This is a genomic window from Shewanella putrefaciens (assembly GCF_016406305.1).
GTDB lineage: Bacteria > Pseudomonadota > Gammaproteobacteria > Enterobacterales > Shewanellaceae > Shewanella > Shewanella putrefaciens_C.
Genome location: NZ_CP066369.1, coordinates 1605928 through 1836613, shown reverse-complemented (window position 1 = coordinate 1836613; position 230686 = coordinate 1605928). Strand labels below are relative to the sequence as shown.

The 230686-nt window shown below is 46.3% G+C and carries 199 protein-coding genes, 13 tRNA genes and 1 other RNA gene (1 of these 213 cut by a window edge); 89 read left to right on the top strand and 124 right to left on the bottom strand.

Translation table 11 applies throughout. The features are described 5' to 3' along the window. A protein-coding gene (gene bioB, locus JFT56_RS07915; RefSeq protein WP_198783104.1) for a biotin synthase BioB crosses the window boundary here: on the bottom strand, window positions 1-671 show its 5' portion. Its footprint begins 382 nt before the window's first position; only the first 671 of its 1053 coding nucleotides appear in the window; its start codon is at window positions 669-671; the stop codon falls past the left edge of the window. A 122-nt stretch (window positions 672-793) separates the two neighbouring features. Between bioB and bioA the strand changes: the two genes are divergently transcribed. After that, on the top strand, window positions 794-2131 hold the full coding sequence (gene bioA / locus JFT56_RS07910; RefSeq protein WP_198783526.1) for an adenosylmethionine--8-amino-7-oxononanoate transaminase: 1338 nt from the start codon (window positions 794-796) through the stop codon (window positions 2129-2131). 68 nt (window positions 2132-2199) lie between these two features. Here bioA and JFT56_RS07905 read toward each other — a convergent pair whose 3' ends face one another. Then, window positions 2200-5640: a NahK/ErcS family hybrid sensor histidine kinase/response regulator gene (locus tag JFT56_RS07905; RefSeq protein WP_198783103.1), complete on the bottom strand. Its 3441-nt coding sequence runs from the start codon at window positions 5638-5640 to the stop codon at window positions 2200-2202. A gap of 174 nt (window positions 5641-5814) precedes the next feature. Here JFT56_RS07905 and acs point away from each other — a divergent pair, with 174 nt between their 5' ends. The 3 genes from acs (at window position 5815) to JFT56_RS07890 (ending at window position 10093) form a co-directional block, all read left to right on the top strand. Beyond that, window positions 5815-7767, top strand: coding sequence for an acetate--CoA ligase (gene acs / locus JFT56_RS07900; RefSeq protein WP_198783102.1), 1953 nt, complete (start codon window positions 5815-5817; stop codon window positions 7765-7767). A gap of 250 nt (window positions 7768-8017) precedes the next feature. Further along, window positions 8018-9772 carry a DEAD/DEAH box helicase gene (locus tag JFT56_RS07895; protein ID WP_198783101.1) on the top strand — a complete coding sequence of 585 codons (1755 nt, stop codon included), beginning with the start codon at window positions 8018-8020 and terminating at the stop codon, window positions 9770-9772. A gap of 60 nt (window positions 9773-9832) precedes the next feature. Then, window positions 9833-10093, top strand: coding sequence for a GrxA family glutaredoxin (locus JFT56_RS07890; RefSeq protein ID WP_014610774.1), 261 nt, complete (start codon window positions 9833-9835; stop codon window positions 10091-10093). 192 nt (window positions 10094-10285) lie between these two features. On the opposite strand, the gene JFT56_RS07885 is transcribed toward JFT56_RS07890, so the two are convergent. The 18 genes from JFT56_RS07885 to motY all read right to left on the bottom strand — a co-directional run bounded on the left by JFT56_RS07885 (window position 10286) and on the right by motY (window position 20709). After that, window positions 10286-10361, bottom strand: a tRNA-Lys gene (locus tag JFT56_RS07885). Window positions 10362-10418: 57 nt separating this feature from the next. Then, window positions 10419-10494: transfer RNA gene (locus JFT56_RS07880), tRNA-Lys, on the bottom strand. A gap of 58 nt (window positions 10495-10552) precedes the next feature. After that, a tRNA-Lys gene (locus JFT56_RS07875) sits at window positions 10553-10628 on the bottom strand. 57 nt (window positions 10629-10685) lie between these two features. Then, window positions 10686-10761, bottom strand: a tRNA-Lys gene (locus JFT56_RS07870). A gap of 37 nt (window positions 10762-10798) precedes the next feature. Continuing rightward, window positions 10799-10874, bottom strand: a tRNA-Lys gene (locus JFT56_RS07865). 37 nt (window positions 10875-10911) lie between these two features. Further along, window positions 10912-11002: transfer RNA gene (locus JFT56_RS07860), tRNA-Lys, on the bottom strand. A 37-nt stretch (window positions 11003-11039) separates the two neighbouring features. Beyond that, a tRNA-Lys gene (locus tag JFT56_RS07855) sits at window positions 11040-11130 on the bottom strand. Window positions 11131-11190: 60 nt separating this feature from the next. After that, window positions 11191-11266, bottom strand: a tRNA-Lys gene (locus JFT56_RS07850). Between the two features lie 54 nt (window positions 11267-11320). Next, window positions 11321-11396: transfer RNA gene (locus JFT56_RS07845), tRNA-Lys, on the bottom strand. A gap of 142 nt (window positions 11397-11538) precedes the next feature. Then, complete coding sequence (ybgF, locus tag JFT56_RS07840; RefSeq protein WP_198783100.1) at window positions 11539-12288, bottom strand: tol-pal system protein YbgF; 750 nt, start codon at window positions 12286-12288, stop codon at window positions 11539-11541. Between the two features lie 24 nt (window positions 12289-12312). Then, window positions 12313-12846: a peptidoglycan-associated lipoprotein Pal gene (pal, locus tag JFT56_RS07835; RefSeq protein WP_198783099.1), complete on the bottom strand. Its 534-nt coding sequence runs from the start codon at window positions 12844-12846 to the stop codon at window positions 12313-12315. Between the two features lie 46 nt (window positions 12847-12892). Continuing rightward, entirely contained in the window at window positions 12893-14221 is a 1329-nt protein-coding gene (gene tolB, locus JFT56_RS07830) for a Tol-Pal system beta propeller repeat protein TolB (protein ID WP_198783098.1), read from the bottom strand. 9 nt (window positions 14222-14230) lie between these two features. Further along, window positions 14231-15214 (bottom strand): cell envelope integrity protein TolA, encoded by a 984-nt coding sequence (gene tolA / locus JFT56_RS07825; protein ID WP_198783097.1) that lies wholly within the window; start codon window positions 15212-15214, stop codon window positions 14231-14233. Then, window positions 15215-15649, bottom strand: a complete 435-nt coding sequence (tolR, locus tag JFT56_RS07820) for a protein TolR (RefSeq protein ID WP_198783096.1) — start codon at window positions 15647-15649, stop codon at window positions 15215-15217. Next, window positions 15649-16335, bottom strand: coding sequence for a protein TolQ (gene tolQ, locus JFT56_RS07815; RefSeq protein ID WP_028760350.1), 687 nt, complete (start codon window positions 16333-16335; stop codon window positions 15649-15651). The genes tolR and tolQ overlap by 1 nt, the downstream gene beginning before the upstream one ends. Beyond that, window positions 16325-16726, bottom strand: a complete 402-nt coding sequence (ybgC, locus tag JFT56_RS07810; RefSeq protein ID WP_198783095.1) for a tol-pal system-associated acyl-CoA thioesterase — start codon at window positions 16724-16726, stop codon at window positions 16325-16327. The genes tolQ and ybgC overlap by 11 nt, the downstream gene beginning before the upstream one ends. A gap of 170 nt (window positions 16727-16896) precedes the next feature. Next, window positions 16897-19077, bottom strand: coding sequence for a prolyl oligopeptidase family serine peptidase (locus JFT56_RS07805; RefSeq protein ID WP_198783094.1), 2181 nt, complete (start codon window positions 19075-19077; stop codon window positions 16897-16899). 762 nt (window positions 19078-19839) lie between these two features. Then, on the bottom strand, window positions 19840-20709 hold the full coding sequence (motY, locus tag JFT56_RS07800; RefSeq protein WP_198783093.1) for a flagellar protein MotY: 870 nt from the start codon (window positions 20707-20709) through the stop codon (window positions 19840-19842). Between the two features lie 142 nt (window positions 20710-20851). Here motY and rnt point away from each other — a divergent pair, with 142 nt between their 5' ends. Further along, window positions 20852-21526: a ribonuclease T gene (gene rnt, locus JFT56_RS07795; protein WP_198783092.1), complete on the top strand. Its 675-nt coding sequence runs from the start codon at window positions 20852-20854 to the stop codon at window positions 21524-21526. Window positions 21527-21781: 255 nt separating this feature from the next. On the opposite strand, the gene JFT56_RS07790 is transcribed toward rnt, so the two are convergent. Beyond that, window positions 21782-21872, bottom strand: a tRNA-Ser gene (locus JFT56_RS07790). A 176-nt stretch (window positions 21873-22048) separates the two neighbouring features. Continuing rightward, a complete protein-coding gene (locus tag JFT56_RS07785) occupies window positions 22049-22654 on the bottom strand; it encodes a peroxiredoxin C (RefSeq protein WP_198783091.1) in 606 nt (201 codons plus the stop codon). A gap of 386 nt (window positions 22655-23040) precedes the next feature. Between JFT56_RS07785 and JFT56_RS07780 the strand changes: the two genes are divergently transcribed. Continuing rightward, complete coding sequence (locus JFT56_RS07780) at window positions 23041-24360, top strand: Na+/H+ antiporter family protein (RefSeq protein WP_198783090.1); 1320 nt, start codon at window positions 23041-23043, stop codon at window positions 24358-24360. A gap of 172 nt (window positions 24361-24532) precedes the next feature. Here the strand turns inward: JFT56_RS07780 and JFT56_RS07775 are convergent, their stop codons facing one another. Both JFT56_RS07775 and upp read right to left on the bottom strand, forming a co-directional pair. Then, window positions 24533-25504 carry a hypothetical protein gene (locus tag JFT56_RS07775; RefSeq protein WP_198783089.1) on the bottom strand — a complete coding sequence of 324 codons (972 nt, stop codon included), beginning with the start codon at window positions 25502-25504 and terminating at the stop codon, window positions 24533-24535. Between the two features lie 241 nt (window positions 25505-25745). After that, entirely contained in the window at window positions 25746-26372 is a 627-nt protein-coding gene (gene upp, locus JFT56_RS07770) for a uracil phosphoribosyltransferase (RefSeq protein ID WP_198783088.1), read from the bottom strand. Window positions 26373-26698: 326 nt separating this feature from the next. Here upp and purM point away from each other — a divergent pair, with 326 nt between their 5' ends. The 6 genes from purM to asnB all read left to right on the top strand — a co-directional run bounded on the left by purM (window position 26699) and on the right by asnB (window position 34667). After that, complete coding sequence (gene purM / locus JFT56_RS07765) at window positions 26699-27736, top strand: phosphoribosylformylglycinamidine cyclo-ligase (protein WP_198783087.1); 1038 nt, start codon at window positions 26699-26701, stop codon at window positions 27734-27736. Next, window positions 27736-28380, top strand: a complete 645-nt coding sequence (gene purN / locus JFT56_RS07760; RefSeq protein WP_198783086.1) for a phosphoribosylglycinamide formyltransferase — start codon at window positions 27736-27738, stop codon at window positions 28378-28380. The genes purM and purN overlap by 1 nt, the downstream gene beginning before the upstream one ends. A gap of 157 nt (window positions 28381-28537) precedes the next feature. After that, the gene (locus JFT56_RS07755) at window positions 28538-29284 is read left to right on the top strand and encodes an HAD-IIA family hydrolase (protein ID WP_198783085.1); all 747 of its coding nucleotides are present in this window, start codon (window positions 28538-28540) and stop codon (window positions 29282-29284) included. Between the two features lie 316 nt (window positions 29285-29600). After that, window positions 29601-30419, top strand: a complete 819-nt coding sequence (locus JFT56_RS07750; protein WP_025008262.1) for a TIR domain-containing protein — start codon at window positions 29601-29603, stop codon at window positions 30417-30419. A gap of 327 nt (window positions 30420-30746) precedes the next feature. Continuing rightward, window positions 30747-32423 (top strand): M28 family metallopeptidase, encoded by a 1677-nt coding sequence (locus JFT56_RS07745; RefSeq protein ID WP_198783084.1) that lies wholly within the window; start codon window positions 30747-30749, stop codon window positions 32421-32423. Between the two features lie 579 nt (window positions 32424-33002). Then, complete coding sequence (gene asnB / locus JFT56_RS07740; RefSeq protein WP_198783083.1) at window positions 33003-34667, top strand: asparagine synthase B; 1665 nt, start codon at window positions 33003-33005, stop codon at window positions 34665-34667. A 184-nt stretch (window positions 34668-34851) separates the two neighbouring features. Here asnB and JFT56_RS07735 read toward each other — a convergent pair whose 3' ends face one another. The 3 genes from JFT56_RS07735 to JFT56_RS07725 all read right to left on the bottom strand — a co-directional run bounded on the left by JFT56_RS07735 (window position 34852) and on the right by JFT56_RS07725 (window position 40505). Continuing rightward, a complete protein-coding gene (locus JFT56_RS07735; RefSeq protein WP_198783082.1) occupies window positions 34852-35964 on the bottom strand; it encodes a patatin-like phospholipase family protein in 1113 nt (370 codons plus the stop codon). A 242-nt stretch (window positions 35965-36206) separates the two neighbouring features. Beyond that, entirely contained in the window at window positions 36207-38420 is a 2214-nt protein-coding gene (locus JFT56_RS07730) for a TonB-dependent siderophore receptor (RefSeq protein ID WP_198783081.1), read from the bottom strand. 294 nt (window positions 38421-38714) lie between these two features. After that, window positions 38715-40505 (bottom strand): acyl-CoA dehydrogenase C-terminal domain-containing protein, encoded by a 1791-nt coding sequence (locus tag JFT56_RS07725; protein WP_198783080.1) that lies wholly within the window; start codon window positions 40503-40505, stop codon window positions 38715-38717. A 246-nt stretch (window positions 40506-40751) separates the two neighbouring features. On the opposite strand from JFT56_RS07725, the gene JFT56_RS07720 reads away from it, so the two are divergent. Beyond that, complete coding sequence (locus JFT56_RS07720; RefSeq protein WP_198783079.1) at window positions 40752-41600, top strand: D-hexose-6-phosphate mutarotase; 849 nt, start codon at window positions 40752-40754, stop codon at window positions 41598-41600. 104 nt (window positions 41601-41704) lie between these two features. On the opposite strand, the gene JFT56_RS07715 is transcribed toward JFT56_RS07720, so the two are convergent. From JFT56_RS07715 to yceD, 10 genes are all read right to left on the bottom strand, one after another. Continuing rightward, window positions 41705-42580 (bottom strand): NAD(P)-dependent oxidoreductase, encoded by an 876-nt coding sequence (locus tag JFT56_RS07715; protein WP_198783078.1) that lies wholly within the window; start codon window positions 42578-42580, stop codon window positions 41705-41707. Between the two features lie 167 nt (window positions 42581-42747). After that, window positions 42748-43227 (bottom strand): acyl-CoA thioesterase, encoded by a 480-nt coding sequence (locus JFT56_RS07710; RefSeq protein WP_198783077.1) that lies wholly within the window; start codon window positions 43225-43227, stop codon window positions 42748-42750. A gap of 94 nt (window positions 43228-43321) precedes the next feature. Next, complete coding sequence (fabF, locus tag JFT56_RS07705) at window positions 43322-44560, bottom strand: beta-ketoacyl-ACP synthase II (RefSeq protein WP_198783076.1); 1239 nt, start codon at window positions 44558-44560, stop codon at window positions 43322-43324. Window positions 44561-44768: 208 nt separating this feature from the next. After that, complete coding sequence (gene acpP / locus JFT56_RS07700; protein ID WP_006081231.1) at window positions 44769-45002, bottom strand: acyl carrier protein; 234 nt, start codon at window positions 45000-45002, stop codon at window positions 44769-44771. Window positions 45003-45165: 163 nt separating this feature from the next. Beyond that, window positions 45166-45912, bottom strand: coding sequence for a 3-oxoacyl-ACP reductase FabG (gene fabG / locus JFT56_RS07695; protein WP_233095579.1), 747 nt, complete (start codon window positions 45910-45912; stop codon window positions 45166-45168). Window positions 45913-45921: 9 nt separating this feature from the next. Next, on the bottom strand, window positions 45922-46848 hold the full coding sequence (gene fabD / locus JFT56_RS07690) for an ACP S-malonyltransferase (protein ID WP_198783075.1): 927 nt from the start codon (window positions 46846-46848) through the stop codon (window positions 45922-45924). Window positions 46849-46937: 89 nt separating this feature from the next. Further along, window positions 46938-47897 (bottom strand): beta-ketoacyl-ACP synthase III, encoded by a 960-nt coding sequence (locus JFT56_RS07685; protein ID WP_198783074.1) that lies wholly within the window; start codon window positions 47895-47897, stop codon window positions 46938-46940. Window positions 47898-47906: 9 nt separating this feature from the next. Beyond that, window positions 47907-48935 (bottom strand): phosphate acyltransferase PlsX, encoded by a 1029-nt coding sequence (gene plsX, locus JFT56_RS07680; RefSeq protein WP_198783073.1) that lies wholly within the window; start codon window positions 48933-48935, stop codon window positions 47907-47909. A gap of 15 nt (window positions 48936-48950) precedes the next feature. Then, window positions 48951-49121 carry a 50S ribosomal protein L32 gene (rpmF, locus tag JFT56_RS07675; RefSeq protein WP_006081226.1) on the bottom strand — a complete coding sequence of 57 codons (171 nt, stop codon included), beginning with the start codon at window positions 49119-49121 and terminating at the stop codon, window positions 48951-48953. A gap of 17 nt (window positions 49122-49138) precedes the next feature. Further along, complete coding sequence (gene yceD, locus JFT56_RS07670) at window positions 49139-49663, bottom strand: 23S rRNA accumulation protein YceD (RefSeq protein WP_198783072.1); 525 nt, start codon at window positions 49661-49663, stop codon at window positions 49139-49141. A gap of 265 nt (window positions 49664-49928) precedes the next feature. Between yceD and JFT56_RS07665 the strand changes: the two genes are divergently transcribed. Next, window positions 49929-50513, top strand: a complete 585-nt coding sequence (locus JFT56_RS07665) for a Maf family protein (RefSeq protein WP_198783071.1) — start codon at window positions 49929-49931, stop codon at window positions 50511-50513. Between the two features lie 41 nt (window positions 50514-50554). Here JFT56_RS07665 and JFT56_RS07660 read toward each other — a convergent pair whose 3' ends face one another. Continuing rightward, entirely contained in the window at window positions 50555-51292 is a 738-nt protein-coding gene (locus JFT56_RS07660) for an HAD-IA family hydrolase (RefSeq protein ID WP_198783070.1), read from the bottom strand. Between the two features lie 44 nt (window positions 51293-51336). Continuing rightward, window positions 51337-52299, bottom strand: a complete 963-nt coding sequence (rluC, locus tag JFT56_RS07655) for a 23S rRNA pseudouridine(955/2504/2580) synthase RluC (protein WP_198783069.1) — start codon at window positions 52297-52299, stop codon at window positions 51337-51339. Window positions 52300-52895: 596 nt separating this feature from the next. Here rluC and rne point away from each other — a divergent pair. Together rne and JFT56_RS07645 are read left to right on the top strand one after the other, a co-directional pair. After that, a complete protein-coding gene (gene rne, locus JFT56_RS07650; RefSeq protein ID WP_198783068.1) occupies window positions 52896-56180 on the top strand; it encodes a ribonuclease E in 3285 nt (1094 codons plus the stop codon). Window positions 56181-56377: 197 nt separating this feature from the next. Further along, on the top strand, window positions 56378-57937 hold the full coding sequence (locus JFT56_RS07645) for a SulP family inorganic anion transporter (RefSeq protein WP_198783067.1): 1560 nt from the start codon (window positions 56378-56380) through the stop codon (window positions 57935-57937). Window positions 57938-58380: 443 nt separating this feature from the next. Here JFT56_RS07645 and JFT56_RS07640 read toward each other — a convergent pair whose 3' ends face one another. The 3 genes from JFT56_RS07640 to JFT56_RS07630 all read right to left on the bottom strand — a co-directional run bounded on the left by JFT56_RS07640 (window position 58381) and on the right by JFT56_RS07630 (window position 60576). Further along, window positions 58381-58590: a cold-shock protein gene (locus JFT56_RS07640; protein ID WP_011789734.1), complete on the bottom strand. Its 210-nt coding sequence runs from the start codon at window positions 58588-58590 to the stop codon at window positions 58381-58383. A 306-nt stretch (window positions 58591-58896) separates the two neighbouring features. After that, window positions 58897-59712, bottom strand: coding sequence for a 23S rRNA (guanine(745)-N(1))-methyltransferase (gene rlmA, locus JFT56_RS07635; RefSeq protein ID WP_198783066.1), 816 nt, complete (start codon window positions 59710-59712; stop codon window positions 58897-58899). Between the two features lie 57 nt (window positions 59713-59769). Further along, complete coding sequence (locus JFT56_RS07630; protein ID WP_198783065.1) at window positions 59770-60576, bottom strand: hypothetical protein; 807 nt, start codon at window positions 60574-60576, stop codon at window positions 59770-59772. A 176-nt stretch (window positions 60577-60752) separates the two neighbouring features. Between JFT56_RS07630 and sbcB the strand changes: the two genes are divergently transcribed. Then, entirely contained in the window at window positions 60753-62165 is a 1413-nt protein-coding gene (gene sbcB, locus JFT56_RS07625; protein ID WP_198783064.1) for an exodeoxyribonuclease I, read from the top strand. Between the two features lie 203 nt (window positions 62166-62368). Next, entirely contained in the window at window positions 62369-63259 is an 891-nt protein-coding gene (cdd, locus tag JFT56_RS07620; RefSeq protein WP_198783063.1) for a cytidine deaminase, read from the top strand. Between the two features lie 45 nt (window positions 63260-63304). Here cdd and JFT56_RS07615 read toward each other — a convergent pair whose 3' ends face one another. The 3 genes from JFT56_RS07615 to JFT56_RS07605 form a co-directional block, all read right to left on the bottom strand. Further along, window positions 63305-63517 carry a DUF1289 domain-containing protein gene (locus tag JFT56_RS07615; RefSeq protein WP_198783062.1) on the bottom strand — a complete coding sequence of 71 codons (213 nt, stop codon included), beginning with the start codon at window positions 63515-63517 and terminating at the stop codon, window positions 63305-63307. Continuing rightward, window positions 63492-63842 carry a VOC family protein gene (locus tag JFT56_RS07610; RefSeq protein WP_198783061.1) on the bottom strand — a complete coding sequence of 117 codons (351 nt, stop codon included), beginning with the start codon at window positions 63840-63842 and terminating at the stop codon, window positions 63492-63494. Before JFT56_RS07610 ends, JFT56_RS07615 begins: the two co-directional genes overlap by 26 nt. A gap of 80 nt (window positions 63843-63922) precedes the next feature. Beyond that, entirely contained in the window at window positions 63923-64627 is a 705-nt protein-coding gene (locus tag JFT56_RS07605; protein ID WP_198783060.1) for a DUF445 domain-containing protein, read from the bottom strand. A 476-nt stretch (window positions 64628-65103) separates the two neighbouring features. Between JFT56_RS07605 and JFT56_RS07600 the strand changes: the two genes are divergently transcribed. From JFT56_RS07600 to JFT56_RS07590, 3 genes are all read left to right on the top strand, one after another. Next, complete coding sequence (locus JFT56_RS07600; protein ID WP_198783059.1) at window positions 65104-65484, top strand: VOC family protein; 381 nt, start codon at window positions 65104-65106, stop codon at window positions 65482-65484. Window positions 65485-65756: 272 nt separating this feature from the next. Beyond that, window positions 65757-69002, top strand: a complete 3246-nt coding sequence (locus JFT56_RS07595) for a DUF748 domain-containing protein (protein ID WP_198783058.1) — start codon at window positions 65757-65759, stop codon at window positions 69000-69002. A 276-nt stretch (window positions 69003-69278) separates the two neighbouring features. After that, window positions 69279-69635 (top strand): glutaredoxin family protein, encoded by a 357-nt coding sequence (locus JFT56_RS07590; protein WP_198783057.1) that lies wholly within the window; start codon window positions 69279-69281, stop codon window positions 69633-69635. A gap of 54 nt (window positions 69636-69689) precedes the next feature. Here JFT56_RS07590 and JFT56_RS07585 read toward each other — a convergent pair whose 3' ends face one another. Continuing rightward, on the bottom strand, window positions 69690-70379 hold the full coding sequence (locus tag JFT56_RS07585) for an energy-coupling factor ABC transporter permease (RefSeq protein WP_198783056.1): 690 nt from the start codon (window positions 70377-70379) through the stop codon (window positions 69690-69692). A gap of 150 nt (window positions 70380-70529) precedes the next feature. Between JFT56_RS07585 and JFT56_RS07580 the strand changes: the two genes are divergently transcribed. After that, window positions 70530-70994: a hypothetical protein gene (locus JFT56_RS07580; RefSeq protein WP_198783055.1), complete on the top strand. Its 465-nt coding sequence runs from the start codon at window positions 70530-70532 to the stop codon at window positions 70992-70994. 68 nt (window positions 70995-71062) lie between these two features. On the opposite strand, the gene JFT56_RS07575 is transcribed toward JFT56_RS07580, so the two are convergent. The 4 genes from JFT56_RS07575 to JFT56_RS07560 are packed head-to-tail and all read right to left on the bottom strand — an operon-like array spanning window position 71063 to window position 76408. After that, window positions 71063-71242, bottom strand: coding sequence for a Trm112 family protein (locus JFT56_RS07575; protein ID WP_007647343.1), 180 nt, complete (start codon window positions 71240-71242; stop codon window positions 71063-71065). After that, window positions 71229-72242 carry a tetraacyldisaccharide 4'-kinase gene (gene lpxK, locus JFT56_RS07570; RefSeq protein ID WP_198783054.1) on the bottom strand — a complete coding sequence of 338 codons (1014 nt, stop codon included), beginning with the start codon at window positions 72240-72242 and terminating at the stop codon, window positions 71229-71231. The genes JFT56_RS07575 and lpxK overlap by 14 nt, the downstream gene beginning before the upstream one ends. Beyond that, window positions 72243-74051 carry a lipid A export permease/ATP-binding protein MsbA gene (gene msbA, locus JFT56_RS07565; protein WP_198783053.1) on the bottom strand — a complete coding sequence of 603 codons (1809 nt, stop codon included), beginning with the start codon at window positions 74049-74051 and terminating at the stop codon, window positions 72243-72245. 32 nt (window positions 74052-74083) lie between these two features. After that, window positions 74084-76408 (bottom strand): DNA internalization-related competence protein ComEC/Rec2, encoded by a 2325-nt coding sequence (locus JFT56_RS07560; RefSeq protein WP_198783052.1) that lies wholly within the window; start codon window positions 76406-76408, stop codon window positions 74084-74086. A 32-nt stretch (window positions 76409-76440) separates the two neighbouring features. Between JFT56_RS07560 and JFT56_RS07555 the strand changes: the two genes are divergently transcribed. The 6 genes from JFT56_RS07555 to JFT56_RS07530 all read left to right on the top strand — a co-directional run bounded on the left by JFT56_RS07555 (window position 76441) and on the right by JFT56_RS07530 (window position 80402). After that, a complete protein-coding gene (locus tag JFT56_RS07555; protein WP_198783051.1) occupies window positions 76441-76950 on the top strand; it encodes a DUF2062 domain-containing protein in 510 nt (169 codons plus the stop codon). Window positions 76951-77164: 214 nt separating this feature from the next. Next, window positions 77165-78337: an NnrS family protein gene (locus JFT56_RS07550; RefSeq protein WP_198783050.1), complete on the top strand. Its 1173-nt coding sequence runs from the start codon at window positions 77165-77167 to the stop codon at window positions 78335-78337. 124 nt (window positions 78338-78461) lie between these two features. Then, on the top strand, window positions 78462-78866 hold the full coding sequence (locus JFT56_RS07545; protein ID WP_198783049.1) for a phosphate-starvation-inducible protein PsiE: 405 nt from the start codon (window positions 78462-78464) through the stop codon (window positions 78864-78866). 159 nt (window positions 78867-79025) lie between these two features. Continuing rightward, window positions 79026-79328 (top strand): PilZ domain-containing protein, encoded by a 303-nt coding sequence (locus JFT56_RS07540; RefSeq protein WP_198783524.1) that lies wholly within the window; start codon window positions 79026-79028, stop codon window positions 79326-79328. Window positions 79329-79405: 77 nt separating this feature from the next. Next, window positions 79406-80074 (top strand): AAA family ATPase, encoded by a 669-nt coding sequence (locus JFT56_RS07535; RefSeq protein WP_198783048.1) that lies wholly within the window; start codon window positions 79406-79408, stop codon window positions 80072-80074. Then, window positions 80061-80402 (top strand): replication protein RepA, encoded by a 342-nt coding sequence (locus tag JFT56_RS07530; protein ID WP_198783047.1) that lies wholly within the window; start codon window positions 80061-80063, stop codon window positions 80400-80402. The genes JFT56_RS07535 and JFT56_RS07530 overlap by 14 nt, the downstream gene beginning before the upstream one ends. 39 nt (window positions 80403-80441) lie before the next feature. Here the strand turns inward: JFT56_RS07530 and JFT56_RS07525 are convergent, their stop codons facing one another. Next, window positions 80442-80684 (bottom strand): YecH family metal-binding protein, encoded by a 243-nt coding sequence (locus tag JFT56_RS07525; RefSeq protein ID WP_198783046.1) that lies wholly within the window; start codon window positions 80682-80684, stop codon window positions 80442-80444. 127 nt (window positions 80685-80811) lie between these two features. Between JFT56_RS07525 and JFT56_RS07520 the strand changes: the two genes are divergently transcribed. The 5 genes from JFT56_RS07520 to JFT56_RS07500 all read left to right on the top strand — a co-directional run bounded on the left by JFT56_RS07520 (window position 80812) and on the right by JFT56_RS07500 (window position 86025). Further along, window positions 80812-82494, top strand: coding sequence for a sensor histidine kinase (locus tag JFT56_RS07520; protein WP_198783045.1), 1683 nt, complete (start codon window positions 80812-80814; stop codon window positions 82492-82494). Continuing rightward, window positions 82491-83201: a two-component system response regulator BtsR gene (gene btsR / locus JFT56_RS07515; protein WP_198783044.1), complete on the top strand. Its 711-nt coding sequence runs from the start codon at window positions 82491-82493 to the stop codon at window positions 83199-83201. The genes JFT56_RS07520 and btsR overlap by 4 nt, the downstream gene beginning before the upstream one ends. 190 nt (window positions 83202-83391) lie before the next feature. Beyond that, window positions 83392-84840 (top strand): carbon starvation protein A, encoded by a 1449-nt coding sequence (locus tag JFT56_RS07510; protein WP_198783043.1) that lies wholly within the window; start codon window positions 83392-83394, stop codon window positions 84838-84840. 132 nt (window positions 84841-84972) lie between these two features. After that, complete coding sequence (locus JFT56_RS07505; protein ID WP_198783042.1) at window positions 84973-85395, top strand: VF530 family DNA-binding protein; 423 nt, start codon at window positions 84973-84975, stop codon at window positions 85393-85395. A 177-nt stretch (window positions 85396-85572) separates the two neighbouring features. Continuing rightward, complete coding sequence (locus JFT56_RS07500) at window positions 85573-86025, top strand: FlxA-like family protein (protein ID WP_198783041.1); 453 nt, start codon at window positions 85573-85575, stop codon at window positions 86023-86025. Between the two features lie 156 nt (window positions 86026-86181). On the opposite strand, the gene JFT56_RS07495 is transcribed toward JFT56_RS07500, so the two are convergent. The 7 genes from JFT56_RS07495 to rssA all read right to left on the bottom strand — a co-directional run bounded on the left by JFT56_RS07495 (window position 86182) and on the right by rssA (window position 93198). Then, a complete protein-coding gene (locus JFT56_RS07495; RefSeq protein WP_233095578.1) occupies window positions 86182-87108 on the bottom strand; it encodes a hypothetical protein in 927 nt (308 codons plus the stop codon). A gap of 45 nt (window positions 87109-87153) precedes the next feature. Beyond that, window positions 87154-87780: a GTP cyclohydrolase II gene (gene ribA, locus JFT56_RS07490; protein ID WP_198783040.1), complete on the bottom strand. Its 627-nt coding sequence runs from the start codon at window positions 87778-87780 to the stop codon at window positions 87154-87156. Window positions 87781-88070: 290 nt separating this feature from the next. Continuing rightward, a complete protein-coding gene (locus tag JFT56_RS07485) occupies window positions 88071-88427 on the bottom strand; it encodes a YibL family ribosome-associated protein (RefSeq protein ID WP_198783039.1) in 357 nt (118 codons plus the stop codon). Window positions 88428-88541: 114 nt separating this feature from the next. After that, entirely contained in the window at window positions 88542-89003 is a 462-nt protein-coding gene (gene nrdG / locus JFT56_RS07480) for an anaerobic ribonucleoside-triphosphate reductase-activating protein (RefSeq protein ID WP_198783038.1), read from the bottom strand. A 113-nt stretch (window positions 89004-89116) separates the two neighbouring features. Beyond that, window positions 89117-91234: an anaerobic ribonucleoside-triphosphate reductase gene (gene nrdD, locus JFT56_RS07475; protein WP_198783037.1), complete on the bottom strand. Its 2118-nt coding sequence runs from the start codon at window positions 91232-91234 to the stop codon at window positions 89117-89119. A gap of 215 nt (window positions 91235-91449) precedes the next feature. Next, on the bottom strand, window positions 91450-92139 hold the full coding sequence (locus JFT56_RS07470) for a hypothetical protein (protein ID WP_198783036.1): 690 nt from the start codon (window positions 92137-92139) through the stop codon (window positions 91450-91452). 114 nt (window positions 92140-92253) lie between these two features. Further along, window positions 92254-93198 (bottom strand): patatin-like phospholipase RssA, encoded by a 945-nt coding sequence (gene rssA / locus JFT56_RS07465; RefSeq protein WP_198783035.1) that lies wholly within the window; start codon window positions 93196-93198, stop codon window positions 92254-92256. A 248-nt stretch (window positions 93199-93446) separates the two neighbouring features. Here rssA and JFT56_RS07460 point away from each other — a divergent pair, with 248 nt between their 5' ends. From JFT56_RS07460 to JFT56_RS07445, 4 genes are all read left to right on the top strand, one after another. Further along, window positions 93447-94796: a DEAD/DEAH box helicase gene (locus JFT56_RS07460; protein WP_198783034.1), complete on the top strand. Its 1350-nt coding sequence runs from the start codon at window positions 93447-93449 to the stop codon at window positions 94794-94796. Between the two features lie 139 nt (window positions 94797-94935). Beyond that, a complete protein-coding gene (locus JFT56_RS07455; protein ID WP_198783033.1) occupies window positions 94936-95373 on the top strand; it encodes a DUF3010 family protein in 438 nt (145 codons plus the stop codon). 43 nt (window positions 95374-95416) lie between these two features. After that, the gene (locus JFT56_RS07450) at window positions 95417-95926 is read left to right on the top strand and encodes a M48 family metallopeptidase (protein WP_198783032.1); all 510 of its coding nucleotides are present in this window, start codon (window positions 95417-95419) and stop codon (window positions 95924-95926) included. 102 nt (window positions 95927-96028) lie between these two features. Continuing rightward, window positions 96029-96499, top strand: coding sequence for a hypothetical protein (locus JFT56_RS07445; protein ID WP_198783031.1), 471 nt, complete (start codon window positions 96029-96031; stop codon window positions 96497-96499). 137 nt (window positions 96500-96636) lie between these two features. On the opposite strand, the gene JFT56_RS07440 is transcribed toward JFT56_RS07445, so the two are convergent. The 4 genes from JFT56_RS07440 to JFT56_RS07425 form a co-directional block, all read right to left on the bottom strand. Then, window positions 96637-97932: a peptidoglycan DD-metalloendopeptidase family protein gene (locus tag JFT56_RS07440; protein ID WP_198783522.1), complete on the bottom strand. Its 1296-nt coding sequence runs from the start codon at window positions 97930-97932 to the stop codon at window positions 96637-96639. A gap of 265 nt (window positions 97933-98197) precedes the next feature. Continuing rightward, entirely contained in the window at window positions 98198-101254 is a 3057-nt protein-coding gene (locus tag JFT56_RS07435; RefSeq protein WP_198783030.1) for an AAA family ATPase, read from the bottom strand. Next, window positions 101251-102396 (bottom strand): exonuclease SbcCD subunit D, encoded by a 1146-nt coding sequence (locus JFT56_RS07430; RefSeq protein WP_198783029.1) that lies wholly within the window; start codon window positions 102394-102396, stop codon window positions 101251-101253. Before JFT56_RS07430 ends, JFT56_RS07435 begins: the two co-directional genes overlap by 4 nt. Window positions 102397-102660: 264 nt before the next feature. After that, complete coding sequence (locus JFT56_RS07425) at window positions 102661-103434, bottom strand: TSUP family transporter (protein ID WP_198783028.1); 774 nt, start codon at window positions 103432-103434, stop codon at window positions 102661-102663. A gap of 152 nt (window positions 103435-103586) precedes the next feature. On the opposite strand from JFT56_RS07425, the gene JFT56_RS07420 reads away from it, so the two are divergent. Continuing rightward, complete coding sequence (locus JFT56_RS07420; RefSeq protein WP_198783027.1) at window positions 103587-104474, top strand: LysR substrate-binding domain-containing protein; 888 nt, start codon at window positions 103587-103589, stop codon at window positions 104472-104474. A 169-nt stretch (window positions 104475-104643) separates the two neighbouring features. Here the strand turns inward: JFT56_RS07420 and JFT56_RS07415 are convergent, their stop codons facing one another. The 5 genes from JFT56_RS07415 to JFT56_RS07395 form a co-directional block, all read right to left on the bottom strand. After that, window positions 104644-105033, bottom strand: a complete 390-nt coding sequence (locus JFT56_RS07415; RefSeq protein WP_198783026.1) for a ribonuclease E inhibitor RraB — start codon at window positions 105031-105033, stop codon at window positions 104644-104646. Window positions 105034-105054: 21 nt separating this feature from the next. Then, a complete protein-coding gene (locus JFT56_RS07410; RefSeq protein ID WP_198783025.1) occupies window positions 105055-105285 on the bottom strand; it encodes an RNA-binding S4 domain-containing protein in 231 nt (76 codons plus the stop codon). A gap of 69 nt (window positions 105286-105354) precedes the next feature. Continuing rightward, complete coding sequence (locus tag JFT56_RS07405; RefSeq protein WP_198783024.1) at window positions 105355-105891, bottom strand: GNAT family N-acetyltransferase; 537 nt, start codon at window positions 105889-105891, stop codon at window positions 105355-105357. Window positions 105892-105962: 71 nt separating this feature from the next. Further along, a complete protein-coding gene (locus tag JFT56_RS07400; protein ID WP_198783023.1) occupies window positions 105963-106241 on the bottom strand; it encodes a peptidylprolyl isomerase in 279 nt (92 codons plus the stop codon). A gap of 174 nt (window positions 106242-106415) precedes the next feature. Beyond that, window positions 106416-108245: a DUF885 domain-containing protein gene (locus JFT56_RS07395; protein WP_198783022.1), complete on the bottom strand. Its 1830-nt coding sequence runs from the start codon at window positions 108243-108245 to the stop codon at window positions 106416-106418. 80 nt (window positions 108246-108325) lie between these two features. Here JFT56_RS07395 and JFT56_RS07390 point away from each other — a divergent pair, with 80 nt between their 5' ends. Next, window positions 108326-108835 (top strand): diguanylate cyclase domain-containing protein, encoded by a 510-nt coding sequence (locus JFT56_RS07390; RefSeq protein ID WP_198783021.1) that lies wholly within the window; start codon window positions 108326-108328, stop codon window positions 108833-108835. A gap of 50 nt (window positions 108836-108885) precedes the next feature. Here the strand turns inward: JFT56_RS07390 and JFT56_RS07385 are convergent, their stop codons facing one another. The 8 genes from JFT56_RS07385 to JFT56_RS07350 all read right to left on the bottom strand — a co-directional run bounded on the left by JFT56_RS07385 (window position 108886) and on the right by JFT56_RS07350 (window position 118028). After that, on the bottom strand, window positions 108886-110130 hold the full coding sequence (locus tag JFT56_RS07385) for a tetratricopeptide repeat protein (protein ID WP_198783521.1): 1245 nt from the start codon (window positions 110128-110130) through the stop codon (window positions 108886-108888). Window positions 110131-110132: 2 nt separating this feature from the next. After that, a complete protein-coding gene (locus JFT56_RS07380) occupies window positions 110133-110753 on the bottom strand; it encodes an energy transducer TonB (protein WP_198783020.1) in 621 nt (206 codons plus the stop codon). Window position 110754: 1 nt separating this feature from the next. Further along, window positions 110755-111159 (bottom strand): ExbD/TolR family protein, encoded by a 405-nt coding sequence (locus tag JFT56_RS07375; protein ID WP_011623215.1) that lies wholly within the window; start codon window positions 111157-111159, stop codon window positions 110755-110757. Window positions 111160-111172: 13 nt separating this feature from the next. Beyond that, the gene (locus JFT56_RS07370; RefSeq protein ID WP_198783019.1) at window positions 111173-111700 is read right to left on the bottom strand and encodes a MotA/TolQ/ExbB proton channel family protein; all 528 of its coding nucleotides are present in this window, start codon (window positions 111698-111700) and stop codon (window positions 111173-111175) included. Continuing rightward, window positions 111700-113055: a MotA/TolQ/ExbB proton channel family protein gene (locus tag JFT56_RS07365; RefSeq protein WP_198783018.1), complete on the bottom strand. Its 1356-nt coding sequence runs from the start codon at window positions 113053-113055 to the stop codon at window positions 111700-111702. The genes JFT56_RS07370 and JFT56_RS07365 overlap by 1 nt, the downstream gene beginning before the upstream one ends. Beyond that, window positions 113055-113837 carry a DUF3450 domain-containing protein gene (locus tag JFT56_RS07360; protein ID WP_198783017.1) on the bottom strand — a complete coding sequence of 261 codons (783 nt, stop codon included), beginning with the start codon at window positions 113835-113837 and terminating at the stop codon, window positions 113055-113057. The genes JFT56_RS07365 and JFT56_RS07360 overlap by 1 nt, the downstream gene beginning before the upstream one ends. A gap of 621 nt (window positions 113838-114458) precedes the next feature. Further along, entirely contained in the window at window positions 114459-115415 is a 957-nt protein-coding gene (locus JFT56_RS07355) for a class I SAM-dependent methyltransferase (protein ID WP_198783016.1), read from the bottom strand. Window positions 115416-115619: 204 nt separating this feature from the next. Beyond that, window positions 115620-118028, bottom strand: a complete 2409-nt coding sequence (locus tag JFT56_RS07350; protein ID WP_233095577.1) for a TonB-dependent receptor domain-containing protein — start codon at window positions 118026-118028, stop codon at window positions 115620-115622. Between JFT56_RS07350 and JFT56_RS19900 the strand changes: the two genes are divergently transcribed. Next, a complete protein-coding gene (locus tag JFT56_RS19900) occupies window positions 118027-118437 on the top strand; it encodes a hypothetical protein (RefSeq protein ID WP_233095576.1) in 411 nt (136 codons plus the stop codon). The two genes, JFT56_RS07350 and JFT56_RS19900, sit on opposite strands and share 2 nt — an antisense overlap. Window positions 118438-118782: 345 nt before the next feature. Here JFT56_RS19900 and JFT56_RS07345 read toward each other — a convergent pair whose 3' ends face one another. After that, window positions 118783-119991, bottom strand: coding sequence for a porin (locus tag JFT56_RS07345; RefSeq protein WP_198783014.1), 1209 nt, complete (start codon window positions 119989-119991; stop codon window positions 118783-118785). A gap of 222 nt (window positions 119992-120213) precedes the next feature. Continuing rightward, window positions 120214-122637: a DNA polymerase II gene (locus JFT56_RS07340; protein ID WP_198783013.1), complete on the bottom strand. Its 2424-nt coding sequence runs from the start codon at window positions 122635-122637 to the stop codon at window positions 120214-120216. 104 nt (window positions 122638-122741) lie between these two features. On the opposite strand from JFT56_RS07340, the gene dinG reads away from it, so the two are divergent. The 6 genes from dinG to JFT56_RS07310 are packed head-to-tail and all read left to right on the top strand — an operon-like array spanning window position 122742 to window position 128214. Then, window positions 122742-124814: an ATP-dependent DNA helicase DinG gene (gene dinG / locus JFT56_RS07335; protein WP_198783012.1), complete on the top strand. Its 2073-nt coding sequence runs from the start codon at window positions 122742-122744 to the stop codon at window positions 124812-124814. 9 nt (window positions 124815-124823) lie between these two features. After that, window positions 124824-125597 carry a sulfite exporter TauE/SafE family protein gene (locus tag JFT56_RS07330; protein ID WP_198783011.1) on the top strand — a complete coding sequence of 258 codons (774 nt, stop codon included), beginning with the start codon at window positions 124824-124826 and terminating at the stop codon, window positions 125595-125597. Continuing rightward, a complete protein-coding gene (locus JFT56_RS07325; RefSeq protein WP_198783010.1) occupies window positions 125594-126256 on the top strand; it encodes a primosomal replication protein in 663 nt (220 codons plus the stop codon). Before JFT56_RS07330 ends, JFT56_RS07325 begins: the two co-directional genes overlap by 4 nt. A 9-nt stretch (window positions 126257-126265) precedes the next feature. Then, on the top strand, window positions 126266-126958 hold the full coding sequence (locus JFT56_RS07320) for a DUF2057 domain-containing protein (RefSeq protein ID WP_198783009.1): 693 nt from the start codon (window positions 126266-126268) through the stop codon (window positions 126956-126958). 29 nt (window positions 126959-126987) lie between these two features. Further along, window positions 126988-127896 carry a histone deacetylase gene (locus tag JFT56_RS07315; protein WP_198783008.1) on the top strand — a complete coding sequence of 303 codons (909 nt, stop codon included), beginning with the start codon at window positions 126988-126990 and terminating at the stop codon, window positions 127894-127896. 33 nt (window positions 127897-127929) lie between these two features. Next, complete coding sequence (locus JFT56_RS07310) at window positions 127930-128214, top strand: late competence development ComFB family protein (protein ID WP_007647196.1); 285 nt, start codon at window positions 127930-127932, stop codon at window positions 128212-128214. Between the two features lie 98 nt (window positions 128215-128312). Here JFT56_RS07310 and ffs read toward each other — a convergent pair. The 8 genes from ffs to pspA form a co-directional block, all read right to left on the bottom strand. Then, window positions 128313-128410: signal recognition particle sRNA small type (gene ffs / locus JFT56_RS07305), an RNA gene on the bottom strand. A gap of 262 nt (window positions 128411-128672) precedes the next feature. Beyond that, entirely contained in the window at window positions 128673-129038 is a 366-nt protein-coding gene (locus JFT56_RS07300; RefSeq protein ID WP_198783007.1) for a ComEA family DNA-binding protein, read from the bottom strand. Between the two features lie 231 nt (window positions 129039-129269). Continuing rightward, on the bottom strand, window positions 129270-130463 hold the full coding sequence (gene megL, locus JFT56_RS07295; RefSeq protein WP_198783006.1) for a methionine gamma-lyase: 1194 nt from the start codon (window positions 130461-130463) through the stop codon (window positions 129270-129272). 317 nt (window positions 130464-130780) lie between these two features. Continuing rightward, window positions 130781-132013 carry a YcjF family protein gene (locus JFT56_RS07290; RefSeq protein ID WP_198783005.1) on the bottom strand — a complete coding sequence of 411 codons (1233 nt, stop codon included), beginning with the start codon at window positions 132011-132013 and terminating at the stop codon, window positions 130781-130783. Further along, complete coding sequence (locus JFT56_RS07285) at window positions 132010-133470, bottom strand: YcjX family protein (RefSeq protein WP_198783004.1); 1461 nt, start codon at window positions 133468-133470, stop codon at window positions 132010-132012. The genes JFT56_RS07290 and JFT56_RS07285 overlap by 4 nt, the downstream gene beginning before the upstream one ends. 113 nt (window positions 133471-133583) lie before the next feature. Continuing rightward, window positions 133584-133970 carry an envelope stress response membrane protein PspC gene (gene pspC / locus JFT56_RS07280; RefSeq protein WP_198783003.1) on the bottom strand — a complete coding sequence of 129 codons (387 nt, stop codon included), beginning with the start codon at window positions 133968-133970 and terminating at the stop codon, window positions 133584-133586. Continuing rightward, entirely contained in the window at window positions 133957-134196 is a 240-nt protein-coding gene (gene pspB / locus JFT56_RS07275; RefSeq protein WP_007647182.1) for an envelope stress response membrane protein PspB, read from the bottom strand. The genes pspC and pspB overlap by 14 nt, the downstream gene beginning before the upstream one ends. Window positions 134197-134213: 17 nt before the next feature. Next, window positions 134214-134897 carry a phage shock protein PspA gene (gene pspA, locus JFT56_RS07270; RefSeq protein WP_198783002.1) on the bottom strand — a complete coding sequence of 228 codons (684 nt, stop codon included), beginning with the start codon at window positions 134895-134897 and terminating at the stop codon, window positions 134214-134216. Window positions 134898-135074: 177 nt separating this feature from the next. Between pspA and pspF the strand changes: the two genes are divergently transcribed. The 8 genes from pspF to JFT56_RS07230 all read left to right on the top strand — a co-directional run bounded on the left by pspF (window position 135075) and on the right by JFT56_RS07230 (window position 143188). Further along, a complete protein-coding gene (gene pspF, locus JFT56_RS07265) occupies window positions 135075-136166 on the top strand; it encodes a phage shock protein operon transcriptional activator (RefSeq protein WP_198783001.1) in 1092 nt (363 codons plus the stop codon). A gap of 69 nt (window positions 136167-136235) precedes the next feature. Further along, the gene (locus JFT56_RS07260) at window positions 136236-137861 is read left to right on the top strand and encodes an ABC transporter substrate-binding protein (RefSeq protein ID WP_198783000.1); all 1626 of its coding nucleotides are present in this window, start codon (window positions 136236-136238) and stop codon (window positions 137859-137861) included. Next, window positions 137861-138892, top strand: coding sequence for an ABC transporter permease subunit (locus tag JFT56_RS07255; protein ID WP_198782999.1), 1032 nt, complete (start codon window positions 137861-137863; stop codon window positions 138890-138892). Before JFT56_RS07260 ends, JFT56_RS07255 begins: the two co-directional genes overlap by 1 nt. Then, window positions 138879-139769: an ABC transporter permease subunit gene (locus tag JFT56_RS07250; protein WP_198782998.1), complete on the top strand. Its 891-nt coding sequence runs from the start codon at window positions 138879-138881 to the stop codon at window positions 139767-139769. Before JFT56_RS07255 ends, JFT56_RS07250 begins: the two co-directional genes overlap by 14 nt. A 3-nt stretch (window positions 139770-139772) precedes the next feature. Then, the gene (locus JFT56_RS07245; protein ID WP_198782997.1) at window positions 139773-140780 is read left to right on the top strand and encodes an oligopeptide/dipeptide ABC transporter ATP-binding protein; all 1008 of its coding nucleotides are present in this window, start codon (window positions 139773-139775) and stop codon (window positions 140778-140780) included. Continuing rightward, window positions 140761-141546 carry an ATP-binding cassette domain-containing protein gene (locus JFT56_RS07240; protein ID WP_198782996.1) on the top strand — a complete coding sequence of 262 codons (786 nt, stop codon included), beginning with the start codon at window positions 140761-140763 and terminating at the stop codon, window positions 141544-141546. The genes JFT56_RS07245 and JFT56_RS07240 overlap by 20 nt, the downstream gene beginning before the upstream one ends. 105 nt (window positions 141547-141651) lie before the next feature. After that, on the top strand, window positions 141652-142854 hold the full coding sequence (fabV, locus tag JFT56_RS07235; protein ID WP_198782995.1) for an enoyl-ACP reductase FabV: 1203 nt from the start codon (window positions 141652-141654) through the stop codon (window positions 142852-142854). 121 nt (window positions 142855-142975) lie between these two features. Beyond that, on the top strand, window positions 142976-143188 hold the full coding sequence (locus JFT56_RS07230) for a TOBE domain-containing protein (protein ID WP_198782994.1): 213 nt from the start codon (window positions 142976-142978) through the stop codon (window positions 143186-143188). A 115-nt stretch (window positions 143189-143303) separates the two neighbouring features. On the opposite strand, the gene JFT56_RS07225 is transcribed toward JFT56_RS07230, so the two are convergent. The 9 genes from JFT56_RS07225 to JFT56_RS07185 all read right to left on the bottom strand — a co-directional run bounded on the left by JFT56_RS07225 (window position 143304) and on the right by JFT56_RS07185 (window position 152390). Next, complete coding sequence (locus tag JFT56_RS07225) at window positions 143304-145169, bottom strand: SurA N-terminal domain-containing protein (RefSeq protein ID WP_198782993.1); 1866 nt, start codon at window positions 145167-145169, stop codon at window positions 143304-143306. Between the two features lie 226 nt (window positions 145170-145395). After that, window positions 145396-145668 (bottom strand): nucleoid-associated protein HU-beta, encoded by a 273-nt coding sequence (hupB, locus tag JFT56_RS07220; RefSeq protein WP_006081127.1) that lies wholly within the window; start codon window positions 145666-145668, stop codon window positions 145396-145398. Between the two features lie 260 nt (window positions 145669-145928). Next, window positions 145929-148286 carry an endopeptidase La gene (gene lon / locus JFT56_RS07215; protein WP_198782992.1) on the bottom strand — a complete coding sequence of 786 codons (2358 nt, stop codon included), beginning with the start codon at window positions 148284-148286 and terminating at the stop codon, window positions 145929-145931. 132 nt (window positions 148287-148418) lie between these two features. Further along, window positions 148419-149699, bottom strand: a complete 1281-nt coding sequence (gene clpX, locus JFT56_RS07210; RefSeq protein WP_198782991.1) for an ATP-dependent protease ATP-binding subunit ClpX — start codon at window positions 149697-149699, stop codon at window positions 148419-148421. 85 nt (window positions 149700-149784) lie between these two features. Then, window positions 149785-150393, bottom strand: a complete 609-nt coding sequence (clpP, locus tag JFT56_RS07205) for an ATP-dependent Clp endopeptidase proteolytic subunit ClpP (RefSeq protein WP_007647146.1) — start codon at window positions 150391-150393, stop codon at window positions 149785-149787. 89 nt (window positions 150394-150482) lie between these two features. Further along, window positions 150483-151787, bottom strand: coding sequence for a trigger factor (gene tig, locus JFT56_RS07200; RefSeq protein WP_198782990.1), 1305 nt, complete (start codon window positions 151785-151787; stop codon window positions 150483-150485). 261 nt (window positions 151788-152048) lie between these two features. Next, window positions 152049-152124, bottom strand: a tRNA-His gene (locus JFT56_RS07195). 9 nt (window positions 152125-152133) lie between these two features. Continuing rightward, window positions 152134-152210: transfer RNA gene (locus JFT56_RS07190), tRNA-Arg, on the bottom strand. 103 nt (window positions 152211-152313) lie between these two features. Then, window positions 152314-152390, bottom strand: a tRNA-Pro gene (locus JFT56_RS07185). A 453-nt stretch (window positions 152391-152843) separates the two neighbouring features. Here JFT56_RS07185 and folD point away from each other — a divergent pair. Beyond that, window positions 152844-153698, top strand: a complete 855-nt coding sequence (gene folD, locus JFT56_RS07180) for a bifunctional methylenetetrahydrofolate dehydrogenase/methenyltetrahydrofolate cyclohydrolase FolD (protein ID WP_198782989.1) — start codon at window positions 152844-152846, stop codon at window positions 153696-153698. A gap of 127 nt (window positions 153699-153825) precedes the next feature. Here folD and cysS read toward each other — a convergent pair whose 3' ends face one another. Further along, window positions 153826-155205: a cysteine--tRNA ligase gene (gene cysS, locus JFT56_RS07175; protein ID WP_198782988.1), complete on the bottom strand. Its 1380-nt coding sequence runs from the start codon at window positions 155203-155205 to the stop codon at window positions 153826-153828. Between the two features lie 140 nt (window positions 155206-155345). Here cysS and JFT56_RS07170 point away from each other — a divergent pair, with 140 nt between their 5' ends. After that, the gene (locus JFT56_RS07170) at window positions 155346-155840 is read left to right on the top strand and encodes a peptidylprolyl isomerase (protein WP_198782987.1); all 495 of its coding nucleotides are present in this window, start codon (window positions 155346-155348) and stop codon (window positions 155838-155840) included. Window positions 155841-155849: 9 nt separating this feature from the next. Further along, complete coding sequence (locus tag JFT56_RS07165; RefSeq protein WP_198782986.1) at window positions 155850-156593, top strand: UDP-2,3-diacylglucosamine diphosphatase; 744 nt, start codon at window positions 155850-155852, stop codon at window positions 156591-156593. Window positions 156594-156679: 86 nt separating this feature from the next. Here JFT56_RS07165 and miaE read toward each other — a convergent pair whose 3' ends face one another. Further along, window positions 156680-157444 carry a tRNA isopentenyl-2-thiomethyl-A-37 hydroxylase MiaE gene (gene miaE, locus JFT56_RS07160; protein WP_198782985.1) on the bottom strand — a complete coding sequence of 255 codons (765 nt, stop codon included), beginning with the start codon at window positions 157442-157444 and terminating at the stop codon, window positions 156680-156682. A 278-nt stretch (window positions 157445-157722) separates the two neighbouring features. Here miaE and JFT56_RS07155 point away from each other — a divergent pair, with 278 nt between their 5' ends. After that, on the top strand, window positions 157723-158319 hold the full coding sequence (locus JFT56_RS07155; RefSeq protein WP_198782984.1) for a Yip1 family protein: 597 nt from the start codon (window positions 157723-157725) through the stop codon (window positions 158317-158319). A gap of 181 nt (window positions 158320-158500) precedes the next feature. On the opposite strand, the gene glnS is transcribed toward JFT56_RS07155, so the two are convergent. From glnS to JFT56_RS07140, 3 genes are all read right to left on the bottom strand, one after another. Further along, window positions 158501-160171, bottom strand: coding sequence for a glutamine--tRNA ligase (gene glnS / locus JFT56_RS07150; protein ID WP_198782983.1), 1671 nt, complete (start codon window positions 160169-160171; stop codon window positions 158501-158503). 189 nt (window positions 160172-160360) lie between these two features. Further along, complete coding sequence (feoB, locus tag JFT56_RS07145) at window positions 160361-162655, bottom strand: Fe(2+) transporter permease subunit FeoB (RefSeq protein ID WP_198782982.1); 2295 nt, start codon at window positions 162653-162655, stop codon at window positions 160361-160363. Further along, on the bottom strand, window positions 162648-162887 hold the full coding sequence (locus JFT56_RS07140) for a FeoA family protein (protein WP_007647118.1): 240 nt from the start codon (window positions 162885-162887) through the stop codon (window positions 162648-162650). The genes feoB and JFT56_RS07140 overlap by 8 nt, the downstream gene beginning before the upstream one ends. 425 nt (window positions 162888-163312) lie before the next feature. Here JFT56_RS07140 and JFT56_RS07135 point away from each other — a divergent pair, with 425 nt between their 5' ends. From JFT56_RS07135 to JFT56_RS07095, 9 genes are all read left to right on the top strand, one after another. Further along, window positions 163313-164278, top strand: a complete 966-nt coding sequence (locus JFT56_RS07135) for a DmsE family decaheme c-type cytochrome (RefSeq protein ID WP_198782981.1) — start codon at window positions 163313-163315, stop codon at window positions 164276-164278. A 13-nt stretch (window positions 164279-164291) separates the two neighbouring features. Next, window positions 164292-166430: an MtrB/PioB family decaheme-associated outer membrane protein gene (locus tag JFT56_RS07130; RefSeq protein WP_198782980.1), complete on the top strand. Its 2139-nt coding sequence runs from the start codon at window positions 164292-164294 to the stop codon at window positions 166428-166430. 35 nt (window positions 166431-166465) lie between these two features. Continuing rightward, on the top strand, window positions 166466-168385 hold the full coding sequence (locus tag JFT56_RS07125) for an OmcA/MtrC family decaheme c-type cytochrome (RefSeq protein WP_198782979.1): 1920 nt from the start codon (window positions 166466-166468) through the stop codon (window positions 168383-168385). A gap of 248 nt (window positions 168386-168633) precedes the next feature. Beyond that, complete coding sequence (locus tag JFT56_RS07120; protein ID WP_198782978.1) at window positions 168634-170808, top strand: OmcA/MtrC family decaheme c-type cytochrome; 2175 nt, start codon at window positions 168634-168636, stop codon at window positions 170806-170808. Between the two features lie 332 nt (window positions 170809-171140). Then, window positions 171141-173093 (top strand): OmcA/MtrC family decaheme c-type cytochrome, encoded by a 1953-nt coding sequence (locus JFT56_RS07115; RefSeq protein ID WP_198782977.1) that lies wholly within the window; start codon window positions 171141-171143, stop codon window positions 173091-173093. A 68-nt stretch (window positions 173094-173161) separates the two neighbouring features. Then, window positions 173162-174163 carry a decaheme c-type cytochrome MtrA gene (gene mtrA, locus JFT56_RS07110; RefSeq protein WP_198782976.1) on the top strand — a complete coding sequence of 334 codons (1002 nt, stop codon included), beginning with the start codon at window positions 173162-173164 and terminating at the stop codon, window positions 174161-174163. A gap of 12 nt (window positions 174164-174175) precedes the next feature. Continuing rightward, window positions 174176-176263, top strand: a complete 2088-nt coding sequence (locus JFT56_RS07105) for an MtrB/PioB family decaheme-associated outer membrane protein (RefSeq protein ID WP_198782975.1) — start codon at window positions 174176-174178, stop codon at window positions 176261-176263. 213 nt (window positions 176264-176476) lie between these two features. Continuing rightward, the gene (locus tag JFT56_RS07100; RefSeq protein WP_198782974.1) at window positions 176477-177091 is read left to right on the top strand and encodes a hypothetical protein; all 615 of its coding nucleotides are present in this window, start codon (window positions 176477-176479) and stop codon (window positions 177089-177091) included. Between the two features lie 87 nt (window positions 177092-177178). Continuing rightward, entirely contained in the window at window positions 177179-177868 is a 690-nt protein-coding gene (locus JFT56_RS07095) for a uracil-DNA glycosylase family protein (protein WP_198783520.1), read from the top strand. Between the two features lie 56 nt (window positions 177869-177924). Here the strand turns inward: JFT56_RS07095 and JFT56_RS07090 are convergent, their stop codons facing one another. Then, entirely contained in the window at window positions 177925-179412 is a 1488-nt protein-coding gene (locus JFT56_RS07090; RefSeq protein ID WP_198782973.1) for a M4 family metallopeptidase, read from the bottom strand. 245 nt (window positions 179413-179657) lie between these two features. Here JFT56_RS07090 and JFT56_RS07085 point away from each other — a divergent pair, with 245 nt between their 5' ends. From JFT56_RS07085 to panP, 5 genes are all read left to right on the top strand, one after another. Next, on the top strand, window positions 179658-180887 hold the full coding sequence (locus JFT56_RS07085) for a sugar diacid recognition domain-containing protein (protein ID WP_198782972.1): 1230 nt from the start codon (window positions 179658-179660) through the stop codon (window positions 180885-180887). 208 nt (window positions 180888-181095) lie between these two features. Next, window positions 181096-182103, top strand: coding sequence for a catalase family peroxidase (locus tag JFT56_RS07080; protein WP_198782971.1), 1008 nt, complete (start codon window positions 181096-181098; stop codon window positions 182101-182103). Window positions 182104-182440: 337 nt separating this feature from the next. Next, on the top strand, window positions 182441-183799 hold the full coding sequence (locus JFT56_RS07075) for a GntP family permease (protein WP_198782970.1): 1359 nt from the start codon (window positions 182441-182443) through the stop codon (window positions 183797-183799). A gap of 82 nt (window positions 183800-183881) precedes the next feature. Continuing rightward, entirely contained in the window at window positions 183882-185066 is a 1185-nt protein-coding gene (locus JFT56_RS07070) for a glycerate kinase (protein ID WP_198782969.1), read from the top strand. A gap of 243 nt (window positions 185067-185309) precedes the next feature. After that, window positions 185310-186959 carry a pyridoxal-dependent aspartate 1-decarboxylase PanP gene (gene panP, locus JFT56_RS07065; RefSeq protein ID WP_198782968.1) on the top strand — a complete coding sequence of 550 codons (1650 nt, stop codon included), beginning with the start codon at window positions 185310-185312 and terminating at the stop codon, window positions 186957-186959. A gap of 555 nt (window positions 186960-187514) precedes the next feature. Here panP and JFT56_RS07060 read toward each other — a convergent pair. Next, window positions 187515-191093: an SIR2 family protein gene (locus JFT56_RS07060; RefSeq protein WP_198782967.1), complete on the bottom strand. Its 3579-nt coding sequence runs from the start codon at window positions 191091-191093 to the stop codon at window positions 187515-187517. A gap of 551 nt (window positions 191094-191644) precedes the next feature. Between JFT56_RS07060 and JFT56_RS07055 the strand changes: the two genes are divergently transcribed. After that, window positions 191645-192019: a hypothetical protein gene (locus JFT56_RS07055; protein WP_198782966.1), complete on the top strand. Its 375-nt coding sequence runs from the start codon at window positions 191645-191647 to the stop codon at window positions 192017-192019. 6 nt (window positions 192020-192025) lie between these two features. Here the strand turns inward: JFT56_RS07055 and JFT56_RS07050 are convergent, their stop codons facing one another. Continuing rightward, window positions 192026-192973 carry a LysR family transcriptional regulator gene (locus tag JFT56_RS07050; protein WP_233095575.1) on the bottom strand — a complete coding sequence of 316 codons (948 nt, stop codon included), beginning with the start codon at window positions 192971-192973 and terminating at the stop codon, window positions 192026-192028. A 198-nt stretch (window positions 192974-193171) separates the two neighbouring features. Here JFT56_RS07050 and JFT56_RS07045 point away from each other — a divergent pair, with 198 nt between their 5' ends. The 7 genes from JFT56_RS07045 (at window position 193172) to JFT56_RS07015 (ending at window position 198623) form a co-directional block, all read left to right on the top strand. Next, a complete protein-coding gene (locus tag JFT56_RS07045) occupies window positions 193172-193675 on the top strand; it encodes a lactoylglutathione lyase family protein (RefSeq protein WP_198782965.1) in 504 nt (167 codons plus the stop codon). Window positions 193676-194734: 1059 nt separating this feature from the next. After that, window positions 194735-195109: a hypothetical protein gene (locus tag JFT56_RS07040; protein ID WP_198782964.1), complete on the top strand. Its 375-nt coding sequence runs from the start codon at window positions 194735-194737 to the stop codon at window positions 195107-195109. 97 nt (window positions 195110-195206) lie between these two features. After that, window positions 195207-195524 carry a hypothetical protein gene (locus tag JFT56_RS07035; RefSeq protein ID WP_198782963.1) on the top strand — a complete coding sequence of 106 codons (318 nt, stop codon included), beginning with the start codon at window positions 195207-195209 and terminating at the stop codon, window positions 195522-195524. Window positions 195525-195678: 154 nt separating this feature from the next. Further along, window positions 195679-196335: a Vat family streptogramin A O-acetyltransferase gene (locus JFT56_RS07030; protein ID WP_198782962.1), complete on the top strand. Its 657-nt coding sequence runs from the start codon at window positions 195679-195681 to the stop codon at window positions 196333-196335. A gap of 201 nt (window positions 196336-196536) precedes the next feature. Then, window positions 196537-197373, top strand: coding sequence for an AraC family transcriptional regulator (locus tag JFT56_RS07025; protein WP_198782961.1), 837 nt, complete (start codon window positions 196537-196539; stop codon window positions 197371-197373). Window positions 197374-197502: 129 nt separating this feature from the next. Beyond that, window positions 197503-198324, top strand: a complete 822-nt coding sequence (locus JFT56_RS07020; RefSeq protein WP_198782960.1) for an AzlC family ABC transporter permease — start codon at window positions 197503-197505, stop codon at window positions 198322-198324. Next, entirely contained in the window at window positions 198321-198623 is a 303-nt protein-coding gene (locus JFT56_RS07015; protein ID WP_198782959.1) for an AzlD domain-containing protein, read from the top strand. The genes JFT56_RS07020 and JFT56_RS07015 overlap by 4 nt, the downstream gene beginning before the upstream one ends. Here the strand turns inward: JFT56_RS07015 and JFT56_RS07010 are convergent. From JFT56_RS07010 to JFT56_RS06955, 12 genes are all read right to left on the bottom strand, one after another. Beyond that, a complete protein-coding gene (locus JFT56_RS07010) occupies window positions 198603-199280 on the bottom strand; it encodes a helix-turn-helix transcriptional regulator (RefSeq protein ID WP_198782958.1) in 678 nt (225 codons plus the stop codon). The two genes, JFT56_RS07015 and JFT56_RS07010, sit on opposite strands and share 21 nt — an antisense overlap. Before the next feature lie 101 nt (window positions 199281-199381). After that, the gene (locus JFT56_RS07005; RefSeq protein ID WP_198783518.1) at window positions 199382-199831 is read right to left on the bottom strand and encodes a GyrI-like domain-containing protein; all 450 of its coding nucleotides are present in this window, start codon (window positions 199829-199831) and stop codon (window positions 199382-199384) included. Between the two features lie 84 nt (window positions 199832-199915). Next, window positions 199916-200299, bottom strand: coding sequence for a VOC family protein (locus JFT56_RS07000; protein WP_198782957.1), 384 nt, complete (start codon window positions 200297-200299; stop codon window positions 199916-199918). 166 nt (window positions 200300-200465) lie between these two features. Then, on the bottom strand, window positions 200466-202187 hold the full coding sequence (locus JFT56_RS06995; RefSeq protein ID WP_198782956.1) for a phospho-sugar mutase: 1722 nt from the start codon (window positions 202185-202187) through the stop codon (window positions 200466-200468). A 293-nt stretch (window positions 202188-202480) separates the two neighbouring features. Then, window positions 202481-202786 (bottom strand): hypothetical protein, encoded by a 306-nt coding sequence (locus tag JFT56_RS06990; RefSeq protein WP_198782955.1) that lies wholly within the window; start codon window positions 202784-202786, stop codon window positions 202481-202483. Window positions 202787-203234: 448 nt separating this feature from the next. Continuing rightward, entirely contained in the window at window positions 203235-204209 is a 975-nt protein-coding gene (locus JFT56_RS06985) for a TerC family protein (RefSeq protein ID WP_198782954.1), read from the bottom strand. Between the two features lie 216 nt (window positions 204210-204425). Continuing rightward, window positions 204426-204665 (bottom strand): DUF3624 domain-containing protein, encoded by a 240-nt coding sequence (locus tag JFT56_RS06980; RefSeq protein ID WP_198783517.1) that lies wholly within the window; start codon window positions 204663-204665, stop codon window positions 204426-204428. Between the two features lie 28 nt (window positions 204666-204693). Further along, on the bottom strand, window positions 204694-205839 hold the full coding sequence (gene oleD, locus JFT56_RS06975) for a 2-alkyl-3-oxoalkanoate reductase (protein WP_198782953.1): 1146 nt from the start codon (window positions 205837-205839) through the stop codon (window positions 204694-204696). Window positions 205840-205846: 7 nt separating this feature from the next. Then, window positions 205847-207715, bottom strand: coding sequence for an olefin beta-lactone synthetase (gene oleC, locus JFT56_RS06970; protein WP_233095574.1), 1869 nt, complete (start codon window positions 207713-207715; stop codon window positions 205847-205849). Then, complete coding sequence (locus tag JFT56_RS06965) at window positions 207715-208626, bottom strand: alpha/beta fold hydrolase (RefSeq protein WP_198782952.1); 912 nt, start codon at window positions 208624-208626, stop codon at window positions 207715-207717. Before JFT56_RS06965 ends, oleC begins: the two co-directional genes overlap by 1 nt. 149 nt (window positions 208627-208775) lie before the next feature. Beyond that, window positions 208776-209825, bottom strand: coding sequence for a 3-oxoacyl-ACP synthase III (locus tag JFT56_RS06960; protein ID WP_198782951.1), 1050 nt, complete (start codon window positions 209823-209825; stop codon window positions 208776-208778). 253 nt (window positions 209826-210078) lie between these two features. Beyond that, window positions 210079-211434, bottom strand: coding sequence for a methyltransferase (locus JFT56_RS06955; protein WP_198782950.1), 1356 nt, complete (start codon window positions 211432-211434; stop codon window positions 210079-210081). Between the two features lie 164 nt (window positions 211435-211598). Between JFT56_RS06955 and JFT56_RS06950 the strand changes: the two genes are divergently transcribed. Next, a complete protein-coding gene (locus JFT56_RS06950) occupies window positions 211599-211832 on the top strand; it encodes a DUF1289 domain-containing protein (protein WP_198782949.1) in 234 nt (77 codons plus the stop codon). 78 nt (window positions 211833-211910) lie between these two features. Here the strand turns inward: JFT56_RS06950 and JFT56_RS06945 are convergent, their stop codons facing one another. From JFT56_RS06945 to JFT56_RS06935, 3 genes are all read right to left on the bottom strand, one after another. Beyond that, window positions 211911-212273: a YajD family HNH nuclease gene (locus JFT56_RS06945; protein WP_198782948.1), complete on the bottom strand. Its 363-nt coding sequence runs from the start codon at window positions 212271-212273 to the stop codon at window positions 211911-211913. Window positions 212274-212375: 102 nt separating this feature from the next. Then, a complete protein-coding gene (locus JFT56_RS06940; protein ID WP_198782947.1) occupies window positions 212376-214352 on the bottom strand; it encodes a BCCT family transporter in 1977 nt (658 codons plus the stop codon). Between the two features lie 388 nt (window positions 214353-214740). Next, window positions 214741-215346 carry a DUF502 domain-containing protein gene (locus JFT56_RS06935; protein WP_198782946.1) on the bottom strand — a complete coding sequence of 202 codons (606 nt, stop codon included), beginning with the start codon at window positions 215344-215346 and terminating at the stop codon, window positions 214741-214743. 158 nt (window positions 215347-215504) lie between these two features. Between JFT56_RS06935 and JFT56_RS06930 the strand changes: the two genes are divergently transcribed. The 3 genes from JFT56_RS06930 (at window position 215505) to JFT56_RS06920 (ending at window position 217993) form a co-directional block, all read left to right on the top strand. Further along, window positions 215505-215900, top strand: a complete 396-nt coding sequence (locus tag JFT56_RS06930; RefSeq protein WP_198782945.1) for a VOC family protein — start codon at window positions 215505-215507, stop codon at window positions 215898-215900. A 139-nt stretch (window positions 215901-216039) separates the two neighbouring features. Then, window positions 216040-217074: a transposase gene (locus tag JFT56_RS06925; protein WP_198782944.1), complete on the top strand. Its 1035-nt coding sequence runs from the start codon at window positions 216040-216042 to the stop codon at window positions 217072-217074. Between the two features lie 550 nt (window positions 217075-217624). Continuing rightward, window positions 217625-217993, top strand: a complete 369-nt coding sequence (locus tag JFT56_RS06920) for a hypothetical protein (protein ID WP_198782943.1) — start codon at window positions 217625-217627, stop codon at window positions 217991-217993. Between the two features lie 253 nt (window positions 217994-218246). On the opposite strand, the gene phoU is transcribed toward JFT56_RS06920, so the two are convergent. From phoU to JFT56_RS06900, 4 genes are all read right to left on the bottom strand, one after another. Then, window positions 218247-218957, bottom strand: coding sequence for a phosphate signaling complex protein PhoU (phoU, locus tag JFT56_RS06915; RefSeq protein WP_198782942.1), 711 nt, complete (start codon window positions 218955-218957; stop codon window positions 218247-218249). A 73-nt stretch (window positions 218958-219030) separates the two neighbouring features. Then, window positions 219031-219849: a phosphate ABC transporter ATP-binding protein PstB gene (gene pstB / locus JFT56_RS06910; protein ID WP_198782941.1), complete on the bottom strand. Its 819-nt coding sequence runs from the start codon at window positions 219847-219849 to the stop codon at window positions 219031-219033. A gap of 33 nt (window positions 219850-219882) precedes the next feature. Next, window positions 219883-221541, bottom strand: a complete 1659-nt coding sequence (gene pstA / locus JFT56_RS06905) for a phosphate ABC transporter permease PstA (protein ID WP_198782940.1) — start codon at window positions 221539-221541, stop codon at window positions 219883-219885. A gap of 59 nt (window positions 221542-221600) precedes the next feature. After that, window positions 221601-223859, bottom strand: a complete 2259-nt coding sequence (locus tag JFT56_RS06900) for an ABC transporter permease subunit (protein ID WP_198782939.1) — start codon at window positions 223857-223859, stop codon at window positions 221601-221603. Window positions 223860-224058: 199 nt separating this feature from the next. Here JFT56_RS06900 and JFT56_RS06895 point away from each other — a divergent pair, with 199 nt between their 5' ends. After that, window positions 224059-224559: a glycine cleavage system protein R gene (locus JFT56_RS06895; RefSeq protein ID WP_198782938.1), complete on the top strand. Its 501-nt coding sequence runs from the start codon at window positions 224059-224061 to the stop codon at window positions 224557-224559. A gap of 88 nt (window positions 224560-224647) precedes the next feature. Here JFT56_RS06895 and JFT56_RS06890 read toward each other — a convergent pair whose 3' ends face one another. Further along, window positions 224648-225535, bottom strand: a complete 888-nt coding sequence (locus JFT56_RS06890; protein WP_198782937.1) for a DMT family transporter — start codon at window positions 225533-225535, stop codon at window positions 224648-224650. Window positions 225536-225869: 334 nt separating this feature from the next. Between JFT56_RS06890 and JFT56_RS06885 the strand changes: the two genes are divergently transcribed. Together JFT56_RS06885 and JFT56_RS06880 are read left to right on the top strand one after the other, a co-directional pair. After that, a complete protein-coding gene (locus tag JFT56_RS06885; RefSeq protein ID WP_198782936.1) occupies window positions 225870-226694 on the top strand; it encodes a DUF2797 domain-containing protein in 825 nt (274 codons plus the stop codon). A 311-nt stretch (window positions 226695-227005) separates the two neighbouring features. Continuing rightward, on the top strand, window positions 227006-227575 hold the full coding sequence (locus tag JFT56_RS06880) for a hypothetical protein (RefSeq protein WP_198782935.1): 570 nt from the start codon (window positions 227006-227008) through the stop codon (window positions 227573-227575). Window positions 227576-227687: 112 nt separating this feature from the next. On the opposite strand, the gene JFT56_RS06875 is transcribed toward JFT56_RS06880, so the two are convergent. Further along, window positions 227688-228086 (bottom strand): VOC family protein, encoded by a 399-nt coding sequence (locus JFT56_RS06875; protein ID WP_198782934.1) that lies wholly within the window; start codon window positions 228084-228086, stop codon window positions 227688-227690. Between the two features lie 231 nt (window positions 228087-228317). After that, on the bottom strand, window positions 228318-228923 hold the full coding sequence (locus tag JFT56_RS06870; RefSeq protein WP_198782933.1) for a DUF4136 domain-containing protein: 606 nt from the start codon (window positions 228921-228923) through the stop codon (window positions 228318-228320). A 344-nt stretch (window positions 228924-229267) separates the two neighbouring features. Here JFT56_RS06870 and JFT56_RS06865 point away from each other — a divergent pair, with 344 nt between their 5' ends. Together JFT56_RS06865 and JFT56_RS06860 are read left to right on the top strand one after the other, a co-directional pair. Then, entirely contained in the window at window positions 229268-229861 is a 594-nt protein-coding gene (locus JFT56_RS06865; RefSeq protein WP_198782932.1) for a LysE family translocator, read from the top strand. A 40-nt stretch (window positions 229862-229901) separates the two neighbouring features. Further along, window positions 229902-230450 carry a DUF1415 domain-containing protein gene (locus tag JFT56_RS06860; protein ID WP_198782931.1) on the top strand — a complete coding sequence of 183 codons (549 nt, stop codon included), beginning with the start codon at window positions 229902-229904 and terminating at the stop codon, window positions 230448-230450. Window positions 230451-230686 lie beyond the last annotated feature (236 nt).

The window sequence follows — 230686 nt, the reverse complement described above, 5'->3', positions numbered from 1 at the left end:
ATCGGCACTGAATCGGGATGCTGGGGTAAATTCGCCAGTTGTTGCAATAAGCCCGCTCTATCGGTGGCTTTTTCGCCCATGCCCACAATCCCGCCGGAGCAGACCTTCATGCCAGATGCACGCACATGGCTTAAGGTATCCAAACGGTTTTGATAGGTGCGAGTGGTGATCACATCGCCATAATACTCGGGCGAGGTATCCAAATTGTGGTTGTAGTAGTCTAAACCCGCATCGGCCAATTCGTTGGCCTGCCCTTGGGTGAGCATTCCTAAGGTCATACAGGTTTCCATGCCTAAGGCTTTAACCTCTTGCACCATTTGCTTAAGGTAAGGCATGTCCTTTTCTTTGGGGTTACGCCAGGCGGCGCCCATACAAAAACGCGAAGCCCCCGCCGCCTTAGCACTGCGCGCCTCGGTCAACACGGTTTCCATCGCCAGTAATCGTTCTTTCTCAAGGCCAGTATCATAACGCGCACTTTGGGGACAATACTTGCAATCCTCAGGGCATGCTCCCGTCTTGATCGACAACAAGCGGCTGATTTGCACTTCATTAGGATCGTACACTTCACGGTGAATACTGTGAGCCTTAAATAATAAGTCATTCATCGGCAGCGCAAATAAGGCTTCGATCTCTTCCCGCTTCCAATCATGACGAACTTGCAACTGCGACATTGAACACCCTTTTATTTTTGTATTTTGCCTTGGCTAGGATAACCTCAGCCCTTAAACTGTCAACGCCAACCAGTGATACAGGTTTACCACTGGCGATTTTATCACCAACACTGTGAGCTATGATGCGCAATTTACTCGATTTTGACTTTGATAGTGCCCATATCTGGCATCCCTACACCTCTATGACCCACTCGCTTCCCGTTTTTGGGGTACACAGTGCCAAGGGCTGCGAATTGGAATTGGTCGATGGTCGCAAACTCGTCGATGGCACGAGTTCTTGGTGGGCCTGTGTACATGGTTACGGGCACCCTGAGATTATCGCGGCTATGGAAAAACAGCTACATCAACTCAGCCATGTGATGTTTGGCGGCATTACCCACGCACCCGCCATTACACTTTGCAAAAAGCTGATTGCGATGACCTGTGAACCGCTCACCAAAGTCTTTTTATGCGATTCAGGCTCCATTGCGGTCGAAGTCGCCATCAAGATGGCATTGCAATATTGGCAAGGCCAGGGAAAACCTCAAAAGCAACGCATTCTTACCGTTAAAAAGGGCTACCACGGCGATACTTTTGCCGCCATGAGTGTGTGCGATCCCGAGGGCGGCATGCACACTATGTTTGGCGAGGCCGTCACCAAACAATGCTTTGCCGATGCCCCAAAAACCCTCTTTGGTGAGGCTTTACACCCAGATGATTTAACGCAAATGCGCGGCATACTCAGCGCGCAGCACAGCGATATTGCCGCGGTGATCATCGAGCCCATAATGCAGGGCGCGGGGGGAATGCGTTTTTACAGCCCAGAGTATTTATTAGGCCTGCGCAAATTGTGTGATGAGTTTAATGTGCTACTTATCCTCGATGAAATCGCCACTGGCTTTGGCCGCACTGGCAAACTGTTTGCCTATGAACATGCCGATATCACCCCAGATATTCTGTGTTTAGGTAAGGCACTCACAGGCGGTTATATCAGCCTTGCCGCCACCCTCTGCACTGACAAAGTGGCCAAAGGGATCAGCCAATCTCCTGCTGGGGTGTTTATGCATGGCCCCACTTTTATGGGTAATCCCCTCGCCTGCGCGGCCGCCTGCGCCAGTCTTGATATCATCAATAGGCATGAATGGCGCTCGCAGGTTGCCGCCATTGAGCAACAAATGCGCCTTGAGCTTAGGGACGCGATAGCCATACCCAGTGTGAAGGATGTGCGGGTGCTCGGCGCCGTTGGTGTATTAGAGATGGTTGCACCTGTCGATACCGCCTTGCTGCAACAGCAATTTGTCGATTTAGGCGTGTGGGTAAGGCCCTTTGCCAATCTGATTTACATTATGCCGCCCTATATCATCACCCCTGCACAATTAAGCCAACTCACAGCTGCAATGAAGCAAGTGGCCGCCAGAATACCCTTAACTGGCGACATAACGCCAACACAGGCAACGGCCGCCTTTATCAGTCACGGTTAAGCCCTTATAAAAATCTTGGCCACAGAAAACCGCGCAGCTTAAGCTTAGAGCCAACTGCGCTTTGGTGATTAACGCGTTGACTTCACTAGACTGGAGATCAATGCCCGCAGGGCCGCAGGTTTAATCATTTTCGCCATATAGTGATAACCGCGGCGCTGTACATCCTCGACTAGCTCTTTACGGGTATTGGCTGTGATTAAAATCCCCGGTAGTTCTTGCCCATAGAGGGCGCGAATACCGTCCATAGCATCGACCCCATTTTGGCCATCATCCAAATGAAAATCCGCCAGCACTATATCGGGAGCCACCCCTTTGAGGCCAAGCTTTATCCGAGCATCGGCGAGATCCTTGGCGCAAATCACCTCGCATTGCCAGCGACTGAGCAAGCTTTCTAACCCCGCGAGGATGGCCTCCTCATTATCGATACACAATACTTTAATCCCCGACAACGGCTGTAGCAGAGAAGGTAAGGCTTTGACCTGCGGCTGCCGCACGGTTTCACCCTTTGGTACTCGGATCGAAAACACTGAACCCCGCCCTAACTGCGAGGAGACATGAATACTGTGCTCTAACACTTTGCTGATCCTATCGGCGATAGCTAAGCCTAGGCCGAGGCCACTGACATTATTGCTCTTAGGATTATTCAGCCGCTTAAACTCCTTAAAAATTTCTTGGGTTTCACGTTCATCGATACCACAGCCGGTATCTAACACTTGAATTTCAATTTCGCTACCACGGTGACGGCAACCAAAAAGCACTCGTCCTCCACGGGCATAACGGTAAGCATTCGTGAGGAAGTTCTGCAACACACGTCTAAGCAATGATGGATCCGAGTTTACCGTGGCACTGCAGGGCAACATGTTAAAGCGGATCTGATTATCCCCAGCCATAGCTTCAAATTCGACGGCTAAGCCATTGAGCAATTCCGATATGGCAAAATCACGGCGATTAACCTCTACCATGCCAGAATCGAGTTTTGAGATATCGAGCAGATCCGTTAGCAGCTCACCGGCGGTTTTCAGTGAGCTATTCACATGGGATAGGGTCGTACGCGCCTCACGGTCAAGATTAGGATACTGGGATAATGACGCGGTAAATAATCTTGCCGCGTTTAAGGGTTGCATTAAATCGTGCCCCACGGCCGCCAGAAATCGACTTTTCGAGGCGTTAGCCCTTTCTTCTAGGGCCTTGGCTTCAAGCAGCTCACTGTTTAGCATCGCCAGTTCATAGGTACGCTCTTTGACCCGACTCTCTAAAGTCTCATTGGCTTCGAGCAATGCCCGCTCCTGCTGGCGATATTGGGTAATATCGGTAAAGGTCATCACAAAGCCGCCATCCGGCATAGGGTTGCCTTGAATTTTAATCACTTTGCCATCTTTACGTTGCCGCTCCGAGGTGTGGGGCGTGCCATTACGCATATGCTGTACCCGCTTTTCGACCTGCAATTCGATATCGCCTTGGCCGCAATAGCCCCGAGCGGCGTTAAAGCGGATCACTTCGCTAATGGGCATTCCTTGTTGTAAAAATCCTTCAGGATATTGATATAACTCCACATATTTATAATTCCATGCCACCAAATTTAAATCACTGTCGATAACACTCATGCCCTCGTAGGCATGCTCAATCGCGCCGCGCAGCATATCTTGGCTAAGCATGATTTTGGATGAGGCCTCATCGACCAGACTAAAAACCTCATCCAAGGCTAAATCCCGCCCCTGCAGCACAGAGTCCATCACTAGTGCCGCGCTTGAGGCCCCAAGCACCCCAGCGAGTAAACGTTCAGTATGGGAAATCAGCTCTGCAGGCGCCGCCTTGTGCCAGCTATCACTCTTCACCGCATCGCTGGAAAAGTGGCTAAAACTTTCATAGGCGCGACTTGGACTCACAAAACGGCTGGCAAGGATCAGTAAATCCTGCTGGGAAATCGGGCCATTCTTTTTATTAGCACTGCTTCTTAATTTACCGGGACTGACAAATGCACTGGCTTGAATACGCTCCGCCACCCCAGCCCTAAACCAAATTGACCCCAAAACATAACAGACAATATTGGCAAACAATGCCGTCAGTGCATCACGCACATTGGGAGTAATAGCATCTAACAGATCAAGATCGCTGGAAACTAACGCCGCCGCACCGTGGCTATCCGTCATACCTTGGAGCATTATGTAAAACCACAGGCTAAAGCCAACACTGAGCCCTAAAAAGACGCCGGCACGATTACCGTGCTTCCAATAGAGTCCCCCAACCAGCGCCGGAGCTAACTGGGCAAAGGCACCGAAGGACAACATGCCCAAGTGGGATAAAGAGTCGCTGTCGGACAGGGCAAGATAGCTGCCGTAACCCAAACAGAGAATGATCACAATCGCCAAACGGCGCACATTGAGTAACAACTGGGAAAACTGGCTAAAATTTTTCTCGCGGATATGCCCGGTGCGCAGCATCACAGGCACCAGCCACTCATTACTGATCATCACACTAATAGTCACCACCGCCACTATCACCATCCCAGTGGCGGCGGATAGCGTTCCCAGCAGTGCGATGACCGCCAATAGCGGTTGATCTAACGCCAGTGGAAGGTTAATCACATAGGTATCTGCGGCAACACTATCGCCCAGGATCACTTTGCCCGCTAAGGCGAGCGGCCCCACAAATAGGCCAAACAAGGCCAAATACAAAGGGAACAACCAGCGCCCCTTAGAAAGCACAGACTCATCGGCGCACTCCACCACCATCACATGGAACTGACGAGGCATACATAAAAATGCTGCCATGCCGACCAATAACTCCGGCATTAAGGCTTCGATACGCGGATTAGGGTAATTAATTAAAGACTTAGCACTGGCCTGTTGCCAGATATCGCCAAAACCATCAAACACCCCAAAACTGATGACGATACCCACCAAGAGAAATGCCGCCAGTTTAACCAAAGACTCAAAGGCGATAGCCAGCATCATACCGGGATTATGCTCGGTGGCATCGAGTTTACGGGTACCAAATAAAATCGCAAAAATAGCCAACAACGCAGTGATCAACAGAGGGACAGTCACCCCATCGAGGGGATCATCAAGGGGTTGAAAGAGGTTTAAGCTAAAGACCATGGCCTTAAGCTGCAGCGCTATGTAGGGCATGATGCCAAATAGCGCGATCAAAGTGACCAAGGCCGCAAGGGTTTGGGATTTACCGTAACGGGCGGCGATAAAGTCGGCGACAGAGGTGATATTTTGTGCCTTTGACACTAATACCATCTTGCGCAACATACCAAAACCTAAGGTAAAAATAAGAATTGGGCCGATAAAAATCGGCAAGAAGGACCAAAAATCCTTAGCCGACTGCCCCACAGTGCCTAAAAAGCTCCAAGATGAGCAATATACAGCAAGGCTCAGGCCGTAAATCCCCACTTGCAGTTTCTTGGTTATGCCACTGAACCAACGTTCAGCCCCCCAAGCCAGTAGGAATAAAAGTGATACATAACAAACAGCAATAACGGAAACGACTAAGGTTAAATTCATATTTTGCTCTTTTTTCCGTTATTGTGCGATAAATAGTGGCTGAAATCTAGCCAGAATTTCAACTGCAACAGCTTAAATATAAAGGAAATTTTAAAACTAGACCAAGGTCTAATGGAGTTATCTCCCCCTTGCATACCATACTCAGACCACGCAATTTTTCAAAAGGGAAGCCCTATGAGCTCGCAGTCTCTCTACAAAGTCTCCGGCAATATCGCTGCCAATGCACTTGTAAACAACGAACAATATAAAAAAATGTACCAAGAGTCGATTGTCAATCCAGAGGGTTTCTGGAGGGAACAGGGCAAGCGCATCGATTGGATAAAGCCTTACACTAAAATCAAAAAAACCTCCTTCGACGACCATAACCTTTCCATTAACTGGTTTTACGATGGCACGCTCAACGCCTCCGCCAACTGTCTCGATCGCCACCTGAGTGAGCACAGCGATCGTGTCGCCATCATTTGGGAAGGCGATAACGCTAGCGAGCAACGTAAAATTACCTACGGGGAGCTGCATACCCAAGTCTGTAAATTTGCCAATGCCCTTCGCAGTCAAGGCGTTCGCCGTGGTGACATAGTGACCATTTATATGCCTATGGTGCCAGAGGCCGCCGTGGCAATGTTGGCCTGTGCCCGCATCGGCGCGGTTCACTCCGTGGTCTTTGGCGGTTTCTCTCCAGACTCTATCGCATCGCGCGTTATCGATGGTAAGTCGAAGGTAGTCATCACCTCCGATGAAGGGATGCGCGGTGGCCGTGCTATTCCACTTAAACGTAATATCGATGATGCACTTAAGCATCCCGATGTGACCAGTGTTGAAAAAGTCATTGTACTGCAACGTACTGGCGGTAAAGTTGACTGGGTTGAAGGCCGCGATGTCTGGTGGCATGCATTAGTTGAAACCGCATCTGAGCATTGCGCCGCAGAAGAAATGGGCGCAGAAGACCCACTCTTCCTACTCTATACCTCAGGCTCTACCGGTAATCCTAAAGGGGTGTTGCACACCACAGGCGGTTACATGGTATACGCCTCTATGACCCATGAATATGTGTTCGACTACAAGCCCGGCGAAGTGTACTGGTGTACCGCCGATGTGGGTTGGATCACTGGGCATTCCTACATGGTCTACGGTCCACTCGCCAATGCTGCCACAGTGCTTATTCATGAAGGCGTACCCAATCATCCAAGCCCTGCTCGCCTAGGCGAGATGATTGATCGCCATAAGGTCAATATTCTGTATACCGCCCCCACCCTTATCCGCGCATTAATGGCGGAGGGCAAACAACACTTCGACAAGTTTGATGGCAGCAGTTTGCGCATCATGGGATCGGTCGGCGAACCCATCAATCCTGAAGCTTGGCGCTGGTATCACGAAGTCATTGGCCATGAACATTGCCCTATCGTCGATACTTGGTGGCAAACAGAGACTGGCGGTATTTTGATCACCCCGCTGCCCGGCGCCACCGACACTAAACCCGGCTCGGCGACTCGTCCTTTCTTTGGCGTGCAACCCGCCCTAGTAGACAATATGGGGAATATTTTAGAGGGAGCGACTGAGGGCAACTTAGTCTTACTCGACTCTTGGCCAGGACAAATGCGCACTGTTTATGGTGACCATGACAGATTTGTGCTGACTTATTTTAAAACCTTCCGCGGTATGTATTTTACCGGTGACGGAGCCCGCCGAGATGAAGACGGTTACTACTGGATCACAGGCCGAGTGGACGACGTAATTAACGTTTCTGGCCACCGATTGGGTACCGCTGAAGTTGAAAGCGCCCTTGTTTCACACGAGCTGGTCGCCGAAGCCGCCGTTGTGGGTTATCCCCATGATATTAAAGGCCAAGGTATTTATGCCTATGTGACGTTAACCCGTGGCACCGAAGAGAGTGAAGAGCTGCGTCAGGAACTGCGCCAATGGGTTCGTAAAGAAATTGGTGCTCTCGCGACACCGGATCTTATTCAATGGGCAAGCGGTTTACCTAAGACACGTTCAGGCAAAATTATGCGCCGCTTCCTGCGTAAGATTGCTGCAAACGAGGTGACAAATTTAGGTGATGCATCCACTTTAGCCGATCCAGCGGTGATCGAAACCTTGATTGAAACCCGTTTGAATCGTACCGAGTAACCAGCCGAACTCTACGCTTACAAACTCTATGCTTACAAACTCTGCGCTTAATCGCTCACCATATTGATTAAGCGCAGCCGATTTCCATGGGTAACCTTGAGTTAACCAACCCTGTTGAGAAAGTGCCGATTGCCCCTTTCTCTAGCTTGCCCCTCCAACCAAGGGGCATTTTTTTTACCTTATATGTTAAGCTTGGCAACTCACTCATCTTCAGCATAGATTTTTCGCCAGCGTGTCCATCAAACCCAGCATGTCAGTCACTCTGAGAGACTATCAACAGCAAGCGGTCGATGCTGCCCTGAACCATTTTAGGCAAAGCACTGATTCTGCAGTATTAGTATTACCTACGGGTGCAGGTAAGAGCATAGTGATCGCCGAACTTGCACGCATTGCTAAAGGGCGAGTGCTAGTGCTCACCCATGTGAAGGAACTCGTTGCACAAAACGCCCAGAAAGTCGGCTTGCTCACCACCGAGGCCAGCATCTATGCCGCTGGGCTCAATCAAAAAGCCAGCGATGGAAAAACCGTGGTTGCAAGTATTCAATCGGCGGCAAGGGCGCTATCCCAATTTGATGGGGCTTTTTCCCTAGTGATTATCGATGAATGTCACAGGGTCAGCTTAGAAAAAACCAGTCAGTACCAACAACTGCTCACACATTTACGCCAACACAATCCACAGCTGCGCTTGTTAGGCCTCACGGCAACCCCCTATCGCCTTGACACTGGTTGGATTTATAAGCAGCATTACCACGGTAAAGTCGGTTCCCCTGAACTTGGCGTATTTGAGCAGTGTATTTTTGAATTGCCGCTAAGGCCGTTGATAAAACAAGGTTACTTAACACCGCCAACATTATTTGATGGTCTGAGTGCCCAATACGACTTCAGCCGCATTAAGCCCAATGAAAATGGCGAATATCCCGAAACTCAAGTCAATAACTTGCTTGACCATGCTGGGCGAGCGACAACGGCTATCGTTAAACAACTGATAGAACTGAGTCATCATCGTCGGGGCATTATTATCTTTGCGGCCACAGTGCGCCATGCCGAAGAAATTTTTGCCCTGCTGTGTAAGGAACATCACCAGCAGAGCGCCATAGTGACGGCGCAAACCCCAGATAGTGAGCGCGATAGTTTAATCGAACGGTTTAAGACGCAGGCGCTTAAATTTTTGGTGAACGTAGCCGTACTGACGACAGGCTTTGATGCCCCCCATGTCGATCTCATCGCCATATTGCGTCCTACGGCCTCAGTGGGCTTGTTTCAACAAATGATTGGCCGTGGACTCAGATTAAGCGAAGGGAAAAAAGACTGTTTAGTCATTGATTATGCGGCAAATGGCTATGATTTATATTTCCCCGAGGTCGGCCAAGTTAAGCCAAACAGCAAATCGGTTCCAGTCCAAGTTCACTGCCCTGTATGTCATTTTGCCAATATATTCTGGGGACTCACCGACGATGATGGCGACATTATTGAACACTATGGTCGCCGCTGTCAGGGTATAGTCGAGGTCCAAGATCAGAAGCGGCAGTGTGATTTTCGATTTCGCGCTAAATCTTGCCCTGATTGCGGTGAAGAAAATGATATCGCTGCGCGTATTTGTCAGCATTGCCAGTCCACATTAATCGACCCCGACAAACGCCTTAAGCAAGTGTTGAATAAGCAGCATCATCACCTCTTTCGCTGCCAAGATATGCTGCTTATTGACGATGATGGCAATCTCAAGGTCCAATACCTTGATATCGATGGCAATAGCTTTATTCGGCGTTTTAAGCTGCAAACGCCAGCCCAGTGGCGAGCGCTATATGCGCTGTTTATTTTCCCCCATAGCCGTACGCCGGGATTAAAACCGAAAAAGTACACTAAGGTGGCGGAGTTAATCAGCGATGGGAATAAATTCCGCATACCCGATCTCTTGCTGCTAAAAAAGCATAAAAAGGGCTGGGATTTAGTCGAAAGCTATTTTGATTATCAAGGCCGCTATCAAACTGAAAATAAACACATCTGACATTATCAATTCACCTGTGCCTATGGTATAAAACCCATAAAGTAATCCTAAGGAGCTATTATGTTCGTTGTTATTTTTGGCCGTCCCGGCTGTCCTTATTGCGTGCGTGCGGTACAACTGTCTGAGCAGCTCGTTGAAAAACGTGATGACTTTAAATTTAGATATGTCGATATCCATGCCGAAGGCATTTCTAAAGCAGATCTTGAAAAGACAGTGGGTAAGCCAGTAGAAACCGTTCCACAAATTTTCGTTGATGAAAAACACGTAGGCGGCTGCACAGACTTCGAACAATATGTTCGTGATAACAATCTGTTAGATTAAGTGCCATAGATATGTGATCCGTTTAATGCAAAAGGAGACCTAAGGTCTCCTTTTTAGTCTTTATCACTATTATGTTTGAAAAATATGTGCAGTGGAATAAGTAAAACGAAGGTATAGAATTGGATACTCAGTATTGGAATTTAACGTGGAAATTCAGGGGAAAATCGAGAGAGATACAACTGAAGAAATAAGTGGTGGGTCGTGAAGGATTCGAACCTTCGACCAATTGGTTAAAAGCCAACTGCTCTACCGACTGAGCTAACGACCCATTTAGGTACTGCGATGTTCAAAACTTTACTTATCTAACAGCTTAACCGTTAATAAGTGGTGGGTCGTGAAGGATTCGAACCTTCGACCAATTGGTTAAAAGCCAACTGCTCTACCGACTGAGCTAACGACCCATTAAGGTACTGCGATGTTCAAAATTTTACTTATCCAACATCTTAATCTGTTGATAAGTGGTGGGTCGTGAAGGATTCGAACCTTCGACCAATTGGTTAAAAGCCAACTGCTCTACCGACTGAGCTAACGACCCATTTAGGTACTGCGATGTTCTAAATTTTACTTTGCCAACAGCCTAACCGTTGATAAGTGGTGGGTCGTGAAGGATTCGAACCTTCGACCAATTGGTTAAAAGCCAACTGCTCTACCGACTGAGCTAACGACCCATCTGGTGTTGCGCTGATTTATGCACTTTCAGTAAAGTGGTGGGTCGTGAAGGATTCGAACCTTCGACCAATTGGTTAAAAGCCAACTGCTCTACCGACTGAGCTAACGACCCATCTGGTGTTGCGCTGATTTATGCACTTTCAGTAAAGTGGTGTGTCGTGAAGGATTAGAACCATTCGACTGATTGGTTAAAAGCCAACTGCCCTAGCTTTATAAAGAAAGCGACTGAGCTAACGACCCATCTGGTGTTGCGCTGATTTATGCACTTTCAGTAAAGTGGTGTGTCGTGAAGGATTAGAACCATTCGACTGATTGGTTAAAAGCCAACTGCCCTAGCTTTATAAAAAAAGCGACTGAGCTAACGACCCATTTAGGTATTACGATAAAACGGTTCACTTATTATTGGCATTTGTAATGTTGATAATAAGTGGTGGGTCGTGAAGGATTCGAACCTTCGACCAATTGGTTAAAAGCCAACTGCTCTACCGACTGAGCTAACGACCCAACTAATTTACTACACTTCAAATACCGCTAACTTATTCTATTTACTAGAGTAAGTGGTGGGTCGTGAAGGATTCGAACCTTCGACCAATTGGTTAAAAGCCAACTGCTCTACCGACTGAGCTAACGACCCATTTACTGGTATTTTGCGCCCCGAACGACCTTGCCGCTCTGAGGGCGCCTATAATACCTTTTTCATCTTCCCATGCAAGCGCAAATTCCCAATTTTTTGTCGTTTGCATGAAAAACAGACTAAGAGTATGTTTTTTAGTTAATTAGGCTTTCATTGCGGCTAATTGCTGCTGTGCGATCCGTGCCGCTGCGCTGTTTGCGTAGTCTTTCACGACTTGTTGGTAGTATTGGGTTGCACCCGCTTTGTCACCCGTTTTCTCGGCGATCATGCCAAGCTTCACTAAACTGTCGCCACGTTTATTCGAGTCGCTAAAACGCACCACCACAGTATTAAAGGCTTGCTTCGCTTCCGCAAATTCACTCTTATTAAATAGTAGTTGTCCTAACCAGTAGTTGGCATTTGCCGCATAGACTGAATCGGGATATTGCTTGATGAAGGCACGAAATGCTGGAATAGCATCATCATACTTACGCTCCTTCAACACTAGATTGACGGCACCCTCATAGCTTGCCGTTTCACTTAAGCTACTTGCCGCCGCATTAGCGGTAGCTGCGACAGCAGCGGGTGTTGTCGGGGTTGCAGCGGCTGGTGTGGCAGCTTTAGAAGATAAATTGGCAATTTCATCGTAAAGCTGACGCTGGCGTTGCTGCATCTGCTCTATTTGGTAATTTTGTTGTTCGGTTAAACCACGTAAATCAAGAACTTCCTGCTGCAGAGTATCCAGACGACGCTGCATATCAAGTTCGCTTTGTTGTCTCGATTTCACTATGCGCTCTAAACGAGCGAGTCTGTCATCACCTGAACCACCAGCAAGGTCTTCAACAGGAGCAGGAGCTGCAACTGCAGCTCCTGCGCCGAAGAACATTGCCGTAATTAAGACGGCACGTTTCATGGTGTTACTCTCCGTAATTCAATCTTAGTAAACTAAAACTGCGCGACGGTTTTTACCAAAACCTTCATCAGTGCGAGAGAAGTCTAGTGGCTTCTCTTCACCATAGCTCACGATGCTCATTTGGCTTGGTTGTACACCCATACCCTGAAGGTATTTAGCCACAGCTTTAGCACGACGCTCACCTAGGGCGATGTTGTACTCTGGAGTACCACGTTCATCGGCGTGGCCTTCAATCAGCACACGCACACTTGGGTGTTCAACTAAGTAAGTACCGTGGGCTTCTAATACGGCGGCGAATTCGGTTTGAACTTCACTGCGGTCAAAGTCGAAGTAAATGATGTGCTCTTTTCTCAACTCTTCCAATTGCTGACGTTGTTGCTCTTCTGGTGACAACATACCGCCAACACCACCGGTTTGAACGCCACCATTCAGTTCGCTACCAGAACCGTTTGTTGAGCCCATTGCATCAGTTTCTGATTCAGAAGTTGAGCTACATGCACTAATAGCCATAATTGGAAGTGCTACCAACATAGCTTTTAACAACTTGTTCAGATCCATTACGTGTTCCTTATAAAATTAAATGTTAATAAATCAAGGTAATACATTAGAGAAACGGAGACCAAGAAGGTGATTTCACCTCACCTTGACCTGCCGGTAATCTGGCTTTAAAACGTCCGTCCGTAGAAACAGCTGCTAAAACTTGCTTGCCTTGGTACGTAGTGCCATAAATCACCATAGTACCATTAGGGGCCACGCTGGGAGATTCATCCAAGCGTGTCGATGTTAGCACCTGCATAAAACGCGTATTCAGATCCATACGCGCAATATTAAATTTACCATTGGTGCGATTGACGAAAATCATGCTACGTCCATCAGGGGTAATTGAACCGCCCAAATTCCATTCACCTTCAAAGGTTTCACGGGTGACTTTGCCTGAATTTAAATCTACGCGATATAACTGGGGTTTACCACCGCGCTCAGAGGTAAATAACAAGGATTTACCATCAGGAAACCAAGAAGGTTCAGTATCAATTGCATAGTGGTTGGTAATACGTTTGATGGCTTTAGTCGCGATATCTATCACGTAGATCTCAGGTTGACCATCTTTGGATAGCGTTACCGCCAGAGACTTACCATCGGGGGAAAACGCTGGAGCGCCGTTAATGCCAGGGAAGCTACTCACTTTAGTACGTACTTGAGTGTATAGATCCTGAACGAAGATCTCAGCTTTCTTGTTCTCAAAACTCACATAGGCTAAACGACGGCCATCGGGTGACCAAGTCGGAGACATTAGCGGCTCGGGTGAGCGGAGTAACATCTGCTCGTTATAACCATCATAATCGGCAATCATCAACTGATATGGTGCTTTCTGCGTATGATTGACTACAACATAGGAAACGCGAGTTAAAAATGCGCCACGAATACCCGTTAACTTTTCATAGACGATGTCGCTAATTCTATGTCCATATTGGCGAAATTGAGCCGCAGAGATCACAGTTTGACGACTGTCCATCAAAAACTCAGTTGCACTCACAGGCCCCTTCAGTGCTTGGTTTTGTGCTTTTACTAAGTCGATTAAATCGAAGCTAACAAGGAACTGATCTGTGCCATAGGGTTTAACTGACCCTAAGACTAACGCTTCGGCCCCTACGCTAGACCAAGCATTCGCTTGGAACTGAGCCAATGTACCGATATTACGTTGGGGAAAACCTAACTCATCTAAAGGTTTAAACGTACCGCTACGCACAAGATCTGACATCACAACATCGGCAATCGCCTGTGGTGGTGCGCCAGCGCCTTGCCATACGAAAGGCATCACGGCAATAGGACGCGCCGCATCCACACCCTCAGTGATCACGATATCCAATGCCGCTTTTGCGGGGGTGGTACAAAGCAGTACCACCAATGTTAACCATTTTGCCAAAATTTTCATGGGACTCCTTTAATTAAACGTTGGTTCAACGATTAAGTTAATTTCTTTCATCAAGTTATAAACCGCAGGATCCGGAGATACAGGCAATTTACCTGCCTTTTGAATCGCCGCTTTGGTCGCACGGCAAACATTAGGATCGCCACCTTGCGTTTGACTGCTGATCACAAAACCGTCGTTAGCTAAACGCACTGACACTTTACAGCTTTTACCACGCATCGACTCATCTACGACTAAGTTACGCTGAATCGTCGATTTGATCATGGCGGTATATTTTCCGACTTCGCTTTGCATCTGCTTATTCATGGTTTGTGACAGCGCCGCCTGCTCAGCCGCTAACGCGTCGGCCATTTCCTGCTCCTGCTGGGCGCGGGCTTTAGCTTCTGCATCGGCTTTTGCCTTAGCTGCGGCTTTTGCTTTCGCTTCTGCATCGGCCTTGGCTTTTGCCTTGGCTTCGGCTTCCTTCTGCTTACGCTCGGTTTCAGCTTTGGCTACAGCCGCTTCTTCGGCTTTACGCTTTTCAGCCGCTTTTTGCGCTGCTTCTTCAGCTACTTTACGCTCCTGTTCCTTCAGCTTGCGGTCGGCTTCTGCCTTTTGCGCTTTTTCCTTTTCCTGCTGCTTCACCTGCGCGACTTTAGCGGCCTCATTTGCCTTTTGGGTTTCAATTTCCTGCTGTTTGCGTTCTTGCTCTAGTTTTTTAATCTGAGCTTGTTCACGCTCACGAGCTTGCTTTGCCTCCTGCGCTTTACGCTCAAGCTCTGCTTGTCGCTCACGCTCACGTCGCTCTGTCTCGCGCTTTTCCTGCTTAAGTTTTTCCACCTGGTTAGCCACTTTCTGTTGGTCAACCATAACAGCTTGAACTGCCGGAGCGCTAACTTGTTGCACTTGCACAGGTTTATGGGTGAAATCTATGCCAATGGCCAGAATAATTATCACGCCAATATGAATACCTGCTGAAATTGACAGAGGTAATGCAAGATTTGAATTATCCGCCACCTATTTCTCCTTGGGTGAATCCGTCATCAAACCGACTGATGGCACACCAGCGCCTTGCAAAGTCACCATTAACTGGATCACTTTATCGTAGGGAATATTTCTATCGGCCTTCACTACGACAGGGCGCTCTGGTTCAGTCACTATGATCGCAGCAACTTCAGTCGCCAACTCTTCCAAATCCATTTCTATATTGGTCGAGCCGCCTTTATTGAGGTAATAAGTACCATCACCATCAATGGATGCCACCACAGGCGGTTTGCTGTCCGAGGGTAATACTTCTGCCGCCCCTTGGGGTAGCTCGACTTTGACCCCTTGGGTGACTATCGGCGCTGTTACCATAAAAATAATTAACAGCACTAGCATGACGTCGATATACGGCACCACGTTGATTTCGGCAACGGGGCGACGACGTTTGCGCTGATAAGCTGGTTGCATTATGCCCCTTCCTTCTCACTGTATGCTTGGCGATGCAGGATGCTGGAGAACTCTTCCATAAAGTTGGCGTAGGCCATTTCCAATTTATCGACCTGAGTCGAAAAACGGTTGTAGGCGATAACCGCAGGGATCGCAGCAAACAGACCCATAGCCGTTGCAATCAAAGCTTCAGCAATACCGGGGGCAACCATAGCTAAGGTCGCGTTTTCCATCGAGCCAATAGCGATAAATGAGTTCATAATCCCCCATACCGTACCAAATAAACCGATATAAGGGCTAGTCGAACCAATCGTTGCTAATAACGGTAAGTTAGCTTCTAACTTTTCCATTTCGCGAGACAAGGTCACACGCATAGCACGCGATGTACCATCCATGACGGCATCGGGCACTTTGCTATTTAATTTATTCAGGCGTGAATATTCCTTAAAGCCAGTCACAAATAATGACTCTAAACCGCTATTATCTGGACGGGATGATAATTCTTTATACAAACGGTTTAAATCAACACCTGACCAAAATTTGTCTTCAAACTTCGCCGATTTACTTTTTGCGGATGTCAGTAAGCTACGGCGTTGTAAAATCACCGTCCAAGACATCACCGACAAGCAAAGTAAAGTGAACATAACAAATTTCACTAATAAACTGGCTTGTAAAAATAACCCAACAATCGACATATCAGCTTGCACTGTCAAACTCCTGCACAATATTTAAGGGAATAGCTCGGGGACGCATACGTGATAAAGCAACACAGGCCACCAGCACAGTGCCTTCACAATAACAGTCTCCCTGATGATCAACCAAACGTTGATGAAATACCAACGAGGCCTTTTTCAACTCTATGACCTTAGTTTCTACAATAAGGTTCTGTTCAAAACGCGCGGCTTTTCTAAAATCGAGTTCCGCCCGCTTAACAACAAACGCAGTATCATCGGCTAACAGTGCTGTCTGACTTACGCCTAGCGCCTTTAACCATTCGGTTCGCGCACGCTCGAAAAAGTTGAGGTAGTTCGAATGGTAGACAACACCGCCAGCGTCGGTGTCTTCGTAATAGACAGAAATGGGCCAATAAAACGTCATTTGGAATAAGCAAATTTTGGTTGAAAAATTGACGCTTACTATACCTAGGGAAACAAGACTTGTGAATGACCCAACGAAGATATAGATAGGGATGGCACGGGTTTGCGCGCAATTGAGGGGTTTGTAAATAACAATGGGGCCTAACGACCCCATTTCATTAACATAGTTCGCTATTTTGCGAGGCTTTGCGGCAATGTGAGGCCAAAGCTTTGCCAAAGGAAACTGTAGATATCGGCAAATTCATCGATCTTCATCGCCGTAGGCTTCCCGGCGCCGTGGCCAGCATTAGACTCAATACGCATAATCACAGGGGCTGCGCCCTGCTGCTTTTCTTGCATCATAGCGGCAAACTTAAAACTGTGCAGTGGCACCACGCGATCGTCGTGATCGGCGGTCATCACCATAGTCGCAGGATAAGCCTGTGCTTTGACATTGTGGTAAGGTGAATAGGCCAGCAATGCGGGGAATTGCTCTGCCTTATCGGCACTGCCGTACTCGCTGGTCCAAGCCCAGCCAATAGTAAACTTGTGGAAGCGCAGCATATCGAGCACACCGACCGCAGGTAATACGGCGGCAAACAGCTCAGGACGTTGCGTCAGTGCAGCCCCCATCAGCAAACCACCGTTACTGCGACCATAGGCGCCAAGTTTAGTGCTATTGGTGTATTTTTCGTTCACCAGATATTCGGCAGCGGCAAAATAGTCATCGAACACATTTTGTTTTTTGTCGAACATCCCCGCTTGGTGCCAGCTTTCACCGTAATCGGCGCCACCACGTAGGCTTGGAACGGCATAAATGCCCCCCATATCTAACCATGCAATGTTGGCAGGGCTAAAGCGAGGTGTCATCGAAATCGCAAAGCCGCCATAGGCATAGAGCAGCGTCGGATTTTGACCATTTCTCACTAAGCCCTTTTTATAGGACAGCATCATAGGCACGCGCGTACCGTCTTTGCTGGTATAGAACACTTGCTCAGATACATAATCATCGGGGTTGAAGGACACCTGAGGTTTAGCAAACACCGTTGACTCTGAAGTCTTAAAGTCAAACTTATAGGTAGTTTCGGGTTGAATATAGCTGTTAAAGACATAGTAGAAATAGTCCTTGCTCGCCTTACCAAAGGGCCCCGCCACATTGCCCAAACCTGGTAATGCCACGTCCTGACGCTTCTGCCCGCCCATACTGAAAATCGATAATTGTCCCAGTACATCGTGCAAATAGCTCACGACTAAATGATCATTAATCATGGCAACATTATTAATCGGATCTTTAGACTCGGGAATAATGGTTTGCCATTGGGATTTATCACTATTGCGGGTATCAATTGCAATCACTTTACCGTTTGGCGCGTCTAAATCGGTTTTAAAATAGAAAACCGCACCATCATTACCTAAAAACTCATATTCAGCTTCTAAGTTGAGGATCAATTCCACCACTTGCGATTTAGGCTCAAATAAGGATTTATAGAAGAAACGATTGCGCTTATCTGTACCTTGAGAAATCGATAATAATAAATATTCACCCTTCTCGGAGACATCAATGCCAAAACCCCAATCTTTATTCTGTGGGCGCTCATAAATCAATAAATCTTGGCGCTGATCTGTGCCTAATTTATGGTAATACACTTTTTGATTAAAATTGACATCGGCTAAGACATCCCCACCGGCAGGGGCATCATAACGGGCATAAAACACACCTTGGTTTTCTTTATCCCATACCGCACTGGAGAACTTAATCCATTTCAGTTCATCGCCAAGCTTCTTACCCGTCGCAATATCGATAAACTGCCATTGCTGCCAGTCAGAGCCCGAGTTAGAGACTCCATAAGCTAAAATTTTACCGTCATTACTAACCGATACGCCAGAAAGTGCCACTGTACCATCGGCCGATAAGCTATTGGGGTCCAAGACGGGTTTCTCAACGCCATCCTTGCCTTTTACATAGAGTACAGATTGGGCTTGTAAGCCATCATTGCGATAGTAAAACTGATTATCGCCATTCTCGAAGGGGGCAGAAATTTTCTCGTAATTCCACAGTTCTGTGATACGGTCGACCACAGCTTGCTTATTGGGGATTTTCGCCAAATATGCTTGACCAAAGGCTTGCTGCTCTTTGACCCAACTTTCCGTTTCTGGAGTGTTTTCCTCGAGGTGACGATAAGGATCCGCCACCGCCACACCATGAATAGTTTCAACCAAGTCGTCTTTTCTCGTCTCGGGGTAAACCCATTTATTGGCGCTGACTTGCTGCGCAGCATCTTCTGGTGCATTGCCACTTTGGCAGGCACCGAGTGCCATTCCCAATGTAGCCACTAACAAACCTTGTTTTGCAAGGCGAAATCTGAATGCCATCTTATTATCCTTCTCGTGGTTTCGGGCTTAAGGCCTTTTCAGCAAGTACTATACAAGTAAAAAATCCCATGGCAATGACGTAGTTTAATATGACGATTTTTTACTTGAACGGTGAATTTAACAAACTGGCAGCAAGGATAAGCCTATTGAAGTGTATTATTATGCACTAATAATGACTGATAACTTATTAATCAAGGTTAATAGTGACTTAAGTGATATAGATCACTTTAATAACCATTAGAATTACTAATCTTTATAGGCAATTTTTCTCGTTTGTTTTACCAAAGCATTCACCATAAAATGTGCTCGTTTTCAGCAGATATCTGCATGCAGATATGGAAAACAAAGAACTTTTAAACTGGTGTGTTCCCAACACGGCAGTTCATCTCTGGTTCTTATGCTTGACTTCCTTCCTTCAATTTGTTGATTGCAAATGCATTATTTTTGCGGCCCGCTTAGATTAAGCGGGCTTTTTTTTATCTATTTCAAAGTTTGCCACAACCCTGCTTAGCTTAAGCATCGATTTAGCTCTATCAATATTTATGCCTTCGCCTCACAGCACTTGTCTTAACGGCTTAACGACTACCTGCTCGCAAACGGAACAAATAAGAAAAACTCATCATCCTAATACTCGCTGATACGATTAAATTTGAGCTTAACTGCCATTGGGCGGCGCTATCATATGTAGAAATGATAATGCCAAGTCTATGACTTGGCATTGAAAATAACTTAGCAGTTTGAATTATAAAAATTAAACCCGCACTACATAGGCTTACTGATCCGAATTACCACACGGCGGTTAAGCGCCCTTTCTTCCATATCATCGTTAGAAGCCACATGACGACGCTCACCATGTCCCTCTGTAACGATACGCTCTTGGGGAATGCCGCTGGCAACAAAGAACTCTTTTACTGACTCAGCCCGCTTATCCGATACTTTCTGGTTTACGGAGCGACCGCCATAACTATCGGTATACGCATCCACCAGCACTAACTCAACCTCAGGATCGTAAGCCAGGTATTCTTGAACTCGAGCTAACTGCTGCTTAGAAAAACGCGTTAAATCGGTGCCACCTTCGTCATAATTCAGCACAGTAAAGGCGATATCTTCAAAGCTATAGGGCAATAAATGGGATAAACACGCCTTAAATTCAGCATATTTGCGACCAAAGTTTGCAGCGGAGAGCCCTACTGCAATTTTATTGGCGTCGTTATACCAATCGGCGTAGTAAAAGGTCGGCTCCATGCCTCGACTCAACTCCGCCAGCATCGACCATGCGGCACGTTTAGGCACTTCACCATTAAAATATTTTTGATAACGCAGTGAAGTGATCTCCTTAGAAACCACACCAGGACGCCATTTGGGAGCACGGCTCATCAAAGTGGCATTGGTGACCTGATCGGGTTTAACCCACATATCTAAGGTAAAATTCAGATTGAGCTTCTTACCCGCCTCGCTAGTGAAAATCGCTTTACCATAGGAGGGGATATCGTGCTCGAGGCGGCAAACAATAGGAGTGTTCTCACTCACTCGCCATTGGGACTCACCTAAAGAGGCCACATAGTGGCGCAACTCTGCCATTGCAGTTGCTGGAACGCATAAAATTGATACTAATATCAGTTTTCGCCACATTGCCTATACTCATGTTTATTCGGTTACATGGCTTTATCGGCAAACTTTTTAGTACCTTTAGCTCATAAAACCACCAATCAAGCATGACACACCCGAGCACATTAAGCATAATAGCGCCCTGTAAATTTTCTTGGGTACTTTAATGAGCGACATTTGCGACGCGAACAAATTGAAACACCGATTTCGAGGCTACTTTCCCGTAGTGATTGATGTCGAAACCGCGGGCTTCAACTCTCAAACCGATGCGTTGCTTGAAATAGCCGTCACCCTGTTAAAAATGGATGACGAGGGAGTACTGGGAATAGATAAAACCTTGCATTTTCATATAGAACCATTTGAAGGGGCAAATTTAGAACCTGAAGCCTTGGCCTTCAATGGTATCGACCCTAACAACCCATTACGCGGCGCTGTTAGTGAAAAAGAAGCGTTTTTAGAGATTTTTAAAGCGGTAAAAAAAGCTCAAAAAGCCTCTGATTGCCATCGCAGCATCATAGTGGCGCATAATGCCGCATTCGATCATGGATTTGTGAGTAAAGCCATTGAGCGCTGCGACTTAAAACGCTCACCCTTTCATCCCTTTGCCACCTTCGATACCGCTACATTGGCAGGACTTGCCATTGGCCATACTGTGCTTGCTAAGGCATGTATGATGGCAGGCATTCCCTTCGATAATAAGGAAGCTCACAGCGCCCTATATGATACCGAACGCACAGCGGAACTCTTTTGCTACATAGTCAATCGTTGGAAGGTGCTAGGTGGTTGGCCCCTGCTATCCCAGGGCGACCAAGACAATAAGGCTGAAACAGATAACGGGTAGTCGCGCCAAGCAACTCCCTAAATCCTCAAAAAGCCGCTAATTACTTAGCGGCTTTTTAACTGAATATGGCGAAGGAGCTGCCATTCGAATGAGGAACCCGGGGGTTCAAATTCTTTAAACAAAAAAGCCATCATTTCTGATGGCTTTTCCGTAAAATATGGCGGAGGAGCTGCCATTCGAATGAGGACCCCAAGGGTTCAAATGGCTCAAATGCAAAAACGCCGCTAACAGGTTAGCGGCGTTTTTGACTTAATATGGCGGAGGAGCAGGGATTTGAACCCTGGGTGGGCTATAAACCCACGCCGGTTTTCAAGACCGGTGCATTAAACCACTCTGCCACCCCTCCGAACGAGCGAGATAATAGCTATCTCTTATACCTGTGTAAACTTAAATTTGTTGTATATTGAATTGATTGGCGATTTCCTATTCACTCCGCTTCATTTTCAGCATAAACGCTCAAAAACAGACCTAAAACAAAAAAGCTGCCCGAGGGCAGCTTTTATCTCTAAAACCTAACGCTGATTACAGAGAGCTTGCGTTTTCAGAAAGGTAAGCCGCAACGCCTTCAGTGCTTGCGTTCATACCTTTGTCGCCTTTTTCCCAACCTGCTGGGCAAACATCACCGTGCTCTTCGTGGAATTGCAGTGCGTCGATCATACGTAGCATTTCATCGACGTTACGACCTAATGGCAGATCGTTAACGACTTGATGGCGAACCATACCTTCTTTGTCGATCAGGAATGAACCACGGAAAGCCACACCCGCTTCTGGGTGCTCAACATCGTATGCTTTGCAGATGTCGTGCTTAACGTCAGCCACTAAGGTGTATTTCACTTGGCCAATGCCGCCCTTTTCAACTGGAGTGTTGCGCCATGCATTGTGGGTGAATTGAGAGTCGATAGACACACCAATCACTTCAACACCACGCTTAGTGAACTCTTCCATACGGTGATCGAAAGCGATCAACTCTGATGGGCAAACGAAAGTGAAGTCAAGTGGATAGAAAAATACTACCGCTGGCTTGCCTTTGATCGCGGCAGTTAAGTTGAAGCTATCTACGATTTCGCCAGAACCTAATACAGCTGCAGCAGTAAAATCAGGAGCCTGACGGCCTACTAATACGCTCATTTTATATCTCCATCTATGAGTTGAACTAAGTGTAAGGCAAGATGCCCTTTAGTCAGTATGTCTTTTCAACCTAGGTCGAGTTAAATCCTTACTAATTAAAGGTGTTCTTACCAATCAAATCTTTAGGCATTATAAGTCGTGTGCTGTGCCTTACAACCTATTTAAGACCAATATCACATTTTTCAAGGGCATTTCCGTTTTGCCTGACTAAGGATAGAGCAATCTGCGTATCCCGTGTGCGAAGCAAGCCACATTCGACTAACAGACAAAACCCTGCATGTTCACATTTACAGATATTTTCCAGATTAGGCTTCTGCAAACTGGACATACATGGTCTTTACAGTCAAAAATACCGCCTTTGGCTTACAGAATTAAGAAAATTGACTATGAATGCAGTCGTTATTGCAGTGTGCTTAATGTTAGCACTCAGTTTAGCTAGGGTGAATGTGGTAATCGCCCTGACCGTCAGCGCCCTCGTGGCGGGACTGGTGGGCGGAATGGATCTGCATCAAACCATAGATGCCTTTAATACGGGCTTAGGTGGCGGCGCCCAAATCGCCCTCAGTTATGCATTATTAGGCGCCTTCGCTGTCGCACTATCGCATTCAGGCTTAACGACGCTGATTTCTAGAAGCATCATTAGTAGCCTTGGACAAGAGCCGAATAGCACTAATACTAACTGGGTGCGCTGGTTGTTATTGCTATCGCTACTGGTAATGTCGATGGCATCCCAGAATATTCTGCCAATCCATATCGCCTTTATTCCAATTTTAGTGCCTCCCCTCTTGCATGTAATGACCAAACTGAACATCGACCGTCGTTTAGTCGCCTGCGTTTTGACCTTCGGCCTAGTCACCACCTATATGATTTTACCGATTGGGTTTGGTGGTATCTTCTTAAATGATATTTTGCTGTCGAACTTAACCAGCAATGGCTTAGCCGCTGCACGCGAGCAAATTCCACCAGCCATGTTAATCCCTGCTGCGGGTATGGTCGTGGGATTAATCACAGCGGTATTTATCAGTTACCGCAAACCTCGGACCTACGACGAGGCCAAAGTGCTGGTTGCTGAGCCCGAAGAAAACCTCAACAAACGCAATATCATCATTGCCGCACTGGCAATCTTAGCCACCTTAGTCGTACAACTCGAAACCGACTCAATGATTTTTGGCGCCTTAGTCGGCTTTATGATTTTCAGTTTCTCGGGTGCCTTAAAGCACGTTGCAGACCAAGATATTTTTAACCAAGGTGTACGTATGATGGCCAATATCGGCTTTATCATGATTTCCGCCGCAGGCTTTGCCGCCGTAGTCAAAGAAACCGGTGAAGTGGCTACGCTCGTCGCCTCACTGAGCGATATCATTGGCGATAATAAAGCCCTCGCCGCCTTCTTAATGCTATTGGTTGGTCTACTGATCACTATGGGAATTGGCTCGTCTTTCTCCACCATTCCAATTATCGCGACGATTTATGTACCACTGGCATTAAGTTTTGGCTTTTCGGTAGCGGCAACAATCGCCTTAGTCGGCACGGCCGCGGCGCTGGGTGATGCGGGATCGCCAGCATCGGATTCCACCTTAGGCCCCACAGCAGGTTTAAATGCCGATGGCCAACATGATCACATCCGTGACAGCGTGATCCCCACCTTTATTCACTACAATATTCCACTGTTAGTATTTGGCTGGATTGCGGCCATGGTGCTGTAAATACGAATGAAGAACATTGGATTTTGATTGTAGTTTGAACTGGATGTTAAGTCGTATTGAAGTTAAATGGCGCTGAATTTTCAGTTACTTAGCTCGTAGAGAATGCAGAGACAACCAAAAGATGTCTCTGCTTTTTTTACCGTTTGGGGGAAAATATCTGACCTTCACTAGGCTAAAAACTCACCGCTATCCCGACTGAAGTACCTTGCACATGCTCACCAAATTGATAACGCAATACTAAGCGTGTTCGGGTAATGATAATGCCATATTGGCTGGAGTCGAGCTCTAGGCCAGCACCGAGTGAATTGAGAGCGTTAAAGCCTAATGCTCCGCGCATATCACCAAGATATTCTGTGCGGGCACACTCAAGCACATAGCGCAGGGGTTTATCTAACAGTGTTACTCCCGTCGGGGCACGCCAACGAGACCACAGGCTCAATAATTGGGCATTAACACTGCCCTGTAAGACTTCGGGGGTATCTCCAAAGCTGTTTAATTGAATATGGGTGTAACGAAACTCAACATCGATTTCATAGTCTGCGCGGTAGTGTTCGTAATCGAGAACCGCTGAACCACCTAGGCCATACGCGTCTAGGCTACCATTATCGAGGAACTCAAGTTCATCACCACTTTTGAATTCAATTGCAGAGCTGGCAACCTTTAAGTCGCTCGAGACACGGCCAAAGGAGAAATTGAACACAGGCCGAAATTTCAAATCCTCGACGATGGGGAAATCCCAGCCAATACCGCCAGTCAATGCGATGCTGTTCCATTTCGTGGGCAGCAGTTTTTCGGTTTCCCCATCACTGACGATAAAAGTCGGGTCGTAGCGACTGTAGCCTATCGTCCCTTCAAAGTAGAGCGGGACGTCTTGACTCAGGGTTGCGCCACCGCCCAGCGTGGTCATTGCGAGATCAGGATTGTTTTCCGGAGCATTACTCAATGAAAGCGAACCCGTTGTCACATCAGGAGTCAATGCAAAACTCATCACTCCCAAAGCCGCATTGGCTCGCTCTTGTAAACGAGCCTCCACTAAAGTGTTCGCTTCTACCGGCAGCGGATCCACCACGCAGGCGATCATCAAAGCGCAGTGAATAAATATGCCATTGAAAATCCTGTAAAACAGCTGTTTACATTTGACCATAGCTTATAAATTAGTCCACTGCAGTTGATGAATTAACCACTATGCAATTGATTTTCGGTTAGCTTTTCCAGTCCGTCAAGCTAGATAACGTCAGGCTGCACGATATTATTCACCCTTCGTACTTCATAACTGACTTAGCAACAAAAAAGCGAGTACTCAGTTCGCAGTACTCGCTTTTTGAAGGTTCGAATAAGATCTCGTTTAATGATGCTCAACCCGAGCATTAACGGTCACTTTAGCGTTATTTAGTACCAAAGATTTTATCGCCCGCATCGCCAAGACCTGGCAGGATATAACCTTTCTCGTTTAAGCATTTATCGATAGCGGCGGTGTATAACTCGATATCAGGATGCGCCGCTTCTAGGGCTTTAATCCCCTCAGGCGCAGCCACTAATACTAAGGCTTTGATTGAAGTACAACCGCGTTTTTTCAATAAATCCACGGTCGCAATCATAGAGCCGCCCGTTGCGAGCATAGGGTCGACAACAAGCGCAATACGCTCATTCAGATCACTGGCTAACTTTTCAAAATAAGGGACTGGCTCAAGGGTTTCTTCGTCACGGTAAATACCGACAACTGAGATACGCGCACTGGGAATATGCTCAAGTACGCCGTCCATCATGCCAAGGCCCGCACGTAAAATCGGCACCACAGTGACTTTTTTGCCTTTGATTTGGTCGACTTCAACCGGGCCATTCCAACCTTCAATCGTAACAGTTTCAGTTTCGAAATCTGCGGTAGCTTCATAGGTTAATAAACTACCCACTTCAGCGGCTAGCTCACGGAAACGTTTAGTGCTAATGTCACCTTCGCGCATTAGGCCGATTTTGTGACGCACTAAGGGATGTTTAACCTCGACAACTTTCATTTTTCTCTCCTACTTTTGTTCGCGTATTATCTTAGGCAAATTTTTCAGATTCTAGTTGATTTGTTTATTAGGTAAAACATAAAGTTTTGTCATTCGAGCTAATCGTGAGCAATCTCCCAAGATTAATTTCCTATTGCTTAAGATACACACATCTATTTACTGTTTTGTGACCAATCCCACGGCATCGAAAGTGAAATATCCCCCATTCGAGGCAAAAATCGCTCGCCAATTGGGATAAATCTAAATCATGACTTTCGACCCCTAGCACAAGCTGATAGAATACCGCCGCATAAAATCCAATAACGATGTACCCGAGAGGATCCTCCGTGAGCACTCCTACCCCACTGAGCTATAAAGATGCCGGCGTTGATATCGATGCAGGTAATGCACTGGTAAGTAACATTAAAGCTGCCGTTAAACGTACCCGTCGTCCAGAAGTTATGGGCAACTTAGGTGGTTTTGGCGCCCTGTGTGAAATCCCCACTAAATACAAACAACCTGTTTTAGTCTCTGGCACCGACGGTGTGGGCACTAAACTGCGTTTAGCCATCGACTATAAAAAACACGACACAGTCGGCATAGATTTAGTTGCCATGTGTGTGAACGACTTAATCGTTCAGGGCGCTGAGCCACTGTTTTTCCTCGATTACTACGCAACGGGTAAGCTAGATGTTGAAACGGCGACCTCTGTCGTCAACGGCATCGGCGAAGGTTGTTTTCAATCTGGTTGTGCATTAATTGGCGGTGAAACCGCTGAAATGCCAGGCATGTACGAAGGTGAAGATTACGACCTAGCAGGTTTCTGCGTGGGCGTGGTTGAAAAAGCCGACATCATTGATGGTAGCAAAGTGGCAGCGGGTGATGCGCTTATCGCATTAGCCTCGAGCGGCCCCCATTCAAATGGTTACTCTTTAGTACGTAAAGTATTAGAAGTGAGCCAAGCAGATCCTCAGCAGGATCTCAATGGTAAGCCATTGATCCAACATCTGTTAGAACCAACCAAAATTTACGTAAAATCATTGCTGAAGCTGATCGCAGCATCAGACGTCCATGCCATGGCACACATTACTGGCGGCGGCTTCTGGGAAAATATCCCCCGCGTACTGCCCGATAATTGCAAAGCGGTTATCCAAGGTGATTCATGGCAATGGCCTGCAGTTTTCAGTTGGTTAATGGAAAACGGCAACATTGCGCAGTATGAAATGTACCGTACCTTCAACTGTGGTGTTGGCATGATAGTCGCGCTACCTGCCGATAAAGTCGATGCCGCCCTTGAACTGCTCGCAGCCGAAGGCGAACAGGCTTGGCTTATCGGTGCTATCGCTGAACGCGAAGGCAATGAAGAGCAAGTGGAGATCCTGTAATGCCCCAGCGCTGTCGTGTAGTAGTATTAATTTCCGGAAATGGCAGTAACCTGCAAGCAATTATCGACGGTTGCGACGATAATCTGCAGGCCGAAGTTGTCGGAGTCATCAGTAATAAACCCGATGCCTATGGCCTAGTGCGCGCCCACCACGGCGAAATTGATACCAGCTGCGTGATAGCTCACCCAGGTGAGTCTCGCTCTGAATACGATGCACGTTTAATGACAGTGATTGAACAGTACCAGCCCGATTTAATCGTACTGGCAGGATTTATGCGCATTCTAACCGATGATTTTGTGAATCATTATCTAGGCCGAATGATCAACATCCATCCGTCACTGTTACCTAAATACACTGGCTTAAACACCCATCAACGTGCCATTGACGCCAAAGAGAGTGAACATGGTGCCAGCGTGCATTTTGTCACCCCAGAGTTAGATGCAGGCCCGGTGATCTTACAGGCTAAAGTCCCCGTCTATGAGGACGATACGGCGGAAATGCTCGCCGCCCGCGTGCATGAGCAAGAACATGCCATTTATCCTCTGGTGGTAAAATGGTTCAGCCATCAGCGCCTCAATATGCAAAACGGCCAAGCTTACCTCGATGGTAATCCTATCGGCCCGAGCGGTTACGCGCCTGATTAACATGACTTAGTCGCCAGTCGTAGCAAGATCACCAATAGAGACCTTAGGGTCTCTATTTTTTTAACTATTTTCTACAAAAGCATTGTTTTCTGGGGCAATGTGGCATTAGATAACTTAACGAAAAATGATTTTGCTCGGCATACAAGGGACTCTTTAGATGAAAAATATTATCTGCGATATCGATGGTGTACTACTGCACGACAATAAACTTATCCCCGGCAGCGACAAATTTATCCAGCGCATTTTAGCCCAAGGCAATCCTCTAGTGATCCTAACGAACTACCCGGTACAAACGGGTAAGGATCTGCAAAACCGTTTAAGCGCCGCCGGGATAGATATTCCTGAAGAATGCTTTTACACCTCCGCCATGGCCACCGCTGATTTTTTAAAACACCAAGAGGGCAGTAAAGCCTTTGTGATAGGTGAAGGCGCCCTCACCCATGAACTCTACAAAGCGGGTTTTACCATTACCGATATCAACCCCGACTTTGTGATTGTCGGTGAAACCCGCTCCTACAACTGGGATATGATCCATAAGGCAGCAGGGTTTGTCGCCCGCGGCGCGCGTTTTATTGCCACTAACCCCGACACCCACGGCCCAGCCTACAGCCCGGCCTGCGGCGCACTGTGCTCACCCATTGAACGTATAACTGGTAGAAAACCTTTCTATGTAGGCAAGCCAAGCGCATGGATTATTCGCTCGGCGCTTAATCATATCGATGGCCACTCTGAAAATACCGTCATCATAGGCGACAATATGCGCACCGATATTTTAGCGGGCTTCCAAGCAGGGCTTGAAACCATTCTAGTCACCAGTGGCGTGAGTAAACTTGAAGATATAGACAAAGAACCGTTCCGCCCAAACCATGTATTTGCCTGCGCGGGTGATATAGACGTTGTTTAAATCTTCATTTTAATTAAGCTCATTTGCCAATGTGTGCCCAGTGCTTACGGCGCTGGGCAATATAAACTAAATAGAAGCTGTTCAGAATTCTGTGTCAGGTTAATTTCACAGATCGATATGGTTTTCTAAGCGCCCCTTAAAGTGGATTAAAAGCTGCGATAATGTCAAATTCCAATTTTGGATGAAGTGGCTAGTAACACCTCTAGAACGGCATCACAAACCTCATTGTAAAACAGCCAGTTACCCCTCCCTACTTCTTGCCATATCCGCATAACGAGATAGAATGCTTCTAATAACATTGTTTTGTGAGGCATTGATGGACAAGCAAGAGATTATCAAAGAGCTAACAAAATTTAGAGAGCGTTTAGTAGACGAAGTCGTCGTAGCAGCCTACCAAAAACGCAGTAAAGAATTTGGAGAACAACGCTTCAGTGCTTGGCAGAGAGCATTACATCAATACTTCAAAAAGCAATTACCAAGAGCAATTAAAAACTACAATCAATTATTCTCTCCATATGAAATTTATCAAACTAGGTATGGGGAGTCGGATGCTGACTACTTTATTAGAAACACGGGTATCAAAGTTGATTCATTTTTAGATTCGTTAATTCTTGATATACAAAATAATGAGTATGATTTCACTCCAATCAATAAGGAAGTTAAACAAGTGGAAACAACACCCAAAGAAAAATCCAAAAATGTCTTTATTGTTCACGGCCATAACAACGAAGTTAAGCATGAAACGGCACGATTTATCCAAAAGCTAGGTTTTGAGCCAATCATTCTTCACGAACAAGCTAGTGGTGGAAGCACTACAATCATCGAGAAAATCGAAGAGTATTCTGATACTACAGATTTCGCTATCGTTCTATACACTGCAGATGACTTAGGTGAGGTAAAAGCGCAAGCAGAAACCGGCAACCTAAAAGCTAGAGCAAGACAAAACGTTGTCTTTGAACATGGTTTATTGATAGGTAAGCTAACTCGAAAAAATGTAGTTCCCTTAGTTGCTGAGGGTATTGAAATACCAAATGATATTAGTGGTGTTGTATACATTAGAGAAGACTGGAAAACAAAAATTGCATTAGAAATGAAGAAAGCTGGCTATGATGTTGATATGAATAAACTTTACTAGTTACCACTAGAGTGGGGTCCCTTGCTAAACACATCATAAAATTGTTGTGATACTAATGGTTAACTCATTTTATCAGGCTTGCTCATTACCAATATCAACCCCGACTTTGTGATTGTCGGTAAAACCCGCTCCTACAATTGGGAAATATGACCTATGCAATTCGCCTCGCCCAAAGGCGTATTGCATAGGGTAAAGCAACATTAAGTAACACATTCCTCTGCCGCTCAGCCTTGTGACTCACAGCCGCTTGCTTCATGATAAGCCTCGCTTCCGATTGACTAACAGAAATCTTAAATTTCTTAATTAAAACAACAGTAGGATTAACCTATGCGACGTCTGTACCCTTTTTGCGCGCTAGCCATGCTCAGTGCCTGCAGCCCGAATGCACCAGAGTCCGATAGCAACAGCACCTTGGCTGAGCTTAAACCAGTGCAGTTTAATGAAGCGCGCTTTAGAAATGATATTAAAGCCCTGTCATCCGACGAATTTGAAGGCCGCGCCCCAACCACTCACGGTGAAAAACTGACCTTAGATTATTTGACCAAAGCCTTTACCGAGATGGGACTCAAGGGCGCGTACCAAGGCAGTTTTTTACAACCTGTGCCTATGGTGAGCTATACCGCTGATGAAGCGCAGCAAGTCACGCTGGCAGGTTTACCCTTTCAATACCGAAAAGATCTGGTGCTTAGCAGTCGCCACGATAACGGGGGTGTGAATATTGAAAACGCGCCATTAGTTTTTGTCGGCTATGGTGTGAATGCCCCCGAATATGATTGGAATGATTACCAAGATCTCGATATGAAAGGCAAAATCGCGGTGATCTTAATCAATGATCCCGGTTTTGCCCGCCCAGATTCTGGGAAGTTTAACGGCAAGGCCATGACCTATTACGGCCGCTGGAGCTATAAGTTTGAGGAAGCGAGCCGCCAAGGCGCACTCGGCGCATTAATTATCCATGATACTGAGCCCGCCTCTTACCCTTGGTCTGTGGTAGAAAATAGCTGGACTGGGCCACAGCAAGATCTGGTGCTGAGTAAAGTCGAACAAGATAGCCGTATCCAAGTCGAAGGCTGGCTTACATTGGACGCAGCAACCCAGCTGTTTGATAAAGCGGGTTTATCACTGCCGAGCTTGATGGCGCGTGCCGCCGACAGCCCAATTAATGTCCCCCTTGAGCAAACGGCCAGCATCGCCTTTAACAATAAAGCCGAATACGCCAATAGCTACAATGTGGTCGCCACGCTTCCCGGCAACACACAAGCCGAGGAGCAAATTCTGTTTACCGCCCACTGGGATCACATAGGTAAAGATGAAACTAAAGCAGGCGATCAGATTTATAACGGTGCTATGGACAATGCCTCGGGAACTGCCGGTATTCTCGAAATCGCCAGACAATTAGCCGACAAGGCCAAACAAGGCCACGGTTTAGCGCGCTCGGTCACCTTTATTGCCACCACAGGTGAAGAACAGGGCTTACTCGGTTCACGCTATTACGCCGCTAATCCCCTTTATCCAATCGATAAAACCGTGGCGGTATTAAACCTCGACAGCACTAATATCTACGGTAAAACCAAGGACTTTACCATAGTCGGTAAAGGTAAGTCTGAGTTAGAAACCTACCTTATCGATGCGGCGACACAACAGAATCGCATCGCCATGGGTGAGAAAAATCCCGCTTCGGGCGGTTTCTTCCGTTCAGATCATTTCAGCTTTGCCAAACTTGGCGTGCCAGCGGTATTTGCTGGCGGCGGTAGCGAACCCATAGATGAGGCCACCGCAACCTACAAAGCCCAAATGCAAGCGACGATGAAGGGCTGTTATCACAATCTTTGCGATGAATACCGTGAAGATTGGGATTTAAGCGGCGCGCTGCAAGACTTGCAAGTCTACTACCAAGTCACGCGCACCTTAGGCAACAGTAAAGATTGGCCGGGATATTATCAAGGCACAGAGTTTAATAGCCTGCGCCCTGCCCAAACAACCTTAGAGACGGCGGCTAAATAGTTCAGTGACTTTTTGCTAAAGCCTGCTCGGTTAGTCGTCTCTTATTGGCGCCTGCTAGTCGCACCTTCGAAATAAAGCGCCATATCAACCAACGAGGTAAAACGCCAAACAAAATCGAAAAGCACGTGAACCATTCACGTGCTTTTTTGTTTTCAGCTCACAAAAAAATGCCGTTATCACTAAATTCCTATCCCACCGCGTCATTATGAAAAGGCTTATGCCGGCTTTTGATATCAAACTCGACGGATTAACTGATTAAAAATAAAACACTTAAACCTGTGGGCTCGACATTTACGATCTTTTTCGCAGTTTTTCTCTCATCGGCACTTTTTTAAAGCACATTGTGAATTCCCCAAAACTCTTCGCGCCAAATCAAGCAATAAAAGCAAACCATCAAAAATAACTCAAATTTATTGAATTATTCTCAATTAAAATCGTTAAATACAAACAACTAAATCAACAAAAACACCAATAAACAGATAAAACATCAAAAATAGTGTTTGGCAAAACGCTAAATTGCTGGCACATTAAACCTCAATTGAGACATCCTCAAATGACAGACAGTGTGGGAGTTGTACTATGTGTTCAATCTTTTCGATTTTAGATATCCAATCCGATGCCAAACAACTGCGCCAAGTCGCGCTGGAAATGTCTAAGCTCATGCGCCACCGCGGCCCTGACTGGTCAGGTATTTATGCCAGTGATAAGGCGATTCTTGCCCACGAGCGTTTAGCGATTGTTGACATTGAACACGGTGCCCAGCCGCTGCTGACTGAAGATGGCAGTTTGATCCTCGCGGTCAACGGCGAAATCTATAACCATAAAGAACTCAAAGCCCAGCTAGGTGATAAGTACAGCTATCAAACCAACTCTGACTGCGAAGTGATCTTGGCGCTATATCAAGAATACGGTACGCAATTCCTTGATAAATTAAACGGTATCTTCGCCTTTGTGTTATATGACAAAGCCCAAGATTGCTACCTAATTGGCCGCGATCACATGGGTATCATCCCGCTATACACGGGCCGTGACGCTGCGGGTAACTTCTATGTTGCCTCGGAAATGAAAGCCCTGATGCCGGTATGTAAAACCGTAGAAGAATTCCAACCTGGCCAGTATCTCTATTCAAAAGATGCTGAAGCCGTTAAATACTACACTCGCGATTGGCAAAGCTATGATGCGGTTAAAGATAACCCAGCCAGCCAAGAAGAATTGCGTGATGCGTTAGAAGCGGCGGTCAAGCGCCAATTAATGTCTGACGTGCCCTATGGCGTGTTGCTCTCGGGCGGCTTAGATTCATCGGTGATTTCAGCCATTACCCAAACCTTTGCCAAACGCCGCATTGAAGATGACGGTGAAACGGGCGCTTGGTGGCCGCAGCTACACTCCTTTGCGGTCGGTCTTAAGGGCGCACCGGATTTAATCGCCGCCAAAAAAGTCGCCGATGCGATTGGCACCATTCACCATGAGATCAACTTTACCTTCCAAGAAGGCTTAGATGCGATTAAAGAAGTGATCTACCACCTAGAAACCTACGATGTCACCACCATACGTGCTGCCACGCCAATGTATTTAATGGCGCGTAAAATCAAAGCCATGGGCATTAAGATGGTGTTGTCGGGTGAAGGTGCTGACGAGCTATTTGGCGGCTACTTATACTTCCACAAGGCGCCAAACGCACAGGCATTCCACGAGGAGTTGGTTCGCAAACTCGATAAACTGCATCTGTTCGACTGCCTGCGTGCCAACAAAGCCATGGCCGCCTGGGGATTAGAGGCCCGCGTGCCCTTCCTCGATAAAGAGTTTATGGATGTGGCGATGCGCATCAACCCTGAAGCGAAAATGTCTAAGGATGGCCGTATTGAGAAACACATTCTGCGTAAAGCCTTTGAGCACAAATTGCCAAAAGAAGTGGCATGGCGTCAGAAGGAGCAATTCAGTGACGGCGTAGGCTACTCTTGGATTGACGGTTTGAAAGAACATGCCGCGGCACAAGTCGATGATTTGCAACTGGCAAATGCGAAATTCCGTTTCCCCTATAACACGCCAGAAACCAAAGAGGCTTACTTCTATCGCTGCTTCTTTGAGGAACACTATCCATTGAGCGGCGCCGCTGAAACAGTTCCAGGTGGAAAATCCGTCGCCTGTTCAACGCCAGAAGCATTGGCTTGGGATGAAAGCCTACGCGGTATTATCGACCCATCGGGCCGCGCCGTACGCTCAGTGCATACCGCAAGTTATTAATGGTCTAACATTGAAGGACTTGGTTAATAAACTAGGTTGATGAGCTAGATTGATGAGCTAAGTTAATTAACTAGATTGATACAGCCAACCACCAGCGCCACCCTAGGGTGGCACTGGTATTTTGATGCTTTTTACTTTTATTGCTTACTCACGTGCAAAATGGTGACTTAGCTAAAATACCAAACTAGGCCGACAGCGCACTGAATGGCTGGATTTGAGAGTTAACTTGAGAGTGAGCTTGAATGTGGGTTTGAGTGTGAACGTTAGTATGTTGAGTTTGAAAATAAGCATTACTCTGCGTCAACGCCATCGGATCTTGGGTTAAAAACTGCTTTCCAGCACTCAGCCCAGCATGGTAATCATGGCGTAAATCCGCATCGGTACTGCCCAGCAATTTACTCTGCAAATTTTCAGCGGCAAAAATCTGCACTATCTCCACATCCTCTGGCGGATTAGCGATAAACGCCAATTCTTCCTGATAGGCTTGTTCGTGCTGCACTAAGTAATCTATGGTTTTCGGACAAAAGCCAGAAACACAAATCCAAGATTTTAATTTGTGAACCCATGCCGATTGCGCCTGAAAATCCTCACTCACAGTACGGATCACCACAATTTTGCGGGCACCACGACGATAGGCCTCACGCACAGGTAAAGGCGCCGCTAAACCGCCGTCGAGATAAAAATCACTATCGATATCTTCGCTTAATGCTTCGCTGTGATTAGCCGCGCCGTTATTACAGGCCTTGTCACTATTACAGGCGTTATCACTCAGCCAAGGCGTGAGTTTCACCCCTTGTTTATACAGAAATGGTAATGCGCTAGAAGCTTTAAGCAATTCGCGCCACTGGCTTTTACTGCTTGGACTTAAAAAATAACCCTTGCGATCACTGGCATTCGTAGTGGTGATCAGTAACTGCCGATGACCGAGTGAGGCTGTCGCCGCGTTAAGATCTAATTTAAACATCCCCTGTCGAGTCTGCTCAAAATACCAATCTAAATCGACCACGTTACCGCCGACTAACCCGCGACCGAGTCGATAGAAGCGTTTATGGCGTGATAAACCGCGGATCAAGCGTTTGGCATAACCCTTTTGTCTAGCTAAAAAGCTGGTTAAATTTTGCGAACCTGCCGACGTGCCGATAAATAAATCAAAGGGATCGAATCCGCCATCGAGCCAAGCATCGAGCACGCCTGCGGTGAAAATTCCGCGCTGACCACCACCTTCTGCGATCAGGGCTACCTGTGGGCTAGCGTTAGCTTGAGCGTATTTGGAGGCGAAGTGACTGACGGCGTGCATAGGAAACCTTATCGAATAATTCATATAAGGCGAGTCTAAACAAGCTGCATGAGAAAGGATAACGGATAGAAGCTATCATCTTAATAGATAAACACTATTAAGATGATAAGCCACACAAGGTTAATCCATGCTAAAGGCACGAATACTGACAGAGAGCTACGGCGATTATACGCGCAAGATTGACCGATTCGCTCAAGCTTGTTCATCATCCTTAACAAACAAGCTCTTTGCACATCAATGCATTAAAACTTATGACTCAGTTCAAGCGTGATGTTGCGCGGCTCACCGGGGAAATGGCCATTACGTTCGCTAAAACCACTGACGGCATATTCTTTGTCGAAGATATTTTTAAGATTTAAGCGCACTTGAGTTTGGTCCCATTGGGTCGTCCAGCTCATATCAAAAATCGTATGGGCCTTCACCGTTTGGCCATCGAGGCTGAACTGCTCGCCCACGTAATCCATGCCAAAGGCAATCGCCGAATCGAGTGCATTGATATCGTAACGGGTCCATATCCCCGCTTGATGACGCGGCGCATTGGCAAAATGTTTACTATCAAAGGTATTGGTTAAACTGTCGTTCGTTACCCCTTTAATCACTTCGGTCTCGTTATAGGCATAGTTTGCCGTGACAGTCAGGTTATCGGTTAAATCCCCCACCAGCGTCCATTCGAGGCCTTGACTGCGCACTTCACCCAAATTAAGCAAAGCGGGAATACCATCGTCATCGCCTGCATCTAATGGATTGGCTTGGGCAACATTTTGCTTTTCAATGCGATACACAGCGAGCGTAGTCATAAACTGGCCATCAAGCCATTCATTTTTCATCCCAAGTTCAATTTGATTACCCGTTTCAGGATCGAGGAAACCGTCAGCAATATCTTGTGCTTGATCGGTTAAGGATGCTGGATTAAAGCTCTCTGAGTAATTCAAATAAAAGGACATTGAATCGATTGGGCGATAATTAAGCCCAGCCCTTGGCGTTATCGCATTGTCGCTGAAGGAGAAACCGGTCTTTTTATCATAATCATCAAACTGGCTGAAACGCAGACCGGCAATCAATGACCACTGCTCATTAAAGTGCAGATGTTCCTGTACATAAATGCCATAGCGGTTAGCGCGAGTGCCATCGGTATTTTTGTCTTGCAGTGTGTAAGTACTTGGGTCAGTTTCACCATAATTAAGGTCAAAAATATTCAGGTTGCCGACACCTGTTTTATCAGTCGCCAGCTTGTAACTGTATTCGGTTTCCACATAGTGATAGTCGCCGCCGAACAGGAATTCATGTTCAAAACCTAAGGCATCGAATGCGTAGACAAAATCATTAGTTAAACTGATTTCATCATTAGCCCTTGATTGTACGCGGTATTCTCGCTTAATGGTGCCATCTGCACTATTGGCTTTACCATCACCATTTACATCGACCCAACCCCTCGATTCATGGTATTGCTGATCCGAATCATTATTCAGATAGCGGACCTGGGTCTTGACCGAGAAGTTATCGGTAAATTGATGATCGAGAATCGCTTGCAGCACCAGCGCATCCATCTTCTGGAAGTCACTCTTCTCATTGGCATTATAGGATGGAGCTACAAGGAAATTGCCCGCATCATCCACTGGCACGCCGCGTAGCCGATTGCCACCTAAATCCTGCTTAATAATATCGAAGGTGGTGGTGAGCTTAGTATCATCACTAATTTCGTAGAGTAACCCACCCGCAACTTCGGCATTTTGGCTATCGGCATTATTGCGAAAGCTATCTTCCTGTTGATAGTAGGCGCCAAAGCGATAGGCGAGATTTTGAGTAAGACCGCCAGTTAAATCCAGCGAGCCCCCCATCATATCCTCGCTGCCCGTGCTTAATGTCAGCTCCTTGCTCTCGACAAAGGTCGGTTTTTTAGTGACATAGTTGATCATGCCGCCGGGTTCACCGCCGCCATAGAGTGCCGATGCAGGGCCTTTTAACACTTCAACCCGCTGCACATTAAAGAGTTGCGGCACAGAAAATCCCGAATAAGGGTCACCCCTTACCCCATCATAAAACACGTTGGCATCGTCGCGAAAACCACGAAAGGTCACGCCGGAATAACTAAACTCACTCACGCCCGCGATTGAGCGGTATAAATCGGTAATATTGCGCGCCGCTTGGTCAACGATTAACTGCTCGGTCAGCACTTGCACCGACTGCGGCAATTCCATCACATTAATGGCCGTCTTAGTGCCAACCGTGGTTTCTTTATCGACGTACATTTGCATTGCGCGGCCATGGACAGCAATGCGTTCAGGCGTCACTAACTTAGCGTCAGGTTCAGAGGCATCATCTGCAGGAATAACATCAGACAGAACCGTATCCGAGCTAGGGTCGATGTCACTTTTTGATGGTTTTTCAGTGGCAAACACCCAAGAGTGTTGAACTAAAGCGAGTGCGATTAATGAATAGGCGAAACGAGATTTCACAAAATACCCCGGCATATTGAGCAAACCTTCGGTTTACCCTTGTCATATTAAATGGGTCGTCATTATAAAGTTTGACGCGAAGATGACAATAATTCTCATTTAAATTTACATGCACGGGATTTTTTTACAATTGTAAAGACAGGGTTAGCCTTAGCGGCTCCATTCTCGCCACGGATAAATCACTCCCTTTTCTATATAAAGCCAGTGAAACTCTCAATAAAACAACCTGTAAAGCCCTCAATAAAAAAGCCAGCATGCTAATGCTGGCTCTGAAGATGTTTTAACAAAGCTAAGTTAAAAAATACTTTCATCAAGCGATGTTAGCATCTCACTCGCCTGCTCAATTTGCTTACGCAGACTGCGACCTTGCACCGCCCAGTAAGCCATATAAAAATCGGCGGTTTTCAATTTGGCCTGATAAAACGCCGTTTCTTCGGAGCCCTGCTCTAGTGCCGCTAATGCCACCGCGGCACTTCTGGCCCACATCCACGCCAGCGCAGTCACCCCAAACAACTCCAGATATGCCATAGACGCTGCGCCGATAATGTCAGGATTGGTCGCAGCTTGTGCAGCTAAATAACCGCTAGCCTTTTGCAAATCACCCGCACAGTCCATTAAACCACTCACGTAAGGTTGCATAGCCGCATTGGTGCTATGTGACTTAATAAACTCTGTCACTAACGCTGACCATTGCTGCATGGCCGCGCCGCGGTCGCTAAGCAGCTTACGGCCCACTAAATCCAATGCCTGAATACCGTTAGTGCCTTCATAAATCAGTGCAATACGGCTATCACGCACAAATTGCTCCATTCCCCACTCATGGATATAACCATGTCCACCAAACACTTGCTGCGCATCGACACAGGCATTAAAGCCGCGATTAGTGATAAAACCTTTCACTACGGGTGTAAACAGTGCCGCTAATTGGGAGGCAACTTTGGCTTTGGCGGGATCGGTATGGCGCTCAGCTTCATCTAGCCACAAAGCTTGTTGTCCAACTAAGGCTCTTGCGCCCTCATTAAAGGCTTTTTGCGACAGCAACATACGGCGCACATCGCCGTGAACCAAAATCGGATCGGCAGCTTTTTCGGGAGCTTTGGCACCGCTTAAGGCGCGGCTCTGTAATCTGTCTTTGGCATAGGCCAGCGCATTTTGATAGGCAATCTCAGACACTCCCAGCCCTTGTACGCCAACCCCTAAACGCGCTTGGTTCATCATAGTAAACATGGCGCGCAGCCCTTGGTGTGGCTCGCCTACAAGCTCGCCCAATGCCCCTTCAAATACCATCACACAGGTGGAGTTACCGTGAATCCCCATCTTATGTTCAAGGCCACTGGCATATAAAGTGTTCGGCGCACCAAGGCTACCATCGCTATTCACTAATACTTTAGGCACGGCGAACAAGGATATGCCCTTCACGCCTTCAGGCGCATCGGGCAAGCGGGCTAATACGAGGTGTACTATGTTGTCGGTGAGTTGGTGATCGCCTGATGAGATAAAAATCTTCTCGCCGGTAATCGCAAAAACGCCTTCGGATACTGGCACGGCTTTCGTGCGTAATAAGGCTAAGTCAGTACCGGCGTGGGACTCTGTCAAGTTCATGGTTCCTGTCCATTCACCGCTAACCAGTTTACTCAAATATTTTTGCTTAAGTGCATCACTGCCGTGGGCATGGATGGCGGCATAAGCGCCATGGGTCAAACCAGGATACATGGCAAAGGCCATGTTGGTTGCCGTTTGCATTTCTGTTGCAAAAATCCCCACCACTTCGGGCAAACCTTGGCCGCCATATTCGGGATCGCAGGTCAGCGTCGGCCAGCCATTATCGACAAACTGCCGATAGGCGTTATCAAAACCCTCAGGCGTCATCACCTTACCATCGACCAACTTACAACCCTGCAGATCGCCCACACTATTGAGCGGTAACATAACTTCGGTACTAAAGTCGGCCATCCCCTGCAGAATAGCATCAACCAGATCTGGGTCGATTTCATCGAACCCCTTAAGTGCATCTTGCTGATAAATATGTAACATCTCATCGAGGATAAATTGATAGTCGCGCAGCGGCGCTTGATAAACTGGCATAATCGCTTCCCTTTTCTTGTTAGATTGCAACTCAACTAAGTGATCTGACCACTTTAGTGCTCTGACCACTTTAGCTAAATTTGTTGAAAAAGGAAGCACTAGATCCCAAGGAAAGTGACTTTTGTTTACGCAATCGAACAGCTAAACCGTAAATTGATCGCAACAAAGCCTTATGTTATCGCGGAAAACTTTGTAAGCTAACTGCCTGTTTTTCTGATATGCAGCAGAGTTAAGGATATTGCGACTATGGGTTCTGTCACTACTAAAAAGCACGCCAACGGGCTCGATTATGTCGAAGTGAATACGGCGTTATGTCAGGCAAGAATTTTTTTGCAGGGCGCGCAAATCGACTATTTTCAACCCCTAGGTAAACCACCTTTGCTGTGGGTTTCATCGGCTGACGATTATCAACCCGGTAATGGGATCCGCGGCGGCGTGCCCATCTGCTGGCCTTGGTTTGGCATGAGTAGTGAAGCGAACTTTCCCCAACACGGTTTCGCCCGTACCCGTATTTGGGCGCTGGAATCGGTAGAGATGCGTAATCAGTTAGTGGATTTACGTTTTAGCTTAAAAATCAGTGAGCAAGATAAAATCTATTGGCCGCATAACACTGAGGTCAGCGTGTTATTTACCCTAGGCGACACCCTGAGCATCAGTCTTGTGAATACCAACTTAGGCGATGAAACCGTAACGCTTACTCAAGCGCTGCACAGCTATTTCCCGATTGAGGATATCCACCAACTCAAGGCCAGCGGTTTTAGCGGCGCTAAATATATCGAATTTGCCGAGGGGCCTTATCCGCAAACCACGGATGAAGTGCTGTTTAATCGCGAAACGGATCGTGTCTATACCGATCTCGGCCCAGTGCAGTTACTGCATACGCCGCAGGGGACAATCGAAGTCAGCCGTGAAAACAGCCAATCGGCGGTATTATGGAACCCATGGATTGAAAAGTCACAACGCCTGGGCCGATTTAATCCAGAGGATTATCTGACCATGGTCTGCCTAGAAGCGGCCAACGTGTTAGAAGATCAAGTCGTGCTCACCCCAGGTGAAAGCCACAGTTTAGTGACCCATATTCGCTGGCAAGACTAGCGTTAAACATCCTAGTCAAAAAACGATATAAACAAAAATGCCCAGTTCGATACCAATGAGAACTGGGCATTTTTATAACAGACGAAATCTTAAAACAAGATGGCTTATTTAGCTGATTTTTCTAAGCGAGCCAACAGGCTAGACGTATCCCAACGGTTACCGCCCATGCCCTGCACTTCTGAATAGAATTGATCGACTAACGCGGTCAATGGCAAGTGTGAACCATTGCGGCGGGCTTCTTCTAGGGTAATACCTAAATCTTTACGCATCCAATCGACGGCAAAACCAAAGTCATAGCTTTGGCCCCACATGGTTTTATAGCGATTTTCCATTTGCCAGCTCTGCGCCGCGCCTTTACTGATCACTTCAATCACTTTCTCGCCATCAAGACCCGCCTTGCGCGCAAACTGTAATGCTTCCGCCAACCCTTGCACCACACCCGCAATACAGATTTGATTCACCATCTTAGTTAACTGCCCAGCACCGACTTCACCTAAACGTTCTGCGCAGCGGGCAAAGGCTTCAATAACGGGTTTAACCCGGGCAAACACCGCTTCATCGCCGCCAACCATCACAGTCAACACACCATTTTCGGCGCCCGCTTGACCGCCAGACACAGGCGCATCGAGGAAATCAATACCTTTTTCGGCTAAGACTTTATGTAGCTCACGGGCGACATCGGCCGAAGCCGTAGTATGGTCAACCAGCACAGCGCCCTTTTCCATACCCTGGATAGCGCCATCACGACCTAATACCACTTCACGCAAATCGTTATCATTGCCCACACAGGTAAACACAATATCTTGGCCCATTGCCGCCTCTTTGGGTGTTGGGCAGCAGCGGCCGCCATAGGTGTCGACCCAAGTTTGCGCCTTGGCAAAAGTGCGATTATAAACAGTGACCTCATGGCCTTTGTTCAGTAAATGCCTCGCCATGGGATATCCCATAACGCCTAAACCAATAAATGCGACTTTTGCCATGAAGTGATCCTCAAATAGATAAACAAAGTAAATCGATTCAAAATAGTGGCCGCAGTTTAACATTCATCAACGGTAACGTCAGAGTGAAATCGGAGCGAGTGATAAACGCACTTTTCGCTAGAAACAACAAAGGCGCAATAAGCGCCTTTGTTATCGTAATTAATAGATTATTTCTGCACGTGGGCTTCCATTTCGGCGCCAATCTTTTTACGCATTTCCATCAAGCGCAGTGCAGAATCCCGCAAATGAATATCATGTTCAGTCTGTGGTATCCACTCAGGCACGGGTGTGGGTTGGCCGTTTTCATCCACCGCCACCATGATCACAATACAGTGAGTGGTGAGATGACGCTCGGAAACCTTAGGGTCGCCCGCACGCACATCGATACCGATATGCATAGAGGTCTTGCCCGTATAAATCACCTTAGCGCTGACTTCGACTATGTTGCCCACTAAAATGGGTTGCACAAAACGAATACCGCCCGCATAGGCGGTAATACAATATTTACCGCTCCAGCCTGCGGCACAGGCATAGGCCGCGAGATCGATCCATTTCATCACCGCGCCGCCGTGGACCTTACCACCAAAATTGACATCCGCAGGCTCTGACAAAAATCTCAGGGTACTCTGTCTATCGATACCAGCCATATAACCTCAACTTATTTAGCCTCTGTGGCTAATGTTTTCGTGCAATAAGCTGAGTTTACGATAGAAATACCCCTTAGCGTAAACATAATTGCGATTACACTCGCTTAAACAGTAATGAACCGTTAGTACCACCAAAGCCGAAGGAGTTACACAAGGCGTAATCTAACTTCACATCACGGGCAGTATGGGCAACAAAGTCTAAGTCACAGCCTTCATCTGGATTATCCAAATTGATGGTCGGTGGCACGGCTTGGTCGCGCAGTGCAAGCAGAGTAAAAATCGCTTCAACCGCGCCCGCAGCACCCAGCAAGTGGCCAGTCATCGATTTAGTCGAGCTGACGAGCAAGTTATAAGCATGATCGCCAAATACTGACTTAACCGCTGCCGCTTCGGCCTTATCACCCGCGGGTGTCGAGGTACCATGGGCATTGATATAACCAATTTGTTCCAGTGATAACTTAGCGTCATGAATGGCATTAACCATAGCCGCAGCCGCGCCAGCACCATCGCTTGGAGGCGATGTCATATGGAACGCATCGCCACTCATACCAAAACCGACCAACTCGCCGTAAATGGTTGCACCGCGTGCTTTAGCGCGCTCATACTCTTCCATCACGATCACGCCAGCACCATCACCAATCACAAAACCATCGCGATCTTTATCCCAAGGGCGGCTCGCCGCGGTGGGGTCGTCATTACGGGTCGACAACGCCTTAGCGGCACCGAACCCCCCCACACCCAATGGACAGGTAACATCTTCTGCACCACCGGCAACCATGACGTCCGCATCACCATAGGCAATGGTACGCGCCGCAAAGCCAATATTGTGAACACCCGTAGTGCACGCCGTCGTGACGGCAAAGTTAGGCCCAGTCATGCCATACATGATCGACAGGTGGCCCGCGATCATATTGATGATGGTGCTTGGCACAAAGAAAGGTGATATTTTGCGAGGACCGCCATTGATCAAAGCGCTGTGGTTCTGTTCAATCAACCACATACCACCCATACCCGCACCAATAGCTGTGCCCACTCGGCTAGGGTTTTCTTTGCTCATGTCCAGACCAGAGTCTTGGATAGCTTGGATGCCAGCCGCCATACCGTATTGGATAAAAAGATCCATCTTGCGGGCGTCTTTTTTAGTTAAGTACTGCTCCACATCAAAATCTTTTACTGAACCACTAAAACGAGTTGTAAACTCACTGGCATCAAATTTGGTTATCGGCGCAATACCACTCTTACCAGAAAGCAAAGCCTTCCAAGAAGTATCGACGGTATTACCCACGGGAGTTACTAATCCTAAACCGGTTACCACTACACGACGTTTAGACACGGCAGTCACCTTTTGAATGCTAAATAGATTAAGTTATGACAGATAAATGCGTTTCTATCATGAAAATTGTTCGCCAATCTGCGGCGAGCATCTCATGGATAAATGTTAAACGGGATCCAGAGACGATTGAATGGCACTACTGCAGAGTTTAGCGGGGATAAAACAAAAACAGGCGGCATATTTGCCGCCTGTTCTCAAGAATTCAGAATTACTGATTCTTAGAAACGTAATCGATCGCTGCTTGAACAGTAGTGATCTTTTCAGCTTCTTCATCAGGGATCTCGGTATCGAACTCTTCTTCCAGAGCCATAACCAACTCAACAGTGTCCAGAGAATCTGCACCCAGATCGTCAACGAAAGATGCCGCTGGTTTAACGTCTTCTTCTTTAACGCCCAGTTGCTCTACAATGATTTTCTTTACACGTTCTTCGATGTTGCTCATTAGTTTTCTTTCCTATTCAAATTACGCACTTGCGTAAGATTGCGAGTAGTTTATTAGATTTGGCTGACAATGCAAGCTTAGTTTTCGTGGTCTAACCACGAAATTTAGCGACCAATTGATACAGATCACTACTCAGTTGCGACAGTATCCCTGCCATCCGCCCTTAAACCATGTACATTCCGCCATTCACATGCAAAGTTTCGCCTGTGATGTAAGCGGCAGAATCCGAGGCCAAAAAGAGCACTGCATTGGCGATTTCTTGCGCCTGCCCTAATCGTTCCATCGGAACCTGAGACATGATAGCTTTTTGCTGATCTTCGGTCAGCTCATCAGTCATATCGGTCTGGATAAATCCAGGAGCGATAGCATTAACCGTAATTTGACGAGATGCAACCTCTCTTGCAAGAGATTTTGTAAACCCAATCAAACCGGCTTTTGCTGCCGAGTAGTTAACCTGACCTGCATTACCCATAGTGCCTACCACTGAACCGATATTGATGATACGGCCGAAGCGCTTTTTCATCATGGTACGCATTACAGGTTTTGATAGTCTGAATAATGATGTCAGGTTGGTATCTATGATATCTTGCCATTCATCATCTTTCATTCGCATCAGCAAATTATCACGGGTGATACCCGCGTTATTGACTAGAATATCAACATCACCCGCTTTTTCTTTGATCGAGGCGAATAAATCGGTGATTGATTGACTATCTGTGACATTAAGCACTAAACCAAAACCTTTGTCACCCAGATATTCTTGGATTGCTGCGGCGCCCTTCTCACTTGTTGCAGTTCCAACCACAACCGCACCCGCTTCGACTAATGTTTCGGCAATGGCGCGGCCAATACCACGGCTAGCACCCGTCACTAGGGCGACTTTACCGGTTAAATTCAAGTTAAAACGCATACAAACTCCTTACTCAGTTAATGCTGCAAATGAAGCGACATCATTAACCGCTTGGGCAGAAAGTGATTTATTAATTCGTTTTGTAAGTCCCGTCAATACTTTACCAGGACCACACTCCACCAGTTGCGTAATGCCTTTCTCGGCCATCAGTTCAACGGTTTCACTCCAACGGACTGGACAATACAACTGACGTACTAATGCATCTTTAATCTCATCGACTGACGTTGGTGAAGCCACATCGACATTATTAATCACAGTGATTTTAGGTGCATAAAACGCCACATCGTTCAACGCAACCGCAAGTTTATCTGCGGCAGGCTTCATCAATGCGCAGTGGGATGGCACGCTGACAGGTAAAGCCACCGCCATTTTCGCGCCAGCCGCTTTACACGCTGCCGCGGCACGTTCAACGGCATCTTTTTGACCTGCGATCACCACTTGGCCAGGGCTGTTAAAGTTAACTGGGCTTACAACTTCACCTTGTGCCGCTTCGGCGCAGGCATTAGCGATACCCTCATTATCTAAACCAATAATGGCATACATAGCCCCCGTTCCAGCAGGAACCGCTTGTTGCATCAGTTGGCCGCGTAACTCAACTAGTTTGATCGCGTCTTTAAAATCCATAACTCCGGCGCACACTAAAGCCGAATACTCACCTAAACTGTGCCCTGCAAGCATAGCTGGCATGGCTTTACCCGATGCCACAAAAGCACGCCAAATGGCAACACTTGCGGCCAAAAGTGCTGGCTGGGTTTTATCGGTTTCATTTAAGGTTTCAACGGGACCTTCTTGCACTAATGCCCACAGATCATAACCTAATACTTCACTCGCCTCGGCAAAGGTTTGCCCAACGATGGCGTGTGACTCGGCAAGTTCGGCTAACATGCCTAAAGCTTGTGAACCTTGGCCCGGAAATACAAAAGCAATATTTTCCATATTCAAATTACCTATGGCGAACTTAATTTATTGAAAATGACTTACATCTCTAAGATAAACATAAACCTATGTCACTTAGATGAAAACCTTTAGAAACGCACTAACGCGCTACCCCACGCAAACCCGGCACCAAAAGCTTCGAGCAACAATAATTGTCCACGCTGAATACGGCCATCACGCACGGCCTCATCGAGTGCAATAGGCACAGAAGCCGCGGAGGTATTGCCGTGTTTCGCGAGAGTTAATACCACTTTATCTAAACTCATATCGAGCTTTTTCGCGGTAGCGTTAATAATGCGAAAGTTTGCTTGATGTGGGACTAACCAGTCGATTTCTGACTTGTCGATATTATTTATCCGCAGTGTTTCGGTCACGACATGGGATAATTGAGTCACCGCCACTTTAAAGACATCGTTACCCTTCATGGTCATAAAGCCGACCGCTTCAGAGGTTTCGCCTTGACGCGGCGGGAAAGCACATTTCAATAAGTCGCCCTGACGACCATCGGCATAAATGTGAGTAGAAATAATTCCGGGTTCGTCGGATGCACCGATAACGGCAGCGCCGGCACCATCACCAAACAGAATAATAGTCGTTCGGTCCTCTGGCTCACATAGGCGAGACAGCACATCCGCACCAATCACTAGCACTTTTTTTGCAGCACCAGTTTTAACAAATTGATCGGCGACTGAAAGTGCATATACAAAGCCTGAACATGCGGCCGCAATATCGAAGGCCGGAATAGTATGAACCCCAAGCATGGCTTGGATTTCACAGGCTGCGGCCGGAAAAGCATTTGCCGCACTGGTGGTGCCACAAATGATCATGTCTAAATCTGATGCATCAATGCCAGCCATCTCCAGCGCTTTTAATGCCGCTTGATAGCCCATAGTAGAAACGGTTTCATCGAAGGCCGCAATGCGACGCTCAGAGATACCCGTACGTTCAACAATCCATTGGTCAGTGGTTTCCACCATTTTTTCCAAATCTTGATTGCTACGCACCTGCACCGGTAGATAACTACCAGTTCCGAGAATTTTTGTATGCATAAGGAGGGATCAGTTATTTATATCTAAAAGAATCGACTCTAAACGATCTCTTATCATTTCAGGGAGTCGACGTTGAGCTTCAGTTACTGCCAAACTAATTGCTTGTAAATAGGCAGTTTCATCCGCATTTCCATGGCTTTTTACAACTATTCCGCGCAATCCTATCAGACTTGCTCCGTTATAGTGGTCGGGGTTCATCTGACTGAGGACCGCCTGAATACGAGGGGCGATAAGTTTTGCCAAAAAACGCACGAATAAACCTTGGGTTAGTCCCCGTTTTAACTGATGTACCAATAACTTGGCAATGCCTTCAGAGGTTTTAAGCGTGATGTTACCCACAAAACCATCACAAACTATGACATCCACGTTACCGGAATAGATTTCATCACCTTCGATAAAACCTGTGTAATTGATCTGATCGGTATTTTGCAGGATCTGCGCGGCTTGCTGAACTTGATCGTTACCCTTAATCTCCTCTGTACCGACATTGAGTAAAGCCACTTTTGGGCGAGATTTCTTATCCACCGCTTCACAGAGTACTGAGCCCATTACGGCAAATTGGAATAAGGTCTCAGAATCACAGGAAATATTCGCACCTAAGTCCAGCAAATAGACGGGCTTTTGAGTGACTGAAGGTAAGCAACTGACAAGCGCAGGCCTATCCACTCCTGGCAAGGTTTTTAATAATACCTTTGCCATGGCCATCAGCGCGCCCGTATTGCCGGCACTGACACACGCGGCCGCACGCTCATCCCTCACTAATTCAATGGCTAAGCGCATGGAACTATTCTTGCGAGTACGTAAAGCATGCACGGGTCTATCCGTCATACTGACGACTTCATCGGTATGGATAACGTCTATACGGGAAAGTAGTAAAGGTTCAGCTTGGCGCAAATAGACATCAATTTCAGTCTTATCACCGACTAAAATGATTTTAAGAAAAGAGTGTAATTTTAGTGCCCGCAAGGCTGCAGGCACTGTGACGTGGGGGCCATGATCGCCACCCATCGCATCTAACGCAAGCGTCAGACTCGTCATTAGGAAACCAACAAATTACTTGTTGATTACCTTTTTACCGCGATAGAAGCCATCTGCAGTCACATTGTGACGCATATGGATTTCACCGCTGGTAGCGTCTACAGACAGCTGAGCAGTGCTCAGTGCGTCATGTGAACGGCGCATACCGCGCTTTGAACGAGATTTTTTGTTCTGTTGTACAGCCATTGGCCCTGTCTCCTAGATTACTTGCTCTTCAGTTTTTCTAACACTGCAAACGGATTTGGACGCTCCTCTTGAGCGGGTTCGATCTCGCCTACAACTATGTCTTTAGATCCCATATTACAATCAATTTCTTCATGCATAGGAATTATCGGCATAGCGACTATCAATTCATCTTCGATCAATTGATGCAGACGTACTTCGCCAATTTCATTGCACTCAATTGGGTCATACGCATCCGGGAGCTCATCGATTTCTGCCTTAGTCCGGCATGGACCGAAGCAAAACTCGACCGTAACCTCAGTGGTAAATAGCGTCATGCAGCGTTGACATATCAGAGTGAGCTCCGTCACAGCCTTCCCTTTCAGGTAGACTATCCCCTGTAAATCCACACCACATTCAAGCGACACTGCCACATCGGAACAGTCGCCGGCACATAACTCATTTAATCTTTTCAGCTGCACACCAGGAACTACGCCCTGATAAGTCATGCGACTCGAGGCGGCACGAAATGGATCAATTGAAACCGGTATCTTTACTGTTTGCATAAGGCGCGCATATTATAGTTTGAAAACGCTAGAGTCAAAGAAAAATTTCTAACTTAAGTCCCAGTCTGCAACTTAAGCCCTTCTCCAGCCCCAACATTGAAATTAACGGAAGCGAAATTTTACCCAAGCAAGCGAAGGCATACAAGCGTAAGCCGCCTAAAATAGCGACATTCATCGAAAAGAAACGCCGAAATACGAAAGGCTTGCTCTTTCTGGCCAAGATTCGCGACAATAACACCCCATTTAAGCTGTGGACAGGTCCAATATGCCTCCCCATTTAGTGTTAGCGTCAACCTCTGTGTATCGACAAGCATTACTGCAAAAACTGGGTTTAGCCTTTGAATGCTGTAATCCCAATATTGATGAAACGCCAAAGGTGGACGAGTCTGCGCAGGCCCTAGTACTCCGGCTCGCACAAGCCAAAGCCCTTGCAGGGGGAGAATCTTTCCCTGATAGCCTGATCATAGGCTCAGATCAGGTCGCCGTGATAGATGGCAGGATTATCGGTAAACCCCATCATTTTGATAATGCCGTTGCCCAGCTCACCCAAGCCTCTGGCAAGGCCATCACCTTTTATACGGGTCTTGCACTCTATAATGCCGCAACGGGTGCGATGACCGCCGAGGTTGAACCCTTCACGGTTCATTTCAGGCACCTTAGCCATGCACAGATTGTCGCCTATGTCGAAAAGGAAGAGCCCTACTACTGCGCGGGCAGTTTTAAGAGTGAAGGTCTAGGCATTGCGTTATTTACAGAGCTTAAAGGTCGTGATCCCAATACCTTAGTCGGCTTGCCACTGATATTACTGACGGAAATGCTATTAGCCCAAGGGATAGACGTTCTCGCTTAAGGCGCTAGGGCAGCTATTGCTGCTTTAGCATAAAAGCAGCGTTAGAGGTATCGCAGTAATTGCGCTGGTGAGTCAATCAAGGCGATAGGTTTTGCCCGCAGCAATTTTTCGGCACTGTGGGCGCCATAGGTCACGCCAACGCTATCAATTCCGGCATTGGCCGCCATGGTCAAATCCAGCAACGAATCGCCCACCATCAAGGCTCGGTTAGGGGCAATATTCAATTCTTTCAGTAAGCTTGAGATCATCTCAGGATGGGGTTTGCTGTGCACTTCATCGGCGCAGCGTGATGCAATAAAGTATCGACCTAAGCCCGTTTGCTCAAAGACGCGCTCAAGTCCCGCGCGGGCCTTACCGGTTGCAACGGCTAATTGGTAGCCTTGCTTATGCAAGTCATCGATTAAAATGGGCGCTTGTGCAAAGAGCGGCGTTGGCGTGGTGTCTAAATGCAAATACTGTGTTTTAAATTCGGCGCGCATCCGCTGATACTCATCATCTTCGCCTTGGCTAAATTCATTTTTAGAGTGCGAATGCTGAGAGTATGCAGAAGAAACGCTGGAATTGAGTCCCAGTGGAAACAGGACTCGCAGCGCTTCTGTCATAGAAAGGCCGATGATATCGCGAATATCACTTTCGGTTGGGATAGGTAAAGTGAGCGCCCTCGCCATATTTTCAATACAAACGATGATTTTACCTATGGAATCCATCAGAGTGCCATCCCAATCGAAAATCACTAAATCATATTTTCTGGCATCAAACCGATTAGATTGCACTCTCATAAAACATCATCGTCCGTAAAGCATAAAATGTATATTTAACCGTTTTAGACGCGTTTAAGCCGACTCAAAACCAGTGTTAAATTGTCATCTAAGGGCGCAGAAACCCGCATCACTTCATCATTTTCTGGATGAATGAACATCAATTCAGCCGCATGCAAGAATAAACGCTCAAGGCCGAGTGCACGCATGCTGTCATCAAATCCTTGCTCGCTGTATTTATCATCACAGGCAATGGGATGACCTGCATATTGACAGTGCACCCGAATTTGGTGGGTTCGGCCCGTCACTGGACTGGCTTGAACTAAGGTACAGCCTTGATAGCGCTGCATAATCTTAAAGCGCGTTTCAGAAGGCTTACCTTCAGCGTTCACACGCACAATGCGTTCACCGGATTTTAGCGTGATCTTCAGTAGAGGTTGTTTGACGACTTTATCCTGTGCTGACCACTCCCCTTTCACTAAGGCTAAGTAGTCCTTTTGCATCTTTTTATAGCGCAGTTGATCGTGCATATGTTTAAGCGCGCTACGCTTTTTCGCCACCAACAACACGCCCGAAGTATCTTTATCGAGACGATGTACTAGCTCTAAAAACTTTTGTTGAGGACGCAGTGAACGCAATGCTTCAATCACACCGTAATCGACTCCACTACCACCATGCACGGCAATGCCAGCAGGTTTATTCAGCACGATCAAATGATTGTCTTCATGCAAAATACGATCTTCGAGTTGCGAGACTTTACTTAAGTTCGCCGATGGTGCAGTACGGTTATCCGGCTCTGCCACGCGAACAGGCGGAATACGTACTATGTCGCCAATCTGCAACTTGTACTCGGGTTTAATGCGTTTCTTATTCACCCGTACCTCGCCCTTGCGGACGATGCGGTAGATCATGCTCTTAGGCACGCCCTTAAGAGCCGTCATTAAAAAGTTGTCGATTCGCTGTTCGAAATGATCTTCATCGATAGTGATCAATTGAACCTGTTGCTGTGGAGTGGATACTGTATTCATGATGCGCCATCTGACTAAAACGGCCGCCATTGTACAACAACTGAGAAGAATTGTGCCTTTCCATTGCTGAATTTTTTGATTATTGCTATATTTCACCAGCGATTAGGGATAAGCCGTGAATAAAGTGTTCACAAGCTCCCAATCCCAAGCGGAAAGTTTCACGGATAAAAAAACATTTTCTTGATAGCAACTCATTGATTTGCAAATCGTATATTGAGTAAAAATACCACAAATGCGTTTTTTACGATTAAATCGAGAAAATCACCTTGTTTTAACGAGGTTTTCCCGGAGCTTTTCTCCCCGATTTCGAACAATATTTTAACTTGTCGTCAGACAAACCGATTCGACTTGGGCATTACCGGAACGAAACTAAAGAATTTATGGGGTTGGTTGATGTTTTACAACGAATTCCTTGTTTTTGTAATCATTAAAAAATAAGCCATAAATAGGATGCGACACGCAGCGACTGCGTCTAACAGTAATGCGCACCTTGCCTAGCCACACCAGCCGTGAGGCTCAGTCGACCACTGCTAGGCCCGTAATGCAGCGAAACGCGATTGTTTGATGACCTCTATTTAAAGAAGAATGACGTCATCATGAAACGTATGTTAATCAATGCAACTCAATCAGAAGAGTTGCGTGTTGCCCTTGTTGATGGGCAACAACTGTATGATCTAGATATTGAAAGTCCAGGTCATGAGCAAAAAAAATCCAATATTTACAAAGGTAAAATTACCCGCGTAGAACCCTCTTTAGAAGCCGCTTTCGTTGACTACGGTGCCGATCGCCATGGCTTTTTGCCACTAAAAGAAATCGCCAGAGAATATTTCCCTAAGGGATATTCATTCCAAGGTCGCCCTAATATCAAAGAAGTGGTCAGTGAAGGACAGGAAGTTATTGTCCAAATTGACAAGGAAGAGCGCGGCAATAAAGGCGCGGCATTAACGACGTTTATCAGTCTAGCGGGTTCTTACTTAGTGTTAATGCCAAACAACCCACGTGCAGGCGGAATATCCCGTCGTATCGAAGGTGATGAGCGCACTGAGTTAAAAGAAGCGATGGCCGATTTAGAAGTGCCAGCAGGCATGGGGCTTATCGTTCGTACTGCGGGTGTTGGCAAAGAATCAGCCGAGTTAAAGTGGGACTTAAAAGTTCTGCAACACCACTGGGCCGCAATCACTGAAGCGGCACAAACTAAGGGCGCGCCTTTCTTAATTCACCAAGAAAGTAACGTGATCGTACGCGCTATTCGTGACTATTTACGCCGTGACGTGGGCGAAATCCTCATCGATCATCCCCGTATTTTTGAAGAAGCTAAGCAACATATCGCCTTAGTTCGCCCAGATTTCGTTGAGCGTGTAAAACTGTACGAAGCCGAAGTACCGTTATTTACTCACTTCCAAATCGAATCACAAATCGAATCTGCCTTCCAACGTGAAGTACGTCTGCCATCTGGCGGTTCGATTGTTATCGACCCAACAGAAGCCTTAACCTCAATCGATATCAACTCTGCCCGCGCCACTAAAGGCGGCGATATCGAAGAGACAGCACTTAATACTAACCTCGAAGCCGCCGATGAAATTGCCCGTCAATTACGCCTACGTGACTTAGGTGGCTTAGTGGTTATCGACTTTATCGATATGACGCCTGTGCGCCATCAGCGTGAAGTGGAAAACCGTTTACGTGATGCAGTGCACCACGACCGCGCTCGCGTGCAGTTAGGTCGCATCTCGCGTTTCGGTTTAATGGAAATGTCTCGCCAGCGCCTGCGCCCCTCTTTAGAAGAATCAGCGGCGCATATCTGCCCTCGCTGTCATGGCCAAGGCACGATTCGCAGTACCGAGTCTTTAGCACTATCGATTTTACGTTTGATGGAAGAAGAAGCCATCAAAGAAAACACCTCTCAAATCGAAGCCATTGTGCCTGTGGATGTAGCGGCTTTCTTGTTAAACGAGAAACGCAAGGCCATTCGCATTACAGAACAGCGCCACGATGTTGAAGTGTATGTGATCCCCGATGCGCACATGATGACGCCAGATTACCGCGTGATCCGTCACCGCAGTGACGATGAAATCAGCGAATCTAGCTACAAACGTATTGAGCATCCTGAAGCCAAACTGTACGAGCCGCGCAAACTGGAACGTACCGCAGCACCAGAGCCAGCATTAAAAGGTTTTGCTGCACCACAAAAAGTGGAGCAAGCGCCATCACCAACGGTGAAAGTTGAAGCGCCACAACCAGGCTTCTTCAGCAAACTTGTGAGTGCGATCAGTGCCATGTTTGCACCAAGCGAAAAAGCAGAACCCGTAAAAGTTGTTGAAACTAAAACAACTGATACTAGTGCAGCTAACGCTAACCGCCGTAACCGTCGTAATGACACTCGCCGCCCACGCAATGCCCAAGATGCCGACAAAGCAAAAGAAGGCACTCGTGAGCCGCGTAGCCGCAATCCAAAAAAACCGACTGATGTAGCAGCCAGCACACAAGAACGTCCTGTACGCGAAAAAGATGAAGCGGCTAAACGTCCAGCTAAAGCCGAACCTAAGCCACGTGTACAAGCGGCAAAAGATGTGGTTGCCGACATTGAAGCAGATGATGCCCCTAAGCAAGAAGTCGCCCGTGAACGTCGCCAACGTCGTAATATGCGCCGCAAAGTGCGTATCGACAATGGTAGCAACACGCCAGATAGCAGCCTTCAAGAAGAAGCCCTGTTAGCTGAAGTCGCGGCGGTTAATGCCGCTGTGGCAGCTGAAATCGCGGAGGAAGTGCCAGCAGAAGCCAAAGCTCCCCGTGCACGTCGTCAGCCACGTAAAGAAACGGCCCAGGTGAAGGAAGTATCCGACATCGCCGCCGAACTTACCGAAACTGAAGCTAATGAAACCATCGATGACACAGTTAACGCGCCCTTAGTCTCAGCTGACGGTGCTGAAACTGGCAGTGCTGATCAAATCAAAGCCGATGTTGCCGAGATGACTGTTGATTCACAAGCAACTGAAACAGATGCGGATAATATCGACGCAGAAGAAAGAGCCAAACGTGAATCCCGCGATGGACAGCGCCGTAGTCGCCGTAGTCCACGTCATCTACGCGCTGCTGGTCAACGTCGCCGCCGCGATGAAGATGAGCAAGGTACTTCTGCACCAGCCCAATTCATTCCTAACGATGAATTAGGTGTTGATCAAGAGTACCCAAGCGAAGTGATAAGCACCTCCGTGGCAGCATCAACTCCAGTAACAAATACCGAAGTCGTTGTAACGCAGGCGCCAGTTGAACAAGCTGAAGTAGAGATGGTTAACCTTGCCGCGCCAGTGGAAGCCGTAACAACCGCAGCAAAAGAAACCGTTGCCGTTGTTGAAACCGAGGTTGCAATAGCACCAGAGGTTGCCGTGCCAAGCATCAAAGCTCAGGTAATAGAACAAGCAGAAGCGACAGCGGTAACAAATCCGCAGCCAGAAGCAAAAGCCGATACTCACGACGCGGTTATAGTTGAAGTAACGCCCCAAGCGGCTGAGGTCAACATAGAACCCGCAGTAGAAAACCTTGTTGTGGTAAAAGAAACCGCAAAAGACTCTGCCAAAGCTGTCGCATCGGCTCCGATGGCAAAACCTGCCGCAATGACTAAACCACAGGCGAAAGTTCAAGTGGTTTCGACGACGGTTAATCCGCAAGTGACGGATGCAGTGACAAGCAAGCCTAAAGCTGCGAGTCGCTTTGGAGCTATGGTATCGTCGGATATGACTAAGCCTGTGGTTGAAGTAAGAGCCCAAGTCGAAGTGCCTAAGGGACGTGAATACGACTCGAATACAACCGACGAAGCCTCGGCACCTAAGGTAAAACTGGCTAACAGCGCAGAATCGGATATGGCGCGCCCATCAGCGTAAGCCTTTGCCACTCAAAAAAGCCATGCAACTGCATGGCTTTTTTATTTCAGAATGTCCCGTCCTGAAATACCTTGATATAAAGAGGACGTCTTTATGACAACAGCAGAATTAACCGACATTTAAGGTGTAGCTTAATCTCATTTTTTGATAGTATGCGCGACTTATTTTTGCAACAACAATTGAGTAACAGAGGTTCCATGTTTGATCTCATTCGCCACAAAACGTCTAGTCATAAAGCCGATGTGCTTTCTGGTTTAACAGTCGCACTCGCACTTATTCCTGAAGCGGTTGCCTTTGCCTTTGTCGCCCATGTAGAGCCTATGGTTGGACTTTATGCCGCCTTTATCATGGGACTTATTACAGCATTAATTGGTGGCCGTCCAGGAATGATTTCAGGCGCCACTGGTGCAATGGCCGTCGTGATGGTTTCCCTTGTGGTGGAACACGGCGTACAGTATCTTTTTGCCGCTGTGGTACTCGCAGGATTGATCCAAATTGCTGCAGGTGTATGTAAACTCGGTAAATTTATCCGCATTGTGCCTTATCCTGTGATGATAGGCTTCGTCAACGGGCTTGCGATTGTTATTTTCTTAGCGCAACTTGGGCAATTTAAAGTCAAGGATGCCAGCGGTAATTTAGTCTGGCTACCCCAGGAACCATTAATGCTCATGTTAGGTTTAGTAGCCCTAACGATGGCCATTATTTATTTTTTACCAAAGATCACCACTGCGGTGCCTTCATCATTAGTCGCTATTTTGGCTGTCACGGCAATTGCTGTCAGCTTAGATCTCGACACCCGTAACGTATTAGACTTTCTAAAAACCATGAGCGGCGATGAACATGCGACTATTGCCGGCTCATTGCCAAGTTTCGCCATTCCTGCCGTCCCATTTAATTTTGAAACCTTGTATATCATTTTGCCCTATTCATTCATCCTTGCAGCGGTTGGACTCATTGAATCACTACTGACGCTCACGGTGATCGATGAAATGACCAATACCCGCGGACGCAGTAATAGAGAGTGTGTTGGACAAGGCGTAGGTAACATTACCAGTGGCTTTTTTGGCGCCATGGGTGGCTGTGCCATGATAGGCCAGTCGATGATTAACATTAATTCGGGAGGACGCGGCAGATTATCTGGCATTACTGCAGCTATCGCACTGCTGATTTTTATTTTATTTGGTGCCTCTTTCATTGAGATCATCCCATTAGCTGCACTAGTCGGAGTAATGTTTATTGTGGTACTCGGCACTTTCGAATGGGCCAGCTTTAAATTTATGGGTAAAGTGCCAAAACATGACGCCTTCGTTATCGTGCTAGTGACGACCGTGACTGTCTTTACCGATCTTGCCTTTGCGGTATTTGTCGGTGTTGTCGTCTCAGCGTTGGTATTTGCTTGGCAACACGCTAAACACATCAGTGTCAATGTGAGCCAAAATGCCCAGGGGTGGAAAGTGTACGAACTCAATGGGCCGCTATTCTTTGGTTCAATTGCCAACTTTTTAGAGTTATTCGATGCATCCCAAGATCCCCAGGACGTAGTTATTGATTTCAAAAACTCCCGTGTAGCCGACCACTCGGCCCTTGAGGCAATAGATACACTGGCCGAACGCTATGTTAATGCAGGTAAAAAATTGCACTTAATCCATTTGAGTGCCGACTGTAAAGCGCTACTGAGAAAAGCGGGTGATCTGGTCGAGGTCAATCTGCTTGATGATCCACACTATAAAGTCGCCGATGACAAACTCGATTCATAAATCGTTAATGTTTAATACCAATCGTATTAAATATCTGTTCATTCAGCGGGAGTTCAACGCGCTTTAGACAAGGCGAAGGCTTGAAGGCATAGTGGTGCTCTGCCGAAAGTCTTAAACGCAGTATAAAGCGCGCTGCCATGGAGTGAACATCAGCCGCCCTTCGGGAGCCACACAGACACCCCACTCCCGTGTTGCATTAATTTAAAAGGGAATGACCATTTCTGCGTCAATGCGCCTTGGATTGAGATGCCTGTGAGGCTCTAAACTGATTAGATATTTAATGTGATTGCTATAAAAGAAGAGGTAACTATCGGAAAAATTTGTCAGAAAAAAGAACGCGGAAGGATCTGAGGTATAAATTCAACACAAACAAAAAGAGCCATGGTATAAACCACAGCTCTTTAAATCCATTGTCATTAGCGCTTAGCTAACGACACTGAAAATTAACCAATGATGGTTACGTTTTCAGCTTGTGGACCTTTTTGACCTTGAGTCACAGTGAAAGAAACTTTCTGACCTTCGTCAAGAGTTTTGAAACCGTCAGAGTTGATCGCACGGAAGTGTACGAATACGTCTGGACCTGATTCTTGCTCAATGAATCCGAAACCTTTATCAGAGTTGAACCACTTAACAACACCAGTAACTTGAGACATGATATAAATCCTGTAAATAAAAAATTAAAGCCTTAACGGCGGTGGAGCTGGAAAATGCCGGTATTACTTATGTTTACAGGACGAACTGGTCGTATTGAACACATAAATATAAGCCCAACCTTCAAGCTAGTAAGACTATAAACCATTCTAAAGATAAGTCAACATACTGCGACACTTTGAAATATTTATTTTGCCTAATTCAACTTAGGGTTTTTCAACCGGCCCGTAGAACATGAATGTTCATACAGCTTAGCAATGACAGTTAAGCATTTTAAATAGTTTATTTCAATAGCTTAAATCTGATTGTTATTTTGAAATGCGATGTACTTCAATTTGGAAATCGAGTTCACAGCAAAGCCCCTCTAGGGCAAAGCGCTGTTTCTGCTCTGCGGTAAACTTCCACGCATAGGGAGTCATTTCCAGAAAATGGGCAATATGTTCGCTGTCTTTTAGCTCAAGTTGCGACATGAGTCGTTCCAGATGCAGGCATTCAAACCCTGCAATGCTGGCATCAGACTTGGGATGCAATCTTGGCTCGGCATAAATTTGCTGTTTTAAAGCAAAGTGGTGCATTGGACCGGGGGAAACGGTAATGAGAATACCATCATTGCCCATCACTCGTTGAAGTTCCTCATTTTTTGAGGGGGCATAAATCCGAATCGCCAAATCAATGCTGTGTGATGCTATTGGCATCTCATAGGCACTCGCAACACAAAATTCTAATTCAGGATAACGCTTGGCGGCATACTTGATCGCAGATTTAGAAATATCTAACCCTTGAAAATGACAGGGATGATCCTGCGCGAGTATGTGGTATAGACGATGGCTGTAATAACCTTCCCCACAACCGATATCGAGGACTTGCTGCGCTCTGCCTGCGTATTCCAAGGCCAGTTGATTAACCCTATCGCTCAGCCCTTGATAATAACCCGCATTTAAAAACTCCCGCCGAGCAAACATCATTTGTTTGTTATCACCGGGATCTTTAGAGTTTTTCTTTTGTACTGGTAACAGGTTCACATAGCCTTCTTTGGCTATATCAAATTTGTGTTGTCGCGGGCAGCCCCAAGTGCGTTCGGTCAGCGTAAGCGGCAAGCCGCAGAGGGGACATAAATATGACATATTCGGGCTCTATAATTTCTACTAAACTATTCATTTTACTGATGATAACAAGCAAGCTCAGGCTTCATCTTCCATTAATCGCTCAACCATTTGTATCAACTCGGGGGTGGCGAGTAATTCGAAGCATTCGAGTTTTCTCAAGGATTTATCGATACTTTGTGCATCGTTAGAGGCACGGTTATAGTTCGGGCGTTCAAACATATGAGTATAAGTTCGAAACATCCATTGGCGCTTTTGTTGCAATAATGGATCGAGTCTAATGGCCTCTTCGGCCAAACTGGCATGATATTGCCCTAACTCTCCACGTAAAAAGGTTTGCAGTTCAGCTCTAACCTGTTCAATTTCAGTCATATATATTGCAAGAGCTTCCGATGACGCACCATAATCGTATTGCCTTGCCAATATCGCTTTAGCCATAAGCAGTACCTGCGGCTCATGCAGCACTCTTAAATCAGACTCTAATGGCACTAACTCAAATTTCGAGGCCGATTGTAATGCCAAACACAGGCCGTTATTCAAATCTAATTTGAAAGAAACTCCGGTACGTAGCTCGGCGGCACAAAACTTAGGCGCGGTCCCCATACGGCTGTAGAGACGCATTCCTTGCCCAAACGTGCGGTGAATTGGATTGGAAAATTGGATCTGTTCAGAGGGCACTGAGTTTAACTTAAGCCCCATCAGTGGCTGAAACCGTATCGCAATTTTAGGCTGAGCCCCATCGGCAACCACAATCAACTCTAATAGAGGTGCGCTCATCGCTTGTAGCACAATAAAATCACTGATATCGGCAGGCAATGATAAGGTCATAATTGATGCTTTATCGGCATCGAGGACCATAGGTTCATTTAAATATTGATGATACATAAGACATTAATTCCCCTTTTCAGGCTGAATTGTAACGCCCAAACGAGGTAAAAATCACCTGTTAAGCGATTATCTTTTCAATATAATTCCTGAACCTTGGCGCAGGGCAAATGTGCTTCCAAGGGGTTTCAGTGTTAAGATGCTAATATTCGACAAACGGTCATTTGATTTAAATTATGTCTACACAATTCCAGCCAAGTATATTCTGGCACGACTACGAGACTTTCGGGACCCATCCTGCAAAGGATAGACCTGCACAATTTGCGGGTATTCGAACCGATTTAGAACTGAATATTATTAGTGAACCCGAGACCTTTTACTGTAAACAGGCCAGCGATTATCTCCCCTCCCCCGAAGCCATTTTAATCACGGGGATCACCCCGCAATTGGCCAATTTACGGGGCATTGCCGAAACGGAGTTTATGGGACGTATCCAGGCACTGTTTAGCCAGCCCAATACCTGTGTCGCTGGTTATAATTCCCTGAGATTTGATGATGAAGTGACCCGTTACGGCTTTTACCGTAATTTTATCGATCCCTACGCTCGGGAATGGCAAAATGGCAATTCGCGCTGGGATATCATTGATTTAGTTCGCGCTTGCTACGCATTTAGACCCGATGGGATTAACTGGCCACTAAAAGAAGATGGCTCACCTAGCTTTAAATTAGAGCACCTCACCCAGGCAAATGGTCTAAGCCATGAAAAAGCCCATGATGCTATGTCCGATGTTTATGCGACTATAGCAATGGCCAAACTGATCAAAGAAAAACAGCCCAAGCTCTACCAATATTATTTTGATCTGCGTCGAAAACAAGCGGTTGCCGATCAGATTGACGTGCTCAACATGCAGCCTTTGGCCCATGTTAGTTCAAAGATCAGTGCCCAACAGGGTTGTACTACATTAATTGCGCCCGTTGCCCATCATCCAAGCAACAAAAATGCTGTGATCTGCGTTAATTTAGCGATGGATTTAACTCCGCTATTTGAGCTTGATGTTGAACAAATTAAGACTCGAATGTACACCGCAAGAGCCGATTTGGCCGAAGATGAATTACCTATTCCGGTCAAACAAATCCATTTAAATAAATGCCCTTTTATCACTTCGGCTAAAATTCTGGACGATGCGCAGGCTGCGAGACTCAATATCGATAAAGCTTTCGCAAGGGAGCAATATAAACGCTTGAAGAGTCATCCGGAGCTTAGGGAGAAACTGGCACAATTGTTTGAACTCGATGGGGAAAGTTCGACAACGGATCCCGATTTAATGTTGTATTCCGGTGGTTTTTTTAGTCCCGCGGACAAAGCCAAAATGGAAATAATCCGTCATACCTTACCGCAAAATCTAGCCGCACTCGAATTGCAATTTGACGATGCTCGCATCCCTGAAATGTTGTTTCGTTATCGCGCCCGAAATTACCCAGAGCTACTGGATTATCAAGAGTCACAGCGTTGGCGTGAATTCTGCCAAGGCCGTTTAGCGGATCAAGATTATTTGCTGAAACTTGAAAATCTACTTCAAGATACTGAGGCCGATGAAAGCAAGCAAAAGTTGCTTACGGCTTTATGTCACTACTTGCGAGAACTTTAATCAGTAAAAGATACGTATTAAATCAATTAGTTAAAAACACTCACCATTTAGCGTAAGTAGTCGTAACGAAAAGAGTGTAGTTCTTATCAGAAATGCACTTAGGTACAGGTTTTGAAGCCATAAACGCGAGCTAACTCGCATTTATACTGTAACAAAATTACTAGAATGTTATTCCATGAACTTAACAAACAAGGAATCGGGAAATGCAAGATAGATTCATTCGCAGCATAACCCAGTTGCCAACGCCGTTGGCCGATGCACTTATTCCCTTATTGCATCAAAACTTTGCTGGACACATTGATGCACAGCAGCTTGCTGAGTTAACGCGTGCCAGCAAGATGACCGAAGCAGAGGTATTACTCGCATTATTACCCATAGCAGCGGCACTGGCTAAACCGCCGATCAGTGAGTTTTATGTCGGCGCAATTGCAAAGGGTAAGAGTGGTGATATCTATATGGGTGCCAATTTAGAGCTCCCAGGAGAAGCCCTGTTCCACTCAGTGCATGCAGAACAAAGTGCGATTAGTCATGCTTGGCTCAGTGGTGAAAGCCAAATCGTTGATATGATTGTTAATGCAAGCCCCTGTGGTCATTGCCGCCAATTTATGAATGAGTTGGTCGATGGGGCTAAGATAGCCATTCATCTACCAGCCCAAGACAGTCACTCGCTAGCCTATTATTTACCCTATGCTTTTGGTCCTACGGATCTGAATGTCACTTCACCTTTACTGGCAAAGCACGAAATGGAATTTGCGCTCGACAGTAGCGATCCTATGATCATCGAAGGCTTAGATCACGCAGGCTTGAGTTATGCTCCTTACACTCAAAGTTATGCGGCCGTAGTGCTTGAAACGGCCGATGGTGCAACCTATTGTGGACGTTACGCCGAAAATGCCGCGTTTAACCCCTCAATGTTGCCAATGCAAATGGCCTTATCGAATCTCACTCGCCACAATCGTGAGTTCAGTGAGATAAGCCGAGCCGTGCTTATCGAGTCTTCCCAAGGGAAAATCAGTTTAGTGGGAGCAACCATGGATGCACTCCACACGGTTGCTGCAATTGAACTTGAACATATTGTTGTCGACCCTGTCTGACAATATTCTCCACGGCGCGGTGATAGAGTAAGCACTATCACCGCACTATTTTTTAGTCATCCATTTCGCCTGCTGAATTTCCCTGCGTTCCGCCATCTTTACATAGCAACAACAACGCTCTTCTGCTGACATCGACCGCCAAGCTAAAATTTCATCCAAATGCCGAAAACACCCCAAACAAATATCTTGCTCATCCAAACAACAGTTTCTAACACAAGGATTTATCAGAGGATCATTCTGACCAGACGGCATATTCATTACCGCAGGGCTCGGTGAAATGGAATCGTCTTCCACCGGGAAAATTAAATATCCCCGTGGTAATCTTTCCTCCCGCTGCGATAACCGAAGCTTGGGTACTCTCTAAATCATTGCTATACAAGACAATCAATGGGCAGCCACGCACAAGTGTAAAATCCACATCCGCCTGATAAAACCCGCCCGTGATCCCCACATCCATAAAGCAGCTATACTCTGGGCCATAATCCACATACTTCCAACCAAACACCTTATTAAAGAAGGCCTTGGAACTTGCGATATCACGGCTGGGGATTTCCAGATAATTAATACTGTGATGTTGATTCATAGCGCCTCTGGTAAGTGAATAAAATTCTTAGATAAAATAGAAGCCTAAGCTCCCAGCTTTAGGGAGCTTTAAACCCCAGATTAACCTTGGATCAAGGCTGCAACAAGTCCAATCACCCCACCAAACACCCCGCCCCACACGACTAACCAACCTAAATGTGTTTGGATCATCTCTTGCACTATTTGCTTTACCATTTGTGGCGTTAGCTCATTGAGGCGTTGCTCAACGATATTGGCAATCTTCATTTGCAAATCGGCCATTACGTTGGGCTGTTCAATTTCCTGTTTTAATAACTCATGGAATTCATCACTTTGTGCCATCTCCACCAGTGAAGATTTCATTTTTTCGATAAAAGGTGCTTTCAGTGGCATCAGTGCTTCAGTGCCGCCAAACATAGATAACATTCCCCCAAAGGATGACTGTGCGACCGTAGTTACTAAGGCATCAAAGGCAGGCGCTAAATCCACCTTATCAATCACAGGGGCTAAATCTATGTGGCTGATCCCTTCTTTTTCAGAGAGGAAACGATCAATATTCTCAGAGGTAAAAAACTGCTTCATCATGAGATGGGCAATACCCTCCTTAAATTCCTCAAACCGGGATGGCACAACTCCCGAACCATACAATCCAGGCACTTTCTCAAACAGCATATATACGGCTAGCCAGTTAGTGATAGCTCCAGATAATGCAAATAAGCCCACATTGAACAAAATGGGCGAAGCCAATCCATAACCCAATAAAACACAGATGGCCGCCAACACATTTGTCGCTAAACTCTTATTCAATCTTAATTCCCCTTTATTCCATCAATCAGATGCAAAACTGCGCTATATTAGCAAGCGAATGGGATCTAGGTCTAATGGTCCGAGTCATAAAAAACATCGGCAAAATGCGGACTAAAAAAACCGACTCTTGCAAACCAACAGAATCAAATGGACTGGATGCCACTATTATTTATTATCAAATTTAACAATGTGTTATAAATATTCGTTTATACAAATGCAGCAGAATATTTCCGCAACACTTTATGAATTATGCCAAAGCCTCAACTACACTCTAAGTGACTATTCCGATCTAAGCGGCACCCATCACAATAAGCCAAGCTTAATAAGCAGCCCTCACACTCTGGTCAATGGGATTTAACGCCCTCGATGCTAAGTGTTGGGCGAGATCGGCATGGTGAACCTACGACTTGGTCGGCAATTTAACAAGGCACCCGACTTCTATCCTAGATTTTTCTGTCAACTTTAAGGAAATGCTTATGGATTCTGCTTTTAACACTGCTGGAGCATTAAGCTGGCATGAACTCACAACAAATAATACCGAAGAGGCCATGGGATTTTACGGTGAAATTTTTGGCTGGAAATTTAGAACCGTTAAAATGCCACACGGTCAGTACCATATCATAGAGAATCAAGGCGCTAGCATAGGCGGTATAACCGATAATTTAATTCCCAGCCTCCCTTCCCACTGGACAGGTTACATTACGGTTAACGATGTAGATCTAGTGGCAATTAACGCCAAAAAACTGGGGGGAGAAGTCGTGTTTGGACCGGAAAATATTCCACAGGTAGGTCGTTTTTGCTGGATAAAAGATCCACAGGGAGCCCTGATTGCAGCGATAAGCTATGCCAAATCCTAACCTTATTTTGCGGTTCTCTTTCTTTCGCCTGCGCCCTAAGCGCGGCTCATTTGGGGTTATTGCGTGATCACAAGCGTTAAAAAGTACAACTGTAAAATAGAAGCTACCCTTTAATGTCAGCTTAGGGTTAGATGAGTAACCATAAGGTAATGCTCAGATTTTACTAGAAAAGATGGAAAACAATATGTGTAAAACTAAGTATTATTCGCTAGAATGGCAGCATTTATTGATAGATTTAGCGCTAGTTTGCGCATCGGAGCCTTGATCCTACTATGATGACCCAGCTCTCACGTTTAAAATATGCCTTCGTTAAACGCCCCAAATACCAAAGAGTTTTTGTCTATTTGGCCACGGCCTATCTAAGCTATGTCATCACCCTAGGGCTCATCATCCCCTACACCATAGTGTCCTTCGCGCCAGAGAAAATATCGCAACTCTTAGGCCGCCCAGTCTCTGTGGGAGAGTTGCGACTCAATCCCTTTACTTATCAAGTAGAATTAACTCAGCTTACGCTAAAAGAGAAAGACAATAGTCCATTTGCCGGTATTGATGCGATTCAACTCGAGGTCAACTTTTGGCAATCGGTGTTTAATCAAGCGCTCGTTATTGAAAATGTTCACCTGCAAGGCCCATATGTTGAGATCCGTCGCACTCAACAGCAAGGCAAAGAAAGCTTTAATTTTGACGATATACTGACAACACTGGCGCAAAATTCGGCGCCATCCACCGAAGCAGAACCCAAGGAGCCCACTAAGCCCCTACGCATAATGCTTGGGCAATTCACCTTAACCGCAGGCAAATTTAGCTTCGATGACAATATCACTCAGGCCCAGGTCCATTACCCCAGTATCAACATAAAACTCAATCACTTAGATACTGAGTACACTATGGCGACAAAGGGACAAACGTCAAACACGACAGTCGCCACGCCAGAGCAACTCGATCCTAAAACTGAGCCCGCAGCGGCAAATAACACTTCGAATATTCCCCCTTTGCAGGTCAATAACCACTACGCAGTGCAACTTAAGGATGAGCATGGGGGGGAAATCAGCCTAGCGGGACAGTTTCAACTCTCGCCACTTAAGGTGGTTGGAGATGTTCAAATTGCCAAGCTCAAATTGACACCTCTGTGGCAATTTATCGATGAGCAATTTTACGTCGCCCTAGACAACGGCGAAATCAGCGCGAAAACAGATTATCAAATTGAGTTATCAGATAATATGCCGTTACAGCTGCACTCTGAACGTGGTCAAGTAATTCTTGAGAAACTCAATATAATCAACAAAGAGCAGCAAGTTATCCATCTTCCCCTGTTGGCCGTTGATGGTATTGATACGGATCTGCAACAACAAACAATCCATATCAAACAGATACACAGTGAAGGCTTAGCGCTGCACGCATTGTTTGATGAACAAGGTATTGATCTCGAAAGGCTATTGACACCCAAATCCCAGCTTGCATCAGAGGCCACCAACCCAAAGCAAAACGCAGCCCCAGATAACGAAAGCCAACGTCAGGATGCGGCCGCCAATATTGCCGAAAATACAGATGTTAAATCAACAACCCAAGCAGAGGCGGAACCGACATGGCGAGTTCAACTCGACGGGCTCAGCCTTAAAAATTACGACATCAATATTAAGGAACACAAACTCAGCACAACAGCCCAGCAATGGCGCATCTATCCATTGGATCTCTCCACCCAAGCGATTGTGAGTGATTTAAAGGATCCCATTGATTATGAGGTCTCATTGGCCGTCAATGGCCAAGGCAAACTCGCCTCCCAAGGTCAAATCGATGCCACCGCTGGCGCAATTGCGGCAAAACTACAGGTGGATAAACTCGTATTAGCGCAATTTCAGCCCTACTTAGCCCCCTATGTGAATATCCAACTCAAGGGCGGCGTCCTTAGCACTGCGGGGCAACTCAGTGCCGATGCTAAAGGTCAAGCCATCTATCGGGGCAGTGTTGAGCTGGATGATTTAACCATTCTGGATAATTTGCGTAATGCTCCTTTGGTAAAATGGCAGAAAATGCACATTAATCAATTGAATTTTGACCAGCAAAAGAATCGAATCGACATTGATCATTTAGCCTTTAATCAGCCCTACGCTAAGGTTGTTATCGCAAAAGATAGAAGCACCAATATTAGTAATCTGATTGTTGAGACGCCCGCCGCGCAAAGTGCGACTATCAGTCCCCCAGAGGCTAAGACAGGTACTAAAGTGATAAAAACGGCCTCCGCCCAAAAGGCGTCGAGTGATGTGTCGGTAACACCAGCGGTATCTGCGCGACCAGAGCTAAGTTTGAATATTCAACAGATAAGCTTTAGCCAAGGCTCGGCCTTTTTTGCCGATAATTCCTTAACGCCAAACTTTGCCTCGGGCATTGAACAGCTAGAGGGAAATATCAAGCATTTATCGTCAACTCCGGGGACAAAAGCTTCGGTCGATATTAAAGGCAAGATTGATAAATATGCCCCAGTTACCCTCAAAGGCGATATTAACCCACTGTTAGATATGCCTTATCTTGACCTTGACTTAGTCTTTAAAAGTGTTGAACTCACCTCAGTCAACCCCTATTCGGGCACCTATGCGGGTTACTATATCGATAAGGGTCAGCTGTCACTCGCACTCAACTATCAGCTTGAACGTAACCAACTTAAGGGCAGCAATCACTTAGTGATCGATCAGCTCAAACTTGGCAAACCGAGTAATAGTGATTTAGCAACCAGTCTGCCCATCACTTTAGCCATCGCCCTGCTACAGGATCGAAATGGCGTCATCGACTTAGGCATGGAAGTCTCAGGGGATTTAGACTCTCCCAGTTTCAGTGTCGGCAGTATCATTATGACGGCGCTCACAAATGTGATCACTAAGGTGGTAACCGCGCCATTCTCCTTCCTCGCGGGCCTCGTTGGTTCGGATGAAACCTTAGATAAAATCAGCTTCAGCGCGGGTGATGTTGTCCTCGATAGCAAAGCCCAAGAAAGCCTAGATAAACTTGCCAGCGCCTTAACCGATAGGCCTATGCTAAAACTCAGTATTGAAGGTAGTGTCGATGCCATTAACGACAGTCAAACCATCGCCCAGCGCATGATGAAGCGTAAGTTAGCCAAACTGGCCAACATCCAGTTTAGTGATTTACCGGCAGATTTAAGCCCCAGCCAATTTCCAACCCAAGGGCCCCTGGCCGAGGCATTAATCAAACTCTACGAACAGGAAGTGGCAGCGGATCCACAGTTGATTAAGGACACTGTCATCAATGATGCCAAAGACACCCCATTAACGGATGATGAAATCACGACCCGTTGGCACATTGCACTCTATAACCTGTGCGTAAAAGCCCAGAATGTCACCGACGGTATGCTTGGGGATCTCGCTCAAGAAAGGGCAAAAACAGTCAAAACCTATCTCGTTGAGTCGAAGGGTATAGCACCTGAGCGGATTTTCTTGCTCGAGAGCCGAGTGACACTCAGCCAAAATGCCGCGCAAGTTAATATGACGATAGATGTGCCATAAATTGTTTAACTAAATTGCCATTTTCTATTCAATAAATACCTTAACGCCCAGCCATTGCTGGGCGTTAATGCATCTAGCAAAGGGTTTGCGACTTAATTGTTGGTCAGCCTAGTGGCTTAGGTTACACTTTGGCGCCCTAGGCAAAAGCGGGCTAAATAATCCCTTTCACACAGGAATTAACCCTAAGCACGCTAAAGATTGCAAAGTTGGATTGCAAAATAGCATGGCAGTAAATGCCGATAACAATCCCTATTCCCCTGATTATTTGAGGTAAACATGTTTATTATTCGTTGGATTTTAGGCCGGATCATTTTATTGTTAAACTTTGTTTTTGCACCTAAAAAGCGTCATCGTCCCCTAGCTGAACAACAAAAAATCGATGCTCAAACGCAAGCACTGACCCTCTACCAATATCCAGCCTGCCCTTTTTGCGTCAAAGTACGCCGCGCGATGCGCCGTCAAGGGCTCAATATCCAAACACTCGACGCTAAAACATCACCACACAAGGATGAGCTCATCACCCAAGGTGGCAAACAGCAAGTGCCTTGTTTACGTATTGAGCAAGGTAATGAGGTGCAATGGTTATATGAGTCTAAGGATATTATCAGTTACTTAGACCAACGTTTCGCATAGCGTCAAAGGCGCGCAGTGAATACTGCGTGCCTTTGCTGTTCACATTCACTGCCTCTATTTACGCCACAAATATTCGCGATCAGAATAGTCAAACAACCATTGGGGTTGATACACCACCAGCAATGTCACCGCCATCCCATTTAATAAGGCTTCCGGAAACGCCAGCAAAGGGATCAACATCAAATAATTATCGACTAACACTCCCCAATCGTAATCGGCAGCTAACCAAAGCCAAGCCGCCCAACTTAACTGATGAAATACCGTTGATAATCCCGCATTAATAAAGGCACCCACAAAGATAAAGACAAAAATATGTTTAGGGAAAAGATGATAACTGCGGCTGTAAAACATAAAAGATAAAAACAACGGAATGGCCGTGGAAAATAGACTAAACGCGCCAAATTCCCCCGGTTGCTTCAACACAAAAACACTAAAAAAAGCACTCGGTAGGAGTAAAGCCACAGTGGCTAAACGCCAGCCAAACATCAACAAACAGGTCACTAATCCTAAAAAGTGCAAATGCAACCCAATTTGAATACTGGCATTTAACATCCACAGGCTATTAATCACCACGAGGACTAGCAACAATCGCCACTGTAATCCTTTATTTTTAATAACTTGTTGTAATTCTTCCTTCGGCCAAATGGCATAAACCCATAGCCCTAACAGCAATAAAGCCATCAGTTGCACTGAATTTAAACTCCATTCAATTTGCGTTAAGCGGTTCGACCAGAACTCCCACATTGATATAAATCCCTTATTCACTGCCCCTGCGACTCAGTAGAGCTTAAATGTCCTAGTCGCACTTGGCAAAAAATGCCATAAATCTATGATATTTGTCGCCATATTAAGGTATTCTTCTGGGAGTTAATAACCTAAGAGTTAACGTTTATTATGTCCCGTAAATCACTTAGCCTCGCCATCTTCGGCTGTTTTACCCTTATTGCCTGCGGTAGTGCCCCGATTGACCCCGCGGAATTGGCGGGTAAATTAAAAGATAAATTGACCACAGAGATCAAAGCCGATGGCCTAAAGCTATTTACCTATCAGGCGGCTTTAGTCGAAGATAAATCGAGTCGTGATATGGCTGAACGCCCACTTCCCCATGAAGAGCGTATGCGGCAGATGGATCAAGATCCCCGCGAACAACGTCGAAGCCGAAAAGAGCATGAAGACATTCTCGAAGTTTGGGGGGAACAGGTTGTGCTCGGCCTCACTAAAACCTTAGAAATGACGGGTTACTGCCGTGAGGGCTATTTCGAACTGAGTCGGATCATTGAATCTGGGCGTGGGGAGATCCGCGGCGAATGCAAGGAAGGGGCGACAGCAACTGACAGGCAAAAATTTGTGAATTATTAATCTACAGAATTGATACGATTGCTATAAATGCGATGCGCGTATCAGGGACGCGCATCACAGTCTTGAGATTAAACGGCTTCAGTGAGCGGAATCGCACGATTCTCCAGCAATACTGGTATACCTTCGGTGATAGGGTAAGCCAATTTATCGGCTTTACAGATCAACTGCTGCGCTGCCTTATCATACTCAAGTTTTCCCTTGCAAACTGGGCAAGCTACTATATCTAAAAGTTTTTTATCGAATGCCATGAGAGTTTCCTTGTTTCGCTGCAACCACATCGTGAAGACGGTTTAACAGCTGCTCATCAAATTGTGGGGATAGCTTGGCATTGACCGCCAAATACCACCAGTTTTCTTGTGCAAAATCGCGACATTTAACCGCATCTTTTTCGGTCATCATCAACGGAAAATCTTTCGCCAAATCACATAACTGTTTTTTATCATAGGCTTGGTGATCATCAAACCCGTGGGATAAGGCTAACTGGTAGCCCTCGGCTTGCAAAGAGTCGAAGAAACGCGCGGGATTGCCAATTCCAGCCATAGCGATCAGAGGCTGAGTTTTATCAAATCCCCCATTCACAGCGCCTCCCTTTACCGCCCTCACCTCTGTAGGGAGCAATTGCATCGCAAATTGCCCGTCATTGGCAGGGCCGCCATTAACCACCACAAAATCCACTTGTTCGAGCCGCCAAGCGCCTTCACGGAGTGGACCAGCGGGGAGCAGATGTTGGTTACCTAATCCCCTTTGACCATCGATCACCACCAGCTCAATATCCCGCCCAAGAGCATAATGCTGTAGGCCATCGTCGCAGATGATCACATCGACACTAAATTCGCTGATCAAGGTTTTAGCCGCCTCAACCCTTTTACTCCCCACCACCATAGGCACCCCAGTGCGGGCCACTATCATCGCCGGTTCATCCCCAACCTCAGCAGCACTTGCTCCAGTTGAAACGACTCTGACGCCTCGAATATCCGCGCCATAACCCCGGCTAATCACCCCTGGGTTAAATCCCTTTGCTCTGAGTAACTCGATGAGATAAATAACCGTTGGTGTCTTGCCACTGCCGCCGACTGTGATATTTCCAACCACAATCACAGGTACTGGCAGACTTGTTTGGGATTTAATGCCAAGACGAAATAAACCGCGGCGCACCGCAGTGATCAGCGCAAATAACCCTGAAAACGGCAGCAATAGCCACTGCAGTGGATGACCGTGATACCAGATTTTATTAACGAGTGCCTGCATCTAGTGACCAAATTGCATTTGATACAACTTGGCGTACATACCACCCAATTCCAATAGGGATTTATGGGTGCCACGCTCAACGATACGGCCTTGATCGACCACTAGAATTTGATCGGCGCTCTCAATCGTGGAGAGCCTATGGGCAATCACCACTGAGGTACGATTTTGCCGCAAATTATCTAAGCCCTGCTGGATAGCCTTTTCAGACTCAGTATCCAGTGCCGATGTCGCCTCATCGAGGATAAGCACAGGCGCATCACGTAGCATGGCGCGCGCGATGGCAATACGCTGGCGTTGTCCACCGGAGAGTAAGACGCCATTTTCACCCACTTGGGTATCGAGCCCTTCGGGCAGATGCTCGATAAACTCCATCGCATGGGCTAAGGTTGCCGCTTGGATAATCTGTTCGCGGGTCACTGAACCTGGATAGGCATAGGCAATATTGTTGGCAATAGTGTCATTGAACAGGGTCACCTGCTGGGAGACTAAGGCCACCTGATTTCGAAGGGATTTTAATGTGTAATCGTAGATACTGATGTCATCGAGTAGAATATCACCGGACTCAAGCCCAGTATAAAAACGCGTCACTAGGCTCGCAATGGTCGATTTACCCGATCCAGAACGACCGACTAGGGCTAAGGTTTGCCCTTGTTTTACCTCAAAATCCACTTTATCTAGGGCGAGTCGCTCCTGTCCGTCGTAGCTAAAGCTCACCCCTTCAAAACGTAAATTCCCCTTTGCTCGCTCAACGGTATAAGTACCAGTATCGGATTCAGGCTGGGTATCTAGCAGTTCAAATACCGTAGTACAAGCGGCAATACCCCGCTGAAATTCAGCATTGACCTTAGTCAGGTTTTTAATGGGTTGTAACATGGCCATCATGGCCCCAAGGATAGTGGCAAAGGTCCCTGCGGTCAGATCGGCTTTCATGCTATCTAAACTGGCGGCATACAATACAAATGCCAATGCGAAGGAGCCTATCACCATGATCAGCGGCTGGCTGATTGCCTGTGCTACGGCTAACTTCATATTTTGATGGCGATTTTGATCATTAACTTTAGCAAAACGAGCCACTTCGGTTTCTTGCCCACCGAAGGCTAAGACGTTTTTATGGCCTTTGATCATCTGCTCTGTGGTGGCACTCACGCCGCCCATGGCCGTTTGAATTTGCTTAGAGACTTTACGGAAGCGGCGGCTCACTACAGTGATCACTAACCCCATAATCGGGCCGATCACCAGAATGCACAGGGACAGTTTCCATGAGTTGTAAAACATCAGAACTAACATGCCTATCACAGTCACACTGTCACGGACGATGGAGATCAAGGCGCTCCCCGAAGCTCGGGCAATTTGCTCAGTGTCAAAGGTCACCTTAGAAATCAAATTTCCGGTGTTTTCCTTATCCATATAACTCACAGGCAAACTGAGATAATGCTCAAATACTTGCTGACGCATATCCATGATCAGTCGCGCACTCATGTACGAGATGCCATAGGTCGACACAAAATTGGCAAAACCGCGCAGGGAAAACATTAAAATAACAACGATAGGCGCCATCATCAGTATATTGTTGTCGGCATGGAAGCCTTGGCTCGTTGGCAAGGCAATACCATTACTGATCGCCGCGGGCGTTCCACTAGAAAAACCCTTATCGATAAAAGGGCCGATGAAAGCGATAAAAGCCGCATCGACGAGACCATAGATGATAAGTCCCGTAACAGAAAGCAAAAACATGCCCTTCATCGGTTTAAGATAGCCCAGTAATCGTTTGAAAACTGTCCACATTTCGTCTTTAGGAGATGCTGTCATTGATAACACTAAATTATGGCAAAGTAGCCATTCTACTCTGGATTAATCAAGTCACCAAATCTAAACAAGCGGTTGTACCAAAATGGCGCTAAATCCCGCCTGTAGGTTTTAACGATCCGCTCATTCTGCTGAAAAATCACACTAATTTGCCCTTCTTCCCCTGTTGTTAGATACATAATATTCCGCCGTTGATATCGCTCGACAACTGCAGACTTAGGAAATCCATATCGATTGGCAAGCCCAGCAGGAAACAATACGAGTTCCGGTGAAACGGCATCAATAAAAGCATCGGTCGATGAGGTTTTACTGCCGTGGTGTGGCGCGATAAGCACCTGATTCGCTAAGGATGTCGACTGCATCTGTGCCTGCGTCGTTAATCTTGCCTCAGTTTCCTTCTCGATATCGCCAGTCAATAATATGCTCTGCTGACCATCACCGATCCGCAGCACACAGGAACCATTATTCCCCGCGATGGCTATGTCTGGTGACAGAACCGACAAGTTAAGCGATTGCCATCCTATTTGGTTAGGACGACAAGCCTGCCCACTTAGATGAGGCACATCGGTTATCCACTGCGCCTGCGGATAAGTTTGAGCGAGTACAGCAGCACCGCCGGCATGATCGTTATCACTGTGGCTAATAAAAATATAATCAATCTCTTCAATACCTTTAGTGTGCAAAAATGGCACAATCACCCGTTCGCTGTAACTGAAATTATCACTAAATGCGGCCCCAGTATCATAAATGAGCCCCCTGCCATCCTTTTCCACCACAACGGCGAGCCCTTGGCCAACATCTAATAGATGCACAGTCCAAGAAGATGATTTAAGCGGTAACCATTTAAATAAAACAATGCATATCAGTGGGATAAAGAAGCACCCCATCACGCCATACCAGGGCCAGTATTGATACTGGCGAGGGATATAACGCCAAAGTATTCCCCCTAACAATGCAAAAAGCCCGATGGCCAAGGCACTCTCTGGCACAGCTTGCCAGTGGGCTGGCAAGCTGCCACTGATGTCTAATAATTTGTCATAGGGCATTAACATCCAATCGCTTAGGCGTAATAACCCTATCCATGAGGCTCCCCACAGTGTACTCAGCCACCAAAGTGCAAAGCCCGCCATGGCCAATGGAATAACCACAAAACTAAACCAGGGCACGACAAGCATATTCATCCATAAACTGTGGATGCTCATCCCCCCAAAAAGAATCGCTTGCACTAACCCAAGGCAGAGACTTAGCCGCCACTGAATCGACCAGAACTGCCTTAAACCTGCCCCAAAACGTACCGCAAGATTGGTATTCTCAGCCAAAAGCCGCGATTTGGGGGCCGTTTCTAGGGTGTATAAAATGATCGCTAACGCGCAAAATGACAGCCAAAATCCCGCACTTAAACACGATAATGGGTCAATCAACAACACCACAAATAAGGCAAATAATAGGCGTTCCCAGGGGCTAGAAAAACGCTTTAATAGGCTCAACAACATCAATAGTAGGATCATCACCAGTGCCCGCTGTGTCGATACCCCAAACCCAGCGAGATAGGCATAAAAAAGCGCCCCGCCACTGGCAAGCACTAAGGAAAGCACCACATTTCGACGGCTCGGATTGGGGGCGTAGCGGATCAGTACAAACAAGGCGCATACATAAATCCATGCGGTCACCACAGATAAATGCAAACCAGAGATAGCAACGAGATGGCCCGTCCCCGTTTGCCTGAGTGCCTGCCACCTCTCTTGGGAGATAAGCCGCTTATCGCCTAAAATAAGCGCCAGCAGTATGTCCCCCTGTGGCAATGTCGACAGCTGCGGGCTTAGCTGTGTAATGAGCCGATTTCGTAATGAAGGACTGGATTCGAGCAACTCAGCTTTTATAACTCTTCCTTTGCCGACGATATGCTGGCTAATCAATTGCTTTTGTTCGTTATATCCACCTTGATTTAAAACACTCGAGATGCTCTTAGGCATCAAGGTAAATAACCAAACTTGGCCCACTTCAACCTCAAGGGGCTCCTTCCAAGTCAGCCTTAACTTAGCCTGTGGCCCTAAGATTAAATTTGGTTTAATGATGGCGATATCCAAACTTAGCCAGTCGCTGTTTCGACTAACTAGTGATATGATTTCGCCCCTCACCTGAATAGGTTGTTGTAACACTGGAAGATCCTGCCTAGATAATCCTAAGCAAAAACCAGTTAGCCAAACCATAGCAAAGAGTCCACCCGAACAAATGGGGGCTTTTTGATATAGGATAATGGCCCCAACGAAAAGATAGGGTAAATAACTGACTGGCGGCAACGATGGCCACAACATCGCCGACAACAAGGTGGCACTAAAGCCAAAGATGAATCGATTCATAGTGAATTAAGTTAAGACAGCAATTTCAGCCTATGCCAAAAAAATTAATAAAAAAATATATGCCAAAGCCTGAAACTTTGCGTGAGCATAAACACTTACGCATGTTCGGACAATTACTGCACAACCCTAATCTGTGGGCATTAAACAGAAAATCAGCCCCAGGTGCCTTTGCTGTTGGTCTATTTGTGGCTTGGATACCTATGCCATTTCAAATGGTCGTTGCCGCGGCATTTGCAATTTTCTTTAACGTCAACATCCCAGTTTCGGTCGCTTTAGTATGGATCACAAATCCCTTAACTATGCCCGTGATGTTTTATGGTGCTTACCTATTAGGCGCAAAAATCCTCGGCCATGCGCCACAGGAATTTGCCTTCGAGGCAAGTTTGCAGTGGATTGAAGCCTCGCTGGCCACTATTGGCCCGGCCTTTTTATTAGGCTGTCTGACATTAGGTGTCATTTTTTCGGCAACGGGCTATTTGCTGATCAGCAACCTTTGGAAATACTCCATTATGTTTAAGTGGCAAAAACGTAAGAATAAGTAATTCAATCGCTTATACTCATAATATAGGCCCAGACTATGCTTCTTGGCCTACGTTGGCTTGACGTTAAACACAATGTCAACTCCCCCCTAAATCCCGCCCTAAAATAGCTATAATACCCAACCTGGTTAGTCAAGTACTCACTATGGGATATATACATACATTTAATTTGCAGCTTAAAATATGGCAAGTTTTCCCCCAACTTAAGTCATACTTTATGTTAAACATCGACGAGCCCGCTCACCTCCAACCTAAAATGGCACTTTTTCGACTAGGCTTTAGACCCTTCTTCCTCTTTGCCAGTGTCTTTAGCCTGTTTGCATTGATTGTCTGGGGGGGATTTCTCTCTGGGATAAATGTGTTACCTAATACACTCAATCCATTATGGTGGCATGGCCATGAGATGATCTTTGGTTTTACATGTGCCGTCGTCGCTGGTTTTTTACTCACTGCAGTTCAAAACTGGACAGGTCGACCTGGGGTAAAAGGCTTAGCCCTACTCGGACTCTTTTGTGTTTGGCTACTACCACGGATTTTATTGTTCGCCCCCTTTGGAATACCATTTACTCTGATAATGGTACTCGATTTACTCTTTTTACCACTCACAGCCACATTACTCGCCATATCAGTTATCCAAGTGCGTCAATGGCGTAATTTTGTCTTTATCCCAATCTTAAGCTTGCTCACCCTGCTCAATGCGGCCAGTTATTACGGGCTACTTACCCAAAAGTTTGAGTGGATCAACAATGGGTTATATGGCGCAATTTTGGTAATCAGCATTATCGTCGCCCTACTCGGTGGCCGCGTGATCCCCTTTTTCACCGAGCGAGCAACCCAATGGCAGCGCGAAAGTTCACTACCTTGGCTTGAATGGTTAAGCTTTACCAGTTTACTCGCCTTAACGATGAGTCTGTTTTTACAACATGAACTCAGCATCAGAGTCATCGCAGGTCTGGCAGGCCTAGTGCTGTTGCTACGTTGGAATCGCTGGGGATGGCGGGCAAGCTGGGGAGTCCCACTACTATGGTCGCTACACTTAAGCTATTTGTGCATTCCCATAGGATTGGCATTAATTGCCGTAGGACTGCCACTCTCGGTAGGTATGCATGCCATCACGGTAGGCGGTTTAGGCGGCATGATACTTGCGATGATGTCACGGGTATCCCTCGGTCATACGGGTCGACAACTTAAGCCACCGCGTCCTGTGGTATTGGGTTTTGCCCTCATTTTAATAGCAACCCTCCTGAGGGTATTCGCTGGGATACTCACCCAATGGTCAAGTGAGTTCCTGCTAGGAGCTATTAGTGGCTGGATCTTAGCCTTTGGCTGCTTCTGCTATTGTTATGGCCCAATGCTCTGCCAACCTAGGGCCGATGGACGTCCAGGTTAAGCTTGTCAATTTCTCTGTGACCAATGCATATCTTGTGAATTGAGTCACAGAGAATTCCCGCACTTTTCCCTACTAACGTATTTTTACTGTTACTATTTATAAAAATATTTAGTAGGGAGTTGCTATGCCATTTTATCGCCAATACGGTGCCAAAGGGCTAAAAGCCGTAGAGCATTTAGTATTAATCATTATCGCCATCGCCACCGTCGTCGCCATCGGACAAGAAATTGTTCACATTTTCTCAGTTGGTTCGGTCGCACTTGCTGACTTGCTCTTGTTGTTTATTTACCTCGAAGTTTTAGCCATGGTGGCTAACTATGCAGAGTCAGGCAAACTCCCGGTACGTATGCCACTCTATATTGCTATTGTGGCCTTAGCCCGTTACCTGATCTTAGATATGAAAAGCATGGATGATTGGCGCATTGCGGCGATTTCTATTTCAACCTTGATCTTAGCGGGAACGGTGATCGTCATCCGTTGGGGTCAATTAAAAATGCCTTACCCTAAAAATCAAGAATACGACAATTAATCAATCACCTGAGTTGGTGCTATTGAAGGCTCATTCACTAGCACCTGCCGTCCTCGTTTTAAAACTATTATCAAAGACCTAGCTTTCACATTGGTATTCTGTGAAAAAGCAATTATGCTAAGTTTTACTGGGATCAATTATTTACGGGGCAATCGAGTTATGGGTGACCATGCTACTGGTTTTGAAGAAAAACGCACATCACTGCGAGTGGATATGGAAGCGGAACGTATCCTCCTACATTGGAGCGATCAACTGGGAGTCGAACACACAGATGAAGGCGTTTGTATCGATTTAGCCAGAAGAGGTATTTTATTCGACTATAAAAAACCTTTCGCGCTGGGTGAATTAATCGAAATCACTTTTAATCCCAATACCTCCCAGCAAAATACCGTTAAGGGCCAAGTATGCCGTTGCTCTCAATGCCACGAGCAAAGCTACCATATCGCCATGCAATTGCTTTAATTTTACTTAAGCTACGCAGGGTAAGCTGGGCTGTTCTACACTGAATTAATTGAAAGATCCACGCAGGGGACGTCACTATGATTTTGTTGGTAGGTGGTGAGAAAGGAGGAAGTGGCAAGAGTTGTCTCGCGCAAAACCTCGCGGTTTATATTAAGCAGAAATTTGATGCCAACGTCCTGATGGTCGATTGTGATCCACAGCGAACCACTTCAGATTGGATCCAAGCCCGAAACAATGATCCCAGTTTGCCCGCCATCAACTGTATTCAGCTCTATGGCAAAATTCGCAATGACTTACTGAGCCTGAATGAACGTTTCGATTATGTGATTGTTGACTGTGGTGGCCAGGATAACCTCGCAATGCGTGCCGCTATGTCGGTAGCGACCTATGTGGTAATTCCCCTTAGGCCTAAGAGGCGAGATCTTAAAACCCTCCCCCATATGGAAGATATGCTAAGTACCTGTAAGATGGTCAATCCTAAAATGGTGGCCACCATAGTGTTGACGCAATGCCCTGCTCTGCCAACACAATTTAAGCGTATTTTAGAGGCAAAAGACGTAGTGCAATCCTTTGGGCTAAGGGTGCTCAACTCTGTTACCTTTTGCCGTAACATTTATGATGACAGTGAGGAAAAAGGCTCTTCGGTCATCGAAATTGAGCCAGATGGTAAAGCCGCTGATGAAATTCGCGCCATAGTGGATGAGTTATTCACTTTACCACCAGAAAATAGCTATGAGCTTAACTGATCTTAAACGCAAGAAACCCAAACAAATCATCACGCCGGTTTCTGTCGATGATTTTATTGAGGATGCCAATAACTACGCCTTAGGTAAGGCGAGTCTTTTAGCTGCGCCGCCGACAAATGTTCAACGGGGGTTAGATAAAAAGTCGGCCAAAATATACCGACACGCCACTTTTACGCTCACAGAAACCAGTATTTCCCAACTCGATATACTGTCAAAGGACACTAAAGTTGCTAAGTCTCGCTTATTGCGGATTTTAATTGAAGAGTTCAGTCAACGCACTGCCGCCGAGCAACACAGAATCGTCCATAAAGATGAAGATGAGCGTTAATCAGCAGCAATTATCTTCCTTTAAACCTATTTAGCGATCTCAATGATGGCACTGCCGTCCAGCGACGAGTGTCATTCCCAACTCCGTTTCTTGGAGCTTCTCTTTACCCATAAGTAGGCTTAGCAACTCAATTGCTGTGAGATTTTCAGCACTACAAGTGTGATAACGCGCAGAATCACCAAATTTCTGTGCCATAAGGGTGATCAATTCATGCTTTAAAATGGGGCTTCCTTGAGCTACCATCAGCGCCATAACGTCATGACCGTGAACAGAGTCGGACATGTATCCTCCAAAAGATGCAATTAAGATTGCTCTTTATAGCCGAACTGTTGAATTTGAACCCTGATCTCGCGCACATACTGTTAATTTGGTCCGCTGCCCGACATCTGTGACGCACATGTGAGCCTCTATGTCCTTGATCCTTTTACTCACCCAGCAGATGTCACTGTACTTAGTGATTGTTTACTTAGTCAGTAAAACACCGCTTTTTAAGCTATTTGCAGAAACCTCACCACGCTTACCCCACAAAATTTTTATCTATTTAATTTTTTCCAGTTTCTGCATTATGGCAACCTACTTTGGCGAGCAAACCTCAGGTGCGATTGCCAATACCCGCGCCATGGGTGCCGTTCTGGGTGGTTTATTAGGCGGTCCAGTAACCGGATTGTTAGTCGGATTGACGGGGGGATTGCATCGCTACAGTATGGGCGGCTTTACCGATATCGCCTGCGCCATATCGACGACACTGGAAGGCCTCTCGTCGGGGATGATCAGTTTTTATCTACGCAGAGCGGGTAAGAGCGAACTTATCTACAATCCATTGCTGGTGTGTTTAGTCACCTTCTACGCTGAGATGATGCAAATGAGCATTATCCTGTTGGTTGCACGCCCATTTGACGATGCATGGGAACTTGTTCGTCAAATTGCGCCGCCGATGTTACTCGTAAACTCTATTGGTGCGGCGCTGTTTATGAGCATGATCCGTGATCAAAAGACGATGTTCGATAAACTCTCCTCAAGCTTTTCGACTAAAGCCCTCAAAATTGCCGAACGCAGTGTGGGTTTACTTTCTAAAGGTTTTAATGAGGAAAGCAGCGGCAAAGTAGCTCAAATTGTGATTGAAGAGACCAATGTGGGTGCAGTCGCGATTACGGATAGGGAAAAACTTTTAGCCTTTATCGGGATCGGCGCCGATCACCATATCCCAGGCACGCCTATTTCATCAAAAATCACCCTTGAGGCCATAAATCAAAATAAGGTGATGTTTGCCGATGGCGTCGAAACTCCCTATGCCTGTTCGATTTCGGCCCAATGTAAACTCGGCTCGAGTCTAGTGATCCCCTTGCGTAGTGACACTGAGGTCATAGGCACCATTAAATTGTATGAACCTAAAAATAAACTGTTCTTGAATATTAATCGCACCTTAGGTGAAGGTATCGCACGCTTGCTATCCAACCAAATTCTGTATGGACGCTTCGAACAACAGCAAAACTTACTCACACAGGCGGAGTTAAAACTGCTGCAAGCCCAAGTTAATCCACACTTTTTATTTAATGCGCTCAATACTATCAGTGCGATTATCAAACGCGATCCTGATATGTCCAAACAGCTATTACAACAGCTATCGCAGTTTTTACGGATAAACCTAAAGCGCACCACAGGCCTAGTCACCCTCGGGGATGAACTCGATCACATCGCCTCCTATCTCACGATTGAGAAGGCGCGTTTTATTGATAAATTACAAGTTAATATCGCCATACCTGAGTCACTCTACCACTGCAAAGTGCCCGCATTTACCCTGCAACCTATCATAGAGAATGCCGTCAAACACGGCACATCCCATATGATAGAACAAGGGCAAATCAAAGTAACAGGTAAGCTAGATGACAATATTTTAGAGTTAGATGTCACGGATAATGCAGGTTTATATCAGCCCATAACTGGCTCCGAAGGGCTGGGAATGAACTTAGTCCATAAACGGATCCAAAACCTATTTGGCGAACAATATGGCATCACAGTAGAATGCGAGCCGGATGAATACACTAAAATCACCATTCGTCTGCCCATAGAACCAACGGAAACAAACACGTGATCACTTGTTTAATTGTGGATGATGAGCTGTTTGCTCGTGAGGAGCTCGCCGATCTCCTCGGTCAAGAAGCCGACATTGATATTATCGGCCAATGCGCTAATGCCATAGAGGCGTTACAAACCATTGCTAAGGAAAAGCCCCAACTGGTTTTCCTCGATATTCAAATGCCGCGGATCTCAGGGATGGAGTTAATTGCCATGCTCGATCCTGAAACCTTGCCTAAAATCGTGTTTGTTACCGCCTATGATGAGTTTGCCGTAAAGGCCTTCGATAGCCATGCCTTCGATTATTTACTCAAACCCATAGATGCCGATAGGCTCAATCAAACCCTCAAACGTGTTCGCAAAGATCTTACACCACAGGCCGTCAATGCCATAGCACCATCCCGCCTCGAGCACTTGCCCTGCTACAGCGGTAGCAAGTTAAAAGTCATTCCTATTGGGGATGTGGAATACGTATTTAGTGATTTAAGCGGCATCCATGTCGCCTGCACTAAGGGAAAAGTCCACACCCAACTCACGTTGAAAGTACTAGAGGAAAAAACGCCGCTCGTGCGTTGTCATCGTCAATATCTTATCTCACCAAAGGCTATCGCCGAGATTGAGTTGCTCGATACTGGCGCTGAGGTCACTACCCTACTCGGAGACAAAGTGCCCGTATCGCGCCGTTATCTTAAAAGCCTTAAGCAATTGTTTGGTTTTCAATAGCTATTTTAACTACTTAACCGCACCAGAACACCGCTTAGGGCGATGCTTACTTGTGTAAGACATACGTATGTAACCGCTCACGCCATCCTATTGCCGCTGACGCTGCATTATCGACCTCTTAACCAAATCCCCCTGTTTTAGGTAAACAACTTGTTTACACTCTGCTCAACTCAAATGGGGAGATAACAATATGATGTGGTTCCTGCTCTGCGTCGGTCTTCTGATCGGCGGCTATTTTATCTATGGCGCCTTTGTCGAAAAAGTCTTCGGCATTAACGCTAAACGTCAAACACCGGCTTACACCCAAACGGACGGCGTCGACTACGTGCCGATGTCAAAGGGTAAAGTCTATTTAATCCAATTACTTAACATCGCTGGCGTCGGCCCAATTTTTGGTCCAATCCTCGGTGCTCTCTATGGTCCTGCAGCTATGCTGTGGATTGTGATCGGTTGTATTTTCGCAGGTGCGGTTCACGATTATTTCTCGGGCATGTTATCCGTTCGTAACGGTGGCCAATCTGTGCCTAACCTCGCGGGGAAATACCTAGGTAAGAGTGCAAAACACTTTATGAATGTGTTTGCGATCATATTACTACTGCTCGTAGGCGTGGTGTTTATTTCGGCACCAGCGGGCCTGCTTGGCAAACTGACTGGCTGGGATGTCAGCATTTTTGTGGGTATTATCTTCGTTTATTATCTGATCGCGACTGTGGTACCTGTCGATAAAATTATCGGTCGACTCTACCCATTTTTTGGCGCCCTGCTGTTCTTTATGTCCTTTGGTCTGGCCTTCGCCATTATTCTGTCGAGCGAGCATACCTTACTGCCCAATGTACAAGCTGGCGATTTCTTCCAGAATTTAAATCCAAATGACATGCCACTTTGGCCGGCATTATTTATCACCATCGCTTGTGGTGCCGTTTCAGGCTTCCATGCAACCCAATCTCCATTAATGGCACGTTGTGTTGAAAATGAAACGAATGGCCGCTTTGTGTTCTTCGGTGCCATGATTGGTGAGGGTATTATTGCACTGCTTTGGTGTGCGATTGCGCTTTCTTACTTCGGCGGCGTTGAAGGCCTTAGCGCAGGTATGTCAGGCAACCCTGCTAACGTCGTATATGAGGCTTCTACTGGCTTGTTAGGCGCTGTCGGTGGCTTTATGGCTATCCTAGGGGTGATTATCCTGCCTATTACTTCAGGTGATACCGCCTTCCGCTCCGCCCGTCTGATTTTGGCTGAATTCTTTAAAATGCCACAGGTGGCCTTACCTAAGCGCTTAGTGCTTGCGATACCTTTGTTTGTGATTGGTGGTCTGCTGACTCAAGTCGATTTTGGGGTGATTTGGCGCTATTTCGGTGTGGCGAACCAAGCGACTGCAGTACTTATGCTGTGGACAGCTTCAGCCTATCTGCTACGCCATAATAAACTGCACTGGATTTGTACTATTCCAGCCATGTTTATGACCACAGTCGTCATCACCTTCTTGCTCAACTCTGCAACCTTAGGTGCTGGCTTACCTATGACCTTATCTACCATTGCAGGTCTAATCTCTACCTTAGTGATTACAGGACTTTTGATTGTAAAAACCAAAGGTAAAGGCGAAGTCGATAGCGATGCGGAGTTACCCGACGAAGCATAAGCGTCTAACAAGCTTAGTCTAAGCAAATGCTCCCAAACAGGCACTTTCAATAGTGCCTGTTTTTTTATGGCCATAAATAGGCTCTAACTTCAGCCACTAAACTGCTATAATCCCGCCATAGTTCACTGCAATATGCAAAATATGACTCAAGCCAATAATCCACTGCATGGTATTAAATTAGAAACCATTATCACCGACCTCGTCGAGCGTTATGGCTGGGAAGAATTGGGTGAACGGATCAAAATCCGTTGTTTTACCCATGATCCCAGCATTAAATCGAGCCTACGTTTCCTAAGAAAAACCGACTGGGCAAGGGAAAAAGTGGAATATTTGTACTTAAAAGCCAATAAACTCCCTCTACCGATTAAATCAGAGGCGAGTAATTCAGCGCCCCACAGGGCTAAGACTACTCCCCCTAAAACCATGGCTTCGAATAAAACGCCGAGCTCCTCTACGCAGAGTAACCCTGCTCAGAGTAAAAAGCCGAGCAAAGGGACGGAGCCGACTGCCACTGATGGCAATGTCAACAGTCATATTTGGGGAACGCGGGACTAACGTCTCCTCACACAGACAGCACCGCCTAACACAGCCCTTTAGACAACAAAGGGCTGGACACACAACACCCCAACGATAGCCCATTGCCGGCAATTTATGGGTTAATCGACTCGAGTTTTTTGGACCGCCGCCGATATAGGTTAAATTCTATACATCAAGCGTTATAAGGGATATCCGATGAACATTAATGGATTAAACATCGCAGCCAATAGTTCGGCATTTAAATCCGTCTCAAACGCCTTTATTGCTCCCACTCAAACGGCAACCTCAACCGCGACAGCGGATCCCCAAAGCGATGACACTCAAGCAAGTGTGTCAATATCCGATGCTGGGCGCGCAGCTCTAGCAACGGAAGTGGGTGCAGCATTGCGAAGCAGTAACGCAGAGAAAAAACAACAAGCCGAAAGCGCCGATGCAGAAGAACCCACATCGCTTATCGATGAACAAATTGAACGCATAAAAGAGCAAATAAAGGCGCTCCAAGAAATGCTCACAAAACTTGCAGGCGATAACTCAAAGACGGCAGAGCAGCAACGTAAGTTGATCCAAGAGCAGATCATGTTGCTCAGCAATCAAATAGCGGTCTTAATGGATAAAAAAATGCGCGATGCCCAAGAGTCAGCGGGATAGTGACATCACCGAGCGTTGAGAATTCGCCCCTTGAGGAGGCCTCCTTGTTGTAAAGGGTTTGTTGAGAAGGATTTGTTGAGAGGAGTTTATTGAGAATTGCGCCTTAAAAGTTGCCCCTGAACCTTTGCAGGGGCTGAAGGCTGAATACATTTACGGCTAAATCGGGAAGCTAAACACCAATCGCCAGATATCTAACCCATCACCAGTACGGTAACTGAGCCCGATGCGATCAACGCCGAGTAAATCGCCCCCCAAAGGCTTTGAGAACGCAAGCGTAGCACCTATTTCATAGCTGCCAGAGACTAACGTATCTTCCTCGGCATTACTGCTAAAGTTCAGCTCATTAAAATACCAATACCCTATGGCAAAAATCCTCGGTTGGACCTGAACGTTCCACCATTGCCAGCGCGGTGAGAGTCCGATATCCACGCCACTTTGCAACACCGCAAATTGATCCGTTAAGGTGCCAATCCGCTCACTGTAGCCCGCAAAGTGTAAGCGAGACACCCAAACGCTTTCTTCCCCCGCAAACGTAAAGTCGTACAGGCTACTCACGCCCGAGGCGAAGATCGCCACATTTTCACTGGTATTAAAATTAGTGCCAAACCCGAGGTCAAAATAGGCTTCCATGCGGGTATTCTCACTCCCCTGCCAATGATGCTCCACACCGGGGGTCACCGTCATAGTGCCCACCGAAGAAGGTAATTCTCCTTCGGTTAAGTCCCGGGCTAAGTAGTCAAAAAAACCAAAGGATAAGGGAATACGCAGCCAAGTGCGGCTGTCTTTATCTTTTTGCAAATCAAAGGTTAAAGGAATACTGACAACGGTCGCATTCTGTTCTGCGGCGCGATAAACCCCAGTGCCAAGGTAACTGCCAAAGGCATAGGCAGAATTGGGATTGTTCTTAGCATCGATGGGAGAATCAACGGATGTTGTTGCCAAAGGATCCGTCGATGATTGACTCGATATAAGGGGGGCAGCAGAAACAACCTGTGCCCACGCAACCATAGAAGCAATAACGCCGATACACAGCGTAGGCACAGATAAAACAGTGAATAATAGCCGATTGAAAAAATAGCTCAATTTGTTCTAACAGTCCTGATGTTCAGCACTTAAACGGTAGACTTTTCAGCTTAAAGGCGACTCATCTTCATCCATAAAATGGTGTTCAGACATCATATGCCCAAGCTCGGTAGACTTAGTCTTTAAATAGGCTTCATTATAGCGATTTTTACCCACTTGTAATGGCACACGCTCAACCACTTCAATACCAAGATCTTTCATCGCTTTGACTTTACGCGGATTATTAGTCATCAAACGCACATGCTTCACGCCGATCTGTTCAAGCATAGGCTTAATCATATCGTATTTACGCATATCAGCAGGGAAACCTAACTGTTCGTTGGCTTCGACCGTATTAGCCCCTTTATCCTGCAACTCGTAGGCACGGATCTTATTTAATAAACCAATGCCCCGCCCCTCTTGGCGCAGATACAGAATAAAACCGCTGCCTGTCTCAGCAACATTTTGCATCGCAGTCTGTAACTGAAAACCACAGTCACAACGTAGGCTAAATAGGGCATCACCGGTTAAACATTCTGAATGAATACGGCCTAATACCGGCTCATCCGCACTGAGAGTTCCAAACGTGAGTGCAACATGCTCTTTGCCAGTTTCAGTATCTTCAAAACCATGCATGGCAAACACACCCCAAGGAGTGGGTAACTTTGACGTCGCGACATATTTTATCGACATGACTTAACCTTAACGACAACTCTCATTCCATGAGACGAGGGAACATCCATAAAAACAAAACCGTAATTAGGCACTTAGCCAATGAAGCGCCCTATTCTAAAGCGTTTTACACCATCAGGAAAACTGTTGTGGTTGAATCAACCCCAACTAGAATACCTAGTACTCAATCGCAATATTGACGCATCCCAGCGACTTTTAGTCTATTTGGGGCCGCAAACACAGCATCGATATTCGAAGCTATGCTGCCAATCCCTTGATGCTCAGCTGCGCCGAGTAAACCTTGATTCAGGTTAAAACTTTGCAGGTGCGTAACCGGTCACTTCAGTCAGTCCCATTTCACGCCCTAAAGCTGTCATAGGGTGAACCACGACTAAACCTTTAACTGATTTTTTCAGTTGGCCCATATCGGCTTGCTCGGCTTTCGTCAGTGCACGGTGAAAGGGCAAATGTTGGATATCGCTGCCCTGTTTATTTAATAGGCGCGTCTGCTGACCCTTCACACTGTTAATTTGCTTAGTGACCGCGGCGATTTCGCGTTTAAACTGGGCAATAATCGCATCATCGCCCCTTTGCTCTGCCGCAGCAAGTTTACGACGAAATTTATCTAATTTATCGTTTAGCTGCTGCAGTTCTTGCTTTAAATTCATTCTCTTACCTTAATTTACCTAAGTTAGCCACAGTAATATCTTCGCCTGTTAGTGCTAGCATCTGTGTCAAGGTTTGGGATTATAACAGCAAGTTGTCGATCCTCGTTACCGCTTTTATAACAAACGTATTTTCTGATTGCTGCTACCACGGAAAGCCAAACTTGGGTCCGCTAAGCTTTGCTCGAATTTTCCATCCACCAGCACATCAATATACTCAAGTACGACTTTTTGTAAGTCGGTGAGCTCATCAAGTACATAACCCGTCCACAGCCAGATATCTTTCTCGGGACAGGCTATTTTTACCCGCTTAACCAGCGCCAGAATGGCCTCGACATTGGCAGGTAGCAGTGGATCGCCGCCAGAGAGTGACAGACCACGGCGCACAATGCGCGTATCCTTAAGATCGGCAATAATTCTATCTTCCATTGCTTGATCAAACAGATGCCCAGAGCGCACATCCCAAGTGCTTTGATTATAGCAACCACGGCACTGGTGCTCACAACCCGAGACAAACAAGGTTGCACGGGTTCCGGGGCCGTTGACCACATCGATGGGATAATATTGGTGATAATTCATAATGTCAGTTCCCGATGAGCCGCCCGATCCTAAGTCGGCTAAAACATGCGGCGCAGCAAGGTGTACCCGCTGCGCCTCAAGGTCAGTGTACTAGATGAAATGATTCAGAAGTGTTACAAGTGCTTGATCCTGCGCTTCACTTCTTCTTGCTTGCCGTGGTTAAATGGCCGGGCATCTGGGCTACCTAAATAGCCACAGACTCGGCGGGTCACCGACACTCGGCTCGGTTCGTGGTTACCGCATTTAGGACAGGTAAAACCTTTACTCGTGCAGCTAAATTCCCCTGTAAAACCACAGTCATAACATTCATCTATCGGCGTATTGGTACCGTAATAAGGCACGCGGCTATAGCTGTAATCCCAGACATTTTCCAACGCCTCTAGGTTATGCTGCATATTAGGATATTCGCCGTAGCAGATAAAACCACCATTGGCGATGGCGGGATAAGGTTGTTCAAAATCAATCTTATCATAGGGATTAACATGCTTTTCAACGTCCAAATGGAAGCTATTGGTGTAATATCCCTTATCCGTGACGCCTGCTACGACACCAAATTGTTTTGCATCGAGTTTACAGAAACGGCTGCACAGGCTCTCGCTTGGCGTGCTGTATAAACTAAACCCATAACCAGTCTCGTTCTTCCACGCCTCGGTTGCCGCTTTTAAATAGGCCACGATTGCCACGGCTTTTTCACGCAGTGCTGCATTATCAAAAACATGGAGTTCTGTGCCATAGAGCGCATTGATGGTTTCATGCAACCCTATATAGCCTAATGAGATAGACGCGCGGCCATTTTTGAATATCTGCGCTATGTCGTCATCGGCACGTAAACGCACGCCACAGGCACCTTCCATATAAAGAATCGGGGCCACACGGGCTTTAACGCCGTTCAAACGTTCAATACGGGTATCCAAAGCCCTGCGGGCAAGGGCTAGACGGTCATCGAGAATGCGGTAAAATTCGACTTCATTCCCCTTGGCCTCTAGGGCAATACGCGGCAGGTTAAGGCTCACCACCCCGAGGTTATTACGCCCTTCATGGACCAACTCACCATTTTCTTTATAGGTGCCTAAAAAGCTACGGCATCCCATGGGCGTTTTGAATGAGCCAGTGACCTTTTCAACCTGCTCGTAGTTTAAAATGTCGGGATACATCCGCATGCTCGCACATTTCAAAGCCATTTGTTTGACATCGTAGTTGCAATCGCCCGCCTTATGGTTAATACCATCTCGAATGGCAAACACCAATTTGGGGAAGACCGCGGTTTTACGGTTTTTTCCTAGGCCTGCCATGCGCACTTTGAGCATAGATTGCTGAATCAGGCGTGACTCCCACGAAGTGCCTAAACCAAAACCAAAGGTAACGAAGGGGGTTTGACCGTTAGCCGTGTGCAAGGTATTGACTTCATACTCGAGTGACTGAAAAGCATCGTGGCATTCTTTTTCGGTTTGCGCCGTAGCAAAAGCCTTGGCATCTTTAATCTGCCAGTTCAATGCCACTTGATAGTGTTTGTCATAGCTCTTTGCCACAAAGGGCGCTAACACTTCATCGATTCGATTGATGGTTGTACCGCCATAGATATGGCTGGCCACTTGGGCGATGATTTGAGCGGTGACCGCGGTTGCCGTTGAGATCGATTTGGGTGTTTCAATCTCGGCATTACCCATTTTAAAACCGTGGGTTAGCATGCCAGCCAGATCAATCAGCATACAGTTAAACATGGGGAAGAATGGCGAATAATCTAAATCGTGGTAGTGGATTTCCCCCACTTCATGGGCGACCACGACATCCTTTGGCAAAATATGGCTCTTGGCATAATGTTTAGCCACAATCCCCGCGAGTAAATCCCGCTGGGTCGGGATAACTTTCGAGTCTTTATTGGCATTTTCATTCAGCAGCGCGGCATTGCTTTGCTCAACCAGACCACGAATTTCTAAATTCAGTTTACTGGTGGCTTCACGGCAAATATCCCTATCATGGCGATACTCAATATACACCCGAGCCAATGACTTATAGGGTCCCTCCATCAACAGATTTTCAACGGCATCTTGCAAATGGTGGATATCGACTTCGGCTAAAGATGCCACCCGTTGACTGACACAAGCGGCCACGGTGGCGGCATAGTCGGCATCCTCTATCCCAACTGAGTTTGCAGCGGCGATAACTGCATCTCTTATCCTTGTCTCATCAAAAGGCGTGCGGCAACCATCCCGCTTAATCACGACTGGCATTGTTCAGTTCCTCTCCATCTCGATTAAAATTAACACTACATATAGTGATTTGATAATCAATAAACACAATATGTAGAGCATTAAGCGATATCGGTGTTGAAACTTCCATGATCCAGATCATGATTTAGCAGATGGAAGAAAAGAACAAAGAAGAACTGTAGCAAAGCCCTATGATCTGCAAGTAGAGCCTTGACCTGAGTGAAAAAGCAGGCTAGTTAACGCTTTGCCAAGGCTAAATAACTACTCAACTGCCCAAGGGCCGACTGCTGAGATCCCATAGACGAGGCCACTTGCATGGTGGATTTAAGTCCCTGCCATTGCTGCTTTTGCGTGTCCGTCATGGGAGGATTTGAGTTTAAATAATCTGTTAATTGCCCAAACACTTTGGCCGCTTTTTGGGCTAAAAGAGGGGACTGGGCATCATCCATATTCGTTAGTACATGCTTAGCATCGACTAAGGTGTTAATCAATGGACTGTTAGGGGACGTTTTACTCAGTGACTTAAGCTCATCATCGATGAAGTCCTGCAGAGATTGGGTGTTCGTCTTATCTGTAGTCGGTGGATTAATCCCATTTTGCGATAGGCGTTCGAGCTGGCTCTCCGAGAGGATGCCATCCTTCTGTAAACGAGACACTAACGCAGGAATATCCGCAACACTGAATTGACCATTAGCAAAAAAATCCTTCGACATCGCTTGGATTTTTTGTGCCCGCTGCGCCCGTGGTGACAGTGCAATCGCATCGGCCCCCGTCGATTCGGTCTGAGCTGTGCCTTTCTGGGATGAGGTTTTTTCGGTACTCGATTCCGTCTTGGCCGTGCTCGCTTTTTGGCTATTGAGGCCGTAGGCATCGGCAATACTGGTGTTGCTGCGATTAAGATTTGAGGTATTTAAAATAGAACTCATGTCAAATATTCGGCGTCTAAAACTGCGTGACGTTTTAAAGCAAAAAATAAGCCAATTGTTTTAAAACTCAAATCCTTGAGTTCAAGCGGCACTGTTGCAGCCCTTCCGCCTACATCAGCCCTTCCATATCGCAGCCTCAATCAAATGAGCCACTTTCGCAACGGCAGCCTCACCGGCGGCAATGGCCTCATCGGCGCGGTGAAACTCCATAGTGCCAATATTGGCAACTTCTGGCACAACAAGGATATCCGGAGGATCGCCCATTAGGCGGACCCGTTTGTGTCTTTGCTCTAAAATCCCCATGGACTGGGACATCACGGCAATCATGCCTGGGTTGGATTTAGTCCCGAGGGAAAATTTATCGGTCAAACTGCTAACATATTCCCGGCCACGGGCGAATAAATCCATAAAGCCCGTTTCTTGTCGAGCGGGTAAATCGGACGCTTCAGTCACCTTCTGGCTGGTCATATTGACAGGCAATACTTGCAATCGCCCCGAATGATATCCGTTTAAATCGACAGCAATAACGATATCTACTCCCATAGCACGGCTAACGGACACAGGAACAGGATTCACTACTGCGCCATCAACTAACCAGCGATCTCCCTGACGCACTGGCGCTAAAATCCCCGGCATAGAACAAGATGCCCTGACAGCTTGGCGCAAATCGCCGTGGCGGAACCAAATCTCTTGACCCGAATATAAATCCGTTGCGACCGCCGCAAAAGGCCGATTAAGTTGTTCGATCGTCAGATCTCCGATGCGAGACTGCAGCACATCAAACACTTTTTCGCCGCCAATCAATCCTCCTTTACGCCAGCGAATATCCATTAAACCAAGAACATCCCAGCTCGAAAAACTACGCACCCACTCTTCGAGTTCAGGCAAATGATCGTGGGCATAGGCCGCCCCAACTAAAGCGCCAATGGAACAACCCGCCACTTTATCGGGCTTAATGCCCAGCGCAGCCAATCCATTTAACACCCCAATATGTGCCCACCCCTTTGCCGCGCCACTGCCTAAGGCAATGCCAATAGTCGGTGCTGATCCTTTGACCATAAAATGTTCCCCCTAAATAGACTCGGTCACAGAATAACCTAAAATCCCAGCATTTCGACCATAGAGAGTAAAATAGATGGAATTAAGTGGTTGTAACATCAATGTAAATAAATATAGACCCCTAACATTATCTGTACGATTTTTGACAGTAACTTAGCACTAATGCCGAGATAATTACCGATGTGGATAGCTGAGAACAGCCGTTTAAGGCTATAATCTGCCCTTACTAAGATTTAGGGGATATACCTTTGCAATTTACCGATTTTTCTCTGGACCAGCGTCTGTTACAAAGCTTAAAGCATATGGGGATCACTGCCCCTACCGCCATCCAGGAACAAGCACTGCCTATCGCATTGGCAGGTAAAGATTTAATGGCGTCATCAAAAACAGGCTCGGGTAAAACCCTTGCGTTTTTGCTGCCAGCATTGCAAAGAGTCATATCTACCCGTGCACTCACCAAACGCGATCCTAGAGTATTGATTTTATTACCAACCCGCGAGCTAGCCCATCAGGTTTATAGCCAACTTCGTTTACTCGTTGCCAATACTCAATACAAGGCCATTAGCGTTCTGGGGGGTGAAAACTTTAACGATCAAGCTAAAGCGCTCGCCAAAGAACCACATTTTATCGTTGCAACACCGGGGCGAATTGCGGACCATTTAGAACAAAAACATTTATTCCTCAACGGACTAGAACTGCTCATCCTCGATGAAGCTGACCGTATGCTGGATTTAGGTTTTGCGCCGCAACTTAAGGCCATCAACGACGCTGCGGATCATAAACGCCGTCAAACCTTAATGTTCTCGGCAACGTTAGATCACAGTGAAATCAATGATATAGCTGCAACTTTGTTGAAAAATCCTGCCCATGTGGCCATAGGCGCAGCCCACAGTGAGCATAACGATATTCATCAGCGTATTTTCCTCTGTGATCACTTAGATCATAAAGAGGCTTTATTAACGCGTTTACTGCAAGATGAACAGCATAAACAAGTGATTATCTTTACAGCGACGCGTCCTGATACCGAGCGATTAGCGGCCAAACTCTCGGCTCAAGGCTTTGCAACGGCAGCACTCAGTGGCGAGTTAAAGCAAACCGCCCGCAATCAGATCATGGATCAATTTGCCCGAGGGCTACAGCAGGTTTTAGTCACTACGGACGTGGCGTCCCGTGGGCTGGATCTGCTTAACGTCTCATTAGTCATTAACTTCGACATGCCAAAGTTTGCCGAAGAATACGTTCATCGTATTGGTCGTACCGGTCGTGCAGGAGCCAAAGGCGATGCGATATCACTCGTAGGGCCAAAGGATTGGGATAACTTCAAAAAAGTCCAAGTTTTCCTCAGAAAAACATTTGAAATCAGTGTTATTCCTGGTCTAGAAGCAAAATTTAGCGGTCTTAAAGATAAGTCTAAACAGACACCGGCAAAACGAATCGCTAAAACAGCCCCCGCAAAGGGCAGCGTCAAGGCTAAAGCGGCTAAAGCCGCACCATCCCGTGATAAACGCTTTATTACGGGCGTCGATGTAGGCGATGCGCCAATGCGTAGAAAGCCCACGGCCCACTTGCTGCAAGACAATGATACTGAAGAAGTTTAATTTTTAAATTGGCGTTGATGGTCACTGAGTACTAAGGCTCATTACCATCAACTTAAAACCGGCTGGAATCAACGTCGTAAGCTCTCTGAGCCTCATTCCAGCTACAATAGCGCAGTTATTGATATTTTGAAGGTGTAACATGAGAGTTTGTGGTGTTGAATTAAAAGGTGGCGAAGCCATTATCAGTTTATTAAGTTATGAAGGTGAGACCTTTAATGTGCCTGAGTGCCGTAAGGTGTCCTTCAGTGTTTCGCAATCGGCAACCACAGAGGCGATCCGTGACTTTCATTTTGCTTTCCATAAGTTAATGCAAGACTACAAAGTCGATGAGATAGTGATTATCGAGCGCGAGCAAAAAGGTAAGTTGGCAGGTTCTGCGACGAGTTTTAAACTTGAAGCCGCCATTCAGTTAGGCGACCTACCAGTGACTTTGCTATCCCCTGTGACGATCAAAGAGCAAAATAAACGCAACCCACCCCAAGTCGATTTTGACAGCTTAGATCTTAAGCGTGTGCAACAGGGTGCCTTTGAGGCCGCTTTCGCACAGCAAAACCGTCGTATTTTTGGTAAAGCCTAATACCCAGACTATTGGCTCCGAAGCGATTCGGAGCCAACTTCCTATGCCATTATTAAAATATTTAAGCGGCTATAGCCCCGACATCCAGCAACAGGTACGACAGCATCTAGATGCAGGAACCTTGCCCGCACTCCTCCTACGCCGTCATCCTGAAATCCATGATATTCGCAGTGATAAAGCACTTTATGACTATACCCAAGGGATAAAAAACCGCTTCTTGCGTCAATCCTCACCTTTGTCAAAAGTGATCTTCGACGACAAAATTAGCATTAGTCATCATGCACTTGGCTTACATTCCTATGTATCACGGGTACAAGGGAACAAAATTAAAGCTAAGAATGAAATTCGTATATCTTCCAGATTAAAACGCGTCCCCGAGCCTTTACTTCGAATGGTCGTCGTACATGAATTAGCCCATCTTAAAGAAAAAGATCATAATAAGGCTTTCTATAATCTGTGTACTTATATGGAGCCCGATTACCACCAGTTCGAATTTGATTTGCGCTTATTACTCACCTGCATAGATACAAATACATCACCTTACACGACTTAGTCACAGTTTCTTCCTCTGCACCTCATTTTTATACTACCTGATATTGACTGATAATAATTTTCATTTAGAATAAATTCGTATTATCAGCCATCGCCAGGTCGTATGAAAAAGCCGAATATTGATAAAAAGCTTGAAAAGTGGTGTAAAAAACAAGCAAAGAAACTGCAAAAGCAACAGGTTAAATCGACTGAAATATCGGCTTCGATGAAATTCATGTCATCGGTGTCTAATGACACGGCGAATTTAAATTCAAATACTCGATTACAAAGCAAAAAAGCTCAGCGTAAATATTTAGGTCAACTATTATCCGACCACCTCGCTAAACAGCACATTAAGCATCTCGACAAGCCTGCACTTAAAAAACAATTAAAACTCGCTAAAGCCCAGTTTATTGCCGCTAATGATGCAAGTTTCCTGTCATCGGCCGTCATTAAACGTTTATCCCCCTCACCGACAGGCCGCAGTTTTGCACTGCGTCCCTATAAAAAATCCCCCTGTAGTGGCTGTCCGGCTTTAAAAGGACGACTATGCAAATGTGCCTTAAAGGCAATGCAAAAGCGCCAAGCGAGTTAAAACAGCGTATCGCATAACTGCCTTTAGCCTTTTTTAACAAATAAACAAAGCAATAAAAAATGCCGATGAAAATAAATTTCATCGGCATTTTTTATTCATCTAATCGGTTTTGAAGAATCGCCGATTGAGTAAATTAATTAACCCAAATTCATTAAAGCTTGGCGACTTTTAACCGTATTAGCAAAGCTATTCAATTCTTGATTTGCTAATTGACTCGACATTGGAATATCGGCCTTCATCGGATCGACAGGCTTGCCATTAACATGGAATTCATAATGTAGGTGCGGTCCCGTCGAACGACCCGTATTACCTGATAAAGCAATGACTTGACCGCGAGTTACCCGCTGTCCTTTACGCACCAAAGCCTTAGAAAGGTGCAGATATCTGGTGCGATACTTACCACCGTGTTCTATCACTATATATTTACCCGCAAACTGATGGTCAGTAACTAAACTCACGACACCATCACCTGGGGCAATGACCTTAGTACCAATAGGCACCGAAAAATCAGCACCATTATGGGGAGAAATACGGCCAGTAATCGGATGCTTGCGATGGGAGTTAAAACGAGAACTCATTCGTGGCTGTTTAGTTAATGGAATACGCTGGAATGCACGCACTAGACTTCGGCCTTTGGCATCATAATAACTACCATCGGTATGTTGGAATGCACTAATTTCAGAACGACCCGTTTTAATACTCACGCCTAATATTTGGCTGCTACCCGTCGCTTCACCTTCAACATATTGATCATTTACCAAAACAGAGAATTTGTCTCCTGCATGTAGATCCCGTGCAAAATTCAATTTCTCTTTGAGTAAATCTTCAATCCGCTGAATATCGGCGGCTGCTAATCCCATTTTTTGAGCAGAAACGTAAAATGAACCTTTAATATCTCCAGTCACAATACGATTTTGCCAAACACCTTCCACATTCACTTCTTCAACGTTAAAGCTCCCGTCTTCATAACGAGTAAATACCACTTGGCGTGCTGCGTTGAAGTAAAGTTCTAATTTTTGCAATTGGCCTTCATTATCCAGCCAAAACTGCATACGGTTACCGGGTAATAAGGTATCGAGGGCGAGTACGTTTAAGTCTGCCTCTAATACCTTATACATAGTCTGCTGATCGACGCCCGCCTTAGAAAATAAACTACTTAAAGTATCACCTGAAGCAATAATACGCTCGAAATCAGGGCTGTTGTCTATTATGGGATCTTGCTCAAGGGGTGCTGAAACCGGAGGTAAAATATTGTCAAGATCGAGGGTAACGGGAATTCGCTGTGCGGTCGGCACAACATGGTTAGCGTTGGGCATTAGCATGGCTGCGCCAATCAACAAACCACCCACTAAAAGAATATTCTTGTGGGTGGGTGATAAATTCTGCAAACGGGTTTGCGAAAAATAGTTAAATGTGGGTTTGCCTGTCTGCAACGCTTTCACCTTTTGTTATCGTTATGGCGTTATATTTTTGAATCAGTCCCTTTGGGGGAAGCCCTAATTTTGTCAACTTATCTCAAAAAATCGATTATGACAAACGCTATTTCGCAGTTTTGCTGCACTATTTACCAAAAATATGCGCCAGCTTGCATTTCAAACCGGTTACATGCCCTATCTCTCTATATATAAATACTAAAATGCACTTAAATTTATCTTTTAAAACATATTGTTATCAAGTCATTGTCACGTTAAACCCTGACTAAGGCAAAACGATTGCAATTTCACTCCCATGGGAGGTTTTTAAGATATCAATACGGGTATTTATTTGCTCTTTCATCTCAGAAACGTGGGAGATCAGCCCTATCATGCGGCCAGAGGATTGCAGATCCATCAAGGTTCGAATGGCAAGCTCTAATGAGTCCTGATCAAGGCTGCCAAAACCTTCATCGATAAACAGGGTATCGAGCTTAATTCCTCCCGCATAGGCTTGCACTACATCGGATAATCCTAGTGCCATAGATAATGCCGCCATAAAGCTTTCGCCGCCGCTGAGGGTCGCCACCGGACGCACTTTCGAGGTGTAGGCATCTTCCACTTCTAACTCGAGCCCAGAGGCTTTGTTGCCCTTTGCCCTATCTTCCTTGCGGAGCAAACGATAACGCCCTTTACTCATCAGATGTAACCTATGGCTCGCTTCGAGCAACACATCGTCTAGCAGTACGCTCAATACAAAACGTTGCAGACTGATTTTATTGCCGGTTTTTCCATTAGCCACATCGGCAAGTGTGCCGATAACCGCATATTCATCCTCTAAGGCCTTAGCCTTCGTATCTGCGATACTCAATTGGGTTTGGGTTTGCGTCAGTAATACTGTGCGAGTGTGAAGTAGCTGCCATGCCTGCTCTGCCACTTGCAATGCTTGCTGCGCCGACTCAAGCTCGACAGCAAGCTTAATGCTATCGGGCGGCACTTTATCTTTAAGCTTAAGTGCTAACTGTTCGCACTGGGCCTTAGTCAACGCACACTGTTGCTGATAAACCTCAATCTCGTTTGCCAATGCATGCAGTTGCGTTTCATCTAGTATGGCCTCAAATAGGGCCTGTTGATCGACAAAACCTGCAGCGACGAGTTGCTGATTGAGTTGCTGCTGGGCACGGGTTTGCTGGGCTAATGCCACCTCAGCGGCCTTTTCGGCCCCATTAAGTGCAGCTTTTGCAGCAACAAAGGTTTGCCCGGCCTGTTGCTGATGCTCCCTCACGCTCGCAATCTGTTGTTTTATTTGGCTAAGAGTTTGCTGGTTTTGCATTATCGCAGCGGTTAATGCCTCAAGCGTTGCCAGGGCAGATGGCACGCTTTGCTGCATTTGCGCTAACTGTCCCTGCAATAAATCCACTTTAGATTGCAACGCGTTGTCCTGCGCTTGCCCTTGCTCCAGCTTTTGTTGCAGCTGCGTTTCCTGTACGTGCAACAGGGCAATATCTTGTTGTAACTGCTGCAAATGTCGATGCGCTTGCTCGGCCTGTGCGAGTGACAAAGCGTATTGCGACAGGGTTTGCGAATGTTCATCTACAGAAATATCAACCGCAGCCCCCAATTGGGCCGCAAGATCCTGCGCTTGTTGCTGCAGGGTTTCTAACTGTGTCTGTAATCCACGGTATTCCGCTCTGGCTTTACTCAAAATTTCTTGGGCCGTCGCTTCAGCCTCTTGGGCCAGTTGCAGCGCTTCTTCACTCGGGAGCGACTCTTGGCTCTGTGCTGGCTGCGGGTGAATGTGGCTGCCACAGACGGGACAAGGTGCATCTTGCTGTAATTGCTTAGCCAAAATGGCCGCCTGCCCTTGGTGCCAAGTCATCAATAAGGCTTTATGCGCAAGCTGTGCTTGCTGATGCTGGGCATTGAGTTGTTGCCCTTGGGCTTTTGCCTCGGCAATTTTAACCTGTGTCGCCGCGACCTTTGCCGCAACTTGCTGCCATTGCCGATAGGTAGTCAATAACTGTTGCTGCTGTTGGTGCGCCTGCTGCAGTGAGAACCGAGTTTCACTACTGGCCTGCAGTGGTGGCAGAGCAGACTCCAGTTCATAACGTTTTTGAGTAACTGCGGTAAACTCATTTTTACAGCCCTGAAGCTGCGCTTTGGCCCTCACTAACTGCGCTCGCTCTTGCTCTAGGGTTTTATTGAGTTGATCCAGTTCCCTAAGCTGCGGCCCCAGCGCATTCAGTTGCTGTTTAACTTGTTCCTGCTCGAGTAGCGAGGCTTCTAATAGGGGTAAATCCTGCGCTTTGAGCTCAGCCTCATCAAAGGCTTGCTTGGCCTGAGTCAGTGCCGTTTGCGCGTGACTCAAGGCAAGATTGGCCGCCTTGGCTTCCTGCTCTCGGGCCACAAACACCTCAACCATGGGCGCTAAGCGCTGCGCTTGCTTGGCTAAATTTAACTTGTGGGTTTGCGCGGCTATGCACTCTTGCTTGGCATCGAGCGCGGCTGCACTTTGCGTTAAGGCATCCAACTGTGCAAATTCAGCCTGTAGATGCTGGGCGGCATCATTTGCTTTAATCACTAATTGTTGCAGCTGTAATGCCTGTTCCTTCGCACTTTGGGCGAGCGCCAGTTCAGGCGTGAGCTTGGCTAATTCACTGCTAAGCTCGTCATCGGATGCTAGGCCCGCACTCTGTAAAATACCATCGCGGCGACTGCGTTGATCGTTCACTAGGGCGCTAATATCGGCAGCCTTATTTTTTAGGGTATCTTCAATCCGGCGGTAAATATGCGTTTGAAATAGCTGACTAAATATCAGTTCACGCGCCTTAGAATCCGCCATCAACAATTCACGAAACTTGCCCTGGGGTAACACCATCACCTGGCGAAATTGTTCCACATCGAGCCCGGTTAGGGCTTCAATCTCAGCGGTGGCCTCGGACACTTTACTGGCGACTAATAAGCTTTCATTGCCATCGGCGTCAATTTTATAGAGCTGCGCTTCACTCTTTTGGACTGTTGAGCCATCACCGCTTTTTTTGACTCTGTCCTGCTCTGGCACTCGGCGGATGCGATAGCTGTCACTGCCCAGTTGAAAACTGAAAGTGACTTCTGTAAGCAAGCTATTGTCTGCCATATCGCAGCGCATCTGGCTGCCTTCGCGCTCGTTGCCCGTGGTTTTACCATAGAGCGCAAAGCAAATGCCATCGAGCAAGGTTGTCTTACCCGCGCCCGTTGGGCCGTTGATCAGAAATAACGGATTATTACCTAATGCTGTGAAATCAATCGTCTGAGTCGTGGCAAAGGGACCAAAGGCAGACATGGAAAGGTTTAGCGGTCTCATGCTTGGCGCTCCTCATTGTGTAGCTTAGTCAGCAGCTCATCCATCACAGCTTGCTGCGCCTGAGTCAATGATTCGCCAGACACTTGAGTAAAAAAGTCACAGAACATGTCCATCTCGCCTTTTTTGATATGGTCACGACTCAAGGCGACTTGCTGTTGCCCCGCCATTAACCCAGTGCGCTCTAAATGCAGCACATTGGGGTAAACGGCTCTGAGTTTACCCATTGCATCCAAAATTGCGTGTTTATCGAGGAGCCTAACCATAAGATAATCATCACGCTTTGTATCGGTTTTACCTTGCTCAATGAGGTTAGCTAACTCCCCTTCTAAAACACGAACATCACGCAGCGACGTTAACGGCAATAAACGAATATCCATCGGCGTTTGTGCGCCAAGCTCAACTAAAGTCACCGACTTGTGTTGATGCTGTTCGCTAAAGGAATACTTCAAAATCGATCCTGAGTAGCGCACATGCTCGGCGCCCTTATATTGCGGTCCGTGCAAATGCCCAAGGGCAACATAATCAAACTCAGCGAATAGCGCTGGCGATATTTTGTCGGCGCCGCCAATACTCAGTGGTCGCTCAGATTCCGACTCACTGCCACCATCCAAAAAGCAATGGCTTATCACCACTTTTGGCAAACCTTGGCTATCGTGCTGACGCACTTGCTCAAGCAATAGTGCCATGGCGGCCTCATGGCTTGGTGCCTCACACTCCAAAACTTGCCGCACTGTGGCAGGTTCAGCGTAGGGTAACGGATAAAAATAGGCGGCGCCCGTTGGGCTTTCTAACCTAATAGGCGAAAGCGCAGCGCTAAGCGGCCCAATAATATGTAATCCACCTGCCGCCATTTGTTTGGCCGCAAATCCTAAGCGCTCGTGACCATCGTGGTTACCGGCAATCATAATCACTTGCAGTTTAAGATCCTGCACTAGCCGATTGAGTACATTATCTAAGAGCGCGACCGCATTGGCTGGCGGAATCGATCTATCATAAATATCCCCCGCCACAATCACGGCATCGACACTCTGTTCCGTTGCCAAAGCCACAATTTGGTCGAGGACAAAGGCCTGATCATCCAGTAATGATTGATTGTGTAACTGACGGCCTATGTGCCAATCTGAGGTGTGGATAAATTTCATAATCGCTCTTAAACCCTATTGCAGCCAAACCGAGGGCTGATATTCATATTGGCTGTAATTTGGCCAAACGCAGATAATGTAACGCACTGAGTAATACAAGAAAAACAATGAAAACAAACTCAAAAAGTGCACGAGAAATGACAGGTTATACTATGCAAAAAACCTAACAGTGTATAGCCAAAGCAAAAGGAGTGAATGAATTAGAAACACGCGGGGGAATTTCCATCCAAGCAGGATGGAAATTCCCTAAATTGACTCAATCGATCAAAACAGCTGATATTGATTCACCAGCAATTTAAAACTCATGGCAAGGGACATAGTCACAACTAACGGCTTAATGATCTTAGTGCCTTTAGTGACAACCAGACGCGAGCCTAAGGTTGCGCCAATTGCTTGCCCTGCCAACATCACTAAGCCCAATAACCAAATCACTTTACCGCCCAAGGCAAAGAAGATCAGCGAAGCGATGTTAGTCGAGAAATTAAGTAGTTTGGCATGGGCTGTGGCTTTTGCCAGACCAAAGCCCGCAAGGGATACAAAGGCCAGCGCAAAAAAGCTGCCCGTGCCAGGGCCAAAAAAACCATCGTACAGGCCCACACCTAAAGCCGCAGTGAACGCAAACGCAGTCGGTGTCAGCACTTGATGCTTATCGTCTTCAGAAATCTTTTTCGAAAATAAGAAATAACAACCAATGGCTAAAATCAAAAAGGGCAAGATCAACTCCAGCACTTTAGTATCAACCAGCTGAACTAGAATAGTGCCCAATGCCGCGCCGATAAACGCGCAAAAGAGCGACAATTTCACAGATTTAAGATCAACGAGTCCTTTACGCACAAAATACAGGCTCGCAAAAAAACTGCCGCCACAGGCTTGGAGTTTATTTGTACCTAAGGCAACCGCTGGCGGTAAACCCGCCCACATCAAGGCAGGTATCGTCAGTAAACCGCCACCTCCGGCGATGGAGTCGATAAATCCCGCCACCATAGCAACGGCAAAAAGTAACGCAGCAATTTGTAGAGTGAGTTCAAACTCGAGCATGATTTATGATTCTTTTTAGGTAAATGGGTGTCATTGCAGTGCATTAGACTGCGTTTGCCTTATAAACGCAAAGGAGTTATTGTCGCCATAGCGTGAGATAAAGTCACACTAAACCATTATTTTTGGCCTATACCAGCAGCTTGGATATCGCTATGTTTCCCGATTTGCCACCACTCAATGCCCTTCGCGCCTTCGAGGCTGCCGCGAGATTGCAAAGTATGACACTCGCCAGCAAGGAGTTGCATGTCACCCATGGCGCGATCAGCAAACAGATCAAAATATTAGAGGATTATCTTGGCTTTGCGCTCTTTGTACGCTTACACAAAAGAGTTGGACTAACCGATGAAGCCAAACGCTATTTACCCCATGTACAGGCTGCGCTGCAAACCCTCTCCAGTGCCACAGGGGATTTACGCCGCCAAAGTGCGGTGCCACAAAGCTTAGCGATAAACGTATTGCCCAGTTTAACCATCAACTGGTTAATCCCAAGAATGGAGCAGTTTAAATCCCGCCATCCACACTTATATGTGGATCTCTCCATTGGGGATTTTGCCGTGGATTTTAGCCAAGGCCGTTACGATATCGCCATTCGTAGCAGCACTGTCATACCCAAAGGGGTCAACTATATCAAACTGATGGATGAGGATTTATGCCTTGTGTGTGCTCCCTCGCTAGCACCTAAGCTTCAGTGTATTGAGGATATTAATAGCATCACTCTCCTTAAGCACACCACCAGACCTGAGCTATGGGAATATTGGGCAGAAAAAGTCGGACTTAAGCTCACCCAGGAACAAACCTTTGGGGTTGAACATTTTTATATGTTGAGTCAAGCCGCGGCCAGTGGGATGGGCGCGGCACTCATCCCACGATTTTTTATTGAAGATCAACTCGCAAACGGCAGTTTAGTGATCCCCTTTGATGCTAACTTTATCAGCCCGTATGCCTACTATTTACTCACCCCAAAATCCCCGAGTATGCCACTGAAAGTACAAGCCTTTATCGACTGGTTGCTGGAGATCTTTGCGCCCTATCGTCATTGATCTATTTGCGATTAATTTATTGGGCGAACTGCTGCAATAAAAGTGTATTCAAAAATTGAACGACTCATATCCACACTCTAAATCCAACAACCACGGCATAAGGAAGTGATTAGATATTAAAAAACCACCTTGCGGTGGTTTTTTAGTATTTAAGGGTGACCCTATTGGATCAGTGCTGACAATGCTCATCGTGGACATGGTCATCATCGTCCATAAATTCATCGTCGCCATCTTGGTGTTGCATGACACCCCAGCCATCGGTCATGCCGCCAAACTCTGCGGCGAATTCGTTGAGCATAGTCTCTTGCTCAACTAAATCATCGTAGTCAGGCACCATATTGATGCAGGCAATAATTTCCCACTTACCCAGCTCATCGTTCAGATTGAGCTCAAGTTCACCGTCTAAATCAGAATTAGCTAATTCTTCTAATGCAGACTCAGCATCACGTTGATCATCAAAAACTAAAAAGAAATCAACATCTAAAGCTTTGGTTAAATCGATGCCTGCGTCAGCCATTGCGGCCAGCATTTTGCCATTATCATCATCAGGAAATTGCATATCTTTCTCCACTGGATAGGCTTATTCAGCCGCAATGATTTGAACTGATTCACCGTTAAAACTGACGATATCGCCCGCTACGATCTTTTTACGTTTACGCGTTTCCACTTCGCCATTGACAGTGACTAGGCCTTGGTCGATAAAATGCTTGGCTTCACCGCCAGCATTTGTCATGCCCTGCACTTTTAATACTTTGTACAATTCAATGAAATCATCACCGGAATGCAAAGCTAACTGATTAATTTGCGCCACTTAAACACGCCTCTAAAAATAAACCTGCGGCATTATAGCAGCATGTCCTCTGTGATGCAGAAATTTCAATTATCTTTGCCTTTCGGCGCTCAGTAACCCATAGGCGCAATCGTCAAACCATTGTTCGCCTATCTTAAATTCCTGCCTGAGTACCCCTTCAAGCCTAAAACCACATTTCTCAAGTACACGTGCCGAGGCATGGTTATCTTGGGCACAATGGGCAACAAATTTATGCACATCAAAACTCAAGCAGGCCCAGTCAATCACGGCTTGCAGGCTTTCAGTCGCATACCCTTTCCCATGGGCTTCTTTCGCAAGCAAATAGCCCACTTCTGCGCGTTGGTCCTCCATACTCTGGCAATAGAGCCCCGTCAGCCCAACAAACATGCCAGTATCGAGCGTCTCAATGGCTAAGGTGAGCCATTCACCTGAGCCATAAAACCAAGTATCTGAACGCTGTTGAAACTTAGCGCGGATCACCTCTTCTGACTCGGGAATACGGACATATTGATTAATTTGTGGATCGCGATGCAGCATATAAAAATGCTCCCAATCACTCTCGTGTAAGCTTCTGAGTTTTAGTCTATCTGTATAGAGTTCTAACATAGCGACTCCGTGATAAGGGCTTATAAAAGAAAACGGCAGCATAAGCTGCCGTTTTATCTACTGCTCAACAATTAACCGCGACTGGTCACTTCAAGCAAATGATAGCCAAATTGGGTTTTCACTGGACCTTGGACTTGGTTCAATGGCGCACTGAAGACCACTTCATCAAACTCACGCACCATCATACCTGGGCCAAATGAGCCCAGTTCACCACCTTGAGCCCCCGATGGACAAGAAGAATGTGCACGGGCAAGGTGCGCAAAATCTGCACCGTCTATAATTTGTTGTTTGAGCGCTTGGCACTGTTCTTCGCTGCTGACTAACAAATGTCTTGCTGTTGCCTGGACCATAATAAAACTCCGTTGAAGATCATGAGACATTTGCCCCAAATATCATGTAGTTCCCATTCAGTTAACTGTTCCAAACGGGGTGAGAATGCCCAGTATAAAAACATTCTGTTTAATTAAAAAGAACTAAAAATACCGTCACTCACTTTTAATCTAAATAACTGTTGTGTGAACAGCTTACGCTTGGTTCAACGCTATCCAGCGGTCAATTTTCTGCTCCATAACCGCCATAGGTAATGAGCCAGAGGTTAAGATTTGATCGTGAAAGGCCTTTAAATCAAACTTATCGCCCAAAGCCTTTTCGGCACGGGCACGCAGTGCCAGAATTTTCAACTGACCTACTTTATAGGAAAGCGCTTGACCAGGGATCGCCATATAACGTTCAACTTCGGCCACAATATCAGATTCGGCCATGGGCGAGTTGTCCTTCATATATTGAATCGCCTGCTCACGGCTCCACCCTTTTGCGTGCAGCCCTGTATCCACAACCAAACGCATTGCCCGCAGCATTTCATCGGAGAGCTTACCAAAATATTGATAAGGATCGCTAAATAAGCCCATCTCGATACCAAGGTATTCCGCATATAGCGCCCAACCTTCTTCAAAGGCGGTATAACCACTGAAACGCTGGAACTCAGGCACACCGGTTAGCTCTTGCTTAATCGCAATTTGAAAATGATGCCCAGGTGCGGCCTCGTGCAAAGACAGTGTCGTCATGCCCCATTTAGGCTGTGCTTTCAAATTATAGGTATTGATATAAAACACCCCAGGACGACTCCCATCGACCGCGGGTGATTCATAGGATGCGCCAGCCGCCGATTGCTCCCTGAAGCTTTCGACGGGTTTAACCACATAATCGGCCTTAGGCATAACATTAAAATACTGCGGCAATACTTGGTTAATTTTATCTTTAAGCACCATATAACCATCGATTAAACCTTGGCGATCAGTATAAAAATACTGTGGCTCAGAAGATAAAGAGGCAAAAAACGCTTTTAAATCGCCCTTGAAACCCACTTGCTCACGCACTTTATCCATTTCAGAAAGGATCCGTGCTACTTCGCTTAAACCAATTTGATGGATTTCATCCACTGGCATCGCAGTCGTAGTATGTGAATTTGCGAGGTGTTGATACCAAGCTTTGCCATTGGGTAAACCAGACCAACCATCGGTCGCGCGGGCCTTAGGTAAATAGGTTTGTTTGAAATAATCCCTAAGCCCAGTCAACGCAGGCACAAGACGCTCGCTAATCATCGCTTGATAGGACGCACTTAATGTGGATTTATCCTGCTCGGAAAAGCTTTCAGGAAAGTGCAATATTGGCGAGTAGAAAATACTTTGAGTTGCATCCGTTGTTAGCATAGTGTCGAGCTGTGGAATAATACGCTCCACTAGTACTCTTGGTAACACCACTTTGCTCTCAATCCCTTCGTTCATGCGATTTTGTGCCAATTGGATCCATTTGATGAACCCCTCGACTCTCTGTTCCCAATTACGGTAATCTTGAACTGTATTAAAAGGTTGCGCACTTTCACCGCTGCCGAGTTGCACCATAGTAATCACAGTGCTGTAGAACTGGCTAATCGGCATAAAGCGTGACGGGAAAGTTTCATCCACAAGTGCCATATCACGATCGTAAACAAACAGTGCATAGCTTAATTGTAAATCAGCGGGCAATTGCGCAGCATCAATTGCCTTTGCTTGTGCTAAGTAGCGAGTATTTAGCTCATGACGCGCCTTAAGATATTCTTCGGTCAAATCGCCACCAAACTCAGCGTTATAATCGTTCACACCTACAAACGTCGCGTAAATAGGCTCGAGTCTTAGATAATCTTTAAAATAGGCATCGACGAGGGCGACATAGCGCTGCTCAGCGGTCTGCTCATCACCCTGTTGGATTGTGGTATTAGGTGAGCTAGTTTGTTCAGCTAAGGTCACCTCTGGCTTAGAGCAACCTTGCAAAGCAAAAAGTAACGCTATCGTTCCCGCCAATAAATTCAATTTCATTTTTTATATTTCTCCTTTTAGATCCGTGATAGCGGAACAGTTCCTATACTTAGTAAAAAGTCTGCTAACGGAGTTAATCTATGATCTACTCATTTCGCAACTCGGGATTTAGGGATCCAGAAACCGGGGTCTACAATCAAACCTATTTCATGGAAGTATTTAACCGAGAATGGCATCGGCATATGAGGGAACACCAAAGCTTGGCACTATTGTATCTGTGCCCCCACATTCATGAAACAGTCAAACAACCCCATTTACTCGAATTCTTCACTAAACAAGTACAAGAAGCCCTGCTGCGGGCAACGGATATGATTGCAAGGCTAGATCATAACCATTTTGCCTTAGGTTTATTTAACATTGATGAAGAAGGCACTGAGGTGGTACTGGAAAGAATTGAGCAGCATATACAAGCGTTTAATGAGGATTTTGGTAAAAACCACAAGCTAAAAATTGACTATAAACTCGCCGCTTGTATTTGTTTACCGACACAAGAGCAGAAAATTGAAACCCTATTTACCAACGTATCTAAGTTATCCCTGGAGCTAGAGAAAAATCTGCAGCAATCCCAAGTATTGATAAGGCTTCAATAAAAAAGCCCCTATCTAGGGGCTTTTAGTACGCTGTTAATACAGACTAAGGATTACAGTGTGACGTTATGCATACGAGCTTTCTCTTTAATATAAGAGATATAGCTGTTTGCACTCTTCTCAGTCTTCTTATCTTTGGCAGCTAATACTGCACGGTTATAAGCAGACTTGTACTGTTTCAAACTCAAATGGGCTAAAGCCAATTCAAAGTTTGCCTCGCCTGGATGTTCAATACCGAGCGAAATGGCCTTTTCAAGCACTGGGATCGCTGCTGCGTATTTTTCATCTAAGCTCAATAAACGTCCTTGTTTCAGATAAAGCTTGCCATCATTGCTGATCGCGGCGGCTTTACCATAAAATTCAGCAGCTTCTTTAAACTCTTTCGCGTTTTGGTAGAAACCCGCTAAAATTTCAAGCGTTTTTGCGTCTTCAGCGATTAAACCTGACTTCATGTGTTTCTGATAGATTTTAGCGGCTTTATATGGTGCACCTTTCTGCGCCATCAGCTGTGCTAAACGAGTAATGTTACCCGCACTATCAAGGAAACCATTTCTGTAAGCTAAATCGTAGGTTGCAAGAGACTTATCATAGTCTTCTACCATCAGATAAAACTGTGCTAGCTGAACCCATAATCTGCCGTCATCCGGGAATAAAGGCACCATGATTTCTAACACACCAACGGCTTGTTTATACTTCTTTTGGTTGAAGTAAGACGTTAGCTTCATCTGATACAGACCTTTGTCAGGCGATTCAGCAAGAGAAAGACCCTTATCGGCCACTTCAATTACTTTATCCCACTGCTTCAGTTCTGAGTGTGCAATACCGATACGGCGATACATCTGAGAATCCGCCTTACAAGTGAAGTCCATCCACTTGTAGTAATAAGGAATCGCTTCCTTAAACTTCTTCTCTTGTAACAGCAAATCAGCATAAAGACGCATAGTCGCAGCATGATCCGTTCCACCTAAAATATCCGCCTCAACGGCTTGTTTTAGGTATTTGATCGCGGTATCCATTTTGCCTTTTTCGGCATAAAAGTTACCTAGCATACGCGCTACATAGGCTTTATCAAAATCGTTCTTAGCGTTTGCTTCAAGCAAAATAGCAATGGCTTCATCGAGTTGGCCATTAGTATAAGCTTCGAAAGACTTCTGAACTTTCTTCGCGGCGCCCTCACCTACTGCTTTAGATTGGCGTTTATCAATTTCACATTTTTCAGCTGCTACTGCAGACGAAATAGAAAAACCACCACAAAGAGAAAGCAATAATAAAGCTGCGATTTTATTAGCATTACGCATCATTAGTTGCCTCCTTTATCTAAAGTGAAGTCAAGTTGCACTGTCATACCGGGTTGCTTAAGTGGCTTGCCATCAACAATCTTAGGCTTATATTTCCACTTTTTTAGTGCTCGAATCGCTTCTTTATCGAATAAACGCTTAGGCTCGGCTTGGATAACTTCAACGTCATCAACACCACCCAACTCGTTAATCGTAAAGCGCAATTGCACCCAACCTTCCTTACCATCACGAGCTGCTGCTATTGGGTATTGAGGCTCAATACGGACGATAGGTGTCGCATCACCGTCACGAGTCATCATATTACCCAATTTGAAACCTGTGCTAGGACCGCCCGCTTCAACACCACCCATATTGAACGACATAGACGTATCAATATTTGACGATGTATCCGGTGGTGTAGCTTCAGGCTTCTGAGGCTGCTCTGGTGGTGGTGGCGGCTTAGGCACTACCCTTGGCTTATTCTGTGCTTTTGAATCCTGTCTATCCATAGTGATTTCAATTACAGGGGTCTCAGCCGATGTATCTGCGCGCTGCGCACCTCCACCGACCAAGAACGCCATAAAAGCGAACAGACCAAAAGTCACAGCAGCACCAATAATGATTGATACTAGTGCTCTTAGCATATTAATCGTTCCCCGCAGATACCGAAATCTTATCTATACCAGCCGCTTTGACTTGGTCTAGTACTTTTACTACTAAGCCGTGTTGCGTATCTTTATCAGCCTGAATAAGCACAGCGGCTTCTGGGGCTTCAGCTAACATACGCTCAACGTTTGCAGTTACACGCTCGATATCAACCTGACGGTTTTCCATCATGATCACGCCCGTTTTACTGACGCCGATAAAGATGTTAGCCGAAGGCTTTGAAGTCGCTTGTGAAGCTTTTGGTTTGTTATAGTCCAAACCAGATGGTTTCACAAATGACGTTGTTACAATGAAGAAGATCAACATAATAAACACGATGTCTAGCATCGGGGTCATGTCAATTTGCGCTTCCTCATCTACACTGGAATGCTTTTTACGTGCCATGTTCAATCTCTCTCTAGTGGTGCGGCATGCTGTCTTTTAGCTTTTCTAAACTGATTTTCATTTTTGCATCAAGGCGAGTACTGAAAAATACTCCCGATAATGCGGCAACCATTCCCGCCATTGTGGGCATTGTTGCCATTGAAATACCAGCCGCCATCAAACGAGCATTACTCGTCCCCTGAACTGCCATCACATCGAACACTGAAATCATACCGGTAACAGTACCTAACAAACCTATCATAGGACAAATCGCTACTAAGGTTTTAATGACCAGCATACGTGCATTCAAATCTTGCTTCGCTTGGGACAGCCAAGCTTCACGGATACGGTGTGCATACCAAGAGGTTGTTTCCTCTCTAGCATCCCATGCAGCTATGATTGCTTGATGTTGCTTTGGTGATATCCAATTTAGATACCAGTAACGCTCAAGCATCAATACCCACATTAAGAACAGCACAAACGCTACTAACCAGAGGACGTCGCCTCCGGAGGCCATGAAGCCCCTGACGGAATCCCAAATGTCCATCAGGTATAGCATCATTAGTTAGCCCTCTTCTCAGCGTGCGCTGCAATGATACCAGCACTTTGCTCTTCCAGAACTTGTACGATTGATTTGCTACGCGCAACAACAACTGCATGCATTAACATCAGAGGCAGTGCCGCAACCAGACCTTGGACAGTCGTGATCAACGCCATAGAGATACCGCCAGCCATCAGTTTTGGATCGCCAGTACCGAACAATTGAATACTTTGGAAGGTTGCAATCATACCGGTTACTGTACCTAACAGACCCATCATAGGTGCGATAGCGGCCAGTACTTTGATGATTGAAATGCGAGACTCTAAAGCAGGCGTTTCTTTCAGAATCGCTTCGTCTAGTTTCAACTCTAATGTTTCAACATCAACGTCTTTGTTCTCTTGATATACTTTCAGGATACGGCCTAAGGCATTGTTACCTGGGTTATCAATATTCTTACGTTGGCTATTCACACGAGAACCGATGATAGTCATAGTGACTAAGCGTTCAATAGAGATCAACAGACCTAAAGCTAACAGAGCAATAATGATGTAACCGATAGAACCACCAGCTTCTAAACGGTCTTCAAAGCTCGCTTTGTTAGTGAAGATGTTTAACAGTACGCCACGCGCAGGGTCAATATAGAAAGGTGCAGTACCTGACGTAGTTTGTTCCCACTTGCCAACCGCACTAACTTGGTAGCCTTCTGGTTGTTGTGATAACTCTTGAATTAAACCTAATTCAGGGTTGTAAACAACATATTTACCGTCGGCAGTTAAGTTGTAAGCACCGATACGGTGAATAGTCGTTGTTTTAACGCTACCATCGATACCAGTAACAGAACCTTCGAATTTAACAACTTTGCCAGATTGCGCCATTTCAAACAGCTGCTCTTGCCAGAATTGTTCTAATTCTTCAATCTTAGGTAATTGCTTACGAGCGCCTAAATCGGCAACAAACTTGTCACGATTTGGATACTGAGCACTGATGTTTGAGCTAGACAGTTTACCAGCGAAATCACCGGCTTCACCTTTAACTACACCAAACATTTCACCCAAGTCACCTTGAGCGGTTTTCAGATCTTCTTCTAACTGAGCGATTTTACGCTCGTTATCTAAAAACGCTTGGTTCAAATCTTTACCGCGTTGTTTTTCAGCAGCTAGAGCATCTTTCTCGCGTTTTAACAGCGCAGCTTTATCGCCACGTTCTGCTTGGAATTCTTGCTCACGCTTGCTATTCACTTTGCCTTCAGCAGCACGGTCAACTTTAACTTGCTGCAATAGTTGATCGATGGTCTTAGGTGCATCAGCTGCACTTACCATACCAGCAGTTAAAGAGAAACTTGCAGCTAATACAGCTGTAGTAATTAACTTCTTCATTATTGTGCAGTCTCCGCAGCAGGAATTGGTAACGCGAATAGATCTAGAGCGCCTTGTTTACGGGCAATGCGGATACCTTTTGTCAGTTCACGCAGGTAGCTATCTTCTAACTTATCCCAAGACTTAGTTTGAGAGTTATAAATCCAGCCAGTCTTTTGATCTAAGCTCTGTGCATAAAGAGCAACGCGACCTAAGTTAAAGAAGTCAACTAACACTTCTTTACCGTCGAGGTCTAATTTGCCTTGGTTTACTGCAACAGCACTACCATATTCACGCTCAATGCTATACGCATCAAGGATTAAGCGGTATTTTTCAGCTAAAGTTACTTCAGCCGTATTTAGAAGAGTCTTCAACTCTTTAACACGGTTAGCACGTACTTCAGAGTTAAATGGTAAATCTAATTGAACAAATTGCTCTAATGACTCAACCATTTTAAACATTAAAGGCACTACGCCCTGACGTAATTTATCAACGCCGTTAATATCGTTTTGAATCGAGTCCATTGTCTTTTGTTGATCAGCAACTAAGCTAGCAACATAGTCGTTATATGACTTCAGTGACTCGCGTTCATCAGCCACAGAGCCATACTCAAAAAGCATGTCTTGTGCTTGATCGAAATACTTATCAACATTCTTTTGCGACGCAGCGGCATCAGCGTGGATTAAACTATCCGCTTTTTGCACGTCGGTAAGAGGATCTGCAACCACGAAGTTGCTGCTCGCTAATGCCAGCACGCCAACAAGTGCAGTAGCGATTTTTGTTCTATTGCTTACCTTGGACATAGTTCCCAACCAATTTGAAGTGAATAAAAAGGTTTAACTTACCAGCAACATCTCCCTCAGCAACAAATGCGTCAGGCCATAAATACTGTAAGTTCGTCTTTCTCTTGTGATTCTTAGTTTTTTCTTCCCTTTCCTATGCCTCTGCAGGCATAGACCCGCTGGCATCATTTCACAAAATGTTGACCTGTGTCAACATTCGGAATACGTAAAAACTAGTGTAAAGGAGCGTTAGCGATAAAAATCTTTACGGAAGGGGCTTTTTTACACGAAAGACGGTTTACACAGTCCTTAAAATCTTAACAAAGAGACGCGAATCACCAATAGTGCATTGATATTTAGAAGAAAAAGTAGAAATTAGCTGTCTATAGTAAATCTCGGCATCTATAAGCAAACATTAAACAACTGGGCACTAACTTACTAAAATATCCTTACGTTAGTGCACTTTGCTAACAAACCAACAACCAACCAATTTTGTTAAAAAATGCGGAACTGGTTTGATTCATACAACATATCGTTTCCGTTCGCCTCCAGGGTGCGAGATACACTGCTCGCCCATAGAGTGATCTAGAATTCGAAACGGCTATTTATATAGCAACACATTATAGATGCTAATTTAGCTATTTATTTCTGAAAAAACACATACCATGCCAACACATTATTGTTATCATCTCTTATCTCACTTGCTTCAAATTTTTTGATATTCCTTTGTTGTAAATTTTCTTTCAGTGTTGATATGCGTTCTGCAGACATTGACGCTGCAACTAACTCTGTCAATCGAGTTCTGTAAACCCTTAATTGCACACCCACAAAATCAAGATATTCGAGTTTTTTATCGACATCCCAATACAAGCCGCTTTTAAAAAAATTATTCACATAATTTAGAAACTCACTCTCCCGTAAGGACAGCTCATCACAGGCGGCCAACTTTGACAGTAAACCATTAATTTCCAAACGACTTTCTTCACATTTTTCACATGACTTAATTCGAGCTAAATCTTGCTTATCCAGTACGACCCCCATATCTGTCGCTAGACAATTTAGGCGTTCAATCACTTTATCCAGTTCTTCTCTAAGTATAAAGTCCAACAACTTATGGTTATATTTTATTATGACAGACTCCCTATGGTGCATTATTCCATGAAATACGCCATCCGATGCTAAGACCCTTTCAACCTCTGCTAGAGAAAGTTCTAAATTTGAGTACTCAATACCAAACTGGGAAATAACGGCATTAAATTCACCGTTTCTGAAAGGAAGTTTTTCTGCAGGCGTATTCCCAATTAATTCTATACGTATGTTTTTATTATAATGTGAATCGGCAAGTGGAAGTGTGTTGATATCAGCATAGTCAATTCCTTTAACCACGCCTTTTATATCAGACTGACTAAAATAATCTTGGACTAAAAGAGGCAAAGCACCATTCCCGGTAGCAACATCTAACACATTGAATTTTGATGGGAAACCACTAAAAACATTAGACCAACGCGCTTTCAGTAATCCAGTGTAATTTCCTTGAAAATCGGCACCAAAAGAAGTTAAGTGCCCTAATTTCCAATACTCACTCCAATGCTTGCTCATTTACAGCTAATCCTTTGTTAAATTTAGATATGAAATAACTTTTTCGCCTAATAACCTATCTTATAGGTTACCCGTGATAATTCAACTTATGCTACATAGCAAATTATGTACACTTACAAGTAAGAATAACTAAATAGTTTCGTTAGCTTCAAATACAAAAAGGCCAGTTCAAAGAACTGGCCTTTTTATTAAACCGCAATCAAATTAGAACTTGATTGTGTAGTTTGCACGATATTCACGACCATAGTTGTTATACAGGTCAGCGTTCTCATACACACCAGAAGAGCTTAGAACTGGATCTTCATCAGTCAGGTTGTTGATACCTAACATAACTTTACCGTAGTTACCTAGGTCATAGCTATAGCTGATGTTGTGAATTAACCATGAATCCAAGCTACCAGAAGTACCAGACTCATAAGTTGAGCTTGTGTAGTTCATGTTCCACGCTAACACGCTATCACCGAAAGAGTAAGTCGTTGTGAAGACAGACTTGTAGTCTGGGCTACCTGCCCATCCTGCGATATCTTCTGACACACCTGCGGTATCTTCAGTAACATAGCTCAGAATGAAGCTGTTGCTCCACACAAGGCCAAACTCACCGATACCAGTTTCCATGTTGGCATCGATTGTTACGTCGATACCTTCAATTTCAAATGTATCACCGTTAGCGTAGCCAGTACCCACTTCCAGTGCTTTACCTAATGAACCATCGGCACCATTTGGAGCACGAACAACATAGAATGTTTGGTCAGCTGAGATAGTACCATCATCAATACCCTTAAGTACTGACTCAGTAGTACGAGAACTGATAACGTTATCAACAGTTAAGTCGAAGTAATCAACTTTCAGTCCAACGTTATCAATAATATCCCAAGCCACACCTAAGTTAATATAGTCAGAAGTTTCTGGCTCTAGGTTCTGGTTAGCAGAATAGTAAGTATCGATCTGTCTGCTTGGGCACTTGTCATCAGCAATGCCTTGGCTAGTACAGTATGGAATGTCACGAGCTGATTCAGCACTAAATGAAGTCGCAGCATACAATTGGTCTAACGAAGGAGCACGGAAAGCCTCTGAGTATGAAGCACGTACTACAAGGCTATCCAGAGCTTGCCAACGAACAGATGCTTTAGGAGAAAGCTCGCCACCAAAGTCACTGTAATCGTCATAACGAGCCGCTAAGTTTAGCTCTACGTTATCAATTACTGGCAATACTGCTTCGTAGAATACCGCTTTAACATCACGGCTACCGCCCGCAGAGTTACCCGCACTACCACCAATTAAGCCTGCTTCAGATTGTGCATCATATACTGATGAGTAATCTTGCTCGAAGTATTCGGCACCAACATAGTGCGCCACAGCACCACCTGGCAGTTCAAAAGCATCGAAACCGATACCGGCGTACCACTGGTTAAATACAGAACGATCCTGAGTCAAAGTAGTCGCTTTCATATTTGCGATACCTTCTTCAGACCCTAAATCGATACCGTTTGCCTCATTATAAGCAAGGCCAGCATAACTTAAATAGTATTCACCAATGGATTTGTTATCGGCTTTATTGTAGTGATAGTAAACTTCCCACGATGCATCATTTAATGATGCGATAGTTCCACGTAAACCCGTTAAATAATCTTGGTTATAATCGTCTACGTTACCATCACGAGTACCGATACCCGCCCAACGCCAGTAACCTGTTGTTTCTTCACCAAATGGGTTATGTGGGTTATCGGCTGCCATGTTGTTCCATGGGGCAGCTGGAGGCGCATAACGGCCAAAGGAGTTGTTCTGTGTCACCATAGTGCGACCGAACCATTCAACATCTTCGGCCACTTCATAGTTCGCATCTACATAGACAGTGTTACGGTCAGTAGAGGCTTTGTTGTAAGAGACGTTAGCGTGGGCATACATACAGTAAGTTGAACCTGGACCCCAGTCATCATCGGCAGCTACTTCTTTGAACACATTTGAACCATATTGGGCGGCTAAATCGTCACATAGTGGAGAAGCTTGTGCAGAAGAGAAATCAGGGGCTGCTACTGTAGCACCATAGATACTCCAACCGATGGTCTCTGTGTACGCCTGAATAATGCCATCACCGTTAGCATCATTCATGCTAGGCGCAGTATAATCACGGTCCGCATCAGAAATACCTTTACGGTCTTGGTGATCGAATGAGAATGTGATATTCCCTTTGTCCATTTGGTAACCAGCAACGACAGAGAATTCTTTGCTTGTTAAGCCACCGTCTTGTTCACGAGAACCACCACCAGCATTAAATTCAATGCCTTGATAGTTTTTCTTCATGATGATGTTAACCACACCCGCAATCGCATCTGAACCGTAGGTTGATGATGCACCATCGGTAAGAATGTCGATACGCTCAACGGCCGCCATTGGAATAGCGTTCAAGTTAGCAGAACTGCCACCCAGAGTTGGTGAACCAGGGAAACGTTTGCCATCAATCAGCACTAAAGTACGTGATGAACCTGCACCACGTAAATCGATAGTCGCTTGTGACTGTGCTGAGCTACCAGAACGCTCAGAGAATGAACCGAAAGAGTTTAGGTTACTGTTACGGAGTGCGTCCGCAACGGTAAAGTTACCTTCAACTTTCATGTCTTCTGTTGTTATAGATGTTACAGGCGAAGCACCTTCTAGATCACTACGTTTAATACGTGAACCAGTAACTTCGATACGTTCAACTTTCGCGCCTTCTTCTTCAGCAGCAAAAGTAACAGGTACGCTTAATGTTGCGGCGGTAACACCACTAATCAACGCAAAACGTACTGACTTAGCCAATAAGCTATTCTTATGCATTGTCTATCTCCCTGGATATTTGTTATTTATTATTTTTTACTTTGAGCAACCTTTAGGCACCAAATGCGCCACAAAGCCACGTATAGGCGACACAATAAAAACACATGGGAAACATAAAATCAACAAATACAACCACAGAATTACAATAGTAATGCATTTTAAAATATCAAAATCACGTAAAACACAATTAAATCAATATGTTGAATAAAATTAAAATCATTCAAAGTAACAAGTTGGCTTAAAAGCAAGTTTAAAGCGACTAAGATTTATGCCCTTGATCTAACAAAAAATAGTCTTGCATTCACAAAAAAACATCCTCATTGAGAACGACTTTTAAATGTAAATTACGGCGTCCTGAAGTAGAAGTTAACTCGACAACTGCTCACCTTTTAAACAGACAATTTTGTTTCGCTTCACTAAAACAACCAAGATTAATACTTAAGTGCTTATTGATACGCGTACCACACAAACAAAAATGCCAGTCATGGCTGACTGGCATTTGGCAACAAAAGTGGTGAGCTTAGTTTCGCTCTTACTTTATAAAATGTAACTCTTACAGAGTGTAGCGGATACCGATTGCGATACCATCATCTTCTGAAAGTGACATTCTGGCTTCTTGTTCTTTATCGGCACTGGTGAAATCACTGAAATCTTTACGTGCTTCGACATAGAGAACTGTGTTCGGATCCCAAACAAAATGCAGCCCTGCAACCACGAACTGACGTTTAAATACATCATTAGGATCGGCGTTAAAATTTGGCTGAATCACGTAATCCTTACCGGCATCCAACAGGTTATAAGAGATAAATGGACGTAACCCATTGTCAAACTTGTAAGATACTAAGGTTTCAACACCATAAGCGTCTTTGATTAATCGGCCAATATTATCGGTATCATGGTTTTCTTGCTTGTTGACGTTAGCAGCTGCATAGAAGCCGTTATTGTCAAAATTACCCCAAGTAATACCCGCACCGTAGATTAGGTCAACAGCAGTCTTTTGATCACCATTACCGTAATTAATATCAAATTCACCACGGTTAATACCCGCCATTAGGCTCAGCATATCTGTTGCTTGGTAGGTAACGGCTCCACCATAGGTATAGTTGTAAGTCACTTGCTGCGAGTCAGCTTCACCTTGGTTCCAACGTGCCTCACAAGCTTCTTCGGTGATATCTTCAACATCACAGGTGTAGAAACTGCTGTTTTTCAATTGGGCTTGAACCGCAAAGCTCACATCACCAAATGCGTTGCGGTATTGAACCAGTTTATCGCCACGGCCTACGCCGTTAACCGCACCGTCATCTTTGTTGAATGTGTAAACACCGGCGGCGTTACCATCCCATACAAAACCATAGTTAGTGTTATATACCACGTCGTACCAAGCACCCCATTGCTTACCAATGCTGATAGTCCCGTAGTCATCATTGGAAATACCCGCATAACCGAGGCGGTTGTAAAAAAACTCATCTTGAACAGATTCAAAACGATTGTTGTAAACGATGTCGCTGCTACCAACGGGATTAACACCCCATTCTAATTTGGCAAATGCATTCCAGCCGTGGGTCAGTTCACGGCTAAAACCAAAATTAATGCGAGAAGCACCATTAACAACTTCAGTTTCCCCTTGCGTATTGATTACGCGCACATCAATAAATCCACCGATTTCGACGGCATTTTTATCGTCTTTGTAGATCTCAATTGCCGAGACTGTTGGAGCGAGGAATATTGCTGCTAACGCAGTTGCTACTAACGTTTTGTTCATTTGGTGCTTAACCTTTTTCGTTTATGTTCTATCAACGTCATTCCGTTGTTATATTTCCTTACAATTTCCCCCCTGAGAGTAGCAAACTTTCAACGAGCTCTCAAAGCGAAACCTAAAGAATATGTCGATTAGCATCACAAAAATAAACCAGTTAACCTCTACAAAACAGGTTAAAACGCTACAACCACCAGTAAAGTCAACAGGTAAAAAACAATAAAAACACTATATTAACAACAACTGTTTCGATGCAATGTCCATGTAGTTTAGTTTCATTATTGAAAATACAGGCTCGGCGATGGGGCTGATCTGTTTATCAATATAATATTGATAGTCAATTACCGACGTTCTGTACAGTACAGGTTCCGGACCATTGATTGTGATCACATAATCAATCTGCGCTCCTCTCTTGCCAAATGAGGCCTTTCCTGTTAGTTCACATAATTGTTTTGCCACTTTGACATGGGGGGAGGCTTTGGCGGTATATTCCTCCAAATTACGCCGCATCCGCTTGCGAAATATCAGCTCATCATCCCGTTTTCCGGCTAAGAGCTCATCAATAACCGATGCGAGATAACCACTAATATCCCGTTGATTAAACATGCGTTCGTACAATTCAGCCTGAACGTTTCGCGCCAGAGGACTCCAATCGCTTCTAACTTGCTCCATCCCCTTAAAGGTGATTTCAAGCTGATTTTGACCGTTTCGCCAAGCGCCAACATAGCGTTTTTTACTGCCCTCCAGTGAACCTCGTAGAGTCGGCATAAAAAATTGCTCATAATGCCGCTCAAACTGTAATTCAAGAAAACTCTCAAGTTGGAATTCCTGCTTAATTTTCACCTGCCATTTAGCGTTAATGTGTGCAGCTATGGTCTTACCTAACTGGGCAACATCTATAAGCTCAGGATTTTTACCTAACCACACAAAGGTCGAGTCGGTATCGCCATAAATCACCTGATATCCCATGTCTTCAATCCAAGCCCGCGTTTGCTTCATAATTTGATGGCCGCGCATAGTGATCGAACTCGCCAATTTGGCATCATGGAATACACACCCCTGGGAACCTAAAACACCATAAAGCGAATTCATAATAATTTTAATTGCTTGGGATAAGGGCGCATTCGATTCACGCTTGGCTTTTTCACGCTGCTCGGAAAGATTATGGATGAGTTTAGGTAAAATGGGTTGCTGGCGACTAAATCGCCCCCCAAGAAACCCTGGGACGCACTCTGACTCGGGCAACTGTAACCCTTCGATCAGCCCTTTAGGGTCAATCAGAAAAGTGCGAATGATCGAGGGATATAAGCTCTTAAAATCAAAAACTAAAATATGCTGATATAGTCCGGGGACCGAGTCCATCACATAACCGCCGGGGCTCTCTATCCCCTGACTCGCTGGTGTATCGGGTGCAACATAGCCCGCTCTATGCAAATGAGGTAAGTACAAATGATTAAATGCAGCGACCGAAGCACCGACGCGCCCAAGCTCTAACCCCGTTAGTTCAGCCCTTGCAAGGGCAAAATCCCATAACTGTGTATGGTGAAAAATATCCCAAACGAGGCGGCTATCGGTCAGATTATAGTGTGCCAGCCCCTGCTTATCATTGGCAAAGAGTGCATCGATTTCTTGTACACGATTATCAACGTTATGAATCGCTTTGCCTTCACCTAAAAGCGCTTGGGCGACAAACTCGAGGGAAAATCGCTCAAAATGATAAAACGCCGCCTTAAGCCAATCTATACCATCGAGCACCACACGCCCTGGTAGGCTCAAGGTTTCTGGGCGAAATTTATTATCAACTTTCCATTCGAGTAAAGTACCACCGCGCCCAATGCGAAGGGGAATGTGGTGCAATTGTGCTCGGCGAAATAACAAGGCCAAGTCAAAAGTCACCACCGACCAACCTATGATGAAATCGGGATCATAGGCCGCAAACCAAGCAATTAAGCGATGAATAAGCTCGGGCTCATCCTTTACCCATTCGATATAGCGAGAACCGATATGGCCAGGCGCGTCCGGCTCAGGCTCACCCACCATAATCACTTTTTCATAGACTTGCTCATTATGCTCTTTGCCATACAAAGCCACCGAATAGAGCAGGCCCTCGAAGCTGCACTCAAAATCCAGCGATACGGTGCGTAAGCGGATCGATGTTTGCGGCGCTATGCTCCTCGCCCGCTTTGCGACAAACACAGGAATAGTGCTAGCAACCGACGCCTGATTGTCATCCGATGGGCGATAATGCCCTAAAAAGGCCACATCAAGGGCGACAAAACGCTCAATTAAAAATCGCTGTTCTGGACGAATATCCGCCTCAAATAAGGGAATGTCGGCGTCCTTCGCAATCCTTTGTACAGTCCGCATTGTGCTACTTGATTTGGCATAAATCCCAGCCACGACAGCGCCCTTGAAGCTTTTTAGGGCTAAAGGGACGAATCGTAGGGCTTGGCCCGGCATCTGTAACTGCAGGGCGGCCACATCCATTTGATGACAAAAACAGAGGTATTCCGTATCGTGCACTTCCACCAGCACAGGGCCTTGCTCGGTTGCTAAATAATATTGCAACACTAACTGCCCATCACGTTGGCTCGCATGGCGGGTTAAGACTCGACCTTGTACACTCATTGGTGCCATAGTCTCAGGCTTCATCTGCGTGGGTTTCCAATTTAAATGCCGTTAAATGGCAGAAAAGTTTCTTAGGCTATGCAATCACTGTTATTATGTACAGCATTAATTCGATAAAGTAATGACGCATGTTACCTGACAATGTAAAAACCCAGATCCGCGCCATCTATAAAGATATCGCCAGCGCCTTACCTAATTTTAGGCCGCGCCGCGAACAAAATTTTATGGTGGCCGAAATATCTAAGACCCTCGCTGGTGATTACGACAAAGACAGGCGCATTATTGTGGTCGAAGCGGGTACGGGCATTGGTAAATCATTGTCTTACATTTTGGGGACTATTCCGCTCGCCTTAGCAAGCAAAAAAAAGGTCTGTATTGCCACCGCAACGGTCGCGCTTCAGGAGCAGTTACTGCACAAAGATCTGCCCTTCTTCCTTGAGCAATCTGGGTTAAACTTTCGCTTCGGCCTAGTAAAAGGTCGCCAGCGCTATGTTTGCCTTTCAAAATTAGCCATGTTGATTGGCGATGATAACAGTACCCAAATGGCCATGTGGCAAACTAAGCCCGACAACAGCCAGATTGCCATGTTGCATGAATTGCTAAAGGACTATGCCGAAGGACGCTGGAATGGCGAGCTCGATACGCTATCGACACCCATCCCAGATCATCTTTGGCAGCAAATCGCCTGCGATAAACACAGCTGTCATCGGCAAGTAGCGAGCCACAGAAATTGCCCCTTCCACAAGGCACGTGAAGATGTGGATACCTGGGATGTACTGATAGCCAACCACAGTTTGCTGTTTGCCGATTTAGAATTAGGTGGCGGCGTGATCCTGCCCGATCCCGAAGAGGTGTTTTATGTTATCGATGAAGCCCACCATCTGCCCATTGTGGCGCGGGACTTTTCCAGCGCACAGGCCACGCTTCGGGGCGCCGCCGACTGGCTTGAAAAGGTCGGAAAGACCAGTGCAAAATTACAAAATCAGATAAAAAGCAATAATATCATCGCCCCAGCACAGGCAATGCAGGACCATATTGGCGATCTTATCGGCCAGCTTAATCAAGTCGCCCATTATTGCGATACCCAAACCAAACAATTTGCCAATCCAGAAAGCCGTTATCGCTTCGAGCATGGCAAGCTGCCTGAGGCCCTTAGGATCCCCGCCGAAAACTTAGCCACCACGGCCAATCTTGCCCTTAAGCAATTTAACAAGATGCAATTGTTGCTCACAGAAGCCATTAAAGACGGTGATATCCCCAAACATCAGTCCGAAGCGCTGCAAGCCGAAATGGGGTTTATGTTACAGCGCCTCGAGAATCTGCAAAAACTATGGCGCATGATGGCCAAGGAAGACACCCATAAAGGTGCGCCAATGGCACGCTGGATTGAACTTATCACGGGAAAACAAGTGGATTACCTGTTTAGTGCATCCCCTATTGAAGTCGGCTTTATGCTCGAATCTATGCTGTGGCAAAAGGCCGCGGGGGTCGTGCTATGCAGTGCCACCCTACGTGCGCTCAATAACTTTGATCACTTCGCCCATCAGGTCGGGTTATCCCTTAACGATGGGAGTCGTTATTTGGCACTGCAATCTCCCTTCGATTACCCCAATAATGCCACACTTTATTTACCTAAGATGAAGACTGAACCTACGGATGATGCCTATACCGAGGAGTTAGCCGAGCAAATCATTGAATTGATAGAGGGGGAAATGGCAACCTTAGTGCTGTTTGCATCCTACTGGCAAATGGAGAAAGTGGTTGAATTACTTGAAGGTAAACTCACCACTGAGCTCCTTATCCAAGGTAATGCACCGAGGCAGCAATTGCTCGAAAACCATAAAGCCAAGTGCGATAAAGGTGAACCCAGCATTTTGTTTGGTACGGGCAGTTTTTCAGAAGGACTCGACTTACCGGGGGATTATCTGACCAATCTGATTGTCACTAAGTTACCCTTTGCGGTACCCACCTCACCCGTTGAGCAAGCCCATGCGGAATATGTCAAAGTCAAAGGTGGCAACCCCTTCTTACAACTGACCATTCCAGATGCCTCGCGCAAGCTCATCCAAAGTTGTGGTAGATTACTGCGTAAAGAACAGGATTATGGCCGCGTCACTATCTTAGATAGGCGCTTAGTGACTAAACGTTACGGTAAATCCCTGTTAGATGCCTTGCCTCCCTTTAGACGTGTCATAGAGTAGGATTGAAATTTGGAGTTGTTACTCGAGCCCAGCAACTGGGCCCTGTTGGCAGTCATTGGCTTAATCGCTGGTTTTATCGATGCCGTAGTTGGCGGCGGTGGTCTATTGTCAATTCCGGCACTCTTAACCCTTGGCATTGCCCCACACACAGCCCTTGGCACAAATAAACTCGCAGCAAGTTTTGGCTCATCGATGGCGGCATGGACCTACTACCGCCAACATCTATTTAAACCCGCATTCTGGTACATGGCATTTATTGCCACTTTTGTGGGGGCTATCCTTGGTAGCCTTTTAGTGTATTTGCTAGACACACTGTGGCTCGAAAAAATCTTACCCTTACTGATTATCGGTATAGCTGTCTATAGCTTAGTGAGCCCAAACGCGATATCCGATACCGATTGCCAGGCATTGACTCAACCGCCGCCGAGACAAAAACAAGGACTGCAAGGACTGATCCTCGGCGCCTATGATGGCTTTGCAGGCCCTGGGATTGGCGCATTTTGGACCGTCAGCGCAGGTTCACTTTATAAATTACCTTTGCTTCACAGCTGCGGCCTTGCCCGTGCGATGACGTTCACAAGCAATCTCACCGCCTTAGCCATTTTTGCTTGGCTTGGACAAGTACAATGGCAAATAGGGCTTTGGATGGGCTTGTGCATGATGTTAGGCTCGTTTATCGGCGCCCGCTGTGCAATTAAATTGGGCCTCCCCTTTATTCGGCCTTTATTTGTATTAATTGTCCTAGCGATTGCGGCAAATTTAGTTTGGAGTGCATGGTTTTGAATACAAAGCAGCTACTCAGCATCCTGAAAAATCAACTAAAAGCGCTCGAGCAGGAAGTCATTCTGCACGATAATCACCTCGCACCGCAGCAACGAAAACTATTGCAGGATACTGAGCGTTTTAACCAATCGTTATTTATTCAGCATGGTGCCCAGTTAATGCCCTGCATCGAGCAAATCCGAAGTAGCATCAGTCAGTTGGAAAAACAAATTAACCTCAAACTCGCGCATCACACTATCGCGTTAAGTTGTGAACGCATTCAAGATAGATTCACCGCGGTAAAACGTGCGCTCCTGACCACATCCATTGATTTAAAAGCAAAAAATCAGCAACGTGCCAGTAGCCGCGCACGTTTTGCTAAGCGCCAAGCCCTATCCCATCAAGAAAGCGGATTTGGCTGGATCGCCAGCAATGTGTTACAAAATAGCCATGAAATTTACGAAGAACTGAACAAGCACTTAAACTGGGCGAAAAAATTTGAACAAAAAATTGCAGAAATGGAATCAAAACTTGAAAACTGTCATAGTGCTGACAAAATCAGTTTGCAAAATGACATCCTTTTGATGCATCGTCGTTTAGGGAAATGCAGACAAGCTATCAGTTATATAGAAGATCGCATTCAAGCATTCGAACGTCCGCATCAGAGCCATAATCGTTAAGGAACAATAATGAAATCACTTTTGCCAATCAGTAGTCTGCTCGTGTTACTCGGCTCTGCCTCAGCCTTTGCTGCAGATCTGAATATTCCCATGTCCTTCGAATACCTTGCCCTCGATGGTAAAAAAGTCGAGTCCAGCGTATTTAATCACAAGAGCAGCTTAGAATTGGCCCCCGGCACTCACAAAATCGCCATTCGTTACCATGAGATGGTTGAAGATGATTTTAGTGATAGCCAAACCTTTGTAAAATCAGCTCCTTTTATCGTGACCTTAGAAGTCGATGGTGATCATCAATACCATCTACAGGCCGCCGAAGGCGAAGTGGTCAAGAAACCTAAGTCCTATGCTCAAAACCCACAGGTAGTGTTAACCCGTAGTGACAAGGGCCAAGTCAACTACCAAGTTGCCAATACCGATATTGAAGAAGAAAGTTTTGTTTCCCGTCTGTTCAGTGGTAACCAAGCCGTTGATGTATCCGGTACGGCTGCGGCGGCAACGGGAGCTGCAGGTGCTGCGGCCGTCGTGGTAGCATCGGCGCCCACCTCTACCCAAGCAGCGGTCAATGCAACGTCATTAACGGCACCTGTCGATGCATCTAAGGCAGCGGCAGCCAATCCCCAGCAAATGTTGCAGTATTGGTGGCTACAAGCCGATGAGAAAACTCGCAAAGAATTTATGAGCTGGGCGATTTCACAGCTATAACACCTTGCGATAACAAGGTTTAGTCGATATTGGCTATGATCCCATTGGTTTATCACGCCAGCTATTCCAAGCTGGCGCTTCCCTCTCACCACAGATTTCCCACCACTAAATACGCAAACCTTCGGCAATACTTATTCGATAATCAGCTTGCCACACCAGCGCAGTTTCACGCACCCATCGCGATGACGGCGCAGGATGTCATGCAAGTGCATCAAAAAGCGTATGTTGAGCAGTTTATCGCCGGCACTTTGCCAACCGCGGCGCTCAGACGAATTGGTTTTCCCTGGAGTGAAGCCTTAGTCGAGCGCACTTTACATTCAGTGGCGGGCACCACACTCACGGCCTCACTCGCTATCGAGCATGGCATTAGTCTGCATTTAACCGGTGGTTATCACCATGCACACTACGACTTTGGCAGTGGTTACTGTATTTTCAATGATTTAATCATCGCAGCCAAAAAAGTTATTGCAGAAAAGCAACTCCATAGGGTGCTCATCTTTGACTGTGATGTTCACCAAGGTGACGGTAGCGCTACCCTGAGCCATAGGCATAATGGGATCATCAGTTGCTCAATCCATTGCAAAGAAAACTTCCCTAGCCGTAAACAAAGCTCCCACCATGATATTGAGCTCTCTAAGGGCGCCGATGATAAAGCCTATATTGAAACCGTTGAACAAACGCTCGCCCTCCTTATTCGGATCCATCAGCCGGATCTCATCCTCTATGATGCAGGGGTCGATATTCATCAAGATGACGATCTCGGTTTGCTTAACATCAGCCAAGAAGGACTATTCAGACGGGATTTAACTGTATTATCAATGGCAAAATCGGCAAATATTCCAATTGCAGCTGTGATAGGCGGCGGTTATAGCAGAGACGCACTACAATTAAGCCAAAGACACAGCCAACTTTTTATTGCGGCAAACCATTTGTGGTAGCACACTCAATAAAAACCATCATGGAGCACAGCGATGCAACTCGAAATCCGTAATTATTACGAAGTTCTCTTAATGGAAATGTTATCCGATGAAGGACTTATGGATGAACTGCCAGAGGATTATTTAGCCGATCTCTGTTGTGTAACCCTCAACCAACTGCCCGTGCGTTATATACGCCACCTCGTCGACACTTACTTTTTTGAAGACTACAACGAGTTGCAGGAGTTGAAGCGGGAAATTCAAGCCGCATTGGAAAAATCCCGCGCCTTCCTCAAGCAGAATCTACAAAAAAGGTTGCAGGAAGAAACAGAATATTAATTTTTGCAGGTGGTATTCGCTAGCAAAATAATAAAGTGTGAAGTTATAGAAATTGGAAGTTTGCTAAAAAGAGAGTAAACGAGCAGAGATTGGAGGTTCCCCTAGAGCCGACACCCCGGCACACGAGTCGCTTGCTGCGGTTGCTCCCTTCCGGGCCTGGCCGAGTTCACAAGTTATCATTGCGGGGGGACCCTAGGGTCACCATAACTTCAAATAACAATCCTGTGCCCTTAGGTAAGGAGGTTAGTTGAACGACGCGGATTATCCCCTATGGCACCTAAGGGATCAAGTGCTAATCCACCCATTTGGCAAATATCCCGCTTAACTGGACAATCTATAGGCAAACCATTGTGTGCACCATAGTGTATGCATAGTATTTAAATGATAAAAGCCTACATTTGTAGGCTTTTTCATCGTTAGTACGCTCAATTAATCATTAGCCGATGCGGATTATTAACTCAGATCTTTATCAAATGTCGATTCTGTTCAATCAATTTTGCACCTATACCCGATACATTCGCTAAATCATCGACCGCCTTAAACTTACCATTCTGAGTACGATAATCTATGATGGCTTGGGCCTTAGCGGCGCCGATCCCCTTCAGCATTTGCAACTGTTCAGAGGAGGCGGTATTGATATTGACTTGTGCGGTATCAGGCATCGCTTTTTTCGCTTCCGATGCCGCATCTTTCACATCCATGTTTGCTTGAGTCTGTACTTTAGTGGCTTCTTTGACGGGATCCGCTGCGATTGCAGGGATGGCTACTAATGCAGTAAGCGCAATGGCACTCACAATAGCCGTTATATTGAGTGTGGTTTTCATAATAGTTCCTCTTTCCATGATATTCGGCCTTTCATCCTACTTCCGTGGCCTCAAATCAAAAATAGACTAAGGTCTGCTGAATTACCAAATCACCACAATAAATATTATCTATCACTAAACTTAAGGCCTATTCAGGCATGCTTAATCATAAAATAACGCCAATGCTTACTCATAAAAATGGGGCGCCAACTAGCCCCCATTTTTACCGCAGTTAAATGCGCTACTTTACCATTATGCCAATCTCCCTAAGGCTTGGCTTAGGTCGGCAATAATGTCATCACAATCCTCTAAACCAATAGAAATTCGCAGTAGATTATCGCCAATCCCAGCCTCTGCCCTCGCCTCTGGCGTATAGGGAGAGTGCGTCATTGATGCCGGATGTTGAATGAGGGATTCAGCGTCCCCTAGGCTCACCGCGATAGAAAATAACTCTAAATACCCCACAAAGGCCATGGCTTGTTCTAGATTTGCCGCCAACTCAAACGCGATCACCCCACCGGCGCGTTTCATCTGCTTACCCATAAATTGATGCCCTTGATGGGATTTAAGTCCGGGGTAATACACTCGCGTAACACTTGGGTATTGTGCTAAAAACTCCGCCACGCGCTGGGCACTATCGCAATGGCGTTGTAAACGCACATCTAAGGTTTTAAGGCCGCGTAGGATAAGCCAAGCATCGTGGGGCGATATGACAGCGCCTATATCTTTTAAGATTTCATACTTCACTCTATGGAGCTGATCTTCACTGCCACACACTATTCCCGCAATCACATCACCATGGCCATTTAAATACTTAGTCGCACTGTGGACCACCAAATCGATACCAAAATCGAGCGGCCGCTGCAGTAATGGCGTCATAAAAGTATTGTCGACAATACTGACCAACTGATGACGTTTGGCAATATTCGCAATTGCCGCTAAATCAAACACCTGCAAATGGGGATTAACTGGGGTTTCACAGAAAATGACCTTAGTATTGGATTTAATTGCCGCTTCTATTTCTGCCAGAGATGAAAAGTCCACTAGGGACACTTCAATACCAAAGCGCGCAAACTGGGACGTCATTAACGCAAAAGTACAGCCGTATACGGCATTGGACGCCACTAAATGATCGCCCATCTGCAGGTTTGCCAATAATGCGGCGGATACCGCTCCCATACCAGATGCGGTCGCGGCGGCGGCCTCGGCCCCTTCTAAAATCGCCATTTTACGTTCAAGCTCGGCGGTTGTCGGATTACCTAAGCGAGTATAAATATACCCTGGCTCATTGCCCGCAAATCGCTCACCACCTTGCTTAGCCGACTCAAATACAAAAGTTGCACTTTGATAAAGCGGCGTCACTAAGGCGCCAAAGGCCTCCCGTTCGTGACCGCCATGAATAACCTGTGTTGCCGCCTTCCACATCTTGCCTGACTCATCTTGCATACCTAGCTCCTTGTAATTGGCATTGAGCGATTCCCGTTGTTGATTGATTGTTCGTTTAGGATGTTCAATGCCCGCGTTATGGACAATTCAATAGATAAGTTAATGAAACATTAGCCCTATCGAATAAGCCCTACCATAACGCGGCCAAACACTTAAGCCAGTAGCATGGCGAAAATAGCCGAGCGCCAAGTGTAATAAACTTGTTACATGGATACTCAATCTCGGCAAAAAATCATAAAAAATGCGCTAAGGAATAAATCCACTAGCGCATCTATTTTCACCCCTTTAAATCAGACACTATTTGATATTTAAAGCATCTACTCTCTTGGATTATCTTTAGCCGAACGAGATACTTTGACATCAACATCGGCGAACTGGCCTTTTAATGCGTCTCGGCCTTCCTTAGTAAACAGCTTGCCTGAAAACTGCTTAAGCTCAATTAACAATTCCTGATGCACTTTAGACAATTTAGGCCTTTGGTCTTCCCTAAACACAATCGGCCGACACAGCGCCATGGCTTGGTATCCAAGGCGCGCCGTTAACATACCGCCCCCTAAGCCTTGAGCTAAGCGAGCAGACAATTTACCCGTCATTTCAACGGATAACAGCTGCGTACCTAAATCTGTGACTAACTCACTGGTGCCCGCATAAATAATATTAATGATAATGCTGCGGATAAGTTTAATTCGGCTCCAGTAACCCAGCTCTATGCCATAACAGCGGGCCACATCGCGCAGCATACGTTGATTACGCCAGAGGATAATTGCCATATCGAGCACGGCTAACGGGCTGGCGGCTAATAAAACTGCCGATTCGGCCGCATATCGCCGCACCACTTTTTTGGCCAGTTCATCCCGCTCAGTCAACACTAAGTCCTCGAATAACAAGACTTTCTCGGCATCATTATGGTCATCCTTTAATGAACGGCGAAGTTGCTGCACACCTTGGCTGTCTTCATAGTGGCAAACGATATTATCGATAAAGCTGTCTGCTTCACCCATTTGCATGCTCTGGGCTAGTCTAGCGCCCGTTTCTTGGGTATCGGCGACCTGTTTGAGCCGCTTAAGCTTACGGTATTCACTGACGGCGCCCGCCAATGCCCACGCACTGACGACCCCAAGCACCATGCCATAAAAACTGAACAACCAAGGGCTCTCAAGCCAAGCATCCCTCAGTCCTAATCCCGTTTGAACGACTACGAGCAGTATTAAACTCGACACCGCTAAACGGGCGAGCCAAGACCAACGGCGTGATTTAACCAGTTGAGGCGATACGGATTTAACGTCGATGATATTGGGATGGGCAGACAATGTCGCATCCATTAATTCCTCAATATCAGTAGCGACTTCTTGCACTGGCGTATAGGGATCAAAAGCTTTTGCTCCTTTGAGTTCCTCTTTGCTGGGTTTAAGCTCAACGACTTGTGGATCAAACAGCAACTGCTTTTTCAGCGGCTTTTGTTCGACAGATTGTTCCGCGCAGTGTTCAACTGGCTTTTCAGATGTTTTGGCAGCCTGTTCATTTGGGTTATCCGATAACTTTAACGTCATTCCAACTTATCTCCCAGTAAGTACTGCAGCAGATGATCGAGACGAATATGGTCAAAGTGCACTTGAGAGGGATCGACATTGACATTGTTTGGCGGTGCAAAGCCGACAAAGTTAAACCCTTGGTCACGCCAAAAATGCGCTTCAGGTAAGCGAGTAGGCACTTCGCCGGGAAATAAGGTCAGGGCTTTACCGTTGAGTCCCGTCCCCTGCACGACTTCCACCTCGCCCTCTTGGGTTGTCACCATGCCATGGCGAGTCGCCTTGATGGCGCTAATCGCCATTGTCTCCACTTTACAACCATCGAAACTGGCAAAATGCTGGCTGTGTTTCAACATATCAGTTAACAGGGACAGCACATGGCCCTGTTGATCACGGGTCACATGGTCAACCTTGCTCGCGGCAAACAATAAACGGTCGATGCGGGGGGCAAATAAACGCCGTAAATAACTCGATTGGCCAAAATGGAAACTTTCCATAATGGCGTTGAGCGCCGCGCCCATATCCTCAAATTGCTTTTTACCGCGATTCAACGCACTAAAACAGTCAACGAGTACTAACTGCCTGTCAAAACCGGCAAAATGGTTTTTATAGAAAGGCTTAACCACTTTAGCGACGTATTCATGATAGCGTTTTTCAAGCACATGGAAGCCACTGTGTTTGTCGCTTTGCGAAAGCGCAGTGAACTTTTCATCACTGACAAATAACAGGGGGAAAAAAGCCAATAAAGGTGCGCCCTGCCATTCGCCCGGCAATAACATCCGCCCGGGTTGCGCCTGATAATACCCTTGCACGTGCACTAAATCATTGAGTAATAACTGATATTGATCGGCAATCAGTTTCAATTGCTGCTCATCGGCGCTAGCGGCTAGATCCAACGCAGTTAAGGATTGCTCAAACTGGGCATATAAGGGTGAACTTTTAAGATTCTCGATGCGAACTTGCTGGGCACGACACCACTGGACAAAGTCTTGACGCAGCATAGGTAAATCGAGTAACCATTCGCCGGGATAATCGACTATGTCTAAATATAAGGTCGCGGTATCGGAAAACTTGGCCAGCAAGCCCTTTTGCGGCTGGTATTTAATCGCCAAGCGTAACTCTGAAATAGTGCGGGTGGAGGCAGGCCAAGTCGCAGGTTCGGAAGTGAGCGCTAACATGGCGCCTTGGTAATCAAAACTGGCGATTTCCAGATCCGGCTGCATGGCACGCTTAACCCCGAGTAAACGCTGCTCACGGCTCACCTGCCAAAGTGGCAAAGCACTGTTAGTACGGGCATGGGTTAAGCTAGATACAGGGCCAGAGTTGAGTAACTGATTGACTAACCCAGTGATAAACGCGGTTTTTCCCGCACCAGAAAGCCCAGTCACCGCCAAACGTAAATGCCGGTCCGCAGTGCGATGTAACAGGGATTGGCCCTTTTGGGTCAATTTATGGAGCGAGGCATCAAGCATTCCCATAGAGACTTCCCTTATGTCGAATGAGGTTAACTTATGTCAAGTAATGTTGACTATACACTGGAATAGAGAAGAGATTAAGCAACAAGGGCGGACATGGCCGCCCTTTAGAAGGGTTACAAACTATTGATCTGTCTTTTTAAATCAAAGTTGTCAGAGGTGACGTGGCGTTCTAAATTTTGCAGCCTGACTTCCAAATTTCGGAATTGACGACTCACGTCGCTCAGTGCTTGCTTTGCGGGCTCCCCCGACTGCCACGGCTTCTTCTTCACCTCGATATCGTCCCTATCGTACGACTTTTGAGGCTTGATGTCTAAAATCACCCACAGGGCAACATAGATGATAAACACCACACCTGAGCCACCGAGTAAGAAGATAGACACAGTCAATACACGCACTAACCAAGTTTCAATCGCAAAGTACTCGGCAATCCCTGCACATACACCCGCTATTTTACCGGACTGGGGAATGCGGTACAAAGTACGGCCATTAGATCCTCTCATTTTTCCCCCTCCATTCGGGCGATTCTGTATCCAGAATGGCCTCTAAGGTTTCAATGCGTGCCGCCATTTTATCGGCTTTGGCAATCAAATCATTGAGTTGTGAAAACTCTTCCTCAGTGAGTCCCTGGCTCACTTGTCGCTTACTGCGATAATGAAGAACTAACCATATTGGCGCGACTATCACCATGAAAATAATAATCGGCGCCATCAGTACGTCCATATCCATAACTCACCTCTGAATTGTTATTCTTTTGACTTAGTTGGCGCTTTAGCTTTTACCTTGGCTTTGAGCGCTGCCAGTTCTGCATTCACAGAGTCTTCCGCTTCCAGCGCCGCAAACTCATCGGCTAAGGTCTTTTTGCCGCCAAGATCGTAGGATTCAACTTGGGCTTCTAAGCCTTCGACACGGCGCTCATATTGTTCAAACTTGAGCATAGCGTTGTCGATTTTGCTTGAATCTAACTGCTTTTTCACTTCTAAGCGCGATGACGCGGTTTGAGTGCGCAGAATAATGGTCTTTTGGCGTGCTTTAGCGTCGAGCAGCTTTTCCTGCAGCATGCTCACTTCATCTTTCAAGCGTGCAATGTGCTCATCAATAACAGTTAATTCTTGATTCAGCGTGTCTGCTAAACCAGTCGCTTTTTGCTTTTCAACTAAAGCGGCTTTCGCTAAGTCTTCACGGTCTTTCGACAGTGCCAGTTCAGCCTTATCTTGCCAATCTTGCACTTGCTCTAACACGCGGTTGATACGACGTTGCAGCTCTTTCTTTTCAGCTAATACTTTAGCTGAGGTCGAACGCACTTCAACGAGTGTGTCTTCCATTTCTTGGATAATCAGTCGAACCATTTTTTCTGGGTCTTCGGCTTTATCCAGCAATGCGCTGATATTAGAGTTAATGATATCGGCGAAACGAGAGAAAATTCCCATAATCCTATCCTCAAATTGATGTTGGTCTCGTATAGGGTAATACACTAACCGTGCCAACTTTTAATTATTATTAAAATACAGCAAGTTAAACAAAAAATTAACTTTTACTTCCTTTTACGCTCCAAGCCACTTATTATCATTTTCACCAATTTTTAGCGCGAAAGACTAAAAAATATCGTGGATAATAAATTTCAGCAAGACAACCTTATCGGTCAATCCAACGCCCTACTCGAAGTGTTAGAACATGTGTCGCAAATTGCGCCCCTGTCTAAACCCGTACTGATTATTGGTGAACGTGGCACAGGTAAAGAGCTGATTGCCGAACGCTTACATTATCTGTCTAAGCGCTGGGATCAAAGTTTTATTAAGCTAAACTGTTCATCTTTGAGTGAAAATTTACTCGAGAGTGAATTATTTGGCCATGAGTCTGGCGCCTTTACTGGCGCCAAAGGTAAACATGAAGGCCGCTTTGAGCGCGCCGACGGCGGCACCTTATTCCTCGACGAATTAGCCAATACCTCAGGTCTCATCCAAGAAAAGCTATTACGTGTTATTGAATATGGCGAATTTGAACGGGTCGGCGGCAGTAAAACCGTGCAAAGTGATGTTCGTTTAATCTGCGCCGCCAACGAAGATCTGCCCTCGCTTGCTGACGCAGGCGAATTTCGTGCCGACTTACTCGATAGGCTTGCCTTCGATGTGATCACGCTGCCGCCGCTGCGTTGTCGTCCTGAAGACATTATGACGCTGGCGGAATACTTCGCCGTTGGCATGGCCCGCCAATTAAAGCTGCAACTCTTTAGTGGATTTAGCGCCCGCGCGATCGAGCAATTAATGAGCCACGATTGGCCGGGTAATATCCGTGAGCTGAAAAACGTGGTCGAGCGTAGCGTCTATCGCAATGGTGGTGAAAATAGACCCATCGATCATATTACCCTCGACCCCTTTGCATCACCCTATCGGCCTAAAACTCGGGTCAAGACCCGCGAGCGTCAACTGCCTTTAGTCGCGCCAGCAACGGTGGCCGCAACGCCCCAAGTAGTACCAACACTCGAATCGGCAGCGGTTACCAACAATGATGCTGCAATGAATACTTTTAATTTCCCGCTGGATTTCAAAGAGCAAACGGAGAAGTACGAGATGGACTTGCTGCAGCAGGCACTCTCAAACAGCCAATATAATCAGAAAAAGACGGCTGAGCTTTTAGGATTAAGCTATCACCAGCTGCGTGGCATCCTTAAAAAATACAATTTGCTCGATAAAGCATAAGCAGATTGCCCACGGGGGAGATGCACTGCTAAAATAGCACTTCATAGTCGATAAAATAATGATTTATAAATGAGTGTGCTAATTAGACGCCTGTGCCTAACAACTGCAGTTTGCTGCATGAGTTGGTTGTTGGTCGCGTGTGGCCCCCAACGACTTCCCTCTGGTTTGGTGTATTGCTCCGAAGGGAATCCCGAGTCTTTTAATCCGCAGTTGGTGACCTCTGGCACCACTATCGACGCCACCTCGCACCAAATTTATAGCCGCTTGGTCGACTACGATACTCAATCGGGCAAACTCGTTCCGGCATTGGCAACCCAATGGTCAATGTCGGAGGATGGACTAAGCTACCGGTTTGTCCTCAGGGAGAATGTCAAATTCCAAAACTCATCGCGTTTTACCCCTTCTCGCACTTTTAATGCCGACGATGTGTTATTTTCGTTTAATCGTATCATTGACCCTCAACATCCTTACCATAGGGTCTCTCATACTGGATATCCCTTTTTCCAAAGCATTGGCTTTTCAGCGCAAGTCAAAGAAATAAAAAAGATTAATGACCATGAAGTCGTTTTTTATTTAGCCCGCAAAGACGCCTCTTTTCTGTCAAATCTAGCGACCGACTTTGCGGTGATCTTATCCGCTGAATATGCCCAGCAGCAGTTAGCCCTAGGTCACCCTGAAAACGTCGATCACTTTGCCATAGGTACAGGGCCATTTACCTTAGTCCAATACGCTAAAAACGAATATATTCGCTATCGCCGTCATCCCGATTTTTGGGGCGAGCCCGCAAAAATCGATATGCTAGTATTTGATATCACCCCAAAAAGCACGGTCAGGCTGGCTAAACTTATCGCAGGGGATTGCAGCGTTTCAGCACTCCCTAAGGCGGGTGAACTACCCGTCATCAAACAACATAGCGAATTAACCATTGAATCCCAACCTGGACTCAACGTCGCATTCTGGGCCTTTAATACCCAAAAACCGCCGCTAGATGATGTCCGCGTCCGCCGCGCACTCGCCTATGCGGTCGATAAACAGAATATCCTGCGGGCTGTCTACCAAAATACCGCCATTGAGGCCACAGGGGTGCTGCCACCCGCCTCTTGGGCCTACGATAACAATAAAGGCCTGAATGATTACAACCCACAAAAAGCTCGGGATTTACTCAAAGAAGTAGGGATAAAAAATCTCAGTATCGATATTTGGGCCATGCCAGTAGCCCGAGCTTATAATCCTAATGCATTGAAAACTGCTGAGTTAATTCAATCTGATTTAGCGAATATCGGCGTAAAGGTTAACATTGTTAGTTTTGATTGGAGTGTATTTAGTCAAAGGCTCAGCCGCGATGAATATGACTCAGTGCTCATTGGCTGGAATGCCGATAACAGCGATCCCGACAATTTCTTTACTCCGTTGCTTAGCTGCTCGGCAATGCAGTCGAACAACAACCGCTCTCGCTGGTGTAACCGCCAATTTGATGCCATCTTAGATAGGGCACGAGAAGTGTCGACCCAGGCAGAACGTAAAGCCATTTACCAAGAGGCCGAGGCCTTTCTAGCAGACCAAGTGCCTATGGTGAGTTTAGCCCACGCCAAACGTGTTGCCTTAACCCGTAGCAATGTCCAAAACATGCAACTCACTCCCTTTGGTGGCATTTCCTTTTCTCAAACCAGCCAAGCTCCGCTGGAGGCTCACTGATGTTCAGATACCTTTTGCGGCGCCTTTATCTCTTTCTTGCGACATCCTTGGTGATGATTGGGGTGCTGTTTTACAGCACGGGATTATTTCCCGTTGAGCGAAGCTTTGCACTGACGGGCATTCATGCCCCTACGGCAAGCCAACTGGTGCAAATAGAGCAAGATTACCGATTAAATGACAATCAAGCTTTGCAATTTTTTGCGTATTTGCAACAAAGATTAAGCGGGAATTTAGGGGTATCGGTCACCTCTCACCAAAGCGTTGCCGAAGAATTACGCGCCGTCCTTCCCGCCTCATTTGAATTAGCGATTATGGCGGCAATCATTGCCATTGGCTTAGGGGTACCGCTCGGGGTTTTAGCCTCTCAAAGTCAACATAAACTCACCCAGAACACGATTATGGCCATTACTCTTACGGGCTATTCAGTGCCCGTTTTCTGGTTAGGACTTTATCTGTCACTCTGGTTTGGGGTCGACCTCGGCTGGTTACCTATTTCAGGACAGCTTAATTTGTTGTATGAAATCAAGCCAATCACAGGCTTTATGTTAGTTGATATCTTACTTTCTGAGTCACAATACAGCATGTCAGCCTTTAAAGATGCGCTGTTACATATTGTCTTACCCGCAACAACCTTAGCCGTTTTACCTTTTACCGTGGTCGTTCGCAGCACCCGTTCCGCCATGATGAATGTGATGAATCAAACCTTTATTCGCGCCGCCGAAGCCAGGGGAATGCACACTGGCACTATTATTCTGCGCCATGCCTTACCCAATGCCTTAATCCCTGTGCTTAAGCACCTAGGGTTAATGCTGGGCGCCTTTGCCAGCTATGCCATTGTGGTCGAAATGATTTTCTCTTGGCCGGGGGTCGGATCATGGTTGGTATCGGGAATTTATCAACGGGATTATACTGTTATCCAAGGGGGTATTCTGGCCGTTGCCTTGCTGATCATCTTCCTAAGTATCTTGATTGAAGTATTGCATACTGTCTTCAATCCACTGAGCAGAAAAGACCTTTATGCCGCCAGTTAAAATCTATCAAGAAGATCAAATCGCCTCCCCTATGATGCGGGTATGGCAAAATTTTTCGGCCAACCCTTTTGCCTTGGCGGGGCTGTGGACGATTGCATTCCTGCTTTTGCTAACCCTGTTTGGCCCTATGATTGCGCCTTTTCCCCCAGAAGCCCAAGATCCTAAAGCGTTATTATTACCGCCATCTTGGGACCCTTCGGGTACAGTTGCTCATTTTTTAGGGACTGATGATCTCGGCCGCGATATATTTAGCCGTTTACTGCACGGTGCCCATTTGACCTTCGGCATGGCACTTTTAATCGTAATTACCGCCCTAGTGACAGGTTTTATAATCGGCTCATTGTCCGGCATGATGCGCGGCTTAAAATCCAGTATCCTCGGTCACTTACTCGATGCGTTGCTGTCAATTCCTTCACTTTTGATGGCCATTTTAGTGGTGGCCGTGATGGGGCCAGGGCTTGAAAATGTGTTTTGGGCCGTCGGTATCGCCTTAACGCCCCAGTTTGTGCGTTCGATTCATCAATCTGTGCATGAAGAATTACAAAAAGAATACGTAACCGCAGCCCGTTTAGATGGTGCTAATTCACTGCAGATTTTTTGGTATGTCATCATGCCAAACGTCTGGGAAGTCGTGATTATTCAAACAACTATGGCCATTTCTGCCGCTATTTTAGACATAGCCGCCCTCGGATTCCTAAGCTTAGGGGCACAGGCGCCAAGCCCGGAATGGGGAGCCATGGTGGCTCAAGGTATAGATAATTTATTGACCGCTCCTTGGACGGTTACTATTCCGGGATTAGCAATTCTTTTTAGTGTGCTGGCCATTAACTTGGTTGGCGATGGCCTACGGTCGGCGCTTGCGCCCATCAGAAACTAACTTATGCCTTTACTCGACGTACGAAATCTAACGATTGAACTCGATACGCCCCACGGCAGAGTGCGGGCACTCGAAAAGGTCAGCCTAACGCTCAATGCGGGGGAAATTCATGGCCTAGTCGGTGAATCCGGCTCTGGACGAAGTTTGTTGGCCAGAGCCATTCTTGGGATCCCAGGCCCCAATTGGACTATTACCGCCGATCGCATGATGTGGGACGGCAATAATCTGATGGCGATGAGTTCAAAGGAGCGCCGCAATCTGATGGGCTCAGATATAGCGATGATTTTCCAAGATCCCTCAGGTAGTCTCGACCCAGCCCAAACGGTTGGCAGTCAGTTGATGCAGGCTATGCCCAAAAATCCCAAAGCCTATTTTTGGCAAAAGCATAAACATGCCAAACTCACCGCTCAAAAATGGCTACATAAGGTCGGCATTAAAGACCCACAAAAAGTCATGGCGAGCTACGCTTGGGAATTATCCGAGGGGGAATGCCAAAAAGTAATGATCGCCATGGCCGTCGCCAATCAACCGCGATTGTTGATTGCCGATGAACCGACAAACTCCATGGAACTTAGCACTCAGGCTCAGATTTTTCGCCTGCTCTCCCAACTCAATCAACTGCAAAATGTGTCGATTTTAATCATCAGCCATGAGCTTGAAACCTTAGCCCAGTGGTGCGATCACTTGTCGGTACTCTACTGTGGCCAAGTGATGGAGTCGGGGCCAACCGAGGAATTAATTGCCACCCCCTATCATCCCTACACTAAGGCATTACTCGATAATATGCCTGACTACTCGGGCATCAAAGCGCACAAGGCTATCATGCCAACACTCCCAGGCTCAGCACCTGCGCTACAACATCTTCCCATTGGTTGCCGCCTAGGGCCAAGGTGCCCCGAAGCACAAAAGAAATGTGTTAACCAGCCAAATTTGAGTCATATCAAAGACCGCTACTTTGCATGCCATTTCCCTTACCACGGCGAAACAACAAATGACGACCCCACTGCTTAAAGTTAACGATCTCTATAAAAGATATGATACGGGTTATAGAGGCTTTTCACGCCAATATAACGATGCATTAGCCCCCGTTTCTTTTGAGCTCAATAGTGGCGAAACCTTAGCCATAGTCGGTGAAGCTGGCTCGGGTAAGAGTACTCTTGCGCGCATATTAGTCGGTGCAGAGCCCCGCAGCGGCGGTGAAATTTACTTCGAGGGTGAAGCCTTAGATAGCCGCAACATCAAACAGCGTTGCCGCTTGATCAGGATGATTTTCCAAGATCCGAATACTTCACTCAATCCTAGGCTCACTATTGGTCAGTTGCTCGATGAGCCACTGCGGTTTAACACTGAACTGTCGGCCAAAGAGCGTCATAGTCAGGTCATAGACACCTTAAGGAAAGTTGGTTTATTGCCGGAACATGCTGATTTCTATCCGCATATGATCTCCGAAGGCCAAAAACAACGGGTCGCGGTTGCACGGGCTCTTATGCTCAACCCTAAGATTATTATTGCCGATGAAGCCTTAACGGCTCTTGATCTTTCTGTACGCTCACAAATTCTAAATTTATTACTGAAACTGCAAAAAGATCTCGGCTTGTCTTATATCTTTGTCTCCCATAATCTCAATATTATTCGCCATGTTAGCGATAAAATTATGGTGTTGCATAAGGGGGTTATGGTTGAGAAAGCCCCCACAGAACAGATATTTAACTCGCCACAACATGAATACACCCAGAGGCTGATCCAAGAGCAGAGCCTGTTTGTCCACAAGCGTTAAACTGCTCCAACCACTTAAATAATCAGGCGAATTGGTTAAAAATAGATGCCATTTACTCGCTGAAATATTTATCCTATTGGCTATTTTGATAGAAGAAGCTTAAACATGATTATCAAACCAAAAATTCGTGGCTTTATTTGTACCACCACCCATCCCGTTGGCTGTGAAGCAAACGTTCAAGAACAAATCGCCTTAACCAAAGCGAAAGGCAAAATCGCGAATGGCCCTAAAAAGGTTTTAGTAGTGGGCTCATCCAGCGGTTACGGTCTGTCTTCACGTATCGCCGCCGCTTTCGGTAGCGATGCGGCGACCATTGGCGTGTTCTTCGAAAAGCCAGGTACAGAGTCCAAACCTGGCACGGCCGGTTGGTATAACTCTGCCGCCTTCGATAAGTTTGCAAAAGCCGAAGGCTTGTATTCAAAAAGCATTAACGGCGATGCCTTCAGCCATGAAGCAAAGCAAAAAGTCATCGAGCTTATTAAGCAAGATCTCGGCGAAATCGATATGGTCGTTTACTCACTGGCCTCCCCTGTGCGCAAACACCCAGATTCAGGTGAGCTTATCCGCTCAGCTTTAAAACCCATTGGCGAAACCTATACCGCAACTGCCGTTGATACCAATAAAGACTGCATTATAGAAGCGACCGTTGAGCCCGCAACTGAGCAGGAAATTGCCGATACCGTCACTGTTATGGGCGGCGAAGATTGGGAACTGTGGATTAAAGCCTTATCAGAAGCCGGTGTCTTAGCCGATAACTGCAAAACAGTAGCCTATAGCTATATCGGCACTGAGCTGACCTGGCCAATCTACTGGCATGGCGCCCTTGGCAAGGCCAAGATGGATCTGGACCGCGCAGCAAAAGCCTTAAATGAGCAACTGTCCGCAACCGGTGGTAGCGCGAATGTAGCGGTACTAAAGAGCGTTGTGACTCAAGCGAGTTCAGCTATCCCTGTAATGCCACTGTATATCGCTATGGTATTTAAGAAAATGCGCCAAGAAGGACTCCACGAAGGTTGTATGGAGCAAATCTATCGTATGTTCAGCGAGCGTCTGTTCCGCGCCGACGGTGCCAAGCCTGAAACCGACAGCGACAATCGCCTACGTTTAGACGACTGGGAACTGCGTGAAGATATTCAGCAACATTGTCGCGATTTATGGCCGCAAGTCACCACAGAGAACCTCTCTGAGCTTACTGACTATCAAGAATACAAGGCTGAATTTATTAAACTCTTCGGCTTTGGCATTGAAGGGATTGATTACGACGCGGATGTAAATCCTTACGTTGAATTTGATGTGATCGAACTCTAATTCCCGTGAATTACCAGCGTTAATACTAAACGCCACCTTCGGGTGGCGTTTTTATTTGCTGCAAAACTAGGTCGATAAGCTAAACTAGCATGACTTTTCACAGGTAGCATAAGGACAAAAAATGAAGATCAGTGCACGCAATACCCTTAGTGGCACAATTACCGCCATCGAAATCGGCTCAGTGAATAACGAGGTCACGATTGAACTCGCACCGGGCGTAGTGCTCACCTCTGTGGTTACTAAAGCATCCTGCGAACGTTTAGGGCTTAAAGTTGGCGATTCAGCTTATGCACTTATCAAAGCGAGCAGCGTTATGATTGGAGTGGATGATTAATCCTTCGATTTAAATCCTAGAGAAACACGCTAACAAAAAAGGCCAAGTGAATTCACTTGGCCTTTTTATTCAATCTATTAGAGGATAACAGCCTTGGCCGCTATCCATACTTAGATTAACCCTCTACCGGGTACAATACCTCGGCATTGGCTTTGAGTGAGTCGATCAAGCCACGGTAGTCTGCTTCACTGTATTGCGCGTTCAAACGTTGCTTAAGCGCATTGACTAGCTCATCGCTAACACTCTCAGCGGCATTGACTTTATCCAGCGCAACCACGGCATAACCATTGGCTAAAGCCACAGTATCTACCACAGAGGTCGTACTCGGTGTTGGCATTTGGAACACTTTACCCACTATGGCAGGGTCAATAGTTTGCTCACCACGGCCCAATTTAGCTTTAGCGATTAGCGCGATATCGGTCGCACCCGCTTTAACCTGTGACAGTATTTCCTGCGCTTTCGCACGGGCGGCATCGTTCGCCTGATCTTGCTTCAAACGTTCCGTGATATCGGCCTTCACAGTCGCTAATGGCAAAGTGCCTGCATCCTGATGCTCTTTGGCACGGATAACAATCACGTGGTTAGGCGCAAGTTCAATCACTTCGCTGTTCAAGCCCTTTAACATCACAGTTTCAGAGAAGGCTGCCTTCACAAAATCCGGCTTATTAAACTCAGCGGGAACATCATCGCGGGAAAAGAGTGCAGTGGTTTTAACCGCAATACCTACGGCTTTTGCCGTTTCAGCTAAGGTATCTGGTACCTCGTAGCTGGTATCGGCCAACTTACTTTGCAAACTGTAGAATTGGTCGACAGCCTTCTTGTCCTGCAACTGGGCCACAATTTTAGCTTTCACGTCGGCAAAAGGCACTGTTGCACCCGCTTGCACATCGAGTAATTTAATAATGTGGAAACCAAAATCGGTTTTAACAACCCCTGAATGTTCACCCTTATTTAACGCAAATAACGCGGCATCGAAGGTTGGGTCCATCACACCGGGTTCAAACCACTCCAGCTTACCGCCCTGCTCTGCACTTAGGGTATCATCGGAGTTAGCTTTCGCTAATTCAGCAAAATCGGCGCCATTGTCTAATTGCTTAGCCAAATCTTCCGCCTTGGCTTTTGCAGCAGCTTCATCGCTATCGATAGTGACCAGAATATGAGCCGCTAGACGCTTTTCATTCGCCACATATTGGGCTTTGTGCTCATCGTAATAAGCCTGCGCTTCTTCGTCCGAAATAGGGCTATTTTTAGCAAAATCAGCCGCATTTAGCTCAACATACTCTAGGCTAACCTTTTCTGGGCTCATAAATTGCCCTTGGTTAGCATCGTAGTAGTTTTTCACTTGCTCATCGGTAACACTGGCATTAGCAAGGAATGGCGCAGAATCCACCACCAAGTAACGAATATCACGGGTTTGACCTTGCAGTTCGGCTAATTGCTTAGCTTCACCGGGTAACACAAACTCTGTCCCCACTAAGGCCGCAGTCAGCTGGCGACGAGTCATATCGACGCGCATCATGCTTCTAAAGGTTTGTGGCTGATAGCCTAACTGGCGCAAAATCGCTTGATAACGTTCGTTATCAAATTTACCGTCAGTTTGAAAAGCAGGTTCTGTTTTAATAGCAGCAATAATTTGCTCATCAGACACTCTCAGGCCCATAGCATGTGCGGCTTGGTCGATGAGTTTGTCGGCAACTAAACGTTCTAACACGCTCTGCTTTATGCTTTCTAGGTATTTTTCGTCGGCAGATAATGCAGCAAACATTTCACCCAGTTGTTGCTCCATACGAGAGCGTTCACTCTGGTAGGCTTGCTCTAACTCGGCTTTAGTGATCTTGTCACCATTGACTTCTGCGGCGGGTACGTCAGTTGTTGAGCCTAAGTAGCTACTGACACCTGCAAATGCAAAAGATAAAATCACAAGTACGAGAATGCCTTTAGCTATCACGCCTTGCGAACCGTCGCGGATCTTTTCTAACATCAGATTTCTCGCTTGTTGCGATTAACAAAATAAAAAGGCGCATCAGTTTGAGATGCGCCTTTCTGTAATTTATGGGGATAATTCAGACGCTACCACAGGTAAGTGCTAAAACCCCGAGTAATGGTTGATGTAAAACGTCAAAATCCATTACTTTCAATTCGTAAAAAGCACTGATTAAACAGTGCTTATCATTACGAATGCCTTACAAAGGCTACGATATCAAAAATTAATTGACAGCGTCTTTCAGAGCTTTACCTGCTTTAAATGCAGGAATTTTTGCTGCTGCGATTTTGATTTCTTCACCCGTTTGTGGGTTGCGACCAGTACGCTCAGCGCGCTCACGCACTTCAAAAGTACCAAAACCAACAAGAGAAATTTTATCGCCTTCTTTCAGACCTTCAGTCACAGCAGCGATAAAAGAATCCAGTGCACGGCCAGCAGCGGCTTTAGAAATGTCAGCACCAGAAGCGATTTTCTCGATTAGTTCAGATTTGTTCATGTCATCCCCTTGAATGTAATTTTTTTTGCGCCGCAACCAAATCCGTCTCTAGAGCGGTCTGCGGAGGCTTTTATAACAAGCTTGAATTCAAAGTTCAAGCTGAGTTCGAAAACCAAAGAAATAAAACTGGATACAGCTCAAAGCCAGTTGCGCCAAGGGCTTGGAGCAGCTGGCTCTCCACAGACCTAGGCTACCACAGGTCTGCGCTTTGTTAAGCCCCTTTTTTCACTTTTTTTAGCGTGGTAGCGCATTTTCTTGCGTTATGCCAAGTTTTTAACCACTTCGAAGCCTTCAACTGGTCTTTCTAGGGCCAGTTTTAACACTTCATCGACCCAACGCACGGGGCGAATTTCTAAATCGGCAATCACATTGGCAGGAATTTCTTCCAAATCACGCTCGTTTTCTTTTGGAATAAGCACTAATTTTATGCCACCGCGGTGTGCTGCCAGCAGTTTTTCTTTCAAACCGCCGATAGGTAACACTTCACCACGTAAGGTAATTTCACCTGTCATGGCTACATCGGCACGTACTGGGTTACCCGTTAAGCTTGAAACTAAAGCGGTACACATGGCCGCACCAGCCGATGGACCATCTTTAGGCGTTGCACCTTCTGGCACATGCACATGGATATCACGCTTCTCGTAAAAGTCGCCGTTGATACCTAACTGCTCGGCGCGGGCGCGAACAACGGTCATCGCCGCTTGAATCGACTCTTGCATCACATCGCCAAGGGAGCCTGTGTAAGTCAACTTGCCTTTACCTGGCACTGAGGTAGCTTCAATGGTGAGTAAATCGCCGCCTACCTGTGTCCAAGCTAAACCCGTCACTTGACCGATTTGGTTCTTCGATTCCGCTTTACCGTAATCAAAACGTTGCACCCCAAGGAAAGACTTAAGATTCTCTTGATTGACAGTCACCGACTTGACTGATTTGTCGAGCAGGATCATTTTCACGACCTTACGGCAAATCTTAGATAATTCACGCTCAAGCGAACGCACACCCGCTTCACGGGTGTAATAGCGGATAATGCCGACAATCGCGCTGTCATCCACATGGATTTCATTGGCTTTTAGACCGTTACGCTCGATTTGTTTGGTCAACAAATGCTGCTTAGCAATGTTTAACTTCTCATCTTCGGTGTAACCCGACAGACGGATGACTTCCATACGGTCCAGCAGCGGCCCAGGAATGTCCATAGAGTTAGACGTGGCCACGAACATCACATCGGATAAGTCGTAATCGACCTCGAGGTAATGGTCGTTAAAGGTCGCGTTTTGCTCAGGATCTAATACTTCTAATAACGCAGAAGCGGGATCGCCGCGCATATCAGAACTCATCTTGTCGATTTCATCGAGCAGGAATAACGGGTTCTTCACACCCACTTTAGCCATCTTTTGAATGACTTTACCCGGCATAGAGCCAATATAAGTACGGCGATGTCCGCGGATTTCCGCTTCATCACGCACGCCGCCTAAGGCAACACGCACATACTTACGACCCGTTGCCTTAGCAATGGATTGACCGAGCGAAGTTTTACCCACACCTGGTGGCCCAACGAGACACAGGATTGGTCCTTTAAGCTGGCGAACACGGCTCTGCACCGCGAGGTATTCCAAAATACGTTCTTTAACCTTTTCCAGACCATAGTGGTCGGTATCGAGCACTTCTTGGGCTTTAGCTAAATCACGTTTGATTTTAGAACGTTGGCTCCAAGGCACTGATGTCATCCAATCCACATAGCTGCGCACAACTGTAGCTTCCGCCGACATGGGTGACATCATGCGTAATTTGTTCAGCTCGGCTAAGGCTTTTTCCTTCGCTTCGCTTGGCATGTTAGCCTCTTCAATCTTACGATTTAAGGCTTCAAACTCATCATGGCCTTCATCTAGGTCACCCAGTTCTTTTTGGATAGCTTTCATCTGTTCGTTCAGATAATACTCGCGCTGGCTTTTTTCCATCTGTTTTTTAACGCGGGTGCGGATACGTTTCTCAACCTGCAGTAGGTCGATCTCCGATTCCATCATCGCCATTAAATATTCCAGACGTTCGCCGACGTTGACCATCTCAAGCACAGACTGCTTGTCTTCAAGCTTAAGTGGCATGTGTGCGGCCATAGTATCGGCCAGACGCGCCGCTTCATCGATACCCGATAAAGAGGTTAAGACTTCTGGCGGGATCTTCTTGTTCAGCTTGATATAACCTTCAAACTGACCAATGGCACTGCGCACTAGCACTTCTTCTTCTTTGTCTTCCAGCGGCTCTGACTCCAGATACTCAGCCTTAGCCACAAAGAATTCAGTCTCTTGGGTATAACGGGTGATACGGGCGCGACGGCCACCTTCAACCAGCACTTTTACCGTACCATCTGGCAATTTCAATAACTGCAAAATAGAGGCAACTGTACCAACATCGAAAATATCATCTTTGGTGGGTTCATCGAGCTCGGCATCTCGCTGCGCCACTAAAATAATCTGTTTATCCTGGGCCATTGCCGTTTCGAGACAACGAATCGATTTTTCTCGGCCAACGAACAACGGAATTACCATATGGGGATAGACCACCACATCTCGCAGTGGCAGCACGGGGAGTTCGATATGCGCTTCACGCTCTAGGGTCATAGTTCGATTCCGTTTTGGTGAATGGGATTGATAATGGAGTATATTGGGACGGTTTAATCAGTTTCAATGGTCAATACGAAAAAAGGAGCCCATTGGGCTCCTTGTTTTTCAGTTTATTTTCAAACAGTACGATTATTGCTCGCCGGAAGCTGCTTGAGCCTCATTTCGCTCATAAATCAGGATAGGTGCAGACTCACCATTGACCACAGACTCATCAACGACGGCCTTCACCACGCCTTCGGTTGAAGGAATGTCGTACATAGTATCGAGTAAAATGCCTTCAACAATTGAACGCAGACCACGGGCACCTGTCTTACGGGACATGGCTTTATGGGCAATCGCCTTTAGTGCATCTTCACGGAACTCAAGCTCTACGCCTTCCATCTCAAATAACGCACTGTATTGCTTAGTCAGGGCATTTTTAGGTTGAGATAGAATTTGCACTAGGGCTTCTTCGTCCAGCTCAGTCAGCGTCGCAACCACAGGTAGACGTCCGATAAACTCAGGGATCAAGCCATATTTGACTAAATCACCGGGTTCAACTTGAGATAAGGTTTCAGAAATCGTCGCCTTCTCTTTTTCGCCTTTTACCTGCGCACCGAAACCGATACCCGAGCCAACGTGGGCACGCTGCTCAATCACTTTTTCAAGCCCAGCGAACGCGCCACCACAGATAAACAGGATCTTAGAGGTATCTACCTGTAAGAATTCCTGCTGCGGATGCTTACGGCCACCTTGGGGTGGAACCGCGGCAACAGTGCCTTCAATCAGCTTTAGCAGTGCTTGCTGCACACCTTCACCCGAAACGTCACGGGTGATCGATGGATTGTCTGATTTACGGCTAATTTTATCGATTTCATCGATATAAACGATACCGCGCTGCGCTTTCTCAACATCGTAATCGCACTTTTGCAGCAATTTTTGAATGATGTTCTCAACGTCTTCACCCACATAACCCGCTTCGGTCAAAGTGGTGGCATCGGCCATGGTGAAAGGTACGTTTAATGAGCGCGCCAGAGTCTCTGCTAGCAGCGTTTTACCACTACCCGTTGGGCCAATCAGCAAAATGTTACTTTTGCCTAATTCAACCCCATCTTTAGGTGATGAATTTTTTAAGCGCTTATAGTGGTTATAAACCGCAACAGAGAGCACTTTTTTAGCTCGGTCTTGGCCAATCACATAATCGTCTAAATGCGCACGCAACTCATGTGGCGTTGGCAATTTATCGTTATCACGTTTTGGAGAGATCTCTTTAATCTCTTCACGAATAATGTCGTTACATAATTCAACGCATTCATCGCATACGTATACAGATGGACCAGCAATCAGTTTTCTCACTTCATGCTGGCTCTTACCGCAAAAAGAGCAGTACAGCAATTTACCGCTGTCACCATTATTTTTGTTGTCGCCCATTAATTACCTCATTTGCAGTCTGCTCTACTGCCAGTCTTAAACTTGCTTAACCTTTTACAGAGCATAGCCCAGTCAAAAGCAAAAATCAGCCGCGTTTTGTCATCACGGCGTCAACTAAACCGTAATCCACGGCTTGAGTCGCACTCATGAAGTTGTCGCGATCGGTATCACGCTCAATCACTTCGAGTGGCTGGCCAGTGTGCTCGGCAAGCATCAGGTTGAGCTTATTCTTGATGCCGATAATTTCTTGTGCGTGAATAGCGATATCGGAAGCCTGACCTTGGAAACCACCCAGTGGTTGATGGATCATCACCCGAGAGTTTGGCAAACAGAAACGTTTACCCTTCTCGCCACCCGCTAACAGGAAAGCGCCCATGCTGGCCGCTTGGCCAATACACACAGTGCTCACGTTAGGCTTAATAAATTGCATGGTATCATAAATCGCCATACCCGCAGTCACTGAGCCGCCGGGTGAGTTGATATATAAGAAAATATCTTTATCAGGGCTTTCTGATTCCAAGAATAACAACTGCGCCACAATCAGGTTAGCCATATGTTCTTCAACTTGACCCACCAAAAAGATAATCCGCTCTTTCAATAGACGAGAATAAATATCGTATGAACGTTCACCCTTAGCAGTCTGTTCGATCACCATAGGCACTAAAGCACTTTGTATGTCTGACGCATTATGCATTATTCACTTCCCTAAATAAAAATGGCTCGCATGAGGAGCCTCATACGAGCCATTATAAATGGCGAACTGCCAATCAAGTCAAGCTTAGCTTATGCGCGACCGGTAGCCTTGTTCATAAATTCTTCAAAAGCAACTTCTTTCTCGGTCACTTTGGCAGATTTAAGCAGTGCTTCAACCGCTTGCTCTTCTAAAGCAACGTTGCGCATGTTCTGCATCAGTTCTTTGTTGCTGTTGTAATAAGCGATAACTTCACTTGGATCTTCGTAAGCAGAAGCCATAGAAGCGATCAAACCTTGTACGCGCTCGTCTTCGGCTTTCAGTTCGTTAGTCTTGATGACTTCACCTAATAGCAGACCGATTTTAACGCGACGAGCTGCTTGTTCAGTGAACAGTTCAGCTGGCAGTTCTGGCATATTAGCCGCTTGACCGCCAAAACGTTGCATAGCCTGTTGACGCAGTACATTAACTTCGCCATCGATCAATGCTTTTGGCAGTTCGATGTCGTTGTTTGCTAACAGACCTGCGATCACTTGCTCTTTCACGTTAGCTTTTAACGCTTGCTCAAGTTCACGGTTCATGTTTTTACGGATTTCAGTTTTCAGCGCTTCTAAACCACCTTCGCTGATACCGAACAGAGCTGCAAACTCATCGTTCACTTCTGGCAGGTTAGCCGCTTGCACTTCAGTCAGTGTAATGGCGAATTTAGCTGCTTTACCTTTTAGGTTTTCAGCGTGATATTCTTCTGGGAAAGTCACGTCAATAACAAATTCTTCGCCCGCTTTGTGACCTAAGATACCGGCTTCAAAGCCTGGGATCATACGGCCGCTACCTAATTGCAGTTCGAAATCGTCCGCTTTGCCGCCTTCGAATTCTTCACCGTCAACTGAGCCAACAAAGTTCATTTTTACTTTGTCGCCATCGGCAGCTTCGCGCTCAACAGCCGCGAAAGTCGCGTGTTGTTTACGTAAAGTTTCGATCATAGTGTCAACGTCAGCATCAGTGACTTGTGCTTTTGGTTGTTCAACTTCAATCGCTTCTAAGCCTTTTAGTGCTACTTCTGGGTAGATTTCAAAGGTAGCGATAAATTCGAATTTTTCGCCATCAGTAGAACCAGGAACAAAAGTCGGTGCACCCGCTGGGTTTAATTTCTCAGCAATGATGGCTTCGATGAAGTTGCGTTGCATGACTTCACCGGTGATATCTTGACGAATTGCCGCGCCATAACGTTTGTTAATGACAGTGACAGGCACTTTACCAGGACGGAAACCTGGGATACGAGCACGCTTAGCTTCACGTTGTAAACTGTCTTTAACCAGCTTTTCAATTTGTTCCGCAGGAACAGAAATGGTCAGGCGACGCTCTAGGCCTTGGGTTGCTTCAACAGAAACTTGCATTGTTTTACCTCGAAATTTGTCTAACGTCCTTTGTAATAGCCGAGTCATCAACTATTCAGGTATTCGTTTCTTGATCATTAAATTTGACTACAATGCCCACCACTACTGGCTTTTGGCACAGGTCGCTCATAGTTGATATCTATCAAGACGCGACATTATAGCCACCGTTTTCTGCAGAGTCGAGCCTCAACAGCCGAATCTGGGGTATAAAAAAAGCGACCCGAGGTCGCTTTTTTTATTTTGTACTCTAAGTACTAAAAATGGGGTGACTGATGGGGCTCGAACCCACGACAACCGGAATCACAATCCGGGACTCTACCAACTGAGCTACAATCACCACTGAAACTGGTACGCCCGGCAGGATTCGAACCTGCGACCACCCGCTTAGAAGGCGGGTGCTCTATCCAACTGAGCTACGGGCGCATGGTTTACAGAATATCTGCATCCTAACCGGCGTTGGATAGCGTTTGGCTATCCATGCTATTCACTCATCCGAATTCAATTCTGCGAGCAAATAACAATAAAGTGGTCGGTGATAGAGGATTCGAACCTCTGACCCTCTGGTCCCAAACCAGATGCGCTACCGGACTGCGCTAATCACCGAAGGTCTTACATTTTATTTGGTATCAACTCAGAGGGTTTCCTCTGGTCCACTCTCATCCAAAATCTGGATGCGCTACCGGACTGCGCTAATCGCCGAAGGTCTTACTTTATTTGGCACTAACTCAGATGGTTCCCTCTGGTCCGCTCCCATCCAAAATCTGGATGCGCTACCGGACTGCGCTAATCACCGAAGGTCTTACATTTTCAGCGCGAGATGAATACATCTGCCTGAGAACGGAGCGCATCTTATCCCCTCACTTTACACCCGTCAACGATTTTTTTAGTGATTGACTCTAGGTGCTGAATTATCAGGCTAATACGGCTTTTTTTGTCTATTAGACCTTGGCTTTAACCATGACACAATTGCTGGGCCCTGTTAAAATAGCCGCGATTGCCAATCTCTGTGTTAACTACCGTTTTAACCATCGCCCATATAAAGGATATCCTACACCCATGACAGCCCAAATAATCGACGGCAAGGCGATTGCTCAATCCATCCGCACTCAACTTCGTGAAAAAGTCACCGCCCGCAAAGAGGCTGGACAACGCGTACCGGGTTTAGCCGTCATATTAGTGGGAGCCGATCCTGCCTCCCAGGTTTATGTTGGAAGCAAACGTAAGGCCTGTGAAGAAGTCGGCTTTATTTCCCGTTCATATGATCTCGAGACAAGCTGCACCGAAGAAGCACTACTTAAACTCATCGATGACCTCAATGATGATCCAACCATCGACGGCATCTTAGTGCAACTCCCCTTACCAGCCCATATTGAAGACTCAAAGGTCATCGAGCGAATTCGCCCCGATAAAGATGTCGATGGATTCCACCCCTATAACGTTGGCCGTTTAGCACAACGTATTCCAGTGCTGCGCTCTTGCACACCGATGGGTATTATGACGCTCATTAAATCCACTGGCGTCGATACCTATGGCTTAGATGCGGTTGTGGTTGGTGCGTCGAATATTGTCGGCCGCCCTATGACCTTAGAACTACTGCTGGCGGGCTGCACAACGACCACATGTCATCGTTTTACTAAGAACCTTGAGCAAAAAATCCGCCAAGCTGATTTAGTGGTGGTTGCTGTGGGTAAACCCGGTTTTATTCCCGGTGAGTGGATAAAACCCGGTGCGATTGTGATCGATGTGGGTATTAACCGTTTAGATAACGGCACCTTAGTCGGCGACGTGCAATATGAAGTGGCCGCGCAAAATGCCAGCTTTATCACTCCCGTTCCCGGCGGCGTTGGCCCGATGACGATTGCGAGCCTATTAGAAAACACCTTATATGCAGCAGAGCAGTATCATGACTAAAGTCTAGGTTCTAGGTTCTAGGTTCTAGGTTCTAGGTTCTAGGTTCGGCAAGCATAAAAAAACCTGCATAATGCAGGTTTTTTTATTGGCTGAAGCTTATCCGGGGTTAAGAATATAGCTAATCCGCTTATTTCTTACGCCAAGTGGTGCCACTTGGGCCATCTTCCAAAACTACGCCAAGCTCATTCAAACGATTACGAGCCACATCTGCCGCTGGCCAATCTTTTTCGCTGCGAGCACGGTTACGTTCAACGATTAAGGCTTCAATTTCAGCCACTTCATCGTCACTGCCCTCACCTTTAAAGAAAGCTTCAGGCTCTTGACTTAACAGCCCCAGTACATCGGCTAGTTGCTTCATCGCCACCGCAAGGGCCGACGCCTTAGCAATATCCGTCGCTTTTAGGCGATTAATTTCACGCACCATATCAAACAGCACTGAGTAAGCTTCAGGTGTATTGAAATCATCGTCCATTGCCGCTTTAAATTTAGCGACAAACTCCTGTGCAGGATCGGCAGCAACGGTCAAATCAACATCTTTAATCGCCGTATACAAACGTTCTAAGGCTGAGCGAGCTTGTTTTAAATTCTCTTCGGAGTAATTCAATTGGCTGCGATAGTGACCCGATAACAGGAAGTAACGCACTGTCTCGGCATCGTAATGACCGAGCACATCACGAATGGTGAAGAAGTTGCCCAAGGATTTTGACATTTTTTCACGGTCAACCATCACCATGCCCGTGTGCATCCAGTAGTTCACATAGGGCGTGTCATGGGCACAGCAGGACTGGGCGATTTCGTTCTCATGGTGTGGGAACTGTAAGTCCGAGCCGCCGCCATGAATATCAAAATGCAGCCCTAAGTGCTTGCTGTTCATGGCAGAGCATTCGATATGCCAGCCAGGGCGACCCGGTCCCCATGGTGATTCCCACGTTGGCTCGCCGGGTTTAGACATTTTCCACAGCACAAAATCCATTGGATTTTGTTTATTTTCGTCGACTTCAACTCGCGCACCGGCTTGCAGTTGATCTAAATTCTGCCCGGATAAACGGCCATAATCAGGGTAAGATGCCACGCTAAATAGCACATCGCCATCGCTCGCAACATAGGCATGACCACGCTCAAGCAAACGCTCAACCATATCAATAATTTCTTCAATATGTAGAGTTGCCCGCGGCTCAAAGTCAGGGCGCAGCATATTTAAGGCATCAAAATCCCGATGCATCTCACCGATCAAACGCTCGGTTAAGGCCTCGCAACTTTCATTATTTTCGTTAGCGCGTTTAATAATTTTGTCATCGACATCGGTAATATTGCGCTGAAAATTCACCTCATAGCCCACATAACGCAGGTAACGCACTATCATGTCAAAGGAAACAAAAGTACGCCCGTGACCAATATGACAGAGATCGTATATGGTCACACCACACACGTACATCCCAATTTTTCCGGGATTGATTGGCTTAAATTCCTGTTTTTGGCGGGTAATACTGTTGTAAATCTTCAACATCGGCATTCTCTTCAATAGTACATTCAGGAGTAAAATCAAGGGGTCAGTTTATCATGGCCGGACGGCTTTTGAATACTGCACTTTGCGCGCAATCCGAGATAAGTTAGAATCGCGCCACTATTTACTGAGAGTATGAAAACATGATCACATTACACACCAATTTTGGCGACGTTAAACTGCAACTGAATGCTGAAAAAGCTCCATTAACCGTAGCAAACTTCATGAAATATGTTGATGACGGTTTCTTCGACGGCACGATTTTCCACCGTGTAATTGATGGCTTTATGATCCAAGGTGGCGGTTTCACTGCGGATATGAACCAAAAACGTTGCAGTGAGCCAGTAAAAAATGAAGCGAACAATGGCTTATCAAATCGCACTGGCACTATCGCCATGGCGCGCACCTCTGATCCCCATTCAGCTACAGCGCAGTTTTTCATTAACGTGAACGACAATACTTTCCTCGATTTTAAATCAGAAACGACCCAAGGCTGGGGCTACTGTGTATTCGGTGAAGTCGTTGAAGGTATGGACGTTATCGAAAAAATCAAAGCGGTGAGCACAGGCAATCGCGGCATGCATCAGGACGTGCCATTAGAAGCCGTTGTGATCGAAAAAGTCAGCACAGCGGTATAATCCCTGCGAATGCGAACTCTATTTATAGGCGATCTACATTTAAGTGCAGATCGCCTTGATATTACTCAAGCTTTTACTCGTTTCCTCGACACTGGGCTCGATGATGCCGAGGCGCTTTATATTCTTGGTGATTTGTTTGAGGTCTGGGTGGGTGATGATATCGCCGCACCTTTTGCCCTCGAACTCGCCGAAAAACTTAAGCAAGTGTCACATAAGCTGCCGGTGTATTTTATCCACGGTAATCGTGACTTTATGCTAGGCAAACACTTTGCCCGCGCTGCTGGCGTGCAAATTTTACCCGAAGTCACCTGCCTGAATTTATACGGAGTAAAAACGGTAATTTTACATGGCGATAGCTTATGTACCTTAGATAAAGCCTATCAACGCTTTAGAAAATTACGTAGTTTTGCTCTCGCCCGTTGGCTTTACGGTTGCCTGTCTAAAAAAAGGCGCCAGGGTATTGCCGATAAGATCCGTAGCAAAAGCAAGAGCAGTAACAAGCAAAAAAGCTACACTATCATGGATGTAGAGCCCAATGCTGTCGATGCGCTATTTGCCAAGACACACACTCAACATATGATCCATGGTCATACCCATAGACCTGCTATTCATCAACTTGATAATGGCAATAAGCGTATTGTGGTCGGAGATTGGTACGAACAAGGCAGTGTGCTCAGTGTGAGTCCCGAAGGCATTAATTTGATGCATTTACCCTTCGATTCTGCACCTTTACCACTCGATTCAACACCATAGACAAACAATACAGCATATTAACGGCTCGACAGAGCCGTTAATCATTATCACAACCATTTACGTCACTCGATTATGCATGGGCAAGGTTATAAAGGTTGCCCGCTATGAAACCGAAATTCATCATCCGCGGCCATAATCAGCTCTGCTTCCCGCTCACCAAAATAGGCCACCCGCTCACTGATATCCTCAGGTGAAACTAACTGAGCCAAACTTAAATAGTCTTCATAATGCCTCGCCTCTGAGCGCAGCAAAGACACATAAAATTTGCCTAATTCCGCATCTAAATAAGGCGCAAGCTTAGCGAAACGCTCGCAGGAGCGCGCTTCGATATATGCCCCGACAATGAGTTTATCCCTCAGGATATCTTTTTCATGGGTTGTCACATGGCTCATCATGCCCTTGGCGTAACGGCCTGCTCGGATATTTCGGTAAGGAATGTGTCTGGCGTGCATCAATTCCAATACTTGCTCGAAGTGGTGGAACTCTTCCTTAATCAATCGGATCAGTGGTGGAATGAGGTCTTGTGCAAATGTAAAGTGCTCATTAGGCAGCAACTGTGCGACCAATTCATTCTTTTTTACATCCCGGGCAAGAAATTGCTCAATATTGCGATCCTTAAGATACACAAACTCCTCATAGGGTTTAGCCCAAGTTAATAGCGAGCGGCCACTGTCCTTACTCAAGGCATAACGTCTTAACAAGAACATTGCGGTCTGAGCGGCCTTTAGCTCGCAATTACAGTGGTCTATTAGTAACTCGTCTAAAGAAGCCTCTGCACGTGCGATATCAATCCAAGTTTGGGGCGTTTCACAACGAAGAAAAGCATGAATAGGGGCCAATAATTGCTGCATAGCTCACTCAACCTCATTAAAAAAATCAGGCTATTTTACGCATATTTAGCCATAAGCTATAGCATTAGCTTTCAGTAAACTTGACGGCCTGAACTTTTTGTCCAATAAATAATCTACACTCTAAAGAACTGAGATCCGGATCACTAAGACGGATCCTAAGGGTGAAACCAATTGGGTTAAAAAAGACAGGAGATCGTTTTAACCCCAATTGCGGAGCTGTTATCAGCTCGTCTGACGTTTGGCGAGCCATCCATCAATGCTGAACAAGGATAATTATAATGATACTAAATCACTTAATGGGGCTATACACTCATCCAAAACAAGAGTGGCAAACAATTGAAAAGAACCATGAGGCACTCAAAAGTAGCTTAAGTCATGTGTTACTTATTGCCTTAATTCCTGCGATTTGCAGTTTTATTGCCACGGCATATATAGGCTGGAATCCTGGGGCTGGCGATCCTATTTACCTTACACCTCAAAGCGCGATGTTTATGTCAGCGGGTATGTATCTAGGTCTGATTGGCGGTGTATTCGCCCTCGCCTATTTAGCCTACTGGATGGCAAAAACCTTCGATGCACAGCCCACTTTTACTCAAGCATTAGAGCTTGCTTCCTACACTGCAACCCCCTTGTTTATGGTAGGACTGGCAGCACTTTATCCCGTACTCTGGTTTATTATGATTGTTGGGCTGATTGGCTTGGCCTATTCGGTCTACTTGCTCTACGCTGGCGTGCCTATCATTATGAATATTCCTGAAGAGAAAGGCTTTATCTACGCCAGTTCCATGGTTACTGCGGGTCTTGTGCTCCTCGTGGGATTAATGGCGGCGAGTGTGATCCTTTGGAGTTTAGGATTTGGACCTATGTATCAATAGCGACCAATATCTATAACGGCGAAAGCCTATTGGCACTAGCTTGTCCTATTCCGGAAAATAAAAAAACCGTAAAAATAAAGAAGGCCCCTAGATAATATCTATGGGCCTTCTCTTTTATCGGTGAGTCGTCGAGCTTGACCTAACGCTCAGTCAACATATCAGGCAACGCTTATTCAAACTGTTATTCAAAAGAGTCGCGCAGTGCAACCGTGAGGTTAAAGACTAAATGCTGTGGCGTTGAGTCTTTATTATCGGCGCAGAAATAACCTTCACGCTCAAACTGATAAGCCTTCTCGGCTGGTGCATTCACTAGACTCGCCTCAACCACCCCATTTACCACCACTAAAGACTCAGGATTTAATACTTCATCCACAGTCTCTGCCGCTGCAGGGTTTGGATCGGTAAATAAGCGCTGATAGAGACGGAATTCAGCAGGTTTGGCAGTAGATGCCTCAACCCAGTGAATGACACCTTTGACTTTACGACCATCTGCAGGGTTTTTACCTAAGGTTTCAGGATCATAAGTACAGTAAACCGTCGTGATGTTGCCTTCGCTGTCTTTCTCACAACGTTCCGCTTTAATCACATAGGCATTACGCAAACGCACTTCTTTACCGGTAACTAAGCGTTTGTATTGCTTGTTGGCTTCTTCTTTAAAATCGGCGACATCAATCAATATTTCACGGCCAAAGGCGAGTTCACGGGTGCCCATGCTCTCATCACTTGGGTGAGAAGCCGCTTGAATGGTCTCAATTTGTCCTTCTGGATAATTCTCAATCACCACTTTTAATGGGCGTAAAACGGCCATTGCACGCGGTGCATGCTCATTGAGCTCCTCACGGATACAGGCATCGAGCATAGCCGCTTCAATCATATTCTCTTGCTTAGTAATGCCAATGCGCTGACAAAACTCACGGATTGATGCGGGTGTGTAACCCCGGCGACGTAGGCCAGCAATCGTTGGCATACGTGGATCATCCCAGCCTGAGACGAGTTTGCGAGTCACAAGATCGTTAAGTTTACGCTTAGACATCAAGGTATATTCGAGATTCAAGCGGGAAAACTCGTACTGGCGGGTACGGTTTGGTGCTTGGAAATCATCTAAATTATCGAGCACCCAGTCGTATAAACGGCGGTTGTCTTGGAACTCTAATGTACACAGCGAATGGGTAATATGCTCCAGCGCATCGGAAATACAGTGGGTAAAATCGTACATAGGATATATGCACCACTTATCACCGGTTTGATGATGGTGTGCAAAGCGAATGCGGTAAATAACCGGATCGCGCATACACATAAAGGGCGATGCCATATCTATCTTGGCACGCAGCGCACATTCACCTTCTTTGAATTCACCCAAACGCATTTTTTCAAATAAACGCAGATTCTCTTCCACGGAAGTATCGCGATATGGGCTATTTTTGCCCGGCTCTTTTAGAGTGCCACGGTATTCACGGGTTTCATCGGCATTCAAGAAACACACATAGGCCAAACCTTTATTGATCAGTTCCACCGCATATTGATGTAACTGGTCAAAATAATTGGATGAATAACGAACATCACCATCCCATTGGAATCCAAGCCAACGCACATCCGCCTGAATAGAATTAACATAATCTATGTCTTCTTTTTCAGGATTGGTATCGTCAAAACGTAAATTGCATAGACCGTTATAGTCACGCGCTATGCCAAAATTTAGGCAGATAGACTTTGCATGGCCTATATGTAAGTAGCCATTCGGTTCTGGCGGGAAACGGGTCTGCACACTCGTGTGCTTACCACTTTGCAGATCCTCATCTATGATATTACGAATAAAGTTACTCGGACGTACTTCAGTGTCCACATGACTCATGGAATTCCTCTTTGCGAACAATGGCAATTTTAAGAAAACCAGCATGATCCTACAGATCACTACTAGTTACAATGCCTAGTGCTAAAAACTCTGGCTTTTAGGCAGTCAGGGGTTATTGCCGTGATAGTAAAACAATAAAAGCAGCCATGAAAGCTGCTTTTATCTTTGTCTTCACTGGGCTGACATTTGTTATTCAGTAATGATACGGATCCCAGGAATGATCTGCTGCGTTCTTTTTCCCTTACGTTTAAGCCAAAGGTAGAACCCCGCTAAAGCCAATAGGAAGAAACCAATCCACAGGCTCGATTGCAGCGGATGCGCACTAAAGGTCGCCCCTTGGTACACAACGGTGGCCGAGCCATAGGCCAGAGCAAAAGTCCAAGTCGCGGCAAAGGTTGCCCAGCGAGAACCAAATTCGTTGACTAAAGCCCCCATAGCCGCAACACAAGGGGTATACAACAAGATAAATAGCAAGTAAGAGAACGCAGCAATTTGACCACTGAAACCAGTTTGCAAAGCACCGAAGGTCGATGTCGCCACACCTTGCTCTTCTGCTATCGCTTCTTTATTGGTCAAATCACCAACCGATAACTTGAGCGGATCTTCCAGATCTATTCCAAACAAGTTTGCAGGAATCGTCGCCAGAGCTGCATTAAAACTTTCACTCAATGGTGTCAGTTCTTCATCAGCGGGCGCTGCAGTGCTGTACAAGCTGTTTAAGGTACCGACTACGGCTTCTTTCGCAAAAATCCCCGTAATAATTCCCACCGTGGCTGGCCAGTTTTCCTGCTCGATTCCCATAGGTGAGAAGATTGGCGTGATTTTTTGGCTCGCGACACTCAGCAAGGATGCTTGGCTATCCTCATGGCCGAAGGTGCCATCAACACCAATGGCATTGATAAAGTTTAATAAAGTCACCACCAGCACAATCGTTTTGCCCGCACCGAGAATAAAGCTCTTAGTGCGTTTACCTGTACGGACCATGACAGCCTTAAGCTTAGGCAATTCGTAACTGGGTAGCTCCATCACCACCGCACTGCTAGTGCCCGGTAATAAGGTGCTTCTTAACAACAAGCCTGTGCCAATCGCGGCAAAAATGCCCAGGATATAGAGTAAAAAAACCAAGTTCTGCCCAGAGTCGGGGAAAAAGGCCGCAGCAAAGAGTGCATAAACGGGTAAACGAGCACCGCAGGACATAAAGGGCGCCATCATACCTGTAACAATACGCTCACGCTCACTGCCTAGGGTTCGTGTTGCCATAATCGCAGGTACTGAACAACCAAAGCCCACAATCATAGGCACAAAGGCTTTGCCAGGCAGACCGATACGGCGCATTAAACCATCGACCACAAATGCGGCACGAGCCATATAACCCGAACCCTCAAGCACCGACAAACCGAGGAACAGCGCGGCAATCACAGGAATAAAGGTCGATACCGTTTGAATACCTTGGCCAACACCACCCGCTAAGATAGTGACCAACCAAGCAGGAGAACCAATGCTCGTCAAGAATGAACCGAAGTGATCGACAAAAAGTGCGCCAGCAAACACATCGAAGAAATCGATAAAGGCACTGCCGATATTGATGCTGAACATAAACATTAAGTACATGACAAATAAAAACACGGGAATGCCAAGCACGGGATGCAACACCAGCTTATCGAGTTTGTCGGTCAGTGTTAGAAAGTCATCGGCTTTCACTGAGCTTTTAAAAACACGCTCAACAAAATCGAACCTTGTAGTGGCAACCATCACTTCAATATCATGGCCTTGCGACGATATTTGTGCCGTGCACGTATTCACTTCATCCTGCAGTTCTGCATTCTTGCAACTACCGCAACCCGATCCATTTCCGAGCATAGCCAAGGCACGGCCGCGGCTTAATTGGGGATCTTTGCTGCAAAGTAAGCTCACACCCGCTTCAATTTGCGCATCATAATTGAGCATTAATGGTGCTTCAGACACTTTGCCTTGAAGCAAATCCAGTACTTGTGCTTGTACTTTAGCGACATCGGCGCTATCCCGTGAGCAAACACCGATGACTGGACATCCCAGCTCTTGGCTCATTTTCTGCACATCGACTTTAATGCCGCGTTTGATCGCCGCATCAATTTTATTGAGCACGACCACCATAGGAATCGCGAGCTCTCGCAGTTGGGCCGTAAGGTATAAATGCCGCTCAATGTTAGTGGCATCGACTAAATTGATAATGCCATCAACCCTTTGCTCGGCTATATATTGTTGAGCGATTTGCTCATCGAGGGAACAATCACAACTGCTGCCCGCGGGCAATAAATCATAAATGCCGGGCAAGTCCGTCAGATAGACATCGGCACCATTTAAGGTGAAATGACCCGTTTTCTTCTCAACTGTCACACCGGACCAGTTACCGACCTGTTGATTGGCGCCAGTCAGCGCGTTAAAGAGTGTCGATTTACCCGCATTAGGGTTACCGACGGTGACGCAATGAAACTGCTTAGTCATTCGCCTTTTCCACCTCAATGATGTCTGCCAAGTCTCTGCGCATACAAAGTTTACTACCACGAATATCCAATTCTAAACCTGAGCCCATAGGCGCTCGTCGGATCAAAGCAAATCGAGTATTCGGCGTGATCCCCATAGATAATAATTTGCGCTTCACTGTTTGCGGCAGATCTAATCGCCCGATTTCAGAAATAATGCCACGATCACCGGGACTGAGCTCGCTTAACTTCATTACGTATTCCACCTTGCAACCGCTTCAGCTTGAAAAACTGTGCCCATTGTAACTGAGCCATAAACCGAATAATTTTACCTAGATCAATATTTTTGACTGGTAACGATAATAGTTTTCAATTGTGTTGGGTATTATGTGACAAAAATCCCCATGAATAAACGGCCAGCTTAAAATAAAAATTCATATTCAACCTCATCCGCTCCACAACGTTAAAAAGAAGGTAAACAAATCGTCACCGAACACGAGCGTGATCTAAATCACACTTAGTCATTATAACCAGCGAAATCATCCCTCTTTACTGTCAAAACCTCGCCAAAATGTTAAGCGGTTGTCACAAAGATGTTCTAATATTAATCAGCTTAATTAAGCTAAATTAGCAATATCGAAAGCTTGAAAAATAACAAATAAAACGCACTCGGGAAAAGATGAACATGGATATAAGGCTAAAGTTCAATGACATAGTGAAAGCTATGTTTGCTGTTATGTTGGCAATAGTGAGCCTTTCGGCCCCCGCAACCCCCTGGGATGATAAAAGCCCAGAGGAAGTGGTAGCAACATTAGACAAAAAATTTGCCGAAGGTCAGTACTCTGCAAAGGGGGCTGATACTTGCCTGATGTGCCACAAAAAAAGTGCTGTAGTAATGGCAATATTTGATGGCGTGCATGGCAACCCCAATGTTAAAGACTCCCCTATGGCTGATTTGCAGTGTGAAGCCTGCCACGGCCCGCTCGGTACCCATAATAAAGGTGGCAAAGAGCCGATGATCACCTTTGGCCAAGATTCTCCAGTACCTGCTCAGAAACAAAATAGTGTTTGTATGAGTTGCCACAATGACGATCAACGCGCTGCCTGGAAAGGCAACCACCACGATAACGCCGATATTGCCTGCAGCAGCTGCCACCAAGTACACACGGCCAAGGATCCCATCAAGGATAAAGCCAATGAAGTTGCCATCTGTAGCCAATGTCATACCCAGCAAAAGGCCGACATCCACAAACGCTCAGCCCATCCATTACAGTGGCAACAAATGGTGTGTAGCGATTGCCATAACCCCCATGGCAGCTTGAACGATTCGAGCTTGAAACAAATGAGTGTGAATGAAAATTGCTATAGCTGCCACGCCGAAAAACGAGGGCCCAAGCTATGGGAACATGCCCCAGTCACAGACAACTGTGCCAATTGCCATAACCCCCATGGTAGCGTGAATGAGGCAATGTTAATTAGTAAGCCACCCCAGTTGTGTCAACAGTGTCACGCGTCAGATGGCCATAGCAGCAATGCTTACTTCGGCAATCAAACCAATGCCTTCACCTCTGGAAATTCCTGTATGAATTGCCATGGGCAAGTACATGGTTCAAACCATCCATCGGGCAAGTTACTACAGAGATAACAAGGGAATGATCATGCAAATAGCTAAAATTTCTCATCATAGCGCTTGTTTTTCAGTCACTTTGCTTGCTTGGGCGATAAGTAGTGCCCTCACTCAAGCCCATGCCGAAGGCTATGAACTACAAAAAGCCAATCGGGATAGCATTAAAACTGCGGCCTGGAGTTGTAAGCAATGCCAACCTAAAACGGGCCATATTGGCGAGGTAAGTGCCACCCTCGCCTACAATGACGGCGAAGACAGTCGCTTCGGCAATATGACAGGTACCGACAAGGACGGCCTCGTTGGCGCCGTCGGTGCCGATATGCAGTACAAAACACCGACGGGTTATCAAACTGAACTCGTTGTCGATAACTTAGGTTATGATGCAAGTTCTGCCAAACTCACCACGGGAAGACCGGGCAACTATCAAATCAACTTAGGTTATCGGGGCTTAGCAAACTATAACCACAATCAGTTAAAGAGCCCCTACGTTGCAGAACAAGATAAGATGCTGTTACCCGATAACTGGGTCACGGGCGGCACCACGCAAACTATGCCTATGTTACAGAGCAGCCTTGTTAATCAAGATTTAAGCCTGCAGCGGGATCGCTTCACACTCGGTGGTTACTACGCTGGCAAAATATCATCGAGCAGCCGATATAAAGCTTCACTAAGCTACCAACATGAAGACCGCAGCGGTGCCAAAAAAACCAGCGCGAATATTCTTACCAATAGTGTGATGCTTGCTCAACCCATTGATGACAGTAACGATCAAGTCGACGCTCGCGTTTATTTTAGTGGTACGGGTTGGCAGGCTGGAATCAATAGCCAGATGAGCCAATATAAAAATGATCATCAAGCATTGCAGTGGCAATCGGCATACACGCCCACCTTTGGTGCCGCATACGCAGGGCAAAATGCAGTTGACCCTGACAATAAGGCCTACCGAGTGGCGGCGCAAGCGGGTGGTGGTGCCAATGGTCACAATGTGCTGATGCACGCAGGTTTTAGCAGCATGTCCCAAGATGAGGTGTTTATTCCTGCGACTATCAATGGTCCCTCACCTGCATTACCCACAGATAGCCTAAATGGCCAAGTGGATATCCTCGAGATGATCCTCAAATATTCAGGCCGGATCACCCAAGATTTCAGCGTGCAGGCAAACTACAACTATCAAGATAGGGACAATAAAACTGAGAAGTTAGACTTCCCACAGGTTATCACCGACAGTTTTCATCAGGGCACGGCGCAAAACAGTCTTTATGATAAACAAACTAAAAAGTTCGAACTTAAGGGGAAATACCGTTTCACATCATCGGCCTATGCCGAAGCGGGTTACACCCGTGATGAAAATGACTACACCGAGCTTGATCGGCAATCCATCGATGAGTACGGCGTATTTGCGAAACTGAGTTATCGCTACTCACCCAGCTGGTCTGCCTGGTTAAAAGGAGAAGCACTGGAGCGTGATGGCAGTGAATACGATCCTGTAACTACAACCCAGAGTCCCAGTAACCCTTGGTTACGAAAATCCTACCTTGCGGACAGGAAAAGACAAAAAGTCACCTTACACACGGATTATCAAAGCGATATGGGGCTCTCTCTTGGCGCAAGTTTACACAGTGTCGACGATGATTATCACCACACCTCAGTGGGTTTAACCCAAGTATCCTACCTAGGTTATGACATGTCGGCGCAATACGCCTTCAGTAATGATCTTAGTTTAAATGCTTACCTGAATCAGGATTGGCGCGACTCGGACCAAGCAGGAAGTAACACCTTCTCCACCCCCGACTGGTACAGTACGTCCGAAGAAAAATCCACCCTCATTGGCGCGGGTATCATCTATCAAAATCTATTCGACAACCTCCTCGACATCGGCTTGGACTATAGCTACTCCGATGGTCAGAGTGACACCGACGTCACCTATGGCATAGCCAGTCCCTACGGCGACTACTACGCCCGCAAACACAATATTAATGCCTACGCCAAATATAAATTTGCCGAGAGCATGTCGCTGCGCGTCGATTGGTTATTCGAGAAATATCAAGATGCGAACTGGCAAAACCAAGGCACAATGTGGGATAGCATCCCCAATGTGCTCAGTTTTGGCGATATGAACCATGACTATAACGCCCATTACCTAGGCTTGACCTTAAGCTACCAAATGTAACTTAGGCATTTACAGCGTATTCCAAGGATAGAAATATGAACAAGTTTGCAAAATTTAGCACTCAATTCAGTCTGATGCTGGCCTTAGTCACCCTATTTACCGCCTGCGGTGGTGATGATGGAAAAGATGGCAATCCAGGTGAACCTGGCAAGCCCCCAGCCCTCACCATTACCGCTCTGAACCTGATAGTGGATAAAGTCACGCTGCAGGAAGGCATTGCTCAAGTTGACTTTCAAGTGAGTAACCAAGATGACGAAGCCATTATTGGTATTCCATCGGCCACCTTTATCGCTGCGCAATTGCTTCCCCAAGGTTTTACGGGGGCGGGAAATAGCAGCGAATGGCAACACTTTACCGCCGAAACCTGCGCGGCAAGTTGCCCAGGCAGCCTGACAGATCATAAAAACGGTCACTACACTTACACCTTCAGCGCCCCGTTCAATGGCATGAATGGTGTGACTTTTATCCCCGATGCGACCCAACGAATGGTGGTCAAAATCGGTGGTGATACCCTTGCCGATAGCACCCCATTACCGACCACGAATCAACACTATGACTGGCAATCATCCGGACAAACCGTCGCCTACACCCGTAACTTAGTCACCATAGAAACCTGTAACAGTTGCCACAGTGACCTGACCTTCCACGGCGGTAAATATAACCAAGTAGAAACCTGCGTCACCTGCCATAACAGTAAAAAAGTCAGTAACCCTGCGGATATTTTCCCACAGATGATCCACAGCAAACATTTAACCGGATTCCCACAATCGACGAGTGACTGCCAAACTTGCCATGCCGATAATCCAGAGTTAGCCGAACAGCAAAACTGGCATAGAGTCCCGACAATGCAAGCTTGTGGCGCCTGTCACACACAAATAAACTTCCCCGCGGGAGAAGGCCATCCTGTACAAATGGATAACAGTAATTGCGTGGCTTGCCATAACGCAGAGTGGACCGCCAGTGTACACAGCGATGAAGAGCAAACCGCAGCACTCAAGCAATTTAGCCCTAGCATCACCAGTGCCAGTATGGATGCCAATGGTACTGTCACAGTCGCCGTGACACTGATGAACCCAACCACAGGAAGCGTTTATAACGAGAGTGCAGATAAGCTCAAATTCATCAATGACCTCAGAGTTTATGCTAACTGGGGGACCAGCTTTGATTATTCAACGAGCTCGGCTCGCTCAATCAAACTCCTTGAATCCCTCCCCGTATCGGGTGCCAATGGTACTTATACCTATACGATATCGGGTCTTACCGTGCCAGCGGGCACAGAAGCAGACCGTGGCGGATTGGCGATTCAAGGTAGAATTTGTGCTAAAGACAGCGTTCTGGTGGACTGCAGTACTGAACTAGCAGAAGTACTAGTGATTAAGTCCAGCCACAGCTATTTTGATATGTCGGCCCTAAGCACCGAAGGACGCCGGACTGTCGTCAGTAATGCCTCCTGTGGTCATTGCCACGGCGATCAAAAGCTTAATATTCACGGCTCGCGTAATGATCTTGAAGGACAATGTCAGCTTTGCCATAACGCCAATATGCTTGCCGATCCCACAGCTGTGAATCCTTCGGCGACATCCTTTGATTTTAAACAGCTGATCCACGGTATTCACACGAGCCAGTTTGCAGGCTTTGAAAGCCTAAACTACCCAGGGGAAATCGGTAACTGTGCCCAGTGCCATGTCAAAGATGCCGCGGGTGTCTCTACGGTTGCCTTGCCGCTCAATCCAGCCGTACAACCCCTAGCCCTCAATAACGGTACATTCACTAGCCCCATTGCAGCGGTGTGCAGTAACTGCCACGCCAGCGATGCAACCCATAGCCACATGATGCAACAAGGTGCAGTGTTTGCGGGGACCAAAGCCGATGCGACCGCTGGCACCGAAACCTGCACTTTCTGTCATGGACAAGGTGCCGTGGCCGACGTACTTAAAATACACCCTATAAACTAACCCTCTGATGCTGGTCTAAAAGGCCAGCAACTGCAGATATAAAAGGAACTCATACTATGCAGTCATCTACCCCTAAAGAAATAGTCAGATCTCAGTCACATTACCCACTTAAAATGACTGATAAATACCAGTGACTTAGTTAGCCTTACAGATGGAAAACTAATTCCACACATCTTATGCGGGTAATGAGATTTATTCTTATCTACCAAAGTGTTTGATGATGATTACAACTATTGCAGGGAAATATCATGATGAAACGGTTCAATTTCAATACCGCAACAAAAGCGATGTTGGGTGCCGGTTTACTTTCACTCCTACTCGCCGGTTGCGGTGGTGATGATGGTAAAGATGGTGAAGATGGTAAACCAGGAGTTGTCGGTGTAAATATCGACTCTACTTCAACACTTAAAGCAAACTTTACCAATGCTACGGTCGATGCGGGTAAAGTGACTGTTAACTTTACATTAGAAAATGCTAACGGTGTTGCCGTTCTTGGTTTAACGAAAGATCACGACATACGTTTTGGTATCGCACAGCTGACTCACGTTACTGAAGCAACAGCCGATCCAGCGAAACCTGCTGATCGTGGCTTCCAATGGCAAGCCTATATCAATGCCAAAAAAGAACCTGGCACTGCGCCAGCAGATGTCGATAACTTAAACCCTTCGGCACAATATCAAGCTAACGTCGAATCAGCCAGTAAGTGTGATACATGCTTAGTAGACAATGGCGATGGTAGTTATAGCTACACCTATCAAACTAATATTGCGACTGTGACTGAGCCTTTAACCGTCACTTATAATGCAGACGCAACCCAGCGAGCTACGTTAGAACTTGAATTACCACAATTGGCGGCAAATGCTCACTTAGATTGGCAACCATCAACAGGTAAAACAGAAGGCATTCAAACCCGCAATGTCGTTTCAATCCAAGCTTGTTACACCTGTCACCAACCTGAAAGTCTAGAACTGCACGGTGGCCGTCGTGTCGATATTGAAAACTGTGCATCTTGCCATACTGCGACCTCAGGCGATCCAGAGTCAGGCAATAGCATTGAATTCACTTACATGATCCATGCTATCCACAAAGGTGGCGAACGCCATACCTTTGATGCAACAGGTGCAGAAGTACCAGCTCCCTATAAAATTGTCGGCTATGGCGGTAAAGTCATTGACTACGGTAAAGTCGGTTTCCCATTAAAACCTGCGGCTGAGTGTTCAGCTTGTCACGTTGAAGGAACTGGCGCTCCAGCCAATGCCGATCTATTTAAAGCCGATTTAAGTAATCAAGCTTGTATTGGTTGCCATACTGAAAAACCATCATCTCACCATAGCAGCAGTGATTGTACATCTTGCCACAATGCTACCGAGCCATATGGCGGCACAGGCAGTGCGGCTAAGCGTCATGGTGATGTACTAAAAGCTTACACAGATGCTGAAGCAATGGGCGTGAAGTTCAGCAATGTTGGCGTAAATGACACAGGCAAAATCACTTTTGATGTTCAAGTTGTCGATAAAGATGGCAATGCAATCGATAAAGTCTTTTTAGACCAAGGCTCACGCGTTGTAGTGGCCTGGGATTCTGATAAAGATTTCCCAAGCTATACTGCTGCGTCTTATAGCAACCGTCGTATCGCTCTAAGCGAAGGCACCTATAATGAAGCGACCAAAACCTATTCATTAACAGGTACTAAGTTCAACTTACCTGCCGATGCTAACGGTAAAACGTTTGAACTCTGGTCTGCATTAGCAGTGTGTTTTAACAATGGTGGTTACGGTGTTGCCGATATCGCTCCGACCGATTGTAGTGTCGCTAACGTACGTAAAGTGCAAGTTAAAGAAGCGCCATATCACTTTGTCTGGAAAGATACTGGTGTAGATAGCTCTGCAACAGCCAAAACACGCCGTGAAATCATTGACCCAGCTAAGTGTCAAGGCTGTCATAATCAAGAAATCCACCACTATGACAATGGCGTAAACTGCCAAACATGCCATACATCGGATAAGACTTTGACAGGTAATTCAAGCTATCCAGGTGGCAAAATCCCAACTAGCTTTGCTTGGAAGGCCCACGAACGTGAAGGCCATTATCTGAAGTATGGTGGAGTTCAATCAGGTACTGTACTAAAAACTGATTGTTCAACCTGTCATACCGATCAAGGTATTACCTTAGGACGTGCTCCAGAACGTACATGGCGTTATGGTGATACTAATAACAATGGTGCTGATATTTGGGTATCGTCTGATGCTGGCGCTTGTTTAAGCTGCCATCAGAAGTATCTGTCTGATTCTGCTAAATCTCATATTGAGACTAACGGTGGTATCTTAAATGGTAGCAGTGCAGCCGATGTTCAAACTCGCGCATCGGAAAGCTGTGCCGTTTGCCATACACCAACTCAATTACGTGAAGTTCACGGTAATTAGTCATAATACTTACTAAAGTAAAGTGACCATTTTAAAGAGAGAGGATAAAACCTCTCTCTTTTTATTATCTCAACGTCAAAACTCGCTGTTTTTTTGATCTAAAATCATTTTTCCCATCTGGTTTAACTACCTCTTTAGAAATAGAAAGATCCAAGTCACACATTAGCAAAGGCCTTGAAGATTTTAACGGCATGTTAGGTTAGCCTTTCCTTGGGGAATTCTATTTCCAGCATCAACTTAAGTCGCCTCTAGTGACCAAAAACACAGACATAGAATCTGTCGGATCTAGAACATAAAAACTTAAGCAATGCCAAACCTATGCAGGGAAAAAAATGATGAACGCACAAAAATCTAAAATCGCACTGCTGCTGGCAGCAAGTGCAGTCACCGTGGCCTTAGCCGGTTGTGGTGGCAGCGATGGTAAAGATGGCAATGATGGTACTGATGGTGGCGAGCCTGCACCAGCGATCCAAACCCTTAATTTTACCTTTAACAAATCAGTCGTGACCAACGGTGTGCCTAGTGTTGAGTTCACTGTCACTAACGAAGATGACTTACCTGTGATTGGTCTGCAAAAAATGCGCTTTGCCGCAGCGCAGCTGATCCCGCAGGGTGCTACGGGTGCTGGCAATGCCTCACAGTGGCAATACTTTGGCGATGAAACCTGTGATCTTGCCGCCACTTGCCCGGGTACTTTTGTTGACCAGAAAAACGGTCACTACAGCTATACCTTCAAAATGAACCTGACCGCAAACGCTAAGGTCACGTACAATTCACAATTAGCCCAACGTGTGTTAATTCGTGCCTATAACACCCCGTTACTCGATGGTACTCCGATTCCAAATAGTAACGCCTTTGTCGACTTCACTGCCGATACGGGTGCAACCCCGACATACAGCCGCAAAATTGTTGCTACTGAAAGCTGTAACACTTGCCACCAAGACTTAGCCAATGTGAAACACGGTGGTGCTTATTCCGATGTGAACTACTGTGCAACTTGCCACACGGCGGGCAAAGTGGGCGTAGGTAAAGAATTTAACGTTCTGGTCCACGCTAAACACAAAGACTTAACCTTAGGTTCATTAGAAAGTTGCCAAAGCTGTCATACGCAACATGACGCCGCGCCAGATTGGAGCAATTGGTCTCGTATCCCCACTGCCGCCACTTGTGGAAGTTGTCATACCGCCGTCGATTTTGCTGCGGGTAACGGTCATTCACAACAGCTAGACAACTCCAACTGTATCGCCTGCCATAACAGCGATTGGACGACTGAACTTCACACTGGCAAGACCGCGGATAAAAAAGCCGTTATCGCTCAGTTAGGTATGTCAGCCACACTGGCCGGTCAAGCCGATGACACGGCAGTATTGACCGTATCTATCCTTGACCAAAACGGTCAAGCCATGGATGCCGCAGCGGTTCAAGATAAGATCAAACGCCTTGAAACCATCACCAACGTCGGCCCTAACTTCCCGATCATGGGCTACAACCCAAGCCCAGGTAGTGGTGCTGCGAAAATAGCGAAAGACTTAGTCAAAGATGGTGCACTGCAAGCGGGCGTGACCGTCGTAGAGGGTAAGTTTGTTTTCACGACACCTGCACTGCCCTTTGGCGCTGGCGATACCGACACAGCCTTTACCTTCATCGGTTTAGAAATGTGTAATACAGGCACCACACTCACGGCATGTACTGCAGACAGCGCAACCACGAGTATGAAAGCGGACTTAGTCTTTGGTACTAAATCCGGTAATGCCCCAAGCATGCGCCATGTAAATTCGGTTAACTTCAGCACTTGCCAAGGCTGTCACAGTGATACCTTCGAGCTTCACAAAGGTCACCATTCAGGCTTTGTGATGACTGAACAAGTGTCACATACTAAAGATGCCAATGGTAACCCTATAGTCGGTGTCGATGCTTGTGTGGCCTGTCATACTCCTGACGGTACCTATGCGAGCGGTGCGAACAAAGGTGGTTTCGAAATGAAACTGCACATTGTTCACGGTGAGCAAGGTGTTATCAAAGAATGTACTCAGTGCCATAACGACTTCAACCTCGATGCATTCAAGGTCAAAGGTGCGCTGGCAACTTCAGCAGGTAAATACACCACCCCAATTACCGCAACTTGTACTTCTTGCCATGCGCCAGAATCTATCGGCCACGGCCTAGAAAATATGGGTGCGATTGTGAATGGCGACTATGTTCAAGCGAACCAAGCGGCGCAGTCAGAAACCTGTTTCTACTGTCACAAACCCACACCAACAGATCACACTCAAGTGAAAATGTAATTTGCCCAAGCAGGGGGAGTTCGCTCCCCCTTTCTTGAATGTTGTTGGGACAAATTGGGAAGCCTATTATGAAGAACAGCCACAAAATGAAAAACCTACTGCCGGCACTTGTCATCTCCATGGCAATGTCTGCAGTGATGTCTTTATGCATCGCACCGAGTGCTCACGCCTCCAAGTGGGATGAAAAAATGACCCCAGAGCAAGTGGAAGCGACCTTAGATAAGAAGTTTGCCGAAGGCAACTACTCACCTAAAGGCGCCGATTCTTGCTTGATGTGCCATAAGAAATCCGAAAAAGTCATGGACCTTTTCAAAGGTGTCCACGGCACCATTGACTCCTCCAAGAGCCCAATGGCTGGCCTACAATGTGAGGCGTGCCACGGCCCTATGGGTCAGCACAACAAGGGCGGCAACGAGCCGATGATCACTTTCGGTAAGCAATCGACCTTAAGTGCGGACAAGCAAAACAGCGTGTGTATGAGCTGTCACCAAGACGATAAACGCATGTCTTGGAATGGCGGTCACCATGACAACGCCGATGTTGCTTGTGCCTCTTGTCACCAAGTGCATGTCGCCAAAGATCCTGTGTTATCAAAAAACACTGAGATGGAAGTCTGTACCAGCTGCCATACCAAGCAAAAAGCGGATATGAACAAACGCTCAAGTCACCCACTCAAATGGGCGCAAATGACCTGTAGCGATTGCCATAATCCCCATGGGAGCATGACAGATTCCGATCTTAACAAACCTAGCGTTAATGATACCTGTTACTCCTGCCACGCCGAAAAACGCGGCCCAAAACTCTGGGAGCATGCACCCGTCACTGAGAATTGTGTCACCTGCCATAATCCTCACGGTAGTGTGAATGATGCCATGCTAAAAACCCGCGCACCGCAGCTGTGTCAGCAATGTCACGCCAGTGATGGCCACGCCAGCAACGCCTACTTAGGTAACACTGGTTTAGGTTCTAACGTCGGTGACAATGCCTTTACGGGTGGAAGAAGCTGCTTAAATTGCCATAGTCAGGTCCATGGTTCTAACCATCCATCTGGCAAGCTATTACAGCGCTAAGGAGACGAGAAAATGAAATTTAAACTCAATTTGATCACTCTGGCGTTATTGGCAAACACAGGTTTTGCAGTGGCAGCAGATGGTTATGGCATCAGTAATGCCAATACTGACAAAGTCAAACTCTCCGCTTGGAGCTGTAAAGGCTGCGTCGTTGAAACCGGCACATCCGGCACAGTCGGTGTGGGTGTAGGCTATAACAGTGAAGATGATATTCGCTCCGCCAATGCCTTTGGTACATCCAATGAAGTGGCGGGTAAACTCGACGCCGATTTAAGCTACAAAGGGGAAAAAGGTTACCGTGCCAGTGTTGAAGCCTATCAACTGGGTATGGATGGCGGCCGCTTAGATGTGAATGCGGGCAAACAAGGCCAGTACAATATCAATGTTAACTACCGCCAAATTGCCACCTATGACAGCAACAGCGCCCTAACGCCCTACTCTGGTGTGGGTAGCGACCATTTGACCCTGCCCGATAACTGGATTACCGCAGGTTCGAGCGGCCAAATGCCACTATTGATGGATAGCCTGAACTCTCTGGAGCTATCACTCAAGCGCGAACGTACAGGTTTAGGCTTTGAATACCAAGGCGAATCCCTGTGGAGCACCTATGTAAATTATATGCGTGAAGAAAAAACCGGTTTAAAACAAACCTCAGGTAGTTTCTTCAACCAATCGATGATGCTCGCCGAACCTGTGGATTACACCACAGATACCATAGAGGCTGGCGTTAAGCTTAAAGGCGATCGTTGGTTCACTGCACTTAACTACAATGGTTCTATTTTCAAAAACGAATATAACCAGCTAAATTTTGACAGCGCATTCAACCCAACCTTTGGTGCCCAAACCTCAGGTGCTATCGCCCTTGACCCAGACAACCAGTCACACACAGTGACATTAATGGGTCAATACAACGACAGCACTAATGTGTTATCGGGTCGCATACTGGCAGGGCAAATGAGTCAAGATCAAGCCTTAGTCACCTCTGGCTATGGTTATCAGGTGCCCACAGAAGCAGTCGATGCCAAAGTGGATCTGCTCGGGATGAACCTCAAAGTCGTCAGTAAAGTGAGTAATTCCGTGCGCTTAAGCGGTAGTTATGACTACCACGACCGCGATAACAACACCCAAATCGAAGAATGGACCCAGATCAGCGTCAATAATGTCAACGGTAAGGTGGCCTATAACACCCCTTACGATAATCGCAGTCAACGCTTCAAAGTGGCCGCAGATTACCGTATTACCCAAGGCATGAAGCTAGACGGCGGTTATGATTTCAAACGTGACGAACGTGATTATCAAGACCGTGAAACCACGGACGAAAACACAGTGTGGGCACGTTTTAGAGTCAACAGCTTCGAGATGTGGGACATGTGGGTTAAGGGCAGCTACGGCAAACGTGATGGCTCGCAATATCAAGCCTCTGAGTGGACCTCGTCCGAAACCAACAGTTTGTTACGTAAGTACAACCTAGCGGATCGTGACAGAACCCAAGTAGAAGCCCGCGTCACTCATACGCCGATTGACAGCCTGACCCTCGACTTCGGTGCCCGTTACGCGCTCGATGATTATACCGATACTGAGATTGGTTTAACTGAGTCAAAAGACACCAGTTATGATGCCAATATCAGCTATATGATCACCGCAGATTTACTGGCAACGGCCTTCTACAACCACCAAACCATTGAATCTGAACAGGCGGGAAGCAGCAGTTACAGCACCCCAACTTGGACAGGCTTCATTGAGGATAAAGTGGACGTCCTTGGCGCAGGTATCAGCTACAACAACCTGCTCGAGAACAAGTTACGTTTAGGACTGGATTACACTTATTCAGACTCCGACAGTAACACCCAAGTCAGACAAGGTATCACAGGCGACTATGGCGATTATTTTGCCAAAGTACATAACATTAACTTATATGCTCAATATCAAGCCACCGACAAAATGGCGTTGCGCTTGGATTACAAAGTTGAGAACTATAAGGACAATGACGCCGCCAATGATATCGCCGTCGATGGGATCTGGAACGTCGTAGGCTTTGGTAGCAATAGCCATGACTACACGGCACAGATGATCATGCTCAGTATGAGTTACAAACTCTAGCGCACGGTTCGCTTTCATCCAAAAGCCCGCTGCTGCGGGCTTTTGTTTATATGTATTTTAAGGATTGTGACAATACGTGTGGCAATCCAAAAGCCAAATTCTTGAATAAGATCAGACTCTGGCGCGAAAATCCGCCCATAAAAAGCTTATTCCTTGAGTTTTAAGTCACTTTAGCGGATCTTAATTCAATCTTTTCGTTAATCGTCTAAAACCATGTTGAATCATTTTTCGCACACCCAACCCCAACGTCTCGCATCGATACCCGCATTACTCGGGCTAAGTTTACTCCCACTGCCCGCCATTGCCTTCGATCCCTCGGGTGGCACGGCCAGCCTATTTATCATTTTAGGCCTTGGTGGCTTTACCTTAATCAATCTTCTTTTGCAGGGATTATTTTTCTTTGCCGGCCGCTATAGCAGCCACACATTTACCAAGCGCCATGTGCTCAGTGCCTTACTTGTGCCGCTGATTGCCCTCGCCCTTGCCATTTATGACCATAGGGGCTGGAGCGATTTCGCCCTCAATGTCGGCATTATCTGCATAGGTACCGGGCTTATCCTGCTGCCATTGCAGCTCCATCAAATCAATAAAACCGTCCATGCAAAAGCCGACTGGATCCTCAGCTTTGGGGCATTAACGATTTTAGGCTTAAGCTATATCATTGCCCCGCTCGCACTTTTTGCCATTGTCGTTGCTCATATTGGCTTGGCCTCTACACCGAAACAAATACCTAAGCTGTTAAATTATTTAGCTTTAGTGGGTGGCTATGGCCTATTTGGCTACTGGCTATACCAAACGCTAGTGATGTTTCAATCCTCAATGGCCTAGAGCTTAGATACTCGGCCTAGGTATAAAGCTTAGATACCCATTATGGTGAAACAAGCACAACCGCCAGAACCAATAGGCTTAACCGCCATGGACGCGCTATTGCTAAAAGTCAGGGCCTGCACACTCTGTCAGGCCTATTTGCCTTTGCCAGCTAAACCTATTTTGCAGGCCAGTCACCAGGCACGGATTTTAATTGCCGGCCAAGCTCCGGGCATAAAAACCCACCATAAGGGCATTCCTTTTGATGATGTCAGCGGTGAGCGGCTACGCACTTGGTTAAATGTCACCCGGGAGCAATTTTACGACCCTGCCCTATTTGCCATAGTGCCAATGGGATTTTGTTTTCCGGGCAGTATTGAGAGAAATGGTAAGAAGCAAGGTGATAAACCACCGCGGCCAGAATGCGCCGCCACTTGGCATAGGCAACTACTGGCGCTAATGCCACAGATAGAGTTAGTCGTGATCCTCGGCCAATACGCCATCGATTACCACTTAGCCACTAATCAGGTGGATATCACAGCTTTAGAGACTCAGGTAAACACAAGCCCCGCATCGACGCCCAATACTCAAGCAAAAGCTAAAGCAAAGAGCATCACAGTGACTCAGGCAACGCCGCAGTGGCAGCAATATTGGCCCAAGTTTATGGTTTTGCCACACCCTAGCCCACGTAATAATCTCTGGCTTAAGCAGCACCCCGAATTTGAACGCGATATGCTGCCAAGGCTGAGGCAAAGAATCGCAACATTGCTCGAGGTTTCACATCCCCCATCAAACTAAAAAGCCCCGAGTTAATGGCTCGAGGCTTTAGTCTTAGGGAGATTCAAATCAGTGCATTACTGACAAGTCACTCCAACGGATGAAAAGGCGGAACTCACATCGGCAACGGGGTAACCAAAGTCAGTTGCCGCAGTTTGCACGCCGCAGGCAGCTTGGTTAAAGTTTGATGTTGGATTCCAATACAGCTGATTTGCTAATACAAAGACATCGAATGCTTTGCGGGTATTCCAACCCGTTTTGTTCGCTAACAGGTAGAATGCTTTGTTATACACACCGGAAGAGTAATGCACATCCATAGTGCCAGTATAATCGGCGGCATCACCGATAGAGCGCCCATCCAGAGTGGGGTCATCCATATAACGTAGCGCCCCTGAGCCTTTGACTATGTCATAGCCCACCTTCCAATCGTTACTGCCACGCATATAATACTCAGCCGCTTCACCGGCAATATCCGAAAAAGCCTCATTGATACCACCGGACTGGCCACTGTAATTCAACCCTGAGTTTTGCTCGGTAAACCCATGGCTCACCTCATGGGCCGACACATCTAAGCTCACCAAGGGATAGAAATAACTGGCGCCATCGCCAAAGGACATGGCCGCCCCATCCCAGAAGGCGTTTTCATAGTTGCGACCATAATGCACCCGCATTTCTAACTGAAAGCTCAATGGTGCTGTGTTATACCAATCCTTATACATGTTGAAAATGACCCCACCAAAGTAGTGAGCATCGTTGAGCGGTGAATAGGCGCCATTGGTAAACTTGTAGGTATTTTCAGGACAAGTAAAAGAATAAGTGGTGCCACGGCGTGTCGCATTCGCCATATTGACAGTCTTCACATTGGCATTTTGCATAGTGCAAACGCTGCTAGACTCACTCACCTTAAGATAGCCATAATCGCTACCGTAATAGTACTGACCGATTTTGCCATTGCCACCGGGGCCAGTGGCATCAAAAGAGATGCTAGTACCGCCCCCCGAGCCACCGCCGCCAGGTTTGCCGCCCTTCGCGGTCATGATCTCGTTCCAATGCCTTAATACCTCACCGGTTTGTGCATCGACAAAGCCCGTTGGCCGAGAAAGCTCATCGGTTTGATCGCTTAAATAGGAAACGCGATAAACCAGTCTAGGGATTGAATCTTCCATTAGAATGACCAGTTCCACCTCTTTTTTACCCGAAGCCGCCGATCCCGGATATAGCTTATTCAGCGCCGCAATTGCCTGACCTTGAGTGATCCCCGCCTCCACCGAAAAATCATCCCCAATTTGCGCGACTTCACCCATGGCGGTTTGCGTTAAGCCATCATGGCTCACAACCAAATGATGCCCGTAGACCAAGACACCATTGTAATATTGCTGCTCTTTAGTTTTTTTCTGCCCGCGGGCCGTGGTAATGGCCTTGGTTTCTTTAAAACTATGCCCTTGGCTTAATCCCGCCGCAGACTGAAGCGATTGACCATGATTCACTTTTATTTCGACTGCTTGTGCTTGAAAGCTGCTCGCTATGCAAATAGCCAGAGCCGAAGGTAAGGTATAGATCTTCATTTTCATGTCCTTTGTCATTTTCCGGTGCTGGATAAACGGCGCTCAGCGGATACAAAGTGTCAGAAATAAAACGAGCTTACAAACGACTTTGTTACGCTACAGTTAACAATTTAACAACATCAATACAATGTGATTATAGAAGATTATAAAAACGCCTGCTTTTTTAAAGGCGCTTGCTATTGGCTTAATTATCAGTAAATCTAGCCACGCAATATTTATTAATAGATTGAAATCTAAGGTTAGTTATGTACGTTTTAGATCAGCAAATCGCCAAACAAATTGTGAGTCGTACGATGAAAATTATCGGCCACAATATCAATGTGATGAACGGCCAAGGGGTTATCCTAGGTTCAGGCGATCCTAAACGTATTGGTTCTACCCACGAAGGCGCACTGCTGGCCATTGCACAAAATCGCAATGTGGAAATCAGTCAGCAAGTTGCCTCAGGGCTCCACGGTGTTAAGCCCGGCATCAATTTACCCCTGCATTATCAAGGACAAATCATTGGTGTTATCGGTATTACTGGCGATCCCAGTGAGTTAACCCATTACGGCGAGTTGCTCAAAATGACCGCCGAAATGATTGTCGAACAAGCCAACCTGCAGGATAAATTGCAGTGGGAGAACCGCCAGCGGGAAGAATTTATTCTGCAGCTTATCAAGGCGCAAACCGCTGACGATGAGCAGCTACACCGCTGGGCTAAACAACTGGACATTGATATCAGCCTGCCACGGGTGGCGGCCATTATTGAGGTCAGTGAAAAGCACCGACAACCCCCTGTCGAGGTCAGTAACCCTTTTAATGGGTTAAGCAATGCAGAGCAGAGCATTGATGGACAAAATCCCCGCGTGAGCGAAACCCTAAAGCAAGTGTTACATCTACTGCAAAACCCGGATCGCGGTAACTTAATCGCCATGACATCTATGTCGCAGTTAGTCATCTTAAAACCGGCTTTTTTAGATGGAAAACAATGGGATCCTGAGCTTGAAAACCAGCGCATCGATAAGTTACTGCAACGTTTACCCGCCCAGATGGATTTAAACTTTAAGATTGCCCTAGGCCATTTTTTCCCCGAAAAAGGCGGTATCGCGCGCTCTTACCAAACAGCGCAGGAAACCTTGAGCCTAGGTAAACAACTCCACCCCGGAGGCACTAAATACCTGTTCGAAGATTATTCCCTGCAAGTGTTACTCGCTGGGCTTAAACATGACTGGCGTGGACAGGCACTGGCAACACCCTATCAGCAACTCGCCAAGGCGGATAAAAACGGCCAGTTGCGCAAAACCTTAGCCGCCTATATCACCCACTTTGGTGATGCGCAGCAATGTGCTAATGCCTTGTTTATTCACCGTAATACCTTAAGGTATCGCCTTGATAAAATTCAGCAGCTCACTAAAACAGATATCCAATCCCTGCACGGGCTATTGAGCCTGTATCTGGGGCAATTGATTGATACTTCGACTCGCTCAACTTAACGCCAAAATGGCTTAACCATTGACACGAATAGCCTAAAACACACCAGCGGCTGGCGGCGCTGGCGTTATTTCTGCACCATTGAGTAAAATTTGGCATTTATTAACAGATCGATTGAAAGATTTATACCGTATCCCCTTTCCTATCGTTTCATAAGATATCGCGTCTATATTCTAGAACGCTCGATTCAGTCCATCGAAAGGAATTGCTATGTACCCAATCAAACTGACTTTACTCGCCAAGGCTTGCCTTATTAGCGGCATTGCACTGACTTCGCCGACATTAATCGCCGCCGAGAAAACCATTCCCGAACTGGTCGATGCCGTCAATGGCACACCCGATGCAGCCAGTCGCGAAGCGGCTAAAAAGGTTAAACTGCGTAATCACACTAAGGGATTTTGTACTTCGGGCAGTTTTAAACCCGATCCGCAATTACAACAAACCTTGGCGATTCCATTTTTTAATCAAGATGTTATTAAGGTGACAGCCCGCTTTTCCCTTGGCGGTACTAACCCTCAGATTTCTGATAAAACCCCAGGGCGCTTTATGTCACTCAAAATTGATGGCGATAAAGAAAACCTTAACTTTGTCACCACTAACGTCCCCGTTTTCTTCGCCAGTAATCTAGAAGACTTTTTTACCTTTCAGACCAAAGTGAAACAGGGCGCTGAAGGTAAACAATGGCTTATTGACAATCAACCCAGCGCCAAAGCCTTTTTTGATTATGTAAAACAGCTGCCTCCCAGCCCAAGTTTTGCCAACAGTCGCTACTATGGCGTAAATAGCTTCCTGTTTAGCACCGCAAAAAACGCTGAACAACAGGGTAAAATTGTTGCGGGTAAATGGATTTTTGAACCCGTTGCAGGCACAGCGGCGTTATCCGCCAGCGAACTGGCTAATCTTAGTGACGATTTTTTAAAAGCCGAATTACTCGAGCGCATTAAAACCCAGCCAGCACAATGGAATCTCTATATTCAACTCGCCGAAACGGGTGATGAAATTAATGACCCAACGGTTATCTGGCCTGAGACTCGCCAGCGTTTACTGGTAGGCCAAGTGGTGATTAACGGTGAGCGAGACAGCGATCCCCAAGTTCAACAGTGCGATAAAGGTATTTTCAACCCGCTGTTATTACCTAAGGGTATTGCCCCATCGGCCGATCCGATACTCAATGCCCGCACCGCCGCCTATGTAGAGTCCTTTATTCGTCGTCAATAAAGACGGTGAGCTAAACCCAAACATTCCTTTTTAACGTTGGCAAATGAGTCTATTTGCCAACGCCTCTCGACAAGCCCTTTATCGACAAAACGCCCCTATAACATTCGAATTCAGCCGACGATTTTTGTGCGTGGGCACAAAAACACCCCATCACAACGCGGTAATTCCGTGGTTTTAGCCAAAGCTATTCAATCCGCAGTATTCAATAATAAGCTGACCTTAAAGCAGTTTTCATTTGGGTTCAGGCCCAAATCAACACTGCGCCCTACAATATCCGTCAAAACTCACTAAAGAAACTTACTCAAAAACTTCAGCCAAGAACTGAACGGGACAAACTATGAACTTAGTGCTTATTCTTATCGGCGTGATTGCATTTATTGTTATCGCGACCTCAAAATTTAAACTCCACCCCTTTTTAACCTTAATTCTGGCCGCCTTTATCGCGGCCTTCGCCTATGGTTTGCCAAGCGGTGAAATAGCCAAAACCATTACCACGGGCTTTGGCAATATTTTAGGTTATATCGGCCTTGTGATCGTGCTCGGGACTATTATCGGAATTATTCTCGAAAAGAGCGGCGCCGCCATTACCATGGCCGACGTAGTGATCAAACTATTGGGTCAACGCTTCCCGACGCTCACTATGTCGATTATCGGTTACCTCGTTTCTATCCCCGTATTCTGTGACTCGGGCTTTGTGATCTTAAACTCGCTCAAACAATCGATGGCGAACCGCATGAAGGTCTCCAGCGTCTCCATGAGTGTGGCCTTAGCCACTGGGCTTTACGCTACACACACCTTTGTGCCGCCAACACCTGGCCCTATCGCCGCCGCGGGTAACTTAGGTTTAGAGTCTAATTTAGGTTTAGTGATCGGCGTGGGCCTATTTGTCGCCGCCGTAGCCTCCTTAGCGGGCATGTTATGGGCGAACCGTTTTGCCGATGTTGAGCCCGATGGTGAAGGCGCAGAGGAGCTAAAAGCACAGGCCAATGACTATGACACCCTAAAGAAAAGCTATGGCACTCTGCCCAGCCCACTCAAAGCCTTCGCGCCGATTTTTGTGCCTATCGTATTAATTTGTTTAGGTTCTATCGCTAACTTCCCCTCAGCGCCTTTGGGTAAAGAAGGGTTGTTTGACGCGCTCGTGTTCCTCGGCCAACCCGTTAATGCCCTGATGATTGGACTATTTTTATCCCTGCTGCTGTTAAAGGGTGAGAATAAGATCAGTGAATTTAGCGAACGCATTAGCCAAGGTTTAGTCGCGGCAGCGCCGATTATTTTGATCACAGGTGCAGGCGGCGCCTTTGGTGCAGTCTTAAAAGCCACACCTATTGGTGACTTTTTAGGCACTTCACTGTCGGCACTCGGGGTCGGTATCTTTATGCCTTTTATCGTTGCCGCGGCGCTTAAATCAGCCCAAGGCTCATCGACTGTGGCCTTAGTCGCAACCTCGGCACTGGTTGCGCCTATGCTGGGCGATATTGGCCTTGGTAGCGATATGGGCCGAGTATTAACGGTAATGGCGATTGGTGCTGGCGCTATGACGGTTTCCCACGCCAATGACAGCTTCTTCTGGGTCGTGACCCAATTTAGCCGCATGAGCGTCAAGCAAGCCTATAAGGCACAAACTATGGCGACGCTGATCCAAGGTGTTACCGCCATGGTGACTGTGTATGTGCTGAGCTTAGTCTTGCTCTAATATTGATTTGACCTTGATTTGACCTTGATTCGATATTGTGTCCTTGGGCGCATACCGCGCCCATTTAGTTGTAGGATTTTTAATGAAAATAGTTATCGCCCCCGACTCCTTTAAAGAAAGTTTAAGCGCACTCGAAGTTGCCAACGCGATTGAACAGGGCTTAAGGCAAGTGATCCCCGACTGCGAAATAGTCAAAATTCCCGTTGCCGATGGCGGCGAAGGCACAGTGCAGTCTATGGTCGATGCTACGGGCGGCAGCATAGTCAATTTAGAGGTCATGGGCCCACTTGGAAATAGAGTCCAGGCGCACTATGGCATCCTTGGCGGTATCCTCGGCGATTGTTCAAATGGTAGCGCGGCGACTCATGCAAACCATGCAGCCATTGCCGTGATTGAAATGGCTTCTGCCTCAGGGCTGCACCATGTGCCAAGGGAGCAACGAAATCCGCTGCTCACCACCAGTTATGGTACGGGTGAGCTGATTTGTGATGCGCTTAATCGGGGAATAAAGCACATTATTTTGGGCTTAGGCGGCAGTGCCACCAACGATGGCGGTGCGGGTATGGCCCAGGCGCTGGATATTTTATTGCTCGATAGCCAAGGTAAAACCTTGCCTTCTGGCGGCGCGGTGCTGGCCAATCTAGCCCGTATCGATATCACCAACGCCCATCCACTCCTGAGTCAATGCACCTTCGAAGTCGCCTGCGATGTTGACAATCCATTGTGCGGCGAGCGTGGTGCTTCGGCGATTTTTGGTCCGCAAAAGGGCGCGACACCCGAGATGGTTAAGCAGCTCGATACGGCCCTTGCCCACTACGCCGATATCATAGTCCAAACTGGCATTGCCGATCACCGTGGGCAAGCTGGCGCGGGGGCCGCGGGCGGTATGGGCCTTGGCGTGATGGCTTTTTTAAATGCCGAGCTTAAACCCGGTGTCGAGATTGTAATGCAAACCGTTGGCCTTGCTGACAAAATTCGCGGCGCCAATCTAGTGATCACAGGTGAAGGCCGCATCGATGGTCAAACCGTATTTGGCAAAACCCCGATGGGCGTGTTAAAGCAAGCCAAGCTGCAGGGCATTCCCACTATCGGTATTGCGGGCTGCCTAGGTGAAAACGCCAATGCCATTCTGGATCAAGGCATGTCGGCTATTTTCCCTATCATCCCGCACTTAAGTCCGCTTGAGGATGTGCTGGCCAATGCCAAGCTAAATCTTTGTAATACCGCCCGAAATATCGGTGCGGTACTGATGTTAGGTAAACCTTAGCCATAAGGCTGAGGGGAAATCGAGCAAAGGCGCCCAAATGGCGCCTTGTTTTTAACTCCTCCGCCGTGCCTGCGTTATATTTGAGAGCTTGATATTTTAATGCTTGATGCCTAAAAGGCCTTGCAGTAAAGTGAGCTCCCTTTTTGGTAATCCGCCTTGATTGCTTTCGAGAGTCACTGATTTGGTTATACTCTTTGAACAAATTTGCGGTTTCACTATAAGAATTAATAGACGGCAAGCCCCATGACCCAAAAACTCCCTCGCCAAGCCACGGCATCTGAAGAAAGCCTAATGCGCATATTTACTGTGCCGGAAGATGCAGAATCGACCTTAAGTATTATCGAGCAGAAGCTTTCCGAGGATTTAGCAGGCTTTTTGGGTGACAGCATTGCCGCGCTCGAAAAGCCGTTATCGGAAATTGAAACCGATTTTCAAGCCTTTGAGATCCCAACTCAGCCGCGTTTTGTCTCCGATTACACCGACGAAATCATGCAAAATCTGGTGGCCCATTCGGTGCATACTGCGGCGCCGAGTTTTATCGGCCATATGACGTCGGCACTGCCCTATTTTGTGTTGCCGCTGTCGAAAATGATGGTGGGACTGAATCAAAATCTGGTCAAAATCGAAACCTCAAAGGCATTTACGCCCCTTGAGCGCCAAGTGCTCGGTATGATGCACCATTTGATTTACGCCCAAGACACGGATTTTTATCAAAGCTGGATGCACAGCGCCAATCATTCCCTCGGCGCCTTTTGCTCCGGTGGTACGGTCGCCAATATCACGGCGTTGTGGATTGCCCGTAACCAGTTATTGAAGGCGGATGGCGATTTTAAGGGTGTCAGCCGCGAAGGCTTACTCAAGGCACTGCGTCATTATGGTTATGATGATTTAGCGATTTTAGTCTCGGAGCGAGGCCATTATTCGCTGGGCAAAGCCGTCGATCTGCTTGGCATTGGCCGCGACAATATCATCAGCATTCCCACGGGCAGCGATAACAAGGTCGATGTGGCCCAAATGCGCCAAGCGGCCCTTGAACTTGCTAATAAAAACATCAAAGTATTAGCGATTGTTGGCGTGGCTGGCACTACTGAGACAGGTAATGTTGACCCGCTGATTGAGTTAGCGGCACTGGCAACAGAGTTAAATTGTCATTTCCATGTGGATGCAGCCTGGGGCGGCGCGAGTTTATTATCCAATAAATACCGCCACTTACTCGCAGGTATCGAGCTTGCTGACTCTGTCACTATCGATGCACACAAACAAATGTATGTGCCCATGGGCGCGGGCATGGTGTTATTTAAAGACCCTGAGTTCGCCCACGCCATTGCCCACCACGCCGAATATATTCTGCGCCGCGGTTCAAAGGATCTCGGCAGTCAAACGCTGGAAGGTTCACGCCCCGGCATGGCGATGTTAGTGCACGCTTGCTTGCAGATTATCGGCCGCGATGGCTATGAAATCTTAATCAATAATAGCCTTGAAAAAGCCCGCTATTTTGCCGAACAAATCAAAACCCATCAGGATTTTGAGCTGGTTACTGAGCCAGAGCTTTGCCTGCTAACCTATCGTTATGTTCCCGCTAAAGTGCAAGCCGCCATGCAGCTTGCCTGTGAGCAAGCAGATACGGCAAAACTTGCGCGCTTTAATGAGCTGCTCGATGGTCTCACCCAGTTTATTCAAAAGCACCAACGCGAACAGGGAAAATCCTTCGTCTCCCGCACCCGCATTCAGCCTGCCCGCTACTTTAGGCAAGCGACCGTGGTGTTTCGCGTAGTGCTCGCTAACCCCCTCACCAGCCATGACATTCTCAATCAAGTGCTGGTCGAACAAAGCGAAATCGCCGCATTAGATAACGAGTTTTTACCTGCGTTATTGGCAATGGTTGCTGAATAGCAAGTTTGGGATGATGAGTTTCAAATAGCGGCTTTCAGATAAAAAGTTTCTAATAGCAAAACAGCCGCAAAGATTTTTGCGGCTGTTTTGCTATTAGACAATGAATTAGCTGCACGTTAAAGAGACAAAATTACTCCGTCCTAGCAACCTGCATATGATTAAACACTTAATATGTCACTCGTTTGTACGCCGAATTCAACTGCTTCCGTGACTCGCCGTGAAGCCATCCATGGCGGCTCTACGATGACATCCATGTCATCGAAGGTCACGTCAGCAGTTGAATTCGCCTTAGCTAACATTATGCGTAATCTGTAGCATGTGGAAACTAAAATCTCAAACTTATATCGTGAATGATTCTTCTCACTAAGTAGCGACATTCCATTATAGATATAGATTATCTGTGAAGAACGGCCATTAAGGGTTTAGGCGTATTCAATCTTCTACTTGAGAAACAGCACTACAGTGTATTATTGCCGCCATAAATGGCGATTTACGGAACTTATAATCTACTGTAGACGGTAATTTATCGCGACTGTAGCGCTACTTAAGCTTATTTTATTTTTCACAATACCCTATAAGTTGCTTAATGTAAGAGCTAAAATCCTCATCGTCTGGTAGTGGGTAGTCGGCTTCGTTGTAGGCGATCTTAGTATCCATTTTGATTTGTAAAAAGCCATGTTGTAAAAAACGATAATGGTACTGTCTTGCAGATGCTAATCCTTCGTTATAAACAGTCTCAAATTCAGAATCTCCTTGAGTATCTAACCAAGTTGCATATTCCAGTAGCGCTTCTGTATAAGCAAACTTGATATGTTTAAGCTCAGGTAAAGCTTGTTTAAATAACTTTTTAGCTTCAGCGGTATTTTCTGCACTCATAGCACCTAACAAGTACTTAACACCCTGCGTATAAGGGTTAACAACAACTAATTTACTAATTTCGTCTTTATTAAGACGAGTCAACTTGGCTTTTAGTGTCAGTGTTACTGCAATTTGGATATGAGCTTTAGGGTGCATATGTTCAAAATAATCATTTAACTCTTCAAGCGTCAACTCGCTCATTGTCCATTTCACATAGAGTGACTCAGCATTTTTCATACACACTTGAGCCCATTTCTGGCTAAGAACTCCAATATTTCTTAGTGCTGAATCATAACATCTGTCTTTAATACCATGCTTTTTATAATAAATGGCCTCCTCTATCTCCATACCTTCATTCCCGTATATTGCTGATGCAGCAACAAAAGTAGCTCTTTCAATATTATTGTTATAATCAAGAGCTAGCCAGTTTTTAACTGGCAATAAATCATGTAGTTTCAAATAAGCTAAATTAAAATTACCTAAGTAGTACTCATTACTTAAGCGACCGATATTAATGAGTCGATATAGTGCAGTATTATTTTTAAATCGCTCTACAGATAGCGTAAGTGCATCATACAAATCTTGATATATTTCCAGTCTGCCAAGTAAAGACGATAAACTCCCATAGTAGTCAGCAATATCTTGTTCATTAAAATTCGGCGAAAGTTTCTCCAACATAAAGCAAAAGTTATTTATTTGCGTGTTTGCAATTTTTTTCGCCAACACTTGTTTATCTAAATTATAATCACGACCTAATAATGCCAACGACTTTACAAAACTAAGCTGAAATTCAAAAATAGTCTGCAAGTAAGTTGCTTCATCTTCTGGATTCACTTTGCTTTTAGCAAAACGGGCAACGAGCGGATGTAAGCGAATATAGTGTTGGCTAGTTTGCACTAAGGATTTATCTTGCAACGCCTTAATTGTTACATCTTTAATTGGAGCCTTACCTTTTGACTTGGCATCTTGCTCTGTTAATTTCTTAAAATTAACCAGATCAATACCATCTGGGAAATATGAAAGTTTGATTAGCGCTTCTTTTGATTGTAGTGCAAGATGCTTATAAGAGTAATCGATACTATTGTAAATAGAACTTCTACGATCAATATTTCTATCTTCTGGATTTATTGAACTACCTTGGTCTTTTCGTGTTAGTTCAAAGAAGTTTTCTTTTAAATCATCCCTTAATTCTTCTAAATTTTTACCTCTGATCATAGCGCTAGATACTAATGAAATAGCAAGAGGATTATGATCTAGATATTCTTTCAAAATATGTTCTTTTAAAAATAATGCTTCTTCAGTTAAAAACTGTCTTTTAGCCTTGCTTTCAAAAAGTTCAAAAGCTTCATCTGCGACAAAATCTCGCAATTGGTAGGTCGATTCTGAAGGAATATCAAGACTTTCTCTACTAGTAACAATAAGAGTCGCGAGCTCATTTACTCTGCCAAGCAGATGGAGAATTTTGTTTTTTTCGCTCAGTAACAGTAAACTTTCTGCGTTATCGATAATGATAAGGCGCTCGCCATGCCTAAATTCAGGGTTTTCACTGACATGTTCAATAACATCAACCGAATCTGCTAATTCAAATGCGCCAGCAATATGACGATGAAACTGTTGATAACTGGTTAAATGCTCACAGTCTATAAAGAAAATTCCACAATCAAACAGATTTCGTTCGTTATATTCATATGCAAGTTTTTTTACTAAAGAAGTTTTCCCCAAACCTCCTGCTCCAAGAATGGTTAGACATTCATTTTGCGCCTTTGCTTCAAAAAGCTTACGACTAGCCTCTTCAATATCCTGCTTACGACCAATGAACTTAGCTACTTCATCTTTAGACAATTCAGTTGGGAGCTTGAGTTTTTTTAGAGGACTCTTACCATCAAATGATTTAACTTTTTCACCTAGATCAAATTGACTAGCATTACATATGATGCAATTTTTTTCGGGTGTAAGATATGATTGTTTTTTGAATAGCTGGAACCAAAGATTGTTTAAATTATTAACTGACAATAGTTCAGGGATAAATATGATCGGGAGATTAACATATTTTAAAGCATCTTGTGATGGTAGTTGATCACAAATAATGATAATACCTTTCAGCTCATCGAGATCGAGATTTTCTTCTAGCTGTTCAAGTGAAACCCGCTCGCTACCACACCATTCATTTTCAATGATGAGTTTGTCATTTTTTATGTGACAAGCCAGAACTAGGTAGTTAAAGTCACTTAGTGACTGTAAGTTTTCTAAAGAAAGAGTAAAGCTATCAATGTCATATGGCGGCTTTTTCTTAAGTTCTTTTTCAACAGCATCAAAGGCACCTAAAGTTAGGCCAAATGGTTTTGCACTTAGATAGGCTATTTGTGGTTTGTTTACTATTGCAGCTGAAGGTTGATGAACGATCATATTTTCTAGCTGATTTTTTACTGTTTTCAATGATGCGATTTCATTTACAGTGTCAATTAAAGGCTGTCCAAAATCTGAAAAAGTAAGTATTTCAATGTTTTTTAAGTTTCTAAGTTTCATCCTAATAAGAGGTTCGTCATCTTGATGCACGAGAGCAAAATGTACCGCAGTATTACCAGAAAATAATTCATACTGTTTACTCAGCTCCGCAAGTAAATCCGCATCATTAAGGCTACATCCCACAAATAATAGGCTCTGAGTCGCAAGTATTGATTGCAGAACTTGCATCGCAGGTTCGTATTCATTCTTATTCACGTAAAAATCTTTATAACTATCAAAAGTCAAAATGAGTTTTTCAGGCTCATCTATATGACCATGTAGATGCCAAATCATTTTTTGATCTGCCGGCGAGCGAAATGCATTTAACGTAGCATTAGATGAGTTTGTTATTCTTTTAAGATTAGACACTCCCGAAGCATGGTCTAGTACTCTGTCGTAATTCAATGTCATAACTCGACTGCTAAGTTTCCATAATGCAGCTGGCAAATCAAAGCTGCTTTGCTCTAGACTATTCAAATCAGGATCAAATTGAGATTCGAGAAATTTGAACCAACTATCACCTCTGAGATGTTTTTTTGCTTCTTCAGCTGCGTCTAATAACATCCCAGCATCTACCGCTTGGTTTACTAGTTTGGCAATATCAGGCTGTAATTTCTCGGTAGCTCTTTGCAATAACTCTTTCCAGCTCGGAAAAACCCTATCACCATTTATATTTTTAATTGACATGGATACACCAGCACCAACCAATGGAATTAGAGTGTGATTTTCTATGGCTTTTTTGAGGAAATGGTTAGATGATATTTGTGACATGGTGAATTTCCAAACCTGATGATTAACTTGAATATATCACGAAAAAATAGGATAGGCTTGAATATCTTAGGATTAACAATTTACTCCGAAGTAACAGAATACACCTCCCCTCGGAGTTGCCGCAGGGCGAATAGAAAAATTGCGTGAGTCTCAGCATAGAAGAGTGAGGACATCCACATATTTTTAAGGCTAAAAGTGAATTTTTGCCCTGATATGCCGACTTGAAAATAGAAATTGATAGTGTGGAAACTGGCTAAAAGATACACAGGGATTAACGAAATTAAGCACGCTCATGGAAGTGACCGTTGACGGCATGGCCGCTCTTTCACATCTGACCCATAGGGATATGGGGAATGTCACTATTATGTCGGGAACACAATTGACCATGTGGCCGCGGCATTCGCACATCCATATGCAGCAGATGCCGCCGTCGAGCCCTCAAGGATGACTTTTTATGATTTAAGCAGGGCGTATCACTGGAATGAGAGTGCTTAATTGTGGCGCTGGATTTATAGTTTCAACATCAAAGCATCGCTATATTAAGGATCACTATGTACTTTATTGCAGCTTTTGGACTAGTGATGTTGTTATTAAGCCTAGTGATGGCGGTAAGACCTGAGTCTTTCTCTAAGGGCATTATTGCATTCAGCGAGCAGCCCTATTTCCATATTGTGGAAGTGGTTAGCCGAATGATTGCGGGTTTAATTTTTATCATTTATGCAGCCGACACTCGGTTTCCGCAGGCCATTTTTGCAATAGGTATTGTCTTAATTTGCGTCGGAGTAGGATTGGCGCTCACGCCACCCAGATTGCATAGAAAGTTTGCCCTATGGTCGGCGCACTACTTCAACAATAAATTCCGTTTTATCGGGCTACTTTCCATCCCACTATCTTTATTGTTAATTTATTCAGCGACTTACATTTAAAGACAATTATTCAACTGGCTTACCCATTAATTGGCCAATTAGATTAATAAAGCCATGGTAACGCCTCGGCAGTGTTCTATGTGACTTATAAACAAGGTAATGTGGTTCACGCACCGATTGCACTAACCTTACAGACCATAAACTTTCCTGTGCAATAAAGGCATCCACTGTACTTTGTGGCAGAACGGTAAAGCCTAAGCCTTTCGATACAGGTAATAAAATTTGGCTAAGTTGATTCACATATCCTGCGCAGCGAATAGGTGCAATTTTAAGTGATTGTTTGTGAAAATCTTGAGCTGCCGCTGTCGTTGTAGCTGTGCCCTCAGACAAGTCTTGGAAGTTAGTTTGTAATACTTGCTGCAAATAATATTCACCATCAGGGTGATTAATAAAACCAATGCGATTTAACAACGCTATATCTACCACTTTGCTTCGATACTGACTGGGTAATACTAACGACAAAGACGCATAACCTATCGCCTCATAATTCAGTTCAACTCCATCATCTACCCGAGTGACAATGCCGATATCTAACTGGTTATCTAGAATGGCTGCCAAAATTCGTTTATTCGGTGCAGCCTCCATAGTGACCGTCAGCCCAGAGTGTTGTATCTGATACTCAAGAAAATGCGGATAAAGCAAACTCGCAACCGCACCTGAGCAACCAAAACGACAATCGCCCACATATTCATGGTCGGTTTGCAACTGACTCAGTAGCTGAGTTTCATCAACTGCTCGCTGGCGGGCATAACGATAAAGGAGCTCACCCGCGGGAGTTAATTCAAAACGCTTACCTATTCGTTGCAATAATGGCGCACCGACCTGCTGCTCTAGCTTTTTAATGTGCTGACTGACACCAGGCTGGGTCATAAAGAGTTTATGGGCTGTACGGGTAAAATGCCCCACCTCAACCAAGGTCATAAAAGTCATTAGCCATTGTTGATTTAGCATCATAGTCCCAGACAGTCATTGTTAAACGATGAGTGTAGCTACAAAAAACATATTATGATAATTTTAAATTATCAACATTAGAATTATTGATAATTTTTAATTACAACTTTCCCACAGTAAACTGAGCTCATTCAATCGGCAGTACCACAAACTCAGCACTGGTTTTAGCTGACAATCACAGTTTACTTATGAGGAGTCACCATGAATCAACCTTATCCACGTACCTTTTCCCATATTGGTATTTCAGTACCCGATTTAGACGCTGCGGTAAAATTCTACACCGAAGTCCTCGGGTGGTATCTCATTATGGAACCGACAGAAATCGTCGAAGACGACTCGGCAATCGGACAAATGTGTACTGATGTCTTTGGACCCAATTGGGGTTCGTTCAAAATTGCCCACTTATCAACGGGCGATAGAATTGGGGTCGAATTGTTTCAATTTGCCAATCAAGTCAACCCAGAGAACAATTTTGAATACTGGAAAACGGGTATCTTCCATTTCTGCGTACAAGATCCGAACGTGGAAGAATTAGCCGAAAAAATTGTAGCGGCAGGCGGTAAAAAACGCATGAAGGCTCCCCGTTATTACTATCCGGGCGAAAAACCTTACCGCATGATTTACATGGAAGATCCCTTTGGCAATATTTTAGAAATATACAGTCACAGCTACGAATTGCATTACGCCAGCGGCGCATACAAGTAATTGAAAAGATAAAGAGTGAGGACATCCACATATTTTTAAGGCTAACAAGAAAAGATAGGACAGGCAGAAGTCTTTAATAAAAGATAGGACAGGCAGAAGTCTTTTGGAACAGCAGTACCCTTTTGAGATTCACAATCAACACCAAAACTACAGGAGTTCACCTTCCCCTCGGAGTTGCCGCAGGGCATTTGTGTTCGTTGCGTGAGCGAGGCATGGATGCCGAGATAGCGTCAGTCGAATCAGGGACGAGCGTCTGACGCGATAGCATAAGGACGCTAAATGCCCAAGGGGCTTTCAACTCCGTTGGGGGCGTCTTGGAGCATCCAAGGAGGATAGGACGAGCAGTCCTCCTTGGTCGGGTGTGGGGTGAAGCCCCACGACGTTGTTTTAGTCTTGAATAACAAGGAACTGAAGAGTGATAAGAAGAGTGAGGACATCCACATATTTTTAAGGCTAAAAGTGAATTTTCACCCTGATATGCCGACTTGAAAATAGAAATTGATAGTGTGGAAACTGGCTAAAAAATACACAGCAATTAACAAAATTAAGCACTCTTATGGAAGTGACCGTTGGCGGCATGGATGCCGCCGTCGAGCCCTCAGGGATGAGTTCATGGCGTGTCACTGGAATGAGAGTGCTTAATTGTACAGCCGGACTTATAGTCTCAAATGAAAAGACAGCACCCACATATTTCTGAGATGAAAAAGTGTGCATCTAAAGCATCTACTTGAAAATAAAAGATGATTGTGTGAAAACTGCCGCTAAGAAATGCACAGGAATTAACGAAATAAAGCACTCTCATGGAAGTGACCGTTGGCGGCATGGCCGCTCTTTCACATCTGACCCATAGGGATATGGGGAATGTCACTATTATGCCGGGAACACAATTGACCATGTGACCGCGGCATTCGCACATCCATATACAGCAGATGCCGCCGTCGAGCCCTCAGGGATGACTTTTTATGATTTAAGCAGGGCGTGTCACTGGAATGAGAGTGCTTAATTGTGGCGCTGGATTTATAGTTTCAACATCAAAGCATCGCTATATCAAGGATAACTATGTACTTTATTGCAGCTTTTGGACTAGTGATGTTGTTATTAAGCCTAGTGATGGCGGTAAAACCTGAGTCTTTCTCTAAGGGCATTATTGCATTTAGCGAGCAGCCCTATTTCCATATTATGGAAGTGGTGAGCCGAATGATTGCGGGTTTAATTTTTATCATTTACGCAGCCGATACTCGGTTTCCGCAGGCCATTATTGCAATCGGTATTGTCTTAGTTTGTGTAGGAGTGGGCTTGGCGTTCACACCTCCGAGCTTGCATAGAAAGTTTGCCCTATGGTCGGCGCACTACTTCAACAATAAATTCCGTTTTATCGGTCTACTTTCCATCCAACTATCTTTATTATTAATTTATTCAGCTATTTACAGCTAGCATACGATTAACTAGCCTAAGTTTAATCAAGGCTGATATGGGATAAGTGACATGACAACTCACTCGTCCACTAGCCCTGGACCACATAGGAACTAAGATGTTTTCCATGCAACAGATAATTCTCCCACTGATCATGCTAAGTCTTGGCGCATTGCCTCTATATGCTCCAGCACAGGACAACAGTGCGTTATGGGGTAAAAAGTACGCTGAGGTGAAATCGAGTTTATTGGCGACTGGCTGGGGGTTAGCACCCGTTGCGGAAGATGAAACGCCAATGATTGAAGATTATCCCGAAATCACCTGTGGTAATAGCGCCATGGCGATTTGCTCTGTCGGCTTTGTGCGAGAAAAAACTACACTTGCCTTAGTGGTTGAGCGTATTGAAAATACACTTGTGGTGACAGGCGAGTATTAGTCCGACTCATCCCGCAACTTATACCGCAATCAACACCGCAATCAACACCGCAATCAACACCGCAATCAACACAACAATAGATACCACAAATTCGCACATCAATTCGCATAAAAGAATGCACGAGTGAAGACATACTTTAACGATGGAGACAGTTATGCCTAACACAATAACCCACGCCCAATTAGGCCCAAGTCCCAACGACAAAGCGCCGATGAAAGGCTTTCCCCAGGTTGGCTTTCTTAAAAATTTTATTTCCCGTGAGAACATTATCGTCGGTGATTACACTTATTATGACGATCCAGCAGGTCCTGAGAGGTTCGAGTCGAATGTACTTTATCACTTTGACTTTATTGGCGATAAACTGATTATCGGTAAATTCTGCGCCATTGCGAAAGACGTGAAATTCATTATGAATGGCGCAAATCATCAAGTATCTGGCTTCTCGACTTATCCTTTTTATATCTTCGGCAATGGCTGGGAGAAAGCGGCGCCCAAGCCCGAAGATTTACCTTTTAAGGGCGACACCTGTATCGGTAACGATGTGTGGATTGGTTATAACGCCACGATTATGCCTGGAGTGAAGATTGGCCACGGCGCCATTGTTGCCAGTCAATCCGTAGTGACAAAAGATGTACCGCCCTACGCTGTGGTTGGCGGTAATCCTGCCACAGTGATCAAGCTGAGATTCGAGCAAACTGTGATAGATGAGCTTGTTGCCATCGCTTGGTGGGATTGGCCGATAGAGAAAATCACTCAGCACCTACACGCCATCGCGGGCGCTGATCTGAGTCAATTAAAGCAAGCGACCTAAGATAAGCAGGTCGCGAGCAAGGTTGATTAAAAATCTCAAGCGACAACAATAAGCAACAAACATTAAGAAACAAACATTAAGAAACCGCCATTAAGCGCAAAACAAAATCCAATATGCGCAATTTTGTACAAAAGCGCGGAGGATTTCTGGGTTACTATCAGGCATAACCCGCCCATTTATCTATTCAAGAAAGGAGGCTTGATGAACACAGAACATGCGGCCTACCAGATTGCCGATGAATTAGGTGGCCTCGAGTTACTCAATGCCCACTACCATAAACAAAATTTCAGTCGGCATACCCACGAAGGTTATACCGTCGGCGTGATTGAAACGGGTGCGCAGCGTTTTTATCGCACCGGTGGCAACCATGTGGCGCCAAAGCACAGCATCATTCTCGTCAATGCCGATGAAGTCCATAATGGTTGTAGCGCCACCGAGGGCGGTTGGTCCTATCGTGCCATGTATCCAGTCCCCGCGCAGTTTGCCAATATTAACAGTGAGCTAGCATCAAACAGCGGTGCACCCTATTTCCCTGAGCCCGTAGTGTACGATCCTGAATTAGCCGAACTGCTGCGCTTCACCTTTACTACTTTAGATACATCGGACAATCGCTTACTGCGCGAAAGCTTAATCTATTCAAGCTTGACACAGTTGATGGCGCGCCATGGCAAACATCGTCCAAGCGATGACCTCGCTGTAATCGCTAAGCCTGCGTTAGCACTGGTGAAATCCTTTATCGACGATCATCCTGCAGCCGATATTTCCCTTGAAGAGCTGGCAACACTCGCGGGATTAAGCCCCTATTATTTGCTGAAACAATTTCAGCGTTATTACGGCTTACCGCCCCACGCTTACCAAATTCAGGCCAGAGTCAGGCTGGCCAAAGGAAAAATCAAACAAGGCACACGGCTGCTCGATGTCGCCCTCGATTGTGGTTTTCACGATCAAAGTCACTTGAATCGACATTTTAAAAAGACCGTCGGCGTAACCCCGGGGCAATTTGCCACAGAAATAGGCCGCAATATTATCCAAGCCTAAACAACCACTTTAGGTTAATCTGCCATGCTCATGCTTGCTTTCTCCTCGATTAACTAAGCAAGCAAACTTGATCCAAGCATTCATTGTTTAACAGCGACCCTAGCATCGCCGCTATTTTTAGGAGCCAAAGTGACCACCGACAAGCTTATAGAACCTGATGTTTCTCCCGCGCATCCCACCAAAGCCAAGGCTTTTTTAAAAGGCACCTTGGCCATGTTGCCGCTGACGATAGCAGTGGTTCCTTGGGGAATTTTAGCCGGCTCCTTCGCCATTGAGGTGGGGCTAACGCCCATTGAAAGCCAAGCCATGTCAGCCATTATCTTTGCGGGCGCGGCTCAGTTAGTGGCACTCGGCATGGTTAAGGCGGGGATTGGTCTGTGGAGTATCTTAATTACGACGCTACTCATCACCTCGCGCCATCTGTTATATGCGATGGCGATGCGCAGTCAAATCAGTCCCTTGCCATTGAAGTGGCGCCTGACATTGGGCTTTTTGCTCACAGATGAACTGTTTGCCATCGCCAATCAAGGCAAGTTACATAGGTTCGACCCTTGGTACGCCCTCGGCGGCGGCTTGAGTTTTTATATCGGTTGGAACATCGCGACCCTACTTGGCATAGTGGCGGGCAATGCTATCGATAATTTAGGTGAACTTGGCCTCGATTTCGCCATCGCCGCCACCTTTATCGCCCTGGTTGTCCCCACGGTAAAAAAGCCGTCGATTCTCATCTGTGTGTTAGTCTCACTCACCCTAGCAGTGGTATGTGTCTTGTTTGAAATTCAAGCGGGACTGCTGATCGCCGCCATTGCCGGAATGACGGCTGGTGTACTTTACGCCAAAGTGACTAAGGAAGCGGAACGCGCACAACAATCCGCGAGTCAGTTAGCAAGCGCACAAACCCAAGCAGAAACTGGGACTAAGACAAACACAGCATCAGGAGAAAAAGCATGATTTGGTTAATGATTTTCTCAATGGCGGCGGTTGTGTTTATCAGTCGTCATTTACTACTCGAACCTAAATTACCGCTGCGATTAAGTAAGGGCACCCAAACTTTTTTAAGTTACTCAGCCCCTGCTGTCCTCACCGCGATCTTCGCGCCCATAGTGTTTGTGCAAGAAGGCCAACTCGGTCTGAGCTTAGACAACAGCTATCTCATCTGCGCCGTGGTCGCGACGATACTCGCACTCGTCACCCGTAATACCTTGCTGACCACTGTGTTGAGTATGGGACTATTTTTCTTTATCCATTAGGCAAATATAATCCTCAAGCTCTTGCCCTGGAGATTGCTCAAAATGGCGATTTAACCGCACAAGGCCTGTAATGCGATCGACCCTAAAATTGCGAAAATCGGCCCGCAATTCACACCACGTCAGCAGCGTCCAAGTGCCGCGCCAAAAATAGATGGCAAGCGGCCGCACTTCCCGCTCGGTGACATCAAGTTTCACATCTTGGTAGAAGAGTTTAACGTACTCGCGGCGCTGCGCGGCATTACGTAGTGGGTCAAGGAATTGAAACTCATTGGAATCTAAATAAAAATCCGGCGAGAACATCAAGGATTGATAGGCTTGCAATCTCTTGGGCAACACGGCTTCGACTTTGATCATCGCTTGGCGCGCCGCACTGCCAAGTTCTTTGCCACCCCAGGTTTGCACCATACGCATGCCGACTTGAATCGCCTCCAATTCGGCTTCGTTAAACATGAGGGGCGGCACATTAACCTCGTGGCGCAATAAATAGCCCACGCCCGCCTCCCCTTCGATGGGAATGCCGCTTAAACACAAATCCTGCACATCGCGGTAAATCGTGCGCGTGGAGACCTCTAACCGCTCGGCTAGCTCCAAGGCTGTGGTCAGGCGTTTATGTTTCAGAATTTGCACTATTTGAAATAGGCGATCGGCGCGGCGCATGGACTGTTATTGGCCCCTAAAACTGAGGTAACGAGCAATAGTTAGGATCTTAACCGCTTAAACTCGCGTATCCAAATATTAAGATAAGCTCAAGATCTGCTTTATAAAATCCCGATATAGATCTCGACTTCAGTGGCGCCGAGATACAGTTCAAAATCCGTTTGATAACGCCGCTGATGTGGGCAATTTGGGGCACTAAAATAGCCCCACACTTGCCCCCAAAGGTCGATAACACACTGGGGCATTTCCCCCTCGGCCGTAAATTTAAGATACTTGCCCGCTTCGAGTTGTAGCGGTGTAAAAGGGTTGGTATCGACGGGGGCATCGATAGCCTTGCCCACCAGCACAGAAAACTCCCCATTCATATCTGACGCATAGTCATAATACACGCCGTACATGGGCGAATTGAGCATAGCCGTGAGCTGGGATGATTCAAAAAAGGCTTGCCACAGGTCGCCAATTTTAGCGCTGTCGACGGACATTTCAGCCCGATTGTGGGTGCGGCAACTCAGCCCAAGTAGCGGTCGAGCATCAATATAAACCTGGTCCATCATTGTTTCTTCCATATATCCCCAAACCAATAGCTAAATTAGAGTCATGCCCTTAGGGCACGACTCTATCAGGTTAAAAATCGACTACTTATCCTTAGACCACAGACCCACTTTATTGCCTTCACTGTCGACAAAGAGGGCAATATAACCACATTCCCCTTCTTTGATCGGGGTCACTGGCAGCAGAATATTGACATCAGCCGCGGTGAGTTTATCCACTAAGGGTTGCAATTGGGTGCTGAAATGCAAATACACAGTGCTGCCCTGCATCGACGGTTGGCTCATGCTGCATTTGACTAACCCAATACTGGCGGCGCTAACGTCTTCGGTCACTATGGTGGCGTATTCCATGTCTTCCATATCGTCACGCTTAAACTCAACCCCAAAATGCTGCTGATAAAAAGCGATGGCACGATTCATATCACTGACAGGAATTTCACCCCAAACTAACGGTGCAATTGATAACATTTTCACTTTCTCCTTGTTGAAAAATACCAATGATCCATAAGGTTATTAATCTGGACCACCAGCGGGCAACAACAAGAATAAAACAAGGCTACTGACAACATGATGTCAGTAGCCTTTTATAAAAGTAAAAGAATAACAGCGGATTTTTGACTTAAAACAGCTCAGCCTATTTCGGCAAACTGGCTTGGTGGGCCACGATAAATGTCTCCATGGCCTGGATTGCACGGCTCTGGGCACTGATGAGGGAGTCATCCGCCGTCATGGGCTCGACCACTTCGTAGTAACATTTGATTTTGGGCTCAGTCCCCGAAGGTCTGACGATCACCCGAGCGCCACCCGCTAAGCAATAGGTCAATACATCACTGGGTGGTAAGTCGATTTTCTCGACCCGTCCATCGGCAAAACGCCGCTCAAGCGCCTTTAAATCATCGGTGGAGAGTACATCTAACTCACCAATCTTCAGCGGCGGATGTTCACGCAAATAGGCACCAATCTTCGGCGTATCGGGTTTTAAGGCAATACTCACCTGCGCATTTAAATGGAATCCATGTTCACGGTAGATGTGCTCGAGTCTATCCCAAATGGTTTGCCCATTGGCGGCAAGCTCGGCGGTTAATTGGGCAAAGGCCACCAGCGCCGACAGGCCGTCTTTATCCCACACCATGCTACCGACGGTGTAACCTAGGGCTTCTTCATAGGCAAACAGGAATGGATTATCGGGCCGATCCTTCACAATTCCCACATTCATCAACCATTTAAACCCAGTGAGCGTGGTGTAACTTTGCTGGCCAAAACCCTTGGCGATCTTAGATAACAGGCTAGAAGATACTATGGTCGTTCCGGTTAGGCCGCGATGTTCAGGGGCATGGCTCAACAGATAATGGCCAAGGAGAACGCCCACTTGATCCCCCGTCAACATTTGGTATTCGCCCTCTCCCTTACGCACCGCCACCGCAAAACGGTCGGCATCGGGATCGTTAGCACAGGCGAGCATAGCGCCGTGTTTTTTCGCTTCGGCAATCACTAAATCCATCGCGCCCTTTTCTTCGGGATTGGGGAAGTTCACCGTTGGGAAATCCCCGTCGGGCTCACGCTGGGCAGCCACCGAATAGACTTGGGTAAAACCCGCATCCTTCAGCACCGTTTCGGCCATGTCGGCCCCGACGCCGTGCATCGCCGTATAGGCGAGGCTGACTTTTTCAGGGGCGGTATGGTTTTGTAGCATTGGTGATTGCTTTACGCCGCTGCGATAGGTTTCGTAGTAATCGTCCTCAAGCCAAATCAACTTACCCTGCGCCACCGCTTCGCTATGCGCTAAAAACGGGATGGCCTTGGTGGCTGCCTGTTCAATTTGCGCGGCAATACCCGAGTCGTGTGGCGGAATAATCTGGGCGCCATTCTCCCAATAGACTTTATAACCATTATATTGCGGTGGATTATGGCTGGCGGTAACGACAATGCCCGCCGCCGCATTAAAATGCTTCACCCCAAAGGCCACTAAGGGAGTCGGCGCCACCTTGCTAGTAAGCCGCACCTTAAATCCCATGGCGGTCAATACGCTGGCCGTATCATGGGCAAAGGTACGTGAATCGTGACGGCCATCGTAACCTATCACCACGCCACGCTCGGCGGCATCCTTAATCTGTTCGAGTAAATAGGCGCCAAGGCCCGCTGAAGTTTGGCGGATCACAAGGCGATTCATGCCCATGGGCCCTGCGCCCACCACACCCCGTAATCCGGCGGTGCCAAACTCTAATCGCCCGGCAAAACGGGCCTTGAGCTCTGCCTCATTCTGGGTGTCCAGCAGGGTTTGTAATTGCGCCTGTGTAGCAGGATCGGGATCATTTTCGAGCCAATGTTTAACCTGTAATTGCAGTGGGGTATTCATAGCACGCCTCAGTGAAAATCATTTGCAATTACCTTAGGAAAAAGTACACCGAAGAACAAGTGAATTTGCATTTTTCAGCGTCAATTGAGTGTAAAGACTGGCTAACTAAGGGGACAAAAGTGAAATGACACAGGGTCACTCCCTCTGGGTTAAAAGTGAAGTTAGTTTCATATTAATAAAGAAGATTAAAGTACCTAGGTGCAGTCAACAATCACTGGCGCTTCGAGCGAATCGCCAAAAGGGAAGCCCCATCCATCTTTTCACCGCAAGGTAACGCATTCAATTTAGCGTCGCTAACGCAAGATATTCATGGAGACTACGTTAGAAAATAGATCCTTTTCTGACTCCTGTTCGAGCTGAGTTCGCCAAGGCTTATCAAAGACACGCACTAGGTAATAAGTGTCTCGGCTCGTATCGGTAACAAATGCGATGCCAAAACGCATCAGTTCATAGTGAATATCATTGACAAACACGAGCGAAAAATTTTGGCGTCCGGTCAGCTGATTAATATCCTCCCTTGTCAGACTAACGCCCTTTTCAACCCCTTCAAATCGTTTCATTAACCAATGGGCAAATTCCTTCGCACTCACCATAGACATGATCTTTCTCCTCATTATGCTCACCAACCTACTAGGCTATTGGCTCGCGTTATACATTTTTAATTTCTTTGACATAGCTGTAATTGACATAGCTGTAATTGACATAGATGCAAACTCCCTTTCCCTGAACGCCAAAGCACGCTCAACCGCAGGTCAATCAGTAGGAATAAGGCTTAAGTAATTAATTTAATTATGCTAATAATTTATTGTTATTGGCGCGAATGGGCAGAGATAAACAAGCGGCGAGTGATTGTCATGCCCAATATTGCTAAGCCTGAAAACACTAACCAAAAGTTTCTGTCTATAGGAAAAATAGAACAGTTTATACACTTTTACCAAGAATAAGGATGAGCAGATGTGAAAGGAGATTGTGGCCGAGGCTAAAGCGGCTTATTCCATTGGATTTAAGCAAAAATACAACAGAAACCAAGCCGCTTTACTTTTCAATCTATTGCCCGCGGGTTTTCCAAAGTGAGTAGAGTACACCAGCGACTAACAGTCCGAAGGTCACCCCTAAAGAAAGGGCCGTCGGGATAGTAAAGCCCACTAATCCTATATGATAGAAATACACTAAGCCGACCTTAGTACCGATAAAGATCAACACCACCGACAGGGCATACTTAAGGTACTCGAAGCGGTGCACCATGGCCGCTAAAGCAAAGTACAGGGCTCTAAGGCCCAGAATGGCAAAAATATTTGAGGTATAGATAATAAAAGGGTCTTGAGTGATGGCAAATATGGCCGGAATACTGTCAACCGCAAAGACTAAATCCGCGGTTTCAACCAGAATTAACGCCAACAATAACGGTGTCGCCCACCAGCCTTTACTTAGCTGGTGCTCTTCACCACGTACCACAAATTTTTCCCCATGCAGGGTTGGCGTAAACCGCATCTTAGTGCGTAACCACTTGTAAAGCTTATTATCTTGAATATCTCTATGTTCCTCCTGCGAGAACAACATCTTCACGCCGGTGAAAATCAAGAACAGGCCAAACAATACTAGAACGCCCTGATACTTGGCCACAAGCACGGCCCCGAGTCCGATCATAATGGCGCGTAATACAATCACGCCGATAATGCCCCAGAACAGCACTCGATGTTGATATAGGCGTGGGATACCTAAGCTACTGAAAATAAGCGCGATAACGAATATGTTATCCATAGACAGTGACTTTTCGATCAGATAACCCGTCAGGTATTCCATCCCCGCCGTGGGTCCCCGATACCACCAAAGCCAAGCGCCAAATAGCATCGCCATGCAAATATAAAACGCAGAGAGTTTTAAGCTTTCTGAGACACTGATTTCATGTTGATCTTTATGCAACACACCTAAATCAAAGGCCAACAGGGCTAATACAAAGCCAAAGAACATTAGCCAAACCCAAATCGGGTAGCCCACAAATAAGATGGTAAAAAGCACCATGCCTCTCCTTAACAATCTAAAACGCCGACATTTTTCGGCCAAATTACAGTAGGTAATCTTACTGCTTAGTTAAACAAAGATCAGTGAAACAGCATAAAATAACCATAAAATCAGATTAAAATTCGTTTATATCCCAAAGAATATCCCCAAAAAATTGAGCTCAAGACGAGCACGCACTCAGTCGCTGGTGCTTGATCCTTTGTTAAAAAAGAGGGGTTACTCGCGCCCTTGGATCCGGCGCAGCGCTAACACAACAAGGTGCAGTAACAACAAGCCTGTAAAGGCTGAGCAGAAAAACAATAATGCGATGGAGTCGACTTGCCGCGGAGTTTCCCAATAGAGAAACCACCACAGGGGCCAACCGATAGCGGATAAGCCAGCAAGTTGCCACATACAAGCGCGGCAACGGCCAATTTTTTGCTTAAAAATTGAAGTGTTGCAATCATTACATCCCATCATGCCACCTCATATGCCGACAATCCGTTTAGCGGGATGCTTTAAGGCGTTTCATCCCTTCATCGATAGAGATCAGCGGACGATAGCCTAAATCCCGTTTAGCGGCGCTAATATCAAAATAATGGCTGCAGGATAACTGACGAGCCACAAAGCGAGTCATTAGCGGTTCCTGCTGTTTTTTTAACAGAAGATACACGCCCTCGAGGACCGCCCCCGCGATATAGGCCACAGTTCGAGACACTCGCTTGGTCACTGGCGGCAACCCATCACAGGCCAAAATCAAGTTCAGCATTTTAGCCATAGTGATGGGCTCATCGTTACTGAGAAAATAAGCTTTCCCCTGACACTTAGGCTGTGGCTCGCAGAGTTCGAGCGCGGCGAGCACATGGGCATAGGCGGCGTTATCTATGTAAATGGTATCGACCAGCTTATCTTCACGACCAACCAACTTAAGCTTACCTAAACTGCCACGCGCCAGTACCCGAGGCACAAGGTGGGGATCATTAGGGCCCCAGATCAAATGCGGCCGCAGAGCGACGGTTTTTAAGGCATAGGGTGTAGAAACTTGAGTCGAGGCAGGAATAGCGATTGGAGTCGTATCGGCATTTTCAAGGGGCATCTCTGCTAGTTGATTTGCATCGAGCACCATCTTCTCGGCGATGGACTTAGAATGGGCGTAATAATTGAGAAATTTAGCCGCATGGGGCGTGGATTCATCAATACCAGACTCATCCTGCCCAGCAAAGGTCACACTCGGCGTGCTGGTGTAGACTAGTTTATTGATTTTTAATGCCTTGCACGCGGCAATCACATTAGCCGTTCCCTTCACATTCGGGCAAAAATAGCTGTCTCTATCGCCCCATACACCGGCTTTTGATGCCACATGGAACACAATATCGCAGCCCTGCATCGCCTGTTGGACTCGCTCCTTATCGACAAGATCCCCCTGCACCATCACAACGCCTAGGGAGGTAAGTTCAGGGTAATCTCCACGGGCAAAACCTGTCACCTTAATCCCTGCGGCCAACAACCTTAAACATATGGCCTTACCTAAAAATCCCCCCGCGCCAGTGACAAAGGCATGGCTTACCTTTAAGGCAAGCTGCGCGAGAGCAGTTTGCTCTTGCAGCTCCAATGGTGCCATTGCCTCATATTTACTTGGATTGTTTGTCATTTAGGTATCAACCTTTGGTCTGTGATTGTGCCCAAACGGCTAATTTTTCTCTAAAAATTTTAGCATTATGTCGCACATCCACGGGGAAGTCTGGGTGGATAAGAAAACGCCTTATCCCCTTAGTCTGGGCAAATTGCTCAGCGATAGCGATCAACTCTTGGTACAGCTGCTGGCTCTTATTACACACCAATGATTGGTCGAGCTCGATACAAATTAACGGCTCTATCTCGTTTGCCACTGTGATGCCCACAAGGGCGGAGCGCTTCACATTGGGGTGAGTATTAAAAATACGCTCACAGGGGATCGAATAATATCGCTTAAAAAATTGACCATTATGGGTCGCATCGACCCTATGGGCCTTGCGGCCGCACATCCATAACCGCCCTTGATCATCGAGATACCCCAGATCGCCCATGCGATGTCTAAAGGTTTGTGTCACTTCATCCCAGATTTTCGCCGCGGCCGTTGCGCTGCGCCCTTGGCTATTATGTTGGCTATCATCTTGATAGTAGGATTGACTGACCATAGGCCCCCGCACTACTATCTCGCCAATTTCACCGTTTTTCAGCAGAAAGGCATTATCCCACGAAGGAATAACCTCTTCAGAAATCGCGATAATCCCTATATCGACGCCCTTAATCCCATGGCCAACGCAGATACCACCACCGTTATCGGTAATATCGGTAGTAGTCAATAGGGCATCGCTGGCGATCATGCTAATGGGTAAGGATTCGGTCGCACCGTAGGAGTTTAAAATGGGCACGCCTTGGCTCAGCATCTTACTAAACCTGGCAATAGAGGCGATGGTCGCGGGCGCACCCGCCGAGATCACCCGCTGCACGCTAGGCAACTTATGCTGTTTTAGTTCCCCCGCACGGCCTAAGCGTTCAAGGAGGGCCGGATTAACAAAAATATTACTGCACTGATATTTCTCAATCGCGGCAAACAAAAATTCAGGATTAGCGGTAATAGGTTTGCTCGCATCCATTTCAGGCACGATTGACGCCATACCGAGTGCGGGACCAAAGAGGGAGAACAACGGGAACGTGGCTAAATCACGCTCACCGTGGGCAATCCCATAATCATCTTTGAGTGCTTGAATTTGTGCTTCAAACATCCCATGGCTATAGACCACGCCCTTTGGGACTCCCGTGCTGCCGCTGGTAAATAATATCGCGGCCATATCATCAGGTTTTAGCATGACCATGGGATATTCAACCTGCTCGCTTGGCCGTCCCTGCTCGCTTGGCCGTCCCTGCTCACTTGGGCGCCTAAGCTGCGACGGTCTTGTCAGCGACGCTAAGCTAGGAGCACCCGTCACCATTTGTGCTAACTTGGCTGACAGACCCAGTTTACCGCTATCGACATTGAGCAAGCATTTCATACTGCCCTTACCCCAGCCAAATAACCGCCTAGCAATATGGGCCTTAGGAATACCAATAAAGGCATCGGGTGCGGCTTCAACAAAACACTGCTTGAGGTTATGAATTCCCATACCTGGGTCGACAAGAATGGGAATAACCCCGGCCTTAAAGAGTGCGAAAGTCAGCGCAAAAAAATCGAGGCTCGACGTCACCATCAGTACCGCCTTCATGCCACGTTGTATACCATGGGCATTGAGGGCAAAGGCGATGGCATCGCTTTGTCTATCTAAACTGACAAAATCGAGTTCTTGATAACTTAGCTTGCTAAGGGCACCGCTTTGATTAAAAAGCCCAGAGCCCTCGGCCTTTTGGACAGCAACCGCTAAGTGATGGGGAATGACATGCGCCGCATGTTTAAGATGACGGCAAATATTGGCATCACAGCCCACCCTAGATATAGAAGATTCATCACAGGGCGCGGTTGGCAAATCGGCCCCAAGCACGCGCGACATTAACCCGCAGCCTGTTCTAATTGCGCCCTTGCAGGCACATCATCGGCCATAAAGTGTTTGATATGTGTAATCACTTCATCGCTGGCATCTTCGAGGATATAGTGCCCGCAGTCGGCAAATTCATGCACTGTCGCATGGGGCATATGCTCGCGCCATTTGGCTAAAAAGTGCTTATCGAACACAAAGTCCTTAAGCCCCCAACAGATCAGGGTCGGCACTTTGGCAAATTTAGGTAAACTTGCTGCAATATCAGAGACTAATTGATAATTTCTATCCCCTGCTTTCAGCGGAATATCCTGCACAAAACGCAGCGTCGAAATACGATTAGCCCAAGAGTTAAAGGGCGCGACATAGGCCTCGCGGATATATTTAGACATAGGCTGACGCTTCACGCCAACATAGGAGGCGATAGACGAAAAGGCATTAAAACCCCGCACCAATACAGTACCTAGCAGGGTATTACGGCAAATCAACAGCGCCAGCGGCAAGGGTTTTGATTCGGGTAAATGAAAAGCCCCGGTATTTAAAATCACTAAACGCTTAATACGCTCAGGATAGCGCGCCGCGTAACCCATACCTATCATGCCACCCCAGTCGTGTACGACTAAGGTAATGTTTTCTTTAATATTTAGGCTATCGAGCAGGGTTTCTAAATCATCAATACGATTCTTTAGGGTGTAATCGTAACCGCTATCATCCGGCTTATCCGACAGGCCACAGCCGATATGATCCGGCACTATGCATTGGTGTGTGTCTTTTAAGGCGCTGACAAGATTGCGGTAATAAAACGACCAGCTAGGGTTACCGTGCACCATGACCACAGGTTCGCCTTGGCCTTCGTTGATATAGTGTAACTTGTTGCCATTAAGGCTCAGAAAATGACGTTTAAAGGGCAACAGAGTGTCTAACATGACGCATCCTATCTTTTGTTTTATTTATTCGAGCTGATGTGAGCGAGTCACCTTAGCATATCGGCGCTATTTTTTAGGCACAATTAGTCTTTAAGCAACCAGTCTTTAGGCAATCAGCACAATAATGCAGATAAAGGCGCGAGGCGCCTTTACCACTTAATGCCTAACATCATGCAATTTAAGCCACTACCTATGCCTAAAAAGCTCACCTGATCCCCTGGGCGTAAAAATCCCTGATCGTGGGCCATGGCGGCAGTCACGGGCAAAGAAACCGTGCCCATATTGCCCAGCAATTGATAGGTCGGAAACTCTTTTTCTGGTGGGATATTGAGTGCACTCAACACTTGCTTGCGGTTCGACGCGCCCACTTGGTGGCAAATCACCTTATCCACTTGCTCGACCAACCAATTGCGCTGCTCGAGGAAATGCTCCCAAGTGTGTTTCGCCAGCTCGACCCCTTCTTTGAGGAGCGTTACCGCATCGGTACGCATAAACTCGCGGTAAATATTATGACCCACTTCCTGCAATCCCCACTGACACAGCTGGTGATGCTGCGGCGCAGAGAGGTGTGAAGCCCCAAGTAATTGATGTTGACGCACATTCGCAAGCGGTAAGCTGCCATCGGTCAAGATCACGGCAACGGCGCCAGAGCCACCGGTTAAGGTCGCAAGGGATTGAGCAAAATTCTGCATGGTCGGATCGGCCAGCATATTGTCGATAGTGACATCGACAATATCCCGCGCCGATTCACAGGACACCACCATACCCGCCTTGATTTGCCCGAGTTCAATCCGGTTAGCGATATCTAAAATGCCCGATAACACCCCAAGGCAGGCATTGCTGATATCGTAAATCGCAGTGTCCTTTGACACGCCAAGCTCGGCGGCGATCCGGCAGGCTGTGGCGGGTTCGTGCTGATCCCGGCACACTCCGGTGTAGACCACAGCACCTAAATCGGCGACATCTATTCCCGTTTCAACCATGGCTTTACGGGCCGCTTTAATCGCCCCGTCAGACAATTGATGCCCTTTAGGCCACCAGCGGCGCTCTGTGATGCCAGTCAATGCTGCCAACTGTCCCATTGGAATACGGAACTTTTGATATAAAGGTGCAAGACGAGACTCTAGCTCGCTACTGGAGACCACAACAGGCGCCAGTTCATAGGCCAGGCTATTAATAAATACGCGGGAATATTTCATGAAACTGTTTTATTCGCTCACTAGAATGGCTGACCTAAGGGCCAGCTTTCAGTTGTTATTCGTCATTAATGCGACATTTGAACAAGAAAAGCCCGATGATTCAATAAAAAACCATCTTCAGCGTAAGACTTGTCTCACACTGACTCACATCAGCCTAGGAGCATAGGCACTGGCAAGATCAATTTCAAATTGACTAATACAGAAATAATTCATAAAAAACATTGCTGTACAGCACATTTTAAGACGCTATTTTTTAATCGTCCGATTTTAATGCCAAAATCAGCGCATTTCTCGGCGTGACACTGTTTGCGCAAAATTCACCCACAACAACCCGATAGCCGTGCTCCTGCAAAAAACAGCAGCGATCGAGGATTAACCAGCGCTCGAGTAGGCTGCGAAATAAATGCGCCACTAAATCGATACGTCGAGTCAATCTTTGCCTTTGCCGCCCAAGTTCGAGCCAAGCCGCAAAATCACAATGTTGCGGTATGAGGACAGATTTTTGCTGCGCCGCCCACAGGCAAAAATCGGCAAAACTGCCACTGAGTTGACTCTGTTTTAACGAAGGTAAAGGTAAATATTCATCAATTTGTCGGCATTGGCGTTGCAGTGCATCAAAACCTAAGCGCCACGCGATTTCTTGATGGCGCAGCGCCTGTTGTTTCGCATTAGCAATCACACTCTGCTGCAGTGGCAACTGCAAGTCGTGACGGCTGAGCTTAAGTGTGCTCTGCTGAGCAACTGTCGATAACGGCTGATAATGGCTCGCTTGAATTAAATGATAACAACAGGGGGAAATCGCCAGCGCCCGCGTGCCCGCTTCGGTGGCAAGTTTCAACAGGCGCACATGCAAATCGCCACAGGCATGGAGCGCAACCGCCTGCTGGTGACGCGCCAACGGATTCTCATTGGCTCGATTGGGGCTCTCTTGCCCATCATTTATCCCAGCCTCTGTTAACCCAGTCTCTGTTAATCCAGCCGCTGTTAACCCAGCATCAGTCCCAATAGCAAAGGCATCGGCACAGATAAAACGTTGGGGTAACTGCCATTGCTGCGCAAACGCCTGCCCCTCTTCACAGAGCTTTGCTTGCCACTCGAGGCTGACCACATCGACGCCGCGGGTCTTAGCAATCAATCGGCCTAAGTGCCCCTTGCCCGCACACCACTCCAGCACAGGTAAATCGTACTCGGGTAAATGCTGCACAAAGGCAGTAATTTGCGCCCATTTACGCCCCTTAATGTGGGCGCTGAAATGTGCGCTATCGTCAAATTGAATATCTGGCGTTTGCACTAATGCCGCGTCACTTACCACAGGAGTCGCAGTCAACAAAGACAGATCCCAATCTAGCCCTCGCAGGTGAAGATCTTGGGTTAACGCGGGTAATAGGGCTTTGACTAGCCTATCTTGCTCGGCATCTAGGTTATCGAGTTCGTCATCACTGATGTCCCACAGCCTGAGTGCCAAACAAGGGAAATCCGCCTGCCATGGCAGGACGTTGGTCTCAAAGGCGCGCACTTGCCATAGGGGGCGACTCTGCTCGAGCAATTGATTAATCTGGTTAAATTGCTCTTTATCGCTAGATGTCTTTTGAGGATTTGCTTGATTCACTAGATGCCCGGTATAAAAAATACTTGTCTCAACTTAGGCCAAGGGAATGCGCCCTAAAGATGACTTTATGCGAAAAAATGTTAGTATCGCGGCCTTTAAACACTCAATCATATCGATAACTGAGAAGACTCGGTTAACTAACCATAAGGCTCCAGAGGACACCTATGCTTTCACCCTGCGTTGCCCGCTGCGGCTTAAACGATGAAGACTATTGTATGGGCTGCTTTCGCCATATTGACGAAATTGTCGCCTGGCGCGATGCCAGTGAAGCCGAGCAGCATTCAATCATCGACCAACTTCCGGCCCGCAAGGCGCATTTCGAAGGCGCTGAAAATAGACATATTCTGAGCCGAGCCAAATGGTTAGAAGCCGAAGAGCGCTTAGCTAAAAAATTATAAACCCAAGCTACCTCAAGATACGAGTTTCAGAGCATCTTGAGATCGTTTGGGTATAAACCCGCTCAGCGCTTACTCCAGTTATTTCTTCATCATGGCCTTTAAATCGGCAAAGGGATTGTAGGTCGCCGCCGCTTGCTTCGTTTCTGTGGTGCTACCGTAACGGATCAGTTCTTCAAAGCGGGAATGTTCGTTGTCGTGGCAATACAGGCACAGTAATTCCCAGTTAGAACCGTCGGAAGGGTTGTTATCGTGGTTATGATCTCTGTGATGGACTGTCAGCTCGCTCAAATTTTTCGGGGTAAATTCTCGAGTACAACGGCCACACACCCAAGGATACAGTTTTAACGCCTGTTCGCGGTAACCGCTCTCGCGTTTGGCTTTGTATTCCCGCGCCTCGGCTAACACTTGGTCTAACTTACTCTGGCCTTGATTTGTTGACATGCTCACACCTAACCTAAAAACAACCACTGATAATTTCCCCAAGGATAATCCGAGTTATCACTTGGGGCAATATATCCCGTTTTAGCAAAGCGCCCGCAGCGCCTAAGCCACATGTCCTTGGTCGGCATTAGAAAGGTGCAAATAGTGCAGGTACTTTTCGTACTGGGTCACTATATCCGCTAGGAGCTGCTCTTCGGTATAGCCCATCACATCATAGTGCTGGCCGCCCTGCTCTAGGTAAACCTCGGCGCGGTAGTACAAGGTATTGCCCTGCTCTAATTCTTCACCTACGGGATTCACAATCTCAAAGCAGCGCATACGTACCCCGTATACAAAGGGCAAATGGACTTCATTACTGATCACTAGCCGCACTTTACCGTCTAAATATTCGAGATCGGCCACTATGCCCTTAGTCATAAAGTGCTGACACACCTTAGATAATGCCGGTGTTGCCACATTATTGAGAAAGAGTCGCACGTCTTCTTCGGTTGGATGCGCAACGAGCACCTCAATTCGTTCCTCCCAACGGATGTTCGTTTTGGCGTACTGTACGCTAGTGTTATGTAACTGCATGCTGTTGATCTTCAGCCAATCGTCTTTCAAGGCTTTATAAAGCCCCAAACACATCAATAACATCACACATAAAAATGGCAACGCACTGGCGATGGCCGCCGTCTGCAGCGCCTGTAAACCACCCGCTAAAAGCAGGACTGAAGCCACCACACCTTGGAGTAAGGCCCAAAATACCCGCTGCCAAACGGGGGCGTTATTATCCCCACCCGAGGTCAAATTATCGATCACTAAGGATCCCGAATCAGACGAGGTCACAAAGAAGGTCACCACTAAACAAATCCCTATCCCCGACAATAGGCTCGGAAAAGGCATATGCTCAAAAAATGCAAATAAGGCCACAGGCACATCGGTATTCACGGCATCGGCTAAGTAAGTCGCGCCATGATTCATGATGGCGTCGATGGCGGAGTTGCCAAACACAGTCATCCACAGGAAGGTCAGCGCCGATGGCACAAATAACACACCCACTAAAAACTCACGTATGGTACGACCACGGCTGACACGCGCAATAAAAGTCCCCACAAATGGCGACCAGGAAATCCACCAGCCCCAGTAGAGTAAAGTCCAGCCACCGAGCCAATCCTCCTTGTGTTGATAGGCATATAAGTTAAAGGTTTTATTAACGATATCACTTAGATAACTGCCGGTATTTTGCACAAAGGCCTGCAACAGCATCACGGTTGGCCCAAGGATTAAGACAATAAGTAATAGAATAAGCGCTAGCCCAAGGTTCAGCTCGCTCAGTCGTTTAACGCCCTTATCTAACCCAGAAAACACCGAAAGGGTTGCAAGTAATGTAATACCAATAATCAAAGCGACCTGGACTAAAGTGTTGTTAGGAAAGCTTTTAAACAAATAACTTAGCCCAGAATTGACCTGTAACACGCCAAAGCCTAAGGATGTTGCCACCCCAAACATAGTGCCGAGCACCGCGAAGGTATCGACGCTATGGCCAATGGGCCCATGAATACGCTCACCGATTAAGGGATACAGGGCACTGCGGGGTAATAGGGGCAATTTATGGCGATAGGCAAAATACGCTAGGCTCAGGGCAACCACAGCATAAATGGCCCAGGCGTGGATCCCCCAGTGGAAGAAAGTGATTTTCATCGCCTCTTTTGCCGCGGCGAGGCTCTCAGGTGTGGCATCGGGCGGTGCCAGATAATGCATCACTGGCTCGGCAACCCCAAAAAACATTAAGCCTATGCCCATACCCGCGGAAAATAGCATAGCTATCCAGCTTTTATAGCTATAGTCAGGCACTGAATGATCTGGCCCAAGTTTGATATCACCAAAGCGGCTCACCATCACAAAGATGATGAAAATCATAAAAATAGCGACGCCCAAAATGTAAAGCCAACCGGCTTTAACTTCTATCCATGACTGCATTGATTTAAAAAACAAGTTGGCCTCGGTTGGCCAAATGGCACAGATCATCACCATTAAGATGATGAAAAAGACCGATGAATAAAATACCGGTGGATTGATACTCGATTTAATCGACATGAATACCCCTAGTGGTGACAGGTTTTCGATGGATGACCTCCAGCCTAAGCTCCTAAACTTTAGCCAAACAGTCAACTCACGATCATTCCAACACTCGCGGTATTAAGCACACCCAAAAGCATCAATAACATAGGCAACATTGCTGCAATACCTTGTTATCTCATACTTATATCCAACCGACCTCAATATACGAAGCTATGTAATAAGGTTGTTTGGGTATAGGTATTTAAACGATAAAAACCTGCGCATAGTACCCGTGGCATTTAACACCACAACATAACGCTAAGTTCAGTTGGAATAATCAGCATAAAAAATGGCGACTAACAAAGTCGCCATGCAATTATACCACAAAAGAAGGTTATTTTAACTTTTAATACCAAAACAGCCGTTAAGCAGGTTTAGCGTTAACTGTCGCCGAATGTGGGGTCTGTGAAATGCCCGCCGTTAAATTAAAGCGCATCGCCTCTTCAAACGACCAGTCGACGAGGATCAAATCATCCCGCTTGACTAGGCTCGTAACCCCCGCCATTTGATAGCTTAGCTGGAATAATACCGGCACCCAATCCCCCTCTGGCAACGCATCGAGCAAGGGCTGCGGTGGCGTGTCTGTCATAATAAATCCCACCACAAAACTGCCGTTCGCCTGCCTCACTAACACAGTCTTTTGGCTTGTCGGCTTGCCTTCACGATTCATCAAGGAGGCAATATCGCGGATACTGCCATAAACCGATTTAAACAGTGGGAAGCGCATCAACTGGCGCTCAAGCCAACCATAAAGCCACACAATTGGACTGACTGAAAACAGTAAGCCAACCGCAAAGACTAAGGCCACCACCAGCATAAAACCTAAGCCGACAAACTGTTGGTTAATTCCTACCAACTCTAAAATAAAAATCCCTAAACCATCTAAAGACACAAACAGTGACCAAAACAGCCACAGGCTGAGCGCCATGGGGAGCAAATTCATTAAGCCACGGGCTAAGGTTTTCTTCATTACAGTCTCATTTAATCAACGGGATAAAAAAAAGGCATAAAATATTTACGCCCAAAAACGCGTTAAATGCTACCACAGTGTCACTTTTGCACCAGCACTTGATGTAAGGTAAGGCCAAAGCAAGCCATATAACAATAATTAGCCTTGAGGACAGTAAGATGCGCGTGACCCGCCTAGACCATTTAGTGTTAACCGTAAAAGATATCGAGGCCAGCGTCGCCTTCTATCAGAGCGTATTAGGGATGAAAAAGTCGGTATTTGGTCAAGGCCGCATCGCCTTAGGTTTTGGCGATCAAAAAATCAATCTCCATCAAGCGGGCGCCGAGTTTGAACCTAAAGCCGCCCTCGCCACCCCCGGCAGCGCCGACTTGTGTTTTGTGGTCAGCCACAGCATGGAAGAAGTGATTGCCCATTTAAACGCCCTTCAGGTTGAGATCATTGAAGGCCCAGTACTGCGCACCGGCGCCACCGGCCGGATAAACTCTGTCTATATCCGCGACCCAGATTGTAATCTGCTGGAATTATCCGAATATCTGCCCGCCTGCGCGCAGTAGGTAAAGTGTCATCTGTCAGTTCTGTTAGCAGGATACGAACAGAGCTGTTTCAAAGCGGGGACAGCCACATCTTTTTGTGTTTTTCAACGCCTTCTACTAGGCTTTAAATTATCCTAATTTTGTCGGTGTGGAGTTTGTGATGACCTCGGCCAGAAGACAGTTAATTGATGCCAATGCGACGCCTTTCTATCATGTGATAAATCGCTGTGTTCGTAGGGCTTTTTTGTGTGGAGAAGATAAACTCACTGGTCGTAGTTACGAGCATAGACGTGGCTGGATTGTGGATAAAATCAAAGCCTTGTCCGCTATCTTTTGTATCGATATTTGCGCCTATGCGGTGATGAGTAACCACTATCATTTAGTGCTTAAAATAAATGTCGAGAAGGCGAAATCGTTAACGCAAAAAGACATTATCAGCCGCTGGTGCCAAATCACTAAGGGCCATGCTGTCGCCACTAAGTATATGAATGGTGATGCTTTAATCGACGGTGAAGTCATGCTACTCGATGACTTACTCGCTGAGTGGCATGAGCGTTTATCCAGCATATCTTGGTTTATGCGCTGTTTAAATGAAGAAATTGCTCGTAAGGCCAATCGTGAAGATGAGTGTAAAGGCGCCTTTTGGGAAGGCCGGTTTAAATCGCAAGCGCTGTTAGATGAGCAAGCTTTGCTGGTGTGCATGATGTATGTGGATTTAAATCCAATCAGGGCGGGCATTGCTGACTCTTTGCAATCCTCTGATTTTACATCGATTCAAGAGCGAATTAGCTCGCTAGACCCGCAAGATGACGCTTTTCCCTCACTTAACACTCTGGCTCAATCGGCAAATAAACGACCGCAAACAACACACCTGTCCCTCGCCACATTTGATGGTTCAACACATCTAAGTCAGCAATCTGGTATTCCGTTTCATTTTGCCGATTATCTGGAACTGATAGATTGGACAGGCAGAGCGATTCGCCAAGATAAAAAAGGTTATATCGATAATCAACGACCCAAACTGCTTAATGAATTAGGCATTGCGCCCGATGCTTGGTTGACTTCTGCCAAAGAATTTCGCCGTCAATACAGTGGCATAAGTGGTCGATGGGATAGCATGTGCGAGTTTAAAAAGCAGCACAACAGCGGGAAATGGTGTAAAGGTAAAGCATCAAGCCAAGCGTTACACCCTTAGGCTCATAACGCTCACGATTCAGCTCTTGGGATTATTTTTTTATCCGAAATGAAGATAATTCCGTGACAACTCAGCGCGTTTTTGTCCCAATGCGTTTCGCGTATTTTCTTTAAAACTTACAGGCTACACCGATCTAGGGAATGGTAAGCCACGGCGATTTACGAGACTAGCGTCCACCCCATGGCCGCTTTTTTGCATCCATGCCATGGCTCACCTATCAGCCAGAGCTAACAGCCCTGATGGATTTTTTAATACAGGCATATTTTTTCTAGACACTTGCATAGCAAGATGTGCTTGTGGTTAAGCGACCAGACTTAAAGTTTTACAATTATTTTTAACTTCCCCCTGCTCTACTCCGAAGCTGTAAAGTTAAGTGTCAGTTAGTCGTTACCTATTGTATTTATATATTAATTTTTTAGACTTTATCTTATCCATGGTACAGATTAACCAAAACTGTGCCCGCACCAATGGTCCCAAAACTGGCAGGCGTACAACTTTAGACCTACGTTTAATCTGATTTATCAAATGCAGATAAAAATGGAGGTCAAAGATGAAACTGGCAAAAGTAATTGGCTTATCGGCAGCGGTTATTTCCGGGCTGTTAGCCACCAGCGTGCAGGCTGATGAGGATACCGAGGCTTTCCCCTTGGTTTTTCTTGAGATAAACACAACCAGCGCAGATACCTACTTACAGTACCACGGTAAAGCACTCACCAAAATATCCTCGGGTGTTTATGAGGAATACCGCTGGGGCGGCACCTCCTGTGGCAGTCGAGTGCTGACCGAACAGCATCTAACTGCATTGCAAGGTGCACTAGATAATCCAAATGTGAAGGTGGCATTCCGTTATCAAGATGGTCAGGGTTTATCAAAATGTGTTGTTGGTTTTTCCTTAGTGCGAAAAGGATATGCAGAGTAAATATTCGTCAGGCGAGCCCCGCTGCCAATGACGGAGCGGGTTTCGCAAGCGCGAATTAGTTCGCTAGACCCGCAAGATGACGCTTTTCCCTCAGCTAATAACACACTGACTCAATCCGCAAATAAACGACCTCAAAGTATTAAGTATTTATTTTATATACACTTTTAAAAGCTATAAAAAGCAAAACGCTCCACAGGGACTGGAGAGCGTTTTATTCAGCAAATGGTTTTAACACAACAGGTTAGCGTTTATCTTAACCTTTCATGTCCTTTTCCATATCTTCGTAGGAAGTATGGCGAACGTCTTTGCCTTTGACGTAGTAGATAATGTATTCGCAGATATTTTTACAACGGTCGCCGACACGTTCAACCGCACGGGCCGCCCAAAGCACATCGAGTACATCGGGGATAGAACGTGGATCTTCCATCATGTAGGTCATCAATTGACGGATAATACCTTCGTATTCGCGGTCCAGCTTGGCATCTTCCTTATGCAGTTCCAGTGCGGAATCGGCATCCATACGCGCCAACGCATCGAGGGTCGCATGTAACATACGGGTCGCATGGCGGCCCATATTTTCAATGCTGACCAATAATGGCTGCTGATTATTCAAACGCTTATCTAATGCGGCTTTGGCAATACGCACACAGGCATCACCGATACGCTCAAGATCGGCAATCGATTTGGAAATGGCGATGATCAGACGTAGGTCGCTCGCCGCAGGTTGACGCTTAGCGATGATGCGGGTGCATTCTTCGTCGATAGAGACTTCCATGCCATTGACTTTATGGTCGCCATCGATCACTCGCTGGGCAAGCTCGGCATCTAAGGTACTTAGGGCATCGATAGCTTGCTCTAACTGACGTTCAACCAAGCCGCCCATAGCGAGGACGCGGTTGCGGATATCATCTAGCTCAGCGGTAAACTGCCCTGAGATGTGCTTACTTAAATTCATATTTTCCATTTGGCCAACCTTTTACTCAACTGTTTCAAGGTCTAGGCTCTCGCCTAGACAGTGGCGTTTATTTGATCACTGATTAACCGTAACGGCCGGTAATGTAGTCTTCGGTCTTACGTTTTTTCGGCGTAGTGAAAATGGTATTGGTATCGGCGTATTCCACTAATTCGCCCATATACATAAAGGCGGTTTGATCCGACACCCGCGCCGCCTGTTGCATGTTATGGGTAACGATAACCACTGTGTATTTGGTTTTTAGCTCGGTGATCAGCTCTTCAATCGTCAAGGTTGAGATCGGGTCAAGGGCCGAGGTGGGCTCATCGAGCAATAACACTTCTGGCTCAATCGCAATCGCGCGGGCAATCACCAGACGTTGCTGCTGACCGCCAGATAAACCAAAGGCGTTATCGTGCAGACGGTCTTTCACTTCGTCCCAAATCGCTGCGCCGCGCAGTGAACGCTCCGCCGCCTCATCTAATTCACGACGATTATTAATGCCTTGCAAGCGCAGGCCATACACTACGTTCTCATAAATCGACTTAGGGAATGGGTTTGGACGCTGGAACACCATGCCTACGTTGCGGCGCAGTGCGGCCACATCGATTTTCTTGTCGTAAATATTCTGACCGTGCAGCAATATTTCGCCGTCGATATGGCAGTTATCGACTAAGTCGTTCATGCGGTTAATGCAGCGCAGTAAGGTGGATTTACCGCAACCGCTGGGGCCGATAAACGCCGTCACTTGCTTCTTGGGGATCTTCATCGACACATTAAACAGCGCTTGCTTATCACCATAGCGCAGGTCTAAGTTACGGATCTCCAGAGCGGTATCGCTTTGGCTTAAGTTAGCTAAATCGAAGTTATTGGTTTTCATTGCTGTCGAATCTATAGAAATCATATTCAGTCCTAATACTTTCAGGATAATCGCTGATTAATGCTCAAGCGAACGATATTTTTCACGTAAGTGGTTACGCACACTAATGGCCGTCAAGTTCAGCGCGACAATCACTGTCACTAGCAAGAAGGACGTTGCGTATACCAGAGGACGTGCCGCTTCAACGTTAGGACTCTGGAAGCCCACATCATAAATATGGAACCCTAAGTGCATGAACTTACGTTCTAAATGCACAAACGGGAAGTTTAAATCTAATGGTAATGTCGGCGCGAGTTTCACCACCCCCACCAGCATTAACGGAGCCACTTCACCGGCGGCGCGGGCAACCGCTAAAATAAGCCCAGTCATAATCGCAGGGCTCGCCATGGGGATCACAATCCGCCACAGGGTTTCTGCTTTAGTTGCACCAAGCGCCAAACTGCCTTGACGCACAGCGCTCGGAATACGGCTCAAACCTTCTTCGGTCGAGACTATCACCACAGGCAAGGTCAAAATCGCTAGGGTTAATGCCGACCAAATCACCCCTGGCGAACCAAAGGTCGGTGCCGGTAATGCCTCGGCATAGAATAACTGGTCGATTGAACCACCCATCATATAAACGAAGAAGCCTAAGCCAAACACACCGTACACAATCGATGGCACGCCCGCTAAGTTGATCACCGCAATGCGGATCATCTTAGTGATAGGGCCTTTCTTCGCGTATTCATGCAAATAGATGGCGGCGACAACCCCAAATGGCGTCACTATGACCGCCATCAGTAACACCATGAAAACAGTGCCGAAGATAGCCGGGAAAACACCGCCCTCAGTGTTGGCCTCACGGGGGTCATCCACCAGAAAACGCCCCATGCCAACAAACCAATGGCTGATTTTGCCCATTAAACCTAAGTGATTGACATAGCTGACATCTAGCACTGTATCTAGCTTAAGTTCGACCTCGACGCCGCGCATATCGCGGACAAGCACAGAGTCACGGGCCGCTTCGTCCCGCAGGGCGAATAGCTCTTTCTCCAGCACGAGGTAATCTTGTTGCAATGCCTCCTTCGCCGCAGCCAGCTCTAACTTACGGCTGTCGGTAAGTTCCCCATCTAGCTCGTAACGGCGCTCTTTTAAACGCAGTTTTTCAATCGCATAGTTAATAGTGCCAATATCTTGCTTCTGCAGTTTTAACGCTTTATCCGATAACGCCACAGCGCGCTCAATATGTTCCTCTAGGGAGGATTCAATGGCATCGTTCACTAGATCTAAACGTTTGCCATTTTCAATCACGGCCACGGGATAACCGTAAAAGTTACCGTTTTTGGCCCGCTCAATCATGGCAACGTCGCTAGGCGTTGTGCGGCTAAGAATATCCGTCGCTAATATCCAGCGGAAATCTAGACCGACAAATTCACGGTTACCGGTTTTGACTAAGTAACGCGTCACAAACTCGCCAGGGTCTTGCTTAAACACATGTCCGGCGGCAATCAAACGCTCGCTGGGGACTTCTTCCCTATCATAGATTTCACCGATTAAGGTCGAACGGTTTCCGCTGCTATCTTCAAGTTCCCATTGATAAATATCCGCAGGCCAAAAATAGCTTAATCCGCGCCATGCAATCAGCAGTAATAAGCCTAGTACTGCAATCAAACTGATGCTCACCGCGCCGCCCGTCATCCAAATCCATGGCGAGCCTGATTTTACCCACTTACCCATTGCACAAACCTCTCAAGGTCACTGGCGAAATAGTATTTAAAGTCATTATCTTATCTCCGTTACAGCGAGCTATAGCGTTCACGTAGACGCTGTCTCACCACTTCTGCAATGGTGTTAAAGAAGAAGGTAAAGACGAACAGCACAAATGCCGCGAGGAAGAGCACCCGGTAATGCGAGCTACCGATAGCCGACTCTGGCATTTCCACCGCGATATTAGCCGCCAGGGTACGCATACCTTCAAACACGCTCCATTCCATGATGGCGGTGTTGCCCGTTGCCATTAACACGATCATAGTTTCACCCACTGCGCGGCCAAGGCCCATCATCACCGCCGAGAAAATCCCCGGACTTGCGGTGAGCAAAACCACCCGAGTCAGTGTCTGCCAAGGCGTTGCGCCCAAGGCCAAACTGCCGTTGGACAGGTGGCGAGGCACAGAGAAAATCGCATCTTCGGCAATCGAGAATATCGTTGGGATCACCGCAAAGCCCATGGCAATACCCACCACCAGCGCGTTACGTTGATCGAAGGTGATGCCTAACTCGTTGGTGATAAATTGACGAGTGTTACCATCAAATAGCGCCACTTCGATCATGGGGCTTATCGCAAAGGAGAACCAACCCACAAAACAAATCACTGGGATCAGCATCAGCTCTTGATAAACCTCGGGTAAACGTTGTTTCCATCTGCCGGGCAACTTGCTCCAGCCATAGGCAGAGGTCAAGATGGATGACGGCAACAGGATGAGCAAAATCAGGATCCCCGGTAGGTGCTCCTCAATCAGTGGCGCTAACCACAGACCCGCTAAAAAGCCGAGGATAACCGTCGGTAAGGCTTCCATAATTTCGATTGTCGGTTTAACAAGGCCGCGCACTTTGGGCGACATAAAATAAGCGGTATAGATAGCGCCAGCGATGGACAAAGGCACGGCAAATAACATGGCATAAAACGCCGCCTTCATAGTACCGAAGGCCAATGGCATTAGGCTTAACTTAGCCTCAAAATCATCGCTGCCCGAGGTGGATTGCCACACAAATTTAGGCTCTGGATATCCCTCGTACCACACCTTATTCCACAAGGCACTCCAAGAAACCTCAGGGTGTGAGTTCTCCACATGGAAAATATTCAGCTTTTTATCGGCCTCGACAACTATGCCGTTAGAGCGCGGAGTAAAGCCCATCACACCGGGATTTTTAATATCAAACTTTTCATCAAACAGTTCACGTTGGCTCGTAGTGTAAAGCAGGGACAATTCGCCCTCAGGGCTAACTACGGCAAAACTCTTACGGTAAAACTCGGAGGCAATAGACGCGATAGGCGCTAGATCGTTAAATTCACGAATTTCTTGGTATAAACGCCCTTTTGGACCATTCACTTGGAAATACTGAGTCACTACGCCAGTGTCATAACTGACCAGAATAGAGCTCGCCCCTGCAAGTAAAGCAATATTATTGACCTTAGACTTATCCTTTTCCGCATCAATCACTTGCATTAAATCAATGCTTTCTGCATCACGGATATTATAGATAAACACTTTATTGCCCATTTGCAGCATCAGTTGACGCTGATCAGGGGTCATCAATTGATGTGCCACTTTCTTTGGTGCATCGGGAATGACGGTGTTAGTTGTGGTCCATTCCACTTCTTCGGTCATCATATTTTCTTGACCTTCGAGGCGGCTCAAACGCCAAACACCCTGATCATCCTGATAGGCAAAGCTCATTTTGTCTGAGGTATAGGTAAAGCTCAGTTTATGGAGCCCACTGCCAGACTCATCCACAGTAATAGGGGTTTCACCGGCGGGATAACGCAATTTAGGGGTGATTAAGCGTTTGTTATCGGGATACGTTAAACCAAACTCAATGCCTATCACGAGCGCCTGACCATTGCTTAAACCCAGGGCAAAACGCTGTTCACTCGGCGCGGCAACGCTGGCAGTGGTAACCGTCACGCCCGCAGGCAACGACGGAGTAAAGCTAGAAACTAGGCTACCGTCGATAACGCTGTAAAAGTCGACTTGGCCGTCAACGGCCACACGGTATAGCACCTCATTCTGCTCATCGGCGCCCACCATTAAGGTCGCTACCTCGGCATGCTGATAGCCCACACTCTTAACGGGTGTGACATCTGCACTATCGAAAATGGGTTTTATCACGTACAACAAATAGAAGAAAATCAGCAATAGGGCTACAAACACCATAGTGCCGCCAATAGTGACTCCGACTTGAGCCGCTTTATCCTTAAATGCCCTGCGACTTGAACGCCCGCCTTTAAGCATACTGTGCGGTGCAGAACCAGGTTGAGTGACCTGACTTTCCATTAAGAACCTCTATTATTAAAGCCTGTGAGTTTTTCGCTAGGATCCGTAAACTGCTATGCTTACACTGTTTGAACGTAAACTGAGCAATAACAACATCCTTCATTCTAAGTGCGTTGGATTATATGACGCAAAGATGACAGTTGTGTTACACCCAGTTTTAAAACAGGTGCCTTTTGCAAAAATATAGGAGTCATTTGCCATGCTACGATACTTAATAACACTTCAAGCACCTGATAGAAAAGGATTAGTAGAGCAAATTGCCCATGCGGTAAGTCGTCATGGTGGCAACTGGCTTGACTCCGAGCTGCGCCATATCGACGGGGTTTTTGCCGCCATTTTACTACTCGAAATCCCCTCAATGCGGATGGATGAGTTGATTGAGGCCCTAGAATGCATAGACAATCTCAGCCTTACCTACTCCAAGACCGCCATAGTCCCAAAACCCATTAAGCGCTTAACCTATAGCCTAGTAGCCTACGATAGACCCGGATTAGTGCTGGATATTTCGAATAGGATCACGGCGCTGGGGATCAATATTGAGCAATTTAGCAGCCAATTTGAAACCGCAGGTCACACTGGAATTGCCCTCTTTAGGGCGACTATCGGTCTTGGACTGACAGATCTTGCCCAAGAGGACCAACTGGTGCAATCCCTCTATTCCCTCGGTGACGATTTAGTGCTGGATAAACTGAGCCGCTAAAGGCGCCCTACTCCACGAAGATACAAGGCTGGGGCTCAATCGCCGGATAAAACGCCGCGAATAAAATCGCGGCGTTTTATCCGATAAATTAACTGATTTTCTCGTGCCTAGACTTGATCAAATACCGCAGCGGCACTTGGGATATCAACATACCAAGCAACATTAAGGCACAGCCAAACAAGGCGCGGATCCCTAAGCTTTCCCCTAAGAATAGAATGCCGCCTATGGCCGCAAATACGGTTTCCAAGCTAAGAATAATCGCGGCATGGGCGGGATGGGCATGCTTTTGCGCCAAAACCTGCAGTGTGTAGGCTATACCCACCGAGATCAGCCCCGCATAGGCAAGCGAACCCCAGGCCGCCAGCACACCATCGAGGGTCGTCACCTCAATCACCGCCGACACCATTAGGCTGAGTACGCCGCAGACCAAAAATTGCATCATCGCCAGCAACACAGGGGAAATTCGCTTAGCGAAATGATCAACGGCTAAAATGTGCAGCGCCCAAAAGAGGGCGCCGACTAGCTGCAGCGCATCGCCATAACCTATGGTCATGCCCTCTTTAACACTTAAAAAATACAGGCCAAGCGCAGCAATGGCACAGCCTACCCAAGTATTAGCGCCCGTGGCATGTTTAAGTGCCAACCCCAAGATCGGCACTAACACTATATATAAGCCGGTGATAAATCCGGCATTCGCCGCCGTGGTATAGAGTAAACCCACCTGCTGAAATGACGCCCCCGCAAATAACAGTAAGCCCACGACACCACTGCCAATGGCAAACTCCTTGGGTGTGCTCACATGGATTTTATGTTGTCTATGTAAAAACCAGACTAATGGCACTAGGGAGAAGGTGCCAATAAGAAAGCGCAACCCATTAAAGGCAAAGGGTGAGAGATGTTCCATGCCTAAGGTTTGAGCAACAAATCCAAAGCCCCAAATGGCGGCGGCAAGCAGTAATAACAGGTTGGCAGACAAGATAAAACCTCGGCATTCAAAGGGATCACAAGATTACCCAGATGCGGGAGTCTTGTCCAAATATGTTGCAACTAGGTACTTAACCCATTTCTGGAATGGTTACTTTTTAGCACGCAACTGCAAGCTCTTAGCTTGGCTGAGGATCTCATTTAAAAACACTGAATCAGTTTGCTTCGCCAGTGATACCGCCTCACTTATCGGCTCATTTATCGAAAAGCCTATCTAAACTGGCTTGGATAATCTTGTATACTGCACGCCAAGCAATAACGAACGCACAAAATTCGCTAATGATGTCCTTATCTGACTCAGGACATTATCAAAACTAGGAATACCCATGTTAGGAACGCTAAAAAAAATGCGCGCACATTTAGATGACGCGCAGCTAGTGCAATATCAACTGGTTGTCGGTGATGGATTATTACCGCTCAATCCATTGATTGGAAAACAATTAACTTTAACTCACACGGGTAATATCTTCTGCTGTAACTGCGGTAAAAAAACCAAGAAAAGCTATTCCCAAGGCCACTGCTTTGTCTGTATGCAAAAACTCGCCAGTTGCGATATGTGCATCATGAAGCCAGAAACCTGTCATTTCGATCAAGGCACTTGCCGGGAGCCAGAGTGGGCCCAGAGCCATTGTTTTGTGCCGCATTATGTTTATTTGTCTAATACCTCGGGCATCAAAGTGGGTATCACCCGCCATACGCAGCTACCCACCCGCTGGATAGACCAAGGGGCCACCCAAGGTTTACCGATATTTAAGGTCGCTACTCGGCAAATTTCTGGCCTAGTGGAAGTGGAACTGGCGAAACTGATTAACGACAAAACCCATTGGCAAGCGATGCTCAAGGGCCACGCCGAGGATATAGATTTAACCGAAAAGGCGGCAGAACTGATCCCCCTGATTGAGGCTAAGTTGCACGAAATCGGCATGCAAAAAGGGGATTACAGTATCGAGCGCTTGCGGGCAGAGATCCAAGCCATTCATTATCCGATTGACGCTTTCCCGAAAAAAATCACCTCCCATAATTTTGACAAGGAAGCCGTTGTCAGCGGGATTTTGCAGGGCATTAAAGGCCAATATTTAATCTTCGATACCGGTGTGATTAATATCCGTAAATTTAGCGCCTATGAAGTGAGTGTGGCATTAACTGACTGATATAAGTTAAAATTCATGTCAAATGAGTGTGTTGGAATCCATTATGGCTGTCAGCACACTCATTACTAAACCGTTAGATGACAGTAGTAAAGCGTCTAGATAGCTTAAGTAGAACGTCGATATGCTGAACGACATGCAGAGAATAGAACCTCAACAGGCTCATACCCAAAACATTGGTGCAGTCCCAGTATTTAGCACGATTGATTACCCTCATCTTGCAATAACTCATTAGCACTCACGCCCTGCGTTCATATGGATGAAAATGGCGCTCGGCTTCTCCACGGTAAAAATATTTATATGGAAAATACTTTATGAAACAAGGACCTCAAAATTTTATCCGTCGCTGTGCATTCCAGCAAAAATTACGTAGTAAGCAATCTGGAATATTTTTGCTCTTGATAATCCCGCTGATAATAGCAAGCGGCCCTTGGAAGGAATTGACGGCATCGCTATCAGAAGAACCATGGGATATAGGATTTACAATTGTTGTCGTTTTAGCCGTTGTGGTGGCATTTTTCTTCGTCTTCATGATCATTTCTGAATCGATAAGACTAGGCAAAGCCGCTAAAGATGAACAGAGGAAATTTGCCGAAGCGGGACCTGATGGCTATTACATCGATATCTATCAAGAAGGCCTCATTTTTCATGTTTACGATGCCGAATTTCATCTTTTTGAAATGAAGCAGCAGTTTGTCCCTTTGGATGAGATTGCCAGTACAAAATACTCAAAACGCAGAGGCATACGCACCTTGACGATCAACTTTACCCACATTTCCGGCCAAGTGTCGTTCACGCCTAGGGAAATAAATGTGGATGATTTTGATTTTATAAAGGAATTTCTTGAGACTCATATATCCAACCGAGGGAAAAAGCCAGCTTAAGATAGGCTGGTTAATTAAACATAGGCGCGCTGCGTTGTGTACAGCTTAGGCCTCACGCAACGCGCGCTATTATTGGACAAGCTTGGTTTAGAGGAGTGTGCAAGAGGATGCACTAACCGACTTGCGCTGGCATATAGACAAGTTCCCAGATATGCCCATCGGGATCTTCAAAGCCATGGCCATACATAAAACCTTGCTCCTTGGCTTCACGGTAGGCTTTGCCGCCATGTTGCTCTGCGAGCTTCACCAGTTGGTCGACACGCTGCCGACTTTCACAGTCAAGACAGTTGAGCACCTCAGTAATAGAATGGGCATCGGCAATGGCCTTATCCGTAAAACCTGAGAAAAACGGCTTAGCCAGCAGCATCACAAAAATATTGTCCGCAATAACGACGCAGGCAGCCTGCTCATTGCTGTATTGCTCATTGATACCAAAACCCAGGCCGGAGTAAAAAACCCGTGATTTCTGAACACTTTCAACCGCTAAATTAACAAAGATACTTTGCGCCATCATAATCTCCCTTTATAAATCCTCAGCGGGCGTAACATCCCAGTCCTGTAAAATGCCTGTAATCTGTAGGTTCAGTGAACACTCTACCAATAATTACGGCATCCTAAACTCGTGTTCCCGCAAGATCATAAGGCGAGTATCTTACTCGCCTCACGACTGTCGCCTTATGCCTGCCACCTTACTAATGCCACTTATAAACAGTGCCAAGATAACAGCGCCGAGATAACAGTGCTATTGCACCGCTTGGGTTGCAGGTAGCGATAACAACATTTCATCGACTAATCCATCAAACCTCTCAGTAAGCTCATCCATATCTTTAATATTGGCAAAACCTTGGGCTAATACCCGCCACACCATTTCATAGGGTTGTCCGGCAACGCCAATAGGCCTAAAAAAGCTGATCAGAATCGAACCTTTATCATATTTTTTAGTATTTACCCCCTCGGTCGATAGGCCTGCGACAAGCCCCGCCGCGGCTAAAATTTGCTCATCCGTCATTTCAGTTCCCATGGCGACACCAAACCCCACCTGGAAATCCGCCAACAGTGGATCTTCAACCCAGCGATATCCCTTACTCAGCATGGATTTTTTGAGGGTATCTTGCATATGTTTCAATACGACTTGCTTATCCAAGCGGTCGTCAACAAAGATTTTTTGCAACTGCGGATGCCAACTGTAGGTCATGGCAGATGACGGTAGCTGACTCAGATCGCCCGACATGACTATAGTGGTTCTGAGCGGCTGTGCATTGTCATCCATACTCACACAGGCCGTAAGACTCAGTAGGCCACACACGAGTAATACGAATTGGCGGCAAACTTGCTGTAGTGCACTCATACTCTTGCTCCCTTACCTCTATTATTTTTGAAAACTTAAGGATAGTTGTTATTTCTAAGACCGAAAGTCAATATGCATCATAGTGTTAAATCCATTTATCCCGATAGGGTATCGCCTAAACATATTTTGTTATTATTTTTACTTTATAAACTCATTCTGTCATATAGGCGCGGTGCTCTTTAACCGCTAGAATGCTTCGCCTGCAACGGCTCAGGATGGTGGATTGCGCTATTGCCGGCGGTTAAATGACTGGCAGTTAAATTCCAGACAGTTAATTTGCAGACGGCTACATCCCCTTAAATCACAATGCCATAAAATCAAAACCAAAGGTGTGAGATCTATCTATGGAGTTAATACTCGCTATCGCGCTGTTTGCCTTTTCTTCGGGGATCACCCCAGGGCCGAACAATATAATGTTAATGACATCGGGCGTGAATTTTGGGGTTAAACGCAGTATTCCGCATTTGATGGGCATCAGCCTTGGCTTTCCGACCATGATCCTCGCCATAGGCTTAGGCTTAAGCGCACTGTTCCAAGCCTATCCTATCATTCACCAAATCATTAAAGTCGTTGGTATAGGTTACCTTTTGTATCTCTCTTGGCTGATTGCCAACAGCAGTAGCAAGATGGAAGGTAAAACCGTGGCTAAACCCTTTAGTTTTATTCAAGCGGCGGCCTTTCAGTGGGTGAATCCTAAGGGTTGGATCATGGCCGTGGGCGCGATTGCCACTTTTACCTCAGTGCAGCAAGATTTAACCCCGCAGATAATCACTATTGCGATGGTATTTTTATGTGTCGCCTTCCCCTGCGCCGTGGTTTGGCTGGGGTTTGGCGTGGCCCTTAAACGCATTTTAAAAAATGAGCGCCAACAGAAGATCTTTAATATCACTATGGCAGTCTTGCTTGTGGCGTCTATCATCCCTATGATCGCCCCCTAGTTTTTTATGCCAGCAGTAAAACCCAGAGCCCAAATCCACTATGAATGAACTTGACCTGATCACGCAACAAACCGATAACTGGGTCAAAAAAGTGATCATGAAATACAATATTTGCCCCTTCGCCAGACGAGAAGTCGAGCGTGGCAGTATTCGCTATCATGTGATGGAGCAGACTAAGGTTAAGCTTGTGCTTAAGGCATTGATCGAAGAATGCCAATATCTCGACACGCACCCCGAAGCCGAAACCACGCTGTTTATTCTGCCCCGAGGTTTTGAGGGCTTTTATGCCTTCCTCGACCTTGTCGATCTGGCCAATGACGAGTTAATCGACAACGAATATGAAGGGGTTTATCAACTCGCCACCTTCCACCCCGATTACTGTTTCGATGGTGAACCACAGGACGCCCCGGCCAATTTTACCAACCGCGCGCCCTACCCAACCCTGCATATTATCCGCGAAGCCAGCATGGAGTTAGCCTTAGCCAGCTATACCGATCCCGAATCTATTCCAGAGCGCAATATCGCCTTTTGCGAGCGCAAAGGTAGCGACTTTTTCGTTAAGTTGTTAGCAGAGTGCATGGGTAAATAACCTGCATTGATTATTTAGATTGCTTATTTAGATCACTTTTTAAGCCCGCCAATCCCAAGCATCCCAAGAGCTAATGCATTAAAAATCCATTAGCTTCATATGCTTACCTCAACACGCTACAACCAAACCCCTATTTATCCCCCATAAAATCTGTCACTATTTTTTTACACCCTCGTGATGTTACACTTTTGTACAAGTGTTATTTATTTGTTAATTAATTTCCCCTGTGTTAGTTT

Bases quoted from the DNA above. Each gene is read 5' to 3' on its own strand.
- rpmF (WP_006081226.1), bottom strand. From the start codon at position 49,121: ATGGCTGTACAACAGAACAAAAAATCTCGTTCAAAGCGCGGTATGCGC.
- phoU (WP_198782942.1), bottom strand. From the start codon at position 218,957: ATGGAAAATATGAATTTAAGTAAGCACATCTCAGGGCAGTTTACCGCT.
- sbcB (WP_198783064.1), top strand. From the start codon at position 60,753: ATGTCTACACAATTCCAGCCAAGTATATTCTGGCACGACTACGAGACT.
- JFT56_RS07805 (WP_198783094.1), bottom strand. From the start codon at position 19,077: ATGGCATTCAGATTTCGCCTTGCAAAACAAGGTTTGTTAGTGGCTACA.
- purN (WP_198783086.1), top strand. From the start codon at position 27,736: ATGCCCCAGCGCTGTCGTGTAGTAGTATTAATTTCCGGAAATGGCAGT.
- JFT56_RS07890 (WP_014610774.1), top strand. From the start codon at position 9,833: ATGTTCGTTGTTATTTTTGGCCGTCCCGGCTGTCCTTATTGCGTGCGT.
- JFT56_RS07060 (WP_198782967.1), bottom strand. From the start codon at position 191,093: ATGTCACAAATATCATCTAACCATTTCCTCAAAAAAGCCATAGAAAAT.
- JFT56_RS07120 (WP_198782978.1), top strand. From the start codon at position 168,634: ATGATGAAACGGTTCAATTTCAATACCGCAACAAAAGCGATGTTGGGT.
- JFT56_RS06865 (WP_198782932.1), top strand. From the start codon at position 229,268: ATGGAGTTAATACTCGCTATCGCGCTGTTTGCCTTTTCTTCGGGGATC.
- motY (WP_198783093.1), bottom strand. From the start codon at position 20,709: ATGTGGCGAAAACTGATATTAGTATCAATTTTATGCGTTCCAGCAACT.
- pal (WP_198783099.1), bottom strand. From the start codon at position 12,846: ATGGATCTGAACAAGTTGTTAAAAGCTATGTTGGTAGCACTTCCAATT.
- JFT56_RS07130 (WP_198782980.1), top strand. From the start codon at position 164,292: ATGCAAATAGCTAAAATTTCTCATCATAGCGCTTGTTTTTCAGTCACT.
- JFT56_RS07260 (WP_198783000.1), top strand. From the start codon at position 136,236: ATGAGTGTGCTAATTAGACGCCTGTGCCTAACAACTGCAGTTTGCTGC.
- JFT56_RS07610 (WP_198783061.1), bottom strand. From the start codon at position 63,842: ATGAATCAACATCACAGTATTAATTATCTGGAAATCCCCAGCCGTGAT.
- JFT56_RS07590 (WP_198783057.1), top strand. From the start codon at position 69,279: ATGTTTATTATTCGTTGGATTTTAGGCCGGATCATTTTATTGTTAAAC.
- cdd (WP_198783063.1), top strand. From the start codon at position 62,369: ATGCAAGATAGATTCATTCGCAGCATAACCCAGTTGCCAACGCCGTTG.
- JFT56_RS07015 (WP_198782959.1), top strand. From the start codon at position 198,321: ATGATTTGGTTAATGATTTTCTCAATGGCGGCGGTTGTGTTTATCAGT.
- JFT56_RS07245 (WP_198782997.1), top strand. From the start codon at position 139,773: ATGCCTTTACTCGACGTACGAAATCTAACGATTGAACTCGATACGCCC.
- JFT56_RS07685 (WP_198783074.1), bottom strand. From the start codon at position 47,897: ATGCATACAAAAATTCTCGGAACTGGTAGTTATCTACCGGTGCAGGTG.
- JFT56_RS07895 (WP_198783101.1), top strand. From the start codon at position 8,018: ATGTCAGTCACTCTGAGAGACTATCAACAGCAAGCGGTCGATGCTGCC.
- upp (WP_198783088.1), bottom strand. From the start codon at position 26,372: ATGAAAGTTGTCGAGGTTAAACATCCCTTAGTGCGTCACAAAATCGGC.
- JFT56_RS07300 (WP_198783007.1), bottom strand. From the start codon at position 129,038: ATGAAAACCACACTCAATATAACGGCTATTGTGAGTGCCATTGCGCTT.
- JFT56_RS07510 (WP_198783043.1), top strand. From the start codon at position 83,392: ATGATGTGGTTCCTGCTCTGCGTCGGTCTTCTGATCGGCGGCTATTTT.
- JFT56_RS06875 (WP_198782934.1), bottom strand. From the start codon at position 228,086: ATGGCGCAAAGTATCTTTGTTAATTTAGCGGTTGAAAGTGTTCAGAAA.
- JFT56_RS07645 (WP_198783067.1), top strand. From the start codon at position 56,378: ATGTTTGATCTCATTCGCCACAAAACGTCTAGTCATAAAGCCGATGTG.
- JFT56_RS07445 (WP_198783031.1), top strand. From the start codon at position 96,029: ATGAAAAAGCCGAATATTGATAAAAAGCTTGAAAAGTGGTGTAAAAAA.
- pstB (WP_198782941.1), bottom strand. From the start codon at position 219,849: ATGATTTCTATAGATTCGACAGCAATGAAAACCAATAACTTCGATTTA.
- JFT56_RS07365 (WP_198783018.1), bottom strand. From the start codon at position 113,055: ATGAAGAAGTTAATTACTACAGCTGTATTAGCTGCAAGTTTCTCTTTA.
- JFT56_RS07500 (WP_198783041.1), top strand. From the start codon at position 85,573: ATGAACATTAATGGATTAAACATCGCAGCCAATAGTTCGGCATTTAAA.
- JFT56_RS07385 (WP_198783521.1), bottom strand. From the start codon at position 110,130: ATGCGTAATGCTAATAAAATCGCAGCTTTATTATTGCTTTCTCTTTGT.
- JFT56_RS07170 (WP_198782987.1), top strand. From the start codon at position 155,346: ATGATCACATTACACACCAATTTTGGCGACGTTAAACTGCAACTGAAT.
- JFT56_RS07665 (WP_198783071.1), top strand. From the start codon at position 49,929: ATGCCTCCCCATTTAGTGTTAGCGTCAACCTCTGTGTATCGACAAGCA.
- JFT56_RS06950 (WP_198782949.1), top strand. From the start codon at position 211,599: ATGCTTTCACCCTGCGTTGCCCGCTGCGGCTTAAACGATGAAGACTAT.
- JFT56_RS07370 (WP_198783019.1), bottom strand. From the start codon at position 111,700: ATGATGCTATACCTGATGGACATTTGGGATTCCGTCAGGGGCTTCATG.
- JFT56_RS07715 (WP_198783078.1), bottom strand. From the start codon at position 42,580: ATGGCAAAAGTCGCATTTATTGGTTTAGGCGTTATGGGATATCCCATG.
- JFT56_RS07005 (WP_198783518.1), bottom strand. From the start codon at position 199,831: ATGGACCAGGTTTATATTGATGCTCGACCGCTACTTGGGCTGAGTTGC.
- JFT56_RS06870 (WP_198782933.1), bottom strand. From the start codon at position 228,923: ATGAGTGCACTACAGCAAGTTTGCCGCCAATTCGTATTACTCGTGTGT.
- JFT56_RS06960 (WP_198782951.1), bottom strand. From the start codon at position 209,825: ATGAAATATTCCCGCGTATTTATTAATAGCCTGGCCTATGAACTGGCG.
- nrdG (WP_198783038.1), bottom strand. From the start codon at position 89,003: ATGAATTATCACCAATATTATCCCATCGATGTGGTCAACGGCCCCGGA.
- dinG (WP_198783012.1), top strand. From the start codon at position 122,742: ATGTTACCTGACAATGTAAAAACCCAGATCCGCGCCATCTATAAAGAT.
- JFT56_RS07225 (WP_198782993.1), bottom strand. From the start codon at position 145,169: ATGTTAGAAAAGATCCGCGACGGTTCGCAAGGCGTGATAGCTAAAGGC.
- rne (WP_198783068.1), top strand. From the start codon at position 52,896: ATGAAACGTATGTTAATCAATGCAACTCAATCAGAAGAGTTGCGTGTT.
- JFT56_RS06965 (WP_198782952.1), bottom strand. From the start codon at position 208,626: ATGTTAGACACTCTGTTGCCCTTTAAACGTCATTTTCTGAGCCTTAAT.
- JFT56_RS07585 (WP_198783056.1), bottom strand. From the start codon at position 70,379: ATGTGGGAGTTCTGGTCGAACCGCTTAACGCAAATTGAATGGAGTTTA.
- ribA (WP_198783040.1), bottom strand. From the start codon at position 87,780: ATGTCGATAAAATATGTCGCGACGTCAAAGTTACCCACTCCTTGGGGT.
- fabD (WP_198783075.1), bottom strand. From the start codon at position 46,848: ATGGAAAATATTGCTTTTGTATTTCCGGGCCAAGGTTCACAAGCTTTA.
- JFT56_RS07320 (WP_198783009.1), top strand. From the start codon at position 126,266: ATGAAATCACTTTTGCCAATCAGTAGTCTGCTCGTGTTACTCGGCTCT.
- JFT56_RS07080 (WP_198782971.1), top strand. From the start codon at position 181,096: ATGTACCCAATCAAACTGACTTTACTCGCCAAGGCTTGCCTTATTAGC.
- fabV (WP_198782995.1), top strand. From the start codon at position 141,652: ATGATTATCAAACCAAAAATTCGTGGCTTTATTTGTACCACCACCCAT.
- JFT56_RS07580 (WP_198783055.1), top strand. From the start codon at position 70,530: ATGTCCCGTAAATCACTTAGCCTCGCCATCTTCGGCTGTTTTACCCTT.
- JFT56_RS07045 (WP_198782965.1), top strand. From the start codon at position 193,172: ATGAATCAACCTTATCCACGTACCTTTTCCCATATTGGTATTTCAGTA.
- JFT56_RS07090 (WP_198782973.1), bottom strand. From the start codon at position 179,412: ATGAAGATCTATACCTTACCTTCGGCTCTGGCTATTTGCATAGCGAGC.
- JFT56_RS07455 (WP_198783033.1), top strand. From the start codon at position 94,936: ATGAGAGTTTGTGGTGTTGAATTAAAAGGTGGCGAAGCCATTATCAGT.
- JFT56_RS07540 (WP_198783524.1), top strand. From the start codon at position 79,026: ATGGGTGACCATGCTACTGGTTTTGAAGAAAAACGCACATCACTGCGA.
- JFT56_RS07525 (WP_198783046.1), bottom strand. From the start codon at position 80,684: ATGTCCGACTCTGTTCACGGTCATGACGTTATGGCGCTGATGGTAGCT.
- JFT56_RS06895 (WP_198782938.1), top strand. From the start codon at position 224,059: ATGCTACGATACTTAATAACACTTCAAGCACCTGATAGAAAAGGATTA.
- JFT56_RS07105 (WP_198782975.1), top strand. From the start codon at position 174,176: ATGAAATTTAAACTCAATTTGATCACTCTGGCGTTATTGGCAAACACA.
- JFT56_RS07630 (WP_198783065.1), bottom strand. From the start codon at position 60,576: ATGTATCATCAATATTTAAATGAACCTATGGTCCTCGATGCCGATAAA.
- JFT56_RS07780 (WP_198783090.1), top strand. From the start codon at position 23,041: ATGAATGCAGTCGTTATTGCAGTGTGCTTAATGTTAGCACTCAGTTTA.
- JFT56_RS07660 (WP_198783070.1), bottom strand. From the start codon at position 51,292: ATGAGAGTGCAATCTAATCGGTTTGATGCCAGAAAATATGATTTAGTG.
- JFT56_RS07290 (WP_198783005.1), bottom strand. From the start codon at position 132,013: ATGACGTTAAAGTTATCGGATAACCCAAATGAACAGGCTGCCAAAACA.
- JFT56_RS06940 (WP_198782947.1), bottom strand. From the start codon at position 214,352: ATGTCGATTAAATCGAGTATCAATCCACCGGTATTTTATTCATCGGTC.
- JFT56_RS07485 (WP_198783039.1), bottom strand. From the start codon at position 88,427: ATGAATTTAAAGCAAGAACTGCAGCAGCTAAACGATAAATTAGATAAA.
- JFT56_RS07710 (WP_198783077.1), bottom strand. From the start codon at position 43,227: ATGGCTGGTATCGATAGACAGAGTACCCTGAGATTTTTGTCAGAGCCT.
- JFT56_RS07415 (WP_198783026.1), bottom strand. From the start codon at position 105,033: ATGCAATTTCCTGATGATGATAATGGCAAAATGCTGGCCGCAATGGCT.
- JFT56_RS06995 (WP_198782956.1), bottom strand. From the start codon at position 202,187: ATGAATACCCCACTGCAATTACAGGTTAAACATTGGCTCGAAAATGAT.
- JFT56_RS07555 (WP_198783051.1), top strand. From the start codon at position 76,441: ATGCCAAAAAAATTAATAAAAAAATATATGCCAAAGCCTGAAACTTTG.
- JFT56_RS07000 (WP_198782957.1), bottom strand. From the start codon at position 200,299: ATGTTATCAATTGCACCGTTAGTTTGGGGTGAAATTCCTGTCAGTGAT.
- JFT56_RS07025 (WP_198782961.1), top strand. From the start codon at position 196,537: ATGAACACAGAACATGCGGCCTACCAGATTGCCGATGAATTAGGTGGC.
- JFT56_RS07230 (WP_198782994.1), top strand. From the start codon at position 142,976: ATGAAGATCAGTGCACGCAATACCCTTAGTGGCACAATTACCGCCATC.
- JFT56_RS06860 (WP_198782931.1), top strand. From the start codon at position 229,902: ATGAATGAACTTGACCTGATCACGCAACAAACCGATAACTGGGTCAAA.
- JFT56_RS07070 (WP_198782969.1), top strand. From the start codon at position 183,882: ATGAAAATAGTTATCGCCCCCGACTCCTTTAAAGAAAGTTTAAGCGCA.
- pspB (WP_007647182.1), bottom strand. From the start codon at position 134,196: ATGGATATGGACGTACTGATGGCGCCGATTATTATTTTCATGGTGATA.
- acs (WP_198783102.1), top strand. From the start codon at position 5,815: ATGAGCTCGCAGTCTCTCTACAAAGTCTCCGGCAATATCGCTGCCAAT.
- tig (WP_198782990.1), bottom strand. From the start codon at position 151,787: ATGCAAGTTTCTGTTGAAGCAACCCAAGGCCTAGAGCGTCGCCTGACC.
- JFT56_RS07250 (WP_198782998.1), top strand. From the start codon at position 138,879: ATGCCGCCAGTTAAAATCTATCAAGAAGATCAAATCGCCTCCCCTATG.
- JFT56_RS07085 (WP_198782972.1), top strand. From the start codon at position 179,658: ATGTACGTTTTAGATCAGCAAATCGCCAAACAAATTGTGAGTCGTACG.
- JFT56_RS06920 (WP_198782943.1), top strand. From the start codon at position 217,625: ATGAAACTGGCAAAAGTAATTGGCTTATCGGCAGCGGTTATTTCCGGG.
- clpX (WP_198782991.1), bottom strand. From the start codon at position 149,699: ATGGGCGACAACAAAAATAATGGTGACAGCGGTAAATTGCTGTACTGC.
- rssA (WP_198783035.1), bottom strand. From the start codon at position 93,198: ATGGTCAAAGGATCAGCACCGACTATTGGCATTGCCTTAGGCAGTGGC.
- rlmA (WP_198783066.1), bottom strand. From the start codon at position 59,712: ATGTCATATTTATGTCCCCTCTGCGGCTTGCCGCTTACGCTGACCGAA.
- JFT56_RS07450 (WP_198783032.1), top strand. From the start codon at position 95,417: ATGCCATTATTAAAATATTTAAGCGGCTATAGCCCCGACATCCAGCAA.
- JFT56_RS07400 (WP_198783023.1), bottom strand. From the start codon at position 106,241: ATGGTCCAGGCAACAGCAAGACATTTGTTAGTCAGCAGCGAAGAACAG.
- ybgF (WP_198783100.1), bottom strand. From the start codon at position 12,288: ATGAAACGTGCCGTCTTAATTACGGCAATGTTCTTCGGCGCAGGAGCT.
- JFT56_RS07575 (WP_007647343.1), bottom strand. From the start codon at position 71,242: ATGGCATTCGATAAAAAACTTTTAGATATAGTAGCTTGCCCAGTTTGC.
- JFT56_RS19900 (WP_233095576.1), top strand. From the start codon at position 118,027: ATGTCTTCTGTTGTTATAGATGTTACAGGCGAAGCACCTTCTAGATCA.
- JFT56_RS07535 (WP_198783048.1), top strand. From the start codon at position 79,406: ATGATTTTGTTGGTAGGTGGTGAGAAAGGAGGAAGTGGCAAGAGTTGT.
- JFT56_RS07310 (WP_007647196.1), top strand. From the start codon at position 127,930: ATGCAACTCGAAATCCGTAATTATTACGAAGTTCTCTTAATGGAAATG.
- JFT56_RS07405 (WP_198783024.1), bottom strand. From the start codon at position 105,891: ATGTTAGAACTCTATACAGATAGACTAAAACTCAGAAGCTTACACGAG.
- JFT56_RS07545 (WP_198783049.1), top strand. From the start codon at position 78,462: ATGCCATTTTATCGCCAATACGGTGCCAAAGGGCTAAAAGCCGTAGAG.
- JFT56_RS07255 (WP_198782999.1), top strand. From the start codon at position 137,861: ATGTTCAGATACCTTTTGCGGCGCCTTTATCTCTTTCTTGCGACATCC.
- oleD (WP_198782953.1), bottom strand. From the start codon at position 205,839: ATGACAAACAATCCAAGTAAATATGAGGCAATGGCACCATTGGAGCTG.
- JFT56_RS06985 (WP_198782954.1), bottom strand. From the start codon at position 204,209: ATGGTGCTTTTTACCATCTTATTTGTGGGCTACCCGATTTGGGTTTGG.
- rluC (WP_198783069.1), bottom strand. From the start codon at position 52,299: ATGAATACAGTATCCACTCCACAGCAACAGGTTCAATTGATCACTATC.
- rnt (WP_198783092.1), top strand. From the start codon at position 20,852: ATGAGCGACATTTGCGACGCGAACAAATTGAAACACCGATTTCGAGGC.
- JFT56_RS07735 (WP_198783082.1), bottom strand. From the start codon at position 35,964: ATGCACGCCGTCAGTCACTTCGCCTCCAAATACGCTCAAGCTAACGCT.
- JFT56_RS07155 (WP_198782984.1), top strand. From the start codon at position 157,723: ATGATACTAAATCACTTAATGGGGCTATACACTCATCCAAAACAAGAG.
- ybgC (WP_198783095.1), bottom strand. From the start codon at position 16,726: ATGACGTTTTATTGGCCCATTTCTGTCTATTACGAAGACACCGACGCT.
- JFT56_RS07505 (WP_198783042.1), top strand. From the start codon at position 84,973: ATGCAAAATATGACTCAAGCCAATAATCCACTGCATGGTATTAAATTA.
- hupB (WP_006081127.1), bottom strand. From the start codon at position 145,668: ATGAACAAATCTGAACTAATCGAGAAAATCGCTTCTGGTGCTGACATT.
- glnS (WP_198782983.1), bottom strand. From the start codon at position 160,171: ATGAGTCATGTGGACACTGAAGTACGTCCGAGTAACTTTATTCGTAAT.
- JFT56_RS07390 (WP_198783021.1), top strand. From the start codon at position 108,326: ATGATCTACTCATTTCGCAACTCGGGATTTAGGGATCCAGAAACCGGG.
- tolB (WP_198783098.1), bottom strand. From the start codon at position 14,221: ATGAAAATTTTGGCAAAATGGTTAACATTGGTGGTACTGCTTTGTACC.
- JFT56_RS07600 (WP_198783059.1), top strand. From the start codon at position 65,104: ATGGATTCTGCTTTTAACACTGCTGGAGCATTAAGCTGGCATGAACTC.
- JFT56_RS07115 (WP_198782977.1), top strand. From the start codon at position 171,141: ATGATGAACGCACAAAAATCTAAAATCGCACTGCTGCTGGCAGCAAGT.
- JFT56_RS07640 (WP_011789734.1), bottom strand. From the start codon at position 58,590: ATGTCTCAAGTTACTGGTGTTGTTAAGTGGTTCAACTCTGATAAAGGT.
- JFT56_RS07055 (WP_198782966.1), top strand. From the start codon at position 191,645: ATGTACTTTATTGCAGCTTTTGGACTAGTGATGTTGTTATTAAGCCTA.
- JFT56_RS07375 (WP_011623215.1), bottom strand. From the start codon at position 111,159: ATGGCACGTAAAAAGCATTCCAGTGTAGATGAGGAAGCGCAAATTGAC.
- JFT56_RS06925 (WP_198782944.1), top strand. From the start codon at position 216,040: ATGACCTCGGCCAGAAGACAGTTAATTGATGCCAATGCGACGCCTTTC.
- pspA (WP_198783002.1), bottom strand. From the start codon at position 134,897: ATGGGAATTTTCTCTCGTTTCGCCGATATCATTAACTCTAATATCAGC.
- JFT56_RS06930 (WP_198782945.1), top strand. From the start codon at position 215,505: ATGCGCGTGACCCGCCTAGACCATTTAGTGTTAACCGTAAAAGATATC.
- fabG (WP_233095579.1), bottom strand. From the start codon at position 45,912: ATGCGTTTTAACTTGAATTTAACCGGTAAAGTCGCCCTAGTGACGGGT.
- JFT56_RS07350 (WP_233095577.1), bottom strand. From the start codon at position 118,028: ATGAAAGTTGAAGGTAACTTTACCGTTGCGGACGCACTCCGTAACAGT.
- feoB (WP_198782982.1), bottom strand. From the start codon at position 162,655: ATGACTAAGCAGTTTCATTGCGTCACCGTCGGTAACCCTAATGCGGGT.
- JFT56_RS07030 (WP_198782962.1), top strand. From the start codon at position 195,679: ATGCCTAACACAATAACCCACGCCCAATTAGGCCCAAGTCCCAACGAC.
- lon (WP_198782992.1), bottom strand. From the start codon at position 148,286: ATGACCCTAGAGCGTGAAGCGCATATCGAACTCCCCGTGCTGCCACTG.
- JFT56_RS07420 (WP_198783027.1), top strand. From the start codon at position 103,587: ATGTTTCCCGATTTGCCACCACTCAATGCCCTTCGCGCCTTCGAGGCT.
- JFT56_RS07560 (WP_198783052.1), bottom strand. From the start codon at position 76,408: ATGAATCGATTCATCTTTGGCTTTAGTGCCACCTTGTTGTCGGCGATG.
- JFT56_RS06900 (WP_198782939.1), bottom strand. From the start codon at position 223,859: ATGGAAAGTCAGGTCACTCAACCTGGTTCTGCACCGCACAGTATGCTT.
- megL (WP_198783006.1), bottom strand. From the start codon at position 130,463: ATGCAAGATGAGTCAGGCAAGATGTGGAAGGCGGCAACACAGGTTATT.
- msbA (WP_198783053.1), bottom strand. From the start codon at position 74,051: ATGACAGCATCTCCTAAAGACGAAATGTGGACAGTTTTCAAACGATTA.
- JFT56_RS07360 (WP_198783017.1), bottom strand. From the start codon at position 113,837: ATGTCCAAGGTAAGCAATAGAACAAAAATCGCTACTGCACTTGTTGGC.
- nrdD (WP_198783037.1), bottom strand. From the start codon at position 91,234: ATGCCAGTCGTGATTAAGCGGGATGGTTGCCGCACGCCTTTTGATGAG.
- miaE (WP_198782985.1), bottom strand. From the start codon at position 157,444: ATGCAGCAATTATTGGCCCCTATTCATGCTTTTCTTCGTTGTGAAACG.
- JFT56_RS06935 (WP_198782946.1), bottom strand. From the start codon at position 215,346: ATGAAGAAAACCTTAGCCCGTGGCTTAATGAATTTGCTCCCCATGGCG.
- JFT56_RS07775 (WP_198783089.1), bottom strand. From the start codon at position 25,504: ATGGTCAAATGTAAACAGCTGTTTTACAGGATTTTCAATGGCATATTT.
- JFT56_RS07395 (WP_198783022.1), bottom strand. From the start codon at position 108,245: ATGAAATTGAATTTATTGGCGGGAACGATAGCGTTACTTTTTGCTTTG.
- JFT56_RS07550 (WP_198783050.1), top strand. From the start codon at position 77,165: ATGTTAAACATCGACGAGCCCGCTCACCTCCAACCTAAAATGGCACTT.
- JFT56_RS06880 (WP_198782935.1), top strand. From the start codon at position 227,006: ATGAAACAAGGACCTCAAAATTTTATCCGTCGCTGTGCATTCCAGCAA.
- JFT56_RS06990 (WP_198782955.1), bottom strand. From the start codon at position 202,786: ATGTCTATGGTGAGTGCGAAGGAATTTGCCCATTGGTTAATGAAACGA.
- JFT56_RS07470 (WP_198783036.1), bottom strand. From the start codon at position 92,139: ATGAGTTCTATTTTAAATACCTCAAATCTTAATCGCAGCAACACCAGT.
- JFT56_RS07785 (WP_198783091.1), bottom strand. From the start codon at position 22,654: ATGAGCGTATTAGTAGGCCGTCAGGCTCCTGATTTTACTGCTGCAGCT.
- JFT56_RS07380 (WP_198783020.1), bottom strand. From the start codon at position 110,753: ATGCTAAGAGCACTAGTATCAATCATTATTGGTGCTGCTGTGACTTTT.
- JFT56_RS07285 (WP_198783004.1), bottom strand. From the start codon at position 133,470: ATGGGAATGCTTGATGCCTCGCTCCATAAATTGACCCAAAAGGGCCAA.
- JFT56_RS07425 (WP_198783028.1), bottom strand. From the start codon at position 103,434: ATGCTCGAGTTTGAACTCACTCTACAAATTGCTGCGTTACTTTTTGCC.
- yceD (WP_198783072.1), bottom strand. From the start codon at position 49,663: ATGCAAACAGTAAAGATACCGGTTTCAATTGATCCATTTCGTGCCGCC.
- JFT56_RS07745 (WP_198783084.1), top strand. From the start codon at position 30,747: ATGCGACGTCTGTACCCTTTTTGCGCGCTAGCCATGCTCAGTGCCTGC.
- acpP (WP_006081231.1), bottom strand. From the start codon at position 45,002: ATGAGCAACATCGAAGAACGTGTAAAGAAAATCATTGTAGAGCAACTG.
- lpxK (WP_198783054.1), bottom strand. From the start codon at position 72,242: ATGCAGGCACTCGTTAATAAAATCTGGTATCACGGTCATCCACTGCAG.
- bioA (WP_198783526.1), top strand. From the start codon at position 794: ATGCGCAATTTACTCGATTTTGACTTTGATAGTGCCCATATCTGGCAT.
- JFT56_RS07595 (WP_198783058.1), top strand. From the start codon at position 65,757: ATGATGACCCAGCTCTCACGTTTAAAATATGCCTTCGTTAAACGCCCC.
- JFT56_RS07435 (WP_198783030.1), bottom strand. From the start codon at position 101,254: ATGAGACCGCTAAACCTTTCCATGTCTGCCTTTGGTCCCTTTGCCACG.
- JFT56_RS07430 (WP_198783029.1), bottom strand. From the start codon at position 102,396: ATGAAATTTATCCACACCTCAGATTGGCACATAGGCCGTCAGTTACAC.
- pspC (WP_198783003.1), bottom strand. From the start codon at position 133,970: ATGAGAGGATCTAATGGCCGTACTTTGTACCGCATTCCCCAGTCCGGT.
- JFT56_RS07725 (WP_198783080.1), bottom strand. From the start codon at position 40,505: ATGCCAGTTTATCAAGCGCCGCTGCGCGACTATCAATTTATCCTCGAT.
- cysS (WP_198782988.1), bottom strand. From the start codon at position 155,205: ATGTTGAAGATTTACAACAGTATTACCCGCCAAAAACAGGAATTTAAG.
- oleC (WP_233095574.1), bottom strand. From the start codon at position 207,715: ATGTCGCGCGTGCTTGGGGCCGATTTGCCAACCGCGCCCTGTGATGAA.
- folD (WP_198782989.1), top strand. From the start codon at position 152,844: ATGACAGCCCAAATAATCGACGGCAAGGCGATTGCTCAATCCATCCGC.
- JFT56_RS07035 (WP_198782963.1), top strand. From the start codon at position 195,207: ATGTTTTCCATGCAACAGATAATTCTCCCACTGATCATGCTAAGTCTT.
- JFT56_RS07530 (WP_198783047.1), top strand. From the start codon at position 80,061: ATGAGCTTAACTGATCTTAAACGCAAGAAACCCAAACAAATCATCACG.
- JFT56_RS06980 (WP_198783517.1), bottom strand. From the start codon at position 204,665: ATGGGATGTAATGATTGCAACACTTCAATTTTTAAGCAAAAAATTGGC.
- tolR (WP_198783096.1), bottom strand. From the start codon at position 15,649: ATGCAACCAGCTTATCAGCGCAAACGTCGTCGCCCCGTTGCCGAAATC.
- JFT56_RS07135 (WP_198782981.1), top strand. From the start codon at position 163,313: ATGAACATGGATATAAGGCTAAAGTTCAATGACATAGTGAAAGCTATG.
- JFT56_RS07355 (WP_198783016.1), bottom strand. From the start codon at position 115,415: ATGAGCAAGCATTGGAGTGAGTATTGGAAATTAGGGCACTTAACTTCT.
- JFT56_RS07750 (WP_025008262.1), top strand. From the start codon at position 29,601: ATGGACAAGCAAGAGATTATCAAAGAGCTAACAAAATTTAGAGAGCGT.
- JFT56_RS06945 (WP_198782948.1), bottom strand. From the start codon at position 212,273: ATGTCAACAAATCAAGGCCAGAGTAAGTTAGACCAAGTGTTAGCCGAG.
- JFT56_RS07720 (WP_198783079.1), top strand. From the start codon at position 40,752: ATGGGTTCTGTCACTACTAAAAAGCACGCCAACGGGCTCGATTATGTC.
- JFT56_RS07755 (WP_198783085.1), top strand. From the start codon at position 28,538: ATGAAAAATATTATCTGCGATATCGATGGTGTACTACTGCACGACAAT.
- JFT56_RS07050 (WP_233095575.1), bottom strand. From the start codon at position 192,973: ATGATGCTAAATCAACAATGGCTAATGACTTTTATGACCTTGGTTGAG.
- pstA (WP_198782940.1), bottom strand. From the start codon at position 221,541: ATGGGTAAGTGGGTAAAATCAGGCTCGCCATGGATTTGGATGACGGGC.
- JFT56_RS07095 (WP_198783520.1), top strand. From the start codon at position 177,179: ATGGACGCGCTATTGCTAAAAGTCAGGGCCTGCACACTCTGTCAGGCC.
- JFT56_RS07125 (WP_198782979.1), top strand. From the start codon at position 166,466: ATGAACAAGTTTGCAAAATTTAGCACTCAATTCAGTCTGATGCTGGCC.
- JFT56_RS07040 (WP_198782964.1), top strand. From the start codon at position 194,735: ATGTACTTTATTGCAGCTTTTGGACTAGTGATGTTGTTATTAAGCCTA.
- JFT56_RS07075 (WP_198782970.1), top strand. From the start codon at position 182,441: ATGAACTTAGTGCTTATTCTTATCGGCGTGATTGCATTTATTGTTATC.
- JFT56_RS07140 (WP_007647118.1), bottom strand. From the start codon at position 162,887: ATGAAGTTAAGCGAGCTCAGTCCCGGTGATCGTGGCATTATTTCTGAA.
- JFT56_RS07340 (WP_198783013.1), bottom strand. From the start codon at position 122,637: ATGAAGCCTGAGACTATGGCACCAATGAGTGTACAAGGTCGAGTCTTA.
- JFT56_RS07165 (WP_198782986.1), top strand. From the start codon at position 155,850: ATGCGAACTCTATTTATAGGCGATCTACATTTAAGTGCAGATCGCCTT.
- JFT56_RS07905 (WP_198783103.1), bottom strand. From the start codon at position 5,640: ATGAATTTAACCTTAGTCGTTTCCGTTATTGCTGTTTGTTATGTATCA.
- JFT56_RS07240 (WP_198782996.1), top strand. From the start codon at position 140,761: ATGACGACCCCACTGCTTAAAGTTAACGATCTCTATAAAAGATATGAT.
- panP (WP_198782968.1), top strand. From the start codon at position 185,310: ATGACCCAAAAACTCCCTCGCCAAGCCACGGCATCTGAAGAAAGCCTA.
- JFT56_RS07520 (WP_198783045.1), top strand. From the start codon at position 80,812: ATGTCCTTGATCCTTTTACTCACCCAGCAGATGTCACTGTACTTAGTG.
- JFT56_RS06885 (WP_198782936.1), top strand. From the start codon at position 225,870: ATGTTAGGAACGCTAAAAAAAATGCGCGCACATTTAGATGACGCGCAG.
- mtrA (WP_198782976.1), top strand. From the start codon at position 173,162: ATGAAGAACAGCCACAAAATGAAAAACCTACTGCCGGCACTTGTCATC.
- JFT56_RS07615 (WP_198783062.1), bottom strand. From the start codon at position 63,517: ATGAATATGCCGTCTGGTCAGAATGATCCTCTGATAAATCCTTGTGTT.
- clpP (WP_007647146.1), bottom strand. From the start codon at position 150,393: ATGCATAATGCGTCAGACATACAAAGTGCTTTAGTGCCTATGGTGATC.
- JFT56_RS07100 (WP_198782974.1), top strand. From the start codon at position 176,477: ATGTTGAATCATTTTTCGCACACCCAACCCCAACGTCTCGCATCGATA.
- JFT56_RS07010 (WP_198782958.1), bottom strand. From the start codon at position 199,280: ATGCGCCGCGCCGATCGCCTATTTCAAATAGTGCAAATTCTGAAACAT.
- plsX (WP_198783073.1), bottom strand. From the start codon at position 48,935: ATGACGAGTCTGACGCTTGCGTTAGATGCGATGGGTGGCGATCATGGC.
- JFT56_RS07345 (WP_198783014.1), bottom strand. From the start codon at position 119,991: ATGAACAAAACGTTAGTAGCAACTGCGTTAGCAGCAATATTCCTCGCT.
- asnB (WP_198783083.1), top strand. From the start codon at position 33,003: ATGTGTTCAATCTTTTCGATTTTAGATATCCAATCCGATGCCAAACAA.